The organism is Pedobacter psychrotolerans, assembly GCF_004340665.1.
Lineage (GTDB): Bacteria > Bacteroidota > Bacteroidia > Sphingobacteriales > Sphingobacteriaceae > Pedobacter > Pedobacter psychrotolerans.
The window spans coordinates 172,929-403,614 of sequence record NZ_SLWO01000002.1; the positions used below are offsets into that span (position 1 = coordinate 172,929).

A 230,686-nucleotide genomic window follows, 5' to 3' on the forward strand; every position below is an offset into this window, starting at 1 on the left:
CAGTGATGATACCTGGGCAGTTAGGGCCAATCAAAGTCACATCACGATCTGAAATATATTCTTTAACCTGAATCATATCCTTAGTCGGGATACCTTCAGTAATACAAACAATTACTTTAATACCACCTTCTGCAGCTTCCATAATGGCATCAGCAGCAAAAGCAGGCGGCACAAAAATGATAGATACATTTGCTCCTGTTTGATCAACAGCATCTTTAACCGTATTAAAAACAGGCTTTTCTAAATGTAATTGCCCACCTTTGCCAGGCGTTACACCACCAACTACGTTTGTACCATACGCCAACATCTGTTCTGCATGGTAAGTTCCTTCGTTTCCGGTAAAACCCTGAACGATAACCTTAGAATCTTTATTTACTAAAACGCTCATGTATCTATTTTTTTGTGCAAAGCTAATATTATTGACTGGAAAGTCAAGCCTAAAAATAGATTATTTAGCCCATTTTTCTGTAAAAGTTAACGAATTCATTTATGGTAGCCAGAGTCTACTATTCAAATCATGAGGTTTGAAAACCTTATAAGTTTAATATCAGATTTATTTATAAACTTTTGTGCTTTTGGCAAAACCGGGCAAAACGCTTAATTTTAGCATAATGGCATAAAGACTATGCTGAAAGCTTTAAAACAGATAAAAATATAATGAAAAACAAAACATACATTATTCTATTTTTTTTAACCATAATGGCTTATGGTACTAAAGCACAAACTAATGATACCGCTAAGTATATATTACAAAATGATGCCGATGTTGCTAAAAAAGAACCTGGCACCCATCGGGGAGGTGGCGAAACCATAGGTTTTAATTTTTTTGGGGATGCCAGAAACCTTAAAACAGTTTTTAAAAAGAGAATATTGAAACCTGGCTCCTCAATAGGTTATCACTTGCAAAAAGAAGATGAGATTTATTATGTCATTAGTGGAAATGGCACCATGCAGATGAATGGAAAAAATTTTCCGGTAAAACCTGGCGATGCCATTTTAACCCGCACCGGAAGTTCACATGGTATTGCCCCAAATAAAGACAATGATCTGGTTATTTTGATCGTTTACGAAAAGAAATAATAACAAAAAGGGAGATTAAAAAAATTAATCTCCCTTTTTATTATTATGAAACAATCGTTAGTCGATTAAAGACTTACAACTCCGGACTTAAGACTTATTTCCATCCTTTTGACCATTCAGCCTGCGCTTCATCATCCTGGAAAGTCCAGGCCACAAAACGACTTATTTTTTGTCCCTGGCTCATTTGAACGGTACGTACTTCAAAAGCATCTGCCTTTACCAAAGCACTATAGATGCTTTTTAAGTTTGCACTTTTAGAAACGAGGGAAGTAAACCACAATACCTGGTTTTTAATTTGCGCACTTTGAACAATCATTTGCTCTACAAATGCACGTTCGCCACCTGGGCACCAAAGCTCGGCCTTGTTACCTCCAAAGTTTAAAACATGTTTTACTTCTTTTTCTGTTCCCCCTAAATTACGCCATTTCTGCCTTGTACCTTGTTCTGCTTCTTTTAATGAGGCATGAAACGGTGGATTACAAACCACTGCATCGAAACGTTCTTTGGCACCAACAATGCCTCTAAAAATACCCATTTTTGATGATTGCTGACGGATTTCAATCTTACCTTGTAACTCTTTATTGGCCTCAATAATCCGCTTAGCGGAATCTACAGACAGCGGATCAATTTCTGACCCAACAAAGTTCCAGCCATATTCCTGATGACCTACAATTGGATAAATACAATTGGCTCCTACACCAATATCAAGCACATTTAGTTTATTTCCTTTTGGAACTTTTCCTTTAGCGCTTGAACCTAAAAGATCTGCTACGTAATGGATATAATCGGCCCTGCCCGGAATAGGAGGACAAAGGAAATCCTGAGGAATATCCCATTGGGAAATATTATAGAAATATTTTAGTAATGCCCTATTTAATGCCTTAACAGCATTTTGATCTGCAAAATCAATAGAATCATCATTGTGTTCATTTTTAAAAACGAAACGTTTTAGTTCTTTTGATGCTGCGATAAGTTGTTTGAAATTGTAACGCGAACGGTGTTTGTTGCGTGGATGTAACTCGCTTTTTTCCTTGCGGTTGTTTTGTTCTTCTTGAGCCAATGTGATCTGGTTTAATTAAACAAGCTGTGTGCATGTTTCTGATGCAAAGATAGCTTAATTAGTTGGGAGTTTTAATTGTATAAAAGGTAGAACGTATTCAACTCATAAAACTTTGTTATGGCTTAATTTCGATTACATCTCCAGCAGTGAAAATACCAAACGATGCTTGATTAAACTTTAACAAACCTTTATCTGTATGGTTAAGTGCCTTTGGATTTGCCAATCGAATGACCTGACTTTCACCGGCAACAGTTGCCTGATGACCATGAACAATAATTGCCGTACCTTCATCAATACCTACACAAACCAAATCAGGATGTGCAGCCAAGGCAGAAATTAAGCGGTTGTATCTATTTCGTTTCAAGAAATGCTGATCAATAATGGTATTCTCCAGCAAGCCCATTCCTTCTGCGAATTTAATATTTCCATTCCAAAGTTTGTTGAAAGTTTCCTTGTAAACCGTATCTAAAAGTTGTTTGCCAGTAATCATGTATTTACTCATTACTGCAGCTCCGGCACTTGTACCAGCAATAGTTGAACCATTTTTATAGGCTTTGTGAATGGCAGTATAAACGGGCGTATTTAATACAGATTTCATAAACCGGTTTTGATCGCCACCTAAAATATAGATCAGCTTTGCTCCCGCCAGTGAATCAATCCAACTTTCATCATTTACATCATGCTTACTAAAATTAAAGTTTCTGATTGCGTGCTGATCCATTCTTTTCAGTTGCTGAGAAAGTGTTTTAAAACCAGCATCTGGAATTTCACTCGCCATAGGCAAAACGATAATATAATCCTTTGCTTTTAAATCAGCAGTATTCAACATTTGTTTCATCAAATCATCAGAACGATTTCCACCTCCGATAATGAATAGATTACCCTTGTTTTGTGCCTGAACGAATATTGAAAACCCAGTCAATATGAGCAATAGAAAAAGCTTTTTCATTATTTATAGATGCTCACTTCAATTTTACCATCAACAGTAATGGCACCTCTGTACATTCCTTCTGTATTAAAAGGCATGGCGATATTCCCTTTTCTATCTAAGGCAATCAAACCACCATCACCTCCCATTTTACCCACTTTATCTAAAGCAATTTTTGATGCTTCAACAACTGATAAACTTTTATACTCCATTAAATCAGAAATGGTTTTCGCGACAACATTACGGATGTAAAACTCGCCCCAGCCTGTACAAGAAATACCTGCCGTTTCATTATTGCAATAGGTACCTGCGCCAATAATGGGCGCATCGCCCACGCGACCATATTTCTTATTCGTCATCCCTCCCGTTGAAGTTCCGGCAGCCAGATTACCGGCCTGATCCAATGCGACACAACCTACGGTACCGAATTTATAATCGTGGTTTTTAATTCCCAGAAGATCAGACTTCTTACTACCATGATCCAACACAGCTTTGGTCGAATCTTCTTTAATGGCTTGCTGCAAGCCATCCCAACGTTCTTGTGTCCAGAAATATTTTGGATCTACAATTTCCAGACCTGCTTCTTTCGCAAACTGATCTGCACCAGCACCAACCATCATCACATGCTCCGATTTTTCCATCACTGCTCTTGCTGCTGAGATGGGATTTTTGATTGTAGTTACACCTGCAACAGCACCTGCCATTAAGGTTTTTCCATCCATAATGGCAGCATCCATTTCATTTTTACCCTCATGTGTAAAAACAGCACCTTTACCGGCATTAAAATGTGGATCATCTTCCAGCACATGAATAGTTGCTTCTACAGCGTCAAGGCTTGTTTTTCCTTTTTTTATTTGCGCATAACCAGCCTGCAAAGCTTTAGTTAAAACGGCAATATATGCAGCCTCCTTTTCAGGCGTCATGTTTTTTTTAAGAATGGTTCCGGCGCCACCGTGAATAACCATTACATATTTTTTCTGCTGTGCGGCAACATTTAAAGTAAATAATGAGATCAGGATAATGGCAAATAGTTTAGATATTTTCATTTTTCGGATTTTAAAGAGGTTAAATTAAGAAATTCTATCCAAAAAAGGCCAGATTAAACCTTCGCAATCCCTTTTGAAGAAAACTGCAGATCATAAAGTTTTTTATAGTAACCATCTAGTTTCAATAGTTCCTGATGAGTACCTTTTTCTTTAATTTCACCTTTGTCCAATACAATAATCTGGTTGGCTTTTTGGATAGTAGATAAACGGTGGGCAATCACAATTGAAGTTCTGCCTTCCATTAAATTATCAATGGCTTTTTGAATCAACAATTCTGTTTCAGTATCAACCGATGAAGTAGCCTCATCTAAGACCAGGATAGCCGGATTGTGTACTAAAGCACGAATAAAGGAAATTAACTGCGCTTGTCCGGCTGAAAGCGTTGCACCCCTTTCCATCACATTATATTGATAGCCGCCAGGTAACCGTTCAATAAATTCATGCGCACCAACCTTTTTAGCGGCATTAATGACTTCCTCAATGGTTATTTCTGAATTGTTGAGTGTGATGTTATTTAAAATTGTATCGGAAAACAAGAAAACATCTTGCAGCACTGTAGCAATGTGACTTCGAAGGTAATCAATATCAAAATCATCAATTTCTATCCCATCTACCGTAATTTTCCCTTTTCCTATTTCATAAAAGCGGTTTAGAATATTAATGGTTGATGATTTTCCAGCTCCTGTTGCTCCAACAAGGGCCACTGTTTCGCCAGCTTTAACCTCAAAAGTTAAATCTTTCAAAACATAATGATCTTCGTTATAAGCGAACCAAACGTTTTTGAACTCGATATTACCAGCTAATTTTTCAGGTTTCTGATGTCCTTCATTTGGCGTAGTATCTTTGGTATCCAATACCTTAAATACACGTTCTGCACCAACCATGCCCATTTGCAGGGTATTAAATTTATCTGCCAGTTGACGAATTGGCGTAAAAACCATTCCAAGGTACATGATAAATTGGGTAATTGTTCCTGGTGTGACATCCAGCGGCTTGGCTAAAATACTCTTTGCACCGTACCAAATCAATAAACCTAAAGACATGGCAGAAATCAATTCCACCACTGGAAAAAAAATAGAGTAATACCAGTTGGAACGGATATTCGCATCGCGATAGCGCTTATTAATGGCATAAAACTTTTTATACTCCTGCCTCTCTCTGGCAAAATACTGTACAATGGAAACACCGGTAATATGTTCCTGTAAAAAAGTATTTAGGTTGGAGACTTCATTTCTAATTTCCTGAAAAGAAATCTTAATGGCTTTCTGAAATTTCCTGGTAGCCATAATTAGAAGTGGTATAGGAAGCAGTACCACTACGCTTAGCTCCCAATCGGTATAAAGCATAACACCAACAATTACCACTACTTGCAAGGAATCGCCAATCATGGAAATTAATCCTTCAGAGAATATATCTGCAATAGTTTCTAAATCGGATACGGTTCGGGTAATTAATTGTCCAATAGGCGTTTGATCGAAAAATTTAAGTCGAAGTTTGGTAATGTGATTAAAAACGTTAATTCTTAAATCGCGGATGACAGATTGACCCAGGGTATTCGTCAAAAGGGTATGATTGTACTGAATCAGTGTTTGCAGAATCAGCATAAAAACCATCAACATGGTCATGTTTACCAAGCCAGCGTATTTGCCCGCTAAAATGTAATGATCAAGCGTATATTTAATTAAAAAAGGCCGGACTGGTGAAATTACAGCGAGTAAAATAGTTAAAATTACAGACCAAATAAAAACAGCACGATAAGGCTTTACATATTGAAAAATACGTTTCAGCAATCCTGTGTTATATACTTCGCCTGTTACTGCCATCTTTTTAAATTTTGAATGAATGAGTGTTGAATGAATAAGTGACCATTCGATAATTCAATCATTCTATACTTAAATAATTTTGAATGAGTGAGTTTTGCCATTCTATAATTCAATCACTCTATAATTCTTTAATTCAACCATTCTATACTTCAAACATTTTTTATATACGGATATTCTATTTTCACTAAATACAAACCACAAGCGGGTACGGATTGCCCGGCGTTGCTACGGTTTTTACTTTCAATAATTGCTTTAAAATCGGTTAAGTTAATCTCATTTTTCCCAATTCTTACCAGTGTACCCATAATTGCCCTTACCATGTTCCGCAAAAAGCGATCAGCTTGAATGGTAAATACCAAACTTCCATCTATCTCAGCAAAAAACGCCTGAACAATTTTACAATTATTGGTGAACGTTTGGGTATTAGATTTACTAAAGCAAGAGAAATCGATATAATCAAACAGTAACCCTGCAGCCTGGTTCATTGCCGATAAATCCAATTGATCCTTAATTAACCACGACCTGTTTAGTTTAAATGGATCTTTTTCAAAATGAATAAAATATTGATAAGCACGGGATGTGGCATCAAAACGGGCATGTGCATCATGATGAACGGGAATAATCCGTTTAGCCGCAATTTGATATGGCAAGAGTGCATTGATACTTGAGATTGAGTTTAAAACTTTACTTTCTTCCAGATTTTCAAGATCAAAATGAGCATAAAAATCTTTGGCATGAACACCAGTGTCAGTTCTTCCGCAACCTAATGTTTCAACAGCTTGTCTAAAAACAGTTGATAGCGCCTTATCCAATAGCTCCTGAACGGTTATTGCATTGGGTTGAATTTGCCAGCCATGGTACAAGCTGCCATCATATGCGATTTGTATGAAATACCTTATCTTATTCAAAGTGCTGCAAAAATACATTTTAGGTAGCAAAGGGCAAAGGGATTAGTAAAGAGCATAGGGTGGTTAGGTGGTTAGGTGGTTAGGTGGTTAGGTGGTTAGGTGGTTAGGTGGTTAGGTGGTTAGGTGGTTAGGTGGTTAGGTGAAACCATAAACGCATGCCTTATGTTTGACATCTCTTTTATCCTACCAATAAAAAAGTTATTTTTGCCCAAATAGTTTAAATTAACATGATACAAAGAATACAATCAATCTGGCTGTTTTTAGCAGCATTGGCTCTCATATTAATGCTTATCTTACCTTTTGCAACCACAAAATTAGGGAATACAGGTTTAGAACAATCAATTTACACCTTCGGTACCAAAGTGACTGCATTTGGCAAAACTAACATGAACTTACCCCTGTTGATAGCGAACATCGCGTTAGCCATTATCTGCTTTATCAACATCTTTAATTTCAGAAAACGTAGTTTTCAAAAACGTTTTGCCATTGTTTCGATCTTATTAATTATTGGCTTTGCCTTTTGGTGCAGCGTTTATGCAAAGGAATTACCTGGCGGCATTGAAGGTGCACATTTTGGAGCTGGTGCTTATCTGCCTGCTATCGCCATTTTATTTCTTGTTTTGGCCATTTTTGGCATTAATAAGGATGAACGTTTGATTCGATCAGCTGAAAGGTTGCGCTAGTTTTTAGCACTTATCGTCACTTCCTGAATTTTGCTCCTAACCGCTAAATTATGTTCCTGCATGCTGACTAAAACAAGACCTGTAATTTATATCCTATCATTGGTGTTGTGTTGTGGAATATTATCATGTAGCCAACGTGTTCATACTTTCGGGAAAACCAATATCCCAAAAAGCACTGATTCTTTTTATCTTAAAAAAAGAATAGCTCAAATAAAGCATTTTGATGCCAATGCTTTCGCTAAAGGCACTTTTAAGGGCAATGCTGATACACCAATTGCCTATCGATTTTTCAAATCTGAAGGCTCCAATAGCAAAAAGAAACTTCCGATGGTGATTCTGTTTCATGGATCAAACGCAGTTGGAACTGACAATAACAGCCAGTTGGGAATTTTGGCCAAGTTGTTTGCGATGAATGAAATACAGGCTAAATACCCTGCGTTTATTTTGGCACCGCAATTCCCAGCCAGATCATCAAATTATACGCTTGATAAAAATAGAAATGTTTTAACTTCGGTTCCACAACCCTGCCTGCAAACGGCATTGCAACTAATCGATAGTTTAAAAAACACCTTAAATGTTGATCAGAAAAGAATCTACCTCATCGGGTTTTCCATGGGTGCTTCTTCGGTGATCAATGCTTTATCTTTACAGCCTGATTTATTTGCTGCCGGCATCAGCATTTCTGGCATACCACAATTCGATCATATTAAAGAACTGCCAAACACTCCTATTTGGCTGATTCATGGAAACATGGATACCGAAAACCCTTTTAACAGCGATGCACAATTTTTTAAGGAATTAGATTCCAGCAACAAAATCCGATTTTGGGAATTCGATAAACTCTCGCACAATGACATATTTGCTCCAGCTATTTTAAATACAGAACTCCCAAGCTGGCTATTCAAACATCGACGCAAATCGCTAGAATAAAAAATCAATCAATAAAATTAAAATTTTGTGCTTTAATTAAATATGATTAATTATTCTTTTGCCTTTTGATCTTTTACATCTTTCGTTTCTTCCTAATTTTCAAATATTTAGCATAAAAAACTATTTACTTGATTATCTGTAAAATACGAAATATTAAGCTTACCTTTGCGGCTCAATTAAAAATAAAAGACGAATGACAAACCCATTTCAATTATTGGGGATAAGTGATGACGTCGTTAATGCCGTAAAGGACCTTGGATTTGAAACTCCAACGCCTATTCAGGAGCAAAGTATTCCTGTACTGTTAGAAGGCACTAATGATTTTGTTGGTTTGGCCCAAACAGGAACAGGAAAAACAGCCGCATTTGGTTTGCCGCTGTTAGAACTAATCGATTTTAAAGTTAATAAACCACAGGCATTAATTTTATGCCCTACCCGTGAGTTATGCTTGCAGATCGCTAACGACCTTAAAAACTTTTCTAAAAACGTTGCTAATGCCCACGTTGTTGCCGTTTACGGTGGCGCGAACATTATGCAACAACTACGCGAAATACGCCAAGGCGTACAAATTGTAGTGGCCACGCCTGGCCGTATGTTGGATATCATTGGCCGTAAAGCCATTGATTTTTCTTCAGTTAAATATGTTGTGCTTGATGAAGCTGACGAGATGTTAAACATGGGTTTCCAGGATGACATCAACGACATTTTATCAACTACACCTGATGACAAAAAAACCTGGTTATTCTCGGCTACCATGCCAGCAGAAGTTCGCCGTATTGCTAAAAAATACATGAACGAGCCTGTTGAATTAACCATGGGCACCAAAAACACAGGTAACGTAAACATTGAACACGAATATTATATCGTTCGTGCACGTGATAAATACGCAGCCTTAAAACGTATTGTAGATTTCAACCCTGAAATTTTTGCGGTAGTATTTTGTAAAACCAAATTGGATACACAAGATGTTGCTGAGCATTTAATTAAAGATGGCTACAATGCTGATGCTTTACACGGCGATTTATCGCAACAACAACGTGATAAAGTAATGCAACGTTTCCGTGAGCGTAACATGCAATTATTAATTGCTACTGATGTTGCTGCACGTGGTATCGATGTAAGCGGCGTTACTCACGTAATTAACTATTCTTTACCTGATGAAATTGAAAGTTATACCCACCGTTCTGGCCGTACTGGTCGTGCTGGTAAAACTGGTATTTCAATTTGTATCATCAATTCTAAAGAAGTCGGAAAAATCCGTCAACTGGAACGTATTATTGGTAAACAATTTACTAAAGCTGAGCTTCCTACAGGATTTGATGTTTGTGAAAAACAATTATTCTCTTTAGTGCATAAAGTTCATAACGTAGAAGTAAATATCGAACAAATCGATCAGTACATTCCACGTATTATGGATGAGTTTAAGGAACTTTCTAAGGAAGATGTAATTAAACGTTTCGCTTCATTAGAGTTTAACCGTTTCTTGGATTACTATTCTAAAGCACCTGATTTAAATGCAGCAGCTGGTGATGATCGTGGAGAAAGAGGTGAACGTGCCGGACGTGGACGTGGTAGCGAAGGTTACACTCGTTTATTCATTAATTTAGGTTCTGTAGATGAATTTACACGTGGCGACATGTTATCATTTATCTGTAACAACGGAAAAATTGGTGGCAAAAGCGTTGGTAAAATCGATTTAAAAGGTGTTTTCTCTTTCTTTGAAGTAGAAGATGCTGTAGCTGATACTGTTTTTGAAGGCTTTAAATCTGTTGAATTCAATGGTCGTCAGGTTCGCATTGAAAAAAGCGGAGATGGTGGTCGTGAAGGTGGTGGCGAAAGACGTGGTGGCGGTGAAAGACGTAGCGGTGGTTTCGGTGGCGAACGCAAAAGCGGCGGTGGCGGTGGTTACCGTGGCGGTAGCGGCGGCGGTGAGCGCAGAAGTTCTGGCGGTAGCGGAAGACGCGAAGGCGGAAGTCGTGAAGGTGGAACAAGCGGTGGCGGTTTCAGAGATTTCTCTGGTCGTAGCCGTGATGAAAAAGGTGGAAACACTGGTGGTAGCGGACGCAGAGAAGGTGGAAGTCGTGAAGGTGGAAGTGGCGAACGCAGAAAAAAATGGTAAATCACTAAACCAAATATTTTACAAGCCGTTCCGATTTAATCGGAACGGCTTTTTTGTTTTCCACTCTTTTCACCTGCAGTCAGGCTCTTTCAAATTTTATTTTATATTTGTATTACCGACGATCATATCCCCTATTAATTTTACCATCTCATAAATTAAAATTATGATCTTTTTCTTTGGGACTAGAAGTTCGACCTTACTAACAGACAAATTAGCTGATACCAATTGTGTTTACTGCAACGAGCGGGACACTGTTTATATAACTGTAATTTCAGGGTATTTTCATATCTTCTGGATTCCCGTTTTTCCAACTGGTAAACAATATTATTCGCACTGCTTACATTGCAAACAAACCTTATCAAGGTATCAAATGCCAGTAACATACCAGAACGGCCTTTCAGAAATTTCGCAAAGAACCAAAACCCCTATCTGGCAATTTATTGGCTTAATGTTAATCGCTATTCCAATCCTATTTGGAATCATCGCTGTAATTTTTGCAAAATAACACAGGTTCACTTAGTTAAGGCTCAACAAGTTTAAATGAATCAAAAAACCCGATAGAAAATTAATTCGATCGGATTTTTAGCGTGATTAATTTACCTAGAAATTCAAGTTTAATCTGGTAAATACATATCTTCCTAAGAAACCAAATTGTGGCGCCTGATTGGGATATAAAATACCAGATGTGCCCTGACTTCCAGTTAAAAGTTCTGCGGGGTAAACGTCGAAAATGTTATTGGCACCCACTGTTAATTTTAAAGTTTTGGTTAAGTTATAACCTAAGCCTAAATCAGTAATTACACGGCCGGGCAATTCTTGTCTGTTAGCAATCACATTCGTAGGTTGCGACACTTTACCAAAATAAACATTCCGTAAAAACACATTAAACTTATCCAAAGTGTAATCAAAAGTTAAATTACCTTTTAACCGCGGTACGACTTTAGTTAATAAAATTACGCTAGCCTCATCCAGATATGTACTTTCTTTACCTGCCAGAAGCGGAGATGTATTGATGCCCCCAACCAATGAAGTCTTAGAAATTGTTCCGGCTAAATCAGTTCTTAAAGTTCCTTTACCTAAGCCAGTAGAATATGAAATTACAGCATCAATCCCTTTCGTTTCAGTATTTACGGCATTAGCAAAGAACCGGGCAGTACTGGCATTCGCCTGGCGTAAGAGGGTATAAATTTCTCTATCCTGAGCTGAGGCATTGGCTGCGTTACTTCCACTAAACTGGCCAGTGTAAATCACACGATCGTCGATTCTCACTAAATAACCATCAACAGTAATTTTAACTTTACCCAAATTAGAGGTAAAACCAGCACTGAAACTCTTTGAGGTTTCTTCTTTCAATTTTGGAATACCCAACAACTGCGCAACTCTGCTATCATTAGAGAAAGTACCTGATTCTACAAAATTACCATCAATAAATACTGTTGAAGTAGCATTGAAATAACGTTGCTGTAAAGATGGTGCTCTAAAACCTGTACTTGCAGCACCACGTAAAACAAACTTGTCGGAAAATTTATATCTACCAGCCAACTTAAAGTTAAGTGTAGATCCAAAGTCAGAATAATTTTCAAAACGTAATGCTCCATCAAGCAAAAATTTATCTGTAAAATTTACTTCTACATCTCCATATGCAGCAACAGATGATCGGCCTACATTAATGGCATTATCCGGACTAAAACCACCAAAGCCCTGCGCTCCGCCTACATAAGCGGCTCCGTTTGGAGCAAATCGGGTAGAAATATTACCTTTTAAATCAGGAACTAATATAGGATTTGCCGTTGTACCTACATTAATGGCATTGCCATAATTTGCATAAGATGCTTCCTCACCCGCAATAATTTTATAGTTTTCATAGCGGTGCTCTGCACCAAATGCCACATTAATACCACTCAAGGTGTTTTCAAAAAAACGGGAAAAATCAAGGTTTGTAGTATTCTGAATAAAATCATAACCGCCATCATCAAAAGAAGTTGGTGATGAAGTAAGCATAGATGCATTTAATGTATTGGCAGTGGTAAAGTTTATCTGGTTGCGTCCATAGGTGTTACTAAAGTCGGTTTTCCATTCGCCTAATTTACCACGAATACCTACCGCCAACGACTGATCATTGTTATACGTAACAATCTCTGGTAAAAATCCATTTGGATAGATAGTTGCATTGGTTTGTGTTAACTGGCGAGGTGTTCTATAAAAAGCTGTTGATGTACCATTACGAAAGTTTAACCCACCAAAAGCATAAATTTCAGCATGATCGGCTACAGGGATTACAGAATTTAAGAATAGTGCTCCCCCACGATTTTTGCTCTGACCAATATTCGGCACAAAATCACCTCTTGTAAGACCTCTCCTGGCCAGTTCGGCATCAGTAATATCTACCCCGGTTGGTGTGGGATATAAAGAAGGATTATTATAATCTGTAAAAATTACACCGCGATATGGTGTGGTTCTGGATGCATAATCACGATAATCAAACGAACCCGATAAATTTAAAAAACCACCTTTATCATTTAATTTGATACCATAATTTACATTAGCCTGCGCTGTTTCTCCATCTAATCCGTCAGAATGTTTTCCGGCAAAGCCTCCGGCAGTAATGCTTGCAGAAAGTTTGTTTACATCTTCTTTCAGAATAATATTAATTACTCCTGCAATAGCATCAGATCCATACTGAGCTGCAGCACCATCCCGCAACACCTCTATTTTGCTAATAGCAGCAGTTGGAATGGCGTTCAAATCTGTACCTACAGATCCTTTACCTAAACTTCCATTAATATTGATTAATGAAGTGGTGTGTCTTCTTTTGCCATTAATTAAAACCAATACCTGATCAGGACCCAAACCACGTAATGATGCCGGATCTATATGATCTGTTCCGTCGGTTAAACTCACAACATTTGAAGTAAAAGAAGGAGCAACGTAATTTAAAATCTGTGCCAATGAAACCTGTGGTGCGTTTTGTGCCACTTTTTGCACATCTACTAAATCTACCGGAACAGCAGTTTCCATTTGAGAACGTGGTGCACTTCTTGAACCAATGACTACAATCCCATCAAGCTCATTTTTATTTTCAACTAAGGTAAAATTAAGCTGTTTCGTTTCGCCTGCAGCCACGGTAACTTGTTTTTGCTGTGTTTGATAACCCAGGTAACTTGCAGATAATGTAAATGTACCACCAGCAGGTAATTGTATTTGATAAATTCCCTGGGCATTGGTTCCTGCTTTTAAACCTTTTCCACTTACGGTTATGGTTGCTCCTATAATGGTTTGAAGAGAATCCCGCACGGTTCCGGTAATGATCTGCGCTTGTGAACTGAATGATAAACCGATAAAGAGAATAATGAAGTAGAGTTTCTTATGCATACTTATAATTTTTAGTTGAGACAAAGGTATGAATTTGCATACATAGTCTATTAATCTGATAGAGATTAACTTTTTAGTTACGAAATCAATAATCTCTCTTTGCTAGTGTAGAATGCAAGTATTAGTGTAATTGAGTTTAAATTATTTAACAATTGTAAAATAGTGGTTTGTCTTTATGAATATCCCTAAATTGCAGTACTTTCGCTAATTATGCAGGCAAAATATATCTCCTATCAGGAAACCGGTTCTTTTTCGAAACTGGTTTTGGATTATATCAATAATGAAGAGGCGCTCAAAGCCTTTTATAGTTATCGCCCTGATATGGATGGTTTAGCCGAAGCCATTGAAAAACGAAATTTTTTAGGTGATCGAAATATTCTGGTAGATGTTTTAAAATCGCAATATCAAAACCTAAAAACGAATCAATCGGTAACCAAAAACATTGAATTGCTGGCCAATGAAAATACCTATACAGTAACCACTGGTCATCAGCTAAACCTGTTTACAGGCCCACTTTATTTTATTTATAAAATTGTAACAGCCATCAACCTGGCCATTGAACTAAAGATGGCTCATCCTGAAAAAAACTTTATTCCGGTTTATTGGATGGCTACAGAAGATCACGACTTTGAAGAAATTAACCACGTTAGTGTTGATGAAAAAAATATTAGTTGGATCCAGAATACCAATGGCGCTACTGGTAGATTAAGCACAAAAACTGTTGCTGCCGCTGTTACAGCTTACAAAGGTTATCTCGGTATTTCAAGAAATGGCAAACACATTGCAAAGCTGGTAGAAAAGGCTTACCTGGAACATGATAACCTTGCCGATGCCACGCGTTATTTAGTAAACAAACTGTTTGAAAAATATGGATTAGTCATTATTAATGCAGATGATTCATCTTTGAAAAACCTGTTTAAGCATATTATCACAGCTGATATTACAGCACAAAACAGCGCGAAAAATATTGACAGGAGTTCAAAGGCATTGGAAGACCTGGGCTATAAAACTCAGGTAAATGGCCGTGACATTAACTTTTTTTATTTGAAGGATGATTTGCGTGAACGTTTACTTTTTGAAAAAGGCAAATATCTAGTCAAAAATACTGATATCAGTTTTACAGAAGAAGCACTTAAAGCAGAAATTGATACTCATCCAGAACGTTTTAGTCCGAATGTAGTGATGCGTCCTATGTACGAAGAAGTTATCTTGCCCAACATAGCCTACATTGGTGGTGGTGCTGAAGTTGCCTACTGGATGCAGTTAAAGGCAAATTTCGATTATTATAAAGTTGATTTCCCGGTATTATTACTGCGTAACTCAGCCTTATTAATCGATAAAAGAAGTGCAGAAAACTTATATAAATTAGGTTTTTCACTGGAAGATATCTTTCTTCCGGTTGAAGAATTGAAAAATGAGTGGGTTCAGAAAAACACTACTGCCCAATTGAGTTTAGCTGATGAAACCAGGGCCATTAACAGCATTTTTGATCAGATCAAACTGAATGCCTATAAAATTGATAAAACCCTTTCGGTATCTGCAGACACGGCAAAACAGAGGACAAATCATTTGCTCGCCAACCTGGAAAAGAAATTATTCAGGGCTGAAAAGCGCAAGCATGAAATGGCTTTAATTCAAATCGAAAACGTTAAGAAAAGACTTTTTCCAAATGGAACCATGCAGGAAAGAACTTTAAACATAGCGCCGATGTATGTAAATTATGGCGAAGATTTTCTTTCTACTTGTATTGAGAATTTTGAACCACTGGGTGGCGATTTTACTTTGCTGTTGCCGTAATATAAAAATTCTGTCATTGCGAGGCACGAAACAATCTACTTAGTAAAATTCCTTCGTACCTCGCAATGATGATAAAAAATAAAAAATGAACTTCATTACCTTTACCGAAACTAAACTCCGAGCTTTTACTCATAGCGTTTTTAAAAAAATGGGCTGTTCTGATGAACATGCAACTTTAGCGACGGATGTTTTAATTCGTTCAGATTTACGTGGAATAGATTCACATGGTGTAGCCAGATTAAGTGGATATGTACGTTTATGGGAGAAAAATAGAATCAATGTTACTCCTGATATTAAAATTGTTCATGAAACACCAACAACTGCCACCATTGATGGAGATGCAGGTTTAGGTTTAGTCGTGGCACCGTTTGCCATGCAGGTTGCAATAGAAAAGGCTGAAAAATATGGTAGTGGCTGGGTTTCTGTAAAAAATTCAAATCACTTCGGTATCGCGGGTTATCATGCTTTGATGGCGGTTGAAAAAGATATGATTGGAATCAGCATGACAAATGCGAGCCCATTAGTAGCACCTACTTATTCGAGCGAAAGATTATTAGGTACCAACCCTATGTGTTATGCTTTTCCGGCAGGCAAATACCCTCCTGTAATCGTAGATATGGCTACCGCTGCAGCAGCAAATGGAAAACTGGAAATTGCCCAAAGAGCGAATAAAAGTATTCCTGATGGCTGGGTGCAAGACAAAAATGGAGAAAATTCTACCAACCCAAATGAATTAAAAAGCGGTGGTTCACTTTTGCCACTGGGCAGTGATAAAGATCATGGAAGTCATAAAGGTTATGGCTTAAGTGCAACAGTTGACATTTTATCTGCTGTACTTTCGGGTGCCAATTATGGTCCGTGGGTGCCACCTTTTGTAGCTTTCTTGGAACCATCTGCCAATCCGGTTGGTGAGGGTCTCGGACATTTTCTAGGTGCGATGCGGGTGGATGGTTTTCGCCCGGCTGCTGATTTTAAAAATCATTTAGACAATTGGATCGAACGATTCAAAAGTGCTGAAACAATTGATCCTGATAAAAAAGTAATTATCCCAGGTGAACCGGAACATGAATTTGAACTGGAAAGGAAAGTGAATGGTATTCCATTAATTGATGTGGTGGTTAAAGATTTAAATGAGCTGGCGATTAAATTAGGAATTGAGGGGTTAGGGTAGTTATTTTAACCGCAAAGGAAGCAAAGTTGGGTGCATACTTAGGATTTCGTCATTGCGAGGAGGTACGACGAAGCAATCTGTTAAAGCAAAATCAAAAAACAAGCCTATCATATTAACCGCAAAGGAAGCAAAGATAAGCGCAAAAATTGCAAAGCTGGTGGCTTTCTTCATTGAGAGGAGGAACGATAGCCTGCCCCGACCTTTCGGGGAAGCAATCTATTTCGCCATTCTTCCTCTAGTTTAGAATACGTATTAATCATTAAGGCTTCACGGTAATGTTCTCCTTCAAATAAAGTACTTTGCTGGATGCACCAATCATGATCCGGTATTCGCCTGGTGCCACACGCCACACATTTTCACGGTCTAAAGTCTGAAGTACCTCTTTATTTACCTTAAATGAAACCACTTTAGTTTCACCCACTTTTAAGTGTACTCTTTCGAAAGCTCTCAAAGCCAAAACAGACTGCGCTAAATCACTGAGCAAAGGTCTCATATACAACTGCACCACTTCATCACCATCATAATTACCTGTATTTTTTAGTTCAAAACTTACGCGGGTGGTTTCATTTTTTGAAATACTTTGCCGATCAACTTTAAGTTTACTGTAGCTAAATTGCGTATAGCTTAAGCCGTATCCAAATGGAAACATGGGTTCACCACTTAAATTATTGTAATCATCGCCACGGCCCGTAGGTTTATGGTTATACACCAAAGGCAGTTGCGCTTCATGAACCGGATACGTAATGGGTAGTTTTCCTGATGGATTGGACTTTCCGAAAAGTGTTTCGGCAACAGCAGTTCCGCCAGCTTCGCCCGGATACCAGACATTCAGAATGGCAGATACATTGCTGTACCAATTTTGCATATTAATGGCGCTGCCACCCGTTAAAATCACCACTAATGGTTTACCTGTTTCAGCAAGTTCTTGAATTAATTCTTCCTGATTGCCGGGTAGATTAAGCATGGCCCGATCCAGAAATTCACCTTCTTTTATTCCTGCCACCATTACTATCACGTCATTTGATTTGGCTGCTTGTACAGCTTTTTCAATTTCTTCAGATTTTTGAATGCCGTAGTCCCAAACCAATTTCACTTTCGCGTTCCCCTTAGATTCATAAAATTCTATTTTAATATCATAGGCCTTATTTTTCTCGAAATGAAATGGAACGGTTTGGAGATGGTATGATCGCTTATCCCATTGATCAATAACCAACTGACCATCTAAAAACATTCTGAAACCATCGTTTCCTTCCAGGCCAATGTGGAGATCAGCGTTTGTTGGCGAAGTAATTTTACCTTCCCAACGCACTGAATAATCATCCAATGGCAGTGCTGCATCTGGTGGGTATAAGGTCCAGCTGAAATCGATCACCTGATCTCTTTTCATTTTAGCAGGAGTTCCTGAAAGATTAATCCCTTTGAAATAAGAACCCGCAAGCCCCTTACCACCCATTGAAGAAAGGAATGTACTATCAACAAGAACATGATCATTTAAAGCCCTGCTACTTCCTTTCAGATAACTGATTTTATCATTAGCATCTGCAAGATCTGTTATCCCTTGAAGAATACTGACTTTTTTATTTCCTGAGCCACTATAACCACCCAGCCGGGCTTCTGTAGCATCTTCACCAAGAACTAAAATTTTCTTCCCATGCGTTAAAGGCAAAACCTGATGATCATTTTTCAACAATACAAATGATTTTAAAGCAGCTTCCTTAGCCAATTGATGATTTGTAGGATCTGATAAAGACTTTTCAGCCTTCACTTCATCTACATACGGATTTTCAAATAAGCCTAATTCAAACTTTGCCTTCAATACCCGTGTTAAAGCATCATCAATTCTAGATTTGGGGATACTGCCATCTAAAAATGCAGGTAAAAATAATTTATAGTGCTGATAATCCACCTGGAAGATCACATCCAAACCTGCATTGATCGCCTGGGCAGTGGCATCATGATAATTTTTTGCGGTGAAATGCAATACATTTGCGCCACCTACAGCTCCGGCATCAGAGATTACAAAACCTTTAAAGCCCCATTGTTTCTTAAGTTTCTGAGTAAGCAACCACGGATTTGCAGTTGCAGGCAAACCATAAACACTATTATAAGAAGTCATTAAGGAACGAATACCAATGTTCTTTACAGCATCTTTAAATGGCGGAAAATGGATTTCTTCGAGGTAATGTTTATCCAGTTCTATTGGATAACTGTCTCTGCCGCCATCACCCACATTGGCAATAAAATGTTTAGGTGTGACAATGATATTCTGCGCTTCAATGGCATTCATAAATGCGTGGCCCATTGCTGTAGTGAGGTATGGATCTTCACCATAAGTTTCTTCCACCCTACCCCATCTTACGTCTGTAGCGATATTAATCACTGGCGCCAGCAAATCACGTAATCCCCTAACCCTTGCTTCTATTGCTATGGCATTCCCTATTCGTGCCATCAATGTAGTATCGAAAGTGGCAGCTAAACCAATGGATTGCGGAAATGCTGTTGCACCCTGTCTAACCAAACCGTGTAAAGCTTCATCAAATGGGATAATCGGAATACCCAGCCGGGTTTCTTCTATAAAATATTTTTGAGTTTTGTTTATTTTCCGGGCCAAAGAAAGTGCATCTTCAGTGGTATTATACGTCAGCATTTGCTGGGCATTTCCAGTACCTTGCGCAGCCGCACTTACCTGAAGACCAAAAATCCCATGCTTAAACTGCGCCTTGTTCTCAGCAGTTACATCTCCCGGAATCATAAACAGTTGCCAGAATTTTTCTTCAGGAGTCATTCTTGCAATCAGATCTTTTACCCGATCATCTATTTTGGCATGGGGATTTTTATAAACCATTTGCCTTGCAGTTTTTAAAGCAGGCTTATTTTGTGCAAATGTGGTTTGAAAGGCAAATACTTGAATGCTTATCACCGCACTACAAATGATTGTTTTTAATCTCATGTGATGATAATCTTTTACTGCGGAATAAATTCAAAAGCCAGCGCGGCACTTTTTTCAAGTTTTGGCAATGATAAAATGGTTTCGTTCCCAACATTTTGCCATTTCACTTTCTTTCCTGTTGATAAAAGAAAAATATCAGTACCTTTTTTGGGTGTATTATTATGCCATTTTATCACGCTTGGAACAGCCTCATCTGCTTTAACACAATAGATGGCAAAACGCTTTTTCGCATCTTTGCTTTGCGTAAACCAGGTTTGTCCGTCGTGATAGTTTTTGGTGATTCGGGTATTGTAAACGGCCTGACCATTTTTGGAGGTCCATTTACCGATTTCACTTAATTTTTGAGTGACTTCTTCAGGTAATGTTCCATCGGGTTTTGGTCCTATGCCCAGTAATAAACTTCCACCTTTGGCTACAATTTCAACCAATTTATGAATCACTTCTCCAGTTGGCTTATATTGATCATTGGGTACAAAGCCCCAAGCACCGCCCAAAGTCATACAACTTTCCCAGGGATGATCCAATTGTGTATCCGGAATTTTTTGTTCCGGTGTCTGATAGTTTTCATAAGGTCCATGAACCGTTCGGTCTACCATCAATAATCCTGGCTGTGCGTTTCTAGCCATAGTCGCTATTTTCGGCATATCAATATCCTGGCTCCATTTAGGAATTGGTGCTCCCCAGGAAAGCACTTCTTCATTTACCGTTTCCAGCGGACGAACCCAGCCACCGTCTAACCACAGAATATCAATACTGCCATAGTTATTCATTAATTCACTGATCTGGTTATAAGTGAATTTTTTGAACATGTTCCAGCGCCATGGGTATTTATTGATATCGTAATTATTATTTCGATCTGCCGTAGCATATTTTTGCCACCAGTAATATTGCGAGTGCCAATCGGGTTTAGAAAAGTAGGCACCAATCATAAAGCCATCTTTTCTAAAGGCATCAAAAACATATTTCGCAACATCAGCTTTTGGGTTATTGGCAAATGGGCCTTTGGCGATGCTAAAATCACTTTGTTTAGTATCAAACATGGCGAAGCCATCATGGTGCTTGGTGGTAAAAACCAGGTACTTCATACCTGCAGCCTTGCCAGCTGCCGACCACTGTTCAGGATTAAATTTGGTAGGATTAAATTGCTTACTGTAATCCCAGTAAGCTTTTTTGTAATCCTCGTAAGAAATGGTGGTGTCTCTTTCAATCCAGTCTTCAGAGCAAATGGACCACGATTCGATAATTCCCGGAACGGCATACAAACCCCAATGAATGATCATGCCGAATTTTTTATCCTGCCAGTTATCTAACTTTTCTTTCACCAATGGATCTTTTGGCCATTCGTAGGTGGTAGATTCTTTTACAATATCATTGCGTTGAGCATAAAGAAAGTTGGCGCAAAAACTAAAAACGAGAACTAAAAATAATTTTTTATTCATGTGTAAATATAAAAATCCCAGCCATTAGAGGTGGCTGGGATTAGTGAATCATTTTATTAAGGCATCCAGAATATCTTGGTTTTCCGTGTATCTTTTGATGCTACTGCCTGATAGTTTTCACTGTTCAGGGTTTTTTCTTTCGCAGGATAAATCAATCTAGTTGGAGGTGTATCAAATCCTGATAATTTTCCTGTTGAAGGGAAAGTTAAAACAGGAAATCCGGTCCGCCTGTATTCAGACCAAGCTTCTGTTGATTGCAATACGCCATAATGTAACCATTTTTGATTGTAAATTAAGGTAAGTTTCGCTGCAGATGATCCAGTATAAGTAGCAGTTGAAGCATCTACCCACGCAGTTACTACAGAATCCGTAGGAGCTGTTACATTTTTGAACCCACCACCTTGGTTGAGGTTGTTTAAGTAATGGTAGAAAGTTACCGATTGTCTTAACGCATTATCATATGCAGTTTTAGCATCAGTTGTGCTTCCCCATCTTTCAAAAGCTTCAGCTTTGATGAAGTTCACTTCAGATGCAGTAATGATAATTCCAGGCAATTTTTGATTAAACAAAAATGTTGCAGAATCCAATACCGCATAATCAGGAAAGTTTGATTCTTGTTCAGCTGTAGTAAAAGTGATTGGCATTGCCCTGTAATTTGCATTTGGAACAAAAACATCCTTGTTATTAATTTTAACCGTGCGGCCATATTTATCATAAATAACTGGAATACGTGGGTCATTTGCAGGCAACATGACAGAATTTAATGCGTAATCTGTTGCATACCAACTACCTTCAAAGAAAGCATCACGTAAATCACTTGAACTGTTTGTAAGCGGCGTTAGCAAAATATCTGTAGCTCCTGGATTATATAATGCTGATGCTCCGCTACCTACAAGTGGGAAAGAACTCTCATCATTTAACATTTGCAAAATCGCTGTTCTGGCTGTACTTTCGTCTGTTTTTGAAATGCGCATCAACAAACGTAAACGTAATGAGTTTGCATAGCGAGCCCACATATTCATATTGCCTTTCAATAAAATATCTGATTTCGAGAACGCAGCAGTTGTTGTATTGGTATTAAAATATTTACCTAAATCATTTAAATCAGCAATAAATGAGGTATACAAGGCTTTTTGTTCGTCGTACTTGGGATTTTTAATGGTATTATCAACGTTCAAACTTCCAGCGGCCGAATAAGGGATATCTCCCCACAAATCAACCATTTTGGCAGCTTGTTCAATTAAAACTACTTTTGCAGCCTGCATGATCACTTTTTGACTAGCTTGATCATCGGCAGAAAGTGTTTTATACTTTGTTTCCATCGTTCTGTATTGGGCCATTACTCCGCTACCATTACCTCCTGTACTGTAAAAATCATCCCAATACTGCTGAGAATAACCATCACTTTGCTGATAGATGGTATTGCCATTAGCGATATAACTGGTTTGGGCATAAACACCAGGCATTTGCGTTAAAAATGTACGTACATTCCAATATTTCGCTGCCACCCGGTCATTATTGAGCATACCCGTAAATAAACCAGTCAGGCTTGGATCCAGAACTTTTTCTGGATTATTAAATTTTTCTTCAAGATCTTTTTTACAACCAACCACAGCGGTTATTGCTATTAAAAGAAAACTTGCTTTTATGATTAACTTTTTCATAATTCTTTTTTCTTAGCTGATTAAAAGTTTGCGTTTAATGAGAAACCAAAATTTCTGGATGCAGCTGTAGAACCTACATCAACACCTTGTGACCACCATTTATTTCCTAGTGGTGCTTCAGGATCTAAATCTTTTAATGTACGGTAGATGTAGAATAAGTTACGTCCGATTAAAGAAAACCGCATGTTAGTCATACCGATCTTTTTGGTTAAAGTTGCTGGTATTTTATAACTCAAAGTAATCTCCCTCATTTTTATAAAGTTATTTTTGAAGATCTCCGCTTCAGTTAATGATCCTTCTCCCCAATTATAAGTGGTAATATAATAATCAGCTGCTGAAAGGATTTTGGTATTTGGCAGGCCAGTTGTTTGATTTACGCCCTGTAAAAGCACACCATCATTATAGGTTTTGCCGTTACTGGTGTAAGTAAGTCCACCGTGCTCTGTATCTCTGAATTCCATTGAATTCTCTAACATACCCGCTCCACGCATATATTTTAAGTTAGGCGCAATCATTTTGCCTCCAAAACGATAATCAATGGTAAAATCTAAAGCAAAGTTGCCATAGCTCAATGTATTTGAGAATCCGCCAATTGCTTTAGGCATAATGTTGCCAGCCTTTACGTAAACGGAATTATCCATTACATAAAAACCATCATCATTGATCATGTAGTTTCCATTTGCATCCGTTTTTCTTGGGCGGATATAAATGTTCCCCAATTCTTCACCAGCTCTGGCAACAATTTTAGCAGTTGCCTGGTCAGAACTATAGAAATTAATTTCAGAGTTCTCATCCTTTAAAGAGTTTACTTTAGATTTATTAGTCGAAAAATTTAACCGGGTATCCCATCTAAATTTACCGGCTACAGGTGTAGCATTCAAGGCAATTTCGAAACCCCTGTTGCCAATCTCACCAACATTTACAATCTGTGTTTGCGCACCGTTACCCGAAGTTACGTCAAGTGGTAAAATCTGGTTTTTGATTTTATTATCATAGTAACTAAAATCAAAGCCTAATCTTCCTTTCAGAAAACGAGCTTCTAAACCAAATTCAGCTTCATGTTTTTTCTCAGGCAATAAATTAAGGTTTCCATATGATCTTGGAGCTACAAGAGAAGGCACAGATCCATTAATGGTTTGGAGTGAGGTTTGGGTATAGGCAATATTGGCTTCATAAATTGGAGGCGCATTACCTACAACACCATAAGATGCTCTTAATTTACCATAATCCCAGAATGATGGCAATTTAACTATATCACTAAAAACAAAGCCACTGTTTACAGAAAAATAAGAATATTGATTATTTTGTGGAGGCAAAGTAGAAACATACTCTCTTCTACCAGTTGCTTCGACAAAAAGGAAATCTTTATAGCTAAAGTTAGCTATACCTAAGTAAGCATATTTTAATTGCTCTTTTCTCGCTTCAGTAGTCTCTGCAACATTGAATGAATTTGATAAAGCAAAGAAATTCTCAGTAACTAATCCATCTCTAGTATTCGATTTCAAATCTTTATAGTTCTCTTTTCTACCCTGGTAACCTCCACTTAATGAAAGACCAAAATCTTCACCAATCTTATTGGAATAAGTTACCAATGCATCTCCATATAATATGGCATACTGACCTTGATTGGTGGTATAAGCACCAGTACTTGTATTGCCATTTAATGCACTTGGAACTTCTGTAAACTGTCTGTTTTCTGCTTTTACGCTGGTATAATCATTTCCAACACGGCCTCTGAATTTTAAATTTTTGGCAAAATCATAGTTTAATGTAAAACTAGATAACAACCTGTTTTCATTTTCAGTGTATTGATTTTTTAATTGTTGCCAGTAAAAATCCAACAGATTAGTTGCACGAATGTTATAAAGAAATGGTTCCGGACGACCAATCTGATCGAACGTAGCATATTTGTAGCCATTGCTGGTTTGATATTTTTCCTTCATCAAACCCATATCTTCTGCACGGCTAAAAAAGCCTGCAAATGAACCTAGTACCTGTCCTAATTGATATGGTCTATTAATGGTTTTAGTGTTCACATAACTTACAATTACATCAGCAGATAATTTTGGTGCTAATTTGATTGTTGAGTTTAAGTTAAATGAATTTTTTGATCCTGTATTTCCAGGCTGTGTTCCTTTATAATCTAATCGTGATGCAGAAAAACGATAATTTAATGCATCAGTCTGGTTCGAAATGGCAACATTCGCGTTAGATGTATAACCATCCTGATAAACATCCCTGTAGTTATTTGGCTGAGGTGAATAAGAACGGATTGAACCATCCCACCATCTTACCTGTTGGCCTTCCATTTTTGGACCGAAGTTAGCATAGGCCCTGAAATATGGCCTGTAGCCACTTGGAGAAGTTGCATCAGCAATCCAACCTTCTTCTGTAGCACCATTAGCAACGTTTGTTTCTCTGTCATAACCTGGACCATAGGTATTTTGGAAATTAGGTAAAAAAGCAACCTGGTCTACCGATCCCTGATAATTGAAATCAATTCCGAGGCCACGATTTTTAGATCCTTTTTTAGTCGTAATAACCACCACACCACTAGCCGCATCAGAACCATATAATGCAGATGCACTTGCACCCTTTAAAACAGTTAAACTTTCAATATCTGCCGGATTGATATCTAAAATACCGTTACCCCGTACACGTTGATCATCCCAATAGTTGTTATTGTTTGCACCTGTAGCACCATTCTGTCCATCATTTCTGATCATTACACCATCCACCACATATAAAGGTTGCTGGTTATAATTAATGGAGTTGATACCACGAATCTGAACGTTAACCGCACTGCTCGCACCACCAGGTGCGGTAGTAATTTTTACACCCGCAGCTTTACCATACAAGGCCGATGCAAAATTGGTGTTACCTGCTTCCGTTAATTGTTTCGCGGTTACCGTACTTACAGCGTATCCAAGAGATTTTTCTTGCCTCTTGATACCCAACGCGGTAGTCACTACATTAACTTCATCAAGTTGATTGGAGCTTTCCTTAAGTGTTATGCTCAACGTTGTTTGATCGCTATACACCAATTCTTGCTTTGCATATCCAATAGCAGTAAAAACCAGCGTTTCTTTAGCGTTTACTGTAATAGAGAACTTTCCGTTCCCATCTGTCTGGGTAACTTTGGATGTTCCTTTGATGGAAATACTGACCCCAGGAAGAGGACCAGATGCATCTCTCACCGTTCCGGTGATGTTTGTTTGTGCATAAGATGTTATCGTTAACAGGGTTAACAACAATATACTTAAGCACATTAAGTACATTTTTTTCATAATTTAATTTGTTAGGTTATAGTTGATAAGTTATTTATTTGCTTTATTTTTCTATTTGTTCATGTAGTTGGTTTTATTTATTCAAATTGGCTATTCTCTACCATTAAGCTTGCCGCTGCCAAAAGCTCAGCCTCATCCGTTAAAGTTGATAATTTTATGGTTGTAAATTCCGAAATACGTGGCATACAAAACTGGTTGATGGCCTGCTGAATAGAAGGCAGAAACATTTTTCCTACTTTCGCCCCTCTTCCACTCAGTACGATACACTCTGGATTTAGAATGTGCATTAATGTGGATAAACCTTTTCCAATCTGAAATGCAGCTTTGGAAAGAATAGAAATTGCCAATGGATCCTGAGCTTCAACAGCATCTAAAAAATGATCTCTTGGATGCTTGGTTTTATCCTTAAATAAAACTTTCATGCTCGATTCTGCTCCTTCTTCCAACGCTCGTTCCGCCTTTTCAGCCATAATTAGCAATGAAGTGTCTACTTCCAAACAACCTCTTTTACCGCAAGCACATAAATTATTGCTATCAGATAGAGGAATGTGACTAAATTCTCCAGCATAACCTCGACTACCACGGTAAAGTTGTCCGTTTACAATCATACCTAATCCGGTGCCCCATCCAATGTTCACCACCATTACATCCTTTAAGTCTATAGCTTCGCCGAAATTGAGTTCAGCCAGTGCAATTAAACTGGAATCATTATCCAATGAAATGGGTAGATTTATTTTTTCAGAAAGATAATCCCTTAGTGTTTCACCACTCTGTATGAATAGAAAGGATGAATTAATCCCTTTTTCAGTATTAACGAAACCAGGCATACCAATTCCGACACCTATAATATCATTGCGATTAATTTTAGACTTCTTAATACTTTTATTGATGAAACCGGCCAGTAAATCCACATCTGCAAATGAATCAGACATGTTCAGATCAAGATGTTGGATCGGTAAAACAACCTTCCTGGATAAATCATAAATGGTGAGCCTGGTAATGAGCTGATCCATTGCAACTGCAACAATGTATTTATGGTGATTAGGATTTAATAAATAGATGGATGCTCTTCTGCCTCCTGTTGAAGGTGCGAGGCCCTGCTCAAGAATATAGCCTTCTGAAATTAAACCATTTACAACGGCAGTAACCAAAGGCAAACTTTTTTTAGTGAGTTTACTTAAGTCTGTTAAGGATAGCGCCCTTTTATAATAAAGATGTTTGATAATATCAGCACGAAGCCGCTGACCTTTCTCAATAATTACCGACATTTTTATTTGGTTTATTAACAAACTTAATAAATATTTTTAAAACAATAACCGACTTAATAATTTTTTTTAAAAGTATTTTTCCAAACAAAAAAAGGCATCGCTCTCACCATGCCTTTTTTTGTTCGGTTTTAATAGGACATATCGTTACATTCTGAATAATTTATAGCAAAACGCTACAACAGGTAGGAGATTCTAAGCTTTTAAAAACTTACATAAATTGACTGTTAAAGGTGTCAAAAGCCGAATTGGTATGTTGGGCTTCTTTATCAGTTTTTAAAAGATTGATCAGCTGAAAAACTTCTGAAGGTCCAGAATGATAGTGTATAATAATCTGAATTCGATAATTATTAATTGATTTTAACACCTCGTATATAGCATTGTAAAAGTCCGAGGCTGTATAAAATAACTCTTCACATCATCACTATTCATCCAGAGGCACGATGGATCTCTGCGTTTCTACCTACTACCCTCATCCAATACCGAATCAGTTTTAGATCACTGGCGGCAAAAAATCCTTATTACAAACCCTTTCTCCTCCGGGGAAAGGTGCCGATAGGCGGATAGGGGCTCTTTACCATTTATGACCAAACAAAAAAAGCGCTTCGATTTACATCAAAACGCTTCTATATTTTATTTCTATTTGCTAGTGTATTCCCCTGAATAACCTACCCCAGCGTATTTTATGCAGGAATGACCCTTCGCTATCAAAGCTCATCCAGATAAATAATGCTTTTCCAACTACATGATCTTCAGGAACGAAGCCCCAATAACGTGAGTCTGTGGAGTTGTGGCGGTTATCTCCCATCATCCAATAGTAATTCATTTTGAAGGTATAATTGGTAGCCACTTTATCATTAATGTACCAAGCCCCAGCTTTCTGTTCTACCTTATTCCCTTCATATGTCCTAATAGCACGATAATAAAGCGGCATGGTATTACTATCAATTTTTACTGTCCAACCTTTTGCGGGAATTTTTACTGGTCCAAAATTATCAACATTCCACTTTCGTTTTGGATCCAGCGGAAAAAGATCGCCATCATTGGTAGAAGGTGACTCTACATATAATTCAACAGATTTTACGAAATCAAGTGGTTTTAATTTCTGGATCATTTCTGATGTTGCATTCGCGAGGTAGGTTTCTCCATCAAGCTGCTGCATTTCACTAACTTTAAATCCCAAATTGCTGAATACCTCAAAATTAACATTGCCTGTGGTTAACTTAATTTTATAAGGCATCTGACCTGTATTTTTCAACGGGTCAATTTTACCATTAATACTCATAATGCCACTCTTCATACTGACCACATCACCGGGAATCCCAATGCATCTTTTAATGATATTTTCTCTTTTATCTACAGGCCTGCTGGTAATGGTATATTGGCTATTTACAGTTTTCCAATCAGACTGACGGATCAAATTATAATAACTAGGTTCCTGATTTTCGAGCGCCACCGTATCGCCAACTGGTAAATTAAAAACCACCACGTCATTCCGTTTGATTTCAGATAAGCCTGGTAACCGATGATATTTCCATTGAATGCCATCCCAATATGCTTTGGTACCAGTTAAGGGCATGGTATGATGGGCAAAAGGAAATGCCAAGGGTGTCATTGGGATTCGGGCACCGTAATTCACCTTACTTACAAAAAGAAAATCACCGATCAAAAGTGATTTTTCCATCGATCCTGATGGAATGGTATAAGCTTCGATAAAGAAAACCCGAATAATCGTTGCTGCCACTACAGCAAAAACAATGGCATCTACCCATTCCCGGGTTTTGGTTTTCTTCTTTTTATGATCATTTTTCTTTTTCCAAATTTTCCAGTTCATATTAAAGATTGATATAGTGGATTTTAGATCAAGAGGAAGGTTTTTTGTTACAGTAGTCGTAGTGGTGTGCCTGTTTCTGCGTTGGCTTGCCTCGGCTAGCCGCGGAAGGGCTTTAACTTTTAGCTCTGCCCAAAAGCAATAAATTCCAAAGATGTATTACAAGAACCCTTCACATCATCACTGTTCATCCAGAGGCACGATGGATCTCTGCATTTTTAACCACCAACTTCATTATTTACCAAACTAAACCTTCCAGTCGCTAGCCACGAATAAACCGTATTACACGCCCTTTCCCTCCCGGGGAAAGGGGCCGATAGGCGGATAGGGGCTCTTTACGATTTATGACCAAACAAAAAAAGCGTTTTGATTTACATCAAAACGCTTCTATATTTTATTTCTATTGGTTAGTGGATACCACTGAATAACCTACTCCAGCGTATTTTATGCAGGAATGAACCTTCGCTATCAAAGCTCATCCAGATAAATAATGCTTTCCCTACCACATGATCTTCCGGCACAAAGCCCCAATAACGTGAATCTGCAGAATTATGACGGTTATCACCCATCATCCAATAATAATTCATTTTAAAAGTATAATTGGTCGCTACTTTATCATTAATGTACCAAACTCCACCTTTCTGTTCTACCTTATTACCTTCATATGTTCTAATGGCACGGTAATAAAGCGGCATGGTATTGCTATCAATTTTAACAGTCCATCCCTTTGCAGGGATTTTAATCGGACCGAAATTATCTCTGTTCCATTGTCTGTTTGGATCGTGAGGAAATATCCCACCAGCTTCTTCGCCTGCAGGATCAGGATTCATCACAACAGATTTTACAAAATCTAAAGTTTTAAGTTTCTCTACAATCTCTGGTGATGCATTGACAACATAAGTATTTGCTGCTATCGCCGGACTGCTCCCCAAATCAAGTTTGTACTCATCCAATACTGAATAATTAAAATCCATAGTTTTAAACTCAATACGGTATGGCATCATTCCTGTACTTTTAATAGGCTCCGGCTTGCCATTAACACTTACTACACCGGCAGACATAGACACCACATCTCCTGCAATACCAATACATCTCTTGATGTAATTCTCACGTTTATCAACAGGTCTATCTATAATGGTATAAGTATTTCTTACCTGTTCGCGGCCGCTCATCCTAACCAGATCATAATAACTCGCATCTTGTTTTTCAACGGCAACAGTATCTCCTTCCGGAAAATTAAAAACCACTACATCATTTCTTTTAATATCTGATAAACCTGGCAAACGGTGGTATTTCCATTGAACGCCATCCCAGTAAGCTTTGGTAGAAGTGGTTAACGGCATAGTGTGATGCGCAAAAGGAAAAGCCACAGGCGTCATCGGGATACGAGCCCCATAATTCACCTTACTTACAAAAAGAAAATCGCCAATTAATAAAGAGCGCTCCATTGATCCGGATGGAATGGTATAAGCCTCAATAAAGAAAACACGAATGATCGTTGCTGCCACTACTGCAAAAACAATGGCATCTACCCACTCGCGGGTTTTAGTTTTTTTCTTCTTTGTGGCATCATTTTTTTTCTGCCAGAATTTGTAGTTCATATTTTTATCTGTTGGTTAACGGTAAATCCGGTAACTATTATCTGCATTATTTTATAATTATACTGTTTTTATTGTTCTGTTCATCACCTCGTCGGTTAATACTCAGATTGAAGATTACTCAGATCAATAACAATTCAGTACTTAAACATTTAGCTTTATTCAAATATATCATTAATACTGAAAAAGCCTTTTTTATCTTTTAACCATTCTGCTGCAACTACTGCGCCCAAGGCAAAACCTGCTCTGCTATGCGCTGTATGTTTAATTTCAATTTCGTCTACTTCACTGCTGTAAATCACCGTGTGTGTACCTGGTATATTTTCAATCCGGTGAGATTCGATCAGTAATTGGTCTGCCTTTGGAAACAATTCAACATCAGTTCCAACAACTTCATTTAACCATTCCGATTTACGTTCTAAATGATCAACAATTCCTTCGGCAATGGTAATCGCCGTACCACTTGGTGCATCTAACTTTTGTGTATGGTGGATCTCTTCTACCTGCACTTCATAAGCCGGATAATTGTTCATCAGCTTTGCTAAAGTTTGATTAAGCTTAAAGAACAGATTTACGCCTATACTAAAGTTAGAACCATATAACAAGGTATTGTTACTGCTATCACAATCATTTTTTACTTCCTGTAATTTCCCGTACCAGCCGGTTGTACCCACTACTACCGGAACATTGGCATCAAAACAAGCACTAATGTTTCCGAGTACTGAATCAGGTGTACTGAAATCAATGGCTACATCGGCACCTTTTAAACTTTGTCTGGTTAAATCTTCAAGATTATCTACTGATATTTTTAACACGATTTCATGACCACGTTCTAGCGCAAATTTTTCAATAATCTGCCCCATTTTGCCATAACCTAAGAGTGCTATTTTCATCTGTATTATTTTATTATTAAAGGTGATGAAGCAATCATGATCTTAATTATTTTGTGGTATAATTTTGAAAGATCCTGATGGTTTCTTATTTATTAAAATGTTAATGATAATTTTAGTGCTGGTGTAGCCGTAAAACCATACATGGTATTACTATTAATCACCGTTGGATGAACCTGAAACGTCAGGTTATCATCAATATTAAAAAAGTGTAACCGGGCTGCTACGTAAGCATCTACTATATTGGCTGCGTAAAGCAACCCATAAGAGAAAATCACAATCTGAGAATTTCTTTTATAAAGACTCTTCCCATCCAGTATGCCTTGATTAGAGTATTGGGTTAAATCTAGCTTTTTATTAGGGTTAAGTTCACGATATTGTGCCTCAACCAAAAAACGGTTATAATTTTTCCTGCTTTCGATATAGGATAAGGTTAGCGCAGTGAAACCACCATAAATGGCTACAATTTTACCTGAAGTATATATTTTTTGAAGCGTCTGGCTTTTTCCCGCTCGGGTTCCATAACCATCATTGAGCAACTGCATATTGTATAGCTGCCCCCATCCCGGAATAATCATCGACCTGAAAACTGCCTTTCTTCCCGCAACCTTACCGGGATTAACATACTTTGCTTTTGCTGAATCCCGTCGGGACATTACTTTAGGTGAATCAACTTTTACAGGCTTGCCTTTACTGCTTTTTAGCGTATCTGTTTGTTTTAACAAACTGTCTTTTACCTGAGCAGAAGCCAGGCTTACAAGAAAAAATGTAAAGAAAGAAACCAGAATTAAAAGTTTGTAAATGCGCATTACCAGTCTAATAATTCTAATATTCTGTTTAAATCATCATCACTCATGAAAGGAATTTCAATTGCTCCCTTACCATTCTGACTTACTTTTAATTTTACCCGGGTGGCAAACTTAGAAGCTAAATCATCCTGCAATTTCTGATATTGCAAGGAAGCTCCTTTTGCTTTAGGTTTTTCTTCAACTTTTAATGGCGCATGATGCAGGTTTCTAACCAATTCTTCTACCTTACGAACGGATAAACCTTTCTCCAAAATTTCCTGATGGATAAACAATTGTTTATCAACACCATCCACATTAATTAATGCCCTTGCATGGCCCATTGAAATTTTTTGATCACGGATAGAAGCCTGAATGGCTGGAGGAAGTTTCAGTAAACGGAGGTAATTGGTTACCGTAGTTCGGTTTTTCCCTACACGCTCGCCCAATTGTTCTTGTTTCAAACCTACCTCATCAATCATCCTTTGGAAACTTAAGGCCACTTCAATTGCGTTTAAATTCTCCCGTTGGATATTCTCGATCAGTGCCATTTCCAGCATTTGCTGGTCGTTAGCACTTCGGATATAAGCTGGAATTTGTGTTAAACCTGCTAGTTTAGAAGCCCTGAACCTCCGTTCACCGGATATTAACTGATATTTGTTAGCACCAAGTTTCCTTACGGTGATGGGCTGAATTAACCCCTGAACCTTGATGGAGTCTGCCAGTTCATTTAAAGCAACCTGATCAAATTCTGTACGTGGCTGGTATGGGTTGGTTTCAACTTCAGTTAAACTTACATGACTGATATTGCCAATCTGCTCGGTTTCACTCACCGCATTCACCTGCTGCTTTGGCGGATGCGAAGATTCGCTATCATCTAAAAGCGCACTTAACCCTCTTCCTAAACCTGTTTTTCGCTGAAAAGATGTCATCTATAATTTATAAAGTTGCGGTGTCTATATTTTCTTCTTCCTTTAACAGGCCATTTTTCTTCACAATTTCTCTGGCCAGGTTCAGGTAATTAATGGCTCCTTTGCAGTTTGCATCGTGCATAATTACAGAAACGCCATAACTTGGTGCTTCGCTTAAACGGGTATTGCGCTGAATAATTGTATCGAAAACCAATTCGTGGAAGTGTGTTCTCACTTCTTCCACCACCTGATTTGATAACCGTAAACGCACATCGTACATGGTAAGCAAAATACCTTCTATTTCCAGATCCGGGTTTAAACGGTTTTGTACAATCTTAATGGTATTCAGCAATTTCCCCAAACCCTCTAATGCAAAATATTCACACTGAACAGGAATAATCACTGAATCGGCAGCAGTTAAGGCATTAATGGTAATTAAACCCAATGAAGGAGAACAGTCAATGATGATAAAATCATACTGATCTCTAATTTTCGCCAGTACCGCTTTCATTTTATACTCGCGGTTATTCAGGTTAATCATCTCAATTTCGGCACCTACCAGATCAATATGCGCCGGTAATAAATCTAAATTAGGGGTATCAGTTTTTTGAATCGCCTGAGCAGGATCAATGTCATTTATGATACATTCGTAAATACTGTCTTTAATATTCCGGGGATCGAAACCGATACCTGATGTTGAATTTGCCTGAGGATCAGCATCTACCAATAAAGTTTTGTATTCTAATACGGCTAAACTCGCAGCCAGGTTTATAGATGAAGTTGTTTTACCAACACCACCTTTTTGATTTGCTAATGCAATAATTTTGCTCATCTATCTATCCGAAATTTACTTAACGTTTATTTGGGCGCTGTTTATTTATGCCGTTTAATTGGCAAAAAGTTCTATTTTTGCGTTAATTACGCCCTTTTTATCAATCAGCTAAGATACAAACTATATAGCAATTTTAGCAATCGGGACTTTCGGGTTTTGAACATCTTATTAACAATTCATCCATGACTACCATAATAGCAGCCACCAACAGACCCAATAGCAATACGCTAAAAATTGCCAATTATTATCAGGCACAATTGAATTTAAAGGGGCAGGAAGCGAACATACTCAGCCTTGAGCATTTACCAGCAGATGTATTGAACACAGACATGTTTGGCAAACGTTCCACAGCTTTCGAAAAAATACAGGATTTGATTAACCAAACAACCAAGTTTCTGTTCATCATACCTGAATACAATGGCAGCTTCCCTTGCGTATTAAAAGTGTTAATTGATGCTTGTGATTTCCCTGGCAGCTTCTATGATAAAAAGGCTTGCCTGGTTGGAATTTCTTCAGGCAAATATGGAAATATCAGGGGTGTTGATCATTTTACAGGTGTTTGCCACTATATCCACCTTAATGTGCTACCACTTCGCATTCATATCCCAAATATTAAACAGGAATTAGACGCATCAGGAAATTTAATTCAGGAAGACACCATTAAGTTTACGAATGAACAGATTGATAAGTTTATTCGGTTTTAAGCCAGGATTTTTAAGATTTAAGGATTGTAAGATATTAGTGCATTAAAAAGCCTAATGTTTGGTTTAAGGTTTATCGCTTCTAAGGGCATATAATCTAGTGTAGATAGGAGCTAAATTGTTACCGTTTTAAAATAAAGATAAACCTATTTTTAACTTACGGTGATGGACAGGAAACATAATAACACCGATAGAAAGACCGTTTTAGTCGATGTTTTTAACATAAATTATGTTAATTAATGTAAACTAAGTTAAACGAGGTTAATAAACCCAAGTGTGGTTTTAGGGATTATATTTTAGCGATATGAAAACTAAAAACATACTTCTCGTGATGCTGATTACAGTAATTAGCATGAGCAAAATCAAAGCACAAGATTCACTTGTAAAACATTCTGTTCACGTTTCGCCTTTTGTTGGTTATAACGCTACACTTAAAGCTCCCGTTTACGGAGCCGAAGTTGGTTATGAATATCGACTGAATAAAAGCTGGGGATTTACTGCCGGAATAAATATCGCTTATACTCAGAAAAATGCGGATGGATCAACGAATATGATTAGTAATGGTGTTTCACAATTTAGAAACATGAAGTTTCTTCAAAATTCTATCTATGCAGGTGCTAAGTATTATGTCGGTCGGTTTTATTTGTCTGCCGACTTAGGTTACCAGGATGCCTATTCAACAACAAACTTCACTTATCAGGGTGCAGGATCAAGTTATAATAACGGCACATACGCTACAAATGGCCTTTATCAGGCCTATGGCTTAGGCTATCAATTACCACTTAAAAAGGGAGATAACATTGAATTCTTTGCAAAAGGTGCCAATGGCAACAACAGCACCAGTTATGTTGCAGGTTTCAGGTATAATTTTGGTTTGTTCAGGAGAAAATAGTATTGTCCCAATTACAAAAACAAATTGACCAATCGGTTTTAAATCACTCCTGTAGTCGTTTGAAACGACTGCAGGAGTGATAGATAAAAGATTTTATTATTTCGCGCTTGCGCTCGTTTCAAACGAGCACATAATAGCCTAACGATTCAATCGTTAATTTACACCAAAAAGAAAGAAATTAATCTGCGAATCTGCGGAAATCTATTTTTCTAATGCATAAACAGCAAAAGACGCCAACCAATGATCTCCACCATAATTGCCAGCAAAAACAAGCGGTAAGGCATTGGCTAGAAAACGATCCGCAGTTACTTCAAAATGTTTTTTCCATTTGTGGTTTTTAGGCAATTCTTTAGCAATGCCTTTCATGCACCAGGCCCGGGTAAACGATAAACCTACCAGGTGAACACCTTGATAATCATTGATATCGCTAATTATTGGCAAATCACTGATCCGTTTAATACTTTTCTCTTCATAAAATTTATTTAACCACCGTACAAATTCTTTATTCGGCAATACCCGCCTCATTAAATCTGCTATTTCCAGGCTCGGCGAAAAGAAATCTGATCCATCCGGTTCAAGATATGCAGGTGTTGCAGTATTATCCAGATAAAAAGCTTTAGCCTTCTCATCAATTTGCTTTTCAAAATCAGCATCTTTAAAAGTCTTGGCCCAATCTAATGCGAAAACTAAACCAAATGCAGTATTGGGGTGAACACCCGTCCGGTTTGGGTAAGTTTGTTTAGGCAGATAAGCTTTCCAGAGTTTTAATATTTGCTGGGTAAGCGGTTGCATAGCTGCGTACCATTTCTTGGCATCAGGGTTATCCCAGGTATACAATTCCTGATCAAGTTTCAATAACCAAGCCCATCCATAAGTTCGTTCATAGGTATTCGCCACCTGGTATTTAGTGAAATATTCCGCTTCGGCCATCATTTTTTCCGGCGTGAAGGTTTTGTTGAGTTGGGTGATGATTTCTGGCTTATTTTTTAAATCAGGAATGGTTTTAAGCAATCGAATCAGCATCCAGTGGCCATGCACTGAACTGTGCCAATCTAAACAACCATAAAATGCTGGATGTAACTCACTGGGCAATAAACGACCATCAACTGCTGTGTTGGCTACATGAGATGTTTTATTCGGAAACTCCTGACCAATGCATCCCAAAGGCATTTTTGAAAGTTTATCCGCCACATCCGCTGTTAGCGTTGGAACAACTTGTGCGCTGGCTAAAAAGTATGAAAAGAAAAGAATAACGATTAATGTAAATTTCTTCATATGAAATTGAATTTATGCATGTAAATTATAAAGGTTTATCGGCTTTTCTTTATCACCACTATCTTCAACCTTTATTACGCACCGAAACGAATCCACTTGTCACCTTCGTGACCAAAAATAAAGGAACCGGGATGTAGCATTTCAGCCATATCTTCAATTAAAGAGACCACATTTTCAGCAGATTTTTCGCGATTAACATCATCATTAAGTAAGATAATCCGATTATTGTTTACAGCCTGCCAATCTGCGCTTAACATGGAGGGCACTTCCCGCATTAAATCCGTCAGGGTCTTTTCAGGCTGATAGTAAATAATAAATACTGCACTCATGATATCGGCCTCTATCATTCCACCAGCGAAGGCAATTTCTTCCGTAAAATAATAGCCAGGCGTATTGCTTACATCAAGCACGGCCACTGGCACCTTTTCCATAAATTTAATTTTGTGCTCCACAATATCTAAACGTTCTTGTAAATCTTCGCGTATTGTGGCATCAAGGCCGATAAATAAATCGTTTAAAAAAGACATCTGCATTAAATTTATTAATTTGTGCAAAAATAACAATCCTTATTTCATGCGAGCCTCATTTAATTATATATTTTGGATTTTCATTACCATTATTTTCACTTCATGTCATCAGGATACCGCAAATAGCGATAAAAAAACATTTAATATTAATCTTGATCAGGGTTTAACCTCCATTGATCCGGCTTTTGCCCGCAACCAGAATGCCATCTGGATGACCAATCAGATTTTTAATGGCCTGGTGCAAATTGATTCCAATCTTCAAAGCGCCCCTTGCATCGCTAAAAGCTGGGAAATATCTGACGATGCCTTAACTTATACCTTTAATCTACGTAATGATGTTTACTTTCACGATGACCCGATTTTTAAAAACGGCAAAGGCAGAAAAGTAATCGCCAGAGATTTCGCTTACAGTTTCTATAGGTTAATCGATCCTAAAGTGGCTTCCTCCGGTGGATGGATTTTTAGTGATAAGGTTAAAGATCAGCATAATTTTGTAGCCCTAAACGATTCTACCTTTCGAATTAAACTGGTAAAGCCCTTTCCTCCACTCATGAATCTGCTCACCACTCAATATTGTTCGGTAGTGCCAAAGGAAGTTGTTGAACATTACGGTAAAGATTTCAGAAGCCACCCAGTTGGCACAGGCCCTTTCAAATTTAAGTATTGGAAAGAAGGTGAAATTCTGGTTTTATTAAAAAATGAGCATTATTTTGAACATGATCAGAAAGGAACCAAGCTACCTTACCTGGATGCAGTAAAAGCAACATTCATTATTGATAAGCAAAGTGGCTTTATGAGTTTCCTAAAAAAGGATTTAGATTTTTACTATAATGTTGATGGCAGCTACCGCGATGATATCTTAACTAAAAGTGGAAATATGGTTTCTAAATATAAAGGCAAATTTACTTTAACCAAAAGCCCCTATCTATGTACTGAGTATGTAGGTATTTTAGTTGATACCAATCTTGCCCTTGTAAAAAAATCACCCTTAAAAATAAAAAAAATAAGGCAGGCTATTAATTACGCTATCGACCGTGATAAATTAATCCGGTATTTAAGAAATGGAATTGGCATTGCGGCCACATCGGGATTTATCCCAAAAGGAATGCCCGGTTTTGATAGTTTAGCTGTTCGAGGTTACACATACAACCCTGTTTTATCTGCCAGATTATTAAAAGAAGCTGGTTTCCCTGAAGGAAAGGGTTTGCCTGAAATTACATTGAACACCACGACTACCTATAAAGATTTAATTGAATTTATACAGGGCGAATTGACCAATATTGGAATGAAGGTTAAAATTGATGTGAGTCCGAGTGCAAGTTTAAGAGACCTGATGTCGAAGAACAATGTAAACTTTTTTCGAGGCTCCTGGCTGGCTGATTATGCTGATGGCGAGAATTTCCTTTCAATGTTTTATTCCAAAAATAAAGTACCCAACGGACCAAATTATTTTGCCTTTTACAATAAAGAATTTGACCAGCTGTTTGAACAAAGCTATTACGAAACCAATGCTGACAAACGTTTTGAACTTTACAGGAAAATGGATCAGTTGGTCATGGATTATTCGCCGGTAGTTCCCCTCTTTTATGATCAATCTGTAGTGATGCTTCAGAACAACATCAGCGGATATGCCTTCAATGCACTAAGCTTAATGATTTTAAAAAACATTAAGAAAAATTAATGCTTCATGAGTTTACGTTTAAGAAAATCAGCAGTAATTTCACTGACTTTAACAGCATTTGAAAATTTCATCCAATGATGTGTATCGTCTGGAATAACTAAAGACTCAAATTCAAATTTCTGATCTTCAAACCGTTTAACTAAATCAACACTTTGGCTAAAGGCTACATTACGATCGTCATCTGCATGGATAATCAATGTTGGTGAAGTCCAGGTTTTTAAATAAGTGACGGGCGAAGATTCACGTGCAATCTTTGCAGCAAGGTCAGTATCAGGAGCGGGTAATTTACCTTCCATCGCCACACTGCTAAACCGACTATTTACGCCATGAATATCTACACCAGCGGCAAATAATTTAGCATCCTTCCCTAAGGCCAGTGCAGTTAAATACCCACCATATGATCCACCATAAATTCCGATTTTACCCTGATCGATGTTGGGTTGTTTTGCCAGCCATTCTCCTGCCGCTTTAATATCTTGATATTCTGAAGCACCCTGAGCACCTGCATGCAGCGGTTTATGGAAATCGTATCCATAGCCTAAACCCAGCCTATAGTTTACCGACAGAACCGTAAAGCCCATGTTCACCAGATATTGATTTAAGGCATAATCAATAGAATAATAATCCATCGGATTCCAGCCGAGTAACATTTGCCGCTGTGGTCCGCCATGAACATAAACAATTGCCGGATGGTTTTTAATTACCTTTTTAGGTGAAAAAAGCTGACCGTAAACCATGTTCCCGTCTGCAGCTTTAAAACTGACATGTGTAGGCGTAACCATCGAATGAACTGGAAAATCGGTTGGCATTAATGCTTCGCCAATTAATTTTAGTTTAAGATTTTGAATTAAAGCAGGCAATAGCGGCCTTTGCGCAGTAGCACTCAAACAAAAAAAACTCTTGCCATCTCCAGAGATAACTGGATAAGCTTCTATTCCCGTTCCGGCAGTTAGCGGCTTCATATCTGGTTTGCCCACCGATACTTGATAAATATGTCTTCTATCCAGATCATCGGTATTTTTCCCGGTGTTGGCTGCAAACACAATTGTTTTTTTATCATTACTGAGCTTGATGTTTTCTACAATAAAATTCCCGGGTGTGAGTAAAACCTTCTTCGATCCATCAGGATTCATCGAATATAAATGCGGCCATCCATCTTCATAAGATGTAAAAACAATCCTTCCATCCGCCCAGGCCAGGTTGGCGCCACCTTCCATTGCAGGGAATGACCCTCTAATGGTTTCGGGTGCCTTGTAAATTTGCTTTCCTTTTCCTGTGCCAATATTTACCGTCCATATTGCCCAGGGCTGATTTTTTCTGGTTAAAATGGAATCGGTTTCAAGTCCGATACCCGATAGCCTCACAAAAGTAATTTCTGTTCCATCTGGCGACCATGCCGGTGCAGCATCCCTGCTAAAGGAAGGCAATAACCACCTGATGGGCGTTTTTTGATCTACATAAATACCAATAAAGGCGTGATCATTTCGGTTACAAACAAAAACTAATTTCTTACCATCGGGAGACCATTTGTAACTGTTATTAGCTCCTTTAGCATAAAACAAAGCTGTTGCTGACACAGTTCCATCAATTGGAGCACTTTTAATTTGTCCGCCACTCGAAAAAACGACCGTTTTACTATCTGGAGAAATCAGGGGATAATCACCTTCACCAAGCGCTATAGCATTTCGGTCTTTAAGATTAAGGGCAAATACCTGCATTTTTGGTGCAATGGGTGAAGATGCAGCATTTACAGGTCCGCCATCTTTACCACCATGATCTCCTCCCCTCACACAAACGATCCAATTTCCATCTGTAGAAATCGAAAGACTGGTGAGTTCCTGCCCGTCATCCTCCTCATAACTGGTCATTTTTACTGCTTTGTATACTGGTGCTTCTGCAAGATAAATATTTCTTTTACCTTGTTCGTTGGCTGCCCAGGCGATATTCGAACCATTTGGAGAAGCCACCAGTTGCGAAGGAAAGGGATAATTCAGAACCGATTGAATGGAAAATGATTGAGCAAAAATATTTATTGAATAACAGCACAACAGGATGAAAAGCAATTTCTTCATGGTTTAACATTTTTTTGGTGATTTAGGCACCAACCGATAGATTAACGTTAACACTCCCAATGGTTGGTGTCTCACCAACCAGCTCTAGGAATTTTATCGGTCGGTGAGACACCAACCGATAAATTAAAACCCTACTGATCCCACCACAATCTGGTTGTTCTCAATACTTCTACAGGTACATTTCCGCCGTTTTTACTTCTTTCTCCCTGAGGATAATCCAGGCGACGAATGAAAGTTGGCAATGCTGCATTTACTGGCATCGTGAAATCTTTGTACTTATAATCAAACCGACGGGCATCATTCCAGGCTTCCGGATTAAGGTAAGTAGCGATATATTTTTCTTTAAAAATTAAATCTTTCGTCAGTGCAGCTGCACCAACAGCCACCGTTGGCTGGGCCATATAAGCTTCTTTATCTGTTGCTGAAACCTGGAATTTATCCATATTTGCCCGGATGGCTGTTAAATAGGCATTATAAGAACGTGTTCTATCAGTATCGAATGCAGCCTCGGCCTCAATAAATTTCAGTTCGGCATAAGTGACAATGAAAATTGGCGACGTGTTGCCACTCCATGGAGAATTACGTGAAATGTAATTTTCGTCCTTTCTGGTGTTAGCGCCCGGAGCGCGGTTTCCTGCACCATTAACTGTTCCGATGTATTTTCCGTCAACAGTTAAATCCGTAATTTTTGGCAAACGCGGGTCAAATACCGGGTAAGTTGTACCATTTAATGCATCTATAAACTGTTCTGAAAGCCAGCCGCCAAGCGATTGTTGTTCATTATTAAGTGCTACTGTTGCCCACGGACTACGTTCTTTAAATGTTTGCATTCTGGCATCATCGTCATTACTTGCAAAAGATTTGCTCACTGCATCTAACACAGATGCTGGATTATAGGTGTTCCGTTTGCTCACTTTAATCAGTAACCTGGCTTTTAAGGCATAAGCCATTTTCAACCAGTTTGCTCTTTCTGTTGTAGCTGTAGTTCCATAAATCAGATCGCTTGCCGCAGCCAGTTTGATGGCAGAATTGGTTTTAGAGAGTTCTGTAATCGCTTCGTCCACCAACGTCATGGTAGAAGTATAAACATCCTGTTGTTTATCATACTTAGGAACCAGATTATCAATATTAAAGGCTTCAGAAAATGGCGCATCACCCCAAAGATCATTCGCCATCATCAGGTTATAGGCAATTAACACATCAGCCACGCCTTTATATTCGCTGGAATTTTGGGTAACGGCCAGCTTTTTTAATTCATTGGCATCTGCCATGGCGTAATAGAGTAAATCCCAGGTACTGCTAAAATCAATAGCCTGATAAGTATCTCCGGCACCATTAGCCGCGGGATTAGCCGTGTATTGCACGTATGGAAGAATAATACTGGCTACACTATAATTATTAAATCCAGCCTTGTAAGTAGAAGTAGCCAGTAAAGCATTTAAGCTTGGTGTGGCCACCTGGTTTGGATTATCAGATAGTTTATCAAAGTAGCTATCTTTACAGCCTTGCAAGCCTAATGTTGCAATTATAGCTGATAACAAAGTATATTTTATAATCTTTTGCATCTTAATTCTTTTTAAAAACCAACATTAAGGGTAAACATTATGGTACGTGCTGATGGGTAGGTAAAACCAGCAGAACCATCATTGTTGCTGCCTGAGTCATAAGAACTCGATTCTGGATCTACACCATAATATTTGGTCCACAGCCATAAATTATTACCCGTGACAGATAAGGATGCATTTTTAATGGCTTTCGCAGGTAACCATTTTTCAGGCAACCTGTAAGTTAAACTGGCCGAACGCAATCTTACCCATGAAGCATCAGAAACAAATGGTTCTGAAACGTTCCGATACAGAATCCGATAATATCCTTCACCATAGTTTACACCATCCGGGCCTAAACCTTGTCCCATATATACTGGTTTGGTATTGGGTTGTCCGTTAGCCAGTACTCCATCAAAAACTTTGGTGGTTCTTCTGTCTGCTGTGTAATCCGGAAGTCCGAAGGCCGAGTAGAAATCTTCCAGCCAGTTGTATTTTTCAAAACCTAAACGGGCATCAAACAATACATTTAAGCTGAAGTTTTTGTAACTGAAGTTGTTACCAAAACCAATAATATAATCTGGTTGTGAGTTACCTAACAACTTTTGTTTACCACCAGAAATGCTTGGAAATCCATTGGCACCAATTAACAATGGCAGATCTTTATCTAAAATTGTAGGGTCTTCTGCCTGCGCACCATAGTATCTGTTGAAATAACTGCCGTAAATATTTCCGTAAGCCTGTCCTTCAATCAGTTTCATGGTTACCCCGGCATTACCATAGCCGCGTGCTGCGCCGTAAACAATCTCAGAAATGCCATTTGGCATAGAAAGCACCTTATTTCTATTGGCAGAAAGGTTTAAATTGGCACTCCAGTTAAAATTCTTACCTACAATAGGCTTCCCGTTAATAACCAATTCTACGCCACGATTTCTAATATCACCAGCATTGATTGATTTGGTAACATAACCTACTGCAGATGATACCTGAGTCTGGATAATTTGGTCTGTACTTAATGAATAATAATACGTTAAATCAAAACCTATACGGTTTTTAAAGAACGACATCTCTAAACCAGCCTCGTAAGTATTGGTAAACTCAGGTAATAAATCAGGATTCCCCAGGTTTGGAGCAATGGTTAAACCACCTGTGCCGGTTGGTAAATTAAGATTAGGCGTGTAACCGGTAAAAGTAGAATACTCTGCGGCATCCTTTCCGATGCGGGCATATGATAATCGTAGTTTAGCCTGACTAATTACCGCTGGCAATTTAAACTGATCGGAGAATACATAACTTAAGCTGGCAGACGGGTAAAAGAAAGACCTGTTCTCTTTTGGCAGTGTAGAGCTGATATCATTTCTTCCGGTTATGGTTAAGAAAAGGTAATTTTTATAATCAAAAGAAGCCTCTCCAAAATAGCCGACTAACCGTTTTTCTCTCGTAGCCTGACTTGGCGTAAGCACTCCGGCATTCTCCAGTGTGAAGAAATTATAAATGCCTAAAATGCTTCCAAGTGTTCCTGTTTCCTTAATTCTTCGGTCATAAAGTTCCTGTCCTAACCTTAAAGTTCCTGTTAGATCTTCACCTAATTTTGTGGAAAGCGTTGCCACGACAGTGCTGTTTAATGTTCTGAGTTTGGAATTAAATTCTCCATAATAGCCTTGATCGTTATCGTACATCGCCTCTCCGGTATACATTGGTCCGCGGGCAGTTCTCACACGGTTTTCATTATAAGTATCTACTCCGAAACGATAAGAAAAATTTAACCATTTCGTTGGATCATATGATAAACTTGCCCCTGCAATGTAACGGTTTACATCACCTTTTAATTTATTATTGGCTGTACCCCAGATCGGATTATTTGTACCCAAATATTTTTGCGAACCATCAGCATTCTGGTAGTCAGCTACATCATATCTCGGAGAAAAATAAGCTAAACCCTCGCCAAACCGATCTGCACTATAGGTATAACCACCAGAATTGGTAAAGTTCATATTCACAGAAGCCTTGAATTTCGGGCTGATAATGAAATCCGTATTTAACCTGCCAGAAAAATTCTTATTATCCGTGTTCGGCATCATACCTTTTTGGTATAACTGAGATACGGATGTGAAAAACTTTACCACATCACTTCCTCCGGTTAAAGAGAGTGAGTTTTTAACTTGCTGACCAGTACCAAAAGCCTGATCGTAATTATTATAAAGTTTATCCGGATGGGTGGGATCAATCAGTTTAGCCTCTGCAATGGTTGGCCCCCAGGCTGGTCCGATTCCACCCGGTGGATTCGTGTAAACCCCCAATACACCTTGTGTATATTCGGTCTGCACTTTCGGACTAATCAATACCTCATCGAAACCGTAACTGCTGTTAAAATTAACTTGCAATCCGTTTTGCTTTCCTCTTTTAGTGGTGATCACCACTACTCCGTTTGCACCTCTTAAACCGTAAAGTGCTGTAGCCGCCCCGCCTTTTAAAATGTTGATGGTTTCAATATCATCAGGATTAATATCCGAAGCCCGGTTAGTTACGCCCCTGGAACCATAAGCATTTCCGCTGGGATTTGCGCCTTGGGTTGAAGTGGAGTTATCAATCTGAACACCATCTATCACATAAAGCGGATCTCCTGATCTGTTCGGATCGATGGAATTTACCCCCCTTATCCTGATGCTGGCGCCCTGACCCGGACCGCCGCCCGTGCTCGAAATGGTTGCACCTGCTACTTTACCCTGCAAGGCATTGATTAAATTGGGCTGATGATTGAAATTCAGATCTTTATCGCCAACCGTTTGCGCAGCATAACCTAAAGATTTAGCCTGCCTGGTAATGCCTAATGCTGTTGAAACCGTTACTTCCTGAAGTTGTTGAGAATCGGAAGCAAGCGCAGCGTTAATGGTTGTTCTCTCTCCTACAGTAATTTCCTGCAGTTTATAACCCACCAAACTAATCTGCAGTACCGCACTTGGTGATGGCACCTGAATAGTAAAAGCGCCATTTCCATCAGTAGATGTTCCGGTGGTGGTACCTTTAATTTTTATACTTGCTCCAGGCAATGGCCCACCATCATCTGTAGAAGTAATTTTCCCTGTAACGGTTTTTACCTGGGCAAAGGAGGATAGCCCGGTGAGTAAAATACACAAGAAAAAAAGTGAGGTAAAGACTTTTTTCATATATCAAGAATTTAGGTTATTGATTGTTAGCAGATGCAAGATAGGCTTTTAGCAGAAAAAACATGCAGAAAACAGAATGAAAATACGCAACAAACCGCAATACAGTATAAAACCACGATAAAACCTGCAAAAAAGACAAGATTTAACTAAATCAACTTAAAAACACAGACAACTTAGTGTATTTTTCACACCATAAATCAAATACAAAAAAAAAGAGCTTTCAGATTCAACTGAAAGCTCTTATATAATTTATTTAAATGAGATTTTACTGCTGCAAACCGCCGCCCACTCCACCGCCTTGTTGCTGATCTTGCTTGACATCGTCATTTTTAATTTTTTTCTTCTCCGTAAACTTCAACTTACCGAATGAATAGCTAAAGTTAACACCAAACGATCGTAATGGATAATAAATATTTGAACTTTGAAACACGTTTCCAACTGCGTTAACAGAGTTGTTTTCTGTTTTGATATGTAAATCCTTAGTAAATGGATTCAGGGTATTTAAACCAATGCTGCCTTTTTTCTTAAGAATATCTTTTTTAATTGAAGCTCCATAAAAGTAGAACGGATCTGTTTTACCCTGATAAGTTCTGCGTGCTGATGTAGCCACACCAAATAATTCGAAGTTATAACCTTTTCCAAATCCATATGCCGAACGTCCGAATAAACTATAATTGAGAAAAGTTCCGGTGCTGATGTTGGTTGCCGTATTGGTTACCTCATACGTATTGGCAGAGAAATTACTCATTAATGTCCACTTTGGTTTTGGATTATAAGAACCAAAAATGTTTAGTCCATATGTTTCTGACCTACCTACATTGATATAAGATGATAATACTTTTGTGATGCCATTCTCCACTAATGGAGAAATTGAACTTTCGATTACGCCACCTGTTGTACGGTAAAAAATAGATGCATTGATCACCGATCCTTTAATGTACGTGCTGTAACCCAACTCTAAATTCTGACTTAACTCCGGGCTTAATTGCGGGTTACCCTGCATGATATTGAATTGATCACTCTCATTTCTAAACGGATTCAGAAAGTTTTCACTTGGTCTTTGCACCCTTCTGTTATAGCTGAATTTAACTGTAGCGCCTTTTTTCAGAGTTTGCGAGATAATTAAACTTGGAAATAAATTGAAATAATCATTTTTTTCTAAACCGCTGGTTTGTGTGTTAAAATCTATTTTAGTGTATTCTGCTCTTAATCCGCCTTTAAATTTTATTTTCTTAGTAATATCGAAACCAATCACACCATAAGCTGCAGCAACATCCTGATTATAATCAAAATCTCTTTCAGAAGCACCGTACTGACTCTTAACATTTCTAAAAATACCCTTGGCACCTACTTCTAAGATGGTATTTTTACTGAATGGATAAGTGTAATCTGTTTGCGCAGTATATTCATTATTCTTAGCGGTATTATCGCTTGAGGTGATGATCCCATTTGGAGCAGCGGCAGAAGTAAGGATATTACTAAAGCTGGTTGGTGTGCGTCCTGTAGATAACTGACCAGAAATAGTAAACTCTTCTCCCTCCTTTTTAGTCGTTTTCTTATAATCTACATTCCAATCCATATTGCTACGGGTCATATCCATGTTGCTGATGTTAGTAGCAGGTAAGTTATTAATGATATAATTGGAAGAACCCGGACCACCGTTTGAAAATTGATTAAGTTTTACGTTCGAGCTAATGTTATTGTAAGCATTAAAATCATAATCTATTCCCAAGCTTCCATTGTAACCATCACGGCTCCATCTTGAAACACCTTGTTGTAATATATTATTTGTAGTTCCGTCGAGATAAGTTGTATTGGTAACAAACTCGGTTCTTGAATCCTGAGCATAAGCCAGATTTGCACCTAAACTTGTGTTCACACTTAAACGGCCTGTCTTTGCTGTCAGGTTAAATGCACCATTATTTTGACGGGTACCTACAGATGTATTCACACTTCCGCTTACACCCTGGGCATTTGATTTTTTAGTAATGATGTTGATAATCCCTCCTGAGCCTTCTGCATCATATTTAGCAGATGGACTGGTAATCACTTCTACACTTTTAATCTGTTCTGCCGGAATCATTTTTAGGGCATCAGATACACTTGCAGCCATCGTTCCGGATGGTTTGCCATTGATCAGCACCCGAACGGCACCTCCACGAAGCTGCACATCACCATTGGCATCTACTGAAAGCATAGGCACTTTACGCATCACATCCGTAGCATCACCACCAGCATTGGTCCCGTCAGCCTCGGCATTGTATACCATTCTATCGATTTTATTTTCGATTATGGCTTTAGTACCCTGCACCTGAACATCAGACAAGGAGTTTTCTGTAGAGGAGATATAAATGGTTCCTAAATTCTGATCTGGCTTTGCTGGTGTAGTGATTACACTGATGGATTTGGTTTTATAACCCATAAAACCAATCATTAGCTTGTAAGTATCAGGAGCTACATTTTGTAGTGATAACTTTCCTTTTGGGTCGGTTACACCACCATTTACTGATTTATTATCTTTAACATTAATTAATGATACGGTTGCGTAATCTATAGGTTGCTTGGTTACCGAATCTAAAATTGTTGCCGTTACACGACCGAAAACTGTGGGTTTCTTTGCGCCTCCACCGAAACCTCCAGCAGGAAATTGGGCTTTTACCGTTACAAATGTTCCCAGGATCAGGAGTGAGAGTAAAATTTTTTTCATTATAATTTGTTAGTCTTTGGTTTATTAGTCTGCGCAAATTGCATTTTGTTACAATGCTTTTAAATAGTTTTTGCGCCACTACGTTAGTTTAGTCGGCAAAGGTGCGACTTTTATCGGTAAAATCCAGATAGACAAGAGAAAAGGTTAAAAATTATCTAGGATCAACCCAATAAATAAAGAAAAAAATAAAGGCTGATGAATTATGTTCATCAGCCTTTATAAAAAATCATCTATTTTAAATTGAACTTAGGTTTATAAGCCTATTTCATTTCGTCCGATTTTATCGGTACTCATCTGGCAATAAATTAAACCTTTCTAATTTTAATAATCTTCATCCAATGCAATACCTTCATTACCGGATAGGTTGGATCAAACTCCCACCATTTAGATGCAAAGTTTGGGCTATTCGGCTTTTTATGGTGGTTATTCTGAAATAACTCCCCCATTAACAGGAAATCCCAAGGCAATGAATTTTTGCTGTGATCTTCATTATCGTGATTTGAATAACCATATTTATGTCCACACCAATTTACAATAGCACCGTGTAAAGGCCCCATCAAAAAGTGAACAGGTAATAAAATAAATAACCACCAATGGTTGGCAAAAGCAATGTAGAAACCAATGTAAAACAAGCCACATGCTACTCTCCATAACCATGAATTACCAATCCGATCTACCACAGGCCATTCTGGATAGTTACCCTGAAAGGCAGGTTCTGGCTGAATCTTGAAATGAAGATAATTCATGTACATATTTTTGGTCGCAATCATCATCCCGAAAACATCCTTAAAGAAGTGAGGAGAATGTGGATCTTTTTCAGTATCGCTATAGGCATGATGCATGCGATGCAAAATGGCATAAGCCCTTGGATTTAAAAAAGAAGAACCTTGAGAAATCAATAAAATAAGATAAAAAAATCGTTCCCAGAAGGGTTCCATTTTAAACATTTTATGTGATGAGTAACGGTGGAGAAAAAAAGTTTGGCTAAAAAGCGATAGAAACCAATGGCAAAGAAAAAAAATGAGGATAATCATGTATAATGTGTATGCTTAATAAACGGAATTTCTAGACCTTTAGTTTTCGATATCTTTCCGCTGGCAACTATTCGTGGCTTAAACGAATAGCTGAAATGTTTAAAAAAGGCAATAGATTCACTCATCCATGCCTTTTAAATAATCTTATTTTAAATTTTTTATCTACCGAAATCGTCCTGAACTCTTACGATATCACTTTCATCTGATGGGTTTGAAGCATCTGTATGTTGCCAGATTTCTGCTACTACGCCCCAATCATCTAAACCAATTAAGCGGTGACGCTCACCTTGTTGTAATTTGATCTGATCTTTAGGTGCGTATTTTTTAACTTCACCCTCTTCGTCAGTTGCACTGGTTTTGATGCCAACAGTACCGGTTACCACTTGCCATATTTCTGCTCTGCGGTGATGATATTGCCAAGACAAGCGTGTGTTTGGTGCTACGATTAAAATCTTTGGACTTAATTTACCGCCAATTTTTAAGCTTTCAACATCCAATCCATCAAAATAAGTATCTGCAAATTGCTGGGCTTGTGCCTCATCAATTACAAAAAAACCACCCCATGGACGTGTTTCATCGCGGTTTACTACATTAAAACCTTCAATTTTTAATCTTTGCGCAACGCTATCGAATATTTCTTTTTTGTCGTTTTCCATAATTGGCGTAAAAATAATGCTTTGGAATTAAAAAAGAACTTTTGAGCTTTTATTTTTTTCCATTGGCTATTTTACTATCGCCCTTTCCTTTCAGGGAAAAGATACCGATAGGCGGATAGGGGCTTAAACCACCCCGCCCTGCGGGCTCCCCTCCTAAATTAGGAGGGGAGTTTCCCTCATAGCTGTATTCTAAAATAAAACCTCACGATTTTGCAAATACCTATTTCATCAACCTTACCTCAAAGATATTTGCAATTGCCGCAGCAGGATCAGCCTGTAATTTCAGTTCAAGCTGTGGTTTTAACAAAGCCTCAGGAATCTCAAAATCCTGTGTATAAAATACATTCCCCTTATTTCCGTCAAGCTTAACCTTAGCAATAACCACCTGATTAATAAGAATGGAAAATTCTTTATTTTTTTCATTTCCAAAAAGGGTAAGCCTGATTTTTTTGCCTTTCAAATCCTTATTGTTTAAATTATAGCTGAACCAACCCTTTCCATTTCTGAAATGGCGATCCTGAAAAATTCCATTATCTGTATTTTCACCTTTAAAACCATGATCTGATTCTGGCTGCTGCTCTCCCGTACGCACCATATCAACCGTTTCTAGTTCCAGCTTGATCTTTTCAGTCTCAGCCAATTTAATGGCTTTTGTTCTTGCATCCAGATTTTCTGGATTGGTGTAAGGGAAATATACCACATATCGCCGCTCTGCCAACTCATAAAACGGAACGAGTTTAAGACTTTTATATTTGGGCTGATAAATTGCTTTTTCGGCATTAAAGGTAAGAGACTGATTTTTCACGGGTACAAGCTGCGCTGCCAGATCTTGTTTCTGACCAAATACCAATGGTGCCTCACTAACCGGGAATAACGCCCCGGAAGCAATGTGCCCCATCCTGCTGCCATCTGCCGTTAAATTGGGTTGCGATAAGGTATCCAGTTCTGCAGCTAAAACAATTGGTCCATGGAGAAAGGCCACCCAATCCGATCCATCAGGCATAAATTCGGTAGTGTTGTGCATGGGTAATGCAACCTTAATTACATCACCAGATGACCAAATCCGATCAATGCTGACATAGCCATTCCCCAATGCCTTTGCAACCGTTTTTTTACCATTCACCAAAATGGTCATTTGCCCTGCTGCAACCCATGATGGGTGACGCAAACGGATTGAAAAACGTTTCGTTCCTGATAGTTTCAATTTTAACTGCGTAAATTCTTGCTTTGGAAAATTATTTTCCTGAGTGAGGGTTATGCCTTTTTCTGTCCAGTTTACAACGGATGGAATAAAGAGATTTACATAAAGATTCTGATCATCATGTGCATAAATCAATTCGCCGTACTTCCCATGATTTTCTAATCCCGACCCTACACAGCACCAAAAACTTTCCTGGGGATTTGAATATGTTCGGTAATGCCCCGGGCGCATGGGAGTAAAATAAACAAAACCGCCACTGGCCCTTTGAGAAGTTAAAATATGATTGTATAAGGTTCTTTCGTAATAATCTAAATATTTTATGGAAGGGGCATCAAGAAATAACTGTTTAGTGAGCTTAAGCATGTTGTACGAATTGCAGGTTTCGGGCCCTTCTCTGGATTCTATCATAGAAGAAAAATCATTAGCAGGATGAAAGTGTTCCCTTACACTATTTCCACCAATGGCAACCGTTCTGTTATTCACCACCGTTTGCCAAAAGAAATCTGCTGCCTTACCCCAACTCGTATCCTGATCTACCAATGCAATCTGTTCAAACCCGATGACCTTTGGAATTTGCGTATTGGCATGCATACCATTTAAAGCATCTTTTTGTAATAACAGGGGTTTCAAAACTGATTGATCCGAAAATTGACGGGCCAGTTTTAAATATTTTTTATCGCCTGTAATGGCATACACATCAGCAAATACTTCATTTAAACCTCCATGTTCACTTTTAAGCAATTCCTGAATCTGTTGATCAGATAAGCCAGCAACCAAATCAATGCACCAATCGGTTAACTTAATCAGCATTTGTTTGGCTTTTTCATTACCTGCAATGGCATAAGCATCATGCAAACCGGCAAAAGTTTTGTGAATGTTGTACAAAGGCACCCATCTGCCATTCAAGGAGAAACTGGCAGCCTTGATGTTACCGGATTTAATTTGCGCCCATATTTCTTTGCCTCCCGGAACGCCTGATAAATACCCATTTCCATTTTTGAGTTGACATCTTTCCAGTTCATCAAGCATATAATTAAGCCTTTCTTTAACTTTTGCATCGCCAGTTGAGGCATACATTAGTGAAAGTGCTGAAACGTAATGACCACCAATATGTCCATCCAATCCCGTATTTTCCCAATTACCATAAGATTCAGCCTTTGGGGTCAACCCTGCTTCCTTTAAATATGGCGCTAATAACCGATCGGGATTAAGCGAAAGCATATAGGTTTGATCTGTTTCTTCCGCTTTAAGAAACGGACTTGATAGCAGACGGACATCTTCTAATTTAAAGGCTTGTAATTTTGTTTGTGCAGTTGCACGTAAAGAAAAGATGGAGATCAATAGCAAAAATAGGATTCGACTCATAATGGTAATTTATGTTTCCTGATGGAAACCGTAAAAGCGTTAAGGTTAAAGACAAAATATTTGGTTGTTTGAAAATCAAATATACAAAACTGAGTGCAATTTTAGATTTATGAAAATTCCCTTATACTGATATGGGCTTTTCTATCTGGCATGAACGATGGGTTAAAACGGTTGTCTTCCAGCACTTGATTCAGGATCGTAGGAAAAAACCATCCTTGCGAAGTAGATTCATTATCTGCTGAAACAATCTCCATTGAAGAATTTGCGAATCAGATTGCTTCCTCGCTCCTCCTCGCAATGATGATTTTTTGAGTTGAAGTGTAGAGAATTTGTCATTCTGAGCGCAGCGAAGAATCCCTGCGTTTCTATACACTGTCTTCATTCAGCACTGAACTATAAAAACGGTCGTTTTCTTGACTTAATTTTGGATCTTTCTTTCAAACATGTGTTGTTCTCCCCCTCGTTGGTATTGGTAAATAATTATTTTTGATAAACCCGCACATAATCAACTTCAAACTGATTTGGAAATTTAGTGTTTTTCGGGTCTCCCCCATTCATGCCCCCAATTGCCAAATTAAGTAAAATGTAATGTTTCTGCCTAAATGGATGTATACCTTTCTGATGATCGTTGTCCAAATCAGCTAATGGCGTTTTATTCAGCAATAGATCATCCACATATAAACTGATTGAATTGCTGTCCCAATCCATCCTCCAGACATGAAATTTTTCAGCCCATACTTTTCCACCCAGCTCTGTAATGGATTTCGTTTGGCTAAACCACTTTGGCTTTCCATTCTTTCCAGAACTGGCAATGTTAGCCAGTAGCTTTTCCTGATAATATTCCATAATATCAATCTCACCATTGGCTGGCCAGTCACCCTGAACGCCTAAAGTCCAAAAGGCTGGCCATAAGCCCGCACTGATATCTATTTTACCCCGCATTTCAAAACGGCCATATTGCCAGCTTTGCAAGTCTTTCGTAATCAAACAGGCTGAAGTATAATCAATGTCTTTTCTATTCTTGCGCCAATCTTTGCTATCCAGAATAAAATCCGGATTTGATTTTTGTTCCTGTTTTGCCTTAATGATGAGTAATCCATTTTGACAATAAGCATTTTCTGACTGGTACCATTGAAGTTCATTATTGCGGACAAAGCCTTTTTCATAGGTCCAGTTTTTAGGATCTGGCAGACCATTCTCGTTAAATTCATCTGCCCAAACCAAATGATAACCTTCCTTCAAATACTTGGAACGTGAAAAATCCTGTGCCTTTTTAAGGGCACAGGATGAACTTGCTAAAGTCAATAATAAATAAAAGCAGTATCGAAGTTTATTTCGCATTTGATGTCCCATTATTCAAAAGTTTAATGGTATAACTGTATGAATATTTTTGATCTGTTAACCGATATGGTGCGTGTGGATAAGCGCCCCAGCTATCATCTCCGCCAACACCACGTTGTTTAAGATCAATGTTCAGGAAAACGTTATGACGAACCGGAAGATCTGTAGGATGCTGCTGTTTTTTAGTTAAACCGGGATCTAAATCTTCGGTTGAATGATTAATTGCTGTAAATGAAAGTGGCTGAACACCTTCAATCATGATTCCGCTTCCATCATCTGCTGTCAAACTCAACCAGCGTACATCCGTTTTATTCCCGCTTTCCTGCGGACGGATATAACCCTTATAGTACTGATTTTCAACTTTATCTTCATAGAGCCCCACCAGAGAGGCAAAATTACGGTCGCTATAATTTTCATATGGCCCTCTTCCATAATATTTTAAATTTTGATAAGCTTCCGGTAATTCCGTACGCATACCAAATCTTGGTAGTTCTGGTAAGTCTCTTCCGGTCCTATCCATCATAGCCGTAACCTTTATTGATCCATCATTTTGAATAAAATAACCAACAGTGTAAGGAACAGCAACACTATTTAGGAGGTAATTAACTTGAATGAATAAACCACTATCTGTCTGTTTCGATACATTTACCGTAAGCAGTTTTTTATTTTCGTGTGCTGAACGCCAGATGCCTAAACGCTGTGGCATATCGTTTCCGAAATCATTATCGGTAGGTGCTCTCCAGAAATAGGGCTCAGGGAAACGGTTTAAACCGCTGCTGTTGCCTTTGTTGTAGCTGGTGAATCTACCTGTCTTCGTATTAAATTCTCCGTTTACATCACCTGCGGTAAAAGAAAGTTTATTGTCTTCCGTTTTTACGGTTAACCTGGTATTCGGTTGACTTGCTTTTTCGAAGAAATTTCCACCGTAATAAAATTGCTCATTGGCCACTTCAAAACCGGCTGGCAACATGGCGCTGGCTTTTTTACGATAGGCGTAAACGTTTAAAAAATATTCGGTACCGGCAACAGATTTAAATGTTGGAAGGTTTAATTTAATCTCCTTTTTAGTGTGCGGATCAAGGCTAACTTCAAAAGTGCCTTCTTTAATGGCTTTACCATTGCTTAACAACACCCATTTAAAGTTATATTGATCCAGATTGGTAAAATCGAAGAGGTTTTCTATAGTAAGGCTGCCTTTATAAATACCTGCTGATGTAAATAAGATATTCTGATAAATTTTTCTGATTTCATAAGCACCAGGATCTGGTGTGCGGTCTGCACTGATGATTCCATCAGCTACGCCATTTTCATCATTCTGCCAGTAAAAGCCACCTAAATCACCGCCGTAAGCCCAAAAAGTTTTTCCATTGGCATCCTTTGTTTTGATGCCTTGATCTACCCAATCCCAGATGAAGCCACCCTGCATGTGTTTGCTTCCGCGAATAATATCAAAGTATTCTTTAAAGTTCCCGTTGCTATTGCCCATCGCATGTGCATACTCACACATAATATACGGCCTGGTTTTGGTATTATCGCTGGCATACTTTTTCATTGAGCCAATGCTTGGATACATCGGACAAACAATATCGGTATTCCAATCTTCGCCAGCCTGCTCAAACTGAACCGGACGACTATTATCTCTTTGCTTAATCCATTTATAATTATCATGAAAAACCGGACCATTACCACATTCGTTTCCTAGTGACCAGATAATAATCGAAGCATGATTTTTATCACGTTCAACCATCCTAACGGTGCGATCTACGTGTGCCGCAGCCCATTCCGGTAAATATGCCGGATGTTTCGATTTATCGAATGAACCCTGCAACTCTGCCCCCATTCCATGTGTTTCAATATTGGCCTCATCAACCAGGTATAATCCATACTGATCGCATAATTTATACCACAGCGGATCATTTGGATAATGTGATAAACGAACAGCGTTGATGTTAAATTCTTTCATTAAGCGAATATCCTTTAGCATCAATTCTTTAGTAGTGGTATGTCCGGTTACATCATCATGCTCATGGCGGTTTACGCCGTGAACATAAGTAGCAACCCCATTAATTAACAGCTGTGCATTTTTAATTTCCACTTTTCTGAAACCAACTTTGGCCCCTGTTACCGAAACCTGCTTGCCTTTTGCATCCATCAAAGTAAGGATACAATCATATAAATTTGGTTGCTCAGCATTCCATTTTAAAGGATTTTTTATGGTACCGTTAAATTTAACAGTCTGGATAGACTCTGCAGAACCGTTAAAAGTTTGCGTTTTATTAAAAACGGTTTTACCATTTTGATCCTGAAGTGAAACATTCACAGAACCACCACCAATATTTTGCCCGGCAAACTTGCGGAGATCTACATCAGCGCTGAACAATCCATCAGTATAATTTTGCGTTAAATCTCCTTTTAAAAAGAAATCCCAAATGGTTTGTTTTGGCATGGAGTACAAATACACATTACGTTCAATGCCACTTAATCGCCAGAAATCCTGATCTTCTAAATAACTTCCATCAGACCAGCGGAAAACCTGAACGGCCAATACATTTGTTCCTTTTTTTAGGTAAGGTGTAAGATCAAACTCAGCAGGAGTTTTTGATGCTTTGGTCATCCCAACTTTTTTTCCATTCACATAAATAAAAGCACAACCCGAAATGGAACCAAAATGAATTAAAGTTTCTCTTTCTGCCCAGTTCTCTGGAACGGTAAAGGTTTTTCTATAAGTACCTACCGGATTATTTTCACCAATAAATGGCGGATTTTTAGGATGAGGATAAGTGATGTTGGTATAAATAGGAATTCCGAAACCATTCAATTCCCAGTTGGAGGGAACAGTTAAATTGGCCCAACCCCCATCATTGAAATCAGTCTGATAAAAATCTTGAGGGCGATTGGCATATTGATCTACATAGTTAAATTTCCACTGGCCATTTAAGGATTTATAATAGTGAGATTTCGTATAATCATCATTGATTACGTCGTTCTTTTTATCAAATAACATAAAAGTAACATGGGCTTTTTCCTTCCCCTGATCTACCAGTTTTGGATTTTCCCAATCGTTGTTTTGAGCATCAACCTGATGTGAAAATAATATCGCAAGAAAAGTTACGGAAAGGATCGTTTTGAGTTTCATAAGCTAAAAATAATATTTTTTGGTTGCAGGCACATCTTCATCTGACAATACCTGCAACCGAAAAGAAAGACTATAATGTTGGTGTTGAGCCTCCTGTAGTTAGCCAACCTGGATTTTGGTAAATTGGTGAGCTATTAAAATCACCATTAGTGGATGTAATGTTAAAGTGTTGTGTAGCAATCGGGCTTAAATAATGCGCCATTGTCCATTTAGCTCCCTTATAAGAATCTGCATTTGATCGGATTTCTTGCGGACGTAAATAAACACTTAAAGCTGGATCTGAAACGACTGATGCTGAATTTCCGGCACCATAAACAATTTGAGATGCAGTAAACCAGCTTTTCATTGGGCCCCAAAGTTTAAAACCTTCAAAGTGGTACGGCGTTGAAATCATCTGGTCCATCGCCCTCCATCTTTTTAAATCCATAAACCTTAATCCTTCTGCCATTAATTCATTCCTTCTTTCCCGGCGAATATTATAAAGCGTTGGAGAAATAAGTGTATTAGCAGAATATGCGCCCCAATCCTGGGTCTCTTTTGACATTACAGTCGCAGCTATCGTTTGCTGAAAATCAGTACTTACTTTTGCTCTTGTTCTAAGTTGCTGCCAGTATTTGGTTGCATCAGCATCTATTGATCCATTCTTTTCATAGCTTGCTTCAATATAATTCAGGTAAGCTTCACTTGCTCTGAAAGTAATACTTCCGGTATAACCTTGCCCATTATTGGCTTGTGCACCATCGTAACTCAAGCCCTTTCTAATGGTATAACCTGTGGTATATTTTTGATCGTAGCTTGATTCCCAAATTTTTGGTGTAGGCTCAACAAGTGTGGCATGTGTACCCTGACTTGGATTAACCAGAACATTCTTTTGTCCAGGCTCTTTTAAGAATAGATTTAACCGTCCATCTCTGTTTTTTCTAACGTCAGCGATATAATCATCTCCTTCATAATTACTTCCAGTAGCATAAATTGGTAATCCATTTGCCATTAAGAAACTTTCTACCATACTTCTTGATAAACCAACAGCGTAATTTCCAGCTTGTGCATACACCGGAACATTATGTGTAACCAGGCCAGCACCATATTGTCTCCATAATAAAACCTCGCTATAACCAGACATATTAACAGCACTAAACATACTGAAATAAGGATTCTCATTATTCGGAGATTCTATAATTCCGGTATTAGCAACCAATGGTACAGCATCTGCTACACTCTTAGCGGCAGACATCGCCTCGCCTAAAAAGTACTGTATTTCAGCATCAATACTTCCAGTCGGAAACTGATAATTCGCATTATAATCTTTTGATTTACCAGGCCAATTTGGTCCATTAGGAACGAATGCAGTGCCTTTAAAATACTTAAGCCACGTTCCTTCATACAAGGCAACACGTGATTTTATCAATTGCGCACAAGCTTTAGAAATTCTATTTTTTGTTCCATCTGGTGATGTTTTTAATAACAGTGCAGCAGAATCCAAATCAGAAATGATAAATCTGGCTACTTCATTACGAGGCTGTCTTTTACTCACCTGCGTTAAAATTTCCTTTTCATCAGGATAAACCGTTTTGATAATAGGAAAATCGCCCAATGCTTGCAATTTTTTAAAATACTCGAAAGCCCTTAAGAAGTACATTTCGCCAATATATTGCTTAATATTATCTGCGTTACCTACAATCCCTCCGGCTTTCCACCTTGGGATTACCGTACTTAAAAAATAATTTGCCTGATAAATGTTACCAAAATTCCAATCTCCACCTGTAGCATCTACTCGCCACAAACCAGGAATGAATTTATTATCGAGTACGGGCACAATCATATTGTCGGTATTACCATCGGTACCAAAAGTACCAAAAGACCAGTTGCCGTGAGAAGGTAAAATATCAGGATATCTGGCAATAGCATAAGCTGCAAGCTGACCTTCTTCCTGTAAATACTTTTCGGGTGTAATATTTGACATTGGCTCTTTATCTAATGCTTTTTTACAAGCTCCAGTTACCAATGTGATGACGATTAATGTTGCCAGGCAACTATTTGTGATAAACTTCGAGAAATTCATGTCTATTTAATTAAAAAGTTAAACTTAAACCAACTGATAGCACTTTAGAAAGTGGATATACACTTCCATTTGCCCCTCCATCGATGGTTTCCGGATCAAACATTTTGGCCAGCTTGGTCCAGGTAACCAGGTTTTCGCCTGATGCAAAAATTCTAAATTTCTGCGCACCAAACTTTTTAGTAAGCTGCTGAGGGAAAGTATAACCCAATTGCACATTTTTCAACCTGATATAAGATGCATCCTGTAAATAGCCTGTCTGTGTTTGTTGGTTTTTATTGGTTCCAAAAGTTGGTCTTGGATAATATGAATCTAAGTTTAATCCCAGCGGACTGTTTGGATCATTTCTAAAATAATCAGCATGTTGAACTAAACCTGCTGACCACCATTTATCAGCTGTAGCCCCCCAGAAAAAATAACTGTTTTGCCAGTAGTCTCTTTTTAATACACCCTGGAAGAAGGCTCTGAAATCAAATCCTTTATAATCTAAATTGATATCTAATCCAACCCTGTAACGAGGGGTACTATTACCAATCAGGTGCGCATCACCAGAATTACCTTGCGTCCAGCTGCCCCAATCCAGTTTACCATCTTTGTTGTAATCCGCATACATAATATCGCCTGCAGACCACTGCGATCCGAATGCAGACTGACCATTACTTAAGGTGGCTAAATGCGCATCCATCTCCGCCTGAGTTTTAGCGATTCCAATGGTGGTATAGCCCCAAATTTCACCTAATGTTTGCCCCTCTCTATAGGTATTTAAAGACATGGTGGCATTTGGGTAGCGGGTAACTGTGGTTTTATAATCAGACAGTAAGAATTTAACACCGTAACCGAGATTATTTTTCAAACGATCATTCCAACCGATTTCGAACTCAAAACCCATAGATTTTAAATCAGTGTTATTAGTTGTTGGCACAGCAGTACCCAAAGTAACAGGAAGCTCAGGAGCTGGCCCAACCATGTTTAGCGTTTTACGGTTATACCAATCAAAAGATCCAGTCAATCTGTTTTTCAGGAAACTAAAATCTAAACCTGCATTATAACTTTTTATCGTCTCCCATGTTAAAGTAGAACTTACAATGCCTGGAGCACTTGCCGTATTTGGTCGGCCACCATTAATTAACCATGATCCGTTTGCTGTTCCTATAGGCATGGTAAGATAAGTTGGGTACCAGTCGTTCGTATTCTGATTTCCCAGGTTACCATATGATCCTCTTAACTTAAAGGTATTCACAAATGCAAACCTGTCTTTAAAGAATTCTTCTCTGGCAATATTCCATCCGGCAGAAACTGATGGGAACCAGCCCCAACGTTTATCAGATCGGAAACGTGATGATCCATCATAACGAAGGTTTGCTTCAAACAAGTAAATTCCATCGTAATCATAATTTAACCGGCTAAAGAAACCTTGTGTAGCCCAGTTCTGATACTGACCGGAAACAACCGGAGCAAGTACTTTACCATCGGCATCTAAGCCAGAAGTGGTATTTAAGGTAGCAATATCTGAAACAATGATACCATTTCGCTGGGCACTCATATTACGGTATCTGGTATCTTCATATTGAAAACCAGCCATAATTTTAAAGTTATGCTTTGCGAAATTTTTTGAATATTCAGAATAGATATTGGTATTGAAATAATTTTCTTTAAAACCATATTCATAAACATTTGAGCTCCGTTTATATAAATATGGTACTCCATTTACATCGTGGTTATAGGTTTGTTGCGAATCCCAGTGACGAAATTGTGTTTGGGTACGATAATTCGCTTCTCCAAAGGTTTTCCATCCTTTAATTGGCTCAAAAACCAATTGAAATTGCTGATACATCCAGTCTTTTACCTGATTATCTTCTCCACCCTGAGCCATTTCCAATGCTGGAGAAGGTGAACTAAATAAATATCCGTTAGGATCATACAAAGGTAATGTCGGCCAGCCCTGGCGGCCAATTGCTTCATAAAAACCATCGGTTAAGGCAGACGGACGGTGATAGGTTTCTCTTAAAAAACGATTGCTGTAATTAGCGGTTAAAAAATCTGAAATTTTCGTGTTTACTTTAACCGTTGCACCATAACGGCCATAACCATCCTGATTAAAGCGCATCATACCAGTTTGATCTAATAAATTTCCTGATAAATAATAAGATGTCGCTTCAGTTCCACCAGTAAGGCTTAAGTTATGCTCCTGAGAAAAACTATGGTCCATATACATCGCTTTATACCAGTCGATATTATCATTTCCATAAGCATAACCATCAGCCCAGAATTGCTTATTATTTGGACTAGGAATAGTGGAACTGGTAATTTTTCCATCCTGATAATCTTTAATCCTTTGTAAAGCAGCGGCGTCGAAATGAGGTGCGCTGCCACCATTTGTGCTTGCATCATTAAAGTATAAGGCAAAGGTGTACGAATCCATCATCTCGGGTAATAAAACCGGGCGGGTTTGGCGGAAACTATTGTTATAATTGACCTGAACTTTACCTGCCTTACCTCTTTTTGTAGTCACTAAGATCACACCAAAAGCAGCTCTTGAACCATATATAGATGATGCTGATGCATCTTTTAATACTGATATACTTTCAACATCTTGTGGATTCAAAGCATTTAAAGATCCTTCCATTCCATCAATTAAAATCAATGGATTTGATGATGAATTACCAATGGTTCCGGTACCCCTGATATTAATACTTGGCGTACTTTCTAACGAACCATTATTTTGCGAAATATTTAATCCAGGTATTAAGCCCTGCAAAGCCTGAGATACATTCTGAACCGGACGGTTTTCTAAAGCTTTGGCATCTACAGTTCCTACGGCACCAGTCAGATTTACTTTTTTCTGCTTCCCGAAACCTACTACTACCAATTCTTCAAGACCCTGACCTTCATCATCAAGCAGTGTAATATTAACCTTGGTTTGTTCGCCAATAATTATACTTTTAGGTGCATAGCCAACAAAGGTATATTCTAGTGTAGAACCTTTGCTTACGCTGATTTTGTAATTCCCATCCGAATCACTGATGGTCACATTGCTTGTCCCCTTTTCTTTTATGGTTGCTCCCGGAATGGGTATTCCTTTGTTATCTGATACGCGTCCACTCACTGGCATTTTAGTGGTTTGCGCTTTTGATGTTTCCACATAGATACCGTTAAGAATTACGGTAACCAGAAACATAAAAATGCATTTTTGCATGTTTAGTAAACTTTTAGCCATCTTAAAATTGTTTGATTAGTTAGAATAAATTGTTCGTTGAAAATGCAGTCAAAAAGGATGAAGTATTAATAAAACTATTAACTGACTTTCATCAATCCGGAATAGATTGATTGTGATGATTATTTAGTTAGATCAGTTGTTGGCTGTATTACCCTTATCCCTTATGACTTGGTTGTTTCAAAGAACTACTAAAAACGGGATATAAAGGAGGGGTATAATAGTAATATTTAGGGGTTAAAGCGTTATTTTTCGTTAAAAAAGACACATTTCACCCTGACTGCATAAAATTAATCGTCTAACTAACGTTTATATAAAGAATGAAGTTGAGTTGAGCATTGCATTAAAATAGGCGTACATTATCCTTTGGTATGTGAATACTGATATTATATTCTATTATAAGTTGCGAAAGATTGGCAACCTGAGATGGGGAATCAAAATTTTTAAGAAGATAAATCATCTTTATAGGAAAGCTTAAAAAGACGCATATGGTTATCAGAAATAATTACTCATGCACCTGCTGATCACGGCTACATGAGTAATTAAATTTAGAAGTAATGATTACGGGTTATACGCACCACTGAATTCGGTTAAACCATCTTTACGCATGGCTTCGAGAATTAAACAATTGTACACATAATCCCAGCTAGATGAAACTTCAGAATTTTGATTGAGACCATATGGCCACCAGTGTTGCGAATCGCCATTAAGCTTTGCGGTACTATCATTTAATATGATCCGCAATAGTGATGTAACGCTAGGTGCCTCAAGTTTACCGCTTACAATATGATTTGACCACCATGATGAAGTTCCTGTGCCTAATGAATGATCAGATTCATGGAGCATAGTCCGCAGGTTTTGATAGGAAGAATTGCTTCCAAATCTCATCCAACCCTCATTATTTGCATCTGCAGTTGGTACTCCACTATCATAATTTAAGTAGAGGTGTTTAGTTGCAGAAGTATAATTTTCAAGGTACCAAACGGCACTATCAATAGCCACCTGCAACCTACCATAAGCTGCAAGCTCCTCCGCTGTCGGCGTGTTAGATTTATTAAAAGTATAAGTGATATTACCTTTTGCTATGGTTTTGAAAGTAACATTACTGCTGTAACTAACACCACTGCCATTACTCGCATAAGCCCTGGCATAATAGGTCGTTTTTGGCGTAAGGCCCTTAAGCATCAACCTAAATTTCCCCAGGCCAGCATTGCCATGACTAACTTTATTATTCGTGATCGAAGGATTCGGTGCCGTGCCCCAAACAATCCCTCTTTCAATTACAGAGCTACCACCATCAGTAAGCACCTCTATATCTGCTGCCGCAACTGTTGAACCCACAATATGCAAAGGGGGAAAAGTAAATGTAACGCTGTCAGCGCTAATGGTAGCTAGCTTACCCGTCAATTCAGTTTTCACCGGGCGCTCAATCCCTGCATTTTCATTTTTTTTGCATGCGGTAAACATCGCAATAATCGCATAACTCAATACGAAGTAATTTTTGAATTGTTTTTTCATTTTTAGATAATTTAAGGTTAGAAAATATTTATTAAGTGTAAGAAATAGACATATTAGGCGGCACCAGTTTTCTATCAAGCATTTACGGTATCTGTAAACTTATTAAAGCTTTGTAACCCGATGCTATACTTAAAAAGAAGCTTTTTCATTATAACAAAACAGAACATAACATACTTTACCGTTATTATTTATACTACACATTAAACAAATTAACCATTAAAATCATATAAGTAGTGAGGGGCATAACGGTAAATTTTAGGGGTTGAATTGTTATTTTTCATCAACAAAAGATATTTTTCCCTGATTATATCAACTAACAAAGTTTCAAAGGCCAAAAGCGTGGAAGAACTTCGGCAGGTTAGCGAAACTTACGAAATTTCAAAGGACAAAAGCGTGGCAGAACTTCGTCAGTTTATTAGAGCTTTAGAATAAAACCCTAGTTTAGATAAGTAAAAAAGATTAGCTGTTAATTAGACTGACGAAGTTCTCCCTGTACACAATCCCATCAAAACTTCGTAAGTCGATTTGGCAAAACTTACGAAGTTTCAAAGGCCAGAAGCACGGTAGAACTTCGTCAGTTTATTGGAGTTCTAGAATGAAGCCCAAGTTTAGATAAGTAAATTATTAAGTGTTTAGACTAACGAAGTTCCCCTGCACACAATCTCATCAAAACTTCGTAAGTCGATTTAGCAAAACTTACGAAGTTTCAAAGGCCAAAAGCGTGGCAGAACTTCGTCAGTTTATTGGAGCTTTAGAATAAAACCCTAGTTTAGATAAGTAAAAAAGATTAGCTGTTAATTAGACTGACGAAGTTCCCCTGCACACAATCCCATCAAAACTTCGTAAGTCAATTAGTCAACTTACGAAGTTTCAAAGGCCGAAAGCGTGGAAGAACTCCGTCAGTTTATTGAAAATATGTTAAGTTCTTATTGATTAAACGTACTCAAATTCCACTCATCCTGCCAGTTTATAGTGAGCTTATCGCCTTCAAATTTAATAGGCAACCATAGGTAACGACCATCAATGGCGTTTTTAGGTTCCCATTTATCTGCCATAAAAATAAAATCTCCTTTCTTTCCGGGAGCAGGAAGAATGTGAGTGCTTTGCCCCCCGTAAGTAATGTTTGCACCAGGACCCTGACAAGGATTTCCCATATAGGTCCATGGTCCCCAAATGGAACTGGCCTTAAACCATCTGGCCGGATTAGGAGCCCAACCTGTGCAACCAGAACCCACCATATAATAGGTGCCATTTTTCTTGAATAATGCTGGCGCCTCTGTTTGCTGCCCCACATAAATTCTGATAAACTTGCCCGTGTGGCTCAAATAATCCGGACTTAATTCAGCTAATTGTAGCGTAAAATTTTCTTCAGAAGAAAAAACATGGTAAGCTTTACCATCATCATCAACAAAAACAGTCATATCCCTTGCCATCTGTCCGCCAGGCAAATCTCTGCAGAAAAAACCATCGCTTTTATTAGCCGGATTTTCACAATTTACCTTTTCAGCTTCAGGTGTTCCAGCAGCATAAAATGGCATCTTACCCGCATTTGGGCGATAACTTTTGATAAAAGTATACGGACCATTAGGTTTATCTGCTACAGCCACACCACTCCGGGCAGCTTCATAACTTTTACCTAGAAGCTCCAGGTGGAACCACATTACAAATTTCTTTGTTTTTTTATTGTAAACTACCTTTGGTCTCTCTAAAATACAGCCTCTTGCAATATCACTTTTCAGATCATCGGAAACCGAAAGCGCAATCCCCTCATCCTTCCAGTTATATAAATCCTTCGAAGAATAGCAATGAACCCCAACCTGCGCAGTATTTCCTTTTTCTCCTTCAATTTTATGTTCACCAAACCAATAATAAGTGCCTTTGTGCTCAACTATGCCACCACCGTGCGCATTAATGTGTACGCCTTTATCATCTTTCCAGATTTTACCTGGCGTAAATGAAGCGTATTTCTGCTGCGCAAAGGCAAGTTGATGCACAAATAAAGAGAGGGTTAAAAAGCATAAGATAAAATTGATCTTCTTATTCATAACTGATTTGTTTGGTTTAACTAAAAGTGAATGAGTTAATAAACACTTATTTTCTGGTTTTACTTTAAATTTTCGCTGTGGTCATTTTTGAAATTTTCGCCGCTCCAGATTTTCTGAGCACTCCATTTTGCTGGTGGATTTGCCCAAAATGGATCACTGGCGGGCAAACCTAGCGGTAGAAAAATATTTGAAGCAATATAAGGACTACCCTGGTTGTTATAAAAATCACCCAACTCCGGTTGCTCACCATATAAACCAATGGTTAACCAACCATTTTTATAAGTTGTAGGGCTTTCCAATGTTTTTCTAATCACAGCTGTTAATGCACAGCGAACCTGTTCTGCAGATAACTGCTTTGGCAATGCTTTCCGCAAAGCAATATCTGCTAAATGGTGAAATGCAGCACCACGATAAATGATAGAACGGCCGGTAGCAGGGTAAGTTCCATCCGCATTGATTAACCGCTCCTGAATAATTGCATACCGTTCATTCCGTTTTTTAATCTTCTCGAACATATCCTTATAGGCATTGGTTTTTTCACCAATAATATCAGAAAGTGCTGCCAGGTAAGGATGAATCACGTAACTGTTATAATAGTCAAAAGCAAATGAAGTCCCATCGGTATACATCCCATCACCTGTATACCATTGTTCCATTTGCTGCAGGGCATAATCTACACGCATCGGATCCCAGTCATAACCAAATTTGGCTAAAAAAGCCTCATTCATGGCAGAAAACAATAGCCAGTTAGAAAATACGGGCTTAAATTTTCGGGTAGTGACAATGGATTTCATCAATAAAGTTTGATTTTTCTTGTCCAGATTTTCCCATAACCAAGGCGCACGTACCACAGCCAGCGCCACATAAGAAGCATCAACCAATTGTTGCCCGCCAATATCAAAATTCATGAAATCTTTAGCATTAGAATCCAATGCATTCTTTAATCCACTTAATGCCCATTCGCGGTATTGTTTCCTTAAGGCAACCTCATCCGCAGCACCACCTTCCAACTGCAACCATGGCGCAATGCCACTTAATACCCGGCCTAAAACTTCTACGTATTGTACTTTAATCCGGTGTTCTTTATTATCAACATGCACTGAGGTTACTTTTGGCATCGCAATCCGTAAGCTATCATTTGCTAAATTCTGTAACACCGGACGAACCATTTTATCCATCTGCTGGATCCAGAATTGCCTGTCATTCAACACTGCATCTTTTTTACTTTTCACCTTTTGAGCCATCGCTGATCCACTAAGGCACATCAGCATCAAAAAAGCAGCGGCAATATTCTTTATTTTCATCTACTTATGCTTTACTTCTGATTTGATAAATAACGATACATTTCACAACCAGCCAACAAAAAAGCACCTACACCAAAATTGGCTGTTGAATTTGCATCTACTACTTGTCCGGGAATGGCTTTTTCACCGATCGGTTGTACATAACCCACTTTTCCATCCTTTTGCAAGGCCGTTTCTGATAAATATTCCCATCCCTTTTGCGCTGTCGGAAGATATGTCTTCTCTTTCAAGTAGCCATTGTTAATACCCCAAAGCAAGCCATACGTAAAAAAAGCAGTTCCGCTGGTTTCTGCCCCAGGTGCATGTTCAGGATCAAGAATACTCCGTGTCCAATAGCCTTCTTTTTGCTGAGATTTTGTAATGGCCTTCGCCATATTCTGGTATTTAGTAAGGTATTCTGCCCGGTGTGGATCATTTTTAGGAAGATCTTTTAACACTTTAGCTAAACCTGCGAAAACCCATCCATCACCCCTGGCCCAGAAATCTTTTTTGCCATTGGTACTTTTATGCTTGGGGTAAACATATTTGGCATCGCGGTAATAAAGTTTCGCATCCTGATCATACATAATGCTATTGGCATACATAAAGTATTCATAAAGCTTATCCGAATATTTTTGATCGCCCGTTAACTTGTAAAGTTTCGTCATTACCGGCATCACCATATACAAACCATCTGCCCACCACCAATAATCATGATTGGCTGTACTCATTTCATATTGCATCACGTCTTTTGCACGAGCCACTTTATATTCCGCAGGTTGTATATGGTAAAGATCGATATAGGTTTGAAAGCAGATTTGCCAGTCGCCAAAAAGCACATGATCATCTGTTTCACCATAGTTATATTTCCATTCAGATTTATTCGCAGACTTCGCTCCCATCCATTGGTTGTGCTCAGCCCAATCCTCCGCATATTTACGATAAGCCTCATTTTTAGTGAGCTGATAAAGCTCCATATTGCCCGTATGGTAGGCCGCATGATCCCAAAAGGCACGAACCTGTGGTTTGTTTTTAGCCTGCCAGTATTGATTGGCTAAATTAAGCTGATCAAGTACCGCTTCTTTTGTCTGCGCATACACTTCCGTTAACCCATAAAACAGGATAAACAGAAATGCAATTGAAAATAATTTTATTGTTCTCATTTACGAATGGGGTTTATGCCTTTCAATGTGGGCGTAACTTTCTTAATATGACCATTTTCATCAAATTCCATTTTATCAATGCAAACTTCTCTGTTGTAGCCTGCGGCATCACCCATGGTTATCCCTTTTGGTCTGTTGAAACGGTGATAAACGATATACCATTCATCTTTACCAGGAATTTGAATCACACTATTATGACCAGTACCGTAAATACCCTGATCTGGCCTTTTCGATAAAATTAAATTATTTGCGGTTATGGTAATTTTTCCGGTAGGTGAATCAGAAAAGCCATATCTCACTCCATAATCAGGACTTCTGGTGTCATTCTCTGACCATAAAAAATAGTATTTTCCATTTCGGTAAAAAACTTCTGTCCCCTCACGAAAGCTGTCATCAGGTGTAATGATTTTGATGGAATTAGAATCAATAGAGATCATATCCGCGTTTAATTCAGCAACGGCCATGTATCCATTACCCCAATACAAATAACTTTTTCCCGTTTTCGGATCAGTGAATACATCAGGATCAATTTCTTGTCCACCCTTTATACCCGCAGGCCTTTTGGCAATCAATGGTTTCCCGCTATCTTTAAAAGGACCAGCAGGATGATCAGCAACAGCTACCCCAACTTTCTGTGCAGCAGTGAAATAATAAAAATATTGATATGCGCCATTTACCTTCTTCTCTATCGCCGTTGGTGCCCACGCATTTTTCTTCGCCCATGAAACATCCTTATTTAAATCAACAATCACACCTTCATCTTTCCAGTTCACTAAATCTGTAGATGAAAAAGTTTTAAAATAAGTACCACTCCAGCCCGTGAAGCCATCACTGGTAGGGTATAAATAAAATTTTGAAGTTTTGTTGGAATACAGAATTTCCGGATCAGCATAGTAGCCATTCAATACCGGATTGCGATTAACAGCGACAAATACGGCATAAGTTTGAGCCACTTGGTTTCCAATTTTAACAGTATAACGCACAGGTCCTTTAGAGAAATCAACCTTCCCTTCAGGCTTAATGCTCACATCAGAAAGTTTCGAAAACTGCGGATCAAATGCTTTCAGATTCGTACCATCATTAACAGGCAAATAAACCGTTTTGGCCACGGTATCCAGTACTATATTATTTTGCTTGATGGATGGATTTCCTGCACCCTGTAATACCGATGACGTGCTATACCACTTGCTCAACAAGCGGTTTTCTTCTTCTTTAGTGATTGACATCACCGTTCCATGGCGGGGATGAAAATCCATACTCACTTCTTCATCAATGATTTTGAAAGTGTTCAAATCTTTCGATCTGGTAAACTGATAGCGCCCTTTCATGTAAACATCATACATTAAAATGTAATCATCAGATCCATTCAATTTAAAAACCCCGGCACCCTCAACCGCATCAGTTGTTTGCTGTAAGTATCGGTCTCCCAACACATACCCTTTCGTTAATTCGTTTGAAACTGCTTTTTTAATTCCATTTCCATTACCCTCCGTTTTAAAAAACAGGTTGTATTTTCCCTTATCATAAATGATATCACCATCAATACATGATCCATTTGTGGGACTAAAAAACAGTTGTTTCGGCGTTCCTTCCAGGTCACTAAAATCTGCATTGGCATAAGCATAATATATTTTATCAGGATCGTTGCCATGTTTCATAGACCAATACACCATGTATTTTTTAACAGCCGGATCATAAATGGTTTGCGGTGCCCACACCCGTTTTAAATTCTCCTGATTCGGATATTTTTTCTGAATATTAACAATGCTGGATTTCCAGGTAATTAAATCATTCGATTTCAATAATACCATCGCCCGGTTACTGTCCCAACCTTTTGCCGAAACCATATCAGTTGCCACCATGTAAAAGTGCTTTCCATCCGCACCACGCAAAATATGAGGATCGCGAACGCCGCCAGTAGAACTGATTTTTTCTGATGAAATAACCGGAAGATTATGATTTAAAGCTTTATAGCGATAACCATCTTCACTAATAGCAAACCGAATAGATTCTTCCGCTTTATCGTTCCCTGTAAAATAGGCAAACAGATAAGCACTGTTACCAGCCTGCTTTTTGCCTTGTGCCTGTACACCAAAATTTAAAGTAAATACGGCGAAAAACACGAGTATCACACTGGCTTTTGTCTTATTTTTATTCATATCAATTGCGCTTAATCATTTTTTAGGTTTCCAATTTAATACCTGAACGGCAGTAGGTTGCTCACTTGCTTTTCCTTCGCCATCTATCTGTTTTACATCCTGCAAAAACAAACTTAACACTTTTCTATTTTTCCACAATTCGGTGTCATAACTAGGTTCCCAATCGCCCACACTTTGTTGGGTTAAATCTGCTATCGTCCAGTTCGACATTTGCAGATCGTTATTCAAAGCGATAGAGGCTTTACTTCCCCTCTCTTTGTCTCTAAAGATCAGGCCCGCAGCATAACGCTTCCCATTTTTCCACACAATAATCTGGGGCCTGGCGATGGGAATTTGCTTGGTTCCGCCCCCACTCAAACTAAATGTGGTTTTTCTGAAATTTAAGTTATGAACTTTCCAATCGTCATCAGTTTTATAAACCAAATGATATTGCGGAATGCTTTCATTTTCATCACGCCAGTAACTTGCAATAAATACTTTGCCATTGGCATCCGCAAACATAGAAGTCTGGTTAATGAGTTCACTTTTTTGAGGTATTTTTAAGGCATATTCTGCATTACCCGCATGAATTGGCAGTTGATAACGCTCACCATCAGATTTTTGCCAGGTTAAACCACCATCAGCAGATTTTGCATAACATAAATCATGGTTGCTGGCTACATCAGGGCTTTCACGCCAAACCCAAGAAATATGGATCACACCCTTTTGATCAATCGCAACCTGCCAATACGCATTTCTTCTGCCCTCGCCATCAATTAAATTATTCTGGATTCTGCTCCATTTTTGAGTGTTTAACGCATAGCGATTAATCACCAAATTTCCGTTCCCAGATCCTCCATCCCGATAGAGAAATAATAAATCGCCGTTGGCAAGCTTGTAAAATTCAGGATAACTCACCTTATTTTCCCGCTCAGCCAACATAGATTTTTTCTCACTTAAAATCAGACTACCTGCCTTGAGTGCATGTGCATAATTTAAAGCATTATTATGCTGGCTCCAGGCCACATGTAAAATTCCATTTCCATCAACCATAATACTGATGGATTTATGTGCATCGGCTGCATCACCTTTATAATTGGTTCTTAAAGTTTCCCAGGTTGGTGAATTCAGCTTCCTTTTGGCGAGCACTAAAAACTGATCAGCATCATAATATGCTGTATACTGAATATGCCGAAAACTAACTAAAGCATTTTTCCTAAAAATTACCGTATTAACAGAATTATTAGACCAGCCATTAGTTGCAATGGTACTGATATTACGCTGGGCTACACAAGCTAAACTCAGCATACAGCATACCGCAATAATCAGTGTGTTTTTAATCAGTAAATGCATTTGGAAATTAAACTGCTCGACTTTCATCATTTGGTTAAAGTTCAAAGTACCGATTATTTATGGATTTAAACAGGGGGTTAAATCACACTTTAGGGGGGGCATTTTGATATGTTGTCTATTATCCTGTAGCATTGATGTTATAATATTTGTTAAAGCTTTTGCGGTGTTTTTTAATAAACTCCGACGGGGTAAGCTTAAAAAGTTTCTGAAACTGCTCCCTAAAGTATTTCGTATCGTTAATTCCAACCCTGAAAGCTGCTTCGTTAATATTTAGATTGGTATTAATTAATAATTCTGCCGCCTTGCGCAATCTGATAAAACGAATAAAACTATTAATGGACTGGCCTGATGTTGCCTTGATTTTTTTATAAAGATTAGAATGGCTCATCCCTAAATCCGCGGCCAGTATTTTCACATTAAAACTATTTTCCATCAGGTTGTCTTCAATAATGGTAATACACTTCTGCAGAAATCCCTTATCCTCCTGAGAAACTTTATGGGTATCAGATTTCAGGGTAATTTCATTAAAGAAATAAGATTGTAGATGGGTTCGGTTTTTAATGATTCCATTAATTTTAGCTGTAAAAAGTTCCTTATCAAAAGGCTTGCTGATAAAATCATAGGCACCTACTTCAATTCCCTTTAGTTTTATTTCAGCACCAGGATCGGCTGTAAGTAAAATCACCGGAATATGGCTCAAAGCAGAATCCTCTTTTATAGCCTTACACAACTCAATCCCATTTAGTCCACCCATATTTACATCAGAAATAACAATATCTGGCAGGTATTCTTTACAACATTTAAATCCCTCCAAACCATCTGCAGCAGTGTAAATCCTGAAGTTATCTCTAAAGATCTGCCGAATGTAATCAATGATCTCAGCATTATCATCCACAATTAATATGGTATGGAGATCAGAAATTAACAATTCCAGGTTACCAATACTTTCATCGTTATTTTTCTCTTCATTTTCCTCCTCCTGTGCAATGAGTTCATTTACATAAGTTAACTCATTTTGATAAGCCATTCCAACTTGGTCAATACCAGCCTCCCCTATTGGGAGTTCGATTGAAAAGACAGTGCCCAGCCCCGGAGGAGAGATAAAACTGATTTTACCCCGATGTAACTCTACAAAATTCTTTGCAAGGTAAAGTCCGATGCCAAAACCCATTTTAAGCGATTCATTAGACATCACTTTATAAAATTTATCAAAGAGCTTTTCACCTACGTGTTCCGGTATTCCCGGACCGCTATCGCTCACCTCAATTTTTATATTACAATTTACCTGCCGGATGCCCAATTTAACAAAACCGCCATGGGGGGTAAATTTAAGTGCGTTAGATAATAAATTGAACAACACAATCTCCATTTTATCCTTATCAGCATAAATGTATAGTTCTTCATCTTCACATTCAAAGGTATATTGGATGTGATGCTGCTGAGCCAGATAATTAAAGCATAAGAAAATCTCTTTAGCAAAACTGTACAAGTTAATCCCAACAATTTTCAAGGTGTCATTCTCACTTTCGGTTTTCCTGAAAAGCAAAAGCTGATCAACCAGGCTCAATAACCTTCTGGAATTTCGGTATACCACATTAAGGTTATTTTTTTCTGTGCCGGCTTCTTTTTGATTTAAAATATCCTTAATTGGGTTTACAATTAACGTGAGTGGCGTTCTAAGCTCATGGGAGATATTGGTAAAGAAATTAAGTTTTTTCTCATTTAAATCTTTTTCCCGCTCCATTTCTCGGTTTGCACTTTCTATTTCGTTTTTTAGCCTGCGCTGGCGGTTGCGATAGGTTTGAAAGAGATAAAACAATGCCGAGCCTATAAGCAGATAAATGGTATAAGCCCACCAGGTACGGTACCAGGATGGTAAAATAACGATAGTAATTACTTTTTCGTTATCAGCCCAAACACCTTCAGTATCCGTACTTTTAATGTGCAACTTGTAGGTACCCGCATCTAACCGGGAGTAATATGCAGTGCTTAATTTGTTCACATAGTTCCAGTTCCTATCCCAACCTTCCAGGTAATAAGCATAAGAAATCTGATCCTGAAACGAAAATTCGATAGCGGCATAATGAACAGAAATAACCGCCGACTGGTATGGAATAGATATTTTTTCCAGGTTAACCACCGATGTATGCTGATTGGTAGAATCCTGATCAAGCGAAATATTATTGACTTTAAAATCGGTCAGGATTATTTTTGGAATCCGCTTATTCTTTCTGATGCTATCTGGCGAGAAAAGATTGAATCCGCCGATGCCGCCGAACAAAAAATCGCCATTTGATAATTTTAAAGCTGCATTATAATTAAATTGGTTGCTCTGTAAACCATCATTGGCAAAGTAATTTTTGAAGGTATTATGCCACGCATCAAACCTGGATAAGCCATTATAAGTACTCGACCATAAGTTTCCTGCTTTATCTTTTAAAATGTTTAAAATGGAATTACTCGGCAAGCCATCACGCTCCAGGTAGCGCTTAATGTTCTTAGTTTCCGGATCAAAAAGCAGTAAGCCACCGCCTTCCGTGCCAATCCAGATCCGATGACCATCAGCCTCTTGGATGGCACGGATAGCAGAATTTATCTTCACATATTCATGTTTTTTTCCTACAGGATCAATCTTGATGATCTGGCTGTAATTTCCAGCCCATAACCTCCCCTTGCTATCCTGAAAAAGGGTATGAATATCTTTAAGCCGATGATCAAAAAGTTCAAATTTATCCAGCGCCTTATTGTATCGGTAAAGCGCTCCCCCTTTCGTAGTACCCGCCCAAATATTTTTTTCTTGATCCTGATACAGCTTCCAGAGACTCTCTTCATCAACCCCTTTAACCGAATTATAACACCGATAATGAATAAAATTACCAGTAGCCTCATCAAACCGATCAATGCCACCACTAAAAGTTGCCACCCAGATATTGCGATCTGCGTCGTTTAAAATGCTCGTTACAAAATTACTGCTTAAAGCGCCTGGATAACCCGTTTTTGTATAATTGGTGAACGTATCTTTTTTCCTGTTCCAAACGCTCAAACCTCCACCATCTGTACCAATCCAGATATTATGGTACTGGTCTTCACTAAAAGAAAGGATAAAATTATTAATTAGCGAATTTGGTTTCAACGGATTGCGCCTGATGGTTTTGAACTGGCCTTGCTCCGGATCGATAATGTTTATACCACCACGCAACGTTGCAATCCATTTTCTCGATTCCCGGTCTTCATAAATCTGTGCGACAGAATTACTGCTCAACAAGCCTTTTTCTTTGCCAGCGGAGAGATAACTAACCGCCTGCTTTTTTAGATCATAAACAATAGTACCACCACCGTCAGTAGCTAGCCACAATTTCTGCTGACGATCCAGCATCAGGCGCATTATATTTTCATTTCCAGATAACGCTTTACATTTTTCAAGCTTTTTATTCAAGGTATGATAAACATAAAGCCCTCTTTCTGTTCCTATCCAAATATCCTCGCCAAGGCCTTTAATGATACTGGTTACCGAACGGACATCTGTATTGATTAGCCTGATGGTATTGGTTTTCATATCCAGCTGACCCAAACCCGCATCCTTATTAAAAAGCCAGAGATACCGTTGCCCATCTGCACAAATGGCCTTTACGCTAAAGTCCTTACTTCCTTTAAAAGAGATTCTTTCTGCCTGTTCACGGTTGTTTTTCAATACGAACAACCCCTTTTCATCTGTTGCAAGGTAAACCGCATTTTGAGTTACAGTAATGGCGTTAATGGCATAGCTAACCTCTTTTTGCTTTTTATTTTCAAGGTATGGTAACCGATGAAATTTTGAATCGGCATAATCATAGTAAGAAACACCTTTTTGAGTGCCTACCCAGATCCGGTTCTTCCCATCGCCATTTAATACCGTGATGTGGTTATTAACTAAATTACTTTTATCTCCCCAACCACTCCTGAAAATTTTAAAATGGTAACCATCATACCGATTTAAACCATCATAAGTACCCATCCACATAAAACCAAAATGATCCAGGTACAGCGAGTTGACTGAATTATTTGATAAACCATTTTCTACACCCAGATATTTGATAGAACCGAAAGGCGTTTGTGCATAACACAATCCAAGATTTAAGGCCAAAAAGGTAACAAGAAGAAAGAAAACCTTAAGGGGAGTGAGCATTGCAAAAACTGATAATATTTGGTCTAAATGAATATATTTCTTTTGCACGTGGCAGTTTCTGAGCAAAGCTAGAAACTATCCAGAATAAAATTCCGGTTTAGCAAAACCATAAAATTGATTCAAGCCAATTACTTAATACCAGGTAGACTACTTTTTTGATAACCCGCTAATCCTGTTTCAGCTCATTAAACCGTTTTTTAGTTTCGCTACCAATTACAATAAACAAATGTATACCTAATTAGGCTAAAACAACGATAAATGATCAGCATTAAAATACCAAATAATACCCGGATTTTGATCAAATATGTTCTGATCAGTTATTAACCTTATAGGTTTTAAAAACCTATAAGGTTTAATATTCTCTTCTAAACTAATTCGTCATCCTGTAAATCAATCACACACATCTAACCCATTAGTCAGATGTGCGTGATATTGATAAGGTTATTAATTATGCACCAGCTTTAATGATGGTTTCATTGGTTGCCATTGCAATATAGTTTGCAGTATCAAAAAAATTGGGTTCATCAGGATGAACCTTTGTTAAATAATTTTCTGAATTGAAGAAAGTGTTGAAATCCTCAAACGAGTCAAACGAGATTTCTACAACAGCATCGTATAAGGGCTTAGGAAAACCTTCAGCCACTATAGGATGGTTAACTACATACTTTCTAACGTAAAGTTCTGTCTCAGGGATGGAACAGAATAAAGGAGCGTGTTGATTTTTGTGATAATCCACAAATTCTTCAAGGCTCATACCGGGTAGTTTTTGTACTAAAAAAGTAAATTTGATCATTGTCTATGTCTATTTATAATTTAACACAAAATTATTTCATTACTTACCACATAGCAAGTACGCACAAAGTTGTGCGCACTTGCTATGACAATTGATTGACCAAGCGATGTACCAAAAAAAAATCCCGATTAGAATTGAATGCGGCCTGCACATATTTAAAGAACTATTAAATGGCAAGTGGAAACTGATGCTGATCTATTATATTTCAGAGCAGATAAAAAGACCAGGAGCACTGCAGAAGAAAATAGCGGTAGACAGGCGGGTAATGAACAAGCAGTTAGATGAATTGGTAAAATATGGATTTGTAGATAAATTTTCTTTCGACACTAAAATTCCTAAAGTTGAATATCAGCTAACACCTTTGGGATTGAGTCTGTTGCCGATAATAAAAGATTTGGAGCAATGGGGAGAAAACAATAAAGCTGTTTTAGAGGCGACGCTTAATGAAAAACCGTGATAAAATCATTAGAAGACGGCATAATTTAAGTACATCAGTGAAATACCTTAACGATGAGTATGTGTTAAATTACGTTTCAGCTATCTATATATAACCTCTTAAAAGTGTTTCTTCATTCTATATAATTTGATTAGATCTCTGTCTGTCCTGCGATGCCCAAACCAATATCATTATCTCACCAGCTCAGTAAAATATCCTTCGTTTATTGAGTCAGATTTTCCTTTAGCAATAATTGGTATAGATATAAATTTACAGCTATTGCCATTCTGGAGGTTTTTATGGTAATAGATAAACCACTGTCAATCGACCTGGTCTACTAGATTTTTCCGCCCTTCTTCAAACCCGCTAAGATTATAGTCGAATAATTAGTGTCACCTACTATAGGCAAATCTATTGTACAAGTACTAAAATCCTTACTCCACTTAACTATAGGTTGCCCGGTTTTGTTTAGCGTATTAATAGTAATAGCAACTTTATTCGCAATCGGTCTCCATCCTAAAGCAACCCCAACGCCTCTTTCAGGATTCAAGAATTCTCCGATAGTAGTTAAAGTTGTCATGCTAAGTTCGTAGCTATTATCTGTTAATTTAACACCATTTGCATTCAATGTGATATGCAATTTGCCCTTGATTTTCGAAATTTCTTTAGCACATGCAGCTTTTTGTTCAGCTGTGGTATTTACAGCTGTTTTTTCGGCTGAGTTTAATATATCAGTGCCATAAACTTTATCAAAATACTTACCTAAGTATGAACTTAAATAAGAAAAAGTTGAAATGTCAAAAGAGCGCTTATCAGACATAATCCTGGTAAACATTTCCGATGGGCCATTAATAGTGACGCTTTCTTGTATAACCTTAGCCCTTGACCAATTATATTTTTGTTCAAGTGTTTCTACAATATCGGCAGTTGTTTGTGCCTTTGTATAAAAAGGGGTGGCTAAGCAAAAAATAGCGCAAAATAAAAAGAGTCTCATTTATTTAATTTTTTAGTAGATGATGATTTAATAAATAGTGTAGAACCAAAAGAAATTTAGATTTCAATTTAGTTTCATGATACAAATTAATTTAATTTTAGTTCCGGTGGTAAGTTTCAATTATCATTAATAAACAATTATTAGTGAATCAAATTTCATTTAAATGCACTCATTTTTTGTTGAAGTTCAAATCAAAACCCGTAGTTAGTTAAATAACAGTTTTTTCGACTAATAGTTTTATAATAGCTTAGAAATAAATAGATAGTAGATTGAATCAGCTGAGGAATGATCGATAGAATTCGTTCCCCTGCCTTGCTTTATCTATAAGTTTGATCATTTAATGGTTTGGATTGAGTTGGCATAAAAAGCTATTATCCTTATTTAAAATATTATAATTTCTTCATTTTGTGAGTCTGATTTCTTATTAAACATGAGTTAGGTGTTATCAAAAAACGACCGTTTTTTGATAATTGAATGTTAGTAAAAAACTCGTTCTTGTAGGAATGATATATCCGGCAACACATCGACACTGAGCATTTATAAAACCAAGATGTAGGTGAAGCGCAGTTGATGCGCATGTTGCTAACTTCAGAGGCTGAATACTTATCGTTTTTAAATATTAAAATTTCAGCCTGTAACTTAATTCACATTACTGGTGTCTTATCTTGAGTCGCTTACAATGCTTAACAATTACACATCAATGAAGAATATTTATCTGAGTATTTGTTTTAGTATTTTGAGCTTTTTAAATGCTCAGTCACAGGAAAAACTAAGTATCCAGCCAAAAATCGATGCTATATTTAATAAAGATAGCAATCCGAATGGTCCTGGATGTGCAGTCGCTGTTATCAAAAACGGAAAAGTGATTTTCAAAAATGGATACGGACTAGCGAACCTAGAATATTCAATTCCAATAACAACAGCGAGTGTATTTGATGTAGCTTCTGTTGCCAAGCAATTTACCGGTTTTGCTATTTCTAACTTAGTTCAACAAGGGAAAATTTCTCTTTCTGATGATATTCGCAAATATCTAAATGAAGTCCCTGATTTTGGGCGAAAAATAACAATTAGTGATCTTATTCACCATACAAGTGGCTTAAGGGACTGGCCCGAAACTTTACAAGCAGCCGGTTGGCGTTATGAAGAATTATGTAGTTTTGAGGACATTATGAATATGGTAAAGCATCAGAAAGAACTAGACTTCGATCCAGGAACAGCTTATTCATATTCAAATACAGGTTACAATTTATTGGCTGCCATCTTGGAGAAGGTTACCAGTCAATCATTTACCGCCTGGACTGATAAGCATATATTCAAACGGATGGGAATGTCGAAATCTTTTTTTTTAAGCGATGATAGCAAGCTGATCAGGAATGAAGCTTATTCCTACTCAACAGATGCCAGTTCTAAATTTACCAAATTGCAAAATGTACTGACTGCCTACGGCTCGAGTTCATTGTATACAAACATTAATGATTTGACCAAATGGGTAATCAATTTGCAGGCCGGTATATTGATGAACGATCCGGTTTACACCCGAATGCTGGAAACTGGATCGTTGAACAGCGGTACTAAAATAAATTACGGTTTCGGGTTGGAAGTTGGAGAAGATCAGGGCCGCAGAACGGTATCACATACAGGAGCATGGTCTGGCTATCGCTCTGTTGTTAGATTATACCCAAAAGAAGGATTAGCTATTATAATCCTTTGCAATGGGAATGACGACCACATGATTGTTGACCGTCTAACTGAACTTAGTAAACTTTTACTCCCAGGCAGTAATACAAAGCCACTTTTAGTTACCGAAAAGCAAACACCTGATCTTAAGTTGGGCTTGGACTTATTAACTAAGTATAGTGGCAAATACAAATGGGGTCCAGGAAATATAACATTTTCAATAGATCATGGACAATTGCAATTTCAATATACAGGTGAAGATAAATACCCACTACAAGCTTTAACTGATTCTACTTTCATGCTTGCTGTCGCTGGTCTGCCTGTCACTTTTTCTAAGCCTGTGAATGATCAAGCGGAAACATTTACTTTTAAATCTATAAAAGGAAAACGAACAATCGCGTTTATACCCACTAAAGCTCAATTATATGACTATTGTGGAATATATTATAGCAAGGAACTTTTTACACAATACACTGTCGACATTCAAAAGGATAAATTAGTTATTCAACACTTCCGGCGAGGTGATTTTGAACTATCTCCCGATTCAGATAACTCTTTTACTTCAGATATAGGAACTATCAGATTTTTAAAAAGCAATGAAAATAGAACGGATAGTTTTTCTTTATCTGGAAGTAAGGTTAAAAACGTGACCTTCAACAAGATTAGCTTGTGAAGAAGTAAGATAGACGTAAAAAAAAGAATCCCAATTTATTAAGATATCAAACAGAAGATTTACGATAGGATTTTCTAAAATTCAAAACTTGTTCCTATATATAGGAAGGCAGGCCGGTCACCCTAGGATTAACTAAATTGCTAAAGAACTGTTACATTCCTATCAAGGAACTGTAACTAACTGTTCTATTAAAAAACCCTCGTTATTTAATTAGTTTCAGAGGTGTAACTTAAAGTTTTTCTCCAATAACCCAAACCGCTCCTTAACGATTCTGCCCAAACTTGGTTTTTTCCCCTTATTCTCATAAACCCATTCCATTAATCAAACGAAATATTTAGTTTTTGATAATGAGTAAATGACAAAATTTGAGGATAATAAATATTTGGTCTCAGCCAGATTTTTCTCTTTGCTGTAACTAGAGAAAAAAAAATTAGAAAGACTGGAGTGGGATGGATTCCTTCGTTTTTTGAGACTGATTTCTTATTAACCGTTAGTTAGGACTTATCAAAAAACGACCGTTTTTTAATAATTTTCATATTCTCTTAAATAGGTCCTTTTAATCAAAGTCAAGATCTTTTCTGTCGAATTAAAATTTATGAAGTTAGTTTTAGTAATGGAGATTTGGAACTTACTTCGGTAAAAACCATGCCATGATACATTTCGGATATAATAGAAGATCGCTAATAAGAATTAAAATATTCAAACGAGCGGAAAAAGGCTAAGGAACAATTTCAAGATCTAACTGGTTTTTTGACTTAAACAAAAGGTGTTTCGACTAACTCCATCTTTCAATCAATTCTAACCTTTGTATCACAGAGAAAAAGAAGTGTTGAAAAATGGAAAAAGTTAAAATTCATAAAGCCGGAAGCCTTCCAACTAACCAAGCAACAGAAATCAGTTTCACAGGCGAAGTTTTAATCAGCAATTATTTTGAGTGCGAAAACCCAAGCAAACTAATAGTCGCCTCCGTTACTTTCAAACCTGGTTCACGTACCCCTTGGAAAATAAACCCTTTTGGCCAAACGCTTATCATAATCAATGGTATAGGTTGGGCACAATGTGAAGATGTAGTTGAGATTAGATCTGGCCACATCGTGCAATTTCCGGAAGGGAAAAAGCACTGGGATGGCGCAACTTTTAATCACACACTTTCTTACATTGCTCTTCACGAATCTAAAAATGCAAACGCTGTGCAGTTTCTAGAAAAAGTACCAAATGAAGAATATTCAAAAGGACAAACTCTTCTCAATCAAAATCCTAACGAGTAATTTATTCAAAAGAAAAAAATGTTTATGAAAGCAATTAGAATTAGCGAATTCGGACTACCGAAAGTAATGGAATTAAAAGAAATAGACAGGCCTGTTCCAAAATCAGATGAAATTTTGGTGAAAGTGTATGCAAGCGGCATAAATCCTGTAGATCTTGTGATACGTGCTGGCAGTAATCCTGCGCTAAGCTATAATCTCAGCTTGCCGATGACGCTTGGTTGGGATACAGCAGGTATTATAGAAGAATTAGGAGATGAAGTAGCCGGATTTCAAAAAGGAGATGCCGTTTATGGGGTGCCAAATTTTCCAGGTGACGGGAGCTATGCAGAATATGTTGTTGCAAAAGCATCACAATTTGCACTTAAACCAAAGAATATTTGTTTTAATGATGCAGCAGGAATTCCATTGGCCGCGCTTACTGCGTGGACTGCTATGTTTGAATTTGGAAAATTAAAAATGGGTCAACGGATTTTAATTCAAGGTGCATCAGGAAGTGTGGGTGGTTTTGCTGTGCAGTTTGCAAAATCAATGGGTGCGTATGTAATAGGAACGGCGTCGGCAGATAGCTTTGATTATCTTAGACAAATCGGCGCAGATGAATTCATTGACTACAAAACACAGAAATTTGAAGACTTAGTATCGGAAGTCGATATTGTATTAGAGGTTTCATCAGTTCGTGATAATAATGAAAGGTTAAAATCCGTAAAAGTCTTAAAGAAAAATGGTATTTTGGTTAGCGTAAATACCGATTTTGCGTTTAATGATGAAGTACTTCAAGCACTTGACAGAAAGAATGGTAAAGGCGAACTATCCGCCAACCAGCCAAGAAAAAAATGGTTGGAAGAAATCAAAAAACTTATAGAAACGGAAAAAGTAAACGTTCCAAAAGGTGTAGTTTTTCCATTGGAGAATGCAATTGAAGCCCATAGTTTAATGGAAAGCAAATCTGCTAAAGGAAAAATGATATTACAGGTAAGAAAAGAGAATTAAAAAAATGAAGCACATTAAAAGCATCAGCGAATTTCACGAATACACTAATCTGCCCAAACCCGACCATCCGTTAATTAGCGTTATAGATGTTGCAGATGCAATTCCGGATTCACATAGTAGCAATTCAGCGCATTTGGTATTGGATTTTTATTCGATCGCTGTCAAAAGAATGCACAATGTAAAAGTAAAATACGGACAGCAACCGTTTGATTTTAACGAAGGTGTGATGTCTTTTATGTCGCCCAAGCAAGTGTTTAGTATGACCACTGACAACACAGACGAAGTAGTAAAAAAATCAGGATGGGCTATTTATATCCATCCTGATTTCATTTGGAATACATCTTTGGCAAAGACGATCAATAAATATAATTTTTGGGATTATACACTAAACGAAGCGCTGTTTCTCTCCGAAAAAGAGGAGGCAACCATCAACCATATTATTCAAAATATTAGAAGGGAGACGCAATCCAACATTGACAAATTCAGCAAACAAATAATTATCTCGCAGATTGAAACCCTTTTGAATTACGCTGATAGATTTTACAGCCGTCAGTTTATTACAAGAGAAAAAAGTAACCACCAAATATTGGAAGATTTTGAAATTATAATAAACGATTATTTCAACCGGGAAAATTTAATTGATGAAGGTTTACCAACCGTTCAACACATTGCACAACAATTGAATGTTTCCCCAAAATATCTTTCCAGTTTATTACAAATGCTGACCGGACAAACTACGCAGCAACTTATACACGATAAACTGATTGAGAAAGCGAAAGAAAAATTATCTACATCACAACTTACGATTAGTGAAATCTCCTATTCATTGGGGTTCGAACATATCCAGTCATTCAGCAAACTTTTTAAAACAAAAACAAATCTTTCGCCAAAAGAATTCAGACAGTCGTTTAACTAAAAAACATACACTTTCTGCAACGGCCACCACCGTTTTTTATAAAAGTAAATTCTTTAAGCATTCATAAGGCTATATAAAATTGTAGTTCAAATTATAGCGTAGTTAGTTTTTACAATAATGATAATTCTGATGTAAAAAACATAAATCTTCTTTTGATGATGTACATGATAATTCCCTCTTTAGATTAATCTGTAATATCATGTTGTATAAATTTAAGCAAGTCGCTTTTTTGAGAATACACAAGTCTGTGCAGGCGTTAAAAGGGAAAACCTTTTTAATCCAGCTTGTCAGTGTGACAAGTGATATATCAAACTCAGCAGATAGTTCCCGTTAGAAAAAAGGCGTTCTTCATGACAGCTGATGAGCTGCGTATGTGAAATTTCATTTTTAAATATTATAAAATACACTATATTAGTATTTAAACTACAAATTATAACTATGAAAAAGACAAATTTAATTGCGCTATCTTTTATGGGATTGCTATTGCTCTCACAGGGGTGCAAAAAAACAGACAACAATGCGCAACCAGTTTCAGCGGAACAAAACCCTGCTGGAAAAAATGTGGAATTGAGACAGGGCTACTATCTGGGTTCGTTAATCAGTTACGAGCGAATTGACGGTAGAAACATTTTTAATGGCGATATGGTTATTCCGGATGAACAGATTACCATAAAACTCCCGGAAGTTACAACCGAAGGACACGGCCCGGCAGGAGCATATAAGTGGCCAAACCACAAAGTTTCATATAGATTTGCCGCTGGATTTACCACTGCTCAAACAAACACTATCTTAACCGCCATGGCCGACTGGACCGCAAAATCCGGAATTATCTTTGAGGCTGTAACTTCGGGCTATTACCTGACTATACAGCCAGGAAGCGCGAACAATTGCACTGTAGGCTATGTAAGCGGGGCAACAATGAATCTTTCAAATCCAGAAGCAAAAGGCATTGTCGTTCATGAGCTGGGGCATGCCATCGGGTTACATCATGAGCAGCTTCGTGCAGATCGTGATGCTTACATCTCTGTAAAATGGGATAATATAACTACATCAGCACAATCTGGATATAATAAACTTACAGGCATGAACTATGGTGGGACGACTTTTGACATCAGTTCTATTATGCTATATGGATCATACAATGGATATGGCGCGATAAATAGTAGTCTTCCAACCACGACACGATTGGATGGTTCCACCTGGATCGATAATTCCTGGAGTGGTACAAAATCCCCTTCCACCAAAGATGCCAGCTGGGTGAAAACCATTTACGGCATTTAATGATCTGCAGGCACAGGAATTTTCTATAAAAGGCGAAATGCATATTTCACTGTAAAATTCTTGTGCCTGATTATCCAACTATATTCACCGTTACTTGCTTAGATCATTAACGTTTTGAAATAGCATGTTTTTTTTCAAATTAGGCTATTTAAGTCGTTTTTCAAAGTATGAATATGGTTCGTTTAATGAGATAGATTGTACTCAAGCGCTAAGGAGTTCTTTGATATGGAACAAAAGTTGGCTACTTTCGAATGGCTTTCCGATAATGCCATCTGCAAGGCAGCCTATTTGGGAGATATCGTCATAACTCAATCCAGTAAGTAACAGCACCGGAATATAGGCGGTTGAATCGCTGTTTTTGAGCTCATCGCAAATGGTCCTGCCGTCGGCATCTCCCAGGTTTATATCGAGGATAATAAGATCAGGGTTAAAATCTACGATAACTTCATAAATTGATTGATGTTGAGAGGATGATCTGACTTCAAAATTTTCCTGATAAAGAAAAGCTTCAAGGGCTTCAAGCAATGAAAGATCGTCATCAATTACCAAAATTTTGTTTTTGGTCATAATACCTTCTTTAAATATAGTCACAAATGTAGTGTAAAATGTTAAGCTTTAATCTAAGTGCTACGGATGTTGTTATTGGAATTTTGTTTAGATGTATCATATTATTTACATCTGCGCGAACATTGAGTTTTATTTTTTTTGAAAATTAATGTTCTAGATTTTTACCTTAGTATAATATAACAGAATATGACCGAAAGCGAATATTACACTTTGCTAAAAAAAGGCGTCTTATTGCATTGCGGAATTGACGAAATTAGTGATAGTTCCTTTAAGGTGATCTCAATTCGGATATTTGAGCAGGATCAGAATTATGTTTCAATAAGCTCTATTAGAAGATTTTTTTGTCCCTTACCGCACACTAGTGAAGTTTTACCATTTGTACTGAATAGCTTTTGCCAGTTTATAGGTTATGATGATTGGTTAAGTTTTAAGAAAAATATACAGGTGTCGTTAAATTAATAGACGTTGAAACATGATATTATTTCAACCCAAGATTTCTATAATTTACGAATCAACATTTGATTTACTTATGTCAGAAAGTTTGACTATAGCATTGACAGTAACAGTACTGTACTAATAAGAAAACAATACGCAAGCTTTACGAATATTTATAAATCACTTACTTCATTTGAACAATGAAATGTCGATCAAAGAATGGTTGTATTTTCGGTAAATGCAGTGCTGGAGAGGCTTCAGTCATTAGGGCAGATTAACCGGTAGATAAGAATGCCAAATAATGATTTTACAATGGTCAGATTAAGGGCGCATGATCTGAAAACCACTATTTCCAATATGGGTTTTTACCTCTGGTGGAACGACGTTTAGATCTTCTTGGAAATCGGGACTCAAAGAGTATAAAAATTAAAAAAGTCTTAAATGAGTTGAGCGATCTATTCACCATAGCTTTAACTTAGGCAAAAACAATCTTAAAAAAACACAACTTTAAAAAAAATGAACTTATTCTCATCGCTAAACCTTCGGGATCTTACCTTGAAAAATAGAATAGTCGTATCGCCAATGCAGCAATATAGTGCCAAAGATGGAATACCTGGCCATTGGCATCTGGTGCATTTGGGCAGTCGGGCAGTGGGTGGCGCAGGGCTTATCATAACCGAATGCACGGCTGTTTCTCCTGATGGTCTTGCAACTTTAAGTGATGTAGGGATATGGAATGATGAACAAATGGAAGGCTGGAAAACAATTGTAAATTTTGTTCATGAGCAAGATTCGAAAATCGGGATCCAACTGTGGCATTCAGGGGGTAAGGGAAGTCTTTCTCACCCGAATATGGGCATGAAGCCACTTTCCCGTCAGGAAGGGGGATGGACGGTTAAATCTTGCTCTGCAACGATAATGAATGGTGTAACTCCTCAGGAATTGACTGTTGGTGAAATTCTGGATTTGCAAACTAAGTTTGTGGAAGCGGCACTTCGCTCGGTTGAGGCAGGATTTGATACCATTGAACTACACGCTGGTCACGGTTATTTGTTTCATCAGTTTTATTCTGCACTTATCAATAAAAGGACGGATAAATATGGAGGTTCTCTGGAGAACAGAATTCGCTTTTTGGTTGAGACCGTCCAGGCAGTCAGGAACGCAATTCCACAGGGAATGCCGCTTATGGTAAGGATTTCTGCAGTAGATTATGTGGATGGGCCTGAGGGATGGAAGTTGGATGATAGTATAGCGCTTTCAGAAATTCTGAAGGAAAATGGGGTTGATTTTATTACTGCTTCTGGTGGTGGCTTTACAAATGTTAGCAAAGACAAGGTGTACCCGGGTTATCAAGTACCATTTGCCACAGCCATAAAAGGGCAAGTTGGGGTGATGACAGGTGCAGTGGGCATGATTACGGACGCTGTACAGGCAAATGATATCATAGTCAATGGACAGGCCGATCTGACGATTATTGCCAGGGCGCATCTGCGGGATCCCTATTTTGCTATCCATTCAGCAAAAGAACTTGATATCGAAACCGCTATTCCATGGCAATATAAAAGAGGGTTTTAATTAATAGCATATCTACATGGAAAAACAAGGGGCATCTGTTGTAATTACCCATCACATTCTGGAGGGTAAAGAGAAAGAATATGAGAAATGGCTAGATGAAATTGTACCCATGTCAAAGCATTCTCGTGGGTTTATCGATCTTCAGATTGTAAGACCCATACCCAAGTTGACATTTGTTTATACCGTTATCATCCGATACGATACCATTGATAATCTAAAAAACTGGATGGAATCACCAGCTAGGGAGGCGCTAATTGAAAAGGTAAGTCCATTTTTCAGAAAACACGATAGATATCAGGTAAAATCCGGGCTGGATTTTCTTTTCAATGCAGAGAACGAGGGTACAAAGGTTCCTGTCCGCTGGAAACAGTATTTGGTAACCTGGTCTGCCATCTATCCGCTAAGTATATTAATCCCTTTATTGATTTTCCCTATCCTGCACGCCATTCAAATTACTACTAATCATTATTTTGATGCGCTGGTCAGCTCAGGAGTTATCGTCTTCCTAATGGTTTATGTCGTTATGCCCAATTATACCAGGCTCATAAAAAAATGGCTTTATAAATAATAGCTGTTTTTATATTGGTCTACAAACAGCCTAATTTGTCTATTTCTGTTTGTCAATTTTCACTTTGTCGCAATTGATTCATGGAGAGTTACAGCTGAAAGAAAGATCTACAGTAGGGGAATGGATACCTTCGTTTTGTGAGACAGTTGTTGTCTTCTGCGTCGAATGTTGCAGAAAGAATTTTATAGCTGAAAGAGAATTTTTGCTTTGTGATATTTTGAAATAATTCCCTAGTGTGATGCTACTGTTTTCTAACCTCACTTGCGAAACTCTCGGATTATATATTTTTTATATCATCCCTCAATGTAATTACATTTCAAGTCTACTTATAAATTCAGAAAAGATTGCCCCATAGAGATCAAAACTTAATTCCTTCGATTTTCATTCAATTAGCATGTTGATGAATGGTTGTTAGATACATTGGTATATGAATGGGTGTATTCGAGAATGTTTGAGTCTGCCAGATTCCCTGGATGACGACCAGTAAAAATTAGCAATAAAAAATTATTCGTATTTTAAAGCATCTGCAGGATTCCCCCGAGCGAGTTTCATGGTTTGTAGACTAACGCAGATTAAGGCTATGAATACAGATATCGAAAATGCGGAAAAAAATGGCAAAATGCCTATATTCACGCTATAATCGTATTGCATTAGCCATTTGCTCGACAATATATAAGCAATAGGAAATGCGAAAACGTTCGATATAATCACCAGCTTAATGAAGTCCTTATTCAATAGAAATAGGATACTATTTAAATCAGCACCTAACACTTTCCTGATGCTAATCTCTTTTTGCCTTTGTTCGGCTATATAAATAGCTAAGCCCAATAGACCTAAACAGGAGATGAAAATACAAAAACCTCCAAAAAGGTTGGCGAGTACACTGGTTATTTTTTCGTCATGTAACTTTTCAGACATGTATTTATCAGTAAACTCAATTTCGATTGGAAACGCAGGGTTTAAACGCTGCCATAGCGCCTTAATTTTATTTACAGATTCGTTTAATGATACCGCAGGATTTAATTTTAAAAGCATTGTTTCGGTACGCTTAGGATTATTGTAAAACACCGTTGGTAATACTTTTGAATCAGCTCCATCGTTAGAATAATCCTGGATAACCCCTACAATCTGCAATGATTCATCGTCACCCCAGTTTATTAGTGAGCCCACAGGATTTTTTAACCCCATTATTTTAACTGCAGCCTCGTTTAGAATTAAAGATGTAGAGGTATCTGCCGGAAAATTTATTGAGAAATCCCGCCCCTTCAACATCTTTGCTCCAATAGTCTTCACATAATCGAACCCTATACTCCTGAATTGAATGGATATATCTTTACTCATATCTCTCCCAGGCCAAACAAAATCACCGGAACTGTTAGAATTGTTTGTTAAGCTTCCTCCTATTTCAGAAATAGATAAAACAGATCCGGAATTTTTCAACTGTTCTTTAAAAAATTTTAATCTTGTGAAATCTTTAAAATTTCCGTCGCGGCGAATTTGCAATAGATTATTTTCATCAAATCCTAATGGCTTATTGGTAACATATTGTATCTGAGAATGAATTGTAATTGCACATATAATCATGCAAACTGAAAGGCTAAATTGAATAACGACTAATAACTTTCTAACAGATAGGGTTCCTGTACCTTTAAAGCCTTTTAGCACTTTGTTTGCAGAAAAAGATGATAGATAAAAAGCGGGGTAACTTCCCGCTATCAAGGTTGTAATTAAGACAAGGCCCGCTAAAATTCCCCAGATTCTGTATGAACCATAGTCAATCTCTGTATTAGTGTCCAACAAATAATTAAAATACGGTAACGACAGCTCAAGAAGTACCAGCGCAATAACGGTAGCAATTGTAGAAAACAATAAAGATTCAATAAAAAATTGCATCATTAATGATTTCCTATTTGAGCCAAGCGCTTTACGAACACCCACTTCCCTGGCTCTTTTTTCAGATCGAGCGGTAGATAAATTCATATAATTAATACTCGCAATCAATAAAACGCAACAAGCGAGAAGAAGAAATAATTTTAATTGATCTATTTTGCCGCCAACTACCTTACCATCAGAAAATTCGGAGTATAAATGATATTTTTTGAATGGAAATAAGAAGGCTTCATTATTAGTTTCAGGATCATTAAGCTTAATAAGCGCTCGTAATGATTTATCCGTTTGATAATAAGAATTTTTGTCTCTCAATTTATAGATTGTTTGACAAGATATGGCACCCCATTCAAGTGTCCTAATTTGCTCATTAACAGATTCATCAAAAGCCCAGCTTTGAATAGCATCAAATTGAAATGTCTCATTCTTTTCTATATCACTGATTACAGCAGTTACAGTTAAAATTCTTGCGTTATTCCATTTTATACTTTTGCCTACAGGGTTTGAATTTCCAAACATTTTCTGTGCTGTGTTTTCTGTTAGAATTACGCCATCAGGAGTATTTAGTGCAGTTAACATATTGCCACTTAAACAATGATATTGTAATATCTTCAAAAAATCCGGGTCCACCGAAATGGCATTCAAGCGGAAGTTTGATGCTTGATTACCAAATTGTGTACCAGGATGCCAATTAATCCTGGATGCATATTCTATACCAGGTATGCTTTCCTTGGCAGCAGGTGCAAGCTTACTTGGAGCATAGGCTAATGTACGCAACGTACCATTTGTCTTGCTATTAATCATCGAAATATAGATGCGATCCAAATCTTTAAATTTAGTATTAAAACTCCACTCATAGCCGATGTACAGTAACAGCAGTAAACAACAAGCTAACCCAATTGCGAGTCCACCAATGTTTATGACGGATATCCATTTGTTTTTTAATAAGGATCTTATGGCAATCTTAAAGTTCAAAGAAAACATATTGAATCGTTTTGTCTACAGTTGTAAAATTTATGCCAAATTAAAAAACATACTCAACACACTGAAAGATAATACATTATCTGCTTGGGAAATAGAAGTCATGTTCATATTCGGACAGAAATGGTTCGATTGTGAACAGTATTAATTTAGTGAAATTGAACTTACTATGCAAAATCTCTCATTCTGGAAACTAATAAATTATTCGTTTTTTGAGACAAGTTATTGCTCATATGTGTGTTTTATAAGAATCCTTTAGTAGAAAAATATGAAATTCAATATTATTGGGGGTTATGTAAATATGTTGAAATTGTGCAGTGGATACTTATCAGAGGATAAAAAATTATTGGCTACTAAAGCTTATTTTTTCGTCTTGAAATTTTCTCTCGCTCTTCTGAAAAATAACTGTAAAAACTTCTCAAGAAAAAGGTAATCAAGAAAAAAATTACGAACATGATCGCCATCACAACCCAATTGATCTCTTTTTTTGATATTTAGCTTCCTTGGAGTTGCGAAACTAAAAAATCAAGTCTTGAAGGTTTTCGGAATCATTATCCTTAACTCAAAGTTCTGCTCAAGATTTGCCTTATATTCCAAAGATGCCTGATTGTCATAAAAAATACGCATCCTTTCTTCCAGATTTGCCAGGCCAGATTTGAGACCCGATGGATCAATAGCTTTTTTGATTTTATTTAAAGAGGTAATGAGGAGATTTCCTTCGTTATCCTGGGCTATAGTTAAGATGGCAGGATGGCGAGGGTCACTAATCAAACCGTGCTTCAATATGTTTTCAGCAACAGTGATGAGCAGAAAAGGAATTATCTTCCATTCCTTTGCCTGGGGGGAGGCATCGAAGGACATAATGAAATTTTGCTTTAGCCTGATTTTATATAATTCCATCAGCCAGCTAACGTATTCTGCCTCTTTAACGAGTAATATCGTTTCTTCTGCATTTTCTATATCAGAAGAATAACGCATGAGTTTGGACAGGATCATGATTGATTCCGCATTGTCCGGCGAATCTTTAACTATAGTGTAGTAGATGTAGTTGAGTGTATTAAAAAGGAAGTGTGGGTTTATTTGCGCTATTAGAAATGCGATTTTAGCTTGAGCCATCTTCTTTTCAATAACCTCTTTTTTTAAATGCATTTCAAAATGACTTTGCTGCAGGGCTTCATTTTTGTCCCTTTCAGCTTTGTAGCGCCTGAAAAGGTAATATCCTGTACTAAAAAGCATAAAATATAGTCCTCTCCATATATATGCCAGGATAAAGGTTCTGTCGAAATGAAGACCATCGATCGCCAGAATATTGGTGTATTTGATCAGAAATGCATCGACAGCGTATATAATGCATTCATATACGCATAATTCAAGGAATAGCAGAATTGGTAGCTTAAAAATGGATTGAATAATCGACTTCAGTGCAATTGGTAAAATAATCAGGGCGTGCACATAGAAAAGACTAATATTGATTATGTAATGCACAATATAGTTTCCCGGCGTTCCAAAACTACCCTTGACCAAGCCTCCGATGAAAGCATCATAAATGATGAACATACACCAGCCTAACAGGTGGATTTTAATGTTTTTTTTATTAAGTGGTTTTTTTTTAAAGTAATTAATCATCCTTTCTATGAGACCAATCCCGGTATTTAAGCTAATAATTTTAATATTCTTTTAGTTGCTTTTAAGTTTCAGAAAAAAAAATGAAATCGAAACTAAAAAAAACAACTTTATTTATTTTTAAATCCAGCAAGTCTGAACCTAAGAGATCAACTGACCCTACAACTACCAATGCAACTCACACTGTGACATCTATTATATCACATCAGATGCTATAAACAAATCTTATTCTGTAATATCTTTATCAAGCATTCCCAAAGTGTCCATGAGCTTCTTTTTGTAGGTTTCGCTTACAGGCACTTTGTAGTTTCCTTCCATCTCAATCGTATTTCCCTCAATTTTTACTATTCGTTCAATATTGATCAAATTTGAGTTGTGAACCCTTAGAAATCTTGAGTCATGTGAGAGTTTTAGCACGGTGTTTTTTAAGCTTTCAGAGGTTTCATGAAGTTGGGTTTGTGTTACGATAAATAACTTATGGCCTTCTACATAAACTAAGGTGATATCATTGAGTTTGATACTGATAAATTTTCCCTTAACATTACTTTTTATAAATATCAGCGACCGGCTTTTCTGTGATGACAGATTACACTCTTTCGCTAAAATTGATTGCATTGATTCTATAAACCTTAATTTCTCAATAGGTTTCAGCAGATAGTCATCCGCTTTAATTCTAAATGCATCAATAGCATATTTAGAATAGGCTGTTGTAAATATCACATACTTTACTCTGTCTCTAAGCCGCTGTCCAAGTTCAATTCCTGAAAGTTCTGGCATATCGATGTCCAGGAAAAGAATATCAATTTTATCTTCTTTCGAAATATTTACTAAAGCTTGTATTGGGTCATTAAAGGTCTTGATAAGTTTTAAGTCTAGAAAGAGTTTAATGTTTTCTGATAATAATTCAATAGCGAAAGATTCATCATCGACTATTGCGCATTTGAGTATAGGCATAGATATAAGGTAGAACTTACGAAAGTAATAAAAATTAAGTTTGCCAGAATATTGTGCCCCGAAGAAAATATTTGGTTCCGAAAATTTGATTTCAGTGAGTGTTACACCAGTGAAGGCTCGATTTTGTAAAGCGGGTATCAAGAAATCCAATTCTGATGGTGCTTATTGAAAAGCTTATCTATTAAATATATGGAATGAAGTTGATTTTCCTTGGAGTTGTGTAGCTAATAGTCTCATTCAAGCATTTTCTTTCATACGCTTGGTGAAAGTTAATATTTTCATCAAACAAAACCAAGTATATGATAGCGCTCCGTTTGAACCCAAGGCATAATGCAAAAACAGTTTTATTTCAATTGTTGAGATCTCTGGAAATCCCCGTAAACAGAAATACCGTTGATGAGAATTTAGAAAATCACCCTGAGTATCCAAGTCTGCTTTCGATTATTGATTGCCTGACGGAGTGGAAAGTAAATCATAAAGCGTTTCACATTCAAAAGGATGAATACAACTCGACTAATCTGCACTTCCCATTCCTGGCACATTTCCATGAAAAGGGTGGAAGGTTCGTATTAGTACATGCTATTCAAGATCAAAAAGTATTGATAACAGATGAGGTGAATAATAAAAGCCATATTGCAGAGCTTGAATTTCTGGAACGATGGGATGGTATTGTCCTACATGCTGAGAAAAATAGCAGCAGCGGTGAGCAAGACTACCATAAAAAAAGATTTGAGTTTTTATTGAAAGATCTCACGCTTCCATTATGTTTCACTTCCATGCTGATTATTTTTGGTTCGCTGATTGCAATGAAAGAACCTTTTTTAGAATACCTTTCAATCGGCACATTAAAACTTTTTGGAATTGCGGCGACAATTTTGCTTTTACTTCAATCGTTAAATTCAGACAATCCGTTCATCCGGAATTTGTGTGGCTTGTCTGGGAAAGATGATTGCAATGCCATTCTAAAATCTGATGCAGCAAAATTGACCGATTGGTTAAGCTGGAGTGAGGTCGGCTTTTTCTATTTTGCGGGAACCTTTCTGTCTGTGTTGCTAACTTCTACTTTGTGGTTTACTTTTTGGCTTAATGTACTGGCGCTCCCATATACAATTTATTCTTTGAACTATCAATTTAGACTTAAGAAATGGTGTGTCCTATGTTGCTCGGTACAGGGGCTGCTTATACTTGAATTCTTGGTTGGATTGGGGTTTGGCAGCTTTCGATTCCCGGATAATGTCTCGATTAATGAAATCGGGATAATTTCTTTGTGTTTTTTAATCCCGGTTCTATGCTGGGCATTTTTAAAGCCATTTTTTTTAAGTTCGGTTCGCCTCAAGTCTTTGAAAAACCAATTGAATTTATTCAAATACGACCAGGCTCTGTTCCATCAAGCGCTGACCAATCAGCCCAGGTATGCTGTTACTGAAGAATTGATGCCTATTACCCTTGGAAACCCTAACGCAGAAAATGTAATTACAATGGTTAGCAACCCATTCTGCGGACCTTGTGCGAAAGCACACAAAACGTTAAATGATTGGTTGCAAGTACGTGAAGATTTTAGGTTGAATGTTATTTTTAGTTTAAATGACAATGACCAGGATCGCACTAACGTGGCTACGCACCTTACTGCACTTGGAAGATCGAAAGTTAGTGGACAAGTTGGAGAAATCATACGGGAATGGTATGAAAGCGAAAAAAAATCAAAAGACTTTATGCGGAAATATCCACTCGAAACCGATCAAAAAGTGCTTCAAGCAATCGAAAATCAAAAACAATGGTGTTCAATGGCAGAAATACAATTTACCCCTACCATTTTTATAAATGGATATCAATTGCCAGAAATTTATATGATTGAAGACATAAAGTATTTGCTAGGCTAGGCAGGGTATTCCGCTGGCTGATTTATTAAAAGCTTTGTATACAAAGGGGGCTCTAAGGTTGCAAACGAAAAGCCCCCGAACGAGTATAGACGTAAATCTATATCGCTTAAGCTGACCTTGCGTGAAAGGACAACAAACTCTTATTGTTAAAGTTAACCTTAAAAAAATGAAAACACAAAAAATTAACCTAGAGGCAATTAAATCTTCTTTAAGCAGAGGTGAGATGAAAAAAATCATGGCCGGTAGTGGTGAACCAGGTGGTTATTATAAATGCTGTAACTACCAAAATTGCACATCCTGCGGTACCAGTACTTGGGTACCTTCTGGAAGTAATGGTATCTGTCAGGGCGGTGCGTGGAAGTGCGCTGGGTAATTATCATTGGGATTGAGTAATAAAGCTCGATCCCAATATTGGTCCAATCAAATTTACAAATTATGAAATCAATTGTATTTACCATTATATTTAGTATCACATTCGGATGTTTTGTCATGGGACAGAAAGCGGTTAAGTCCATAAACTTTGAAGATAGTCTAACCTGGAATCAGATCGCGGAAAAGGCAAAAAAAGATAATAAATACATTTTTGTTGATTTCAGTACCACCTGGTGTGTACCCTGTAAACGGATGGATGCAGAGGTGTTGAATCAGGATACAATAGTTTCCTTTATTAATAAAAACTTTATTTCATCCAGGTATCAATGTGATACGAGCGCCAAGGACAGCCTGCAAACGAAACTCAAATATGCCGATGCTGCTCGACTAGTCAGGGAACTTCGGGTGGAGGGTTATCCTACGTATATTATCTTGGGGCCAAATTCAGAAGCCGTTCACCGAATTGTAGGGTATAAGAATGCCGAAGAATTGTTATTGGAATTTAATATGGCATTGAACCCTACCACCCAATACACTGCATTTACTAAAGAATACGACGGTGGCAACAGGGAAGAAGAATTTCTATCAAAGCTAGTTGATATGAGTATGAGGGTTAATGATTTCGTAAAGTCAAATGAGTACATCAACAGCTACCTGAAAACCCAGAAAAATTTGCTGACCAGAAAAAATATTGAACTTCTGGTAATCGCTACAAAGAAAAGTAGTGATGTTGGCTTCAAGACCATTTATGCAAATCCAAATCGCGTAGATCAGGTGGCAGGTAAAGATAAAAGTTCAAATGTCATTTCGAATATTGCATTTAACGAAATCGCAATTCGTTATGTACGCGAAAATGGAATAGCGGATTACAAACCCGAGGCTATGATGACAATATATAGCGGGGAGGTAAAAAAGCAAGTAAACTGGGGGGAATTGCAGAAGAAGGTAGTTTCAATTTATCCGGCATTCGCACCTAAAATAATGAACTATTCGAAAATCAATTATTTCAGCTGGAATAAGGATTGGGCGCAGATGGTGAAACTGGTAACTAATCAGTTGATTAAAAAATCATTAAGTAATGAATTGTTCGAGCGTGCTGCACAAACCTTATTCTTTGAGTGCAATGACAAAAAATTGCTTAATGATGCACTGAGCTGGTATGGAAAGAAGGATTTCCCGGGAAATCAATATAGTTTCTGGACCAAGGCAGATCTTCTCTTTAAACTGGGACGCGTCAAAGAAGCGGTAGCCGAGTTAAATAAGAATCGAAATGCCCATGATAAGCATCAAGAACAATCAATTAACGCAGCTATTGTGAAAATTGAGGCAGGCAAAAGCAGATGGGATAATTAACCTTCCGAGTAAAGAAAATGGAACTAACTAATCATGTTAAATAACACCGCGATGCATAAACCAAAGATTGCTATAATTATCTGTTTTTTTGGGGATTTTCCCTGGTATTTCCCATTTTTTTTACATTCATGCAAGTTTAATCCTGATATTGATTTTCTGATATTCACTGATAATGAGTACGATTTTGGCTCACTGCCCAATCTTCGGGCTCAAAAATTATCAATGAACGAAATTGGAGACCTGGCTTCAAAAAAATTGGGCTTCAAAGTGAATATAGATTTTCCATATAAACTTTGTGATTTCAAGCCGGCTTATGGATTTTTGTTCTCCGATTATATCAAAGGATACGACTTTTGGGGGCAAAGTGATATCGATATTATATATGGCAATATCAGGGGCTTTATTACAGATGAATTATTAGGCAAATTCGACTTTATAAGCGTTAGGCATGATTACACAACGGGATGCTTTGCCATCTATAGAAACTGTTATGTTATGAATAGCCTCTTTAAAAAAAGTGCTGATTTTATCAAAGTTTTTAGTGAACCTAAGCATTATTGTTTTGATGAATGCAATTTTATGCACGATTCATTGACAGAGGGAAAATCAATTTTTGAGATAGAAACGGAGATAGAAAGCTTTACTCATGTGGTTCTTAAAGCCGTAAGAGAAGCTGAAATCAATGCACATTTTGATTTTTTACTCATGGAGGGCATTCCAGGTAAAATAAAATTTGAACAGGGTAAAATTTTTTACGATAACAAACTGGAGGCTATTCTATATCACTTATATTGGTTAAAAAGGGTATATCAACCTCGCAATGTCCCAAAAGTGATACCAGATGAATACAAGATAAGCCCATCCCGGATATACTTTCGAAACAAACAAATAGCTTAACAAATACATTTAGCAAAGAATGTTACTAGATTCACTTACAGGTCCTTTAGATCGGTTGGACCTTTTCATGATTAATTTACTTCGGTATTTCAGTTTTCATAGTCTTTGCCAAGATGTGCTAATATATTTTCACTCACATCCTCATTATCCCAGTATGACCGTAACAGATTATTTAAATGATGTCAACATTTCCAATACCATTCTGGTTGTTGAGAAAACAACCTTTCAATTAGACCATCTATACCCTTTTATTACCCATTGTAAGGAAAATGATAGGGAATACCTGATGTTGGTTCAAAATTTCAATTCAGGTCAATTTTTGATTGATGGCGAAGAAATTGAGCACCTTGGGAAAGATGAGTTTTTTAAGAAATGGACAGGACTAATGATTTGTTTAGACGAGGTTACAAAAAATGTTACTTTCAAAGGTATTCCCAATGCAATTAAACGCATATTCCTAAAATTTCGACAACAAAGTGAAGTTTCCAGTTCCTCGAACCCTCTTAAGCTAAATCATCATACTCAAACACTTCACTATATATTGGCATAAATGCGGAAGTTTCATTTTTACCAGCAGTTGGATCAGATGGACTGTGGGCCTACCTGTCTCAAAATGGTAGCCAAAGCTTATGGGAAAACCTACAATTTAGAGAAACTACGTAGCATCACTTCGATAAATCGAGAAGGCGTTTCTTTACTTGGTCTTAGTGAAGCTGCCGAATCAATTGGCTTTAGGACAAACGGGGTGAGGATATCCTTAAAAAAATTAAAGGAGTGTGAGCTTCCCGCGATTTTATTCTGGAATCAATCTCACTTTGTTGTGCTCTATAAAACCAAGGCGAGCAGTTCTAAAAATAGCAAAAACGCAAATATTTTCTATATAGCTGACCCAGCTAAAGGACTAATTAACTATTCAGAGGAAGAATTTTCCAAGTGCTGGGTAGTGGGCCATAATAATTCGGTTGACCATGGTATTGTACTCTTGATGTCTCCGTCACCAGAGTTTTACCACAGAGAAGATGATAAACCCAAAAAGATTGGGATCAGTTACCTCTTAATTTATTTTTATCCATATAAGAAATTATTTGTTCAGCTTTTGCTGGGTTTGGGGGTGGGCGCTATTTTGCAATTAATGTTGCCTTTTCTTACGCAGTCAATTGTCGACGTAGGGATTAATACACGAAACCTGAACTTCATATATATCATCCTTATCGCACAAACGATGTTGATTATCGGAAGAATGAGTGTTGATTTTATCCGATCATGGATTCTGCTGCATATCAGTACCAGGGTGAATATATCTATTCTGACTGACTTTCTGATTAAACTCATGAAGCTCCCGATGAGCTTCTTTGATACAAAGATGACTGGTGATATTATGCAAAGAATGAGCGACCAACATCGGATTGAATCGTTTTTGACAGGATCGACGTTAAACGTTATTTTTTCGATGTTCAACCTTGTCTTGTTCAGTTTCGTATTGGCTTATTACAATACCAGCATCTTTTTTATTTTTCTCACCAGCAGTATTCTCTACGGAATCTGGGTGGTTCTTTTCCTGAAAAAAAGGAGGGATCTTGATTATAAAAAATTTGATTTGTCTTCGAAAAATCAAAGTGAATTGGTACAGCTTATTTCTGGTATGCAGGAGATAAAGCTAAATAATTGTGAAAGACAGAAACGCTGGGCCTGGGAAAGCATTCAAGCGGGTTTGTTTAGATTCAATGTAAAAAATCTAGCACTTGGACAATATCAGCAGGCCGGAACATTTTTTATCAATGAGAGCAAAAATGTGTTAATTACATTCTTGGTAGCAAAATCTGTGATTGATGGTCAAATGACCTTGGGTGCCATGATGGCTGTTCAATACATTATCGGGCAGTTAAATAGTCCAATTGAACAAATGTTAAATTTCATACAACAATTACAGGACGCGAAGATATCGCTGGAAAGGTTAAATGAAATCAGAGATATTACAAATGAAGAACCAGAGGGAAAATCCTTTATGAGCGAACTTCCGATCGGGAAGGATATTACACTAAATGACTTATCTTTTACTTATCCAGGTGCAGGTAATGACCCTGTGTTATCAAATATCAATCTGACTATACCAGAAGGGAAGACTACGGCGATAGTGGGAATGAGCGGAAGTGGAAAAACAACTATTCTTAAATTGTTACTCCGGTTTTATGAGCCGCAATATGGTGATATAAAAGTAGACCATACTTATCTTAGCCAAATCAGCTTTCGTTTCTGGAGAGGTATATGTGGTGTTGTGATGCAGGACGGCTTTATCTTTTCTGATAATATTGTCCGAAACATCGCAGTGGGTGATGAGTACCCAGATCAGGAAAAACTAAAGAAAGCCATTCATGTTGCTAATATCACGGACTTTATCCGTAGCCTACCTTTAGGTTTAAATACCAGAATAGGTGCTGAAGGGAACGGAATCAGCCAAGGACAAAGGCAAAGAATCCTAATCGCGAGAGCAGTATATAAAAATCCCGAATATATATTTTTTGATGAAGCTACAAATGCTTTGGACGCTATAAATGAAAAGGTCATCATGGAAAATTTAGAAGCTTTTTTTAAAGGTAGAACAGTTGTGATCGTTGCTCACCGCTTAAGCACAGTTAAGAATGCTGATAATATCATCGTGATGAAAAATGGTATTATAACGGAACAGGGTACGCATGCAGAACTTACCAGTAAGCGAGGAGATTATTTTGAATTGGTTAAAAATCAGTTGGAATTAGGAGCTTGACATATGCCACAAGAAATCATATTTCAGGAAAGTAACAGCGAAGACGTTGAGGAGATTATCACTGCCGTGCCGCCTTGGATTCTCCGTTGGGGAATTACAGTTTTCTTTATTATCCTTGTAGGGATTGTGGTACTTTCTTCATGGATAAAATACCCAGACGTGGTGAATACTAAACTAATCGTCAACTCTTCAAACGCTCCTAAGCAGGTTCTTGCGCGTCATAGTGGAAAACTTATAGCGCTCCTCGTGAACAACGGTGACTTTGTGAAACAATCTCAACCACTTGCTTTTATAGAAAGCACAGCCCAGCATAAAGATGTGTTGTTATTAAATCAGCAATTAAAGAAAATTAGACTAAACCTTCCAATATCAGCCTCTAATATTAATCTTCCAGAAAATTTAGATTTAGGGGAATTACAAACTAGCTACCAGAGTTTTTTTCAGCAATACCTCCAATTTCAATCTACGCAAAAAAATGGATACTATCTTGGTAAGCTTCAATATTTGGAGAGGGATCTGCTTGATATCAAAAAAATTAAGAATCAGATCATCAAACAGAAAGAGATCCAATCCCAGCAATTCTTTAATGATGAGCAGGAATTCCAGGCATATAGAAAACTATATAATAATAAGGTAATCTCCAGAAGCGAATACATTCAGCAAGAAAACAAGTATTTATCTGCTAAGCTACCACTTCAGCAAGCTGAAACCTCAATACTTACGAATGCAAGCATTTATATCTCGAAGCAAAAAGAACTACTTGATTTAAGACATACAATAATAGAAGAACGGGCGAAATTTGACCAGTCTTTGAGACAGTGCATTAGCGAGAGTGACCAATGGATAAAAGATTATATACTAATGGCACCATCGGATGGTAAAGTCACCTTTTCAGGAATGATCCAGGTAAATCAAAATATCATGATCAATCAAGACGTCTTTATTGTCAATCCTGGAAACACTGATTATTTTGGAGTGGTACATATTCCTCAATACAACATGGGGAAAATTAGCTTGGGGCAACGGGCACTGGTTAAGCTGAAAAGTTATCCCTATGAGCAATACGGCATGATCAAAGGAAAATTAACCTACGTGTCAGAAGTTGCAGTACAAGACAGTGTTTTTATGGCCAAGATTAGTTTTGATAATGTTGAAAATAAGGAGCCTGCAAGAAAAATTATCCTAAGGAATGGTATGCAAGCCGATGTGGAAATAGTAACTGAAGAAAGCTCGCTCCTGCAAAAAGTATTCTTGAATATTTTGAAACTAATCAAATAAATAGGCTTGAATTAAATTGCTTGATGAGAAATCAGATTTTCTCCATCACTCTGAAAATATAAGGATTGAATTTAACAATTTTATGTTTGTCAAAATTATCGAAGCATGTAGGTTAGTTCTGTCGATCATTGCTGATTATCTTTTTATCGATTTGCATTGAGATGCTGAAACATTCTTCTCCGCTGAGGTGCGCGATATCGAGGGCCAGGTGAAGCAATTTCTGCTTTTGGCTTTGATGCAATAATTACGTAAACCTAATGAATTCAATAAAAAGCTAGTAGAGATGATGGATTTGGGAATTCCAATACGGTTAGTGGATGATAGGGCAGCATGGGTTATAGTATGATCCTCGCTATTGGCGTGTTTTTAAAGGATAGTAAGGGAATTCCGTTAAATAGCAAAAATAACCATAACCAAAAACCAGTGGGGCGCAATAGTCACTTCTTCTTTCTTCAAAATTTTCCTAATGATAGCAGGCTAAATAAGAATTCTAAGAGAAGCTCCACCAATATTTCCATAAAATTAAAGTACAAACTATGCTACATGAAACAGGGTGGCAGGTAGAGTATTGTCATGTATGGCATCTATTTGACAAGATGGAGCCGTCACGCATTCAATCCCTTAGTTTAAATATGGGATTTAATTAACTGTAATAAAAATCCTAGATGTGTATTACAAATATAGGTTCTAGCTAGTTAGCTTGAAAAATGTACTTTTTGAAAAACATAAGGGGTATTCAATCTTATTACTGTATCACTAAAACGTATCTCTGTGAATTTAATAAACTTTGTTTTGTGGTACAAGTTTTTGGGAAACTGAGGTTGTAGAACAATGATTCAGCCCCAAACAGATTTCAGAATCTCATAAAACCACCGTTTTAAGGACATGAAATTAGCAGGCTGCAGCAAAATTATTTATACTAAGATGCCACTCCTTCGCAAGTAGTATGCAATATAAACAAAAAGGCTGTCTCAAATACTCGAAACAGCCAACTAAACATTGTATTAGATGTTAATCAAAAAAAGGTATGTAATGAGCCGTATTTGTCCAATTACCATTTTTCTTTTCAAAGAAAAAGAAAACGGTTGATTGTGCAATATGATTAGAAGTTCTACTATAAACTACAAATGCCCTGGTATCATCTGGGGAAAACTGAACTAGACTAAAACAAATCTCTTCTCCTTTCTTTTTTTCGCTGATCATTTTTTTACCGTTAATAGATTTTGAAAGCGAAATTTTTTTCCAGTCTTTTGAATAAGAATGTGATTGTATCTGCTTTAAATAATTCCATTTTCCATTCATCAATATAGTTAAAGAATCGTCCTTTTTTTCTCCTTCAAAATTTGTTAAATACTGATCAAAATTTGATAATAATTGCTCACTGATCAAAACAGATTTAGGTCGAACTTCATCTACATATACTATATCAATAATTTTATTTATAATTATGCTTTGATCCTTTAATTCACTTTTTTTCTGTATTGAACTGCAATGGAAACATGAGGTTATTGCTATACTATGGATTAGGGTTTTCATAGACATTCTTTTTTACCAATGGAGCATGTTTATGGCTGATATATATAAGTTACAGGCAATTCTAATGAACACACTATGAGAAGAACATTTTTACTAATTACAATTGGATTGTTATCATTTAATCTCACATTTGGTCAATCTAAGCAAAATAAGCAACTTGACAGTTTATTTAACTCTCTTTTTAAGCAGAAAATGTTCAATGGAAATGTGCTGATTGCAGACAAAGGGAAAATCATATTTGAAAAAAGTTATGGCCTCGCTAATGAGAAAACCGAGCAAAAAATTAATAACCAGACAATATTTGAGTTGGCATCTGTTTCCAAACAATTTACTGCTATGGGAATTGTTTTGTTGGAAAAACAAGGAAAACTGAACTATGACGACAACATTTCAAAGTATATTCCTGAACTAAGTTTCTACGGAAACATCAGCATAAAAAACCTACTGAATCACACGGGTGGGCTTCCAGACTATATAGAGATTTTTGAAAATAAGTGGGACAAAACAAAATTTGCTACGAATCAAGATATTGTAAATATTTTTGCAAAATATAGACCAAAAGTTATTTTTCAACCAGGCGAAAAATATGAGTACAGCGATACTGGCTATACTTTACTAGGGTTGATAATAGAAAAAGTATCGAAAAAGACATTTGGCCAATTTCTGAGTGAAAACATCTTTCAACCCTTAAAAATGAAAAATACTTTTATTTATAGAAGTAGATTTGAACCAAAAAAAATAGAAAATTATGCCCTTGGTTATGTCACAGATAGTTTAGGGCACAAAGTGCTTCCCGATAGTTTTGGAAAAGAATTTTACACGTATTATCTAGATGGAATCGTGGGTGATGGAACAGTAAACTCAACAACAGAGGACTTATTAAAATGGGACAGAGCACTTTATACCGATAAATTGATAGATTCTAAAGATAAAGAACTCATATTTAATTCTGCAAAAACCAAAGATGGAAAAGAGACTAATTATGGATTTGGGTGGTTCATAGGGAATTCTAAAAAATACGGCAAAATCGTCTATCATACTGGAGGTTGGCCAGGATATTCAACTTTTATAGAAAGGCATTTGGACAACGACAAAACGATCATAATGCTTCAAAATAATTCGGATTCAAAAATAAATTCATCTTTGCAAAAGGTAAGAACGATATTATATCATTAATCTTAAAAAAAGAAATCTGAAAATCTGCTACACATTGGTTTGAAGAATGGAAAAAACCATACAGATGTAAGCTTCACCGAAATGAACCAAATAAAAATAGAAAAAAGACACTATTTTTAATTAACAATTATAAAAACAACACTATTTACGCAGGAACAGATTGTCTATATGTTGAAGCAACAGAAACAAGGGGTTAAGCAATAAACCATTCAAATGGCACTTACATACACATGATGAATTGAACTTTTACATAAAAAAGGCCACCTCATATATAGAGACAGCCTTAATTAAATAGTAACCTATAAGGTTTTTAAACCTTATAGGTTGATGTGAATTGATCTACAAAACAATACTATCAATTGCTTTATCCAGTGCAGTTTCCTGTACACCAGGGATGGCAAAACCTTCTGCCCTAACGATAGTGACATCAGTAATTCCGATGAAACCAAAAAAAGCTTTGATATAAGGAGCAACAAAGTCATAACCAGCAGCCTCACCAGAGCTATAAATTCCACCAGTGGAAACAGCGATATATGCTTTTTTTCCAGTAACTAAACCTTCCGGACCATTTGCACCATATTTAAAAGTAATCCCGGCACGAGCAATATGATCAAACCATGCTTTTAAAACAGAAGGAATACTAAAATTGTACATCGGTGCACCGATCACCAACACATCTGCATCCATAATTTCCTGAATGGCCTGATTAGAGTGGCTGATAGCCGCTTTATTTTCTTCAGTATGATGTTCTATCGGTGTAAAGAATGCATTTAAATGCGCTTCTTCCAGATGTGGAAATGGAGCTTTAGTTAAATCCTTAACCGCAACAACTGCAGCAGGATCCTGTGCTCTTAACTGATCTATAATTGCATTTGCCAATTTAATACTATTGGATGCTTCGCCTCTTGGGCTTGAAATTACATGAAGAATCTTTGACATTTTATTCTAAGTTTAAGTAGCTAAAATCGCTATGTTTCGCCAGACTCATCTTGATGTGTGATAAGAAATTTACTTTTTTTAAAAAAAATTGATCAAAAATAAACGCCAGCGCATGACTGTAAAAAACACATGTTTAAACCACCTCATAAAATTACAAAGCATTTAAAAAATCCAGATAAGGTTGTACGCTTTTTTCTATCCACTCCTCAGAAGAATTGTACTCTATTCCATAATAGGCAAAAGGAGGCAGGTAACTGGCCTTAACATATTCAAAAGAAAGTTCAAACGGACGCAGTAAGTCAGCCAATGGATAGTGGTAAATCCCTGTCGGCTGATAGTCAACCTCATCTACCCCCAGGCTAATAGCGAGGGCTATTTTTTTACCGGAAACTTTATACCCACTTTCACTTCCATAAGCCCAGCCATGAATAAGCACCTCATCTAACCACTTTTTAAATAACCATGGGCAATTAAACCAGTAGTAAGGAAATTGAAATACAATTTGATCATATTGTTCAACAAGCTGCTGCTCATAAGCTACATCAATTACCCCATCAGGATAACACTCATGCAATTGGTGGATCACATATTGATCAGGAAATTTCTTCAGTTCTTCTACCCATCTTTTATTAACTACAGCACCTTGAAGATCAGGATGAATCACAATAACCAGTGTTTTCATATTCATAAATTTTAAATTTTCTGTTGCAAACATATAGCAAGTAACCTAATTTAGGGTAGTTAGCGTCCCATTGTTATGTACTATAAAAAATGTAAGTAATGTCTAAGATCAAAGAAACATCAACCAATTTCGCCAACAAAAAAGCATTGGCAGCAGAATGTCCGGAAGCCTATACCACCAATATTATAGGCGGACAATGGGCTTTAGTGATTTGCTCCTGGTTAATGAGTGGAAAACTGAGATTTGGTGAATTAAAAAGACTGCTGCCAAATATCACAGAACGTATGCTTACCCTGCAACTTCGGAAACTGGAAGAAAATAAAATTTTAACCAGAAAAGTATATGCAGAAGTGCCACCTAAAGTAGAATATGAGCTTACACCCATTGGTTATGAATTAAACCCAATCATTCAGGAACTTGAAAAATGGGGCAAAAAACATCAGGAACTTGAATAAAAACATCAACCAACTGACGAAGTTTCGGAGGCATGAGCGGCGCAAAACTTCGTCAGTTTTAAAAACGAAACCAACTTACGAAGTTTTAATGGCCTAAGGGCAGCAGAACTTCGTCAGTTTTAAAAACAGAATTCAACTTACGATATTCAAAGGCCCAAAGCGCAGCAGAACTTCATCAGTTTTAATAAAAAAAACGCCAATTTTTCACCCAATTTTCCAATGATGATAACTTTATAATTAATTTACCGTAGAAATACGGATAAATCACACATAACGGTAGTTTTGATCAGATTAGCTAAACCAGACACATAAATTAAAGGTTATCTAAACAGTCATACCTATCTCTAATATTAGCACCATGCTGATGTTATAAACAATCTCTTTCAAACCAAGACGATTTTAAGGCGATGCTTAATTTTAATAAGATGAATTTAAATACCACAGGCTGGTCAACCGATAGACCATATGCGTAAAGAATATGACTATTTAATTGTTGGAAGCGGATTATTTGGATCAGTTTTCGCCCACGAAGCAACCAAATGTGGTAAAAAGTGCTTACTAATTGATAAAAGAAGCCATCCAGGAGGAAATGTATTCTGCGAGAATATAGATGGCATAAACGTTCATCAATATGGCGCCCATATTTTTCACACCAATGATAAACAGATTTGGGATTATGTAAATTCTTTTGTAGAGTTTAACCGATACACCAATAGCCCTATGGCAAATTATAAAGGTCAGCTTTATAATTTGCCATTCAACATGAATACCTTTTACCAGTTATGGGGTGTAAAAACTCCAGAAGAAGCAAAAGAAAAGATACAGTCGCAGATAGACCAGGCACAAATTACTGCACCATCTAACCTGCAAGAACAGGCACTTTCACTAGTTGGAAGCGATATTTTCGAGAAACTGATTAAGGGCTATACCGAAAAACAGTGGGGCCGGCCAGCTACTGAACTGCCCGCTTTTATTATCAAAAGATTGCCCATCCGTTTCACTTATGATAATAATTATTTCAATGATAAATATCAGGGCATCCCGATAGGTGGTTATAATAAATTAACAGATGCACTATTGGAAGGCTCAGAAGTAAGGTTGGATACAGACTATTTTCAGGACAGAAATCACTGGGACAACCTCGCTGATCAGGTAGTATTTACCGGCCATATCGATCAGTTTTATGATTACAGGTTTGGCAGATTAGAATACCGGAGCTTAAGATTCGAACACCAGGTAATGGATCAGGAAAACCATCAGGGAAATGCGGTAATTAATTATACCGAGCGTGAAGTGCCTTATACCAGAATCATTGAACATAAACACTTTGAATTCGGCACCCAGCCAAAAACGGTGGTCACCAAAGAGTTTCCGGAAGATTGGACACCCGAAAAAGAAGCTTACTACCCCATTAACGATCAGCGAAATAATGAACTCTTCGCAAAATATAAATCCCTCGGACAGACTCAAGACAACGTGATCTTCGGTGGTCGGCTAGCCACCTACCAATATTATGATATGCACCAGGTTATTGGTGCCGCATTAAAGGCCGTAAATGTTCATTTTAATCCCCCTATTCAACCTAAATCCACTATTTAAATGATCATTACAGAACAGCTATTGCCACAAAACCTTTTATGCTTTTCCCATTTGAGGTGGGATTTTGTTTTCCAGAGACCCCAACACCTCATGAGCCGGTTTTCAGATCAAATTAATGTATTTGTACTGGAAGAACCAGTATTTGATGCAGAAGAAATAAACCACCTGTCTTTTGATCAGCGGACAGACCAGCTCGTGATTTTATTACCCCATCTTAAACCAGGAATGGATGGCGATGAACAAAAAACAGCCATGCGCAATCTGCTCAGTGATTTTTTTAGCGAACAAGATCTTGCCAACTGGATTTTTTGGTACTACACACCCATGGCACTACAGTTTTCTGATCATTATACTGCCGCACTTACAGTATTTGATTGTATGGATGAATTATCTGCATTCGACTTTGCACCACCAGCGCTCTTGGCCATGGAAAAAAAGCTACTTAAAACGGCCGACATTGTTTTTACGGGAGGACATTCCCTTCACGAAGCGAAAAAAGAACACCACAACAATATTCATGTTTTCCCCAGCAGCATTGATAAGGCACACTTTGCCCTCGCACGGACAACCGCACTTGAACCTACAGATCAGGAATCGATAACTGGAATTAAATTAGGCTTCTTTGGTGTTATTGACGAACGTTTTGATGCAGAACTGATCCGCCAGCTCGCCTTAAAAAGACCAGATTGGCAAATTGTATTATTAGGTCCCGTAGTTAAAGTATCCATGGATCAGCTTCCTCAGGCCCATAATATCCATTACCTCGGTCAAAAAACATATCAGCAACTGCCAGCATATCTTTCCGGCTGGAACGTAGCCCTCATTCCATTTGCCATCAACCAGTCTACCCGTTTTATCAGTCCTACTAAAACACCTGAATACCTTTCTGCAGGCAAAAGAGTGGTATCTACCCCCATCCGTGATGTAGTCAAGCCCTATGGAATTTCAGGAATGGTCAATATCGCCTCTGATCCGGAAGAATTTATTATGGCCATTGAACAGGCACTACTCGCAGCTGATCAGGAAGAGTGGTTGGCACAGGTTGATACCTTCCTCGAAGATAAATCATGGGATAATACCTTTGAAGATATGAAGAAAAAAATGTTGTGGACCCTTTTTGAAACCGATAAACTATTGGCCAGCTAATGAAAGATATTTATCCTTTCCGGTCATTTTGGATGGCCGGTTATGAATGTTCTGATCAGCTCAACCATTATGGCAACCGCGTAGACCTTTTAACCGAAACGGGTCACATCGCTCAGTTAAAAGAAGATTATCAGCGTTTGTTAGGCATGGGTATTTATACCGTAAGAGAAGGCATCCGCTGGAGCCATATAGAAACCAAACCATACGAATATGATTTTTCTACAGTAGCCCTGATGATTGATGCCGCAAGAGCTACCGGTGTACAACAAATCTGGGATATCTGCCATTTCGGATACCCGGTAGATTTGAGCCCGCTACACCCCCATTTCCTGATGCGTTTTGTAGATGTTTGCTCGGCATTTGCCACTTTCTATAAAAATTACTGCCCTGGCCAACAGCTAATTGTTACCCCAATTAATGAAGTGGGTTTCATATCATGGCTGGGTGGCGATCATGCCAGCACCACACCATATGCCCGCGGAATGGGCTGGAATGTAAAATACGCACTCATTCGTGCTTATATTCAAGCCATCAAAGCCATTAAGGAAATTGATCCGGAAGCATGGATTATGACGACAGAACCCATCGTAAATATTGTACCCGCGCTGGATGCCACAATGGAAATGGTAATGCAGGCCAAACAAGATCATGATTTCCAATACCAGGCAACCGACATGCTCACCGGAAAAATCTGCCCCGAACTTGGTGGCGCGCCCGAACTTATTGATTACCTTGGTTTTAATTTTTATTACAACAATCAATGGGTGGCAAGTGATTTTTCAGGTTTACCCTGGGCAAATCTTGATCCTGATCCCCGATGGAGAGGGCTTTCCGCTTTATTTGAGGAAGCCTACCTGCGCTATGGTAAACCAATCGTATTAACAGAAACCAGCCATCCCGGTGAACACCGCCCAAACTGGATTGAACTGATAGCTAAAGAGTGTGTAAAAACCTTAAAGCTTGGCATTCCTTTAAAAGGGATTTGCCTCTACCCCATCATTGATAGGCCAGATTGGGATCACCTCCATTACTGGCACCACTCCGGCTTATGGGATGCCGATGCACTTAACCCACACGCAAGAAATTTATATCTGCCATATGCAGAGGCCATTGAAAAGGCCATGACACTGGTAGAACCATATTTATAAATTACGTTCCCCACGGCTCATAAAAAATGTTCAACTTTACGCGCTTAATTAAAAAAAATCATGACGACCACTATGGTTAACCCAACATACCCCACTCAAATTAATCCCGATTTAGCCAGTATAGACTGGGCACATGTACTGCATTTATTTCAAAAAATTAACTGGAAGCACCGCGTGGCAACAGAAATAGAAAGTGCCTTTAAATTAAGTACCCATACCCTATTTATATACCACGAAGAGGTAATTATCGCTTTTGGAAGAGTAGTTGGAGATGGCCGCTATTATGCCATGCTGGCTGATGTTGTCGTAGACCCAGATTATCAGGGACAAGGTTTGGGTAAATACATAGTAACCACCTTAAACAATCAATTAGATAATTACCATTTTGTAAATTTAAGTGCAGCACCCGGGGCAGATGATTTTTATAAAGGTATGGGCTGGAAAAAGCAAACCACTGCATTTATATGGCCACAAGGACCAAAGCAATTGAGGCAACATTGCGAAAAAGATTAAGATTGATTATCCTTCAGGTAAAAGGTATTTAGCAGAGCATCCTTAAATTTTTACGTCTTATTGGATGAATCCGCTGCACCATCACTGATATTTGGGTTCTGGTTTTTCAGGTAAATCCTGAAAACCGTACCCTTATCCAGTTCACTTTCAACCTCAATTTTTCCACCAGATAAATTGACTATCTCTTTAACCAGGTGAAGCCCAACACCTGTTCCTTCCACATCGTTAGCAATGCGTTCGTATTTTTTAAATATCTTTTCAAGATTATCCTCTGCTATTCCCCTGCCATTATCAGAAACACTAAGTACAAAATAATCACCTTCAATATAGGTCTTGATCAATATTTTTGGCTCACGGCCAGCACTTTTGTATTTAATTGAATTGTTAATCAGGTTATAAAGCACACTTCTCAGCTTACGGCGAACAAAAACAATTTCTGAATGTGCAACTTCCCATTTTATAATCGCGTTAGATTCCAATATCTGAGAAGCCAGTGTAAGTCGAACATCTTCAACAATCTGTTCAATATCCAATAGTTCTTCTATCGCCTTATAATGGTGCTCAGTTTTTCTGGCATCCGTCAGATCTATAATAATTCCCTTAATTTTTAAAAGCCCGGTCTCAATTTTCTCCAGTAAAACCGGGAATTTTTCCATCCCCTTTTCAGGCACCTTCTTCAGCATTTCAATCGTTAAACCTAAGCTGGTTAAGGGTGTTTTAATATCATGAGAAATGGTATCCAATAACAACTCATGCTCCATAATTAATTTTTCCTGTTCCTTAAGGTCCCGGATTCTGGAGGTAATATCAATAAAAGTAATAATTACGCCATTGGTTTTATTTTCCTGCATCACAATGTATGGCAGAATATTCATCTGAAACCAGCGCATATCAATCGTTTGAATCTCTTTCTCTAAAAGTTCACCCGTATTAATGACCTGTTCAATATTATCTACAATGCTCGGAAAGCGAAAATTATCTTTCACTTCAGTGATGGATTTACCGATGTCACTTTGATGAAGCTTAAATTGCTTCATGGCAGGCGGTGTAAATTTCCGAAGCACTAAATTAGAATCAACAAAAAGCTGTGGAATGATGGTATTGCGAAAGTAATTCTCTAACTCGTCGTTAAGTTCTATCAGTTCACTAATCTTTGAATTTTTATCTTGCATTACACGCTCTTAAGTAAAAATATGCCTGTCAGGAGTAATGTACTAAAAATTAGCTGATAAAGCACATCCAGAAAGGAATCAGACTTTTTAATGACCACTAACTATAAAAATGTTACCTGGCAAATGCAAAATATAACAATATTTTACCTGATACAGCGAGGGAGCAGGGGCTGGTTAACCATTTCAGTAGCAATTTTCAATTCACTAATCATAATCTTCCGAACACTTATGGTGTCTCAACAACCAGTTGAAGTTTTATCAGGTTAATGTGTTAATCCTATTGAATTTGTATGCGTGAATTTTCGGTCGGTGAGACACCAACCGATAGATGAGTCTTATCATGTGTTATAATTGCTCTTAAACTGGCGGAGTTTTGCTCCACTCTGGCCTTTGAGACTTCGCAAGTTAACTAATCGACTGACGAAGTTTCGGTGGGACTTGCGATGGGAAACTTCGTAAGTCTTAAGTTGAATCTTAATCTACTGGTTGGTGTCTCACCTCAGTTGTTCGGAAGATTAACAATAATTTACACAATACAGCTATGAGAGAACTCCCCTCCTAATTTAGGAGAGGCAGGGGGGGTAACCATCCAGCATAAATTTTCAATTCACTAATCATAATCTTCAGAACAACTATCTTGAATTACCAACCAACGAATGACCTCAATAATAAAGTTATTTCTTCTTCGCGGCAGGATGTTCAACAGGAGCTGCACCAAAATAACTTGGATAACGATCATCCGGATTAATCACAATGTTTTCCAGCACCACCTCCGGATCAATCATAAATACTTTTAACGTATGCCTGCCTGCACTTTTAACATTCAAATCCACATCAAGCCATCTTAAATTATCAAATACCTCATTACGACGAAGTTTCCCCCGAGAAACCAAAGCATAATTCTCACCAAGTGGAGGAAGTGGCTTCAATCCAGGCGAAAGCGCCAGGCTGGCTGGTGTATACTGCTGAAATTCATCATGGAAGCCCTTTCTGGCATCAATAATAACAGGCTCCTCACCATCGATGGAAACAGCTATCCGCAACCCACGTTGAGGGTTAACATCCTGAGTTGGCAAAATACCCAGACAAATTTTTGCATTTCCCTGCACAGGCAGAAATACCTCATATTCCAATCGTGGTGCTTTTGCAGGCATTTCACTTGGCATATTAACATTACTGCTTCCCATGCAGGCTACAGAACGGCCAAGATCAGGCAATACTGTCCATGAAGCATGTTCACCCGGAATATTGGCACTAAACTTTTGAGCAGGTATAGAAAATTCACCCCAACCGCCATAAAAAGGTTTTTCTGAATCAGGCAGTTTAGATTTTATCGCGGTTAAAGATACCGGGACAATCGTATTCCCTTGCTTGATTTCAATTCTTCCTTGGTTTTCCCCAACAGGTAAGGCCGACCAGTCCATTTCCACAAACAACCTCATCTCCCGATGTACTGTTCCTTTAGTTGCACTTACTTTTATCCAAGGCTGGTTAGCCTTTGCTGTAAATTCAAAAGTGTCCTCACCACGATTAAAGATGTCGATATAATAACTTTGCTTTGATAAGACATCAAATGTTGGCAGTTGAGCATTATTTTGGCCATTTGGCCAGGCATTAGTGCTGCCTTCCACCGCAATTCCTATGCTGGGAACAGCCAGAGGCATTACAACTTTCATTTCCGGTAACCGATTGCTATCAGGCATAGACCACTGGCGATAACCAATGTGCACATCAGACATCATATTCTTCCATTTGCCACCAGCAATAGAATCATTATAGCGTGAACTTAATTTTTGATCCAAGTCAAATAAATCATGTGCTTTCTTTGCATAATCATTCGCACTCATGCGACCTTGTTTGGCATACAGCCGATTACGACCCACGTTAAGGTACATCTGCGCTACCCCTGCAGAAGCTTTGGCAGGATAAAGCACCAACTGATAATAGGCATCTCTTGCTTCAATAGGTAAACGTTTTTCAAGTGCTTCCGCCTTTACCGCTAAATCTTCCCAAAGAGCATACTCCCGTTCTGCTTCATGATAATTAACAAAACTAAAGATGTTGGGGTCCTGAACTTCTGGTTTCCGCCTTAAATTATATTTCGCATATTTTGATACCACATCTGCAATTTCTCTGGCATGTTCCTTTCCAAAAATTCCCTCAGCCCAGTTTACCGTATAATCAAAAGTTTGATTTGCTGATATGGCATCAGGATTCCAGGCATAATGCAGAATAAAATCTATGGGTAATTCTTTCGGCTTCAAATCACCAACGTTAATAATCCACTCCCGATTGATACCAGTTTGGTAAGCAAGATTAAGTTGTTCACGCAGTTTTGGAATCGTAGTGGTGTTAATCCAACGATCATTCCATGGGCCTCCATTCATATCAATATGGTAATACAGCCCCAATCCACCCTTTCTGTTTTTTTCCTTTTCCGGTCCCGTTCTTCTGATATAGCCCCAGTTGTTATCGCAAAACAAGAGCGTTACATCATCCGGAACATTAAAGCCAGCATCATAGTAGCGTTGTACCTCAGTAAATATGGCCCAGGCTTGAGGCACCTGAGACAGCGGTTTATGGTAAACTTTAGCAATGATGTTCTGTTGATCGGCAACTACTTGATGAAGGGTTTTCATATTCGCCTCATCATCACCCTTTCCCATCGCCACATCACCATCTCCACGCATACCTACCGTAATCAGATTATCAAAGCTTTTATTTCTTTCCAGTCCCTCGTACCAGAATTTCTGAAGGTTTTTAGCGTTTTTAGTATAGTCCCACGGGCCAACCTCTTTAACACGCCTGGTATATTCCTTATGGGCCCGCATCATCGGCTCATGATGAGAACTCCCCATCACAATGCCATATTCATCTGCCAGTACCGGACTCATCGGATCATCTTCATTAAATGCATTTCCCCACATGGCCGGCCAAAGGAAGTTAGCCTTTAGCCGCAGCAAAAGCTCGAACATATGCACATACATTTTAGAATTGATCCCTCCAAACTTCTTACGTGACCAGCCTGAAAAAGAAGGACTTTCATCATTAATAAATATCCCCCGATATTTCACTTTTGGTGACTGCTGAACATACTTTCCTGCTTTTACATACAAGCGTTTACTTTTCTGAGCAGGTACATCAGCCCACCAGTACCATGGTGAAACACCAATTTTTTCTGACACATCATAAATCCCGAAAATCGTTCCTCTTTTATCACTTCCGGCAATAATCAACTTATCACCCGCAGCTTGAATGATATAAGATTCCCATTGATCCTTTATCGCAGAAACATCAATCACATGATCAGCAATGAGTTGATCTATAATCCTGCTTTGGCCAATAGTACCTATAACGATGTTGCCCTTTTTAAAACTTTGCTGCACCATTACTGGTGAAGCCATACCGGTAACTTTTCGCACATCGTCACCCAGATCATGAGCTGCACGTATAACACCTTTATAATCATGCTCACTAACTACAATCTGCGCAGTCTGACCCTGATCAGCGATCTTAAAATCTGATTTACTTTTATGGTAGCTGATGTATGGCTGAATGCCCGTCAGGCTAACTTGTGCGCTGATATTAATTGACGCCAACAAACTCACCATCAAAAAGAAACAGGTTGCTTTAATTTTAAAAGAGATCATATTTTTTTATTCTAATGGAAATGAAAAGGGTATTTATGGGCTATTGTTGGGTATTAAAAAACTGAGTTTGATTAATGATATACATTTGAATACGCGATAAATATGGTATTTTAACCACCCCACCCTTTGGGCATCCTCCGATGCATCGGAGGGAATGGCGACCACCCCCTCTTTCAGAGGGGGTGGTCGCAGACCGGGGTGTTAAATCAATTAATAATTATCAAACCCCAGTTAAAACACAAGCAATTCACTAATGCACACCTCACTATTTGGCAGCAAACTTGTACAGTAATATGCCGTGGGCAGGTATACTCAACGGAAGTTTATCTTTTTCAATATTTATCGATACCAAATCCTTTTGACGCCATAAATCCCGAACCTTTAAATTTCCCTTCAGTCCTAATTTTTTAAAATCGCTATAGTTCAATACCATTTTCTCCTGACCAAAATTGGTAAATCCAACGGCGTGGCTTCCATCTTCCAACTGCTTCACATAAATGCGGATGTCGCCAATGGTTTGCACACAGGTAGCTTGTTTTCCAAGCGGATCCTGATTAATGGCAATCACTTCATCATTAGTAAGCAGATTCATGGTAAAATCGTCTAATTTTTCCATATCGCAGCCAATCAGTAATGGTGCAGAAAAAAGACACCATAAACTAAAGTGAAGGTATTGTTCATCTGGCCTGAGTTTACTTGGGTGCGGATTTCCCCAGCCCACAGTACCCACTACCAACATATCCGGATCATTCCAGTTGCCAGGCTTAGCCCATGCAGCCGCCTGATCTTGTTGCAAGGCAATGTTTTTTACACTTGTCCACGTATCGGTAATGTCATTAGTGGTGCGCCAGGATGTACCTCCTACAGAATTCCCCCATTTCCAAACATCAGACATTCCATACTGACAGAGACTGAAAACAATATCTCTGGGTTGTACTTTAAGCGCATCGCCCATTAATTGAAAAGGTTTAATTGCCGTAGCCAGGTCGTTTCCACCTTTATAGGATAAAGCACCAATTTTATAAGGATCATGATTTGGCATGCCATTTATGACATGACCATAACTACACCAATCATACTTCAGGTAATCGAAACCCCATTTTCCATAAGTATCCGCGTCTAGTTTTTCATATCCATAACTCCCTGTGCAACTGCCACAAGTCCATGGCCCCGGACTAGAATACAACCCGATTTTTAGGCCCATGGCATGCACATCATCCGCAAGTCCTTTCATATCTTTAAAACGTGAGTTGGGTACAATGTTTCCTGCCTGATCACGAAGTTCACCCCTGATGGAAGGATCTTTAGCGTCTTTATTATTTTGCCAGAAATCGTCGATATTGATATAAGTCCAGCCGTGATTTACCAGCCCGCTACTGATCATCGCATTCGCTGCACGCTTCACTTTATCTGCAGAAACCTGATCGGCAAAACAATTCCAGCTATTCCAACCCATAGGCGGCGTAAGTGCAATTTGATCTCCACAAACAATGCGCATGGTTTTTTTAGCTTTCCCCTTTGCATTTACCGCATTCAAGATCACCGGGAATGTACCTTTTTCCTTCACATACCCCTTGATCAAGCCTGTGCTTGGATCTAATTTTAATCCGGCAGGTAATCCGCTGGCAGAGAATTTCATTGGCCTCTCACCTGTTGCCGCCACCATAAACTGAAATGGCGAACCTGGCCTTACGCCGAAAACACTGGCACTGTTGATTTTGGGTAAAAGAGAAGTTTTAGGTGTAAGGATATAAGGTATACCCGGAATCGGATTAATAGTAGCAAAAGTGCTTACACCTGTTGCTTTGAACTGTGCATTTGCCCAGTTTGCATGATCGTAATAATTCCCATTACCACCATCTGCCACAACCAACTCCAGTTTTTGTACACCTTTGAGCGAAGCCTCACAAGGCTTGGCTTTATCACCCAAATGCATCACCCCGCTTGACCATATTTTTTTACCATCTGCAACCAGTATAAATTCAGCAGCAGGTTCGTGCCCGGTTATTTCATCATCTATACCCACCTGGGCTGAAAATGAATTGGCCTTTCCATTAAGTAAAATCAGTAAGGAACTTTCGGCATGTGTTCCAAAACCACGATCAAAGGTTGTACCTGCAATGGTCATGATTTTACCATCAACAGATTTGTTTTTTTGAGGTGTGCCATGCCCCTGCGTAGCTGATGTTAAATCCAGCATATCAAGCCATATAACCTGCTGGTCAGTTGAAGTCTGTGCCCAGCAACTTCCAGCCGAGATAAATATTAAAATGGTCAGGACAAATAATTTTATGTTGTTCATGATGTGCGTAAATTTTAGTGTAATGAGGTGTTCATGATAAAGTTCAGCGGTTTTCAAGCTTTCTGTGGGTATTTTCAACTTATTTCGTAAACATCCAGTAATCAAAAAAGGCAACATCTGTTTCTGCTTTACCCTTGAAAACAAAATAGAGATCATGAATGCCCGTGATTTTGCTTACTGTGTTTGAAACAACAGCCCAGCGGTTATTGCCCCCGGTCAGCGGAACTTTAACCGTACTCAGCAAGGGCCCGTTCAAACCATCAGCATGTACTTCCATGCTTACATCAGAATTGTGCGTGGTACCAACCCTGGCTGTAAATTTTAAAGCACCCGCAGCCCCAAAGTCTACAGATTTAACTTTGGTATAGGCCAGATTTTTCTTCGCCGTCACAAAAACACCTACATTTTTATTCTCAGAAGCTTTTACGTTTTCAGACCAGGCAATGGTTTCAGCCTCAACTTTTTGATAAGGATTAAGATTTTGCAGGGGTTTAGCAATTCCATCAGTCATTTTCATTGGCGCTATGCTACCATCCTTTTTAAAGTTCATTTCCTGTACGGCAACAGAACGGTTAAAACCATTCCCGCCAGGCAAAGCACCCGAATGATAAAAGAGATAAGTTTTTCCTTTATAATCGACAACACCCGGATGATTGGTAAAACTTTTACCTTCAGGAGGCATTAAAGTGCCATTGTATTTCCAGGGGCCTGTAGGGGTTTTACTGGTAGAATAGCCCAAGTGTTCAGGTATCGGCCCACCGGCCCAAAACAGATAATATAAACTGCTTCGCTGATACAACCATGGTCCTTCTTCATACAAGGTAGGGCGACGCTCGTTGGCTTCGCGCTTACCAAAAGAGGCCACCGTCATGGGAACCCGAACGGCATCACCTTTTAGGGAAATCATATCATCATTCAGTTCGGCGTAATAGCAATCAGGATTTCCCCAATAGAGATAGGCTTTTCCATCAGCATCTAAAAATACTGTTGGGTCGATATCGCCATCACTCACACTGATTAAAGGTTTTCCAAGCGGATCATAAAACGGGCCATATGGATTGTCGGCAACGGCTACACCAATAGCTGACCGTTTTTTATCCATGGATTTAACGGGTGCATACAAGAAAAACTTTCCATTTCTTTCTATTACCTGAATGGCCCAGGCATCACCAATTGCCCAATCAAAAGTTTCATATGAAGCCACCGCTCCATGATCCGTCCAATTAACCATATCTTCCGTGGTGTATAATTTCCAGTTATTCATTACAAACCAGGTGGAGTTATCCTCATCGTGGCTGGTGTATAAATAAAGTTTCCCATTATAAACAAGAGGTGCCGGATCTGCCGTGTAATGGGTTTGCACAATGGGATTTTGGGCTTTAACTTGGAGCGGTAAATAAAAAACCACGCACAGCAACAAGCTTAAAAGAAATTGTTTCATTGGTTTTCTCAAAATTATTTATCTCAGTTTACCTGTATCTGGAGGAGGATATTTTTGATGGTGTCGAATGGATTAAACCCGTTTCCCACAAAAAATGATATAAAAAAAGGCAGATTATTCCGTAGAACGATCTGCCTGATTTTTAAAGGTTAGTATCCTGGATTCTGATAGGCTTTTTTATCAGCATCCGACATTTGCATTTTGTCAATCTGATCCTGAGGGATCGGACGCAGATATAAAGCTGGCGTAATGGTTCTGGTAACCGTTACTGGTGTATGATCACCATAATTGATACCCGCAATGCTAAAAGTAGTTGATAATTCAGCCCATTTTTGAGTTCTGATTAAATCAAATCTTCTGTACCCCTCGCCATAATATTCACGGGAACGTTCTGCAAGAATATAGTTAATATCTATGGTCGCTGGCGTGGCAGCAGTCATCGCTGCACTGTTATCTGCAACTTTGGCTACGTTTCCATTATTATCCCAACGCCATTTTCCGGCGCGTGCACGGATTACATTAATCAATTCACGTGCACTTTTGCCCGCTTTTGCAGTAGCCCCTTTTACAGCAGCCTCTGCAGCAACAAAATACAGTTCAGAGAATTTAGCAATTGGATAAGGGCGTGTACTGCCGGCATTTGGCTGACCAAGTCCGGTTCCATTATCAGTACGGTAAGGACCAAGTTTCCAAAGCCCAGGATAAACGATTCTGCTAATGCCACCTGGTGCAATCACATAATCAGATCTTCCAGGCAAAGTACCTGCACCAACATTGCTGGTTCCGGCACCTGTTGGGTAAGTAATCGCACTATTGTCCGTATCTAAAAAGCTTAACACTGCATTGCCCGGAACAATTGATATGCCGTTGGCATTTACCAATGATGTAGGTGCAGATTCTGGCGGATTATAACCTTTTGGCCAGTTACCACGGTATACAGTAGTAAAGGTTCCGTCGTAACGGGAATCAAGGGTTTTATCAGCAAAGGTATTTTTAAACACTTCGATGGTTGGGGCCATACGGTTCCATGGGCGACCAAGATGTTGCTCTGCTTCGCGTTGAACTGAACTGATGCCACCACTTCTCAGGTTGGTATAATTCCAGGTCATCATCCACCCAGAGAAATTATCCGGGGCAGCACCACTTCCAAAAGTTAAACTACCACCGTTAAATCGCTCACTGCTTTGCGTGTGATCAGCATAAAGCAACATTTCCTTATTGCGATCATTTGAGCCTAAATTAACATCATAATAAGTATCTACCAATCCGTTAGCTCCAGGGTTCTCAATACCCGCTGTAGCAACATCATAAGCCTGTTGAAAATACCAGGCAGCATCGTGTCCATCAGGATCGGTTCTGTTAGTTGTTGGGTAAGTAGGGATATTATTTGGGTTTTGTAACCACCATCCGTAAGTTAAGTATGCTTTAGATAAAAAGAGTCTTGCTGTAGTTTTGGTTACGCCACCAATAACCCTTGCAGTGGCAGGCAAATCGGCGACTGCCTGTACCAAATCTGGAAATACCGCTTTGGTATAAACCACTGGTACGGTGTTCCGAATCGAGGTTCTCACCGGATTGATGTTAAATTTAAGATCACCAGCACCTAAATCAAGTGGTACGCCTCCAAAGGTTTGTACCAACATAAAATAATCAAAAGCACGGAAAAATCTGGCTTCAGCAACCAATGCACTGGAGATGCCCGCAGCACTGGCATTTTCAATCACGCCACTGGCGGTGTTGATATTTGGAAAAGCTTCGGTCCACAATACGCTGCTTGGATAACTGGTAGAAAGAATAGACCCTACGCCAGAACAATCCATGTCTTTAAAGTTGCCATCAGCATCTTTACCCCAGGTAGCTTCATCTGTACCCGTAATCAGTGAATTATAGTAATAGGCCTGTCCGTAAATGTTACGCAAGTGACCATACATTGCGGTAAGTCCGCCATTTACACCGGTTACGGTTTTAAAATAATCAGGCGTAAAAATACTGCGTGGTTCTTCATCAAGAATTTTTTTACAGCCAGAGAACATGACCATCCCTAGCCAAACCCCTAAAGTTATATTGAAGTGTATACGTTTCATATTGGTATATTAAAAAGTTAAGTTAAGGCCCGCAACATAATTACGCGTAGATGGCGTGTTGGTACCTACAGTTAAAAACCTTCTCTGGTATGTATTGGTTACCGCAGCATTTTCATCACCATATGAATTGGTTTCCGGATCCATGCCTGATTCTCTGTAATATGGTGAGAACATTACGAATGGATTCTGAACAGTTAAGTACATTCTAAGCCTCACCTTCGAATCCTTAATTAAGTCGCGGTTAAAATCATAACCCAAAGAAATGGTTCGGATTTTTAAAAATGATGCATCAAAATAGCCCAATGTACTGCCGTATTTTGGATTATCGCCACTTGCAATACCACCTGGTTTAGGATATTTTGCACCTGTATTTTCTGGAGTCCAGTAATCTACCTTTACGTTATTTCTTCTTCCCGATAAAAGATTCAGGTAACCTGAAGAACCATATAAAGTACTGATCAGGATGCCGCCATCTTTGAACAATCCAACCACATTTAGATCAAAGCCTTTATAGGCTACCCGGGTGTTAAAACCGCCTGATAATTTCGGATCTACATTCATAATTTGTCTGTCCGCTGCTCCAATAGCACGTGTAGGTTTGCCTGTGGCATCATAATCACCGGTATATTTAACCTTGATCATACCCACGTTACCTCCTGGTTCTAAAACATTCAGGTTAGGATCTCCAGCCTGCCATAATCCTATTTTCTCGTAATCATAAATGGCATTGATGTTATAACCTACAAACCAGGCATTTCCCTCATCTCTGGTTTGTCCCGAAGCCAGTGAAACCAGTTTATTGCGGTTTGCAGAAAGGTTAAATCCTACATCCCATGACCAGCCATCTTTATTATTGAAGATATTACCGTTCACACTGAGTTCCCAACCTTTATTCTGTGTTTGTCCGATGTTTGCAGTATAACTTGCCACACCTGAAGTTGGAGGTAAGGCAATACCCAATAAAATATCATTGGTGTTAGTTACATAATATTCAAATGTACCGTTGATTCTGTTTTTAAGTACAGAGAAATCTAAACCATAATTCCAGGTTTGTGAATATTCCCATCCTAAATTCGGACTCGGAAGTTGTGAAACATAGTAACCTATAGCATAGTTAGTATCGCCAAAATTATAAGGCCTTGTATTTAATAAACCCAGTGTCTGGTAAGGATTTACTGACTGGTTTGATGTTTGTCCGTAACCTACTCTGATCTTTAACCTGTCTATGGCGGTAATGCCTTTCATAAAAGGTTCATTCATCAGGTTCCAGCCTACTGAAACAGCTGGATAGGTATTCCATTTATGTCCTGGTGCCAAGCGTGATGAGCCATCAGATCTGAGGGTGGCACTGATTAAATAACGGTTATCATAGGAATACATTACCCTTCCCATGTATGACATTAATCCGCTTAAGTTGTAATTTCCATTTCCTATGGTTATTTCGCCATTGGCCTGACCAAGATTATAGAACTGGAAAGCATCTGACGGAATATCTCGTGCTGTCATGGAAGAGGAATTAAATTTATTCTGTTCAGCAGAATATAATGCCACAACGTTAATATTGTGTTTTTCTGAAAAAGTACGGTCGTATGTTAATAAATTTTCAAGTGTCCAGTGGTAAGTTTGTGAGTTGCCCACACCTGCTGTAGAAACCGTGGTAGCCGTAGTACTGCCTACGCCAACGCCCGTATAATAACCATTATTGCTTTGAATAAAATCAAGACCCAGGTTAGCCCTGTATTTTAATCCTTCTACCCCTGGAATTTTAACCTCTCCATAAAATGAATTGTAGGTAGCAAAACCACGTGTTTCATTTAACCATATATCACTAAGATCTTTAGTAGATTGATTGGTATTAATCCATGCTTCATCCTGAGGCATTCTGATGGTTCTTTTTAAGCTTCCATCCGCATTATACGGATTTGACATTGGCGTATTGCTCAGCACACCATAAACACCTACCTGGTTGCCTTCACTTAGGTTATAGTTATTGTTACTGGTAAAACCAATCCGGAAAAGCTTACCAATTTGCTGATCCAAAGAGGCTTTCATAGAATACCTGGTATATTGCTGCGTAGGGATTAAACTTTGATTCTTATAGTAGCCACCGCCAAAGCTATAGTTCCCTGTAGCAGAACCACCTGATACACCTACATCATGACTGGTTACAACCGCCGATTTGTTATAGAATAAATCCTGCCAATCCGTGTCGGTGTCATTAGATTCATCTACCCCATTAGTAGTGAACAAACCTGCCGCTTTACGCAGTGCAATTAATTCCTGCGAATTCATCATCGGGTATTTTGCAAAAAGTGTTTGTAAACCCGTATACGAATTATAAGTAACCTGAGCAGGTGCACCTTGTTGGCCACGGTTGGTGGTTAATAAAATTACACCATTTGCACCCCTTGATCCATAAATCGCAGTTGCGGATGCATCTTTAAGGATGTCTATACTTTTAATATCATTCGGATTAATATCGCCAATGGAGCCTGGAAAAGGAATTCCGTCCAATACCACTAATGGATCATTACTTGCAGAAAGTGAACGCGCTCCACGAATCAGAATCTGCATGGTTGCACCAGGTTTGGTTGAAGTTTGTGAAATATTAACACCTGCAATACGTCCCTGAATGGCCTGTGCAATATTAGGTGCAGGGACTTCACGAACCTTTTCGCCAGATATATTGGCTACTGATCCAGTTACAGCTTCTTTACGTTGTGTACCATAACCCACTACCACCACCTGCTCTAGTTCTGCTGCGCTTGGTAATAAAGTTACATTGATCTCTGTTTGGTTTCGTACCGGAACTTCCTTACTGGTAAAACCAATATAAGAGAACACCAATACCGAACTGGCAGAGGGTACTGAAATACTGAAGTTTCCGGTGTTGGATGCAGTTGTACTCGTGGATGTTCCCTTCACCAGAATACTTACTCCAGGTAAGGGTTTTCCCTGATCATCTAATACACGCCCCTTAATTTGGGTTTGCGCCTGTGCGGCCAGCGTGAAGATCATTAAAATTGCTGCAAGTGCAATTTTGGGGAGACTTATAGAAAATCTCCAATGAGGTCTTACAATAAATCGTAAAATTTCATTTCTCATAAAAACAGTTTATAATGGTTAAAAAAAACGAGTTTTAGCAGACGATCAAAAGTGCAGGGAAATTGCAGGATGTTGTCATGAAAGACATAAATTAATGCAAAACCAAATGACTACTGAATGCTGTTAAGCCTGTATGAAGGTAAAGGTATTTAGATCAACCTTTCCGCAATGATTCAATTGTACATTTTTATGGTACAAATGTGCAAGAAAATTTCATTTTTAATCAAATACAGGCGTTCAGGCCATATTTTTAAAATAAACCAAAAAACTGAACATGAAAAATGCAATCGATTGTATTTTTATAGATTTAGAAATTTTAGTAAAAAATTCAACATTTAAGTCTTAATAATTGGAAATATTTTAGGCTATTTTATCATACATTAACAACAATCAGGATCATATTTTTAAACTTAATGTAAACCAGAAACAGGCTGTTTAAACCTGTCTCTGGAAGATGCATCGAGAGCATTTTTTTTTAAATAGATCGTCTGGTACTTCGTATTTTTTAGAATAAACTATTGGCTAATTGACCACATCAAAATATTCTGCTTTTATGCCTCTGTCACGTACAATCAGCGTATCTTTTGTTGCGTATTTTACATTCAAATTTTTAAAGTTCACGGTATAATCTACGTAAATCGCGCTCCTGCTGCTGCCACCAATACTGTTTTTTTCACCGTTCGATACAAATCGGCCATTTCCTGTAACTTCTATATTGGCTGTATTGCTGGTTAAAGTACAAGTATTGTCATCTGCGAAATTGAGCAAGAGTGTAAAAGGCACATTTGTACCTGCACTATTTTTTATGGTGAGCGGTAAACTTGCTGTTTTAAGTGATACCGTAGACATGCTCACCACCTCATTGCTTTCTACATAAGCGGTATGACGTAAAACGTTGTTTACAGTACCATTGGCCTGTGTAATCTGATCCATACCCTTGCGCAAATAATTGGCCTGCCATGGATTCACGTATTTAACGCCATAAAGGATATAATCTTTTGGCCTGGTTGCCCAATGCAGCGGGTTCACCCTTGATGGATTAGATACCACCGCAATACCTTTTAAAATTGAATCGACACCGGTAACCTTTGTCATAACCAATGGGATGACATAGTTTCTGCTTAACGCTTTTGGATCAGCAAAAAAAGCATCTGTCAATTGTACATCTACTCCACCCAAAACATCACCTGCATTAATTCTAATTTGGTTAGACATTAAACGATAGTATTCTGCCGGCATGGGTAAAATCTGTCCTCCCCCATTGTTAAACTTAAGCCCACTCAGCAAGTTTTCTGCTTTTTGAACATCAATCACCACATCGTTTTTATTTTCATAACCTCCGCCAAGGGTAGCTTTAATGGAAACCATATGGTTTTTATCCATTGAATTATCTACGAGTAGATCTTCTCCTAAAACCACCGTTCTTAAAGGATATTGACTGGCAAAATAAACCGTTTTATACTCGAATTCCGGAAAAGCAATCTTCTCATTTTTACAGGAAGCCATTAGGCCAATTGCTAATGCAAGTGCGATATATATATTGTTAATTTTCATATTGTCTAAATAATTAATTCAGTGTTACTTATTTCCAACCTTGATTTTGCAGCAGTTGATTATACTTCAGAATTTCTGAATTTGGAATTGGCCCATAAATCATATATTGCTGAAAGGCTCTCGTCTCCGCATTAAATGGCGTATAAACACCGCCATTTACATCTAAGCCCCTGGCAGTTTCGTTAAGTTTTGCCACATCTACTTTCCAACGTCTAAGGTCCCAGAACCTGAAGCCTTCAAAACAGAGTTCTAATCTGCGCTCATTTCTGATCAATTCACGCATTTTAGCCATATCACTTTTACATTCTTCCAGGTAAGGATCATTATTAAATCCGAATGCCCGTTTACGAATGGCTTTAATAATATCGTATGCAGAATAGCTTCTGGTTCCTGTAGCAGTTGGACCCCAGGCCTCATTGGCTGCTTCGGCATAATCGAGATAAATCTCAGTATAGCGAATCCGTGGGTTATAGTGTATTTTACCACTTAAAGAAATCGGATTGCGATTCACATCCATCCGCAAACGCTTTTTCATGTAATAACCCGTACGCGTAGAAGTTGCACGAACATTAATGCCATTATCCGTTCCTGAAGCACTACCTGTTTTAATCACAGCATTGGTTACCCCTGCGGTTGCCCCGTCAAAAATGATATATTTTGCAAATCTTGGATCTCTTGATGCATAAGGTGTCGTAGCGCTAAAATTCGCATTTGGGTGATTAATCGGATAACCATTTGAAGTAGGAAAAGCCTCTACCAGGTTTTGTGTGGGATTCATCAATCCGCTTCCAAATAAAGATGGTGGAAAATGCTGACCTTCCTGCGTTCCATCATTGGTAATAATATTTTCCCGCCAGATGATTTCAGAAGGATTGCTTCCGCCGCCTAATCCATCAACCTCTGAGGTATTGGCATAATAGGTACCTCCATTTGCAGGAAGTGCATTTGCACCGCCTTTATAATCAATCACCCGGCCTGCATATTCAGCAGCATCAGCCCATGTAGTGGTATTTGCACTATTCTGAAATGCCGGACTTGCCGCCAGAAGTGCTGTTCTTGCTCTAAATGATTTTGCAATTAAGCCGTTAAACAACTGGCGTGCATATTGTCCCATCACCCGGTTATAGGTTTCTACATTTCCGGTAAAGGTTTTAAAACGATCTGGAATCTGGCTGGCAGCCGAAACATCATTGTATTCAGTTGGCAGATAAGCTTCAGCACTATCAAGGTCCTTATAAATCTGTTTTACACAAGCATCAAAAGTAGCCCTCGGAATATTAAAATCCGTTTTAGGCGTTTGATAGGCCGTCACAATTGGTACGCCCATGAGTTGGCCGTTGGTTGCAATACCACCATGATTCCGTAGCAGAAAATACAGATACAAGCCGCGAAGACCAAAAGCTTCCCCTCTCATTCTTAAGTTAAAAAGTCTGGAACTTTCTGCATCTGTTGCCCACTTCACCTTCGGTGAGTTTTCCAGGAAAAGATTGATGTATTGCATGGCTTCGTAAGACTGGTTCCAAACCGATGCAGGATTGTTGGTGGATGTCCATGAACCCGCAGCCGCCTGCAGATAACCGTTGGTCAGCTGATTGGTTACGGCATCATCCGTGGCATATTCCGAGTTATCGTAGTAGGCCGGGATTGTGCGGTAAGCATTAATTAAAAAACCCTGTGCAAAATTCGCATCCGTATACATCTGATCAATCGTCTTCAGATTTTCTGGTTCAGGTTCCAGAATTTTTTTGCAGCCTGCGAAAGAAAGCACTGCCAATCCGAGAATAAATATTTTGAATTTCATATCATTAAAAATTATAGGTCATTAAAAAGATACCCTGGCACCCAGGTTAAAGAATCGCGTTTGTGGTGCCGTTCCGATATTGGTTTCCATCAGTTTCCGTTCTGATGAAATCACGAGTAAATTATCGCCTTGCACGTATAAGCTCAGTCCATGCACAAATGAATCACTAAAAATTTTCTCATCGAAATCATAAGTTAACTGTACCCGGTTAAGATCGAACCGATTGGTTTTATACATCCAAAAGGTAGAATTTCTGAAGTTATTATTGCTATTGGTGGTTAAACGTGGATAGGTTGCCGTTGCTTTAGTTTGCTCGGTCCATCGATCTAACACCGCCTCAGAATATTTGCCACTTCCGCCAACCCAATAATAAGTGCTGTTTTTAAATCCAACGGCTCCTCTTGTGCCGGATGCCAAGGCAAATAAGGTGAAGTGCTTATATTTTAAGGTGAGGTTAAGCCCGAAGCTAAAAGGCGAAGCCGCCCAACCTGTATGGCCCAAATCCTGCTGATCTCTGCTATCGATTAAACCATCATTATTTAAATCCTTGTATTTAATATCTCCAGGCTTAACAGTACCAAAGGTTTGTTTGGCGTGGGCATCAATTTCTGCCTGATTTTGAAATAAGCCTTCACTGATGTATCCATAATAAGCATCTAAAGGTCGTCCGGCCCTGGCCAGATAAGCCTGATCAATGATCTCATCTCTTTGAACTGCCTTACTGTTATAAAACATTCCTGATACGCCAAGGGAATAAAACACCTCTCCTATTTGCCTGTTTAAGTTCAATGCAAAATCAAATCCCGTACGTTTATCTTCGTTAAAATTAATCCATGGGCGGAAATCTCCCGAACCAGAAAAATATGAAGGATAAATGGTTACGCCACGGGCAAGTAATCCTTTGGTACTTTGCGAGAAATAATTGAAATCAAAAGTCAGGAGATTTTTAAATATTGCTCCATCCAAGCCTAAGCGAAACTCATTTCTTTTAACAAAAGTTAAATCAGGGTTTTCTGCCTGTCCGGATAAGGTGGTTCTTCCGCCCGCAACATTATCTCTCCATTGGTAATATCCACCAAGTGTGGCATTATTGCTGTAATAACCCTGGTATAAATAATAATCTACCGGCTCATTTACATTATTGGCCCTGTAGCCCGTAATATCCAGATCTTGTTTGATAGAAGCATATGAAGCAGATAGTTTCAGGTCATCAATAAAAGATAAGTTATCTTTAAAAAACAATTCCTTAGACATGCGCCATCCTACGGTAACGGCTGGAGAAATCCCATTTCTTTTACCTGGAGGCAGTTTTGCAGAATGTACCAATGCTGCAGAAAAATCGAAATAATATTTACTTCTGAAGTTATAAGCTGCCTGAAAACCAAGATTGGTATTTAGAACCGGTTGGTAATCGCTGCCACCTTCATTATCGATATCACTAGAAAACTGTGTTTTATACCACCAGCCCAAAACATTTGCAGAAACCGTATGGTCTTGAGCAAAGGTTCTGTTGTAATTAAACTGCGACCTGAACGACATGGTTTGCGTGTAAGTAGAGCGGCCAACATATTCATTGGTAGAGTTTTTATCTTCTCCAAATTTCTCTAAGGCGGTGATCACATCCTTACCATTTACGGTAGACCAGGTTGGCCTGTATGTGGCGTAAGGCAATTGATAGGCTTCAGAATAAAGTGAAGAATAATCCATGCTCGTACCAGTTTTGAAACTCAAGCCTTCAACTATCGAACTCAAATCAGCTTTAATATTCAGGTTGTATAGAAAAGTACTTGATTTGGTACGGATGTAACCCGCGGCTAGCATATCTGAAATTACGTTTGTAGGATTGGTACTCTGTCCACCCAATAAGTATTTACCATCAATGATATGGTTGCTGTTTTTAACAATCGTTTGTAATGACTGATTATTTGGATCGAGCATATCGATTGGTATCAATGGTGAAAATCTGTTGAAATTCGGTGCAATTGTAGAACTGGCTGCCCATAAATTTCCCCGGCCTGCATAGTTATTGGTTGTAATGGCTACCGCATCTGCTGAAGCTGTTAGCCATTTGGTAATGTTCATATCTACATTTCCCCTCACGTTAAAGGCCAGGTCGCTATTGTTTTTTTGTTCACCATATTTTACCAGGCTGTTGTTATAGGAAAGGCCAATATTGGTATAGTAGCGTGCAAAGCTGTTGCCACCAGAAACCTCTGTAGTTACATCAGAACGGGAATAGGCTTTCCTTAAATGATCTGAACTGAAAAAATCGACATCAGGATACTTGTATGGATTTACGCCGGATCTGGTATTATCAATATCCTGCTGCGTGTATCCCGCTCCTGAAGTGGCAATTCCATCATTGGTTAATGCTTCGTTGTACAAAGTCATATAATCAGCTGAATTTAAATAGCTGGGAAAACTTTTAGGTACAAAAATTCCGGAATTGAGCCTCACTTTAATTTTTAACGGATTCTCACTACCACGTTTTGTGGTGATTAGAATGGCGCCTTTGGCAGCGGTGCTTCCGTATAATACCACTGCACTTGCACCTTTCAAAACAGTGATAGATTCCACTTCCACCAAACGTACATCTGTGGCACGGCGTGGAATACCATCAATCAATATCAATGGTGCCTGCCCCCAAATATTTCCGGTATAACCGCCAACAAAACTCTGAAGATTATCCAGACTATAGGTGCCGTAGCTTTTATTCAATATATCTGAAACATTTACTACAGACACGCCTCCGAGAAGATCTTTTTTCGCCACCTTATCAAAGGCAACATTTACCAAACTGTCTTTGGTTTCTTGTGCATAGGCCCCATTGAAGCTGAAAAAGCAGATCAAGAGCCAAAAGCAGCAAGCATTTATATTTTTTGTGTTCATCTTTTCTCCCTTAAAATTACCAACCTGGATTCTGCTTGAATTCTTTATACATGTTTACATCCTCTACGCGGAAAGGCAGCCAGTAATGGCGTTGTCCGAATTGTCTTTCAAACAATACCGTTTCCCTGAAATTTCTTACCCGTGCATTTTTAGGATCTGCGTAAACCTGTGCATTCGGCGTTGCCCGATCAAACTCAACTGCCTTTTTTAAAGTATAAGGTCGCTCTGTAAGCAGTAACCATCTTCTTAGATCATTGAAACGATGTCCTTCAAAAGACAATTCAACGGCTCTTTCACGTCTCAGTTCACCTAGAAAATCGCTGGTTGAACCCAGAAATTTATTGGCAACACCTGCAACACCTGCCCTGGTTCTAATTTTATTCACGGCCTCAACCGCACTAAGCGAATAACCTGTTGCCGTACTTTGAGGGCTGCCGTAACCAGTTGCTGTAGCTTCAGCATAAAGTAAATACACATCAGCCAAACGCATTAAACTCAATACGAACGTGTTATTTTCCCGATATCCATCAAATTCATTCATCAGTTTGGATACAAATTTTGAGTTCAGGTACCCTGTCCACACTTTTTTATTTCCATCTGCAGTTCTATAAAGTCCGTTGGTGTATAAGCTGGCGTACTGGCGAAATTCATTGTTACCAACACTCTGTGCCGTAAGCACACATTTCTCGCCATCAATCAGAATATCATTATAAAAACGAGGGTCTCTGTTTTTCCATGGATACTCGGGATCATAACCACTTTCTGCATCCTTTTTTTCTGCATCAGGAATGGGTAAGCCATTGGCCATACCATAGTAATCAACATAATTAGCTGTTGGATAAACCTTAATTCCGGTTTGATGAATCACCAAAGGGCGATAATCGTTCACCTGATTCCACCGCCAGCGTCCGGCAGCATTTGCTAAATTTTCCAGAAAAATAGATTCTTTTAATCCTGGGATTTTGCCATTTTGGTTAAAGGTGTAAAACAGATCACGATACTGTGAAAAAGGAGCAAGTTCATAGCGGTTTGTGGTTTCAGTAATTTTCAAAGCCTCTCCAAATACATCGGCTGCTTTTTTACAAAACTCAGTATTGTAGCTGCTGTTACCAGTGGATTCTCTATTCATCAGCGGGCTTCCGGCCCACAGGTAATTTTTACCCATAAAACAAAGAGCCATTATTTTGTTGATTCGGGTGTTGTTGTTCCCTGAGGTTTGTTTACCAACAAGTGTCTGATCCCAGTCTACAGGAAGCAAATCTGCCGCCCTTTTTAAATCTTCTGCAACTTTGTTTGCAGTTGCCTGATAACTCAGTCTTGGAAATTTTATGACCTCATCATTTGGCAATACCTGATCAATATAGGGCAAGCCACCCCAGTATTCCATTAGTACATAATGAAAGTATCCCCTGAAAAAATAAAGCTGACCTGCAATCAGGTCTTTTTCTTCCTGGGTGGCATCGGTTAATTTATCCAGGTTGGCTAACCCAACATTTGCTTTTCTAATGGCATACCATGACAGGCCCCAGAGTTTACCTTTAGTTCTGTTCGCATCGGTAACCGTTCCTGTAGCCGGATCGCCTCCGGTGCCTAAAAAATTATAAAAAGTATTGGTCCAGGCCATGTAATTTCCCTGATCAATCTGATAGGAAATCAAACGGGTTTCACCCACTTCCCAAAATTCTTCCTCGCCAAGGTTAAAACTGTTATGGGCTTCCACCACACTCAACAAAGGAATACAGTTATAGAGCTCTTCAGTAAAGCCCTGGAAATTTCTGAAATTTTTGTAAGGATCTGTATCCTGAATATCAGCCAAAGGAGACCTTTCCAGGTATTTTTTGCAAGCGCTAAAGGGTATTGTGCCCACAAGGATAACCAGGGGGAACAAAATATTCTTAAAGAGATTTTTCATCTTCAAATCGTTTATAAAGTGATGTCAATACCAAAATTGAAACGTTTAACTGTTGGATATGCTCCACCTCCTGAAGCTCCGCTGAAGTTTGATTCACGGTCATCAGGCATGTTTGTCCAAAGGAACAAGTTGTTGCCGTTTAAATAAAACCTGCAGGATTTTACCCCCAGTTTGCTGATTGATTTTCCGGAAAGGGTATAACCCAGTTCTGCGTTTTTTAAACGGATGTAGGAAGCATCGTAATAATAGCGGGTTCCGGTACCACCGAAGGCATCAAGAACACTCCAGCGCGGAGGCGGAACTTCTCCTCCACCATCCTGAAGATACCAGAAAGGCCGTTCAACAAATACAACATTACTTTTACCCTGGTAATTCGGGAATTCAATTTCACGGGTAACATTATTAACAGCATAAAATTGAAAGAACAGATTAAAGCGTTTCCATTCAAAGCCGATACTGGCATTGTAGGTATTTTGAGGATTTGACGTATATCCATAAGGTGCTCTATCTTTATCATCAATCACACCATCTGCATTAAAATCAATGATGTTGTAATCTCCAGGAAGTTTGTTTTGGTTATTAGATAAGCGCACAGTGCTGCCATATAAATCATCCCAGCTTTTAATAAAACCGTTATCCAGGTAGGAACGGGTTTGGCCAATGGCATAACCTTCCTGTTTTTGATAATCTGGCGTGAGTTCAGGATCATCTCTGAAATTGGTTTTATTGGTAGCATGCGTTAAAGCCAGATTTGCCCATGCCCTGATCCCTTTTCCGAAAGAGTGTGTTAAACGCAATTCAATCTCATAACCCTGACTGGTTACTTCGCCCAGGTTTGCCCTTGGTGCACTGGTACCAAATCCATAATAAGAAGGAATAGCTCTTGAGCCACCGCCAATCATGATGTCTTTTCTATGATCTTTGAAAATATCTACGTTTCCTGAAATATCTCCTTTTAAGAAACTGTATTCAAAACCAAGATTTCGCTTTTCTACGGTTTCCCATGATAAGTTTGGATTACCCATTGTGGCGATTCGGTAAATCGTATAGGGTGTAGCCACCGCCGGACTACCCATTGGCGTATTGTTTCCATATTGATAGGAATCACGGAAAGGCCATCTCGGACCTCCCAAGGCATCATCACCAATCCTTCCCCAGGATGCACGAACTTTTAGTAAATCGAGGAAAGTAATGGATTTCATGAATTCCTCGTTACTAATGGCCCAGCCGGCAGAAACTGAAGGAAAAAATGCAAAACGATAATCCGGGCCAAATTGCTCCGAACCATTGTAGGCACCGTTTGCTTCAAATAAATATTTTGATTTATAGTTATAAGTGGTTCGGAATACCCAATCCTCACGAAATGTTGGGAAGGCACTACCTCTAGCTGTTCGCTGACGCTGTACTAGACCCATTCCAGTCACTGCATGTGCGCCAAATGTACGGTCGTAATTAACCTGAAACTGGTAATTCATGTTCCGGTAAGTAGCAGTTTTATCTACTTCACCTGCCGCTGTAGACCATTGAATGGCATCCGTAAAATCAAACTGGGTTCCGGTATTTCTTTGTTGTTCAAAAGAAACAATACCGGTTAGCGGGTTGACATATTTTCGCTGTGCCGCATTAAACTGGTCATTAACACCTCGTCTCCTTTCCAGAAAAGTATTATCCAGCGATAAGCTACCTCTCAAACTCAACCCTTTGGTAAGCATATCAAGTTTTTGCTGCAGAATAAAATCGGTTGTCAGCTGCGTACTCGTTCTTTTTTCAGCACCTGAATAAGCCAGCCAGAAAGCTGCATTGGGTTGATCCTGGGTTGCAGTCGGAAAAAAACCATAGGTTCCATCTGAGTAAATTGGCCGAAACGAATCTGGTGCGGTACGATAGGCAGACGACCAGAAAGACTGGTCTCCGTCAGCCATATCATAAGGCAACTGGCGTACCGCATTTGATCCAAATAATTTGGTTGAAAATTTAGTTGTTTTAGTCAAATTGAAATCAAGGTTACTCCTCACATTTGTCCGGTTATAGCCGAAATTTGATTCGTACCCACGCTGATTGGGAAATGTTTTAAACAAATCACCTTCACGGGTAAGATCAAGACCAGCAAAATACGTTACGAACTTGGAACCTCCTGAAACATTGGCGGCCGTATTGTACGACATCGCTCTATCTTTAAAAAGCTCTTCTTCCCAATCCACATTCGGATATCTGTCCCATTCAGCTGAATTAAGGGGATTCCTATATTTATCAATCATTTGCATCGCAGTATAGCCAGACCATGCATTTTGATCTACAATAGATTCACGTTCGATAATCCTGTTTTTGATCATCAGCGCATCATATGAATCGTATTTTTCAGGAAGCCTGGAAGCAATTTTTGCCGTTAAGTTAGACCTCACCTGTACTTGTGCTCTTCCTTCCACCCCTTGTTTGGTGGTAACGAGAATTACACCATTTGCACCTCTTACCCCATATACGGCAGTGGCCGAAGCATCTTTAAGTACAGATACACTTTCTACGGATGAAATATCTATAGAACTAATAGAGCGCTCAATCCCATCAATCAGAATTAATGGTGAACTGTTATTCCAGGAACTTTGTCCACGGATGAGAATTTGTGGATCTTCTCCACCTGGCATACCTGATGAAGCTGTAGTAACCACACCCGGAAGATTTCCTGTTAGGGCCATCCCTAAATTAGTTACTCCGCCGGTACGTTCTAATACCTTGCCACTGGTTTGACTAATGGCACCTACCACACTTGCTTTCTTTTGCTGTCCGTAGCCTACAACAATAACTTCGTTAAGCACTTTGTTATCATTGCTCATAGATACCACAATATCATTTTTATCGGTAAGGGTAATTTCTTTTTGACTCATCCCGATATAATTGAATAAAAGCGTGCTTTTCTCCGTCGGGATTTCTATTGAAAATTTACCTTCACCATTAGATACCACTCTGCTGTTTGTACCTTTAAGTGTAATGGTTACGCCAGTAAGCGGATCATTTTGTTCATCTACAACGGTACCTCTTAACATCCTCCTTTGCTGAGCCATAACCGCATTGGCAATTAGCAATAAGGAGAGCATCATAAAAGTTATTCTGAGTAATAATGCGCTGAATTTTTGATATATATGCTGGCCATTACCACCTTTAATTGTGTAATTGTCCATCATATAAATAGATTTAGAAAATGCAGAATTTGATTTGTTCGGTTGTGCATAGAAGGCTCATATTCTATGGCTTTAAAATTGGATTTCTTCATCATACATTGGTTAGGATTTGGTTAGAATAAAACGCTGAGAGCTGATGCAGGTCTGAGTTAAAGACATTGCAAGTTTAACAGGTTAGGTGGGCGGTCTCATATGTGCAATATTTGGTTTATTTGTGTTCAATGAATAGTGATTAAAACTATCATTTCAATTTATCTAATAATCAAGCGCAATAAATACCATAATCCGGGCAGTTCATCTGCATAGGAGTAGGACTATAATCAATTAAAAATGCGCTTAACGAAAAGGTTAAGTTTGGTTAAGATTAGGTTCATTAGTTATTTGGTTAGTATTGCATCTCAGTTAAGATGTACCTTATATTTGGCTGAGATAAATGTAGGATCGTGTCTTACTTATCAATAGCACAATTGTTTAAATTTATAGGCTTCATGTTCAGAACAGGCATAAACAGCACAAAAACCACCCCTATTGCACCAAAAAGCACATCTTAAAAGAAAATTATTTGCGCTTATTTATCCTCATGAATAATATTTTCTACACTTAGTGTATTTAAGCAGCAAAAAACACAAAAGGATTGCCGGAGGGTTAACAATGGAAGTGTTTTAGCGCTAAGATGAAACACCGAATCCATTAAAAAAACCTAAATGACTAAAATTATGTATGAGGTATTAGTCATAAAATGAACATAATGATGAGGCGATCGCCATTCCCCTCCTTTGGAGGGGTGCCTAAAAGGCGGGGTGGTTTAATCGCATAACTATTTATTTTTTTTAATTCGATAATAAATTTGCTTTAATAAGAGCCAGTTTTCTCCGCTCATCGTCATTGAGAGAAGGATTCTTCAGCCAACGAAGCAATCTTAACACGATCGCCACTCCCTTCCTTTTTTCAAGGAGGGGTGCCCGCAGGGCGGGGTGGTTTTTAACACTCTTTTTATGCCTGTAAACATTAGATGACTAAGCCACATCGCTGAACCTTAGAAACAAAAAGCCCTGGTTCATGTTTCCACAAACCAGGGCGCATAATTTAAATATTCTACTTTTTTATAAGCGTTCGCTTACAATTTAACTTCGCTCGCTGAAGTGGCATACAGTCCGATTAAGGCACCCGTAAATCCTTTCGCCACATTTGTTGAAAGAATATCTCCTGAAACGGTACCACCTAGATTGGTGAATTTCTTATCCCCCAATGCATAACTGAATGTGTAATCATCACCCTTTGCAGATACCTTTAAATCGATAGGTCGGTTAATATCAATTTTCACTTTTGCTACAATTGTTGATACATTATCTTCTGTACGTTGCAATAAAAGATAATAGGCATCATCCTTTTTGGTTACACCGAAAACATAGTTATAACTCTCTTTTTGCAAACAAACAATTCCAGCCAGATCTTTTTCTGAGCCAGGTTTGTAATTCATCGTTACCGTAGCAGAAAAATTATTATGCTGCTGACGTTGAAAAAGTGCAGAAATCGGTTCAACAGCTTTAACATCTACAGCATAAGGTTTAACCAGAAGCCCTTTAGCCGTTGCGGTTGCAAAACCTTCTCTTGGTCCTCTAAGTCCAATCCAACGGTAATCTAATTTCTCCGCTGTAAAATTATCTTTAAAAGTAAAGTTACCATTTGGGAAGAATCCTTGTTTTCCGGTATTATTTTTAACGCCTGCAGGCATTTTTAACTTGGCTTTCAGAGGTTCTAATCCTCCTTCAAAGATTGGAAATTCGCCGCTCCAGTCTACAGGTAACATATAAGTTTCGCGACCAGTGTTCACCCTATCTTTTTCATTCGGTCTGATGCCTAAAAACACACCATAATACTGACCGCCTGGTCCTTCTACCAAATCTGCATGACCAGCCCAATCTACTTTATCTACCCGTTTTGCTGGAAGATGGCGTTGACTTAAAATCGGATTTTTAGGCGCAGGAACATATGGACCTTTGGCATTATCACTGATAAAAACCACCTCACTATGTGCGCCACCAGTTCCCCCTTCGGCACACATCAGGTAATATTTATTGTTCTTTTTGTAAATGTGAGGGGCTTCAATCCAGATGGGGTGTTTGCTTAAATCTACACCGCCATTCACGATAATTTTATCTGTTCCTGGAATGATTTGATCCTTTTCCAGGTCATATTCCCAGATTTTAATGGCCCGGTGTCCGGTATAAAGCTCTTTTTCAGGCGCATCATTATGCACTACATAGGCTTTTCCATTATCATCAAAAAACAGAGAAGGATCAATCCCGTCGAATTTAAGTTTATAAGGCTCACTCCATCCTTTCGCCGGATCTTTAGTTTTCACCACCATATTTCCCATCCCACCAGCAATTTGAGTGGTGATCATATAAAAGGTATCATTCAATTTGTTGTATAAAATAGATGGTGCATAAATACCTGCACTCATGCCAGAACGCTCCACTTTGAGTTGAGAAGTACGGTCTAAAACGTGTCCGAGCTGTTTCCAGTTCACTAAATCTTTAGAATGAAAAATGGGAACTCCTGGAAAAAAAGCGAAGGAAGAAACCACCAGGTAATAATCATCTCCTTTTTCGGTGATGCTCGGATCAGGATAACAGCCCTGAAGGATTGGCGAGTAAAACTCATCGACCTTCAATGGATATTTTTTATAAATATCATCATCTCCCTGGTAAATATAATTGCTGAATAAAGGTGTAGCTGTTGACGCAGGTTTTATCCCACGATCATCTTGTCTGAAAGCCGTAATTAAGAAAAATACAGAGCAAGTCAGTGAGATGGCAAGCAACAGCTTTTTTGAAAAGCTTTGCGTTTGAAAATTTTTCTTGTTTGAAAATAAGTAAGGAATGGGTTTGTTCATAAATCGGTTATATATTGGTTATTGATGATGATGAATGGGTTCAAAACAGTGCGACTTCATCACCTTTTTTATAAAATCGAAGATAGGCCTATAACCTGCCCTGGCGTTGAACTATTGATTAAAATGCTAGCATTATTGTTCAATCCTGTTGAAAAATATCTTCGTTTTTTACTCCTTCATTTGAATAGCAGGTTTTTCCGACAAATGGAAATAATCGAAATCTGCAAAGCCGCCTGTTTCTGTTGTAGCATAATTAAAAAGTGCAAAACGATAACCCATAAAATGAGGAATGGTGTAGCTCATTTTTACCGGATCACCGATGATTTTCCAGTCTTTTCCATCCAGGCTATAAAAAAATGTCGCTTGGTCTTTTCTTTCGGCGAAATCACAATCTACCCTGAAATAAACTTTGTTTTGCAACAATGGAATAGCGTCTGATGATTTGGCTTTTCCGCCAGAAGCATTGATAAAAACAATCGACTTCTTTCCATTTTCCAGCTTCACACCAATCTGTCCGTAATTTTTCTGTAACACCCCAAGGCCGGCAAAATCGCCGTTTTTCATATTCGATAAATCCAAAGCGGTAATGCCTGATGAAAACGGCCCGATGGTTCTTTGTGTGAGGGTATTTCGGGCAGATAAAAAGCTGGTGTCCATGCGGCCTGTTGTTAATCTTAAGAAACCTTTTCTCTGGCGAACCGACCAATATTTAGCATCAGGATTGTGGTTCCATTGCCAAACCAAAGGCAAATCACGATCTTTTTTTGAGCGTGTAAAATCATCCGATGCGGCAATGGCTGGAATCATGCCCTTACTTGGCGGTAAATCCAGTATTTCAGGAACTTTTCCGTCCGTACCCAAAACCGGCCATCCATCTTTCCAGGTTAATGGTACCAGATAGGGAATCCGTCCGACCGCTCCGTTATCTCTAAATAAGTAAGCAAACCAATTGCCATCCGGGGTATCAATCAGGCCGCCTTGTGCTACGCCTTTATCTTGCAAAGCTACTCTTCCTTCGTATGGACCAGTTAAATGATCTGAACGATGGATCACCACCGTGCGCATCCCTCCTCTTGGCCAGGTAATATTAAAAAGGTAATATTTTCCATTCACCTTAAATAATTGAGAACCTTCAGCAGGCAAACCACCCGTATTGCCAGAAGGTAATCCGGCATCTTCAATCAGCACCTGTTCAGGCACATTGGTATTGATTCCGCTCAAATCTGTGTTAAGCTCAACTAATTTTATTTTGCCACTGCCATATACCATGTAGACTTTTCCGTTATCAAAAAATAAGGAATGATCGTGCAGGCTCGGTTTGAAGTCGATCCGCTTCCAGTTTCCTTTTTCAATATCTTTGGTGCTGAAGATCGTTGTCTTTCCAGTTGTTTGGGCAAAAGTGCTCACATAAAAAGTTCCTTCATGGTAACGCAAACTACTTGCCCAGGAGCCTTTTCCATAGGCGTTTTTTCCATCAGCGAGGTTAAGTGCATCAACATCAGCCAGCGTATTATAAGCGTAACCTACCATTTGCCAGTTCACCAGGTCTTGTGATTTCATGATGGGCAAACCCGGACTCATGTGCATTGTGGTACTGCTCATATAATACGTATCGCCCACACGAACCATAGAAAGATCTGGCACATCAGCATAAATGATAGGATTTTTTGCCTTTTGCTGGGCAAATGACTGATGATTTATTAAAGCGATAAAAAGCAGGCAGATGATAATATTTTTCATTTTCTGTGTTTGGTGTTTACTGGAATGATCATTTTAATAAAAGCGTATAAGATTTTCCCGCAACCGTCGGAATATCATATAAAAATGTTTTCTGCAAAACCGGATCAGCGGTTATTGCATTTTCAGAAAGCAGGGCATCAGGTGTTTTTGCTACGGTGTAAAATACATTTGGGTTGTTGCCTTTTGCAGGCTTAAGAATAACCCCTTTGCCTTTCAGCTGATTAGGCACACGGATACGCAGGTTGCAACCGATGGTAGATCTAATCACCACTTTGTTCAATTTGCCATCTGCCCAAACCATTTCCTGCACTTCAAAACCTCCCCTTGCCCGAAGGCCTTTTACCATTCCTTTCTTTTTCCATACATCAGGAAGTGCAGGTAACAGATGCAGGGCTTCATCAGCACTTTGCATCATCATTTCGGTAATTCCGGAGGTACAGCCAAAGTTTCCATCGATCTGAAAGGGCGGATGTGCATCAAAAAGGTTATTGTAAGTTCCACCTCCGCCTGGATTTACACCTAACGGAGTAAGCTGATTTTGAATGAGTTGATAGGCGTGGTTGCCATCCTGCATCCTTGCCCACCAGTTGATTTTCCAGCCCATGCTCCATCCGGTAGAGACATCACCCCGCTGCAAAAGCGTATTTTTTGCTGCCGAAAAAAGCAAAGGCGTTCGGTAAGGTGAAATCTGATTGGAAGGAAACAATCCGTACAGATGTGAGATATGGCGATGCTTATCATTTGGACTATCAATATCATCCAGCCACTCCTGCAATTGCCCGTATTTACCTATGTGCATGGGCGGTAATTGCGCCCGCATTTTAAACAAACTATCACTGAAAGTTTCATCTACATTCAGGATTTTTGCAGCCTGAATAACGGAAGAAAAAACATCAAACACGATCTGGTTATCCATGGTTGTTCCGGCATCAATCGAAGAACCACCATGTGCCTTCGGGGCGTTTTCGGGAGAAGTTCCCGGATTAACCACCAGCCATTTATATTTTGGATGAACCACCAGAAAATCTTTGTAGAAAAGTGCTGCACCCTTCAAAATGGGATAGACTGTTTTCAGGTAATTTTTATCGCCATTATAGAGGTAATGTTGCCATAAATGCTGACTTGTCCATCCTCCACCTGCATTCCAGATGCCCCAGAAAGCACCATCAACCGGGCCTGTACTTCTCCAGATGTCTGTGTTATGATGGGCTACCCAACCCCTAGCGTCATACATGTTTTTCGCCGTTATAGCTCCTGTAGCCGCAAGTTCCTTTACCATTTTAAGAAAAGGCTCATGTAATTCGGATAGATTGGTCGGCTCTGCAGGCCAGTAATTCATTTGTGCATTTATATTGATGGTATATTTACTGTCCCAGGCGGGATAGAGTTTATCATTCCAGATGCCTTGCAAATTTGCAGGTTGTCCGCCAGGTTGCGAAGAACTGATCAATAAATAACGCCCAAACTGATAGTAAAGCGTTACAAAAGCGGGATCATCAACATTCCTGAAATTTGTCAATCGCTGATCGGTAGGCAATGTCGCGGCCTTGGTTGTTCCCAAATCCAGCTGGACCCTGTTAAAATATTTTTGATATGCAGCAACATGCGTACTTAACAGATTTTCATATGATTTGGAGCTTGCTTTCTTCAGATAATCAGCGACCCTGGCAGCCTCATCTCCACTTACATCAAGATAATTATTAAAATTGGTGGCGATGGAAATGTAAATGGTTACTGCATTGGCATCTTTTACCGTGATGCTGCTGTCAGAAGTGGTTATGTTGCCGCCTTCATTTTTAAACCGGCTCATGACATTGTATTTCACCATCCCTTTTACGCCCTCATGGTCACTCGAAATGCCTTCCATCATCAGGTCTTTTTCGGCAGAAGTTTGAATAGAAACCTTTTTATGTGGTGTGGTATAGGCTGCCGTAAAGGAAATCTGTCCAGGTTTGTTCGCTGTTAAGCGCATCACAATGACACGGTTGCCAAACGCAGCAAAAGCCGTCCGCGTGTAAGTTACCCCATCAACACTATAGCTGGTTTTGGCAATTGCCTTTTCCAAATCCAATTCCCGATGGTAGTTTTTGTATTCTTTTTGACCAGAAAAGCGGAGTTCGAGATTACCCGCTGGCTGGAAGATTTGTCCGGAAGATTTTTTCCCAAACATCACTTTATTGGCCAGGTTTTCGGCTGCTTTGTGCTTTCCATCAAAAATTAACTGTCTGATTTCTGGCAGCGCATTAAGGGTTTCCGGTACATCATTCTGGTACGGACCACCGCTCCAAAGCGTATGTTCATTGAGTTTGAGGATTTCCTTTTCTACATTTCCATAAACCATTGCACCCAGCACGCCATTTCCCAAAGGGAGGGCGTTTTCCCAAACATTCCCTGCAGGCTGTTCATACCAAAGCTTTAATTTAGTCGCTTCGGCCTGCTGGGCTTTCAATAGCGAAGTTGACGCTATAGAAAAAACCACCATTAAAATCAGTGCAGCACGTACCTTTTTGGTAAATTTTATCGACATGTGTAATAAAGGAAAATCCATTATTTAAACAATAAAGCAGAAAATTGGTACAAATTATTGCGCCATACCGGCCAGGTATGTCCGCCAGGATATTCCTGGTAAGTATATTTGATCTCCAGGTTTTTAAGTTTATCCATCATGGTCTTGCAATTGTTATAGGCGATATCTTCCTTGCCACCCATTGAAATCCAGAATTGTTTCAGGTTGGTATTGATTTTTTCACGGTTGTTTTTCATAAACTCATATTGTGCGTCCGCTACTTCATTCTGGCGTCCAACAATCCAGCCCGAACTAAATACGCCCAGATAGGCAAAATCGTTTGTGTTTCTAACGCCTGTGTAAAGCGTATGCATTCCACCCATTGATAAGCCAGCTAAGGCCCGGTTTGCAGCATCAGCTTTAATGCGGTAAGTTTTTTCAACCAGTGGGATGATCACTTCTTTCAGTTCAGATTCGAATGTTTTCAATCCACTTTCAGCGAAAGCAGAAACACCAACGTTGGCATCTGGCATCACAATGAGCATGGGTTTTGCCTTTTGAGCAGCAATGAGGTTATCCAGAATCAGATCTGTTTTTCCCTGGTTTGCCCATCCTGTTTCATCTTCCCCTCCACCGTGAAGTATGTAAAGTACAGGATATTTTTCATTGGTATTGGCATCATAACCCGGTGGCGTGTACACATAAAATTGTCGCCAAGAATTGGTAATCTTCGAAAAATATTTTTTGATGCGGATATCGCCATGTGGTACATCTTTCAAGGCATAATAAGCTCCGCCAGCAAATGGAATTTCAATTCCGCTGGCCATTCTGCCCATTCCGTAATAGGTTTTACTGGCAGGATCAGCTATCGGAACACCATCAATAATCAGCGAATAATAATGAAAACCTTCACCGATAGAATCGGTTGTGGCCGTCCACTTTCCCTGATTATCCTTCACCATATCGTATTTTTTACCTAAATCGACTTGTACCTTCTGGGCATCAGGAGCGGAAACACTAAACATCACGCGTTGGTTATCCAGAATCTGCGGATATTTATTTGACCCAATATTAGTAGAAGCCGGAACGCCCGATACTGGATATTTAGAAAAGTTAGAAGTATCAACAGGCTTAAAGATCAGCTGCGAAAACATATATAAACCATCTTTCCATACTTTAAAATCGTGTACGCCAGGTTCAATGAAATAGATGTGCGGCACTTCATTTTTAAGCAGGTAATCATGTGCACGTTTACTAAAGCTGACCAGGTTGTCGCTTGCGCCACAAGAAATGAAAAGCAGTTTTAATTGTTCTTTTGCTTTTTTTGGATCAGGTACCAGTTCCTGAGGTAGTTTGGTATTGGGTGCAGATGAAAAACCACCCACCCAGGCAAATTTATCCAGATTGCCTAAACCAAAGTTGAGGGATTGTCCACCACCCATTGATAAGCCTGCAATTGCCCTGTGCTCGCGGTCTTTGTACACGCTTAATTTCTTCTCCACATATGGAATGAGATCATTCAGTAAATCTTTTTCAAAGTTGGCAAAAGCCTCCACTTTGTCTTTCGCCATGATGTTGCCCGTTGCCCGGTCATCCTTCATCGCCCTTCCATTAGGCATCACCACGATCATGGGTTCTATTTTTCCGGCCGCATAGAGGTTGTCGAGAATTACTTGTGGTTTCCCACCCCTGAACCATTCTTTTTCATCGCCTCCAATCCCATGCAACAGGTACAAAACAGGATATTTTTTATTTTTTGCATAGCCCGGTGGCGTGTACACCAAAGCCCGGCGATTGTTTCCAACCGTTTTAGAAGCATAAGTGAGGGTATCGATTTTCCCATGTGGGATATTGGGTTTTTCTACATCAAACTCCGGCGGACCTGGTGTTACAACACCTTGTGAGAAAGCCTGAAAAGTAAATAGTGTTGAGATTCCAAAGAACAAGGCTAAATGGAATGGTGAAGGTTTAAACAATTTAATCATATTTGGTTATGTTAATTTAAAGTTATCTCGTTTATCATTTATACGACCTATTTAGCGTTTACCAACCGCGGCAACACCTTCAGTGGTTTGTATGATCTTCTGAATCGTACCATCCTGATTATAATGCATATAGTCGATACAAATGGACCGCCTGTAACTTCCACCCGTTGACAATGTACCGTTATGGTAGAAAAAATAAGATTTTCCTTTAAAATCTACAATCCCCGGATGCGTAGTAAAACTATTGGGTACGTTTTCCTGAATAATTCCTTTGTACTCCCAAGGCCCCTGCAGACTTTTAGCCATACTATATTCAATCATTTCGGGTTTGGTACCTACCCCCGCATAAACCAGATAATAATTTCCCTTTCTCTTATAAACCCACGGTCCTTCTATATAGTTTTTAATATCCAATACCGTAATTGGCCCATCCAGTTCAGTCATGTTTTTTTTAAGCTTTACACTTTTGCAACTGCCGTTTCCCCAGAAAAGATAAGCCTGCCCATCGTCATCAACAAATACAGTAGGATCGATATCATCCCATCCGTGCTTTTTATCTTTGGTCATTTCATTGGTGATCAAGGCTTTGCCAATTGCATCTTTAAATGGTCCTGTCGGACTATCGGATACTGCCACTCCAATGGCCATTCCACCTCCACTTTCCGCATTTTTTTTATGCCCTGTTGATACATACCAATAAAATTTACCATCACGTTGAATACATTGAGCCGCATAGGCATCTCCCTCTGCCCATGCAAATGTTTTCGGTGAAAGCAAGGTACCATGGTCTTTCCAATCGACCATATTTTGAGAGGAAAATACATGCCAGTCGGGCATTTTGTAATTGGTGTCTTTTACCGTAGCGGTATCATGCCCGGTATATAAATAAACGGTATTTTTATATACGATTGGTGCCGGATCAGCTGTGAAAATATCTTTAATGATGGGATTCTGAGCCTTCATGCTGGTTTGCATTGAACAAATGAGCGCAATTAAAATAATCAGGTTACGGGATTTCATATATTTAGTATTTGGTTAGTTTGGTTCATTTATTTCACAGTCAGCTTTTGCCCTCGGTAAGCGATGATGCTGTTGGTGCTGTTTTTTTATCGAAGTTTTATTATCGATAAAGACAATTTTGAAGACTCTGTTTTTTAAATCATCAGGGTAGATTCCCACCCGCTTCTCGATGTTCAATAAATGCGCCTTTTCGTTAAAAACTTCTATCTGGTTTTCTTTGATCCATTTAATATAGAAAGCATTTCTACTGCGTATCGCTTTCCTAGTTCGCGATACCCTGCTGCGTTAAAATGGAGTTTATCAGCAGCAACGGTACAACCTTTAGAGGAGATCACATGCGCACTTGGAATGGTTTGAGGCAACTTTGCGATGATGTTATTCATGCTTGCGCAAACGCCACCCTGATCTGCATTGACTACTTCGCCAGCAAGTAAAGGCACGTTATTGGCTTTAAGACTGAGGTCTTTCAGTAAATTATCATACACGCCCTTTACTTTATTTACCCATAAGCTGTCACCAGTATTCGATTCTCCCTGATGAAGCAGAATGCCTTTGATTACGCCTTTTTTCTGCGCTTCTTTTGCAAGACTGAGCAAACGACCATAAGGATTGCCATCATATTGTTTTAGCATGCCTTTCATCCATTCTGGTGCCTTAGCGGTATAGGAAGGATAATTTTCTTTATCGAATAATTCAATTTTGCATCCCCCAACAGCAACTATGATTACTCCTACACGAACTTTTTTGGGAAGTTCAGCAACCATCGTACGTCCGAAATAATCAACAGGCGTTAAGCCAGTATTGCAACGGGTTAAAGGCGGAACAGCAGTGTACCATTGATTCATTTCCCGCTTCAGATCCGGGCAATTTACGGCCTGCATCACCTGAAATCGTGGATTAACCTGAACGGTGTCCTGTGGTTCAAAACGGGCATTACCTTCCATATTCGACTGGCCCAGGCAAAGGTAAATATGAAAATTAGTGTCTTGTGCGTAGGAGACTGATGGAGCCAAAAATGCAAAAATAAATGCTAAACTGGTAAACGCTAAAATTCTGGTTAGAAGTTTTTTGTAATTCATCCTCATAAATTTGTATTTAAGAGGGCATACCTTATATTGAACCACCTATAAATTATCGATGATGCAATCAGGAATACCGCAGGATAAAACTAGGTGATACGCTTATTCCAGACGGGAAGTTTTGATGATTATTATAGAAAATATGTTTACCAGCTATTATCTGAAGTAACGCTTTGGATACAATTTATCTTTAAGTTAGATCTTCGGTGAAAATAAGGAAAGTCTTTGTTTCAAAAGGTCTTCAATTAATAGGACGGCTTTTAGTCAAGCTACCTGTCAGTACGAAATGGCGAGGCCGGAAGGTTTTCTATATTATACAAATTTGGATTGACAGGATTATCTGCCCAGGCATAACGGACATACATTGGTTTAGTAATTTGAGGAGAATGCACAATCACCTGATTGCCTTTAATTTCTGCGATAGCCCATACAAATTTTTTGTCTGCTCCGGCGATTTCAAATTGAGAGAGTGACTCACCATCACGTGTTTTCAGTCCTGATCCAATATGTTCAAAACTGACGATGATCTTGTTACCTTCAATAGTCGAGGACTTATAAATTGGCCCGGAATAAACGAGATTTTTCTCTCCGTAGCTTAATCGTTTAGCAATCAATGCCAGGCGTTCGCCAACATCCTTTTTATCATCCGGATGGATGTCGTTCCATTCGCCCAGGTCAATTGTAACCGCCATTCCGGTATTCGGTACTTTAAGTGTTTCCAGTGCAGCTTCCCTTAACATAGCCCATGCACTTTCTCCAGGCTGATAGCGCATATCGCCATAATTTGGCAATTGAACATAATAAAATGGAAGATCTCGTCTTTTAAATTGCGCTCGCCAGTTCTGAATCAGTGCAGGCAATAACTTTTTATAAGTCAAGGCATTGCCTACATTACTTTCTCCCTGATACCATAATACCCCTTTTATGCCGTACTGAACAACGGGGGCAATCATGGCATTATAAAGTGCGGTCGGTTGTGCTTGCTCTTGAATGCGGAATGGCCCGCCTCTAAATGCTGGGCGATAGGCTTCTCCTACTTTATACTGCCATTCTCCCTTTAAGTCGATAGATTGTTGATTGGCTTGGAGTGAGTAAGGCTTATCGGGTACAAAACCGCCCTTTCCATTTGAATTTTCAACCCGAATCACCAGGATATTTTTGCCAGGCTTTAATATTCCAGCTGGAACAGTATATCTCCTTTGAGGATATTGATAACCGGTTGAACCAATGAGTGTTCCATTGATGTAAAAGCGGTCGGCATCTACAATTCTTCCCATTTGGATGAAAGCAGGAACAGCTACCATAGCAGCGGGGATTTCTATTTCCTTTCTGAACCAGACTACTCCGTCCAAATCTCTCATGCCCTGGTCTTCCCAATAACCAGGAACGTAAAACTTACGCCAACCTTTCGGCTGATATTGTAGATCAAACCATTTAATTGCTTCCAGCATACCTTTGTCCGCACTCGTTGCAGGTGGGGATTGGCTGGCATCAGCTAGTTTGTTAATTTTATTAACGGCTGCGCTGTCTTTATTGCGTTCGATGATTTTGCGCACTTCTTCCAAGTCCTTCAATCCATCTTCGCCTGTCCAGGCTTCTATTGTGGTTCCGCCTACACTTGAATTGATGATGCCGATGGGTATTTTTTGTTCCTGGTAAATTTTGCGTGCAAAGAAATAGGCTACTGCCGAAAAATCATTTATTCCTTCTTTGGTGGCGGGTTTCCAACTGCTTTTTGGAAGATCTTCAGATGGTCCTTTTAAATTAGTGGTTGTGGGCACCCAGAATTGCCGAATCTGCGGATAATTTGCCGAAGCGATATCTTGTGCATAGGTGATATTATGCACCTTCAGCTGGTGCACCATATTCGATTGCCCAGTGCACAGCCATACATCGCCAAAAAGAATATCTTTCAACACCACTTTATTTTTCCCTGAAAATTCCATCGTATAAGGTCCGCCAGCTTTCATGGCCGGAAGATTGATCAGCCATTTTTCATCAGCGCCTGTTTTAGTGCTCCATTTTTTCCCGTTGAATTGCAGTACAATTTGCTCTCCTGGTGAAGCCCAACCCCATATTTTTAAAGGGACATCTCTTTGCAGAATCATGCTGTCGCAGATGATATGGGGCAATCTGATTTGGGCATTTCCCAACAAAGCGACACAGAAAATAAGGTGTAGAGAGAGTAAAATGCGCTTGATCTGGCTCATAGGATAATTGGTTACGTCAAATTTAGTTTAATTGCCTAAGCCTATGAAGTAGATTTGAATAAAAAGGTGTGATAAATGTTTAGGTTACCCCCCAATCCGCCTAGCAGCACCTTTCTCTATATGCCTGCGCTCGTTTCCAAACGAGTGCGTAATAGTTCTGCGATTTTATCGCTAGAATGTTAATTTCGTGATGAGGTATGAATATTTCACTTACAGCGTTTAAACGCTTTTCTATTCCATGCTCGTTTGGAAACGAGCGTGAGCGAAATAATAAATCCTTTTTCCAAAGATCTCTCAGTTTCGCTACGCTCCAATCGAGAGGACGATCGTTGAGTAATTAACCCCTATCCGCCTAGCGGCACCTTTCCCCTGAAATGGAAAGGGCGATAAAAAAAATAAATTCCGCCTCGACAATCGTCATTCCGACCGCAGTGGAGGAATCTTTGAACCAAGCGAACAAGTCTACCTCTGAGAGAGGACAAACGTTATTTATCCTTTATCATATGATCCTCCAACTTCCGTTTCAAGTTCATATACTCAGAAGGCTGCATGTTGTATTTAGCCTTGAAAGATTTGGCGAAATAATTCGGGGTGGCAAAACCAACCATATAAGCAATCTGCGACACATTTAAATCGCTCTTCTCCAGCAATACGGTTGCTTTATCCAGCTTCACCGAACGGATATACTCCACTGGCGAAAGACCTGTTAACTCTAAAATCTTGTGGTAAAGCGAACCCCTGCTCATACCCACATGTTTACTCAAATCCTCTACTGATAGCTTTGGATTATTCAGGTTTTCTTCGATGTATAATGCCACCTTATTCAGCAAACGGTTACTATGCGATTCGATCAACACCCCCGGTGCCTGAACTTTGATCTGCTTGGTATAAGTATCCCGTAACCTTTGATTTAAAGCCAGCAGATTTTTAATCTTCGCATGTAGAATTTCGAAATTAAATGGTTTGGTGAGGTAATCATTTGCACCTGTTTCCAATCCTTTGATCTGCTCTTCTTCGCCCGTTAAGGCCGTTAATAAAATAACCGGGATATGGTTCGTACGTTTGTCCGATTTCAACTTTTTACACAATTCAATCCCGTTCATGTACGGCATATTAATGTCGCTCACAATGATTTGCGGATGGTTGGCCAATGCTTTTTGCCACCCTTCCTGACCATTACAAGCTTCATGCACCTTGAAAGATGACTTCAATCCATCCTTCAGGTAAAACCTGAAATCTTCGTTATCTTCTATCAACAAAATAGAAGGAATTTCTGATCCCGGGGTTTGAACTATTGCTTCATCAACCTTTTCTTCAACAGCCTCCACAGCGGCAGGATCAGAGAAATCTATCGTCAGCTCTTCCGAAAATTCAGCTTCAGTAAAAGGCAGTTCGATGATAAAAGTACTGCCCGTTCCCGGTTCACTTTGTACGGTAATATCGCCTCCATGCAGTTTCACAAACTCTTTGGCAATTGATAAACCGATGCCACTCCCCTGATTTAAAATAGGGGCAATTCCATCGGCTTGAAAGAAACGTTCAAAGATTCTCTGCTGATCAGCTTCGGTGATGCCAATACCAGTATCGGCCACTTTAATGATCAAGGCTGATTGACCACTTCCTGCTGAAGATTCCTTTTTTTCCAGTTCAACGGAAATAGCACCTCCTAGAGAAGTAAATTTAAAAGCATTAGACAACAAGTTAAAAAGTACCCGTTCTATTTTATCCTGATCGAAAGCCGCATTGAAATACCGCAACTGACTTTTAAAAATAAGCTGAATTTGTTTCCGTTCACTCAGGTCATTGAAAGATTCCAGCACATCCTTTATAAAAGCCACAATATCCGTTTCCGAACGGTCTAACCTCAGCTCATGATCTTCAATTTTTCTAAAATCAAGAATCTGGTTCACCAGGTTGAGTAAACGTTTGGTATTGCGTTTAATCATTCCTAGTGGTGCCGCTATTTTACTGTCTTTTTCTTCCGTAATCAGTTTATCCACCGGACCCATAATAAGTGAAAGCGGTGTCCGGAACTCATGACTGAGGTTGGTAAGGAATTTTATTTTCAGTTTATCCAGTTCCCGCAACCTCTCGGCTTCCTGCCTTTCCTGTACCCTGCGCTGATCAGCCTTCATTTTCTCCTGAACCACAGCAAATTTTCTTTTCAATTTCAAAATGCCTCGGTGGCGAATAAATAACAGGGTTCCTGCAACCAGAACAACATAAAAAATATAGGCATAAATGCTTCGCCAGAATGGTGGTCTAACATGAATGCGGATAGACGTTTCGGCGGTATTCCACAAACCATCATTGTTACTGGCTTTAACATGAAATACATAATCACCTGGGTCGAGATTGGTATAAGAAACCAATTTAGCTGAGCCGGCATTGATCCATTCATTATCAAAACCCTCTAAACGATAGGAATAGCGATTTTGCTCTGGCGCGGTATAATTCACACTCACATAACTCAATGTGAAGCTTTGTTTGTAATCCAGATAAATGTCTTTCGCAACCGATATATCCTCCTGAATCGGCCCATCTTCGGCAGGAAGAACAGAAGTGTTGGAGATTTTCAAATCGGTAAAAAGTACCGAAGGCAGGTTTTTATTCTTTTTAAAATACTGTGGATTGAAATAGTTAAAGCCATCCGCACCGCCGAAATAAATTTCCCCTTCAGGAGTAGAAAGACCAGCACCACCCACAAAATTGTTGTTTTGCACCCCGTTGTAAATGGTATAGTTGGTAAAAGTATGGCGCTTGCGATCAAAACTGCTGATGCCCTTATTCGTACTCACCCAAATCCGACCTTGCTTATCTTCTTCAATGGCATAAACGGTGGCATTGTTCAGGCCTTCTTTCTCGCCGTAGGTGGTAAATTGTTTGGTTACGCGGTTGTACAAACTCAATCCACCACTAAAAGTTCCTATCCATAAATCGCCGGCATGATCTTTTAGTATGGATAAAGCTAAATCGTTAGGAAGATTATTTTTAATCTTATTTAATACGGAGAACTTTTTCTCCGCCTGGTTGAAAACAGCAATCCCTGAACCATATGTACCTATCCAGATATTTCCGGCAGGATCTTCTTCAATAAAACGGATAAAATTATTACCCGGATAATCTACTTCATTAATGGCTTTGGGGTTTTTGCAATATTTAATAATGGCTTTATGATCTGCATCCAATACATTCACCCCACCACCATTGGTACCTACCCAGATCTTCCCAAAACGGTCTTCTTTAATGCAGAAAATGTCGTTTGAATTTAAAGCATCGGCTCGCAGACCTTGTTTGTACTGCTGCAATTTTTTGGTAGCCAGATCCATCACCACCAGGCCATTGGAATAGGTACCCATATACAACTTATTTTGGCGGGTAAGTTGCAGCGCCATAATGGAAATGTTGTTTAAAGCACTTCCATCAGGCAGGCCAGCATTAAAGCGTTGCACCAGTTCCGTTTTGCGGTTAAACAAATTTAACCCACCCCCATCAGTACCTACAAATATGCCATCATTATACATGGCAAAGGAAGTAACGATCGAACCATTTAGACCGCTTTGATCTAAAACATTGCTTTGCTTTAAATGAAAAAGATTCAGGTTGGTATCATATTTACAGATTCCACCGCGGTAAGGACCAAGCCAGTATATTCCGGCATCATCAATATAAATGCAACTAATGGATTTGCCGGTGAGGCTATAATTATCCCTCGAATCAGGCTTGTATCTAGACATCTGACCGTTCTTAATGTCCAGAACATTCAGCCCATCTTCGGTACCAATCCAAAGTTGGTTATTTTGATCAACAGCCAGACTTCTGATACCATCATTTATTAATGTATTTAAATCACCTCTTTTACTTTTTAGTGATTTGAATCCTTTTCCTTCCGGAAGTAACATGCTCAGGCCATTTCTGGTACCAAACCAGATGTTTCCAGATTTATCTTCTACAATTGAGGATACCGAATTATCACAAAGGCTAGACGGATCGGAAGGATTATGCTGAAATAATTTAAAAGAATTTGTTGCCCTTTGGTATAAATAAATGCCATTACTGGAGCCTACCCAGATTCTACGTTTACTATCTTCAATCAGGCAATTAAACGTGAGCGCAGGGAAAGAACCCCTTGGATTAAACTGGCGGAGGTGATTTTTAATTTTTCCGCTTTTAGGATCGAGTTCATCAATGCCGTTGAAAGTAGCAATCCAAACCTTTCCGGTATAATCATTGCAAATGGATCGGATAATATCACTGCTCAGGGTATTTGCCTGGTTGGCAGGATAAGTAATAAATTTATTCTTCTTCCGGTTATATAAGCTGAGCGAACCACCCGAAGTACCAATCCAAAGATTTCCAGATTTGTCTTCATGTAAGGTTCGAATATCATTCGACTGGATTCCGGTAGAGTCATCTGATTTATATCGGTACACCGTAAAGTTGCTCCCATCAAACTTATTTAATCCATCTTCAGTAGCAAACCACATTAATCCATAATGATCTTTAAGAATCGCATTAACGGTATTGGAAGAAAGCCCATCTCTGATTTGAAGAGAGGTAAAATTCATTTTTTGCCCCTGTGCCCATCCTGATCTAACCGAAAAGACCAGAAAAAGAATACAGAAAAAAGCATTTAAAACAACGCGGTTCAGCATGATGATTAGATCAATATTTTTTACTCAGGTTAGCTGTAGAATTAAAACCGTAGACAGTTCCTTTTTCAATACAGTTATCCAAAGTAAACAGGTCAAGTTAGATAACTTGCCTATTTGGTGATGATTTGGTTAAAGGCACCAATTTATATAAAATTTACCAGTACAGCGAATCATATCTGGATTTCGCTATGGCAGATCAAAAATAATGTTCATTTACAATCGGTTAAGCGGTGCTAACTTTATTAAAAAGGCGTTTATAAACTGTATTTAACAACGGGCTGATCAAAGCCTTTTGCAGTGGTGTTTTAATAGGTATCATATTTGGTTATGGATAAACTTTACGCCAGAATAAAATCCGACAATACTGGAATGTAAAGTTAATTGAAATCAAAACCGTAAATGGAGATTATTGTTAAAAGTGCTGTAACAGATGTTCAATTACGACTGAAATGGTGATAAAAATCCACCCTGCAAAAATATTTAAACTACAAATATTGATGTCACACGATGTAATTCAGAACATTTGTAGCCTTTATTTAGCGATACGAACACCCGTTAAGATCAAAATGTGGCGAATTTGCAAATCCAAAAGAAACCAGATATGATAAAAAGGAATGCTATTATGATGTGCGTTGTGCTCCTCATAATTACTTGCACAATAGTTACCGCTTTTAAACCCCTGCCCCTTACTACAAAAGGCTTAAAAGATTATTATCAAAATTACTTTCCGATTGGTGTTGCCGTTACCCCTCACGATTTAACAGGAGCCAACCGCGAATTGGTACTCAATCAGTTTAACAGTGTTACCGCAGAAAACGCCATGAAAATGGGGCCTATCCATCCCACCGAAAATGAATACAACTGGAAAATAGGAGATTCGATAGCCACTTTTGCACGCAATAACCATTTAAAAATGAGGGGGCATTGCCTGGTTTGGTATAGCCAAACGCCACGCTGGTTATTTAAAGATGAGCAAGGCAATACCGTAACTAAAGAAGTATTACTTGGAAGATTAAAAGAACATATCCACACGGTTGTAAACCACTACAAAAAGGATATTTATGCCTGGGATGTGGTTAATGAAGTAATTGCTGACGATTCTACCTATTTCCGCAATTCGCAATTGTATAAAATAGCTGGAGAAGATTTTGTGGAAATGGCGTTCCGCTATGCCCATGAAGCCGATCCTAAAGCCCGTTTGTTTTACAATGATTACAATACCGAACAACCTAAAAAACGGGATAAGATTTATAAAATGCTGAAAGCCTTATTGGCCAAAGGTGTACCCATTCATGGTGTGGGCTTACAAGGACATTGGTCGTTAAGCCAGCCAAGCCGCTCCGAACTAGAAAAATCCATCACCATGTTTGCCAGCCTGGGTTTAGATATACAGATTACTGAATTGGATGTTTCCGTTTATGCAGGCAATCAGGGCGGTCAGCTCATTCAGAATGCAGCGCAAAATGCTAAAGCAGAATTTACACCAGAAATGGAATCCCGCCAGCTTGAACAATACAAAATGATCTTCGAAGTATTGAGGAAATACAAGAAAAACATCACTGGAGTCACTTTTTGGAATCTTTCTGACCGGTACACTTGGCTGGATGGGCGTGGCAAAAAAAATTATCCACTATTATTTGACACTGAGCTAAAACCAAAGAAAGCATTCTACGAAGTAACAAAATTTTAATCTACCTTCTTAAATAGCAATCACTTCGCAATAAAGCAACAATAAGCAGTATTCAAAATACCTAAAATTAACGATAACCAAAATAAGCCCAAAGTAGTGAATGGGTTAAAAATAAAGGAACCTTTCGCTAAAACGATTAATTCGCCACAAACATAGTCGGCATCTAACCAAACCCTATGAGAAAAACCAAATATTTAAAGATCTTAATTACCTTATTAATTTTTACGGGAATCCGCTCCGTTAAGGCGCAACAATACCCTTTTCAAGATTATAAGCTGCCTTTTGAAAAAAGAGTTGACGACTTGGTTTCCCGACTGACACTGGAAGAAAAAGTCTTTCAAATGCTCAACTCCGCCCCCGCCATTCCCAGGTTGAAAATACCAGCATACGATTGGTGGAACGAAACCCTTCACGGCGTAGCGCGTACTCCATTCAAAGTAACCGTGTTTCCACAAGCCATTGCCATGGCTGCCACTTTTGATTCGGATGCACTATTTAAAATGGCTGATTATTCTGCATTGGAAGGTCGTGCCATTTATAACAAAGCAGTTGAATTAGGCAGAACGAATGAACGTTACCTGGGTTTAACCTATTGGACACCTAATATTAATATTTTTCGTGATCCCCGCTGGGGAAGAGGACAGGAAACTTATGGTGAAGATCCTTATTTAACGGCTACTTTAGGCGATGCTTTTGTAAGAGGCCTGCAAGGTGATGATCCAAAATACCTGAAAGCCGCCGCCTGTGCCAAACACTATGCCGTACACAGTGGCCCTGAACCATTGCGACATGTTTTTAATGCTGATGTAAGTAAGTTCGATCTTTGGGATACCTATCTACCCGCTTTCGAAAAACTGGTTACCCAATCGAAAGTGGCAGGTGTAATGTGTGCCTACAACGCTTTTCAAGGACAACCTTGCTGCGCCAGCGATTTATTGATGACAGACATCCTGCGGAAGCAGTGGAACTTTACCGGCTATGTTACTTCAGATTGCTGGGCGATAGATGATTTCTATAAAAACCATAAAACCCATAAAGATGCTGCAGCAGCCTCTGCCGACGCAGTTTTTCATGGCACCGATATCGATTGTGGCACCGAAGCCTATAAAGCTTTGCTCACCGCAGTTAAAAACGGCATCATTACAGAAAAAGACATCGATGTTTCCATCAAGCGTTTATTTATGATCCGTTTTAGGCTTGGCATGTTTGATCCCGCAGCGATGGTGAAATATGCCAATACCCCCATTACCGTATTGGAAAGCGACGATCACAAAGCCCATTCCTTAAAAATGGCCCGCGAATCGATGGTTTTACTTCGCAACGAAGCCAATACCCTTCCTTTAAAGAAAGGCCTGAAGAAAATAGTGGTGTTAGGCCCGAATGCTGATAACGCCATAGCCGTTTTAGGCAACTACAACGGTACGCCATCTAAAATCACCACTGTTTTAGAAGGAATTAAGAACAAAGTTGGTCAAAACACCCAAGTGGTTTATGAGCAAGCCGTATCTTTCACCAACGATACTCTTTTAAATTACCTCAACCTGGATCAGCAACTTGCCATTGATGGGAAACCGGGATTTAAAGCTGAATATTTTAAAGGCCAAAATCTGGAAGGCACACCTGTATTCAGCCAAATGGAAAGCAGCCTGAAACACGAGTGGCAGGAAGGACAGCAAATGGAAGGAGGTCTCACCGCCAATCACTTCTCTGCCCGTTATTCCACTAATTTTAAAGCAGCGCAAACCGGCAACATGACTTTCGAACTGGAAGGAGATGATGGTTACCGACTATTTATCAATGGAAAAAAAGTATTGGATGCCTGGTCAAGAAACCGTTGGGGAGCGCAAACCTATAAATTGGCAACCGTTAAAGACAGTACGTACAACTTAGTAATTGAATACTGGCAGGGTGAAGGCGCAGCTAAAATCCGTTTTTCTGGAGGTACATTTATGCGCACCGATTTTAATGCCTTAGTGAAACGACACCAGGATGCCGATGCCTTTGTTTTTGTGGGTGGCATTTCCCCTCAACTGGAAGGAGAAGAAATGAAAGTCGACCTTCCGGGTTTTAGCGGTGGCGATAGAACCTCCATCATGCTTCCGCAGGCACAAACTGCCTTGCTGAAAGCCTTAAAAAACAGTGGCAAACCTGTTGTTTTTGTCATGATGACGGGAAGTGCCATTGCTATTCCTTGGGAAGCAGAAAATATCCCGGCTATTGTAAATGCCTGGTATGGCGGTCAATCGGCCGGTACTGCCGTGGCTGACCTGCTTTTTGGCGACTATAATCCATCCGGCAGGCTACCCGTAACCTTCTACAAAAGCGATCAAGATCTGGCCAATTTTAATGATTACAGCATGGAAAACCGGACTTACCGCTATTTTAAAGGCAAACCACTTTTTGGCTTCGGCTATGGTTTAAGCTATACTTCATTTCGCTATGAAGGCTTAACCACGCCAGCCAACATTAAATCTGGTAAGGGCACTACCCTTTCGGTGAAGATTACCAACACCGGAAAAATGCAAGGCGATGAAGTGGTGCAATTGTATGTAACGCATAGCGATTCAGCCATTAAAACCGCCAGAAAAGCATTAAAAGGTTTTCAAAGGGTTAACCTCGCACCCGGTAAAAGCCAACTCATTAGTTTTAACCTGCAACCTGGCGATCTTACTTATATAGATGAAAACGGACAAAAGAAACCACTCACAGGAAAAATCAGCCTTTCTGTAGGCGGCAGTCAGCCCGATGAAACCTTAAAAACAAGTGGAAATATTTTAAGCCAAACGCTCAACATCAACTAAAATGAAAAAGACCACACTCCTGCTACTGGCTCTACTGACCTGTACCTATTTTGCAAAAGCAGAAGACGGGCATGAGCTTTGGCTGCGCAATAAATCTGCAACAAATGTCAATATTCAGACGGCTAAGAAATCTCCGGTTTTGGATATAGCAATTAATGAGCTTAAAAAAGGATGGCTGGGAAAAAACGATGCAAAACTGAAGTTCGAATTTTCGACTGATGCATCCATCAAAGGGGATGGCTTTCGCCTGGAACGCTCCACTATCAAGGCTAAAACGGATTTGGGCATCTTATACGGCACTTTCGAAATGTTAAGGCGACAATACCTGGGCAAAGCCGATGAAAACTTTAGTTCCAATCCCTCCTACTCCCGTAGAATTTTGAATCATTGGGATAACCTCGATGGATCAGTGGAGCGTGGCTATGCCGGAAAATCCATCTTTTGGCGAAACGATCAGGATTTAACGATCAGCCAGGCCGATCGGGAACTTTATCAATTATATGGCAGGGCAAATGCCTCCGTCGGAATAAATGGCACCGTGCTTAATAACGTGAATGCTTCTGCAAAAATACTCACTGCACCTTACCTTAAAAAGGTTCAGGCCATTGCTGGAATTTTGCGTCCATATGGTTTAAAGGTTTATCTGTCTGTGAATTTTTCCGCTCCGGTTACGATTGGAAAATTAAAAACCGCCGATCCGCTTGATGCACAGGTACGGAAATGGTGGGCAGATAAGGCTAAAGAAATATACCAGCTCGTTCCTGATTTTGGCGGATTTCTGGTGAAGGCCAATAGCGAAGGGCAACCCGGCCCACAAGATTTTGGCCGCACACATGTAGATGGTGCGAACATGATGGCCGATGCTGTAGCCCCTTTCGGTGGAATAGTCATGTGGCGGGCTTTTGTTTACCAAACCAGTGAACAAGATCGTACCAAGCAAGCTTATAACGAGTTTCTTCATTACGATGGTCAATTCAAAAAAAATGTGATCCTACAGGTCAAAAACGGACCACTTGATTTTCAGCCCCGCGAACCTTTCAGTGCCTTATTCGGTGCCATGAATCAAACTCCGGTAATGCCAGAATTTCAGATTACACAGGAATACCTCGGCCAATCCAAACAACTTGCCTTCCTCTCTACCCTTTGGGAAGAATGTTTGAACAGTGATACTTACCAAAAAGGAAAAGGCAGCACCGTAGCCGCCTGTACCGATGGTACACTCAGCAAAAACCCTTTAACAGCCATTGCCGGTGTAGCCAATATCGGATCAGACCGAAACTGGACCGGCCATATTTTTGCACAATCCAACTGGTATGCCTTTGGCAGATTGGCCTGGAACAATCAGCTTAAAAGTGAAGACATTGCCGACGAGTGGATCAGGCAAACATTTTTAGATGCCGGGGAGAAAGCAAAAGACCAGGCCTTTGTGAAACCCGTTAAAGAAATGATGCTCGAAAGTCGAGAAGCGATAGTAAATTACATGATGCCGCTTGGCTTACACCACATCTTTGCCGAAGGACACCATTATGGGCCTGCACCTTGGTTTGCGAACACTAAAATCCGGGCCGATTGGACTTCTGTCTATTACCATAAGGCAGATACAATAGGCCTCGGCTTTAACCGGAGCCATACCGGAAGCAATTCTGTAGAACAATACCATGAACCACTTCGATCCAAATTAGATAACCTGGCCACCTGTCCGGAAGAATACCTCCTGTGGTTTCATCATGTACCCTGGACTTATAAACTTAAAAACGGCAAAGATCTATGGACCGAATTGTGCTACCGCTACGATACAGGCGTGCAGCAGGTACGGACTTTTCAAAAAACGTGGGATAAAGTGCATGGACTGGTAGATGAAGAACGTTTCACCGCAGTACAATCTAAACTACGAACACAAAGCCGCGATGCACAAATCTGGAAAGATGCTTGTCTGTTATATTTCCAAACCTTTAGTAAAAGAGATATCCCCTATGATATTGAGCGGCCAGTTCATGATTTGGAAGCGTTGAAAAAGCTGACAAAAAGCAAAAGCTATGAGTAGCGTTTTTTAAGATTTCATAGTGTCGTCATTGCTGAGGAAACCTTTCTAGCGACGAAGCAATCTGTTTTAACAAATCGGATTGCTTCACTCCATCACTAAACCCTACCCTTCAGTTCGCAATGACGAATTTTTGTATTGTCGTCGTTGCTGAGGCGGCTTCCGCACACCTTACTAATTAAGAAGCCAGGATATCCATCCTGGCTAACTTATCATTAACTAACTCATAATACATTTACCTGAAATTTTTCTTCAGCCAATCTTTTATAATAGATAGTGCCTGGAGGGAAAACCCGGTCTTAATCTTCGCACTTTCTGCATTATCGCAGGTAGTGCAAGCCAGAAACAAGTGGTTTAAACCTGGAAGCTTAATCGTAGTCACGTTTTTATTTCCTCCAGTCAAGGCAAAGTTTTTCCAGTTGCTTAAATTTTCATCTGCTGCAACCATTAAATCTTTATCACCATTGAGTGCCAGAATCGGAACCTTAATCTTCGAAATAGTACTTTTAGCATCATATCTGATGAAATAGCGATACCATGGCCCCGTTGCATTTTTAACATAACTGTAAATGGGGAATCGAAAATGATCAAATTCAATATTCAGCATTTTAAAATAAGCATCATCCTTAACCTTCCAGGCGGCATAAGCTTCATTTAACTTTGCTTCCAAACTGTCTGAATCCGCATATCGAAAAGCTGTTTCAAACATGATCCGGTTGATGTCATTTGCACGTTTTTTATCATAATCCTGTAATGCAGAATGATTAACCAAGTCTTCATTCTGTTTAAGCTGTGCTTCCAATCCACTCATGGCCAACCCCGCAATGCTGATCAAAAACTTAACATCCTTACTTTTAGCTGCAGCAATGGAAATCACTGCCCCTCCTTCACTATGGCCTAATAATCCAATTTTATTTAAATCCACATCATTCCTTTTCTTTAGGTAACCCACTGCAGCTAAGGCATCTGCTGCAAAATCACCCGTGGTGGCGGTTTCATAAATACCAGTAGTTTTTCCCTGTCCACGATCATCAGTTCTTAAAACAGCTATTCCGTTTTGATTTAAATAATTAGCGATCTCCAGGAAAATTTTATGCCCTGCCATCGTTCCATCCCTGTCCTGCTTTCCCGTTCCGGAAACAATCAACACCGTAGGAAAAGACTTTAAATGAGCAGGCTTGCTAAAAGTACCCCCATAAGTGATTTCCCCATCTGCACTTTTAAAAATGATACTATCTGCCATAATGCCAACACTTGCAGTTTGCTGAGCATAGGCATCAAGGTTATAAAGAAACATCAAGGCTAAAATGATTTTTTTCATTATTTAATTTCCTTTGTAATGTTTACCATCGTTGAAATTTCATCAGCCAACTGCGTAGCGCTTCCTTTAAAGCCTACAGATCTGAATCTGGCGTTTCCGTTTTTATCCACCACGATTTTTTGCGGAATACCTGAAATTTTGAAGGTTTGGCAAACCCGGTTAAATACCTCGCCAGTGGCCTTTGCATTAGCTATTTTGTTATCAAATAAAACATTGAAAGGATAATTATTTGCCTTGATGTATTCAGCTACTTCCTTTTTATAGGCATCTCCCCGCTCCTCAGTATCTATAAAATAAAATACCACGTCAGAATCTTTTGCATACTTTTCTACAGCCAGCTTCATCCCCGGAAAAGATGCCTTACAAGGCACACACCAGGTAGCCCAGAAATCGAAGACAACCGTTTTACCCTTCAAATCACTTAGTTTAACAGTTTTTCCATTCAAATCCTGCATGGCGAAATCAACCATGGGAATATTTAATTGTTCCTTCAGAATTTCATCCTTCATTTGCTGGCTTCCGGTTTTATTACTAAGCGAAGTCAGGTAAGCCTCAAAACCTTTGTCGCTTCCCTTTTCTTTAAAGTATGCTGCCTTAAGCAGAGCAAGCATATCGGCACTGGCCTGATTTTCATAAACACTTTTAGTCAACAGGGTTTTAAGTCTTTCTTTATAACCCAATTTAGATAAGCTTACGGAAAACTCATTGTTAAAACCTGCATTCTGGTAGCCCAGAATGGGTTGGGCTTTTTCACCATAAGACAAGGCTTCCTTATAGCGGCCGACATGGTTAAGTAACTGCATGTGATCGGTAACCAGCTGCTTAGCCAGGCTCGTATTTATCATTTCTACCCATTCTTTGGGCGAGAGATAACTATATTCTTGTGGTTGATTGGTACGGAGATATTCCAAACGTTTAATTAGCTTATCAGAAACCTTTAGCAGGACTTTTGAATCAACCTCCTTTTTCTTTAGTGGAATATCTACGATTTTATAATAAAGAAAATTGACCATACTAAAAGTAAGGCTGTTGAGGTAACGATCTAATTCTATGTAGTTTTTATCCAGGAAGCTGCTTAATACAATAATATTTTGCTTGATCACGGCGTAATTGATCCGGTTATCTTCGTTAAAGGATTTATCCGTTCCTTCTTCCGGAAAATATGTGATAAACTTTTTATATCCCATCACAATTACATTAAGATCGCTTCCGGATGGAATGGCTTTAAATGCCGCAAGCCTGGCTAAACTGCCTTTCGGAAATTTTTGCATCAATACCTGTTCAATGGAATCAGCTGCAGCCTTATCCTGAAGCAAGCGAAGATCAATCTTTCTGGCATTTAACAAATCACTTTCTGTGGCATCTGCCCTTTTCAAATATGCCAAAACCCTCTGCAGGCGAGGGCGTGCATCCGTTTTAAACGCAGCTGCAATGGCTGCGGCATAAGGATAAACCAGAATTGATTTAGCATCTTGGTTATAAGTGATTTCCTGGTTTAACCAATGATAAGTTGCCGAATCACTGATCCCCTCAAATTTGATATAATCCGGAATATCCATCCCATACTTTGGTGAGCGAGACAAGCCCCATCCGGCATAAGCGCCTTTGGCCATTAAGCCAGCTCTTTTTTGATCCCGCATCATGAGGAAGTATCCTTGGTCATGGTTATTGTCAATCAAGGTATCTGCCTTGAATTTAAAGGCGAGTAAACCACAATCTTTTGGAACAATTACAGATACATTCCATTCATTTCCTGTCTTTTTAAGGCTAATATCACTGGCATACCATTGATAATGCTGATATGCATACATAACTGCTGAAACTATCTTTTGATTTTTCAAAGGGGTGTTATTGGCATCATATACCACTTTAATGGTATCGCCGTTTTTTACGATTTCAGGGATAGATCGAAAATTACTTTTTGATTGTGAAAAAGCAACTATTGAAATAAAAGTGAGTGCGATAAAGAATACAAGGGATATGTTTTTTCTTTTCATCTGGGTTTCATTAACCGCCAGGATAAAACCCAGCGGTAATTTTTGTGTGTTGTGTTAAGGATTTTTTTCCAGTTCCGGGTTCAGGTTGATCAAAACATCAGCAATTGGAAATGTATAACGGTCACTATTAGGTGCAAGTGTATAGGTAACGCCGCTTACGGTACGGGTATAGGTTTTTTGGAAAGCCGTTTCACTTTTCAGACGACGCATATCCCACCAGCGTAACATGCGACAGAAAAATTCCCTCCTCCGCTCTTCAATTACTTTTACCAGTGCATCAGCCGGAGAACTTGCAGTTAATGGACGGTAATCTGCTGCCTTAAAACGCTTCACCCTTAAATTATTAACCCAAAGCATGGCATTGGTGGCATCGTTATTACGGGCAAAGTATTCTGCTTTGATCAGCATCATTTCCGGAACGTTGGGACCAACATTTCGGTTTTCACCAATTCTAGATTCCCGGTAGGAATATCTTCCCGTATAGGTGGATGAAATGGTAGAAGCAGGTACCGTAAATAAAGTGTAACGCTGATCTGTAGTACCTAAAACTGAAAGTAAATCATCACTTAGTTTTAAGGCGATTGGAGCAGAGTTTAACGCGTTGCCAAACGCTATTTTAGATAATAAAATTTCAGGATCGACAATGCGGCGTGGATATGTGCTGCTAGTTACACTGGTGAGCACACTTAGATCATTTAAAGTACTGCGCAAGGCCAAAGCCAAATCGGCATATTTATTGGCATTGGCATAATCATTCATGTACAAATAGCAACGGGCCAGTTCTCCATAAGCACTTACTTTTGAAGGTAAAGTATTGTAGGCTTGCGAATTAGGCAAACTCGGAAGTGCAGTAGTCAGATCATCAATAATTTGATTGTAAACTGCCTGTACTGATGCTCGTTTTAAGCTCTGGCTTACCGTTTGGGTGAGCATTAAAGGAAGTCCTAAATCAGTTGCTGCTGTGGCGCTGTTATAAGGCTTGGCATAAGTATTTACCAATACCAGGTAAGCATCGGCCCGATGCACTTTAGCTTCTGCAATCATTTCTGCTTTTTCAGCATCCGTTCCGGTTGCGGTCGGCACCTCGGCAATAATGGTATTACAGGTTAAAATATTACTGTACATGCGGTTCCAGTTATCATCCTGCTCATTAGTTGTGCCTAGGGTATAAATCACTGGCCTCCAGGTATAGCTGTTGATAAAGTAGCCATAAAATAAACTTCCCGTAAGACCATTAATCTGAGCGGCATCATTAATATTGATATCATCAGATGCAAAATCTGATAAATTTGGATTAGACTCAAAATTACTGCTTCCATTTAAAAGATACCGGTAATTGATGGCTTCGGTAGGCACCAGATTGCCCTGGGTTTTAATATCGACATATTTTTCGCATCCACTTGCGAGTAAGGCTGTTAAACCAATGATAAATAATTTATATGGTGTTTTCATATCAATTAGAAATTAACATTAAGGGTAAAATTATAGGAAACTGTTGCCGGCAAGCCCAATGTGGTACTATTTAATCCACTGGTAAAATCAGGATCAATTCCTTCTTTATTGGCTGTCCACAATAAACCCAGATTACGTACTGCAAATGCAAAATTTGCAGTTTTAACCATACGGGTTAAGTGTTCTACAGGGATTTTGTACGTGAGGGAAAGTTCTCTTAAGCGGATATAATCACCTTTTAATACGTTAATATCAGATTGCGCATAACGGGTTAAACTCACAGCGGCAAAAGTACCTGCAACTCCAGGAACATTGGTAGTGGCTTCATCACCAGCTTTTTGCCAGCGCCTGGCCACATCAGCACTCAGATCATAAGCTACACCAGCTCTGGATGATGGGTAAGAAGTGATGGTTGGCCTTAAAAATACATTTCCGAATTGATAAGTAGCCACTGCCATTAAAGTAAAATCCTTATAACGAACACTCTGTGTGTAACTCCCAAAATGTGGCGCCGTGGTTCTTCCGGCATATGCCAGTGCATCAATTGAAGTCAGATTTACATTTGGCGCGATCTTATTTCCATTCTGATCATAGATCAAGGTCATACCTGTAGCATCCAAACCCGCGTTGCGGTATACCAGCAATTTATCTGTATTGTAACCTGAAATGATGGAACCATATGCAGGACTAGAAAAGAAAGCTGAATTTGCGACAAAGCGGGTATCATTCACTTCATTGGTATTGTAGGCATAGGTTAACCTTCCATTTAAATCCCAGTCTTCAGTTTTATAAAACACCCCTCCTAACGACAGATCTATACCTTTTCCGGTTAATTCTGTGGTGTTACGCAACAGTGAAGTAAAGCCGTAAGTTCCACTAATTGGAAAGTTATACAACAGATCGGTACCATGTTTGCGGTAAATATCTACTGAACCATAAATATTATTGTTTAAAAAGCTAAAGTCTACGCCAATGTTTGTTACATAGGTTTTTTCCCAGCGCAGTTCCGGATTTGCGGGTGCCAGAATGCTGGCTGTGCTTAAACCAGTTGAAGGATCAACACCGCCCAGCGAGATCCAGGTGAAGGGATAGGTAGAAGTGGAAATATTTCCATTCACTCCATAGGTTGCCCTTACACTTAAGTTAGAAATCCATTTTACCTGATTTAGGAAAGATTCTTTAGCCGCATCCCATTTTCCACCAAACGAATATAATGGTGTAGCCCTGAAGGAGCGATCAACCCCAAAGTTGTTATAATCATCATACCTTACACTTCCAGATAAGGTATATTTAGATTTATATGTATAGGCCGCATTGCTATAATAAGATAAGTAACGACGTGTTTTATCCTGCTGACTTGGTGCTCCTGCCAAACCGCTTATAGAATTAAAGAAGTCTGTGTATCCGTTAAAAAAATTTACAGGACGTGAAAGGCCCGTGCTCATATTGTAACCATATAAAGTGGATGAGCCATCCCCTTGTTTGGTTTGTCTGATTTCGGAACCGGCAATGGCGTTGATCTGATGATCTGCGCCTAAAGTTGTTTCATAGTTCAATTGTCCCCTTAAGGTATAGTTATTGGTAGTGGCATTTCCAACCGTATAAATTCCACCGCCACCGCTAGACAGGCCTAAGCTATTAATTGCCTTTCCTGTAGTAGGAATTGGCGTAAAACCGTTTACATAATTGCGGTAAGAATAGCTGGCTTCATCATTGTAGTTTCTTACAGTAGTGAAACTACGTTCGGTATTATAAAATGCATTGGCTGATAAACCTTTAACAATTGGAACATTCAGATTAAAATTGGCAGAATAATTATTATCCCGCTGTGTATTATCAGTATGATCTATTTCATCAAGGGCATTGTAACCCCAGTTTAAAAAACCGCTTGGATATAGCGTATTTAACCATCCTGTATAATAATTCTTTGAATAGGAAACCCTATTACCGTTATCATCCACAAGCTGGTTATAAGGCATGAAGGTTGCCCGATTTGGACTATATAAGCTATTTAAGCTAATTCCATTGCTTTTGTAGTTGAAAAATGACCCCTTCAGGTTAGTGGTTAATGTAGCAATTTTTAATAATTTGAAGGTATTATTCAACGTTACGGTTAAACGATCACCACTGTTGCCTTTACTGTAAGGATCTTCTTTAGAATATGATGCAGAATAGAAATAACTTGAAAAATTATTTCCCCCACTGATGGATAGATTATAAGTTTGGCTTGTAGCAGGTTGTAAGAGATACCGTTCAATCTGGCTTTTGCTATCCCGACTGGAATACTGTGCGATCAGGCTGTTGTAGGCAGATTGTGTGATGGTACCTGCCTTTAACTTAAAAGTTAAATCCGTTACATCAGCAACGGATGAACTGTAAGGGATAGTGCTGCTTGGTGCAACAATTATATTTTTATTTACCAGTTCCTGCTCATAGGCAATGGCCTGGGCTGATGTCATTGTTTTTAAATAACCTAAATCTGGCTGGTTGGAAACCGATGCATTAACAGAGAAGTTAATCACTGGTGCTTGCCCCGGCTTGCCGGTTTTGGTAGTGATTACCACTACACCATTGGCCGCACGAGTACCCCAAATCGAAGCCGCAGCGGCATCTTTAAGGAAGGTGATATTGGCAATGTCATTAGGATTGATGGAAGAAATATCATTCTCTGTAATCGCACCGTCTACCACAATAAGCGGTAAAGTTTCAGATACGCTGGATACGGTTGTTTTTCCCCTTACAAAAAAGCTGTAATCACTTGCGCCTCTAGTTCTTGTTCCTCCGTTTATTGCATTTCGTTTATTGCCATAAACAAAACTGTTATCGCCTGAAGTGATATTAATTTTAACACCTGGAACCATTGATTCCAGTCTTTGTAATACGTTTGGAACCTGAATTTTTTCCAGTTGCGCAGCTGTTACCACCTCTGCCGAACCTGTACTTCGCTCTTTTGAAAGCTTCTGCAAACCTGTAGAAACCACATTCACTTCACTAAGCTGACCAACAGCACCATTTTTTAAAGTAATAATTAAATTATTTTGCGAACCGTTAACCTGATAATTATAATGTTCATAACCGAGATAAGAAAAACCTAAAAGTGTGGTTCCACGCTGAATCCTTGCCGTAAATCTGCCATTCACATCTGTAGCAGTTACAGCATTTGATCCATTTCCTTTTATTGATGCCCCGGGAAGCGGATTACCTGTTTCATCGATAACTTTTCCTGAAATAAAAATATCATTATCACCAGCCTGTGCCACCGGACTATTTTTTGGAGGGAACAGACGTTCATCACGTGTAACAATGGTATAATTGCCATCACTCACATATAGAAATAATAAATCATGAGGATACAATACCTGCTTTAATGCCTCATCTAAATTTTTCGCTTTTAAGCTTTCAGAAGTGGTGGTTTTACCTTGAACAATATCATGTTCATAAGCAAATTTAGTATTGTACTTTTTTGAGATGGCGTTTAGGGCAGCCTCTACAGTAATCTTATTGCCAGTTTTTTGTGCCCTTACCGGGATCACAAATGCAATAATTAATAACATAGAGATACAACCGAGTAATCGGGTAAATCTTTTTTTCATGTTGTTTGGTTTGGTTGGTTGGTTGATTGATATAATTAAACAGTTATCATCTGTTCTTCAGGTAGATTGTTTTTCCTTCTTTTTTAATCTCTACATTTAAAATATTTTTTAGGGTAAAAAGTAAACTCTCTTCGCTTTTTATAGATATGGTTCCATCTATTTTTTTATTTCCAAGGGCAGGGCTGTCCAAAATTACGGTATAGCCGTACAGATCTTCAAACTCCCTTAAAATTTCGTTCACACTGGTTTGGTTCACCACGATCTTTCCACTTAACCAGGCCGTACTGCTATTTAATGTTTGAGCTGATGCTGAAAGCCTACCGTTCGGGCCAAATTCGATAAACGTTCCCGGCTTCAGGATATACTGCTTACTGCTTTGAGTTGCGCTCACCTGAATCTTACCCGTAACCAAGGTTATATTGGTTTGATTATGGCGTTCTTTAACATTAAATTCTGTACCTAAAACCTGTACCCGTGCATTTTTAGTGATGACTATAAATAATTCACCACGCTTGATCTGCTTTTGGTTCACATTAATGTGCTTCACTTTAAAATAAGCTTCTCCTTCAAGCTTAACTGCTCTCTGGCTTAACCAATTAATGGCACGGCGATAGGTTAATGTAGAATTGGCGTTCAGCTGCACATCAGACCCATCAGGCAAATGCACCAGCTGGTTTTCAGCATAATCAGATCGTACGACAACAGTAGATTGGTAAAACCACAATGCAAATGCTGCTACCAGTAAACTTGCGGCAATGCCACTACCCCAGAATAACCGGACAACTTTTTTTCTCCTTTTATTTTGATGCCGATCGATAGATAAATTGATATCCTGCAGTAAAAGCATTTTAAAATCATCTGATACAGTAACAGGAGGATAGCTCAATAAAATTTGAAGCTGGAGCCTGGCTTCCTGAAAAGATTTAATGTTTTCAGGAGATGAAGACAGCCAGTTATTCCAGAAAGAAACATCAACGGGACGGTTGTATTTCACGTAACGCAAAAAGTCTGCGTCATCTAAAAAATTTTCAGTGGTATAAAAAGTATATAGGTTGTTTGGCATAAGCTGAATGATTTACGATCATTCAATTATACAAACAGTAGGGAAAGAAAAATTACCCCACAGAAATTAAATTAATTTATTTTTTTTAAAAACGTAGCAAGATCACTTATCTTTTCCATGCCATTAAAAGGGCTAAAAGTATGGCCTTATCTACGTTCAACACTTCGCGAAGTGCTTCAAGCGCTCTGGCACTCAGTTTATAGGTTCCCTTTTTGGTAAGGTCCATAATTTCTGCAATCTGGTCATAATCCATTTCCTCATAATATTTCAGGTAAATCACCTCCTTTTGCCTTGCGGTAAGTTTATTCATGGCCTCACTCAGCTTAAGCATTTTTTCTTGCTGCTCCTCTTTTTTGATATATTCAGATTCTACACTAAATTTCAGATCAAAAGTTTCGGCCTCATTTAATTCTACTTTTTGAAACCTCTTTTCTGCGTTTTTATAATTGATAATGGTATTCCTCAATGCAGAAATCAGGTAATATTTAATGTTGTTGGTGGGTTTGAGGTTTTTTTGATTGATCCAAAGCTTAACAAAAAGATTATGCAAACAATCTCTTACAACTTCCTCATCCTGAAGCATACGCATTCCATAATGATAAAGTGGCGACAGATTCCTATTGTAAATTTCATTTAACGCAAGTCTATCACCCTTTAAAAAGTTCTGCCACAGCTCAAAATCAGTTAGTTCGTTATTCACAGAGATAATTAGGATATTCAAAGTAATAGAAAATCTCTGTTAATTTATTCTTCCCGACAAATAAAATCTTCGATCATAGTAATTAAACTCAAAAAGCAAGATCATTTTAATAGAAAAATGAGATTCATCTCTAACATTCCTTAATTGTGCAATACTTTCTCCCCCTTGTTGATAACACCAACCAGTGGATAATTGCTATTACAAACCCTTTCCCTTCAAGTGAAAAGGTGCCGACAGGCGGATAGAGGCTTTGAAACCCGCATCAACAAATTCTCACCATGATTTTAAACCAAAAAAAGGCTTTAGAATTAAATTCCAAAGCCTCTCTTATTAAAAAACTATCCAATTTAGTTTCTACCTTTCCTGTTGGCGTTATCATTACCTCCCCTTTGGTTTTCATTTTTTGCACCTCTATTATTTTGGTTGTTGCCCTTATTAATTTGTGCAGGTTTTGATTTTGAAGGCTTGGCAGACTGGTTATTATTTCTATTTCCGTTATCCCCCCCTCGGTTATCATGGCTATTTCTGATCACCGGTTGCTTTGATTGATAGTTTTTGTATTTGCTATACTGGCTTACATGGCTAGAATGCGACAGATAAGGTTTGTTTTTATTCATCACTACCTTGTATCCACTATACAGATCATAATTACTGTATCTTGAAGGCAGATTGTTTCTCCAAACCCAGGCACCATTTTCCTGATAAATATATTGTTTGGCTGGCACATTATAGTAGGCGTCAATATCCGGCATGTAATAATAATCTACATGGTTATAACCCGACGGACCCCATTCTGGCTGCTGACCAATATTGATACTCACGCTAGTTTGAGCTTTAACACTCATGCTGTTTATAGAAGCTACTCCTAATAAAACTGCAAATATTATTCTTTTCATTTTCCTTATGTTTAGCTATTCTAAGCCAAATGAAGTACCAGAATATTCAATTTTTCAATAATTGATACCGATGCTGAAGATGTGCCGATCAATTGCTGCTTTATGTCGACGAAAGCATTCTCCTTATCTTTTGCTATAAATCAAATAAATCACCTTTTGTATTATTATTGTTTAGATTTTAATTCAATTAGGCAGATATTCTATTTAGAAGGCATCACGAAACTGATATAAAATAAGCTATGAGTAATATTTGATGCCGCGGCGCTTCCTCGTCATTTCGAGACGGCTTTTTTAGCCAACGAAGCAATCTATTATAGCGAATCAGATTGCTTCACTCCATCACTAAACCCTACCCTTCGGTTCGCAATGACAAATTCTCTGTTGCCACCTTGCCTCTTCGTCATTACAAGGCGGCTTTTTCAAGCCAACGAAGCAATCTATTGTAGCAAATCAGATTGCTTCACAACATCACTAAACCCTATTCTTCGGTTCGCAATGACGAATTCTCTATTGCCACTTTGCCTCCTCGTCATTTCGAGATGGCTTTTCAGCTAACGAAGCAATTCACGAATCAGATTGCTTCACTCCTCCGCTAGCCCTATCCTTCGGTTCGCAATGACGAATTCTCTGTTATTACATTGCCTCCTCGTCATTGCGAGGCGGCTTTTTCAAGCCAACGAAGCAATTCAAGAATCAGATTGCTTCACGCCATCACTAAGCCCTATCCTTCGGTTCGCAATGACGGATTGCTAAAGGATAAACAAATAGTTATTTAGTATCCCAGATTTTGGTTCCGGTACTCTTTCGGGCTCAGTCCAGTAATTTTTCTAAATATCCTGGAGAAGTATTGCTGGTTTTCAAAACCTGTTAATTTGGCAATTTCTCCATATTGTATATTGGTGGTAATGATCAGATATTGTGCCCTTTCAATACGCTTTTCCAGTATAAAATTAACGGGGCTTTTGCCTGCATAACGATGAAAGATACGAGAGAAATAATCCGTATTTAAATTTGCATCTGAAGCAAGTTGACTCACCTTAAGAGGCTTTGCAATGTTAATCTGTATGTAGCTGATTGCCGCCAGAACTGCAGAAGGTATGACCTCCTGATTCGAGATCCCAAACCTTTCTGACTTCATAAACCTGGATAATAGTTGCAAAATAATTCCCTGGGTTTCAAATTGTTTGGAAGCTGTTTGAAGTTCATTCAATTTGGTATACTCCTTATAGTAAACATCCTTTTCGTATACTTTTGGGTTATCAGACCGGTTGATTCCTCTTCCCGGATTAATCTCAAGCAACCTTTTAAAATTGTCTATATCAATACCAGATGCAGGTACGCTCAAAATCTCCCTGCAATGTCCAAATAAAGAAATCCCATCGGGCGACTCTTCAAAGAACTGAACAAAATACTGTGATAAATACCCATCACAATGTAGATCACAGAGGGTAAAACTGGGGATTAAAAACAGATTGCCTGCTGTAAGTGTGGTACGTCCGGCTGGGCTATTGATATAACCTGTTCCATCTTCAATATAATAAAGCCTGTAGTAAGGGCTAATCACATTGATAAAATTCCAGCTGTTTCCTAAGCTTACGGCATCAGCATTTAAAAGATGAAAATGGTTTTTTATAAATTTCATGGGTACCACTGCGTGCTAAATCTTCCTTACCTTCACATCGGATATTATTTAGTGCGCAATGAATATATCAAATGCTGTCAATGCATCAAAAACATTTCTGATAATTATTTATAGAACATCTCACAATAAATTAAACATATTTAAAAAGATTGCTGACTATCAATACGAAAAAAGGCCGGAAGAAATTCCGACCTTTTTTCGTAGGGAGTAAATTAAAGTATGTAGCAATTTGATAATCAACTAATTTTAATTGGAACGGCAAAGGATGGCAATTTGCTGTTTTCAGGAAAAAACACTTTCAAGCCTTCAGGTGTACGGGAAAACCGCAAGGATGCACCCGTTGCGACTAATTCCACTTTGTTAATCTTTTGCTTATAATGCGGACTGTTCTCTGCAAGGCTTTTGATCAACACTGAGCCTTGTTGCGGCACAGACAATACGGTTGCAAATAAAACATCTCCTTTTGTGGCAAACCTTACATCTTCCACACTAAAGGGTTTCCCCTTGCCTTCATTAAAACCTTGTGCAGTGAGTGCTGCCGCAGCTTGTTGCGCCGGACCTTCACCAAAAATTTTCCAGGGGCGGGTTTTGTAAATACTTTCACCATTTTCCCGCATCCACTGACCAATCTCCTCTACAATTTTAGCTTCAATTTCATCCATCGTTCCGTCACCCCTTAATGGTATGTTTAACATCAGGTTTCCATTTTTACTGACCACATCGATAAGTGTATGTATAACAGACTGTGGAGTTTTGTACCTGTTCTGATTATAAACTTCCCGGTTATAATGCCAATCTCCTATACAAGTATCAGTTTGCCATGGAAGCGGCTCAATGGCATTGCTTTGGCCGCGCTCAATATCCCATACCATGGCCTTACGCTGTTCCACATCCAGAATTTTACCTGTAATTACTGCTTGAAGGCTTCCTTTTTCCTTTATGCTTTTATTATAGAAATGAGATGCAATCTTCAGTCCTGCATCACTAATTGGCCATAACGGAAGTTGAGAATCATCAAAATAAACCATGTCTGGCCCATATTTATCAATGAGTTCGATGGTTCGTTTATAAAATTTTTCGATATATTTTTGATCGGGTATGCTCACACCATTGCCCCAGTTCCATTGGCGATGTATTGCTCCATCATCCAGGCTATCTTTACCTAAAGCATGGTTTTGAGCATAAAGTTCCTGAGGATCAAGTCCCTCCCACCACTGGCCTTTACCGTCAGCTTTTGTAAGCTTCCCATCATATGGAACACCAGCAAGTGGGCCCAATTTATCTGATCGCTGTGATGTTTCCAACCAGCTCCAGGTATGTGCAGCATGAACACTTACGCCAAAGTGTAAACCTCTTTTTCTGGCTGCATCAGCCCAGCCTTTAACAATATCTTTCTTGGGTCCGATTTTAGTTGAATTCCAGTTTTTCTGGAAAGAGCTATCATATAAATCCAGATTATCGTGATGGTTGGCCAAAGCCATAAAATATTTCGCACCAGTGCGGTGGTAAAGATCTACAATGGCTTGAGGATCCCATTTCTCCGCTTTCCAGGTATTGATCACATCTTTAAAACCAAATTTAGAGGGGTGACCATACTTTGCGAGGTGAAACTTGTATTGACCAGAACCTTCCATATACATATGCCTGGCATACCAGTCGCCTGCCTCTGGCTGACACTGAGGGCCCCAATGTGCCCACATCCCAAATTTTGCATCGCGAAACCACTCAGGAGTCTGATAATTTTTTAAGGATTCCCAGGTTGGTTGAAAGGAACCTTTTGGTGAACCAGTATTGGGATTATCTAAAATATGGTGGAGTAATGATGCATTAGCAGCATTTGTAAGATAAAGTCCGGGAATAGCAGCAGCAATGTACCTGAGCAGTGTTCGTCTCTTCATAATATATTTGGCAAAAAATGATTAAAACAAATATACATGACCCGCTGCTTATATTTTTTGTATCAGTGCGACAAATTATTGTACTGATCCGACTTTTGTCAAAATAGCTTAGCCAGGAATTTATAATCTTTTTTAAGAAAGCGATAGGGAATTTCGACCAGGCAAAAAAATTTATGATGACGCTATAGCGTCATCATAAATCTGCCACACCCAATGGCATGGCAGAGAAATCACCGACAAATTCAATTTATTTTTTGATTACTGTTGCTCCCGTAGCCTGAGGTATCTTCAAGCCTGAAGTGGATAATTTATCTGTATTTCTATAAACGATTACCGGAAGTACGGCATCTTCAGGAATACTCAGGTCATTCAGTTTTAATCCGGAAACATCATCAAAAACCATAGCCGGACGGAAATCAGCAGCTTTTAAACTGACTTTAACATTGATCAGTTTAATGTCTTTCGCATGCCTCACATATAAGCCCCAGGAAGGCAATTCGCCAAACATGGTAAATTCCGGATAACCTACTGCATTTTCTGTTACAGTGGATAAGGAATCAATGCTGTGATAAGCTTTTGATTTTGTAGCCCCACCGCCATAAGAGATTTCGATATCTTTTAAAGTAATATTCTCTACTAAATGACCCGGCAACCCTGTAATGGAGGCGGGTACCAGATTATGTGCGGCTACTTTTGGTGCAGGTCCTTCCAGAGGATAACCAATATCTGGCTTGCCTGCCGGAACCTCCACCTTTACATCCTCAATCCATACATTTTTGATTGAACTGTATCTTTCATCCTGATTCCTGTGGCCTAACCTGATAAATACAGCATTACCGGTATTTTTTCCACGTACATTTATAACCTTAACATTTTCCAAAAAGCCTCCATCAACGGTTTCTATGGCAACTGCTGAACGGTAGGTATCAAACACAGTAAGGTTTTTAGCGGTGATATTCCTAAATCCACCAAGAGAAGCTGTACCAATTTTAAATCCATTTGCACTGGATCGCATCACGCAGTTTTCAATCCATACATCTTCACAAAAACCATCTTTAATTTCCGATTTCAGACAGATGGCATCATCAGCAGCATTAAAATAACTGTTGGTAATACGTACCTTTTTAGAATCTACAATATCAATGGCATCATTATTCCAATAAGCTGTGCTTAATACAGTCATACTGTCGATTACGACATCATTACATTCTTTGTAATTTTGAACCCAACTTGCGGCATCCTTCAGCGTGATTCCGGTTACCCGAACACCCTGGCATCCTTTAAAAAATATAAGATTAGGCCTGTTTTCTTCACGAGGACGTTTAGCCAGGTATTGTGTATCCCGCAATTCTCCTTTTCTAAGCAGTTCGAACATGTTAAACATTAATTCATGAGCCTGGCCATTTATAATACCTTTACCCGTGATGGCAATGTTCTTTTGTCCAAAGGCTGAAATAACCGCCATTCTTTCCGGAGTATAATCTTTACGTTTGGTGCTTCCCAATAAAACAGCCCCTTTTACCAAATGGAGTTCTACATTACTTTTTAAATTTAGCGGTCCAGTAACGAAATTCCCTTCCGGAATGGTAACTTTCCCTCCGCCAGCAGCGAAAGCCTGATCTATGGCTTTCTGAATAAATTCTGCGTTATTATCCATTCCGACTTTGGCACCATATTGAATAATATTAAAATTCTTTTGTGCTTGAACCGATGTTGCCGACCATAAAAGTGCAATAAGGAGTACTGTATTTTTTATCATAGGGATTGTGTTAAACTTCCATCTTTTGATAAGGCCAATTTTTGGTCGAGAGATGAAAAATTGTGATATAAGCGCCACCATTTTTAGTGGCGCTTTGATATTTATTTAAAAAATTTAATTATCAAACTCAGGTTAATAACCTGGGTTCTGCGGAAAGGCAGCACCCGAGTTTAGATCAATCTGACTTTGAGGAATCGGACGAAGCAAGTGAAAGCTTTTTAAAGTATTAGATGCCTTGGCTTCATCGTTATAAGTCAGCACTCTGGAAATTAATTTACCTGTTCTCTTCAATTCATACCACCTGAATTCCTCACCAGAAAGTTCACGGGCACGTTCATCAAGAATATCATCCAGGCTTAAACCGATCACCTGCATTTCCGCAGCATAGGATAAACCTGATGCAGGGTTCGTACCCGTTTTAGCTGCACGGGTACGGATGGCATTAAAAAACTGTAAAGCTTTTGGTAAATTCCCGGCCTGCAAATAGGCTTCTGCTGCTAAAAGATAGGTTTCTCCTAAACGAAAAATATAAGTATCTCTGGTTCCGCCATTATCGGCAAAGGCCGCATTGGGGTCTCTGAATTTTTTAAAGAGCGGGAAAGTTCTGGTATTTCCGCTAAATGGTGTGGTGCGATATTCGCCTGGATTGAACACGTAATATTTACGGGCAGCTTTTTGTGCTGTGGTAAATGCCACATCAGGATAGTAAACAACGGTATCTCCGGCTACAAAATTCTTCCCATTTGCGCTCCCTGCAGTTTGCGCAATCAATGCAGTCCAAACTGTAGCCTGATAACGACTATCACGGGCTTTATCAAATAAGCTAAAGAAGTATGGATCAGGAACAGAAGCATGTGCTGTGGCGGGCCTGTTGTAAAGCACCGACCGACCGATTGGTTGTATAACTGAAGTATCCCATAAAAAATACTGTTGCAATGCATTTCCTACAGCTGCAGTACCGGCAGCAATTGTTCCGCCTGCCACACTGGGCAAGCCTGCCTTACCTAAAAAATAAACCTGATTCGAAGCCACGTTTGTACTATACTGTACGGAGAATATTACTTCAGAATTGACCTGAAAATTTGAAACGGAAGGATCAAACATACTGGCAAAAGTTGGCCTTAAAGAATATGTTCCTGAATTAATCAGGGCATCAGCAATACTTGCCGCCTGGTTAAAATCTGCAACACCTTGTCCATAAGTTTTGTAACCTCGGGTGAGGTATACTTTGGCTAAAAGATGCTGTGCGAATCCCCTCGTAATTCTTCCAAAGTCTGTTGTTACCACTGGTAAAGTTGCTATGGCCTCATTTAGGTCTTTGATAATTTGCGTGTACACTTCACTTTCAGGTGTACGACTGAATGAAGTATTTACATCCACTGTACGCGTTAAAACCAAAGGTACATCGCCAAAGGTTTCTGCCAACAGATAATAGCAGTATGCCCTCATGGCCTTTGCCTCACCTATTCTTGCATTTAATGTGGCTGCATCCATGTTCTGCACCTGAGTTGCCCAATATAAGGTAGTATTGTTACCGCCAATGGTGTAATAGAGTTGTTTCCAAAGGTTATCTACATCAGCCAGGGATGAATTGAGCGATACATTGTACATGTTCAGCGCATTTACATCCGTTGTTTGCAATGAAGAATAGGTATCTGTCCCCAGGTTGTACAGATTGCTCATGCTGGCAATGTAACGGAGGTTGGGGTAATTTGACCTGGAAAGATCTTCAAAACCTTGCTTAGTTACGTAATAAAGCTGGTCTGTTGCAGCACCAAGGTTAGTTTCTTCAATATACTTTTTGCAGCCTGTGCTACCTGCTACCAAAGCTAAAAATAGAATGGGGAGCAGTTTATTTTTTAAATATTTCATATCAAATATCTTACGATGTAGAGGAAAATTATAAAGTTAAATTAACACCAAAAATGAACGTGCGGCTTCTGAATCCCTGTAATCCAAATGAATTTAAATCAGCCGTTTCCGGATCCCATCCGATAAATTTAGTCCAGATGAATGGGTTGTAAGCCGTAGAATAAACCCTCAAACTGCTCATGCCCAATTTTTCTGCCAGTGCTTTTGGTGCCGTATAGCCTAAAGTCATATTGCTGATTTTCGTGTAAGATGAGTTTTGGTAGGTGGCTATGGTTCTTCTTGTGGCATCGGTTTCAATGGCGTTATTTGCCCAGGTGTTACTCGGATTGGTTGGTGTCCAGTAACTACGGTCATAGGCACCAAAGCGGGCCCTGTTCTGATCGCCATTTAAAAACTGATCTAGAAATGTACTCTGCTGCATAGTGCCCTGACGGGTATAAACCGTGATGCCAAAATCGAAATTTTTAAAGGTAAAGTTATTGGTGATTCCGCCAAACCAATCCGGAATGTCACTTCCTTGAATTACACGGTCATCAGCTGTAATCTTATTATCGTTATTTACGTCAAGCAATTTATACTGACCTGGTTTTTGTCCATAAACTGCAGCCTGTGTAGCTTCACTGGTTTGCCAAACCCCTACAATTTTATAATTGTAAAGTACGCGGGCTTTTTCGCCAATAAAGCGGGCATTACCTACGTCGTTAGCTCCATTTCCAAATAAATCAATAATCCTGTTATTATTTTTCGAATAATTGATGTTGGTGGTCCATTTAAAATCTTTCGTGGTGATGTTTACGGTATTCAGTCCTAGTTCTATCCCACTGTTACGGATAGTACCAATATTGGCGGTTACACTTGCATAACCGTTTGCCGCTGGTATTTGCTGTGGCAATAAAGTACCCTTAGCTGTTTTGTTGTAATAATCAAAAGTTAAGGCAATTCGGTTAGACAGCACATTAAGTTCCATCCCTGCATTATATTCAGTTGTTTTTTCCCATGTTAAATCATTTGGTGCCAGGTTAACTACACCAGAACCATTTGCCGTTGTACCATTAAAATCATAAAAACTGGTTGACACTGCTGACTGGGTAACATAAGGATAAAAATAAGTACCATTAACCGCAGCGTTTCCACTTTTACCATAACTGAACCTGAATTTCAGGAAGCTGATAAAATCAATATTCTTAATAAAATCTTCTTCACTGGCTACCCAACCCAAGGCTGCGGAAGGGAAGAATCCCCATTTATTCCCTTCTGAAAAAATAGAGTTACCATCTGCACGACCAGTCAAGGTTAGCAAGTATTTGCTTTTATAAGTATAGTTGGCCCTGGCAAAATATGAATTAATGGTTTGTTTGCTGTAAGCACTGGAAACAGTGGTTGCTGGTGCAACTCCGTTAATGGTGGTTACATTACCTACATTATACCAAAGTGAACGGTATGGCAAACCAGAAACCGTAATCAGGTTATTATCACTCTGATAATAATTCATGGAGCTACCCAGAGTGAACTCAATTTTATGAACATCCTTAACCGTTTTATTGTAAATCAAAAGGTTATCAAAGGTATAATTCACTAAATGGCTGGCACTGTTGGTTGCCGCATTTGGTCTGGTGCCTGCTCCAATCTTTGAGAAGGTATCTGTATAAGTACCTGCACGCTGGAAAGTAAGGTCGGGTGTGAAAGAGGAACGAAACTTCAGGTCTTTAAATAAAGTAAGTTCTGCAAAGATATTAGGCAACATCCTTACGTATTGTGTTTTGCGTACCTCATTATCAAAATCAAATAATGGATTGGTAATCTGTGCCTCTGTCTCGTAGGCAAAAAAGCGTTGACTTCCATCGGCATTATAGGCGCTACCAGTGGGACGTAAACGGTAAGCGCTTCTGAAGGCTTCGCCACTGCCCAAATTCAAATCGGTATAGGCGCCATATAGCGAGGCTCCAACTTTTATCGTTTTATTAAAAGTTTTCTCCAGACCTACCTTTAAAGTATATTTTTTGGTGTTTTCTACCTCAACAGTACCTTCATAAAGCTGATATCCTGCAGAGAGAAAGTAGGTGGTTTTGGCATCTCCACCGGTAATGGATAAATTATGATTGGTTTGCAGGCCATTCTGTTTAATCAGGCTTACCCAATCCGTATAGTTTCCACTGGCGATATTAGACAATTCTGTTGGTGAAAAAATCTGGGCATCTGTATAGGTTACTGCCGGGGTAACATTACTCCCCAGCGTTTTGTAAAACTCTCTGGCATAATCTACAAATTCCGGCCCGGTCATTACATCAGGCAAATTATATGCATTTACAAAGCCAACATAACCATCATAACTAATTTTCGTCTGCCCGCTGTTTCCACGTTTGGTGGTGACAATTACTACACCGTTTGCCCCACGTGATCCAAATATGGCAGTAGATGAGGCATCCTTTAGCACATCCATCCGCTCAATATCGGCGGGATTGATGTCATTGATGTTGGATACCGGAATACCATCCACCACGTAAAGTGGCTGTGTATTTCCATAAATGGAATTTACGCCTCTGATCTCAATGGTCATATCTGCGCCAGGCTTGCCCGAACTTCTTTTTACATCCACACCTGCCATGCGGCCTTGCAATGCTTCCTGTGCATTTGGCGCACGTGATTTTACAATGTCTTCAGCATTTAAAGAAGCGACACTTCCAGTTAAATCACTCTTTTTCTTAGTTCCATAACCTACTACCACCACATCATTCAATGATTGATTGTCGGCAACAAGCTTAACCACAAGCGGAGCGGTTCCATTCACTGGCAACTCCTGTGCATTATAGCCTACGTACCTAAATACCAGCACATCACTATTGCCTGAAACAGAAATCTTAAAATTTCCGTTTGGATCAGTGATAGTACCTTTACTGGTGCCCTTAATGGTTACGCTTACACCCGGAATGGGCAAGTCCTTTTCATCCACAACTTTTCCGGTCACCTCAATGGCTACAGATGGTTTGTTCATGCCAACCGTGGTTTCCAGCTGGGCATCAATAAGGATAACTTTTGTTTTAAAAACCTGGTAAGAAATATGATACTGTGATAAAAGTTTATCCAGCACTTGTTTAATGGTTTGCTGATCAAAAGTTGCTGAAATTTTCTCACTGGACTGTACCACATCCTGGTTGTAAATAAATTCAACCTTATGGGTCTTGGCCAGTACTTTCAACACCTCGTCCAGCGTTTTATCCTTTACCGAGAGGTTAATTTTCTTATTCAGTATCTCCTGCGCAGCAGTTGGTTTAGAATAAGTAATACCCGTCATCAGTATAATGAATAGAATTTGACTGAGTGTAATTTTCATAATCTTGCACCAGAGGTGCGAATGAAGTAAACAAAAATTCATAAATTTGAGAAGATTGTATTTTGAAAAAAAATATAATAAGAAGCCCCTCACCAATTATATTGATGTGCTACATGGGCTGAAATTCCAGGTACAAAAGTGTGACAGCACTTTTGTACCCTTTTAGGAAATACGGTAGCCGTTAAGTTTTTATTGAATTGCTCATCATCATTAGTTATTTGGTTAGTTATTTATTTATTGGTTTCATAAGTGTGATTTGTTCACCGCTTATCTCATAATCTATGCTCATTGAAGCTTTTAAAACTTCAAGCACTTCCGGTAGGTTAAGTCCGGAGAAGTCAGCCGTCATCTCCTCATCCTTCAGGTGGTTATCCTGAATACGGATGTTAACATTGAACTTAGTGTTCATTTCTTTTACTATTGCAGAAAATTTTGCGTGATCATAGGAAAGATTGATATGTTTCCATAAATCCATATCCTGCATATCTGTTTTTGAAGTGGCTGATAGTGCATTATTAATTTCATCATAAGTAACCTTTTGATTTGGTTGGAGCATTACCTCCCCTTTAGTCAGTTGAGTGATGTTGCTCTCGGCTGCCTCACCCTTTTTGCTTACAGACACTTTACCGGTGATTACTTTTACCACGGCCTGCGCTGACTTTCTATAATCAATTACCTTAAAGCTGGTACCCCATACCTTTGTGATGATATGGGCACTTTTGATGATGAACGGCGATGAGGGATTTTTGGTAATTTCAAAAAAACATTCACCATCCATGGATACCGTTCTCGAAGCCTTATTAAAAGCTTTGGGTACAGAAAGCGTTGCATTTGGCTTTAACCATACCAGGCTACCATCGGCCAGGGTTTGCTTAATAATTTTTTGGGTATTGTTGGTATAATGAATGACAGATTCAACCTGACCACTGTTTTGATGCTGATGCTGCGGATTAAAAATCAGCACTTTAATTAATATTAAAACAATTGATGCAGCTGCAATGCCAATCCACCATTTTTTAGCTGGCGGAAACATTTTTACTTTAATGGCATCATCATTCAAATGAGAATTTTCGGATTCTATTTTATTGACCATACGATCCAACATTCTCTTTTTCAAAATGGCGTTATGGCTTGGAGAAAGGTTGTCGAGGTATTCAGGCTGATTTTCTTTTGATTGGTACCACTGATCTACGATAGCAATTTCCTCTTCAGAACATTGTCCTTTAATATACTTATCCAGTAAATTAGAAAGCTGTAAGCTTGTCATAACTGCAAAATTAGTGTTGGTTTATATACTGGTTATATTGAGTAGTCGAACGAAACGGCCGGTACCCTTGGTTTATTTTTAAAAAAAATTATTTTATTAAAAATACCAGCAGGAGCATAGAAAAATCAGCCAGTGAAATTTTTAGTAATTTCAATGCATTGGTCAGGTGGCCTTCAACTGTTTTTTCAGAGATGTTTAATAAGGATGCGATTTCCTTATTGTTTTTATTTTCTATTCTGCTTAATTGATAAACAGTTTTACACTTGGCCGGAAGCGTGTCTATAACCTTTTCAACCAAACGCCTCAAATCCATCAGGTAAATATGCTCTTCATTTGAGTTGTCTGCAGCTTCTACTAACCGGTTTACCTGAAGATATTTATCCTTCAACAATTCCTTCCGGTAATAATCAATAACAGAATATTTAATTGCCGTATGCAGATAATTGCTTAATCCGATGGAAAATATAAGGGTATTTCTTTTTTCCCAATATTTGAGAAATACATCCTGCACCACCTCTTCACACAAAGCATCATTACGAAGTCGCTTATGGGCAGCATTATAGAGTTTTGACCAATAGCGTTCATAAACCTCCGCAAAGGCATCAACATTGCCCTCACTTATCAGGTGGATAAGGTCATTATCAGTGTACTTTGAAAATGCCCCCATCACTCGCTATTTTTTTTGAAATAATTTTAAGGTATAAAGTAAGTAAATTATTCGTTGATAACAAACTCCGGAAACAAGATCAGTTTCCATCCTCCAAAACGATAAAGTGTGGATGGAAATTAATCGGCAAACAACATTATTTGATTTCTGATTTAAAATGATAAACACCTGATCCAACATGATAGACTGCATAAGGGGCCTCATATTTTATCCATTTAATACCGGGTACCTGAATGGCTTTTTTCGATCCTTCCATTACAAGATCAGGATTTGTTGCAGGTACGTATACAGTGGCCTCGGTATTTGCCGGGATTTGAAGATCGAGAGACAACTTATTTCCATTGCGCAGCCAGTAACTTTTAATCTCTCCGCTTACACTTTTATAACTTCCTTTTACCCATTTCAAATCTCCGGTTACTGTAGGCTTGATGATCATTTTTCGAAATCCAGGTCCATTTTCATCTTCACTGATTCCCGCTAAACCATGAAAAAACCATTCGTTAATCTGTCCAGACATGAAATGATTTTGCGAACCAAAACTTCCAACACTGGCATCCCATTTTTCAGTAAGTGCTGTAGCGCCCATTTTAAGCTGATAGCCATAACCCGGTCGGTCAGATTGATTGTTCATGTCGTAAATCACGTCCGAATAACCTTCCCTGTCCAGCGCACCTAAAAGAAAACGGTACCCCACCTCACCAGAATTAAATGAATTGCCCGCTTTTCGAATATCAGATACCAGGTTTTTAATCAACGCTTCCCGATGTTGAGGCGCTGCGATCTTTAAAAATAATGGCATAGCGTAAGTGGTATTTGAGCCAGTTGCATAGGTATTGGTAACAGGATTAAAAAACTCATCATTAAAGGCTTTTCTGATCATTTCAGATTTATTTAAATATGTTTTAGCCTCTTCGGGCTTACCAATTAAAGCAGCCATCTTTCCCATCAGCTGATAATCATAAAAATAAATGGCAGAAGCGGTAAAGCTAATAGGTGTTAGTTGTGATCCCCATGCAGGTTTAGGTCCGATATCATACCAATCGCCTAGCCCTGAATGCAACAGATTTTTCTTCGCTGATGCATCCAGAAAGGCCAGATATTTCTGCATTTTAGCATAATAGTTTCTGACCAGGGAAACATCGCCATTAAATAAATATTGTTGCCACGGCACAATGATGAAAGAACTTCCCCACTCTGGTGAGTTTCTGAAGCCGTTATTAATAATGTCTGCCCCGGCCATAAAGAACTCTGGTGCGATGTTAGGAACAAGGCCATTATCCAGCTGGCTATCAGACATATCATTCATAATTTTACGAAACATAGGCGTAAGATCAAAGTTATAGCGGAGTGATGGCCCATTCAAATGATATTGTTCCAGCCAGCCTTGCTTTTCTCGATGGGGGCAGTCTGTCATTACGCTCATCATGTTACTGCGCTGCGCCCACCTCACCAATGAATAAATGCGATTAAAAAGTTCGTTGCTGGATGAGAAACTCCCAATGGGTGCAGCGGATGAATGTACGACAACGCCTTTAAGTTCTTCCAAAACAGGATATTGAGAGTCACCTTCGGCAGGAAAAAGTTCTACCTCCAGGTATCTGGCTCCCTGATAGAAAAATTTAGGAAACCATTTTTCTACTTTTGATGAACCCATTGTGTATTGCCACCATGCCGGACGTATGCCATCCTGGGTAACTGAAGCACGATCAACATGTCCGTCAGGTTTCAATAATTCTGCCGGAGTGATTCTAACCATTGATCCGGCATTACCTTTTATCATAATTTCGGGCATGATGGATGCATTCTGACCTAAATCATAAACCCACTTATGCGCAGAAAGCTGCGTCGCTTTTATCGGTGTTAAATTTTCAATAGCCATAATTGGGGCAGCGGCGCATGACAGGCCCTTGAGTTTCCCTCCAGGCGTACTACATGTTTCGGCAGCCGCCCATTTAGTTTTGGGAATAAAATTTGGTTCATCCCACCCTTGCTGAGCTAAACGCTCATCATAATCTTCACCACCAAAAAGGTTGGAATAGGTTACCGGGCCTGGAGATACTTGCCAGGACTGGTCTGTAACAATTACTTCAGCAGAACCATCTGCATATTGCAGGTGAATGCTGGCAATTGCCTTGAGCTGACCATAAGAAACCAAAAACTTTACATACCTCACAGAATCGGGCTGGATGTTATACATTCCATTGCTTAAGATTATGCCAATGGCATTTTCTCCATTTTTAAACTGTGCTGTAATATCGAAGGTATCATACAAAATGGTTTTAGTGTAATCAGACCAGCCTGGTGACAAAATATCTTTCCCAATCTTTTGGCCATTTACAGTCAATTCATATTGTCCAAGTCCGCTAATGTGAATTATTGCACTTTTAATTTTGGGTTTAACAACAAAAGATTTGCGCAATAGCACAGAGGAGAAATTTGGATCTGATGGTTTAGGGCCATACATTCTATATTCAGGTAAATCTCGTTTAAGATTAAAGTCTGATTTTGCAGATTGATATTGATGCGCAAATTTTTCTGCACCTTTTGCAGAAATCCATTTAGCCTGGATCGGCGCATCACCCAATAATCCGGTAATCCATCTGGCGGGCATGCTGTAATTGGAAGGGTTTCCTTTTTCATCCCAGATCTTTACTTTCCACCAATAGAACGAGGTTGATTTAAGTATTTTACCGGCATAATGGATGTTATTCATTTGTGCAGATCTCACCTGCCCAGAGTCCCAAACATCTCCAATATTTTTAGCCAGGTTTTCTTTACTCGTAGAAACAATGATGCGATAGGCCGTTTGTAAAACCCCTCTTCTATTTGCCTGACTTTGGATTGTCCAGCTTAGTGATGGATTTAAAATATCAATTCCCTGCGGATTTTCAATGGATTCGCATTTCAATTGCTGTGGCTTTACAGATGTTATTAAAATAGCTTTTGCTTGCGTAGTGAACCCAAACATTATACAGGCAATACATAAAAGCAATGTTAAATAATTGGGGTATTGATGGTGATCAACTGATTTCATATCAAATAATTATGACCTTTTGTAATGATGAGTGCAAAGGTTTCGATCGGGCCTCATCCGGAATTTACGATTCAGACAAGATAATAAAAAAATAAACGTCAACTTAACATTTGTTATAAATACCTTATTAATCGTTAATGTTTATGACTTGTAATAAAACAGAAAGTAGGCCGATAGGTTATGGCGATCGCAACTCCCCTCCTTTTTTTAAGGAGGGGTGCCTGAAAGGCGGGGTGGTTGAAGCTACTGTCTGAATACATTTATTGAATATTTGGTGGTTAACCCCTATCCGCCTATCGGCACCTTTCCCCTGAAAGGGAAAGGGCGATGAAAAAATATTTATCGAGGCTTAAGCCACATCGTAAAATCAGTTAATTTCCTAATTTAATTTCGGTCGGTGAGACACCGACCGATAGGTAAATAGATTTCTATCGGATATATAGATAACTCTTAGTTAATGATAACACCAATCAGGGGATAGTCGGTAAGATAATATCAACCGGATAGGTTATGGCTATCGCTACTCCCCTCCTTTTTTTAAGGAGGGGGTGCCTGAAAGGCGGGGTGGTTGAAGCTACCTCTCTGATTACATTTATTGAATATTTGGTGGTTTAAGCCCCTATCCGCCTAGCGGCACCTTTCCCCTGAAAGGGAAAGGGCGATGAAAAAATATTTATCGAAGCTAAAACCACATCGTAAAATCAATTAGTTTTAATTCAGTCAGTGAGACACCGACCGATAGGTAAATAGATTTCGATCCAGACAAGGACAATAAAAAAACCTCTGCTTAAAGTTTGTCAAATATTTACCATTAAATATCACCTGAAACAATATTGTTTATGGCCTGTAATAAAACAGAAAATCCAATGAAATAGTAAGCCAAGGATGCCTGTGAATTAGATTAATTTCTTGTTATTTGAAAATTCTGATCCTTGCTATTTTATCGCTTATGAAAGTTTGTCTTATTAGTTTTTTGTTCCTTTTAGTCGGCACGGCTGTCACCTATGGCCAGATAGATACCTTAATAGCAATTGGAACTTATAAACTGCACTTCAAAATAATGGAAGGTAAGGAATCACCAATATTGTTCGAATCTGGTGGTGCACTTGATGCAACTCAATGGGATTCTATTTCTACTGTACTCAATCAAAAACTAAACGCAACAATTATTACTTATGATCGCCAGGGCTTTGGTTTAAGTGGGCTGGATACCGTAGAATATAATATCCTCAACGAAGCTAAAGGCCTGACATTTGCACTTCAAAAACTTGGCTATGCGCATCAAGATCTATTATTGGTTTCTCACTCATTAGGGGCATTTTATTCTACCCTGTACGCATCAAATCATCCAACCTCTGTTAAAGGGATGATCATGTTAGACCCCAGAATCCCATCTTATGCGGATATGCGCTTTGCCCATAGGATATTTAAAACCTTAAACCGAAGCAATTTTGGTAAAAATGACCTTGGTTTATATTATGTGCTTGCACAAATGGAGCAGAATAGCAATTTTATGAGAAAGAAAGTTATTCCATCCAATATACCTGTATTGGTGGTGATGGCTGAGAAAGGACCATTTGATAATAAAATTGATAATGATAGATTTCAGGAAGCCCAGCGGCAGTTTATCAAAAAGCGGGAAAAAGGAAGCTTGATCTTGGCCAAAGGAAGTTCTCATAACATACCACAAGATCAGCCTGAATTGGTGATTTCAGAAATTGAGAATTTTTATAGGAGGTATGTGCTAGAATAACCGATCGATAGGTTATGGCGATCGCTACTCCCCTCCTTTTTTTAAGGAGGGGTGCCTGAAAGGCGGGGTGGTTAAAGCCCCTACCTCTGATTACATTTATTGAATATTTGGTGTTTAACCCCTATCCGCCTATCGGCACCTTTCACTTGAAAGGGAAAGGGCGATGAAAAAAATATTTATCAAAGCTAAACGCACATCACTCAATCAGTTACTCTTCTAATAAATACAATCTTTCAGTTTTATCTAGATGAAAATTTATTGAATTAATCCTGTCGGTGATACACCAGCAGATGGGTAAAAAGTTTAAATCAAAATAAATCTTTTGTAAACAAAATTTTTGTAAACTTTTTTTTGTTTACAAAAATTTTGTTTACAAACGGCGAAACTTTTTTTCTGTAATCATTTTTTTGTTTCGCTAAAAAATGTTTCAAATTCTATTAAAACTCGTTTGCCAGTAAATAATAGAATGCTTCCGGGCTTTACATCTAACTCTATAAAAACCAGCGCAATTAACCTTCGCTATTTAATTTCGGTCGGTGAGACACCGACCGATAAGTAAATACATTTATTGAATATTTGGCAGTTAACCCCTATCCGCCTAGCGGCACCTTTCCCCTGAAAGGGAAAGGTCGATGAAAAAAATATGTATCGAAGCTAAAACCACATCGCAAAATCAGTTAATCTCCTAATAAATACAATCTCTCTTTCCTATTTAGATGAAATTATTGAATTAATCCTGTCGGTGATACACCAACAAATAGGTAAAAAGCTTGAAACAAAATACATCTTTTGTAAACAAAATATTTGTAAACTTTTTTTTGTTTACAAATATTTTGTTTACAAACAGCGAAACTTTTTTCTGTAATTATTTTTTTGTTTCGCTAAAAAATGTTTCAAATTCTATTAAACCTCCTTATGCCAGTAAATAAAAGAATGCTTCCGGGCTTTACATCTAACTCTATAAAAACCAGCGCAATTAGCCTTCGCTATTTAATTTCGGTCGGTGAGACACCGACCGATAAGTAAATACATTTATTGAATATTTGGCAGTTAACCCCTATCCGCCTAGCGGCACCTTTCCCCTGAAAGGGAAAGGTCGATGAAAAAAATATGTATCGAAGCTAAAACCACATCGCAAAATCAGTTAATCTCCTAATAAATACAATCTCTCTTTCCTATTTAGATGAAATTATTGAATTAATCCTGTCGGTGATACACCAACAAATAGGTAAAAAGCTTGAAACAAAATACATCTTTTGTAAACAAAATATTTGTAAACTTTTTTTTGTTTACAAATATTTTGTTTACAAACAGCGAAACTTTTTTCTGTAATTATTTTTTTGTTTCGCTAAAAAATGTTTCAAATTCTATTAAACCTCCTTATGCCAGTAAATAAAAGAATGCTTCCGGGCTTTACATCTAACTCTATAAAAACCAGCGCAATTAACCTTCGCTATTTAATTTCGGTCAGTGAGACACCATAAGTGTTTGGAAGATTATGATTTATCAATTGAAAACTGCTACTGAATGGTTAACCACCCCCTGCCCCTCCTAAATTAGGAGGGGAGTTCCCCTCATAGCTGTATAATTGTAACCTACGAATTAATCTTCCTTACAACTGAGGTGAGACACCGACCGATAGGTATAATTGGATTTATTCATCAGAATTTCACCTTAATATTAAAATTTCGTAAGACAGATCGGGATAGTTGATTGGTATAAAATTTTTACTATTGTAGTGGAGCGCATTCCATATTAACTGGTCGCTTAAAAAAGCAGATTGTATAAACTTATTGATGAAAAAATATCTTTTTATATTATCACTTACATCTTTAATCACCTATTTAAAGCCTACTGAGCAAACCTGGGTGGCCATTGGTGATTCGATTACTTACCTGAACGACCATCAAGAAGAAACCGGAAACCGGGTAACCAGTGGCTACCTTAGCCGCGTAGTAGCGCAACTTCCAACAATTAAATACATTAATAAAGGCTACAATGGTTGGACTTCAGGCGCTGTGGCCGAGCGAATAAATAATCTCAGAATTCCCCCTGCAGATATTTATACTATTTTTCTAGGCACCAACGACTGGTGGGCTGGCAGACCTATAGGGCACAAATCAGATTATGTTGAGGCAAAAGGAAATATTTCTCTTTACGGATCATACCGAATAATTATCGACAAGCTTCGATCGATTAATCCCCAAGCAAAGATCATTTTGATTACGCCCATGCAACGGGCAGATTTTGTTTATATCGCTGATCCTGCCAATAATGCATATGGCTCTTACAAGGCGAAGGCAGGGCAGCATCTGGAAGATTTTGCGGCAGCTATCAAAGAAATCGGAAGGATGGAGAAACTACACGTGATTGACCTTTACCATGATCGTTCATTACGATTGTCAAAGCTTATTAAATTCAAAAAATTAAGGGTACCGGGAAGTCATGATTATAAAAACTATCCCCTCAAAGCTTCATTCAAGATACCTTTTCACCCCGGAACAGATGATTATCCTTATCCACCTGAAGCCATGGCGATGACTTATGATGGTCTGCATCCTTCGGATGAGGGTAATGCCGTGATTGCCAAAAGGATTGTCGCTGTATTTAAATCGATGAAATAATTGCTATTTTGACTTGATGAATATGCCACATATCATCTGCGCATACCAGCGAGAAAGATAATCATTGGGGTGGTTTACATTATTGCCCGTCATATCCTGATAATTTTTTCTTTTTAGTAAGGCCCGGTGAACGCCAGTCATATCAGCAGTCACTACCTGTTTTCCTGATAATTTTTTCAACTCGTGAATATATTGTTCCTGAAGTCCATTCTGTGTTGCATCTGGATTGGCAAGCATGGGTGCAAGCAGTATAAATTCAGTTGCAGGACTCACCTCTAGCGTACGTGCTATGATTTGCCTGATATGCTTAAGGTATTCATCCGGACTCACCTGGGATGCACCGTCATTCATTCCAAAACCAATAATAAGTAGATCTGGCTGTTGTGTTGCTGCCAATTTAACCACGTTTTCTGCACCCCAGCTGGCCATTTTTCCGGCAACTGAGGGATTTGAATATATTATTTCACTCTGGAAGTGGCTGCCCAGTTTCCAGCGCACAAGTTCAGGCCAGGTTGGCATATAAGGTGCACCATTCATTAATCCGCTTGAATTGTAGCCTACTTCAATGCTATTACCAAAAAAGCAGATTTTCATCGGTAATCTTTTTTTGAGTTTAAGTCGCGTATTAGGAAGCGCATCTTTATTTACAGCAGGCACTGGCCCCAACCAATGCGCATTCCGCTGTCGCTTATAAGTCACGGCCAATTGTCTGGACTGAAAATATAATCCTTCTTTAAAAAGGACGTATGAAGAATCTGCTTTACCAGTCATTGATAACCCGGCCTTCTTTTCTGTAAAAACCAGATCTGATCGATTAAAGTAAGGCACCTTTGATCCAGGCAAGATCACTAGCTTACCCTTTTTCAATATCCAGTCTTTACCGTTTATATACTTTATACTATGATCAGTTGACCTTACAGCGGTAATTTCCATCGCAGGGAAAAGGAGTGTTGCAAAATTTTGTTCCCCATCACGAATAACCATTACTGTTTCGTCAACAATCTGTGTCGAACTCCAAAAGGGGTGCATATACGTTTCAAGATCAATAAAATCTTTATAACGCATGTCCAGGTCTTGCTGCTGTGAATAGGCAAGGCGAGCAAACAGCAAAAAGAGGGTAATTAATACAACGCCCTTATTGTAAATCATTTTTGATTTTTTAATTCGGATACTGACTAGTTATTTTAATTCAAATACATATCGGCCAGCACTTATGTTAATGGTATTACTAATTTGCTTTCCATCTAAATAAACCTTTGTACCTCCGATAACCGGAATTTCGACACTGGCAGTTGAATTTGCGGGAATCACCACATCATATTTCACCCCTTTAGTGGTTCGTTTCCATGAAGATAGAATAGCGCCATAAGGCCCGGTATGAGAGGCTTCAAAATGATTTAGACCTTTAACAAAGTGTGGTTTCAACAAAATATTCTTAAAACCAGGCTGTTTTTCATCAATCTTAATTCCACCAATTCCTTTAAAAAACCAGCCGCCTATTTCACCAAACATCATGTGGTTATCAGAAATATCCCGGGTGGCCTGCATGTCCCAATTCTCATGTAATGTGGTGGCACCGTTAACAATCCACCAGCCCCATCCCGGATACGTGTCTTGTGATGCCAGCTGATAAGCAATATCACTATGACCATTATCACTTAATGCATTCAAAACTGCTTTTGCACCCAATACGCCAACATCAATGTGCATCCCATCTGCTTTCACCCGTGCAGCCAGATTATCGGCTACCATTTGGCGCGATGCATCAGGTACAATATTCCATTGCAATGCCATTGATAATTCTGTTTGAACACCTTTGCCGTAAATGCCGGTAGCCGGATTAAAAAACTTTGCATTGATGGCATTTTTTATCTTTTCAGCCAGCGCACTGTATTGTAAATAGTCGTTTTGATGACCAAAAAGTTTGGCTGCTTTTGCCAGAATATCGGCATCTACATAAAAATAAACAGAAGAAGTGTATTCTAAATCTGAAGTTGATTTAACCGGAACCCAGTCTCCTCTTCCAAATGTGGTAAGGTAGCCTTTGCTTGTGTCTTCTACGTAGTCGACATAACTTTTAATACTCTGGTAATTATCACCCAGCAGTTTACTATCGCCATAAAATAGGTAAATATTCCATGGTATAATGGCTATGGTACTGGTCCAGTCTGTTCCGTTTGCCGTTCCATAACCCCATCCACTTGTTGGAATGATATCAGGTAAAACGCCGTTTGGTTGCTGTTCATCGCGGTGGTCACCCATCCATTTTTCATAAACGGTGATACCATCGAAATTGTATAGACCGGTTTCAACTGCAAAGTGTCCATCACCTGTCCAACCATTTTTTTCCCTTTGCGGACAATCAGTCGGAAAACCATAAAGATTTGATAAATAAGAATTATTAGTGGCCCACCATAATTTATCCACCAGGCTATTGGATGAGGCTATTTTACCTACGGCAGGTACATCGCTATGCATAAAATAACCTACGAGGCTTTTTTCACTTAATACAATTGGCTTAGAACTCATCACCTCCACATATTGAAACCCCTTATAATTAAAAAGGGGCATAAACGTTTCTTCACCTTCCCCGTTCAGGATAAAAATATCTGTTTGAAAAGGATCTGATTGATCTTTGGGACGGTGATAAACATCAATATTAGATAAATCGGTATGGCCATTTGCATATAAACGCTCGGCATGTCTCAAACGGATTACGGTACCTTTTTCACCCTTCACCTTTATTTTACTTACGCCTGCTATATTTCTACCTAAATTAAATACGTAAGTCGTATCGTTGAACTTGCGCATGGTTTTGACCGCAATTTCCTCAACATTTCTGATGGGGTGCATCACCTGCGAAACAATATTTTTTGATGGAGCAGCCCTTAAAGTAATGCCCCGCCATTTTGAATCATCAAAATCTGCTGTATTCCAGCCTTTCTGTTCTAACCGGGCATCGTAATGTTCAGCAGTATAAATGCTGTTCGAAATAATCGGACTCAAACTTGTTTTCCAATCATCACCAGATTTGATTACGTCAACAGTGCCATCTGTGTAGGTAATTCTTAAATCGAGGCAGAAGGTGGGTCTGGCTCGCCATGGAGCCTTATCAAAATTCCAAACTGCTAATGATTGATGGTTATACCAACCATTACCTAACAGTACGCCTATGGCATTATTTCCTTGTTTTAGGTTGGAGGTTACATCATAGCTTACATACAGGTTTCTCCTGTCGAAACGGGTATACATGGGGTCCAGGCGATGATCGCCAACTTTTTTTCCATTGAGATAAAGTTCGTATAAACCTGCGGCAGCGATGTAGGCCCTTGCTGATTTGATTTGCTTCGCCGGACTAAAAACTTTTCTAAAATACGGAGCTGGCATGGTGTTCACATCATTCCGATCACTAATCCAGGTGCCTTTCCAGTTTTCCATGCCCATCATCCCCATCTCAAAGTTAGCCATTGTGGTTTGCAGAGGCTTTCCGTCCTTATCCCATAACGCCAATTGCCAGTAATATTTTGTAAATGGTCTCAGTGCTGCACCGTTATAAGTGATTAAGCTATTCGAGTTCAGAACCTTTCCCGAATCCCAAACTATGCCGGTTTTATTGATCAGCTGGATAGAATCAGTTCCTACTAAAATTCTATAAGCCTGCTGGAAAGCACCTTTTCTATTGTCTAACATCAGCCATGAAAGCCGCGGAGAAGCGTTATCAATCCCGATTGGGTTAATGAGATATTCACATTTTAAGGCTGAGGGTTGGGCGGCTACAGGGGATATGCCGAAGCGCATAAATAAAAAGAAGTTGGCAAATAGTAAAATTAGGCGAATGTGGGAATTCATATATTATATTAATTGAAGAAATAATAGAGTTGATATTTATTACTAAGCCGAGCGCCCTCAAATATAGCGGAAGAGATGGCTAGCCAGATTTATATTGCGTGAATTTATGAAACTATTTCTGTGATTTAGCGTATCTGTCTAAGCCGATAACTTTTTGCTTGTCCAGTATATTCAATCTGGTTTCCAAAGCAGTTTTCCTCAGCTCGCTTAATGCTTTACGACAGCGAACTGCCGCCTTTAAATTATTGTTCGTTAAAAATTTAATATAGTGCCCGTTGGCCTCTTCGGCTAAAAGGATTAATTTTTGAAGTTTTTCCATCGCTATACTGATTTTCCTTAGTCAATTAAATAATTTAGTTTATCGTAAATAAATAACCGCAACAAAGTTTAGTGTGCGGGTGTGGCATTTTACCACAGCCCGCATAATAAGTTATCTTCTGCAAATGCTTATAGCTGGAGTTCGGTTAAGAATATACAATAGAATAAATATAAACAGGTATTTTCTTTTAACCACCCCGCCCTTTGGGCACCCTCCGATGCATCGGAGGGAATTACAAACGCCATTCCCTCCGATGCATCGGAGGGTGGTCGCAGACCGGGGTGTTAAAATCAATAATTAGTTATTCAATTTATAGGATCGTAAAGCATACCCTCATCTTAAATTCTCATACCCTTACCGTCATTATTTTACGCTGGTTGCCAGATTCAGTGAAATCAGATTCCCCTGCGGCATCACTCTAAAAACTGCCCCGTTTGATGGCTTAGAAAAAGCACCTTTATTAACTAAAAGGCTGTAATCCATACCTTCGAAATGACAGGTAATACTGCCTTTATTGATTTCTTTAAAAGGAAGTTTTGATCCAGGGACAGCATTTAAATCCAAATACCAGTTCAGCTTTTCTTTTGTAACAATCTTTAAAGTGAAGGTTTGCTCATTGAAATCCATTTGCAGGTTTCCTTTAATGGTTGTTAATGGCCACGATACATGCACTATAGTTTTACCGTTATCTGTAAAAACGGGATTACCGCCTTTCAGAAGAACCTCTTTTCCATTGATAAGTGCTTTTAAACGTAATCCGGAAAGCTGATCTTTTTTACTCCACAGGTAACCTTCCACTATAGGAAGGGTAAAAAATGAGCATTCATTAGAAGTGGCTACCTCAGTAGTGTATTTATCTGGAAAATTCTCGTTAAATAAGTGAATGTCGCGAATTCTTAACCCATCATTTTCCCAAAGCAGGTTCATTCTATAAAAACGACTGTTATACCATAAGGTTTTCTGATCGCTCCCTTCCATATCTTTGGTTACAGCAAATGAGGTGGCCGGTGTAACTTTGTATGTTTTTTTAAACCATAAACCCGATTCAACCATCGTTTCTACTTTCAATTTGCCTTCATTTCTTAATTTGGCAATGAGCGGCATCTGGATTTCAAAACCTTTCTGCACATCCTTCCAGATAAATGAATTTTCCTGACCTGCCTGGGTATAATTAAATCCCAGAGAACGATCCTGAGTAAAAGTTTTAAAGAACCAATCTACCCAGCTTTGATCACCACCACCAAATTTATAAACCGGCTCAAGAGTAATTACGCCTTGTCTTTTTGATCCTAAACCTGTGTCGTATTGACGGATGGGATCACTGCCCAACATCCTGAACACAGGAACAGGAATTTGTTTTTCTGCATTTTGCGCTGGCATATAGGAGTTAATTTTGCTTGGGTAATAAGCTTGATTCCAGTACCCACCCCACAGCGTATAACCATCGGTACCGTATTGGTCTTTACAATTTGCTGAAGCCACAATATGGTATTTTTCATACATGTAGTTCAGGCTATGGGCATCGATAAACCATGATGCCACAGATTTTGGATAATAGCCAAAAACCTTTTTAAAATCTGCCATATAAACATCAATAATTTTTTCGCGTTCAACAGGCGTATATCCGGTAGCGAAACCCACATCAGCATGCCAGTCCCAAGGGTAGCGACCCCGCCATTTTAATCCTGCTTTCTCAATCAGCGGCTGAGGGAGTTCCCACCATGCACCAATTTCAAAAGAATCTTTAGGCAGAGATGATAACAATTTCTGATACCTCGGATCCATTAGCGCATCATACTGCAGCAAAAATGTTCCTGGTAAATTGTATTTTTTGAGGATCTCCACCTGGCTGACTACGGTTTGGTAAAGCACATCCTGGGTAATCGCTGCATCTCTGGGTTCGAGCAAACGGATGAAATTTACAATATTAACTATTTTAGGACCATCCTTCGGTTCACCATCTGAATGCTTAATAAAATTAATGAAAGAGGAAAAGCCGACCAGCAGCGCCGGAAGAAGAAAAAGCAACGGAAGTTTATATTTATTTTGCATCATATATCTGTTTTTTAATTTTTGTTTTTTAAGGTAGCCATACCTTCAATTAAAAAACCGGCCGGACAAAGCCGACCGATTCAACTAACTAACCTTTACCATCCTGGATTTTGCTCCAATTTTTTTCCGCTATTGGCATAAAATGAAATTTCTCTCAGCGGGAGCGGCTGAAGATAATCTCTGGCCGGGTTAAATTTGCGCCCGGTTTCTGAGATCAAAAAGCCGTTCGCATCCACCCTGGTCAGGTATGCTGCATTGCTATAGGGCGTGCGGGTTGCCCACTGGGTACCTGTAATTTTAATTCCTTTAATGTCTTGTGGTAATTCTGTCTCAGCGGTTTTCCATCTTCGCAAGTCATCATAACGAAAACCCTCCAAGGCCAGTTCAACTGTCCGCTCTCTCCTGATTTCGTTTCTCATGTTCAATGCATTTGCACTTACAAATGCATTGGTGATTTTAGGCATACCTACACGATCCCGCAACTTATTAAGGCTTAAATCTAAATCTACATCTGTAATGGAACCGTTTTTTTCATAGACAGCCTCTGCGTAATTCAATAATATTTCAGCATACCTGATGATGTGTTTATCAAAATCAAATAAACTCGCCGTACCTAAACGTCCTGAATTATTCGCCGCTGCATCTTCTGACATATATTTATACAGAATATACCCGGTATTGAAATTACGCTGGGGATTATCCGGCCAGTTGGCTACTTTGGTTACCGAGTTGAACACCCGGTTGGTTAAGGTTCCGGGAATAATCATGGTCATGGTCATCCGGGGGTCTCGGTCTTGAAACTCAGAAACAAAAGTCTGGTAACCTTGAAATACCGTGCCTGGTGAAGTAATCGGCAAACCATTTTTATCAAGGTATAAATCGGCCATTTTCCGTGTTGGATTGTATCCATCCTGATCATAGGCATAAGGCACATCATGACCATATATATTTCTGGCATATCTTCTGTCGAGCATGGTTTCTTTTGAATCATCGCCAGCTTCTAAAAAAAGGTAACGGTAGCTTTGCGCACCATTGCCGGTGTATAGTGCATAAACCCCACTATTGATGACCTCCTGCGCTGATGCAATAGCCGCATCCAGATAAGTATTTGCATTCGCTTCCCCGCGAAATTTTAACCATGTACCCTCAAATAAAGCAACTCTGGATGCAAGCCCCGCCGCCACACCCTTTGAAATCCGGCCAACATCCACACCTGTAACAGTTAAGGGAAGGTCTGCTTTTGCTGCCTGAAGATCGGCAAGAATAAAATCGGCAGTTTGTACCATGGTAGAGCGGGGCGCAAATAAGGCTTCGTCGCCAGTTTGCAGTACTTTAGAAATGAGCGGCACGCCTCCATATAGCCTGAACAGTTTGTAATAATAGTAAGCCCTAAAAAAACGGGCTTCTGCTACATATCTTTTAATCCCATCATCCGTACTGGTAGCACCCTTATCAATAATGTTATTTGCATAGCGGATATTCGTGTATAACCCTGACCAATCAGTAGTTTCTGAAGGCAAAAGCTGTCCATTACTCACCGAATTTGGGTTATTAAAGGCAATGTCTGATTGCGTATCTTCAGTTCCCCATTGGTCGAGCCCCTGGTACAACAGGTTTGCTGCAAGCTTGTAATCAGCGGCTGTTTTATAAAATGTAGCATCTGAGATATTGTCTTCAGGCACCAGATTTAGATCTTTTTTACAGCCTACGAAAAGCGCAATCGCCAGTAGCACCATTAGGCCCACCTGCATTTTGCCTGTAGTAATCTGCCTTCCTGATAAAGCAGGTAGGCTGGCAGGCTTGTTATATTGATGAATATTTAGAATTTTCATAAAAATTATTTTAGAATTTAACATTCAAACCAAGTGAGTAAATTTTACTGAAAGGATAAGTTCCTTCGCTTCTAAAGGCATCTTCAGGATCGAAATTTCCACCCAATGTTCCTTTTGAAATGGTAAAAAGATCCGTTCCGCTTAAGAATAATCTTGCTGATTTAAGCTTAACCGCTTTCGCTAAATTATCGGGCAGGTTATACCCCAAAGTGATCACCTTGAAGCGTAAATATGCCACACTCTGCATAATTAGTGTTGATGATCTGTAATTATTAGCACGAAGATCGTCATACCCTACATTGCCCGGAATAAACCTGGGGTACTGTGCATCCGTACGGGATGGACTCCAGGTACGATCGTTATAATAAGCCAGTGATGGCCAGAAGAATGTATTTGGAGTAGCAATATTGCCTTGGTATTGCACATCACGTTTTCCAACACCTTGAATGAACACCTGTAAATCAAATTGTTTCCAACCCAGGTTAATGTTAGATGAGAAGGTATAGCGTGGTGTTAAATCACCAAGATATTGCATATCGCCGGCAAGGCCTTTACTTTTGTCGCCAAATGGAGTTAACACGCCATCTCCATCCAGGTCTTTAAACATGGCATCTCCAATACCGATTCTGGCAGGAATGCCTTGAAGCTTTTTATAACTGTCAAGCTGGGCCTGGTTCTGAATGATTCCATCAAACACATACCCGAAATACGAATTCATGGCATAGCCCTGTCTGTATTGATTCAAACCCACCTGCGGGTTGTCGGTGTTCTTTAACTCCAGTAATTTATTTTGCGCATCGCTTAACTGAATGGAAACACTGTACCGGAATGCACCTGCCTGATCTTTCCAGGTGGCAATCGCTTCAAAACCTTTGGTTTTTAATTTCCCCTGATTGGAAGAGGGTGCTGCGCCGCCAAAGGTGGCCGGAACAGCAATGGCTACGAGCATATCGTTATTGATTTTATTGAAGTAATCAAAGGAGAAGCTTAGCCTTGAATTCATCATCGCCACATCTATACCGATGTTTCGGTTTTCGATGGTTTCCCAGGTACGATCGGCCGATGCCGGATTTGACCGCGCTCCCTGCACACCTGCATTTGGAGAACCCAGCGGGTAGGTTCCAACAACATTAACCAGCGGAATGTAGTCGTAAAGGCCTAATGCACCAATTTCCTGGTTCCCCATTTTACCCCAGGAAGCCCTGATTTTTAACTGATTGATGGTTTCAATCGATTTGATAAAACTTTCTTCTGAAAGGTTGTAAGCCAGGGATGCCGAAGGAAATACGGCACTCCAGCGTTCATCTTCAGCAAATTTGGAACTTCCGTCAGCACGGGCGGTAACGTCTAAAATGATCTTATCCCTGAAAGAATAACTTACCCTTCCGAAATAAGAGCCCAGGGATTGCCTGTTTAAAAACCCTCCGAAGTTAGCATAAGCAGCGTTTGTCCGGTCGGCCAGGTTTAAAGTAAAAATATCATTGCTTACAAAGTTATATCCCCAGGTGTTCTGCCCTTCACTTTTAGTCTTTTCAATAGATGCACCTGCAGTAATATTAATTTTGTGGCTTTCACCAAACTGCTTATTATAGTCTGCATAAAGCTGGTAAAGTTCATTAATACTCCTGCTGTTACTGTACTGAGCTGAGTTGGGGGTTTGACGAATATCCTGAACACCTCCTGCATAATTATAACGGGTAAATGTTGGTTTTGTGTAGTTATTGTTATTATAATTTAACCTCAAAGCCGCCTGTGCCGTAAGCTTTAATCCGGGAATTACGCTGTAGTCTGCCTTAAAATTGGTGGCTAAATTGGAGGTGTTGTCTCTTGATGTGCCCGCCTCGCTCAGGCTCTGCGCCGGATTTTCATAGCCTTGATAGCCATAAAACTGACCTGAAGGATTAAATACCGGTTGATATGGAAACTGCCGGGTTACATTAGTCAGTGCATTACCCAAATCAGTTGGATTGGTATTGCCCAAATTGGTATAACTCGTACGGGTTTCGAGATTTAATTTTGGCGTTAGGCGAAAATCATAGTTTAAACGCAGGTTGTAGCGTTGAGAATTATTGATCCCGTAACGCACAATTCCCTCATCTTTATTGTATCCGGCCGAAAAGAGGTAGTTATTGTTTTCTCCCCCACCTGAAATGGAGATGTTGTGTAACTGTTGAATGGCATTTTTATAGATCTCTTTGTTCCAATCGGTATATCCATAAAAGCCGGGATAATTGGTAATGTTGTAATTCCAACCTGTTGTTTCTACAGGCGCATTAGCACGGATCTTATCAAACACCGATTGTGGAAAGCCTGCAATGCCTACATTACGCAATCCTTCATCCATGAACTCAGCAAATTCCAGCGTATTTTGCATTTTACGCAAATAGGTAGGCTGCTTTAATCCAAAGGTTGCGCTGTAACTTACTTCAGATGTCCCGCTTTTGCCTTTTTTGGTGGTTACGATAATTACACCATCCCCGGCGCGTGCGCCATAAATGGCGGCAGAGGCATCTTTCAACACCGTTACTTCGGCAATATCACCGGGGTTTAAAGCATTGAAGGTGGCAAAACTGGTTGGTATACCATCTACAAGCACTAATGGCGAATTACCATTAATGGAAGAAGAACCCCGAATATTAAAACCATATTCTCCCGCTCCCGGTTGTCCGGAACCTTTGGTAATGGTAAATCCGGGTACAGTACCTTGAAGGGCATCCAAACTGTTATTAAGCGCCCTGTTTTCAAAAACTTCAGCCTTTACGGTTGATATCGCTCCAGTTACAGCACCCTTGGCTCTGGTTCCGTAACCCACCACCACCACATCCTGCAATTTTGTATCTACCTTAATCAGTTTTACATTTAAAGTGGACTGCCCGCTATACGTTACCCGCTGATTTTGATAACCCAGAAAGGAAACCACCAATACCGCGTTTGCAGTAGGTACGTCCAATGAAAAATTACCATCCACGTCTGTCGTGGCACCAATTTTTGTCCCTTCTATTAAAACGCTCGCCCCTACAATTGCATCTCCATCAATAGCATCGGTAACCTTTCCACTTACACGCTGTCTCTTTTGCACCGAAGGGCTTGGTGTGGGAGAAACGGGCCTGCTCGTAATTAAAATCGTTTTATTTTTGATCGTAAATTCAACAGGCTGATCTTTGAAACAAAGTTCCAATACGGCCATCAAATCCATGTCTTTAGCTTTAATGGAAATGGGCTTTGTGTTGCGCACATCTGCATTATTATAGAGAAAATCATAGTCCGTTTGCTTTCTGATCTGGGCAATTACTTCCTTAAGCTTAGCCTTATCGGCATTAAGATTAATTTTCTGCGCAAAGATTTCAGCCTTTACCTGAAGAAACGTCACAATTAAAAACACTAGCGTTAGTTTCATTTTTAACAAAGAGTTGGAATATACATAGGAGTCCCTCCTGAAAAGTAATTCAGTAAATTTTTTATACATTTGGTTAATGGGTTTAGTTAAACTGTTGTTGGTTTAGGCCCCTAAAGGCTATTTTAAGTCCATTCACCAGGAGCGGTTGCAACGTTCCTGGTTACTTCTCATTTTAGTTAGGTTTATTTTATAGTCATTCCTCCTTTCTAATGTGCATTTAGTTCCGATCTCAATTACTCACGATCACCTTGCCGGAAGTTATTTTAAAGTGTACTTTTCCCAATTTCTCCAGATTAGCTAAGGATTCGGACAAGTTTTTAGCACGGGAAAATGTTCCTCCGAACCTTTCTGTGCTCTTTTTATCTAAAAATTCAACATCAACATCGTACCACCTGCTCATTATTTTCATAATGGTGTAGATACTTTGGTTATCAAACTGGAAATAGCCATTTTTCCAGGATAGTACTTCATCTGTATTAATTGGTTCAATGCTGATTCCCTGATTAGCCAGGCTGGTTACTGCGCCCTGCCCTGGATGTACGAGTTGAAATTTGCCTGAATTTCCTTTTCGAACATTAATTAACCCGCTGATCAAAGCAGTTGTTGTCTGCTCATCCTCCGCATAGGCGCTGACGTTAAAATGCGTTCCCAAAACCGTTATTTGCTGGTCGGCAGCCGATACAATAAAGGGCTTGTTTTGATCATGTGCCACTTCAAAGTAAGCCTCGCCCGTTACCGTGACCGATCTCTTTCCTCCGGTAAAAGCTACCGGAAACGTAATAGATGAGGCAGCATTGAGCCATACCTTTGTTCCATCAGAAAGGACCAGCTGGTATTCTCCGCCGCGGGGCGTCGTGACTTTATTAAACAGATCAGCCTTATTCTTACTCACATTTGATTTTGCATAAACCAGTGTCCCATCATTTTTCTGGCTAATGCTTACTTCGCCTTGGGTGGATATATTTCCTGAAATATTTTTTCCGAGTACCACATCCTTCCCCCCTGCCAACGTTAAAATAGCTTTATTGCTTCCGGGTTTAATCTCTTTAATCTGCTGATGGGTAAGCGTCTGTTTTTTAGTGTAGTTTGTTTGCCCAGGCCAAAATATCGCAGCAATTAGGAAAACTGCTGCCGCAGCAGATAACCACTGCCATAACTGATGTTTCTTCGGGGAAGGATTCAATTTAACCCAAACCCTTTCCTGAGCTTGCTTAATATCTTCAGCTCCTATATCCTGATTTTCAGGCTTCCAGTTCAGGTACCAGGTTTCCAGAAAATCAAGTTCATCGGGCTGTATAGAGCCATTCTTGAATTTTTGCAGCAAATCATCAATATCGTACTGGCGAGGCATCATTTGGTTTGGGTTATAAAGTATAGACAATTGTCTACCCTGGTATGGGGGTAAAAAATAGATGGTAATCAGAAAAAAAATATAGTAATGAAAATAAGCACCCCAAGTTTTACCCTGAGTACCTTCAAAGCATTTTTCACATGGCTCCTAACAGATTGTTCGGTGATATCCAGGTGATCGGCAATTTCATTATAGGTAAGGTGATCAGCCCTGCTCATTAAAAAGACCTTTCGCATTTTGGGCGGCAAAGCATCTATTTCATGATCGATCAGCTTACTTAGCATTTTTTCCCTTACCAGATGGTCGGTTATGGCTTCAAATTTCTCATCCAAAGCCAGGGTTACTTTATATTTCCCTTCAAAATTATGACGGGCAATCAGGTTCAGTACCCGGTTTTTAGTGGCCGTGATTAAGTAGTTGATTAAACTTGTTCGGATGCATATTTTACTACAGTTTGTCCAGATATCCAAAAAAATCTCCTGAATTACATCTTCTGCTTCCTGTGAATTTTTTAAACGATTTCGGGCGTGAACATACAGCACGCTAAAATAGCGCTCATAGAGTTCGGCATACGCAAGACGATCACCTGACTTGAGTAAATCCCAAAGTTGTAGATCGGATAGACAATTATATTTGGTCATCGGTTAAAGTTTTGTGCAAATGCAAAGTTCTTAGCGCTTTCACCGTAATCAAATGTAATAATAGGGAAATATAATCGCAACCCAATCTGTCTGACAGGAGGCTTTCAATGAAATTAGCAGTACCATTTTATTTAAAATAAGCGGATTGTTTTCCATATCATATGGCCTACCAAATGGCTGATATTAAAGGCAAGTCATTTAAACAGAGTTTCTGAGGGTTACTTTAAATGGGATTGCGTTACGGGATACATCATCTTCCATAATCATATCTGCAGTGGTCTCACCCATCATTACAAAATCTGTGGAGATGGTGGTGATTCCATTTAAAATCAGTCGTTTGATTGGTGTTTCATTGTAAGAAATGATGCCGATATCCTTACCTATGACCAGTTGAGTAAGTAAAGATTTATCTATCAAATCAATCAAGTCATCTTCCATGAGGTTGATATATACCGTGCCCGGCATTAAGGTTTCATTTTTAAGATTTGATAAAATTTCGTAATCATAAGCATATTGAACACAAAAATTAATGAATCCGGCAAGAATGGATTTAGAATAATAGCTATTAGCCGGAAAAATGATTTTTAAGATTTGATATTTCCGGAGTCGCTCATTCAACTCCTCTAAAGCGTGGTAAATATCTTTTTCAAAGTCTTCATAAACGGCTCTGAAGTTTCCGGAAACCTCATTTATCATTTTATCTACCAGAACAAGTTTATCTTTTGGAATAGTATCTATAATTTTATAACTGTGTTCATCTTCATCAAAAAAATGAGGAATAATAACCACTTTATCGTACAGCCCCGCTTTGTCTTCAATTAATTTTTTAAAGGTTCTGAAATCATTATTATAAATGTAAAAGTCAATTGCACCATTAGCCCCAAGTTTAGCTACCAAAGCATCGTATATGATTTTCTTATGGTTACTCAACTTATTAAATAACAGCAATACCCTTTTCTGGCGATCAAAGGAAACACTGGAAATAAAATAACCTTTACCGGGAACAGAATCGACCACTCCGTTCTTTTTTAGATGCCCATAAGCTCGCTCAACGGTATTTCGAGCTACCTCAAGGGCCATACTCAAATCATTTATGGAAGGAAGTGTATCCTGAAGATGTAATTCCTTGGTTTCAATACCAGCCAAAACTGAATTAAATATCTGCAGATATTTAGGCGTAACCGACTCTTCATTCAGCTTGATAAATTTTAAATAATTCTTCATACATATAAAATTTTCGACATTCAATCTGTTACGGTTCGAGAATGGGAAGGGTTACATATGACTAGACAGTTAACACCAAGACTATGGGGGTAAAAAATTTTAATTATTAATTTTTAGTTTCCTGAATGAGAAAGGAAATCATGTATGGATATTTTCTCGTGATTGGTGATCATGCCAACCAGAAGTATAAAATATGTAGACCGATAGGTTATGGCGGTCGCAACTCCCCTCCTTTTTTTAAGAAGAGAATGCCTGAAAGGCGGGGTGGTTAAGCCCCTATCCGCCTAGCGGCACCTTTCCCCTGAAAGGGAAAGGGCGATGAAAAAAATATTTATGGAAGCTAAAAGCACATCGCAAAATCAGTTGGTTCGCTGATTAAACTACAATCTTTCTGTTTGATCTCATGCTGTGAATTTTTAATTCAAGTTATGCGATTTTATCTCATATTACTTACTTTCCTTCTAAAGAAAGACTATTTATTTTTGATATTTAACAAACTCATTCTGGCATACAGCTCTGCGATGCAAGCCTGATCGAGCAACCATTTAGGTTTCTTTTTTGAGGCTTCATCAGTTGCCCATTTCGCCGTTAAAAACCCGTACTGATCAGCTGATTTTTTCCATGCTTTATCTAAATCTGAGGCTACAGCATTGATGTAAACCGGATTTTGATTAATGTGATAAAGTGCTTCATACCCACGGAATAAAACCGTAACAAACCAAGGCAGATCGATATTAAAATGCCTGTCCAGGCTTTTATTCCGATTAGAGAAGAAACGATATGAATTTGCAGCCACGAGTTCAGCTTCTTTTAAATATTTTGATTCTTTGGTGAATTGATAAAGCAGTACAGAAGCTTCCAGCATCGAACCTGTATTGTAAGTGTAATAAACCCCATTCGGCTTACCATCCATTTTAACATCATTGTAATAAATTCCATCCGGATTTCTAAGGGTATCATGCATCCAGTTGTAAAACTTCTTACCCCAATTCAGGTAAACCGGATCATTTGTACATTGATAAAGTTTCAATGCAGCCAGTGTAGACATTCCGTTGCTGCAAGCCGGCTTCTGGTCTTTGTGACCTTCCAGCCAATACACTCCACCGCCCAGCTGATCATCCCATCCGCTTAAAATAAAATCAAAAACTTCCTTTGCTTTGGTGATATACTTTTGATCTTTTGTATTTAAATAAGCTTCCAGGTAATCAATGCAAACCAGTGCGTTATCGTCATAATATCGATCTGATTTCTCCAGCGTAGCCGGATAGGCCTGGTAACCTACGGGAGATCTGGTGGTATCGCGATAGGCCGAAACTCCAGTGGTTAGCGTATCCAGGTATTGATTGTATTTAGACTTTAAATCCGGATAGCGCACCAACACATTTGCGGCTGAGAACATTCCTGAAAACGGCCACAGAAAACTAACCGCTTTGGCATCTACATTTGCACCCTGAAAGTAATCCAGCGAAACCTTTTTTCCCGATGGATAATTCTCACTGAACAGACCAGGATATTGTTGCACCCGGTAATGATTCCATATTTTATGAAACATGGCATCTGCCCTATCTTTGTATAGTGCATTGTGTTTTGTCTCCTGGGCAGCTCCATTCAAGCAAAAAAACAGGCTTAAGAAGTAAAGGTATGGCTTCATTATGTTATTTATTTATTAAGGTTATGGGTATGATTAGATCAAATTCGTCATTGGATGCACGAAGCAATCTCATCTATAAGAAAGATTGCTTCGTCGCTGAAAAAGCTTCCTCGCAATGACGATGAGCGGTGAAGACTCTTTTATTAAAGCCTAAATATGAACGGTCGTCATTGCGAGGCACGAAGTAATCTCATTTATAAGAAAGATTGCTTCGTCGCTGAAAAGCTTCCTCGCAATGACGATGAGCGGTGAAGACTCTTTTATTAAAGCCTAAATATGAACAGTCGTCATTGCGAGGCACGAAGCAATCTCATCTATAAGAAAGCTTGCTTTGTCGCTGAAAAAGCTTCCTCGCAATGACGATGAACGTTGAAGACTCTTTTATTAAAGCCTAAATATGAACGGTCGTCATTGCGAGGCACGAAGCAATCCTAATGCGTTCGCTATAAGATTGCTATGAGATTGCTTCGTCGCTAAAAAGCTTCCTCGCAATGACGATGAGCGGTAAAGACTCTTTTATTAAAGCCTAAATATGAACGGTCGTCATTGCGCTGATGGTGGCGGCAATTTCACACCCCAGTTTTGATTGGGTTGATCACCCATTTTTAAAGTCAATGTTCCACCTTTCATCAGTTCATCCCGGTAAAGCCACGCATTGTTCAGCGTTTTACCATTCCACGTTGCAGACTGTACATAAACGTTTTGCTTCGAATTATTGCTGGTTTTGATCAGGAGTTTCTTCCCATTGCCGAGGCGTATTTCTGATTGATCAAAAACTGGACTTCCAATTTGAAGGGTTGGCCGGGCATCAGTTAATCCTTTCACATCAAACAAACCTATAGAAGCCATTACATACCATGAACCTAACTGTCCCTGATCTTCATCCTGCCCGTAGCCGTAACCATGAATGCTTTCGGTTCCATAAAACTCATCACAGATCGCCCTGGTCCATTTTTGTGTTAACCATGGAGCCGATGAATAATTAAAAAGCCAGCTGATGTGCAAATTGGGCTGATTTCCATGGTTATAAAGCGATTGAATCCCTGCAAAAGCATCAATCGTTTTGCCTCCACCGAAAGCATTTTTCTGCGAGGTTTCGAAAATATTATTCAGACGTTCATTGAAAGTTTTAGTTCCTATTTCAGCAATTAAACCCTTTGGATTTTGAGGAACATAAAAAGTATATTGTGTTGCATTCCCTTCCTGAAAACCTCTCCAGGCTTCTAATGGATTAAAATTTTCGATAAACTTTCCACTTTGGTTCTTTGGTCTGATCAGCTTCAAATCCTGATCAAACAATAACCGCCAGCCATTTGATAAACCCATCAGCTTTTTATAATCCGCTGTTTTCCCCATCTGTTTGGCCAGTTGAGCCGCAGCAAAAGCACTGTAACTGTATTCCATGGTATGGGAGCCAGAAAAATGCGAACCAGTAGAATCCGTTTTATCGGCATCCAAATAAGGTACAAAGCCGTTTTGCACAAAGCTTTTGGTATCGGTTTTACCTGATCCAACCAATCTGTTCTCGAAGTTTAATTCATTACCCAATACCGCTTTGTAGGCTAAATTTAAATCATAATCACGGATTCCGGCCTGATAAGCACCGGCAATAGCAAGGCCTACAAAATTGGTTCCTACTCCTGACACGAAATTGCTATTGGCTATTCCGTCCCCAAACCAACCGCGTTCTTTATAAATCTCCAGTTGCGTATGTACAAAATCATTGTAGTGCGAAGGATAAGACAATGCCCACAGTTGCGTAATGTTCCAGAAACCGCCCCAAATGGCATCGGTATTCATAAAATTATAGCTGAATTTACCATTTTGGTCTTTGGGTAATTGTCCGATAGTGCCATCATGCCGGGGAAAATTTCCGTTGATGTCGCTGGCAATTCCACGACCAAGTAAGGCATGATATAATCCGGTGTAAAATTTCACCAGATCGACTTGATTTTTACCGGAAACTTTGATTTTAGCCAACTCATTCTGCCATTCCGATTGAGCGGCCTTTTTAGCACCATCAAAATTTAAATCAGCGGCTTCGGTCTGCAAATTGAGTTTAGCATTTTGAACTGAAGTATACGATAAACCCACTTTGATTTCTACACTTTCATTTGCTTTGGTTGGATAACCTAAAAACAATCCTGCTCCAATCCCCTGCGATGTTCTGGTATTTGTACTGGTTTTTTCCTGATTGAAAGCCCCTACACTGGCTGGCTTTTTATTAAGTTCACCATAGAAATACATGGCTACCCGTCCGCCTTCATCATAAGTTTTTACATATTTTGGATAGGTGATCACGAAGCCTTCAAAATGCGTATCATCTGTCATTTTAATGGACGCATCTGTTACCGGACCGCTTTCTCCCTGAATGTTACCAATGGAAAGAATTATCCTCGACTGCTGATTTTCTGGAAAAGTGTACCTGTGGAAACCCACTCTTTTAGTGGCGGTAAGCTCTGCCTTTATTTTAAAATCATCAAGTAATACCGAATAATAGCCGGGCTGGGCAATCTCATTTTTACGATCAAAAGCAGATCGATAACCGCTTCCAGCCTTATCGAGCAAACCTGGCACCGTTTTGAGCTCACCTGCTGTGGGCATAAAACTCACACCGCCTACCTGCCATTCGTGGAAATGCACAAAACCTTCAATGGAGTTATGCCGTGTATCGTAACCTACGGCTTCCCAGCCTTGCAGGTTTCCATAACTTCCATTGGTGGAAGGCGCCAGTTTAGCCATCCCGTAAGGCACAGCGGCAGGGGTATAAAAAAACCACCTGCTATGCGCCGTGCCTATATTCGGGTTGACAAACTTTAAGAGATCCTGCGCAAAAGCACACGGCACCACGAAAAGCGAGAGCATCAAAATAAGGAATGTTTTATTGGCCGTTTTCATAAGGTTAGCTAGCATAAAATGAATTAATATTTAGAAAGGAGTGCCTGAATCCGCTGCATCCAGGCCTGATCTACCGTTTCAATTTCAGGCGAACGGTTTTGCCCGTCAAAGCCTGCGAAGAAATAATATCCGAAGGTAGTTTGATTCCGGTTGGCGATGTTTAACCTGTTGATATTTTCTTTTGCATACACCAGCCAGCTTTCATTTTTATCGGCTTCATACAGTCGGATCATGGCCTGCGATCCCCATGCACACCATGCCGGGTTAATTCTGGTTTCATTGGTATTGAAAATATATCCTTTCCAGGCAGAGTTCCATAACGTAATATTCATGGCTTTTCCTATGTTTTGTGCCCGGGTAAGATAAGCCGGATCGTTCATGATTTTGCTGTACAAAATAAAAGCCTCTACCATAATGGCATTATCATAAGTGAACTTATCCGTGTGTCTTTTGCCCTCACCCGGACCATCAATTTTCCAGATGTATAAACCACTGATCGGATCATACATTTTTGCATTCAGCCAATCATTCACCTGTTTTGCCCAATCGCGGTAAATGCTTTCACCCGTTAAACTGTAAAGCTTTAAAAATAACTGCAGTGTGAGTCCGTTGGTTTGGGTAGGTTTCTCCGGCTTTAAAGTATTCCAGTAAAATCCGCCACCATAAACATTGTCCCACAAACCAGAATTGATTAACCAATCGCCGCAGGCTTTGGCCTTGGCTAAATAAGCCTGTTTGTCTGCACCTGTCGTTACCTCATACGCTTCCAGATAAACCATTCCGCTCAGGGCATTATCATCTACATATTTATCGCCACCAGCCCCGCTTCCATCCAGATTTACGGAAGCAAAATAACCACCCCGTAAATCTTTTTTATCCCACATGTTCTCCATGAATTTGAAAGTATTATTCATGTAGGCCAGGTGTTTGGTCTGGCCGATTCCCACCATTGCGGCATCGGCATAAATCTGACTCACGTTGTACCATTCATAACAATTATTGGCGTGCGTGGTGGTATTTGCCCGGTAGCCGTAACTGGCGGTTAACAAATTATTCGTGGTAAAAGTGTGTGTTTCCTGCGCCAGTTTTAGGTAGTCAACCGATGCACCCGGGCCTGTAGTGGGAGGCACAACCGGCGGTGGTGTTACCGGAGCAACTGCCGAATCCTTTTTACAGGCGGCCCAAAAAAAGATGGACAAAATCAGCAAGGCATTTAAAAATATCTTTTTCATAAGTAGATTTTTAATCCACCGGCCTAAACCGATGGAGATTTAACGTAGGTTATTGCGTGGTCACCGTATGGGTATAAGGTCCGTCGGCGTTAAGGCTGAGCACTACCTTAACATTCTTGTTATCAGCCGATGGATTAAACTTATAGGTATTATTCCACTGATCATTACTTACTGCATTGAGGTAGAAATAAGCAGCACCCTGCCCCACCGGACTTACATTATTCACATTACTGCTGCCCAGATAACGAATACCTGCTGAAGTGTGCATGGCAAATTTATAGCGTTCATCTCTGCCCCAGGAGAACTGATAAAACACCACCGGAATGTTTCCAGACTGCCAGGTACCGTTTGAGGTATAAGTCAGCTGACCTATTTCATTGCCGTAAGCCGACATGTATAAACCCAAACCCTGTACCTCAACAGCATCAGCCACGGTAGCCACGTTGAAATCATATTTTAAATAGTAAACTTTAGCAGTACCTGTAACGGTAATGGTGTTTGTGCCTTCCTTTACTAAAGCACCTTCGGTGAAGAATTTCCTGGCTGATGAGGTGGTTTGATCAATCAGTTGATAAGTACCTGGTTTAAGCGTGGTATAAATTTCAAAAATTCCCTCGTCCAGCTTTTTCATTTTAACGGCCTTGGTAAGGTCGTCGCCGGCTTCAGTTGCAGAACCCGTGAGATACAGATTTGCGGGTACTTCGACGAATCCGGCCGGGCGTTCCACTTGCAGGATTCTGCTTTCCTGCCCAGGCTTTTTATTGGTGGCTTTAGATGCAATTACCGTCCATTTAATATTTCCGGTACTGGAAGAATTGATCCCGCATAATGCGGCAATTTTAGTCAGGTCTTTATGCGTAATGGTTACCTGAGGTTGCACTCCTGCAGCATCTGAAAGCACCTTATAAACGGGTTTGGAGAAATCACCACTTTCTTTATCGAAGGCCACTTCGTATAAAATAAGTCCACCATCTTCTGCGTTAGCTGCCGTCCATTTAAATTGTTGGGTGGCCTGGGTATTGGCAGGCGTTAATTTGATACTTTGTTGATTTTGAGGCAAGGTTAAACTCCCGATGGGATTTAGATTTTCATTTAAATCTTTCTCCTCCTTTTTGCAGGAGCTGAGGGCGATAAACGATAGCGCCAGCAAAACGAATGTTGTTTTTAGATTTTTCATATTGCTTGATATTTTAGTAACCAGGATTTTGAGTTAAGCTTTTGTTCAGGCTAATCTCACTTGAAGGAATTGCCCATAAATAATCTCTCTGTGGATTAAACTTGCGCTGCTGTGTGCGGATATAGCCATTGTCGATGTTTTGATCGGCAGCAAATTTGGCACCGTGGGCAAAACCATTCATCGTGGTTTCAGCCAGTTTCCACCGCCTTAAATCATCTACCCTTAATCCTTCCATGGCCATTTCTGCCCGGCGTTCTCTGCGGATCACATTGGTTAAATCGCCACCAGGAAAATTTAATGCAGCAGCATCGGTAAAGCCTGCTCTTGCTCGGAGCGCACCAATGGTTTTTGCCCAAACGGTGGCATCCATCTGCCCTAAGCTATTTTTGGCTTCTGCATAGGTAAGTAACACTTCAGCATATCTGAATAAATGCAGATTATTGCCCGACACGAAACTTGATAAAGCACTTGGATCGAAATATTTTCTCCAGTAATACGCTGTCGCAGATGCACTTTGCGAACCCGGTGAATATTCATCAAGCCCGGGCTGAACCGGATCGGTACCGGGTTTAATGTAAATGGTTTTGGTACTGTTATTCGGATTTACCCAGGTGTATCGATCATAAACAACGGTAGCCGTAAGTCGTGGATCACGGTTGATATACGGGTTACTTTCCACATATCCAGATCCTGCTTCCTTGATGCCTTTTCCGTTAAGCATTACATAATCGTCTACCAACTCTTGTGTGGGTGCCATGTTGCTCACCCGGCCGCCTACAGTTCTCGGAGCAAAATCCCAGAAATTCTGCCAGGTTCTGATGGTGGGTACATATTGCAGCGATAGAATGCTTTCATTATTGGTTTTGTTCGTAGCCGGATCACTAAACAATGCACTATAGCTTGGTGTAAGTGAGTAGGTTCCATAAGTTGCCTGGTTGTTGATCAGTTTCTCACAAACTGCGATCACTTCTGCCGTTTTATTTCCTTCATATAATAAAGTCCTCATTTGCAAAGCCAGTGCAGCACCTTTGGTGATTCTGCCATTTTCACTTTCAGGAAGCTGATCTTTACTCGGAAGATTAGGTATAGCACTTTCCAGCTGACTGATGATAAAAGCATTTACCGCAGCTTTGGATGTACGCGGAATCACCTGCGCTTCTTCAGGGCTCAGGTCATGATCAGGAAGCGGAACATCGCCATACCATTTGGTTAAGTTAAACAGTGCGAAAGCCCTCATAAACTGGTTTTCTGCTTTCATTCTGGCAATGGTAGCTGCCGGAAGTGTTTTATTCTGATCTACATTTTCAAGAAAAATATTTACCGATTTAATGGTGCGGTAATAACTGGCCCAATCGCCCTGGAATTTCCCGGTAAGAGATGTGGCGTTACCGCTGGCAATTAAATTCAGGTCTCCCGAGGGTGAATACGCATTATCTGAAAGTGCCTCTGGCTCAAAAAATAATGAACTGTTGTAAAGCAGACTATAATTATTGTTTAAGGCATTATTGACGTTTACATCAACCGTCCAGAATGTTAAATCTGAAAACCGGTCGGTTGGCGCAATATCCAGTTTTTTACAACCCGCAAAAGCAAGGATTGCGATGGCTGTCAGGAAGATTTTATTTAGGTGTTTCATTTTATTTATGCTAACCATGATCATTAAAAAGTTATATCCAATCCGGCACCGTAAAAGATAGGAAGCGGATATGAGCGGGCACTATTGGAGCCTGAACCTAGACTTACATTGTTTCCGAATTCTGAAGTTTCCGGGTCGATGAATTTAAGTTTACTGAGCGTGAACAAATTTTGCCCGATCAGCGAAACCCTGAAACGTTCGATACCAAATTTCTTTGAGACCGTTTGAGGCACAGTATAGCCAATGTTCACATTCTTTAACCGCACGTAAGCGGCATCATATTTATACAGATCTGATCCTGTACGCCAGTTATTGGTATTGGAAGGCGAGCCGATATTGGCGAAAATTGGGTAACGGGCATCCGGATTGCTGGGTGTCCAATGATCGGTCATGTGTTCATATACCGTTGCGCCGTATCCATAATGAAAAGGCTCAACCAATTCACCCCTTAGAAAAGTTTCACGTTTACCTACGCCCTGAATAAAGAGCTGAAGATCAAATCCTTTAACGGCTAGCCGATAAGTAAAACCGAAAGTATATCTCGGAAAAGGATTACCTAAAACGGTTTTATCATTGGCATCTATAATGCCATCGTTATTCAGGTCTTTAAATTTTACATCACCTGGTACGACCGGGTTCCCGGCAATTTTTGGAGAGTTGTTAATGTCTGCCTGATTTTGGAAAAAACCATTGGTTTCGTAACCATAATATTGGGTAATGGGTTCACCAATTCTTCTGATCAATTGAAATACATCCTGATTGATAATTTGTTCCGTAGCTCCACCTGATAACTGAAGCAATTTATTCTGGTTATCTGCAACATTTACGCTAAAACTTTGGGTTACATTTTCACCACGGAGGTTATAGGTTAAGGAAGCTTCCCAGCCTTTACTTCTTACTTTGGCTACGTTAAAATCTGGTGTTGCTGCACCAAAAATGGCCGGAATATCTTGTCTGGGTTGTAAAATATCTCTGGTTACCTTATTGAAATAATCAAAAGATGCAGTTAAGCGGTTATCAAAAAAGGCAGCATCGATACCAATATTTAAGGTTGAAGCCTTTTCCCAGGTTAAATCTCTATTGGATAAAAGCGTACCCGCACCACCAACGGGCACATTGTTAAATCCATAAGCACTGGCGTAATTGAAATAGGTTGTCTGGTATTGAAAATTACCCACATTCTGGTTCCCCAATACGCCATATGATGCGCGAAGTTTCAGATTGCTCACCGTGTTTTTAACAGATTCCATAAAGGATTCCTGCGTAATGATCCAGCCGGCACTTACCGACGGGAAAAAGCTTCCGCGATTGCCTTTGGCGAATTTTGAAGAAGCATCATACCTGGCTGTAGCTTCAAACAGGTATTTATCCTGGTAAGCGTAATTTGCTCTCCCGAACAGGGAAAGTAAACTGTTAGAGTTGATGGCCAAACTGTTGCTCGAATTGATGGGATCAACCAGTGTTCCGGTAGTTGGTGTACCCAACAACTGATCCGTGAGTGTTTTCTGCAATTGAAATCCACGTTGAGAGAAGTTTTCACTGGATGCGCCCAGCTGTACTTTAAAATCATGTGCCGCTATTTTCTTACCATACTCCAGATATAACTTTGTATTGAAAAGCTGCGATTTGCTGTTTCCATCTAATACGGAACGGTCATCACCATAAACGCCTGAGGGTAAAAAATTAACCTGTGTACGGCGGAAAAATGTTCCGTTATTTTGTAAGGTTCCGCCAAATTCGCCTGTAAGTTTCAGGTCATTGGTAATGCTGAACTGTCCGTTGAATGCACCAAAAATTTCATCGTTATCTGCCTGATTATAACCACCTTTTTCTAAAACACCATATTCATTGTATTGAGAAGCTACAGGGTTGGTTAAATAATTACCATTTTCATCCTGCCAGTTGTAATTTAAAGGAACACGGTTAGCATCAGCAAAAATGTTATTGTCGCCCACGCTATTGGTTTTGTTCCGGGTTTTGGTGTAAAGGAGAATAAAATTAGTTTTTAACTTTCCGATTACGTTGCTTTGATTTAAGCGTAAATTGTATTTCTGATAGCCAAAATCAGGTCCATCTCCACCATTACCTATAAAATTACTCCCCTGATCCTGGTAACCTGCAGAAACATAAAAGGAACTTTTCTCTCCCCCGCCAACAATGCTAAAGTTATGCGATTGCTGTGGTGCAGTACGTAAAAGGTGATCAATATCCCAGGTACCATTTCCCTGATCTTTCAGTTGCTGAATCTGATCTGGTGTATAAGCCGGACTCAGTCCAGAATTAACCAGCGATTCATTTTTATAGTAAGCGTTTTCCCACGCCGGAACTTTTTTAACCAGCACATTGGCATCCTGGATTCCATAACTTCCATTATAGGAGACAGCTGTTTTTTGATTGAGCTTTCCACCTTTAGTGGTCACCAATATTACGCCATTTGCCGCTCTTGAACCATAAATGGCTGCTGAACCTGCATCTTTTAATACGGTTACACTGGCAATATCATTCGGATTTAGCGTATTTAAATTCCCACCCACAATTCCATCAACCACCACCAACGGTGTATTATCACCCAAAGTACCTACGCCACGGATATTTACCGTTACGTTACTTCCCGGATTTAACGAACTTTGCTGAATAATTAAATTCGGCGATTCTCCCTGAAGGGCCTGATAAACATTGAGTACAGGTTTATTCTCTATATTTTTAGCATCGATGGTGTTAATTGCACCGGTTACCGAAACCCTTTTCTGAACGCCATAACCCACAACCACCACATCTTCTAATTCATTATTTCCGTCGGCATTCATTTGAACATTGATCGCGGTACGACCACCAATCGCTATCTCCTGACTTACATATCCTAAATAAGAAAAAGTAAGGCTGCTATTTGCCAAGTTATCCGGAACGGAAAGGCTGTAAAGCCCATTGGCATCGGTTACGGCACCAACTGCAGTACCTTTAATTTGTACACTTACACCGGGAAGTCCGAGGCCTTTTTCATCAACAACTTTTCCTTTCACGGTAATATTAACCATGGCCAGGCGATTTGTGGAAACAGGTACCGTTGCTGCTAAAAGAAAATGAGGGAAAAATGCAATCAAAACGACTGCAATAGGTACGAATGGCCAGAGCGGCAATCGCTTCAATTTTTTAAGTTGGTAAAGTTTAAGTCTCATAACATTTGGATAGGTTAAGATGCCTTCGCATCTGGATAATTTGGTTAGTTTTTTATGAATGGGTATTGGTTATTTTACGTTGTTGGCATGATCGGCCTGCCAATGCGCATCTATTTCTTCGAGCGATCGGCCTTTGGTTTCAGGAATCAGTTTCCAGGTGAGGTATAGTGCCGGAGAACAGCAAATGGCAAAAATCCAGAAAGTCCAGGCAGAGCCGAGCCCTTCCAACATTAAAGGCGTGAGTTGTCCGACAAAGAAATTTCCGATCCAGAGCGTAAGTGTTGCCAAAGACATCGCCTTGCCCCTGATGCCGTTGGGAAAGATCTCTCCGATCACCACCCAACAAACCGGACCAAAAGAAAAAGCAAAACAGGCAATGAAAGCTAAAATAAAAATCAAGATCCATGGACCTGAAATTATTCCTGCCTGAAAAAGGATACCAATAATTACCAGTGATAAAACGGCACCACCAATCCCGACGTAGAGCAAGGGTTTCCTCCCCCATTTATCGACGGTAAAAATGGCCACAAAAGTAAAGATCACATTAATCAGACCTATGGTGACCTGTCCGCCTAAGGCATTATTTAAAGTAAAACCTGCCTGTTCTAAAATCCTCGGGCCATAATAGATCACAGCATTAATCCCGCAAACCTGCGACAAGAAAGGCAATAACAGTCCGATCCATAAGGCTTTACGGTATACTGGTTTAAAAAGTGTTTTGAGCGAGGCATCTTCTTCCGTTTCATTTTGAGATAAAAAGGCATTTACTTCTTTATTGGCCGCCTGTTCTCCATCTATTTTGATCAGAATACTTTTAGCCCGTGCCGTTTGGCCTTTGGTTAATAACCATCTTGGCGACTCCGGAACCAGGAACAACGATAATAAGAAGATTAAGGCTGGTACGCCTCCCAGGCCGAGCATTGCTCGCCATACTTCTGCAGAAAATATTTTTTCGGCCTGGCCTCCGGCAAAATGATCACCGGCATGACTGGCCAGAAATGCATTGCTGAAATACGCAGCCACTATCCCAATGGTTAGTGCCAACTGATAGAGCGAAACCATGGTTCCACGAAGTCTGGATGGTGCAAATTCTGAGATGTAAAGCGGAGAAACCATTGAGGCCACGCCAATCCCTACCCCACCAACAAGTCGGAAAACGATCAGCATAGAAAAACTGCTGGCATACATACAGCCGAGGGCAGAGACGAGGAATAGAAATGCAGATAGAATCAAAACGATTTTTCTGCCATAATGATCGCTGAGTTTCCCGGAGATACTTACGCCGATGATGCAGCCCAAAAGGGCACAGCTCACAAACCATCCTTCGCTTACGGCGTTGAGTCCAAAATCGCCTTTCACCAAACTAATGGTTCCGGAAATTACCGCGGTATCAAAACCGAAAAGAAACCCACCCAGGGCGGCAACCAGGCAAACGAGGTATAAATAAGTTTTGCTGTTTTTAACAGCGATATATTGGTTAGTGCTATTCATGAGGCTTATTTTAAGAATGCTTTAATCACTTTTGCCCCTTCTGCACTCTGGTTGATGATTTTATAACTTCCTGCGGCTGCCGGAATCACGAATGTTTCGGCAAAAGGAAAGGTCATTATGGTGCCATCCGCAGATTCAACAGTAATGGCTGTTCCTTCTACCAGCATTAGTACGTGGCAAACATTTTCTGTTTCGACTTCAATTTCCTGATCAAATTCCAGTCGGTGAACATCATAAAAATGATCCTGATGGGTAGGTAAATGATAGCAAGTCATATCATCACGTTCGAAAAGCACAGAAGGCTTAGCAATTAATTCCTGCTTTACTTTATCTCCCTTTCTACTGAAATCGAGATTTTTAAAAGCGTGATCGATATTAATCGGACGAGGTTTTCCATTTAAATCCAACCTTACCCAATCGTACATTTTAAAGGTAAAAATGTAGGGTGTGGCACTAATTTCGAGCACCAGATTTTCTGCTCCGGCACTATGAACGGTTCCGTTTGGAATTAAAAACAAATCATGCTTTTTGGCTTGGTGAACCTGAACGTATTTTTCAATGTCGATTTCCTGATTGTTGAGATTGCTGTTTTCTAAGGTTTCTCTGAATTCAACTGCATCAATATCTTTCTGAAAACCGAGGTAAACAGTAGCGTCATCTTTACAGTCTAAAATATAATAGGTTTCATCCTGCGTGATGTTTTCACCGAATTCATTTTGGATATATTCCAGGCTTGGATGGCATTGAATGGAAAGATTTCCACCATCAAAAGTATCAAGAAAGTCGAATCGTATCGGAAATTCATCGCCAAACTGTGCTGCATGCTTGCCCAAAACATTTTTGTTATGGGTAAACATCAGTGCATCAAAAGATACTTCTAAAAGCCAGCCATCGCTTTCGAAAACAATGCCGTTTTCTGGCACAATCAGCTCAAACGACCATGCATAATTCACCTCATTCTGATCGAGTTGAGGCATGTGGTCTTTCATCCATTGCCCACCCCATGCGCCGGGAGCAAACCACGGACGGGCACGAAAAACGGACGATGACATTTTAGTCAGGCCATTACGAAGATCTTTACCATGAGCCCAATTCACTTCATCTTCCCACTGTGCATCCACAAAAACATCAAGGGTATGGATCAGTTCCTTTTTATGTTGATTTAACACTACCCAATCCACAAAATAAAAACGTTTGTACATTTCCATTTGCCCTTCAGGTTGCTTCATGCCCAGATTGCAGATGGAACCTGCGCTCATTCTATGTTGAAGTTCATTTTTTGGCAGGTCTACATAGATTAAACTGGCATTCCAGCTTGCTAACGAAGCACCACAGCCGATGACCATGTTAATATCAGCAGTTGAATCTTTTTGTACTTCATTTAAAGCAGCAGTGTCAAAATAATCCGAAAGCGTTAATGTTGTTTTCCTGCCCCAAACCGAATCTTCTGCGCCAAGAAAAGGGGCTATCATGGCATTTAATTCCGCTTCGCTTTTAAAAAATGAAGCCGTATCGATGATGTTTACAGAAAGTTGTCTCGAACTCAGTTCCTGAGTTAATGCGGTGATCAGGCGATTCCAGAATACTCCCACAAAACCGTCAATCGCAACCGTTTTTTGTTCAACGATGTAATCGCAAAGCGATGAATAGCCATCGAATATTTTTTGATCGCCAAGTGGATAATAAGGATAAATATCATAACCCTGCGGCTGATTGATTTTGTTGATATGGCGGGGCATAATCTCCTGCCTTGTTTTTCTCATTGGTTCTTCTATAGACATCACTAGATTGAAAATGTGGTATGGATTAATTGGATTGTCTTTCATGCTAAATTTTGTATGTACATAAAAGCTATATTCAACATTATATTTTTTTTATTTGCGATAAGATAAAGGCAAGTAATGGATAAACTTTATTTTCAAACCGAACCTACGAAGCAACATACTATTGCCCAATAGCATAACAAAGGCTCCTATAAGTATAAAATATGGGATGATCATCTTTCAGGTAAATTTGAAATTAAAAATTTGGCTAGAACACACATTCAATAGTATGTATATACAAATGTATTATTTAAAAATTAATTCACAAATATTTTATGCGTTAATTTTAAAGATCTATTAGTTTTGACATTAGCTCTTCGCCTGATTTGCTTACAAGGAAGTTTATGTACAGACATGCGCTTATAAGCTATTTTTTTTTTATCATTGTGATGATTATGAAACTTAAAATCGATCATAAAAGTCAAATTCCTTTACACATTCAGGCAGAAGAACTGCTGAGGAGGTTAATAGAATCTCCTGAGTATATTGATGGAAAATTATTACCCAATGAAGTAGAACTTTCCAAAATCCTCAGCATTTCCCGCACCACGCTTCGCCAGTCTATCAACAAATTGGTTTATGATGGTTTGCTCACCAGAAAAAAGGGGGTTGGCACCCGGGTGGTGGAATCAAAATCGTTAAGCTCAAAATCTAAAAACTGGATGAGCTTCTCGCAGGAAATGAGCGCAAGGGGAATTCCGATCAAAAATTTCGAATTACATGTAAGCTGGGTACTGCCAGAAAAGCGAATCGCCAGCTTTTTTGGAATAAAAGAAGACAAAAAAATACTGAAATTGGTAAGACTCAGAGGGCGACCTGAAGGACCATTCGTTTATTTCGAATCCTATTTCCATCCTTTAGTTGGCCTCACCGGAGAAGAAGATTATAAAGCCCCCCTGTATGAGATGCTGGAAAAAGCCCACGGCATTATCGCCATGGTTTCGAAAGAAGAAATCAGTGCATTACTGGCAGATGAATTTATTGCCGAAAAATTAGAAACACCAATTGGTGCGGCGATATTGTTTCGTAAGAGATTTGTGTACGACATCAACGAAAAACCAATAGAATACAATCTCGGTTATTACAAAGCAGATAGTTTTGTTTATACGGTAGAAAGCCGAAGAGAATAGCACTTCTGTTCCAGGCTTTTATTTTTAACTCAACAGCATTTTATATCAATCTGTCACAAAATTTATAAAGATCTTTTGCCCGCTCTTTGCCGCGGAGGCATGGTAATTTTTCACAGTTAATATTGTTTTTAGCGGTGTTCAAGGATGCTGCGCATTTTGGAGCACCAAATTTATTCCTTTGGATAGACTGATGCTATCTTTTTAATCAACATCACAATTTCGATACACAGCTTACCTTAATTTAATATGGAATTCATACTGGCCAAGTAATTTTGCTGCTGTTTATGACCCTTTCATCAGATAGTAGTTTATTTACACTAATCAAAGCGGGCAATCACCTCGCTTATGCCAAATTGATAGATCTTTATTGGGAAGAACTATACCGACATATTTTTAAAAAAATTAAAAATTCAGACGATGCGAAGGATATCGTTCAAGACATTTTTTTAAGTCTTTGGAAAAACCGCCTGAACATTGTTGTTAATGAAAGTGATAGCCTGGCCCCTTATTTATTCAGATCGGCAAAATACGCCATCATCAATCATTTTTCCAGACCTGGAATAACCATTGCCGATGAGCAGGCATTATCTGCAGCATTACAAGCGCCATCAGCCATAAAAACTGATGATCTCCTACTGATCGGTGAACTTCAAAAACTGGTAGAAAATGAAATTAGTCAACTTCCTGAAAGGTTACAGGTACCATACCGTTTAAGCCGGGAACAGGATCTTCCGGTTAGGGAAATTGCAGAAAAACTATCTTTGTCCGAACAAACTGTTAAAAATAATATCAGTGCAGCTTTAAGTGCAATCCGCTTTAAGTTAGGAAAATATAATGCCGAAGGAACCATTGTTCATATCCTGGCCATGGCCACATTACTTCACCACAAATAAATTAATGTAACGTTAACTTTCTCTTAAAGTACTTTCCTGCCTCAGCTGTGATCTCTTTAGTAACGATGTCACAACACAAAAATCAAAAAGCATTAAAATCGGTACTTAAAAAATACCTTAATGAAAAAGCAAGTCCGAAAGAATGTGAGGCTGTAAATCTTTGGTATGAAGAATTAGGTAAAGAAACAGAAACAGTTGCTCATTTGAACCAGGCAGACGCCATCAATAATTTAGGCAGAGCCATCAAAAGCAACTTGCTTCAGAAAACCTCAGCGCAAAGAAAAAGCAAATTGCAGTTGCACCATATCAAGTATGCTGCACTATTCTTAGTAGTCCTCAGCGCCGGGCTTATTTTTTATCAGCACTATTCTGCTGGCAAAATCCCTGAATCAGCGCTCACTTTTAAATCAGGCAATCTGGCAGCTAAAGAAATCACTTTAAAAGATGGCTCTGTAATACTATTAAATGTAGGCAGTGAATTAATTGTTGCCAAAAACTTTGGCCTGCACGAAAGAAATGTATCCTTAAAAGGTGAAGCCTTTTTTAAAATATCAAAAGATAAGCGAAAGCCATTTATCATCAAATCCGGCACACTTAAAACCACAGTTGTAGGCACGTCATTCAACATCAATGCCTACCCGGATTTGGATAAAATTAAAATCGCTGTGGCAAGCGGAAAAGTAAAGGTTAGTAAAACCACTTCAAATGGCGAACAAAACCTGGCTAATGGCATGACTAAGGATGCCAGCTTAACCTTTGAAAAATCTACCGGAAAAACGACACTAAAAACTGAAGATGCGGCATTGATTGCTTCATGGAAAGACAATAAACTTTACATCGATAATGCAACGATAAGTGAAATTGCGAAGCAGTTGGAAAGATACTATCACCTTAAGGTGGTTTATAACCGAAACATTGATAAAGGCAAAAGATATACGATCCGTTTCAACCAGGAACCGGCAAACAGGGTAATGGAAATCCTATCCATCCTTACCAAAACCAAATTTACCTACCAAACCAATCAAATCACCATAAAATGAAGATTATGTAACAGGTATAAAATAAAGAAAAGCCGAAAATGCGCTAACACTTTCGGCCAGGTATGAGCATTGAAGCAATGCTCATCATTTCCAATGATCGCTTAAATACATTAAAAACTTATTCAAATATGCAAAAATATTACCCGGGTTACAAACACCCGACATGGTCACTTTTTAATTTAAAAATGAAGCTAACAATAGCCCTGCTTTTTCTTTCAAATGCATTGCTCTTCGCAGGTCCAACTGCCGGACAATCTATGAATGACATCAAAATAGACCTCTCGGCAAAAGATCTTTCCTTAAGAAAAGTGCTGGATCTTATTGAAAAAAGAACTTCGTTCGTAATTGGTTATGAGAATAACAATTCCATCAACACCAAAACCTTCAATATAGAAGTCAGACAAAAATCGGTAGCCGAAGTACTTGGTCAATTGATGAAAAATTCGCCTGTAGAAATTCTGCAGATCAGCGATAAATACATCCTTATTAACACAAAAAAACAACTTCCTCCAATGCAGGTTTCAGGTACAATTACCGATAAACGTACAGGAGAAAGTTTGCCTGGGGTGAGTATCAGGGTAAAAGGCAGTACTGCAATTACACAAACAGATAGCAAGGGAAATTACAAACTAACTATTCCCACAGACCAGCAGGATGTGGTGATTGAAGTCCGGTCAATCGGCTTTAAAACCCGCGAGTTTAAAGTTTCCAGAAATACTACAAACCTGACGATCAATATCCAATTAGAAGAAGACCTTTTAGGTTTGGATGAAATTGTGGTTACCGGGCAAGGAATTGATGTAAGCAAAAGAAGGCTTTCTTCCAATGTGGTGAGCATTTCAGAAAAAGACATCAGAGACATCCCTGCTTCCAGAATTGATCAGTTGTTGCAATCCAAATTGCCTAATGCGCAAATCAGGTTAACAGGCGGACAGGCTGGCGCTACCTCCATCATCCGTTCGAGAGGGGTAAATTCTGCGTTCATTAGCTCCACACCTATTATTTATGTAGATGGGGTAAGAATGGATAACCTGAATACGAGGGCCGCTTTAGGTGGCGGAAGTGCTACCGGTGCAGCCATCAGCTCTATCTCTGATATCCCCATGGATAATATCGAAAAAATTGAGTTTGTGAATGGTGGTGCGGCAACAACATTATACGGATCTGATGCGGCAAATGGTGTGATCCAGATCATTACCAAAAAAGGAGGGGCAGATAAAACTGACATCACTTTAGAAACCCAATTAGGGGTAGAAACTCCGACAACTGATTACCTGCACTTTAAACGCACAAAAGACTTATTGATGCAGAATGGTCTTTATCAGAAGCACAATATAGCCTTGAATGGTGGTAACGGTAAATTCGGCTACAGCTTCTCTGGCGGCTACCAAAACAGCACCGGTACTCAGATTTATGACCAAAACAGCAACAGAAGAATTGACCTTCGAACAGGCTTAAGAGCGTCTTTAGGAAACAAAGTTACCTATGAAAGTTCTTTCAGTTACATCAGTAATAAATACAAAAGGAGCCGGAATGGAAACCAGGGTGGCTATACTGGCTTATGGTTTGCCGAAAGTGGTGCATCTTCTATTACCGGACCAAGATTCAAAAGCGATCTTGACGCCATGACTGAAGATGAATTTGCAGCAATTAGTGCATTTGTAGATAAGGCTGAAGCTTTACAAGATAATGGAATCAACATCAACAGGTTCCAGACCTCGCAGGTTTTTAAGTACCAGCCTTTAAAAAACTTAACCTTTAAAGCTACCGGTGGTGTTGATTACCGTGCACAAAGACAGCAGATCATTACAACCAACGAATACCTTTCACACACGACTAATACCACCATTACAAACCAGGGAAGCATTGATAATTTCGACAGGAACTACCTCGGCTTGACCTTCGAATTTAACGGACAGTACGAAGCTAAGGTTGGGGATTTCTCTTTCATTACCACTGCTGGAGGTCAATTGTTCAGGAATGAAGATCACCAGATCCAATATACCGGAACAAATATCAGAGATGGTGCGCAGACGATCAGTATAGCGGCGACCCGTACAGGTGACGAATATTATTCGGCGGTAACGAGTTACGGCATTTATCTCCAGGAAAATGCAGGCTACAAGAATAAAATGTTTCTGGATCTGGGCTTACGTGGTGATGGTAACTCAGCTTTTGGAAAGAATATCGGCATTCAATATTACCCGAAAGTAGGGATCTCTTATATTCCGAGCGCAGAGGAGTACTTCAAGTCAGTTTCAAAAGTAGTTTCATCTGCTAAAATCCGTGGAAACTATGGTATTGCCGGTAACTTCCCAACGCCTTTCGCCAACGAAAGAACCATATCCTTTGTCGGTTTTAACGGCGAACAGGCAGCATCATTTGGTCAGGCAGGGAACAACGATCTGAAACCCGAAAAAACGACTACGGTTGAGGCCGGAATTGATCTTGGTTTTTTAAATGACCGGATTATTATTTCAGCTGGCTTTTATCACTCTATTACAAAGGATGCATTATTCGTGGTTCCACCAGCTCCCTCTACCGGACAAACGAGCCAGCTGCAAAACACAGGAAAGATTTTAAACAGAGGACTGGAATTCAATACGGTTTTAACCCCGATTAAAACGACCAATACCAGCCTGAGATTTAATTTATCGGTAAACACCCTTTACAATAAAGTGGTTAGCTCTGGCGGTGCAGCACCATTTAACATTAATGGCTTTAGCGCACGTACGGTGCAAACCGTAGTACAGGAGGGTTACCCTATCGGATTTATCAGGGGAAATTACGGTGTGTTCGATGCTCAGGGCCTATTGGTGAGCACTACAGCGCAGCAAAACCTCGGTACAACTGTACCGAATCTTTTCGGCAGTATGGGCATGAATTTCCAGTACAAATCATTCAACTTCTTTGCGAATGCAGATTATCAAAAGGGAGCGTATGCAGTTTCCTTCGACAGGCAGTTCAGGTTTAATTATGGTACTTCAACAGAAGGCATTCCACAGGCAGAAATTGATAAGAGCGGCAGAACCAGGTGGTTGGACATTACCAATATGTTTGTAGAAAAAACAGATTACATTAAGATCAGAACGATTGGAATAGGGTATAATTTAAAACCAGCAACATGGACAAAAGCAATCAAAAGCATTAACATCGGCTTTTCTGTTGTAAACCCACTCAATTTTTCCACTTCGAGTTTCGATCCGGAGACTACAATCAGCGGAAGTGCGCAAGGACAGAATGGTGCCACTACAGGAGGTATCTCCTACTCCACTTATTCAGCCCCAAGACAGTTTGTAGGTTCACTAAGGGTAAATTTTTAACGATAAACAGATGAAAAAATATATAAAAAATATTGGTAACGCAATCATTGCATGCATTCTGCTTGCAGGCTGTGCCAAAGATAACCCCAATATTACTGATGAGGTTTACCTCACCACAACAAACGTATCCACCACCTGGCTAACAGGATTAAAGCGTCAGATGGCGTTGACCATGAACCAGGTTATTGTAAATACAGAGCTGGTATCTGATAATTATTTCAACAACAGAACTTTGAGCAACAAAGTATTTGATATTCCACAGATTGACAATTTTGATCTGGACGTGAATAACATTCAGTCTGCTATTCAACGCTTACGCGAAATGTCTGAATATGGTTTAACCACAGTTGCAGATGCAGACAAATCAACTACGCCTGTTCAAAAAGCAGAAATGTACTTTATAAATGCTTATGCACATGTATTAAGCGGAGAATTATTTACGGGCCTTCCGGGTGCCGCTAAGGGTGTTGTGCTTAGCCCCGCACAACATTATGCGATAGCCATCGCAGCTTTGGATCAGGCGATTTCATTACAAACTAATGCGACAGAAAAACTTGCTTACACTTTGTTAAAAGCCAGGATTTATTATGACCTAGGTGATGCAACACAGGCGAGAACATTTGCAACAGCGGTAATGGCTACCCCTCTTTTACTTAAACAACAGGTTTTTGATGGACAGAACGGCGCAGCAAATGATTTTCAGACTTATCTTTTTTCTTCCACTACTAATGAATTTGCACCACTTCCCCGTCTGGATTTTCTGGATCCGAAATATTACAACACTGGGACGATTGCCTTAGATCAGAAGCCAGTGAGTTACCTGAAAGGGGAAGAAGCATATTTGATCCTGGCTGAAATACAGGTTTCAACCAATGAGCTGAATAATGCCAGAACAACTTTAAAAAACCTGTTAACCGATGTGATTGCGAAAAGACAGGTAGCGACTTTCAGTGATGTAAAAGAAACCAGAAATGGCGGTAACCGGAATGATTATCCATTAACTGCCGTAAAGGTAAAGTTTGATGATGCTGATATAGAACGTACTGGATATGTACTGGACAGAAAAACAGCAAACATCAATATTTCAACCGTGTCTGGCACAAAAATTACCGCTGCAGATATCGATGCGGCCACCACCCAGGATGCATTATTATACCTGGTTTACAGAATGAGACAGGAAATTTTCATCTCTGAAGGCAGAAGGATGAGTGACCTGGGCATTAAATTCCCGGTTTCGCAAACCGAACAATTAAACAATCCCAATGTAAAACCGACTGACTTAGTTGCTCAAATCCCATCTTTTATCCCTAAAAACCGTGGAATGGATGATTTTACCAATAATGTGGCAACTGGAGTGGTCACCATGAAATATGACATGAACAAAGTATTGGTGAGCAATAAAACAGCAAAAGAAATCTTTCCCTTTATCAATTAACATGAAAATGAATCGTTTAAAAAAAATGATAGGCCTTGCTATTTTGACGGCCATTACAATCAGTGCAAAGGCCCAAATGCCTAAATATGTGGTATTGGTCAGTATTGATGGTTTTCGCCCTGATTTCTATCTGGATAAAAGCTGGCCGGCCCCAAATTTACAGCAACTTGCGGCAAGCGGATCATATGCAAAGGGTGTGCGCTGCATTTTTCCAAGTGTAACTTACCCTTCACACACCACCCTCATCACGGGTGCTTTTCCTGCCAAACATGGCATTACTTATAACACCATGCCAAATGAAGCCCATAAATATGAATGGACTACCGATGCTAAAAAAATCAAAGCAGAAACACTTTGGCAGGCGACAAGGAAGAAAGGATTAAAATCAGCATCGGTTTCATGGCCAATATCTGTTGGTGCTGAAATAGATTATAATCTTCCAGAGATCTGGTCTGAAACCAACATGGCTGATCGCAAAAGTGCAATATCGGCACTTGCCACACCAAAAGGTTTGCTGGAGGAAATGGAGAAATATGCCATTGGAGATGTTGATATGCAAGACCTCAACCTGAG

141 protein-coding genes (2 of these 141 only partly in view) are annotated in these 230,686 nt (G+C 39.1%); 43 read left to right on the forward strand and 98 right to left on the reverse strand.

The features are described 5' to 3' along the window. Nucleotides 1-388, reverse strand: partial view of a succinate--CoA ligase subunit alpha gene (sucD, locus tag EV200_RS04625; protein WP_132529697.1) — the 5' portion only. The gene continues 485 nt to the left of window position 1, outside the view; only the first 388 of its 873 coding nucleotides appear in the window; the start codon lies at nucleotides 386-388; its stop codon lies off the left edge, out of view. 269 nt (nucleotides 389-657) lie between these two features. Between sucD and EV200_RS04630 the strand changes: the two genes are divergently transcribed. Next, on the forward strand, nucleotides 658-1,080 hold the full coding sequence (locus EV200_RS04630) for a cupin domain-containing protein (RefSeq protein WP_132529699.1): 423 nt from the start codon (nucleotides 658-660) through the stop codon (nucleotides 1,078-1,080). 94 nt (nucleotides 1,081-1,174) lie between these two features. On the opposite strand, the gene rlmF is transcribed toward EV200_RS04630, so the two are convergent. From rlmF to truA, 5 genes are all read right to left on the reverse strand, one after another. After that, entirely contained in the window at nucleotides 1,175-2,140 is a 966-nt protein-coding gene (rlmF, locus tag EV200_RS04635; RefSeq protein WP_132529701.1) for a 23S rRNA (adenine(1618)-N(6))-methyltransferase RlmF, read from the reverse strand. Between the two features lie 115 nt (nucleotides 2,141-2,255). Continuing rightward, nucleotides 2,256-3,089 (reverse strand): cyanophycinase, encoded by an 834-nt coding sequence (locus tag EV200_RS04640; protein WP_132529703.1) that lies wholly within the window; start codon nucleotides 3,087-3,089, stop codon nucleotides 2,256-2,258. Beyond that, entirely contained in the window at nucleotides 3,089-4,114 is a 1,026-nt protein-coding gene (locus EV200_RS04645; RefSeq protein ID WP_132529705.1) for an isoaspartyl peptidase/L-asparaginase family protein, read from the reverse strand. Before EV200_RS04645 ends, EV200_RS04640 begins: the two co-directional genes overlap by 1 nt. Nucleotides 4,115-4,167: 53 nt before the next feature. Beyond that, entirely contained in the window at nucleotides 4,168-5,937 is a 1,770-nt protein-coding gene (locus EV200_RS04650; RefSeq protein WP_132529707.1) for an ABC transporter ATP-binding protein, read from the reverse strand. A 149-nt stretch (nucleotides 5,938-6,086) separates the two neighbouring features. Next, nucleotides 6,087-6,845 (reverse strand): tRNA pseudouridine(38-40) synthase TruA, encoded by a 759-nt coding sequence (gene truA / locus EV200_RS04655; RefSeq protein WP_132529709.1) that lies wholly within the window; start codon nucleotides 6,843-6,845, stop codon nucleotides 6,087-6,089. Nucleotides 6,846-7,072: 227 nt separating this feature from the next. Here truA and EV200_RS04660 point away from each other — a divergent pair, with 227 nt between their 5' ends. The 4 genes from EV200_RS04660 to EV200_RS22185 all read left to right on the forward strand — a co-directional run bounded on the left by EV200_RS04660 (nucleotide 7,073) and on the right by EV200_RS22185 (nucleotide 11,082). Further along, entirely contained in the window at nucleotides 7,073-7,528 is a 456-nt protein-coding gene (locus EV200_RS04660; protein WP_132529711.1) for a DUF4293 domain-containing protein, read from the forward strand. A 60-nt stretch (nucleotides 7,529-7,588) separates the two neighbouring features. Next, complete coding sequence (locus EV200_RS04665; protein ID WP_132529713.1) at nucleotides 7,589-8,458, forward strand: carboxylesterase family protein; 870 nt, start codon at nucleotides 7,589-7,591, stop codon at nucleotides 8,456-8,458. A 193-nt stretch (nucleotides 8,459-8,651) separates the two neighbouring features. Beyond that, nucleotides 8,652-10,577: a DEAD/DEAH box helicase gene (locus tag EV200_RS04670; RefSeq protein WP_132529715.1), complete on the forward strand. Its 1,926-nt coding sequence runs from the start codon at nucleotides 8,652-8,654 to the stop codon at nucleotides 10,575-10,577. Between the two features lie 163 nt (nucleotides 10,578-10,740). Beyond that, the gene (locus tag EV200_RS22185; protein ID WP_132529717.1) at nucleotides 10,741-11,082 is read left to right on the forward strand and encodes a zinc-ribbon domain-containing protein; all 342 of its coding nucleotides are present in this window, start codon (nucleotides 10,741-10,743) and stop codon (nucleotides 11,080-11,082) included. Between the two features lie 95 nt (nucleotides 11,083-11,177). On the opposite strand, the gene EV200_RS04680 is transcribed toward EV200_RS22185, so the two are convergent. Then, nucleotides 11,178-13,949, reverse strand: coding sequence for a TonB-dependent receptor (locus EV200_RS04680; protein WP_132529719.1), 2,772 nt, complete (start codon nucleotides 13,947-13,949; stop codon nucleotides 11,178-11,180). A 210-nt stretch (nucleotides 13,950-14,159) separates the two neighbouring features. Between EV200_RS04680 and bshC the strand changes: the two genes are divergently transcribed. Continuing rightward, nucleotides 14,160-15,746 carry a bacillithiol biosynthesis cysteine-adding enzyme BshC gene (bshC, locus tag EV200_RS04685; protein WP_132529721.1) on the forward strand — a complete coding sequence of 529 codons (1,587 nt, stop codon included), beginning with the start codon at nucleotides 14,160-14,162 and terminating at the stop codon, nucleotides 15,744-15,746. 85 nt (nucleotides 15,747-15,831) lie between these two features. Next, the gene (locus EV200_RS04690; protein ID WP_132529723.1) at nucleotides 15,832-16,917 is read left to right on the forward strand and encodes an Ldh family oxidoreductase; all 1,086 of its coding nucleotides are present in this window, start codon (nucleotides 15,832-15,834) and stop codon (nucleotides 16,915-16,917) included. 259 nt (nucleotides 16,918-17,176) lie between these two features. Here the strand turns inward: EV200_RS04690 and EV200_RS04695 are convergent, their stop codons facing one another. The 11 genes from EV200_RS04695 to EV200_RS04745 all read right to left on the reverse strand — a co-directional run bounded on the left by EV200_RS04695 (nucleotide 17,177) and on the right by EV200_RS04745 (nucleotide 34,369). Then, complete coding sequence (locus tag EV200_RS04695) at nucleotides 17,177-19,867, reverse strand: glycoside hydrolase family 3 N-terminal domain-containing protein (RefSeq protein WP_132529725.1); 2,691 nt, start codon at nucleotides 19,865-19,867, stop codon at nucleotides 17,177-17,179. Between the two features lie 14 nt (nucleotides 19,868-19,881). Next, nucleotides 19,882-21,306 (reverse strand): alpha-L-fucosidase, encoded by a 1,425-nt coding sequence (locus EV200_RS04700; protein WP_132529727.1) that lies wholly within the window; start codon nucleotides 21,304-21,306, stop codon nucleotides 19,882-19,884. Nucleotides 21,307-21,362: 56 nt separating this feature from the next. After that, on the reverse strand, nucleotides 21,363-22,970 hold the full coding sequence (locus tag EV200_RS04705) for a SusD/RagB family nutrient-binding outer membrane lipoprotein (protein WP_132529729.1): 1,608 nt from the start codon (nucleotides 22,968-22,970) through the stop codon (nucleotides 21,363-21,365). A 20-nt stretch (nucleotides 22,971-22,990) separates the two neighbouring features. Continuing rightward, complete coding sequence (locus EV200_RS04710) at nucleotides 22,991-26,257, reverse strand: SusC/RagA family TonB-linked outer membrane protein (RefSeq protein ID WP_132529731.1); 3,267 nt, start codon at nucleotides 26,255-26,257, stop codon at nucleotides 22,991-22,993. 77 nt (nucleotides 26,258-26,334) lie between these two features. Further along, nucleotides 26,335-27,525: an ROK family protein gene (locus tag EV200_RS04715; protein WP_132529733.1), complete on the reverse strand. Its 1,191-nt coding sequence runs from the start codon at nucleotides 27,523-27,525 to the stop codon at nucleotides 26,335-26,337. A gap of 643 nt (nucleotides 27,526-28,168) precedes the next feature. Beyond that, nucleotides 28,169-29,356, reverse strand: a complete 1,188-nt coding sequence (lepB, locus tag EV200_RS04720) for a signal peptidase I (protein ID WP_132529735.1) — start codon at nucleotides 29,354-29,356, stop codon at nucleotides 28,169-28,171. Nucleotides 29,357-29,760: 404 nt separating this feature from the next. Next, entirely contained in the window at nucleotides 29,761-30,954 is a 1,194-nt protein-coding gene (gene lepB, locus EV200_RS04725) for a signal peptidase I (RefSeq protein WP_132529737.1), read from the reverse strand. 155 nt (nucleotides 30,955-31,109) lie between these two features. Beyond that, nucleotides 31,110-31,844, reverse strand: coding sequence for a 4-hydroxy-tetrahydrodipicolinate reductase (gene dapB, locus EV200_RS04730; RefSeq protein WP_132529739.1), 735 nt, complete (start codon nucleotides 31,842-31,844; stop codon nucleotides 31,110-31,112). A 92-nt stretch (nucleotides 31,845-31,936) separates the two neighbouring features. Then, nucleotides 31,937-32,650 (reverse strand): DUF5683 domain-containing protein, encoded by a 714-nt coding sequence (locus EV200_RS04735; RefSeq protein WP_132529741.1) that lies wholly within the window; start codon nucleotides 32,648-32,650, stop codon nucleotides 31,937-31,939. After that, nucleotides 32,650-33,558, reverse strand: coding sequence for a ParB/RepB/Spo0J family partition protein (locus tag EV200_RS04740; RefSeq protein WP_132529743.1), 909 nt, complete (start codon nucleotides 33,556-33,558; stop codon nucleotides 32,650-32,652). The genes EV200_RS04735 and EV200_RS04740 overlap by 1 nt, the downstream gene beginning before the upstream one ends. Before the next feature lie 7 nt (nucleotides 33,559-33,565). After that, complete coding sequence (locus tag EV200_RS04745) at nucleotides 33,566-34,369, reverse strand: ParA family protein (protein WP_132529745.1); 804 nt, start codon at nucleotides 34,367-34,369, stop codon at nucleotides 33,566-33,568. Nucleotides 34,370-34,551: 182 nt separating this feature from the next. Here EV200_RS04745 and EV200_RS04750 point away from each other — a divergent pair, with 182 nt between their 5' ends. Both EV200_RS04750 and EV200_RS04755 read left to right on the forward strand, forming a co-directional pair. Then, nucleotides 34,552-35,073 carry an NADPH-dependent FMN reductase gene (locus EV200_RS04750; RefSeq protein ID WP_132529747.1) on the forward strand — a complete coding sequence of 174 codons (522 nt, stop codon included), beginning with the start codon at nucleotides 34,552-34,554 and terminating at the stop codon, nucleotides 35,071-35,073. A 301-nt stretch (nucleotides 35,074-35,374) separates the two neighbouring features. Next, nucleotides 35,375-35,962 carry a hypothetical protein gene (locus EV200_RS04755; protein ID WP_132529749.1) on the forward strand — a complete coding sequence of 196 codons (588 nt, stop codon included), beginning with the start codon at nucleotides 35,375-35,377 and terminating at the stop codon, nucleotides 35,960-35,962. Nucleotides 35,963-36,163: 201 nt separating this feature from the next. Here EV200_RS04755 and EV200_RS04760 read toward each other — a convergent pair whose 3' ends face one another. Both EV200_RS04760 and EV200_RS04765 read right to left on the reverse strand, forming a co-directional pair. Then, complete coding sequence (locus tag EV200_RS04760; RefSeq protein ID WP_132529751.1) at nucleotides 36,164-37,237, reverse strand: DUF2891 domain-containing protein; 1,074 nt, start codon at nucleotides 37,235-37,237, stop codon at nucleotides 36,164-36,166. A 74-nt stretch (nucleotides 37,238-37,311) separates the two neighbouring features. Then, nucleotides 37,312-37,764 carry a substrate-binding domain-containing protein gene (locus EV200_RS04765; protein WP_132529753.1) on the reverse strand — a complete coding sequence of 151 codons (453 nt, stop codon included), beginning with the start codon at nucleotides 37,762-37,764 and terminating at the stop codon, nucleotides 37,312-37,314. 46 nt (nucleotides 37,765-37,810) lie between these two features. On the opposite strand from EV200_RS04765, the gene EV200_RS04770 reads away from it, so the two are divergent. Further along, nucleotides 37,811-39,445 carry an ABC transporter substrate-binding protein gene (locus EV200_RS04770; protein ID WP_132529755.1) on the forward strand — a complete coding sequence of 545 codons (1,635 nt, stop codon included), beginning with the start codon at nucleotides 37,811-37,813 and terminating at the stop codon, nucleotides 39,443-39,445. Here the strand turns inward: EV200_RS04770 and EV200_RS04775 are convergent. The 19 genes from EV200_RS04775 to EV200_RS04865 all read right to left on the reverse strand — a co-directional run bounded on the left by EV200_RS04775 (nucleotide 39,442) and on the right by EV200_RS04865 (nucleotide 77,399). Further along, nucleotides 39,442-41,517, reverse strand: coding sequence for a S9 family peptidase (locus tag EV200_RS04775; protein WP_132529757.1), 2,076 nt, complete (start codon nucleotides 41,515-41,517; stop codon nucleotides 39,442-39,444). The two genes, EV200_RS04770 and EV200_RS04775, sit on opposite strands and share 4 nt — an antisense overlap. 131 nt (nucleotides 41,518-41,648) lie before the next feature. After that, a complete protein-coding gene (locus EV200_RS04780; protein ID WP_132529759.1) occupies nucleotides 41,649-43,082 on the reverse strand; it encodes a SusD/RagB family nutrient-binding outer membrane lipoprotein in 1,434 nt (477 codons plus the stop codon). A gap of 11 nt (nucleotides 43,083-43,093) precedes the next feature. Next, nucleotides 43,094-46,228 (reverse strand): SusC/RagA family TonB-linked outer membrane protein, encoded by a 3,135-nt coding sequence (locus tag EV200_RS04785; RefSeq protein WP_165877857.1) that lies wholly within the window; start codon nucleotides 46,226-46,228, stop codon nucleotides 43,094-43,096. A 265-nt stretch (nucleotides 46,229-46,493) separates the two neighbouring features. Next, on the reverse strand, nucleotides 46,494-48,935 hold the full coding sequence (locus EV200_RS04790; protein WP_132529761.1) for a TonB-dependent receptor domain-containing protein: 2,442 nt from the start codon (nucleotides 48,933-48,935) through the stop codon (nucleotides 46,494-46,496). 305 nt (nucleotides 48,936-49,240) lie between these two features. Further along, nucleotides 49,241-49,969 carry an acyl-CoA desaturase gene (locus tag EV200_RS04795; RefSeq protein WP_132529763.1) on the reverse strand — a complete coding sequence of 243 codons (729 nt, stop codon included), beginning with the start codon at nucleotides 49,967-49,969 and terminating at the stop codon, nucleotides 49,241-49,243. A 158-nt stretch (nucleotides 49,970-50,127) separates the two neighbouring features. Further along, nucleotides 50,128-50,625 carry a cupin domain-containing protein gene (locus tag EV200_RS04800; RefSeq protein ID WP_029286743.1) on the reverse strand — a complete coding sequence of 166 codons (498 nt, stop codon included), beginning with the start codon at nucleotides 50,623-50,625 and terminating at the stop codon, nucleotides 50,128-50,130. Between the two features lie 220 nt (nucleotides 50,626-50,845). Continuing rightward, nucleotides 50,846-53,191 (reverse strand): glycoside hydrolase family 127 protein, encoded by a 2,346-nt coding sequence (locus tag EV200_RS04805; protein WP_132529765.1) that lies wholly within the window; start codon nucleotides 53,189-53,191, stop codon nucleotides 50,846-50,848. Between the two features lie 480 nt (nucleotides 53,192-53,671). Beyond that, nucleotides 53,672-54,544 carry a glycoside hydrolase family 16 protein gene (locus EV200_RS04810; RefSeq protein WP_229676765.1) on the reverse strand — a complete coding sequence of 291 codons (873 nt, stop codon included), beginning with the start codon at nucleotides 54,542-54,544 and terminating at the stop codon, nucleotides 53,672-53,674. Beyond that, nucleotides 54,522-57,668 (reverse strand): glycoside hydrolase family 2 TIM barrel-domain containing protein, encoded by a 3,147-nt coding sequence (locus EV200_RS04815; protein WP_132529767.1) that lies wholly within the window; start codon nucleotides 57,666-57,668, stop codon nucleotides 54,522-54,524. The genes EV200_RS04810 and EV200_RS04815 overlap by 23 nt, the downstream gene beginning before the upstream one ends. A 70-nt stretch (nucleotides 57,669-57,738) precedes the next feature. Beyond that, on the reverse strand, nucleotides 57,739-59,730 hold the full coding sequence (locus EV200_RS04820) for a RagB/SusD family nutrient uptake outer membrane protein (RefSeq protein WP_132529769.1): 1,992 nt from the start codon (nucleotides 59,728-59,730) through the stop codon (nucleotides 57,739-57,741). Nucleotides 59,731-59,740: 10 nt separating this feature from the next. Continuing rightward, nucleotides 59,741-62,944 carry a SusC/RagA family TonB-linked outer membrane protein gene (locus EV200_RS04825; protein ID WP_165877858.1) on the reverse strand — a complete coding sequence of 1,068 codons (3,204 nt, stop codon included), beginning with the start codon at nucleotides 62,942-62,944 and terminating at the stop codon, nucleotides 59,741-59,743. 558 nt (nucleotides 62,945-63,502) lie between these two features. Continuing rightward, nucleotides 63,503-64,459 (reverse strand): hypothetical protein, encoded by a 957-nt coding sequence (locus EV200_RS04830; protein ID WP_132529771.1) that lies wholly within the window; start codon nucleotides 64,457-64,459, stop codon nucleotides 63,503-63,505. A 926-nt stretch (nucleotides 64,460-65,385) separates the two neighbouring features. Next, entirely contained in the window at nucleotides 65,386-66,504 is a 1,119-nt protein-coding gene (locus tag EV200_RS04835) for a glycoside hydrolase family 43 protein (RefSeq protein ID WP_132529773.1), read from the reverse strand. 59 nt (nucleotides 66,505-66,563) lie between these two features. After that, entirely contained in the window at nucleotides 66,564-67,808 is a 1,245-nt protein-coding gene (locus tag EV200_RS04840) for a DUF2264 domain-containing protein (RefSeq protein ID WP_229676767.1), read from the reverse strand. An 11-nt stretch (nucleotides 67,809-67,819) separates the two neighbouring features. Next, nucleotides 67,820-68,950, reverse strand: a complete 1,131-nt coding sequence (locus EV200_RS04845; RefSeq protein WP_132529775.1) for a glycoside hydrolase family 88/105 protein — start codon at nucleotides 68,948-68,950, stop codon at nucleotides 67,820-67,822. Then, nucleotides 68,947-71,109, reverse strand: coding sequence for a family 43 glycosylhydrolase (locus EV200_RS04850; protein WP_132529777.1), 2,163 nt, complete (start codon nucleotides 71,107-71,109; stop codon nucleotides 68,947-68,949). The genes EV200_RS04845 and EV200_RS04850 overlap by 4 nt, the downstream gene beginning before the upstream one ends. A gap of 15 nt (nucleotides 71,110-71,124) precedes the next feature. After that, on the reverse strand, nucleotides 71,125-72,471 hold the full coding sequence (locus tag EV200_RS04855) for a BNR repeat-containing protein (RefSeq protein ID WP_229676768.1): 1,347 nt from the start codon (nucleotides 72,469-72,471) through the stop codon (nucleotides 71,125-71,127). 88 nt (nucleotides 72,472-72,559) lie between these two features. Next, on the reverse strand, nucleotides 72,560-76,606 hold the full coding sequence (locus EV200_RS04860) for a hybrid sensor histidine kinase/response regulator transcription factor (protein WP_132529779.1): 4,047 nt from the start codon (nucleotides 76,604-76,606) through the stop codon (nucleotides 72,560-72,562). A 448-nt stretch (nucleotides 76,607-77,054) separates the two neighbouring features. Next, nucleotides 77,055-77,399, reverse strand: coding sequence for an EthD domain-containing protein (locus EV200_RS04865; RefSeq protein ID WP_132529781.1), 345 nt, complete (start codon nucleotides 77,397-77,399; stop codon nucleotides 77,055-77,057). A 106-nt stretch (nucleotides 77,400-77,505) separates the two neighbouring features. Between EV200_RS04865 and EV200_RS04870 the strand changes: the two genes are divergently transcribed. Then, entirely contained in the window at nucleotides 77,506-77,856 is a 351-nt protein-coding gene (locus EV200_RS04870; protein ID WP_132529783.1) for a winged helix-turn-helix transcriptional regulator, read from the forward strand. A 316-nt stretch (nucleotides 77,857-78,172) separates the two neighbouring features. Here the strand turns inward: EV200_RS04870 and EV200_RS04875 are convergent, their stop codons facing one another. Further along, the gene (locus EV200_RS04875) at nucleotides 78,173-78,829 is read right to left on the reverse strand and encodes a hypothetical protein (RefSeq protein WP_132529785.1); all 657 of its coding nucleotides are present in this window, start codon (nucleotides 78,827-78,829) and stop codon (nucleotides 78,173-78,175) included. Nucleotides 78,830-79,529: 700 nt separating this feature from the next. Here EV200_RS04875 and EV200_RS04880 point away from each other — a divergent pair. The 5 genes from EV200_RS04880 (at nucleotide 79,530) to EV200_RS04900 (ending at nucleotide 85,634) form a co-directional block, all read left to right on the forward strand. Beyond that, nucleotides 79,530-81,179 carry a serine hydrolase domain-containing protein gene (locus EV200_RS04880; RefSeq protein ID WP_165877859.1) on the forward strand — a complete coding sequence of 550 codons (1,650 nt, stop codon included), beginning with the start codon at nucleotides 79,530-79,532 and terminating at the stop codon, nucleotides 81,177-81,179. An 836-nt stretch (nucleotides 81,180-82,015) separates the two neighbouring features. After that, complete coding sequence (locus tag EV200_RS04885) at nucleotides 82,016-82,447, forward strand: cupin domain-containing protein (protein WP_132529789.1); 432 nt, start codon at nucleotides 82,016-82,018, stop codon at nucleotides 82,445-82,447. 24 nt (nucleotides 82,448-82,471) lie between these two features. After that, nucleotides 82,472-83,437, forward strand: coding sequence for an NADP-dependent oxidoreductase (locus tag EV200_RS04890; protein ID WP_132530638.1), 966 nt, complete (start codon nucleotides 82,472-82,474; stop codon nucleotides 83,435-83,437). Between the two features lie 4 nt (nucleotides 83,438-83,441). After that, nucleotides 83,442-84,353, forward strand: coding sequence for a helix-turn-helix domain-containing protein (locus tag EV200_RS04895; protein WP_132529791.1), 912 nt, complete (start codon nucleotides 83,442-83,444; stop codon nucleotides 84,351-84,353). 438 nt (nucleotides 84,354-84,791) lie between these two features. After that, the gene (locus tag EV200_RS04900; RefSeq protein ID WP_165877860.1) at nucleotides 84,792-85,634 is read left to right on the forward strand and encodes a M12 family metallopeptidase; all 843 of its coding nucleotides are present in this window, start codon (nucleotides 84,792-84,794) and stop codon (nucleotides 85,632-85,634) included. A gap of 201 nt (nucleotides 85,635-85,835) precedes the next feature. On the opposite strand, the gene EV200_RS04905 is transcribed toward EV200_RS04900, so the two are convergent. Then, nucleotides 85,836-86,201 carry a response regulator gene (locus EV200_RS04905; protein ID WP_132529795.1) on the reverse strand — a complete coding sequence of 122 codons (366 nt, stop codon included), beginning with the start codon at nucleotides 86,199-86,201 and terminating at the stop codon, nucleotides 85,836-85,838. 951 nt (nucleotides 86,202-87,152) lie between these two features. Here EV200_RS04905 and EV200_RS04910 point away from each other — a divergent pair. Then, nucleotides 87,153-88,211 carry an NADH:flavin oxidoreductase/NADH oxidase gene (locus tag EV200_RS04910; protein WP_132529797.1) on the forward strand — a complete coding sequence of 353 codons (1,059 nt, stop codon included), beginning with the start codon at nucleotides 87,153-87,155 and terminating at the stop codon, nucleotides 88,209-88,211. A gap of 16 nt (nucleotides 88,212-88,227) precedes the next feature. Continuing rightward, on the forward strand, nucleotides 88,228-88,779 hold the full coding sequence (locus EV200_RS04915; RefSeq protein ID WP_132529799.1) for an antibiotic biosynthesis monooxygenase: 552 nt from the start codon (nucleotides 88,228-88,230) through the stop codon (nucleotides 88,777-88,779). Nucleotides 88,780-89,283: 504 nt separating this feature from the next. Here EV200_RS04915 and EV200_RS04920 read toward each other — a convergent pair. The 3 genes from EV200_RS04920 to EV200_RS04930 form a co-directional block, all read right to left on the reverse strand. Beyond that, on the reverse strand, nucleotides 89,284-91,650 hold the full coding sequence (locus EV200_RS04920; protein ID WP_132529801.1) for an ABC transporter permease: 2,367 nt from the start codon (nucleotides 91,648-91,650) through the stop codon (nucleotides 89,284-89,286). Nucleotides 91,651-92,172: 522 nt separating this feature from the next. Next, entirely contained in the window at nucleotides 92,173-93,273 is a 1,101-nt protein-coding gene (locus EV200_RS04925; protein ID WP_132529803.1) for a sensor histidine kinase, read from the reverse strand. Between the two features lie 222 nt (nucleotides 93,274-93,495). Next, nucleotides 93,496-94,224: a LytR/AlgR family response regulator transcription factor gene (locus EV200_RS04930; RefSeq protein WP_132529805.1), complete on the reverse strand. Its 729-nt coding sequence runs from the start codon at nucleotides 94,222-94,224 to the stop codon at nucleotides 93,496-93,498. A gap of 356 nt (nucleotides 94,225-94,580) precedes the next feature. On the opposite strand from EV200_RS04930, the gene EV200_RS04935 reads away from it, so the two are divergent. The 7 genes from EV200_RS04935 (at nucleotide 94,581) to EV200_RS04965 (ending at nucleotide 102,768) form a co-directional block, all read left to right on the forward strand. Further along, on the forward strand, nucleotides 94,581-96,104 hold the full coding sequence (locus tag EV200_RS04935; protein ID WP_165877861.1) for a cysteine peptidase family C39 domain-containing protein: 1,524 nt from the start codon (nucleotides 94,581-94,583) through the stop codon (nucleotides 96,102-96,104). Nucleotides 96,105-96,225: 121 nt separating this feature from the next. Next, on the forward strand, nucleotides 96,226-96,477 hold the full coding sequence (locus EV200_RS21875; RefSeq protein ID WP_132529809.1) for a hypothetical protein: 252 nt from the start codon (nucleotides 96,226-96,228) through the stop codon (nucleotides 96,475-96,477). 62 nt (nucleotides 96,478-96,539) lie between these two features. After that, nucleotides 96,540-97,829, forward strand: a complete 1,290-nt coding sequence (locus EV200_RS04945; protein WP_132529811.1) for a thioredoxin family protein — start codon at nucleotides 96,540-96,542, stop codon at nucleotides 97,827-97,829. A gap of 51 nt (nucleotides 97,830-97,880) precedes the next feature. Beyond that, on the forward strand, nucleotides 97,881-98,726 hold the full coding sequence (locus EV200_RS04950) for a DUF6625 family protein (protein ID WP_132529813.1): 846 nt from the start codon (nucleotides 97,881-97,883) through the stop codon (nucleotides 98,724-98,726). A 154-nt stretch (nucleotides 98,727-98,880) separates the two neighbouring features. Continuing rightward, nucleotides 98,881-99,276, forward strand: a complete 396-nt coding sequence (locus EV200_RS04955; protein WP_132529815.1) for a hypothetical protein — start codon at nucleotides 98,881-98,883, stop codon at nucleotides 99,274-99,276. Next, nucleotides 99,277-101,490, forward strand: coding sequence for a peptidase domain-containing ABC transporter (locus tag EV200_RS04960; RefSeq protein ID WP_132529817.1), 2,214 nt, complete (start codon nucleotides 99,277-99,279; stop codon nucleotides 101,488-101,490). 3 nt (nucleotides 101,491-101,493) lie between these two features. Beyond that, complete coding sequence (locus EV200_RS04965) at nucleotides 101,494-102,768, forward strand: HlyD family secretion protein (protein WP_132529819.1); 1,275 nt, start codon at nucleotides 101,494-101,496, stop codon at nucleotides 102,766-102,768. 1,011 nt (nucleotides 102,769-103,779) lie between these two features. On the opposite strand, the gene EV200_RS04970 is transcribed toward EV200_RS04965, so the two are convergent. Further along, nucleotides 103,780-104,304, reverse strand: coding sequence for a hypothetical protein (locus tag EV200_RS04970; RefSeq protein ID WP_132529821.1), 525 nt, complete (start codon nucleotides 104,302-104,304; stop codon nucleotides 103,780-103,782). Between the two features lie 75 nt (nucleotides 104,305-104,379). On the opposite strand from EV200_RS04970, the gene EV200_RS04975 reads away from it, so the two are divergent. Then, complete coding sequence (locus EV200_RS04975) at nucleotides 104,380-105,480, forward strand: serine hydrolase domain-containing protein (RefSeq protein ID WP_132529822.1); 1,101 nt, start codon at nucleotides 104,380-104,382, stop codon at nucleotides 105,478-105,480. Nucleotides 105,481-105,819: 339 nt separating this feature from the next. On the opposite strand, the gene EV200_RS04980 is transcribed toward EV200_RS04975, so the two are convergent. Next, on the reverse strand, nucleotides 105,820-106,419 hold the full coding sequence (locus EV200_RS04980; RefSeq protein ID WP_132529823.1) for an FMN-dependent NADH-azoreductase: 600 nt from the start codon (nucleotides 106,417-106,419) through the stop codon (nucleotides 105,820-105,822). A 151-nt stretch (nucleotides 106,420-106,570) separates the two neighbouring features. Continuing rightward, nucleotides 106,571-107,101, reverse strand: coding sequence for an NAD(P)H-dependent oxidoreductase (locus EV200_RS04985; protein ID WP_132529824.1), 531 nt, complete (start codon nucleotides 107,099-107,101; stop codon nucleotides 106,571-106,573). 98 nt (nucleotides 107,102-107,199) lie between these two features. Here EV200_RS04985 and EV200_RS04990 point away from each other — a divergent pair, with 98 nt between their 5' ends. The 5 genes from EV200_RS04990 to EV200_RS05010 all read left to right on the forward strand — a co-directional run bounded on the left by EV200_RS04990 (nucleotide 107,200) and on the right by EV200_RS05010 (nucleotide 111,962). Continuing rightward, complete coding sequence (locus EV200_RS04990; protein WP_132529825.1) at nucleotides 107,200-107,556, forward strand: winged helix-turn-helix transcriptional regulator; 357 nt, start codon at nucleotides 107,200-107,202, stop codon at nucleotides 107,554-107,556. A 465-nt stretch (nucleotides 107,557-108,021) separates the two neighbouring features. Continuing rightward, nucleotides 108,022-109,155 (forward strand): UDP-galactopyranose mutase, encoded by a 1,134-nt coding sequence (gene glf / locus EV200_RS04995; RefSeq protein ID WP_132529827.1) that lies wholly within the window; start codon nucleotides 108,022-108,024, stop codon nucleotides 109,153-109,155. Between the two features lie 90 nt (nucleotides 109,156-109,245). Continuing rightward, nucleotides 109,246-110,301: a glycosyltransferase gene (locus tag EV200_RS05000; RefSeq protein ID WP_208864506.1), complete on the forward strand. Its 1,056-nt coding sequence runs from the start codon at nucleotides 109,246-109,248 to the stop codon at nucleotides 110,299-110,301. Next, entirely contained in the window at nucleotides 110,301-111,449 is a 1,149-nt protein-coding gene (locus tag EV200_RS05005; protein ID WP_132529829.1) for an amine oxidase, read from the forward strand. The genes EV200_RS05000 and EV200_RS05005 overlap by 1 nt, the downstream gene beginning before the upstream one ends. Before the next feature lie 60 nt (nucleotides 111,450-111,509). Further along, nucleotides 111,510-111,962, forward strand: coding sequence for a GNAT family N-acetyltransferase (locus EV200_RS05010; RefSeq protein WP_132529831.1), 453 nt, complete (start codon nucleotides 111,510-111,512; stop codon nucleotides 111,960-111,962). A 50-nt stretch (nucleotides 111,963-112,012) separates the two neighbouring features. Here EV200_RS05010 and EV200_RS05015 read toward each other — a convergent pair whose 3' ends face one another. The 19 genes from EV200_RS05015 to EV200_RS05105 all read right to left on the reverse strand — a co-directional run bounded on the left by EV200_RS05015 (nucleotide 112,013) and on the right by EV200_RS05105 (nucleotide 155,055). Then, the gene (locus tag EV200_RS05015; RefSeq protein WP_132529833.1) at nucleotides 112,013-113,134 is read right to left on the reverse strand and encodes a sensor histidine kinase; all 1,122 of its coding nucleotides are present in this window, start codon (nucleotides 113,132-113,134) and stop codon (nucleotides 112,013-112,015) included. A gap of 674 nt (nucleotides 113,135-113,808) precedes the next feature. Further along, nucleotides 113,809-116,784: a glycosyl hydrolase 115 family protein gene (locus EV200_RS05020; RefSeq protein ID WP_208864507.1), complete on the reverse strand. Its 2,976-nt coding sequence runs from the start codon at nucleotides 116,782-116,784 to the stop codon at nucleotides 113,809-113,811. A gap of 265 nt (nucleotides 116,785-117,049) precedes the next feature. After that, nucleotides 117,050-119,086 carry an NPCBM/NEW2 domain-containing protein gene (locus EV200_RS05025; RefSeq protein WP_132529835.1) on the reverse strand — a complete coding sequence of 679 codons (2,037 nt, stop codon included), beginning with the start codon at nucleotides 119,084-119,086 and terminating at the stop codon, nucleotides 117,050-117,052. 79 nt (nucleotides 119,087-119,165) lie between these two features. Continuing rightward, nucleotides 119,166-120,527, reverse strand: coding sequence for a glycoside hydrolase family 43 protein (locus EV200_RS05030; protein WP_132529838.1), 1,362 nt, complete (start codon nucleotides 120,525-120,527; stop codon nucleotides 119,166-119,168). Nucleotides 120,528-120,676: 149 nt separating this feature from the next. Beyond that, on the reverse strand, nucleotides 120,677-122,611 hold the full coding sequence (locus tag EV200_RS05035; protein WP_132529840.1) for a RagB/SusD family nutrient uptake outer membrane protein: 1,935 nt from the start codon (nucleotides 122,609-122,611) through the stop codon (nucleotides 120,677-120,679). Between the two features lie 9 nt (nucleotides 122,612-122,620). Further along, nucleotides 122,621-125,716, reverse strand: a complete 3,096-nt coding sequence (locus EV200_RS05040) for a SusC/RagA family TonB-linked outer membrane protein (protein WP_132529842.1) — start codon at nucleotides 125,714-125,716, stop codon at nucleotides 122,621-122,623. A gap of 522 nt (nucleotides 125,717-126,238) precedes the next feature. Then, nucleotides 126,239-127,270 (reverse strand): DUF5627 domain-containing protein, encoded by a 1,032-nt coding sequence (locus EV200_RS05045; protein ID WP_132529844.1) that lies wholly within the window; start codon nucleotides 127,268-127,270, stop codon nucleotides 126,239-126,241. A 28-nt stretch (nucleotides 127,271-127,298) separates the two neighbouring features. Next, nucleotides 127,299-129,071 carry a RagB/SusD family nutrient uptake outer membrane protein gene (locus tag EV200_RS05050; protein ID WP_132529846.1) on the reverse strand — a complete coding sequence of 591 codons (1,773 nt, stop codon included), beginning with the start codon at nucleotides 129,069-129,071 and terminating at the stop codon, nucleotides 127,299-127,301. A 21-nt stretch (nucleotides 129,072-129,092) separates the two neighbouring features. Continuing rightward, nucleotides 129,093-131,960, reverse strand: a complete 2,868-nt coding sequence (locus EV200_RS05055) for a SusC/RagA family TonB-linked outer membrane protein (RefSeq protein WP_132529848.1) — start codon at nucleotides 131,958-131,960, stop codon at nucleotides 129,093-129,095. A 16-nt stretch (nucleotides 131,961-131,976) separates the two neighbouring features. After that, complete coding sequence (locus EV200_RS05060; RefSeq protein ID WP_132529850.1) at nucleotides 131,977-133,872, reverse strand: RagB/SusD family nutrient uptake outer membrane protein; 1,896 nt, start codon at nucleotides 133,870-133,872, stop codon at nucleotides 131,977-131,979. Nucleotides 133,873-133,883: 11 nt separating this feature from the next. Continuing rightward, the gene (locus EV200_RS05065) at nucleotides 133,884-137,051 is read right to left on the reverse strand and encodes a SusC/RagA family TonB-linked outer membrane protein (RefSeq protein WP_229676770.1); all 3,168 of its coding nucleotides are present in this window, start codon (nucleotides 137,049-137,051) and stop codon (nucleotides 133,884-133,886) included. Nucleotides 137,052-138,165: 1,114 nt separating this feature from the next. Further along, nucleotides 138,166-139,947 (reverse strand): glycoside hydrolase family 43 protein, encoded by a 1,782-nt coding sequence (locus tag EV200_RS05070; protein WP_132529852.1) that lies wholly within the window; start codon nucleotides 139,945-139,947, stop codon nucleotides 138,166-138,168. Nucleotides 139,948-140,115: 168 nt separating this feature from the next. Further along, nucleotides 140,116-141,687 carry a glycoside hydrolase family 43 protein gene (locus tag EV200_RS05075; protein WP_132529854.1) on the reverse strand — a complete coding sequence of 524 codons (1,572 nt, stop codon included), beginning with the start codon at nucleotides 141,685-141,687 and terminating at the stop codon, nucleotides 140,116-140,118. 28 nt (nucleotides 141,688-141,715) lie between these two features. Further along, nucleotides 141,716-144,235, reverse strand: a complete 2,520-nt coding sequence (locus EV200_RS05080; protein ID WP_229676771.1) for a glycoside hydrolase family 95 protein — start codon at nucleotides 144,233-144,235, stop codon at nucleotides 141,716-141,718. Next, nucleotides 144,235-146,178: an alpha/beta hydrolase-fold protein gene (locus EV200_RS05085; RefSeq protein ID WP_132529856.1), complete on the reverse strand. Its 1,944-nt coding sequence runs from the start codon at nucleotides 146,176-146,178 to the stop codon at nucleotides 144,235-144,237. The genes EV200_RS05080 and EV200_RS05085 overlap by 1 nt, the downstream gene beginning before the upstream one ends. A gap of 51 nt (nucleotides 146,179-146,229) precedes the next feature. Next, nucleotides 146,230-147,198 (reverse strand): glycoside hydrolase family 43 protein, encoded by a 969-nt coding sequence (locus EV200_RS05090; RefSeq protein ID WP_132529858.1) that lies wholly within the window; start codon nucleotides 147,196-147,198, stop codon nucleotides 146,230-146,232. A gap of 203 nt (nucleotides 147,199-147,401) precedes the next feature. Beyond that, on the reverse strand, nucleotides 147,402-148,277 hold the full coding sequence (locus tag EV200_RS05095; protein ID WP_132529860.1) for a sialate O-acetylesterase: 876 nt from the start codon (nucleotides 148,275-148,277) through the stop codon (nucleotides 147,402-147,404). Nucleotides 148,278-148,546: 269 nt separating this feature from the next. Beyond that, the gene (locus EV200_RS05100; RefSeq protein ID WP_132529862.1) at nucleotides 148,547-150,487 is read right to left on the reverse strand and encodes a sialate O-acetylesterase; all 1,941 of its coding nucleotides are present in this window, start codon (nucleotides 150,485-150,487) and stop codon (nucleotides 148,547-148,549) included. 485 nt (nucleotides 150,488-150,972) lie between these two features. Continuing rightward, on the reverse strand, nucleotides 150,973-155,055 hold the full coding sequence (locus EV200_RS05105; protein ID WP_165877862.1) for a hybrid sensor histidine kinase/response regulator transcription factor: 4,083 nt from the start codon (nucleotides 155,053-155,055) through the stop codon (nucleotides 150,973-150,975). Nucleotides 155,056-155,743: 688 nt separating this feature from the next. On the opposite strand from EV200_RS05105, the gene EV200_RS05110 reads away from it, so the two are divergent. The 3 genes from EV200_RS05110 (at nucleotide 155,744) to EV200_RS05120 (ending at nucleotide 161,677) form a co-directional block, all read left to right on the forward strand. Further along, nucleotides 155,744-156,832: an endo-1,4-beta-xylanase gene (locus EV200_RS05110; RefSeq protein WP_229676772.1), complete on the forward strand. Its 1,089-nt coding sequence runs from the start codon at nucleotides 155,744-155,746 to the stop codon at nucleotides 156,830-156,832. 176 nt (nucleotides 156,833-157,008) lie between these two features. Next, nucleotides 157,009-159,633 carry a glycoside hydrolase family 3 C-terminal domain-containing protein gene (locus tag EV200_RS05115; RefSeq protein WP_132529866.1) on the forward strand — a complete coding sequence of 875 codons (2,625 nt, stop codon included), beginning with the start codon at nucleotides 157,009-157,011 and terminating at the stop codon, nucleotides 159,631-159,633. Nucleotide 159,634: 1 nt separating this feature from the next. After that, nucleotides 159,635-161,677 (forward strand): alpha-glucuronidase, encoded by a 2,043-nt coding sequence (locus EV200_RS05120; protein ID WP_132529868.1) that lies wholly within the window; start codon nucleotides 159,635-159,637, stop codon nucleotides 161,675-161,677. Between the two features lie 232 nt (nucleotides 161,678-161,909). Here EV200_RS05120 and EV200_RS05125 read toward each other — a convergent pair whose 3' ends face one another. The 15 genes from EV200_RS05125 to EV200_RS05195 form a co-directional block, all read right to left on the reverse strand. Then, nucleotides 161,910-162,995, reverse strand: coding sequence for an alpha/beta hydrolase family protein (locus tag EV200_RS05125; protein WP_132529870.1), 1,086 nt, complete (start codon nucleotides 162,993-162,995; stop codon nucleotides 161,910-161,912). Continuing rightward, nucleotides 162,995-164,992, reverse strand: a complete 1,998-nt coding sequence (locus EV200_RS05130; RefSeq protein WP_132529872.1) for a TlpA family protein disulfide reductase — start codon at nucleotides 164,990-164,992, stop codon at nucleotides 162,995-162,997. The genes EV200_RS05125 and EV200_RS05130 overlap by 1 nt, the downstream gene beginning before the upstream one ends. Before the next feature lie 54 nt (nucleotides 164,993-165,046). Then, nucleotides 165,047-166,444, reverse strand: a complete 1,398-nt coding sequence (locus EV200_RS05135) for a RagB/SusD family nutrient uptake outer membrane protein (protein ID WP_132529874.1) — start codon at nucleotides 166,442-166,444, stop codon at nucleotides 165,047-165,049. Nucleotides 166,445-166,449: 5 nt separating this feature from the next. Further along, complete coding sequence (locus EV200_RS05140) at nucleotides 166,450-170,037, reverse strand: SusC/RagA family TonB-linked outer membrane protein (RefSeq protein WP_132529876.1); 3,588 nt, start codon at nucleotides 170,035-170,037, stop codon at nucleotides 166,450-166,452. Nucleotides 170,038-170,083: 46 nt separating this feature from the next. Continuing rightward, nucleotides 170,084-171,100, reverse strand: a complete 1,017-nt coding sequence (locus tag EV200_RS05145) for a FecR family protein (protein WP_132529878.1) — start codon at nucleotides 171,098-171,100, stop codon at nucleotides 170,084-170,086. Nucleotides 171,101-171,206: 106 nt separating this feature from the next. Beyond that, complete coding sequence (locus EV200_RS05150; RefSeq protein WP_165877863.1) at nucleotides 171,207-171,800, reverse strand: RNA polymerase sigma factor; 594 nt, start codon at nucleotides 171,798-171,800, stop codon at nucleotides 171,207-171,209. Between the two features lie 347 nt (nucleotides 171,801-172,147). Next, a complete protein-coding gene (locus tag EV200_RS05155) occupies nucleotides 172,148-172,696 on the reverse strand; it encodes a hypothetical protein (RefSeq protein ID WP_132529882.1) in 549 nt (182 codons plus the stop codon). A gap of 772 nt (nucleotides 172,697-173,468) precedes the next feature. Then, on the reverse strand, nucleotides 173,469-174,338 hold the full coding sequence (locus EV200_RS05160) for a helix-turn-helix domain-containing protein (protein WP_132529884.1): 870 nt from the start codon (nucleotides 174,336-174,338) through the stop codon (nucleotides 173,469-173,471). Between the two features lie 236 nt (nucleotides 174,339-174,574). Beyond that, nucleotides 174,575-176,236: an alpha-L-fucosidase gene (locus EV200_RS05165; RefSeq protein WP_132529886.1), complete on the reverse strand. Its 1,662-nt coding sequence runs from the start codon at nucleotides 176,234-176,236 to the stop codon at nucleotides 174,575-174,577. 247 nt (nucleotides 176,237-176,483) lie between these two features. Continuing rightward, a complete protein-coding gene (locus tag EV200_RS05170; protein ID WP_132529888.1) occupies nucleotides 176,484-177,995 on the reverse strand; it encodes a glycoside hydrolase family 28 protein in 1,512 nt (503 codons plus the stop codon). Between the two features lie 132 nt (nucleotides 177,996-178,127). Further along, a complete protein-coding gene (locus EV200_RS05175) occupies nucleotides 178,128-179,867 on the reverse strand; it encodes a RagB/SusD family nutrient uptake outer membrane protein (RefSeq protein WP_132529890.1) in 1,740 nt (579 codons plus the stop codon). A 28-nt stretch (nucleotides 179,868-179,895) separates the two neighbouring features. Next, on the reverse strand, nucleotides 179,896-183,198 hold the full coding sequence (locus tag EV200_RS05180) for a SusC/RagA family TonB-linked outer membrane protein (protein WP_165877864.1): 3,303 nt from the start codon (nucleotides 183,196-183,198) through the stop codon (nucleotides 179,896-179,898). 226 nt (nucleotides 183,199-183,424) lie between these two features. Further along, nucleotides 183,425-184,465 (reverse strand): FecR family protein, encoded by a 1,041-nt coding sequence (locus EV200_RS05185; protein WP_132529894.1) that lies wholly within the window; start codon nucleotides 184,463-184,465, stop codon nucleotides 183,425-183,427. Nucleotides 184,466-184,553: 88 nt separating this feature from the next. Continuing rightward, the gene (locus EV200_RS05190; protein WP_132529896.1) at nucleotides 184,554-185,132 is read right to left on the reverse strand and encodes an RNA polymerase sigma-70 factor; all 579 of its coding nucleotides are present in this window, start codon (nucleotides 185,130-185,132) and stop codon (nucleotides 184,554-184,556) included. A gap of 136 nt (nucleotides 185,133-185,268) precedes the next feature. Next, nucleotides 185,269-188,166, reverse strand: a complete 2,898-nt coding sequence (locus tag EV200_RS05195; protein ID WP_132529898.1) for a family 78 glycoside hydrolase catalytic domain — start codon at nucleotides 188,164-188,166, stop codon at nucleotides 185,269-185,271. A 949-nt stretch (nucleotides 188,167-189,115) separates the two neighbouring features. Here EV200_RS05195 and EV200_RS05200 point away from each other — a divergent pair. Together EV200_RS05200 and EV200_RS05205 are read left to right on the forward strand one after the other, a co-directional pair. Then, nucleotides 189,116-189,919, forward strand: coding sequence for an alpha/beta fold hydrolase (locus tag EV200_RS05200; RefSeq protein ID WP_132529900.1), 804 nt, complete (start codon nucleotides 189,116-189,118; stop codon nucleotides 189,917-189,919). A 1,796-nt stretch (nucleotides 189,920-191,715) separates the two neighbouring features. Next, on the forward strand, nucleotides 191,716-192,543 hold the full coding sequence (locus EV200_RS05205) for an SGNH/GDSL hydrolase family protein (RefSeq protein WP_132529902.1): 828 nt from the start codon (nucleotides 191,716-191,718) through the stop codon (nucleotides 192,541-192,543). Nucleotides 192,544-192,546: 3 nt separating this feature from the next. On the opposite strand, the gene EV200_RS05210 is transcribed toward EV200_RS05205, so the two are convergent. From EV200_RS05210 to EV200_RS05250, 9 genes are all read right to left on the reverse strand, one after another. Continuing rightward, nucleotides 192,547-193,692: an SGNH/GDSL hydrolase family protein gene (locus EV200_RS05210; protein ID WP_132529904.1), complete on the reverse strand. Its 1,146-nt coding sequence runs from the start codon at nucleotides 193,690-193,692 to the stop codon at nucleotides 192,547-192,549. A gap of 30 nt (nucleotides 193,693-193,722) precedes the next feature. Continuing rightward, a complete protein-coding gene (locus EV200_RS05215) occupies nucleotides 193,723-196,392 on the reverse strand; it encodes an alpha-L-rhamnosidase (RefSeq protein ID WP_208864508.1) in 2,670 nt (889 codons plus the stop codon). 112 nt (nucleotides 196,393-196,504) lie between these two features. After that, on the reverse strand, nucleotides 196,505-196,711 hold the full coding sequence (locus EV200_RS05220) for a hypothetical protein (RefSeq protein ID WP_132529906.1): 207 nt from the start codon (nucleotides 196,709-196,711) through the stop codon (nucleotides 196,505-196,507). Between the two features lie 363 nt (nucleotides 196,712-197,074). Then, entirely contained in the window at nucleotides 197,075-198,766 is a 1,692-nt protein-coding gene (locus EV200_RS05225) for a hypothetical protein (RefSeq protein WP_188754104.1), read from the reverse strand. Between the two features lie 92 nt (nucleotides 198,767-198,858). Beyond that, nucleotides 198,859-200,595 carry a RagB/SusD family nutrient uptake outer membrane protein gene (locus EV200_RS05230; RefSeq protein WP_165877865.1) on the reverse strand — a complete coding sequence of 579 codons (1,737 nt, stop codon included), beginning with the start codon at nucleotides 200,593-200,595 and terminating at the stop codon, nucleotides 198,859-198,861. 10 nt (nucleotides 200,596-200,605) lie between these two features. Continuing rightward, entirely contained in the window at nucleotides 200,606-203,992 is a 3,387-nt protein-coding gene (locus EV200_RS05235) for a SusC/RagA family TonB-linked outer membrane protein (RefSeq protein ID WP_165877866.1), read from the reverse strand. 229 nt (nucleotides 203,993-204,221) lie between these two features. Beyond that, the gene (locus EV200_RS05240) at nucleotides 204,222-205,346 is read right to left on the reverse strand and encodes a FecR family protein (RefSeq protein ID WP_132529912.1); all 1,125 of its coding nucleotides are present in this window, start codon (nucleotides 205,344-205,346) and stop codon (nucleotides 204,222-204,224) included. A 65-nt stretch (nucleotides 205,347-205,411) separates the two neighbouring features. Further along, nucleotides 205,412-205,984 carry an RNA polymerase sigma factor gene (locus EV200_RS05245; protein ID WP_132529914.1) on the reverse strand — a complete coding sequence of 191 codons (573 nt, stop codon included), beginning with the start codon at nucleotides 205,982-205,984 and terminating at the stop codon, nucleotides 205,412-205,414. Nucleotides 205,985-206,182: 198 nt separating this feature from the next. Further along, nucleotides 206,183-207,208: a GntR family transcriptional regulator gene (locus tag EV200_RS05250; RefSeq protein WP_132529916.1), complete on the reverse strand. Its 1,026-nt coding sequence runs from the start codon at nucleotides 207,206-207,208 to the stop codon at nucleotides 206,183-206,185. A 125-nt stretch (nucleotides 207,209-207,333) separates the two neighbouring features. Here EV200_RS05250 and EV200_RS21880 point away from each other — a divergent pair, with 125 nt between their 5' ends. Continuing rightward, nucleotides 207,334-207,480 carry a hypothetical protein gene (locus EV200_RS21880; protein ID WP_208864509.1) on the forward strand — a complete coding sequence of 49 codons (147 nt, stop codon included), beginning with the start codon at nucleotides 207,334-207,336 and terminating at the stop codon, nucleotides 207,478-207,480. Between the two features lie 200 nt (nucleotides 207,481-207,680). On the opposite strand, the gene EV200_RS05255 is transcribed toward EV200_RS21880, so the two are convergent. The 8 genes from EV200_RS05255 to EV200_RS05290 form a co-directional block, all read right to left on the reverse strand. After that, a complete protein-coding gene (locus tag EV200_RS05255; protein ID WP_132529918.1) occupies nucleotides 207,681-208,859 on the reverse strand; it encodes a glycoside hydrolase family 76 protein in 1,179 nt (392 codons plus the stop codon). 543 nt (nucleotides 208,860-209,402) lie between these two features. Next, a complete protein-coding gene (locus EV200_RS05260; RefSeq protein ID WP_244312959.1) occupies nucleotides 209,403-211,772 on the reverse strand; it encodes a GH92 family glycosyl hydrolase in 2,370 nt (789 codons plus the stop codon). Nucleotides 211,773-211,780: 8 nt separating this feature from the next. Continuing rightward, nucleotides 211,781-212,989 (reverse strand): glycoside hydrolase family 76 protein, encoded by a 1,209-nt coding sequence (locus EV200_RS05265; protein WP_132529920.1) that lies wholly within the window; start codon nucleotides 212,987-212,989, stop codon nucleotides 211,781-211,783. A gap of 49 nt (nucleotides 212,990-213,038) precedes the next feature. Continuing rightward, nucleotides 213,039-214,166 (reverse strand): SusE domain-containing protein, encoded by a 1,128-nt coding sequence (locus EV200_RS05270; protein WP_132529922.1) that lies wholly within the window; start codon nucleotides 214,164-214,166, stop codon nucleotides 213,039-213,041. Nucleotides 214,167-214,179: 13 nt separating this feature from the next. After that, nucleotides 214,180-215,802, reverse strand: coding sequence for a RagB/SusD family nutrient uptake outer membrane protein (locus tag EV200_RS05275; RefSeq protein WP_132529924.1), 1,623 nt, complete (start codon nucleotides 215,800-215,802; stop codon nucleotides 214,180-214,182). Nucleotides 215,803-215,825: 23 nt separating this feature from the next. Continuing rightward, on the reverse strand, nucleotides 215,826-218,978 hold the full coding sequence (locus EV200_RS05280; protein ID WP_165877867.1) for a SusC/RagA family TonB-linked outer membrane protein: 3,153 nt from the start codon (nucleotides 218,976-218,978) through the stop codon (nucleotides 215,826-215,828). A gap of 69 nt (nucleotides 218,979-219,047) precedes the next feature. Next, complete coding sequence (locus EV200_RS05285) at nucleotides 219,048-220,469, reverse strand: sugar porter family MFS transporter (RefSeq protein ID WP_132529926.1); 1,422 nt, start codon at nucleotides 220,467-220,469, stop codon at nucleotides 219,048-219,050. Between the two features lie 5 nt (nucleotides 220,470-220,474). After that, complete coding sequence (locus EV200_RS05290) at nucleotides 220,475-222,295, reverse strand: class I mannose-6-phosphate isomerase (RefSeq protein WP_208864510.1); 1,821 nt, start codon at nucleotides 222,293-222,295, stop codon at nucleotides 220,475-220,477. 392 nt (nucleotides 222,296-222,687) lie between these two features. Between EV200_RS05290 and EV200_RS05295 the strand changes: the two genes are divergently transcribed. The 6 genes from EV200_RS05295 to EV200_RS05320 form a co-directional block, all read left to right on the forward strand. Beyond that, the gene (locus EV200_RS05295; RefSeq protein WP_132529928.1) at nucleotides 222,688-223,422 is read left to right on the forward strand and encodes a GntR family transcriptional regulator; all 735 of its coding nucleotides are present in this window, start codon (nucleotides 222,688-222,690) and stop codon (nucleotides 223,420-223,422) included. Nucleotides 223,423-223,706: 284 nt separating this feature from the next. Continuing rightward, a complete protein-coding gene (locus tag EV200_RS05300) occupies nucleotides 223,707-224,315 on the forward strand; it encodes an RNA polymerase sigma factor (RefSeq protein WP_132529930.1) in 609 nt (202 codons plus the stop codon). 65 nt (nucleotides 224,316-224,380) lie between these two features. Continuing rightward, on the forward strand, nucleotides 224,381-225,355 hold the full coding sequence (locus tag EV200_RS05305) for a FecR family protein (protein WP_132529932.1): 975 nt from the start codon (nucleotides 224,381-224,383) through the stop codon (nucleotides 225,353-225,355). 62 nt (nucleotides 225,356-225,417) lie between these two features. After that, nucleotides 225,418-228,678 carry a TonB-dependent receptor domain-containing protein gene (locus tag EV200_RS05310; protein ID WP_229676773.1) on the forward strand — a complete coding sequence of 1,087 codons (3,261 nt, stop codon included), beginning with the start codon at nucleotides 225,418-225,420 and terminating at the stop codon, nucleotides 228,676-228,678. Nucleotides 228,679-228,688: 10 nt separating this feature from the next. Continuing rightward, nucleotides 228,689-230,113, forward strand: coding sequence for a RagB/SusD family nutrient uptake outer membrane protein (locus EV200_RS05315; RefSeq protein ID WP_132529933.1), 1,425 nt, complete (start codon nucleotides 228,689-228,691; stop codon nucleotides 230,111-230,113). 7 nt (nucleotides 230,114-230,120) lie between these two features. Continuing rightward, nucleotides 230,121-230,686: the start of an alkaline phosphatase family protein gene (locus EV200_RS05320; protein ID WP_229676774.1), read on the forward strand. The gene runs 772 nt beyond the window's last position; 566 of the gene's 1,338 nt are visible here — the first part of the coding sequence; it begins with the start codon at nucleotides 230,121-230,123; its stop codon lies beyond the right edge, outside the window.

Coding starts and splice junctions, on each gene's coding strand:
- EV200_RS04630 (WP_132529699.1), top strand. CDS start 658: ATGAAAAACAAAACATACATTATTCTATTTTTTTTAACCATAATGGCT.
- EV200_RS04640 (WP_132529703.1), bottom strand. CDS start 3,089: ATGAAAAAGCTTTTTCTATTGCTCATATTGACTGGGTTTTCAATATTC.
- EV200_RS04645 (WP_132529705.1), bottom strand. CDS start 4,114: ATGAAAATATCTAAACTATTTGCCATTATCCTGATCTCATTATTTACT.
- EV200_RS04650 (WP_132529707.1), bottom strand. CDS start 5,937: ATGGCAGTAACAGGCGAAGTATATAACACAGGATTGCTGAAACGTATT.
- EV200_RS04660 (WP_132529711.1), top strand. CDS start 7,073: ATGATACAAAGAATACAATCAATCTGGCTGTTTTTAGCAGCATTGGCT.
- EV200_RS04665 (WP_132529713.1), top strand. CDS start 7,589: ATGCTGACTAAAACAAGACCTGTAATTTATATCCTATCATTGGTGTTG.
- EV200_RS04670 (WP_132529715.1), top strand. CDS start 8,652: ATGACAAACCCATTTCAATTATTGGGGATAAGTGATGACGTCGTTAAT.
- EV200_RS22185 (WP_132529717.1), top strand. CDS start 10,741: ATGATCTTTTTCTTTGGGACTAGAAGTTCGACCTTACTAACAGACAAA.
- EV200_RS04680 (WP_132529719.1), bottom strand. CDS start 13,949: ATGCATAAGAAACTCTACTTCATTATTCTCTTTATCGGTTTATCATTC.
- bshC (WP_132529721.1), top strand. CDS start 14,160: ATGCAGGCAAAATATATCTCCTATCAGGAAACCGGTTCTTTTTCGAAA.
- EV200_RS04690 (WP_132529723.1), top strand. CDS start 15,832: ATGAACTTCATTACCTTTACCGAAACTAAACTCCGAGCTTTTACTCAT.
- EV200_RS04695 (WP_132529725.1), bottom strand. CDS start 19,867: ATGAGATTAAAAACAATCATTTGTAGTGCGGTGATAAGCATTCAAGTA.
- EV200_RS04700 (WP_132529727.1), bottom strand. CDS start 21,306: ATGAATAAAAAATTATTTTTAGTTCTCGTTTTTAGTTTTTGCGCCAAC.
- EV200_RS04705 (WP_132529729.1), bottom strand. CDS start 22,970: ATGAAAAAGTTAATCATAAAAGCAAGTTTTCTTTTAATAGCAATAACC.
- EV200_RS04710 (WP_132529731.1), bottom strand. CDS start 26,257: ATGAAAAAAATGTACTTAATGTGCTTAAGTATATTGTTGTTAACCCTG.
- EV200_RS04715 (WP_132529733.1), bottom strand. CDS start 27,525: ATGTCGGTAATTATTGAGAAAGGTCAGCGGCTTCGTGCTGATATTATC.
- lepB (WP_132529735.1), bottom strand. CDS start 29,356: ATGAACTGGAAAATTTGGAAAAAGAAAAATGATCATAAAAAGAAGAAA.
- lepB (WP_132529737.1), bottom strand. CDS start 30,954: ATGAACTACAAATTCTGGCAGAAAAAAAATGATGCCACAAAGAAGAAA.
- dapB (WP_132529739.1), bottom strand. CDS start 31,844: ATGAAAATAGCACTCTTAGGTTATGGCAAAATGGGGCAGATTATTGAA.
- EV200_RS04735 (WP_132529741.1), bottom strand. CDS start 32,650: ATGCGCATTTACAAACTTTTAATTCTGGTTTCTTTCTTTACATTTTTT.
- EV200_RS04740 (WP_132529743.1), bottom strand. CDS start 33,558: ATGACATCTTTTCAGCGAAAAACAGGTTTAGGAAGAGGGTTAAGTGCG.
- EV200_RS04745 (WP_132529745.1), bottom strand. CDS start 34,369: ATGAGCAAAATTATTGCATTAGCAAATCAAAAAGGTGGTGTTGGTAAA.
- EV200_RS04750 (WP_132529747.1), top strand. CDS start 34,552: ATGACTACCATAATAGCAGCCACCAACAGACCCAATAGCAATACGCTA.
- EV200_RS04755 (WP_132529749.1), top strand. CDS start 35,375: ATGAAAACTAAAAACATACTTCTCGTGATGCTGATTACAGTAATTAGC.
- EV200_RS04760 (WP_132529751.1), bottom strand. CDS start 37,237: ATGAAGAAATTTACATTAATCGTTATTCTTTTCTTTTCATACTTTTTA.
- EV200_RS04765 (WP_132529753.1), bottom strand. CDS start 37,764: ATGTCTTTTTTAAACGATTTATTTATCGGCCTTGATGCCACAATACGC.
- EV200_RS04770 (WP_132529755.1), top strand. CDS start 37,811: ATGCGAGCCTCATTTAATTATATATTTTGGATTTTCATTACCATTATT.
- EV200_RS04775 (WP_132529757.1), bottom strand. CDS start 41,517: ATGAAGAAATTGCTTTTCATCCTGTTGTGCTGTTATTCAATAAATATT.
- EV200_RS04780 (WP_132529759.1), bottom strand. CDS start 43,082: ATGCAAAAGATTATAAAATATACTTTGTTATCAGCTATAATTGCAACA.
- EV200_RS04785 (WP_165877857.1), bottom strand. CDS start 46,228: ATGAAAAAAGTCTTTACCTCACTTTTTTTCTTGTGTATTTTACTCACC.
- EV200_RS04790 (WP_132529761.1), bottom strand. CDS start 48,935: ATGAAAAAAATTTTACTCTCACTCCTGATCCTGGGAACATTTGTAACG.
- EV200_RS04795 (WP_132529763.1), bottom strand. CDS start 49,969: ATGATTATCCTCATTTTTTTTCTTTGCCATTGGTTTCTATCGCTTTTT.
- EV200_RS04800 (WP_029286743.1), bottom strand. CDS start 50,625: ATGGAAAACGACAAAAAAGAAATATTCGATAGCGTTGCGCAAAGATTA.
- EV200_RS04805 (WP_132529765.1), bottom strand. CDS start 53,191: ATGAGTCGAATCCTATTTTTGCTATTGATCTCCATCTTTTCTTTACGT.
- EV200_RS04810 (WP_229676765.1), bottom strand. CDS start 54,544: ATGGGACATCAAATGCGAAATAAACTTCGATACTGCTTTTATTTATTA.
- EV200_RS04815 (WP_132529767.1), bottom strand. CDS start 57,668: ATGAAACTCAAAACGATCCTTTCCGTAACTTTTCTTGCGATATTATTT.
- EV200_RS04820 (WP_132529769.1), bottom strand. CDS start 59,730: ATGAATTTCTCGAAGTTTATCACAAATAGTTGCCTGGCAACATTAATC.
- EV200_RS04825 (WP_165877858.1), bottom strand. CDS start 62,944: ATGGCTAAAAGTTTACTAAACATGCAAAAATGCATTTTTATGTTTCTG.
- EV200_RS04830 (WP_132529771.1), bottom strand. CDS start 64,459: ATGAAAAAACAATTCAAAAATTACTTCGTATTGAGTTATGCGATTATT.
- EV200_RS04835 (WP_132529773.1), bottom strand. CDS start 66,504: ATGAATAAGAAGATCAATTTTATCTTATGCTTTTTAACCCTCTCTTTA.
- EV200_RS04840 (WP_229676767.1), bottom strand. CDS start 67,808: ATGAAAATAAAGAATATTGCCGCTGCTTTTTTGATGCTGATGTGCCTT.
- EV200_RS04845 (WP_132529775.1), bottom strand. CDS start 68,950: ATGAGAACAATAAAATTATTTTCAATTGCATTTCTGTTTATCCTGTTT.
- EV200_RS04850 (WP_132529777.1), bottom strand. CDS start 71,109: ATGAATAAAAATAAGACAAAAGCCAGTGTGATACTCGTGTTTTTCGCC.
- EV200_RS04855 (WP_229676768.1), bottom strand. CDS start 72,471: ATGATGAAAGTCGAGCAGTTTAATTTCCAAATGCATTTACTGATTAAA.
- EV200_RS04860 (WP_132529779.1), bottom strand. CDS start 76,606: ATGCTCACTCCCCTTAAGGTTTTCTTTCTTCTTGTTACCTTTTTGGCC.
- EV200_RS04865 (WP_132529781.1), bottom strand. CDS start 77,399: ATGATCAAATTTACTTTTTTAGTACAAAAACTACCCGGTATGAGCCTT.
- EV200_RS04870 (WP_132529783.1), top strand. CDS start 77,506: ATGTACCAAAAAAAAATCCCGATTAGAATTGAATGCGGCCTGCACATA.
- EV200_RS04875 (WP_132529785.1), bottom strand. CDS start 78,829: ATGAGACTCTTTTTATTTTGCGCTATTTTTTGCTTAGCCACCCCTTTT.
- EV200_RS04880 (WP_165877859.1), top strand. CDS start 79,530: ATGAAGAATATTTATCTGAGTATTTGTTTTAGTATTTTGAGCTTTTTA.
- EV200_RS04885 (WP_132529789.1), top strand. CDS start 82,016: ATGGAAAAAGTTAAAATTCATAAAGCCGGAAGCCTTCCAACTAACCAA.
- EV200_RS04890 (WP_132530638.1), top strand. CDS start 82,472: ATGAAAGCAATTAGAATTAGCGAATTCGGACTACCGAAAGTAATGGAA.
- EV200_RS04895 (WP_132529791.1), top strand. CDS start 83,442: ATGAAGCACATTAAAAGCATCAGCGAATTTCACGAATACACTAATCTG.
- EV200_RS04900 (WP_165877860.1), top strand. CDS start 84,792: ATGAAAAAGACAAATTTAATTGCGCTATCTTTTATGGGATTGCTATTG.
- EV200_RS04905 (WP_132529795.1), bottom strand. CDS start 86,201: ATGACCAAAAACAAAATTTTGGTAATTGATGACGATCTTTCATTGCTT.
- EV200_RS04910 (WP_132529797.1), top strand. CDS start 87,153: ATGAACTTATTCTCATCGCTAAACCTTCGGGATCTTACCTTGAAAAAT.
- EV200_RS04915 (WP_132529799.1), top strand. CDS start 88,228: ATGGAAAAACAAGGGGCATCTGTTGTAATTACCCATCACATTCTGGAG.
- EV200_RS04920 (WP_132529801.1), bottom strand. CDS start 91,650: ATGTTTTCTTTGAACTTTAAGATTGCCATAAGATCCTTATTAAAAAAC.
- EV200_RS04925 (WP_132529803.1), bottom strand. CDS start 93,273: ATGATTAATTACTTTAAAAAAAAACCACTTAATAAAAAAAACATTAAA.
- EV200_RS04930 (WP_132529805.1), bottom strand. CDS start 94,224: ATGCCTATACTCAAATGCGCAATAGTCGATGATGAATCTTTCGCTATT.
- EV200_RS04945 (WP_132529811.1), top strand. CDS start 96,540: ATGAAATCAATTGTATTTACCATTATATTTAGTATCACATTCGGATGT.
- EV200_RS04950 (WP_132529813.1), top strand. CDS start 97,881: ATGCATAAACCAAAGATTGCTATAATTATCTGTTTTTTTGGGGATTTT.
- EV200_RS04955 (WP_132529815.1), top strand. CDS start 98,881: ATGACCGTAACAGATTATTTAAATGATGTCAACATTTCCAATACCATT.
- EV200_RS04960 (WP_132529817.1), top strand. CDS start 99,277: ATGCGGAAGTTTCATTTTTACCAGCAGTTGGATCAGATGGACTGTGGG.
- EV200_RS04965 (WP_132529819.1), top strand. CDS start 101,494: ATGCCACAAGAAATCATATTTCAGGAAAGTAACAGCGAAGACGTTGAG.
- EV200_RS04970 (WP_132529821.1), bottom strand. CDS start 104,304: ATGAAAACCCTAATCCATAGTATAGCAATAACCTCATGTTTCCATTGC.
- EV200_RS04975 (WP_132529822.1), top strand. CDS start 104,380: ATGAGAAGAACATTTTTACTAATTACAATTGGATTGTTATCATTTAAT.
- EV200_RS04980 (WP_132529823.1), bottom strand. CDS start 106,419: ATGTCAAAGATTCTTCATGTAATTTCAAGCCCAAGAGGCGAAGCATCC.
- EV200_RS04985 (WP_132529824.1), bottom strand. CDS start 107,101: ATGAAAACACTGGTTATTGTGATTCATCCTGATCTTCAAGGTGCTGTA.
- EV200_RS04990 (WP_132529825.1), top strand. CDS start 107,200: ATGTCTAAGATCAAAGAAACATCAACCAATTTCGCCAACAAAAAAGCA.
- glf (WP_132529827.1), top strand. CDS start 108,022: ATGCGTAAAGAATATGACTATTTAATTGTTGGAAGCGGATTATTTGGA.
- EV200_RS05000 (WP_208864506.1), top strand. CDS start 109,246: ATGAGCCGGTTTTCAGATCAAATTAATGTATTTGTACTGGAAGAACCA.
- EV200_RS05005 (WP_132529829.1), top strand. CDS start 110,301: ATGAAAGATATTTATCCTTTCCGGTCATTTTGGATGGCCGGTTATGAA.
- EV200_RS05010 (WP_132529831.1), top strand. CDS start 111,510: ATGACGACCACTATGGTTAACCCAACATACCCCACTCAAATTAATCCC.
- EV200_RS05015 (WP_132529833.1), bottom strand. CDS start 113,134: ATGCAAGATAAAAATTCAAAGATTAGTGAACTGATAGAACTTAACGAC.
- EV200_RS05020 (WP_208864507.1), bottom strand. CDS start 116,784: ATGATCTCTTTTAAAATTAAAGCAACCTGTTTCTTTTTGATGGTGAGT.
- EV200_RS05025 (WP_132529835.1), bottom strand. CDS start 119,086: ATGAACAACATAAAATTATTTGTCCTGACCATTTTAATATTTATCTCG.
- EV200_RS05030 (WP_132529838.1), bottom strand. CDS start 120,527: ATGAAACAATTTCTTTTAAGCTTGTTGCTGTGCGTGGTTTTTTATTTA.
- EV200_RS05035 (WP_132529840.1), bottom strand. CDS start 122,611: ATGAAACGTATACACTTCAATATAACTTTAGGGGTTTGGCTAGGGATG.
- EV200_RS05040 (WP_132529842.1), bottom strand. CDS start 125,716: ATGAGAAATGAAATTTTACGATTTATTGTAAGACCTCATTGGAGATTT.
- EV200_RS05045 (WP_132529844.1), bottom strand. CDS start 127,270: ATGAAAATTAACAATATATATATCGCACTTGCATTAGCAATTGGCCTA.
- EV200_RS05050 (WP_132529846.1), bottom strand. CDS start 129,071: ATGAAATTCAAAATATTTATTCTCGGATTGGCAGTGCTTTCTTTCGCA.
- EV200_RS05055 (WP_132529848.1), bottom strand. CDS start 131,960: ATGAACACAAAAAATATAAATGCTTGCTGCTTTTGGCTCTTGATCTGC.
- EV200_RS05060 (WP_132529850.1), bottom strand. CDS start 133,872: ATGAAAAATCTCTTTAAGAATATTTTGTTCCCCCTGGTTATCCTTGTG.
- EV200_RS05065 (WP_229676770.1), bottom strand. CDS start 137,051: ATGATGGACAATTACACAATTAAAGGTGGTAATGGCCAGCATATATAT.
- EV200_RS05070 (WP_132529852.1), bottom strand. CDS start 139,947: ATGAACAAACCCATTCCTTACTTATTTTCAAACAAGAAAAATTTTCAA.
- EV200_RS05075 (WP_132529854.1), bottom strand. CDS start 141,687: ATGAAAAATATTATCATCTGCCTGCTTTTTATCGCTTTAATAAATCAT.
- EV200_RS05080 (WP_229676771.1), bottom strand. CDS start 144,235: ATGGATTTTCCTTTATTACACATGTCGATAAAATTTACCAAAAAGGTA.
- EV200_RS05085 (WP_132529856.1), bottom strand. CDS start 146,178: ATGATTAAATTGTTTAAACCTTCACCATTCCATTTAGCCTTGTTCTTT.
- EV200_RS05090 (WP_132529858.1), bottom strand. CDS start 147,198: ATGAAATCCCGTAACCTGATTATTTTAATTGCGCTCATTTGTTCAATG.
- EV200_RS05095 (WP_132529860.1), bottom strand. CDS start 148,277: ATGAATTACAAAAAACTTCTAACCAGAATTTTAGCGTTTACCAGTTTA.
- EV200_RS05100 (WP_132529862.1), bottom strand. CDS start 150,487: ATGAGCCAGATCAAGCGCATTTTACTCTCTCTACACCTTATTTTCTGT.
- EV200_RS05105 (WP_165877862.1), bottom strand. CDS start 155,055: ATGAATTTTACCTCTCTTCAAATCAGAGATGGGCTTTCTTCCAATACC.
- EV200_RS05110 (WP_229676772.1), top strand. CDS start 155,744: ATGATAAAAAGGAATGCTATTATGATGTGCGTTGTGCTCCTCATAATT.
- EV200_RS05115 (WP_132529866.1), top strand. CDS start 157,009: ATGAGAAAAACCAAATATTTAAAGATCTTAATTACCTTATTAATTTTT.
- EV200_RS05120 (WP_132529868.1), top strand. CDS start 159,635: ATGAAAAAGACCACACTCCTGCTACTGGCTCTACTGACCTGTACCTAT.
- EV200_RS05125 (WP_132529870.1), bottom strand. CDS start 162,995: ATGAAAAAAATCATTTTAGCCTTGATGTTTCTTTATAACCTTGATGCC.
- EV200_RS05130 (WP_132529872.1), bottom strand. CDS start 164,992: ATGAAAAGAAAAAACATATCCCTTGTATTCTTTATCGCACTCACTTTT.
- EV200_RS05135 (WP_132529874.1), bottom strand. CDS start 166,444: ATGAAAACACCATATAAATTATTTATCATTGGTTTAACAGCCTTACTC.
- EV200_RS05140 (WP_132529876.1), bottom strand. CDS start 170,037: ATGAAAAAAAGATTTACCCGATTACTCGGTTGTATCTCTATGTTATTA.
- EV200_RS05145 (WP_132529878.1), bottom strand. CDS start 171,100: ATGCCAAACAACCTATATACTTTTTATACCACTGAAAATTTTTTAGAT.
- EV200_RS05155 (WP_132529882.1), bottom strand. CDS start 172,696: ATGAAAAGAATAATATTTGCAGTTTTATTAGGAGTAGCTTCTATAAAC.
- EV200_RS05160 (WP_132529884.1), bottom strand. CDS start 174,338: ATGAAATTTATAAAAAACCATTTTCATCTTTTAAATGCTGATGCCGTA.
- EV200_RS05165 (WP_132529886.1), bottom strand. CDS start 176,236: ATGAAGAGACGAACACTGCTCAGGTACATTGCTGCTGCTATTCCCGGA.
- EV200_RS05170 (WP_132529888.1), bottom strand. CDS start 177,995: ATGATAAAAAATACAGTACTCCTTATTGCACTTTTATGGTCGGCAACA.
- EV200_RS05175 (WP_132529890.1), bottom strand. CDS start 179,867: ATGAAATATTTAAAAAATAAACTGCTCCCCATTCTATTTTTAGCTTTG.
- EV200_RS05180 (WP_165877864.1), bottom strand. CDS start 183,198: ATGAAAATTACACTCAGTCAAATTCTATTCATTATACTGATGACGGGT.
- EV200_RS05185 (WP_132529894.1), bottom strand. CDS start 184,465: ATGACAAGCTTACAGCTTTCTAATTTACTGGATAAGTATATTAAAGGA.
- EV200_RS05190 (WP_132529896.1), bottom strand. CDS start 185,132: ATGGGGGCATTTTCAAAGTACACTGATAATGACCTTATCCACCTGATA.
- EV200_RS05195 (WP_132529898.1), bottom strand. CDS start 188,166: ATGAAATCAGTTGATCACCATCAATACCCCAATTATTTAACATTGCTT.
- EV200_RS05200 (WP_132529900.1), top strand. CDS start 189,116: ATGAAAGTTTGTCTTATTAGTTTTTTGTTCCTTTTAGTCGGCACGGCT.
- EV200_RS05205 (WP_132529902.1), top strand. CDS start 191,716: ATGAAAAAATATCTTTTTATATTATCACTTACATCTTTAATCACCTAT.
- EV200_RS05210 (WP_132529904.1), bottom strand. CDS start 193,692: ATGATTTACAATAAGGGCGTTGTATTAATTACCCTCTTTTTGCTGTTT.
- EV200_RS05215 (WP_208864508.1), bottom strand. CDS start 196,392: ATGAATTCCCACATTCGCCTAATTTTACTATTTGCCAACTTCTTTTTA.
- EV200_RS05220 (WP_132529906.1), bottom strand. CDS start 196,711: ATGGAAAAACTTCAAAAATTAATCCTTTTAGCCGAAGAGGCCAACGGG.
- EV200_RS05225 (WP_188754104.1), bottom strand. CDS start 198,766: ATGATGCAAAATAAATATAAACTTCCGTTGCTTTTTCTTCTTCCGGCG.
- EV200_RS05230 (WP_165877865.1), bottom strand. CDS start 200,595: ATGAAAATTCTAAATATTCATCAATATAACAAGCCTGCCAGCCTACCT.
- EV200_RS05235 (WP_165877866.1), bottom strand. CDS start 203,992: ATGAAACTAACGCTAGTGTTTTTAATTGTGACGTTTCTTCAGGTAAAG.
- EV200_RS05240 (WP_132529912.1), bottom strand. CDS start 205,346: ATGATGCCTCGCCAGTACGATATTGATGATTTGCTGCAAAAATTCAAG.
- EV200_RS05245 (WP_132529914.1), bottom strand. CDS start 205,984: ATGACCAAATATAATTGTCTATCCGATCTACAACTTTGGGATTTACTC.
- EV200_RS05250 (WP_132529916.1), bottom strand. CDS start 207,208: ATGAAGAATTATTTAAAATTTATCAAGCTGAATGAAGAGTCGGTTACG.
- EV200_RS21880 (WP_208864509.1), top strand. CDS start 207,334: ATGAGAAAGGAAATCATGTATGGATATTTTCTCGTGATTGGTGATCAT.
- EV200_RS05255 (WP_132529918.1), bottom strand. CDS start 208,859: ATGAAGCCATACCTTTACTTCTTAAGCCTGTTTTTTTGCTTGAATGGA.
- EV200_RS05260 (WP_244312959.1), bottom strand. CDS start 211,772: ATGCTAGCTAACCTTATGAAAACGGCCAATAAAACATTCCTTATTTTG.
- EV200_RS05265 (WP_132529920.1), bottom strand. CDS start 212,989: ATGAAAAAGATATTTTTAAATGCCTTGCTGATTTTGTCCATCTTTTTT.
- EV200_RS05270 (WP_132529922.1), bottom strand. CDS start 214,166: ATGAAAAATCTAAAAACAACATTCGTTTTGCTGGCGCTATCGTTTATC.
- EV200_RS05275 (WP_132529924.1), bottom strand. CDS start 215,802: ATGAAACACCTAAATAAAATCTTCCTGACAGCCATCGCAATCCTTGCT.
- EV200_RS05280 (WP_165877867.1), bottom strand. CDS start 218,978: ATGAGACTTAAACTTTACCAACTTAAAAAATTGAAGCGATTGCCGCTC.
- EV200_RS05285 (WP_132529926.1), bottom strand. CDS start 220,469: ATGAATAGCACTAACCAATATATCGCTGTTAAAAACAGCAAAACTTAT.
- EV200_RS05290 (WP_208864510.1), bottom strand. CDS start 222,295: ATGAAAGACAATCCAATTAATCCATACCACATTTTCAATCTAGTGATG.
- EV200_RS05295 (WP_132529928.1), top strand. CDS start 222,688: ATGAAACTTAAAATCGATCATAAAAGTCAAATTCCTTTACACATTCAG.
- EV200_RS05300 (WP_132529930.1), top strand. CDS start 223,707: ATGACCCTTTCATCAGATAGTAGTTTATTTACACTAATCAAAGCGGGC.
- EV200_RS05305 (WP_132529932.1), top strand. CDS start 224,381: ATGTCACAACACAAAAATCAAAAAGCATTAAAATCGGTACTTAAAAAA.
- EV200_RS05310 (WP_229676773.1), top strand. CDS start 225,418: ATGAGCATTGAAGCAATGCTCATCATTTCCAATGATCGCTTAAATACA.
- EV200_RS05315 (WP_132529933.1), top strand. CDS start 228,689: ATGAAAAAATATATAAAAAATATTGGTAACGCAATCATTGCATGCATT.